This window comes from Burkholderia sp. AU45251, assembly GCF_030482905.1.
GTDB lineage: Bacteria > Pseudomonadota > Gammaproteobacteria > Burkholderiales > Burkholderiaceae > Burkholderia > Burkholderia aenigmatica.
This window is the reverse complement of record NZ_JAUJQH010000001.1, coordinates 1,202,972-1,427,091: the sequence shown is the minus strand read 5'-3', so window position 1 is coordinate 1,427,091 and position 224,120 is coordinate 1,202,972. Positions and strand designations below refer to the sequence as shown.

General features: G+C 66.8%; 204 protein-coding genes, 1 tRNA gene and 4 pseudogenes (2 of these 209 running past the window's edge). 117 read left to right on the top strand and 92 right to left on the bottom strand.

Features of this window, described 5'->3' with window-relative positions; genetic code table 11:
- The 7 genes from QZM67_RS06340 to QZM67_RS06310 all read left to right on the top strand — a co-directional run.
- Positions 1-327: the 3' portion of a hypothetical protein gene (locus QZM67_RS06340; RefSeq protein ID WP_301801287.1), read on the top strand. The gene continues 261 nt to the left of window position 1, outside the view; only the last 327 of its 588 coding nucleotides appear in the window; its start codon lies beyond the left edge, outside the window; the stop codon is at positions 325-327.
- 291 nt (positions 328-618) lie between these two features.
- Positions 619-855 (top strand): hypothetical protein, encoded by a 237-nt coding sequence (locus QZM67_RS06335; protein WP_301801286.1) that lies wholly within the window; start codon positions 619-621, stop codon positions 853-855.
- Positions 856-1,135: 280 nt separating this feature from the next.
- The gene (locus QZM67_RS06330; RefSeq protein ID WP_301801285.1) at positions 1,136-1,672 is read left to right on the top strand and encodes an SMI1/KNR4 family protein; all 537 of its coding nucleotides are present in this window, start codon (positions 1,136-1,138) and stop codon (positions 1,670-1,672) included.
- A gap of 890 nt (positions 1,673-2,562) precedes the next feature.
- The gene (locus QZM67_RS06325; RefSeq protein WP_301801284.1) at positions 2,563-2,973 is read left to right on the top strand and encodes a barstar family protein; all 411 of its coding nucleotides are present in this window, start codon (positions 2,563-2,565) and stop codon (positions 2,971-2,973) included.
- A gap of 238 nt (positions 2,974-3,211) precedes the next feature.
- Positions 3,212-4,009: a hypothetical protein gene (locus QZM67_RS06320; protein ID WP_301801283.1), complete on the top strand. Its 798-nt coding sequence runs from the start codon at positions 3,212-3,214 to the stop codon at positions 4,007-4,009.
- A 187-nt stretch (positions 4,010-4,196) separates the two neighbouring features.
- Positions 4,197-4,535 carry a hypothetical protein gene (locus QZM67_RS06315; RefSeq protein ID WP_301801282.1) on the top strand — a complete coding sequence of 113 codons (339 nt, stop codon included), beginning with the start codon at positions 4,197-4,199 and terminating at the stop codon, positions 4,533-4,535.
- 122 nt (positions 4,536-4,657) lie between these two features.
- Complete coding sequence (locus QZM67_RS06310; protein WP_089452084.1) at positions 4,658-5,047, top strand: hypothetical protein; 390 nt, start codon at positions 4,658-4,660, stop codon at positions 5,045-5,047.
- Positions 5,048-5,287: 240 nt separating this feature from the next.
- Here the strand turns inward: QZM67_RS06310 and QZM67_RS06305 are convergent, their stop codons facing one another.
- On the bottom strand, positions 5,288-5,923 hold the full coding sequence (locus tag QZM67_RS06305) for a hypothetical protein (RefSeq protein WP_301801424.1): 636 nt from the start codon (positions 5,921-5,923) through the stop codon (positions 5,288-5,290).
- Between the two features lie 809 nt (positions 5,924-6,732).
- Here QZM67_RS06305 and QZM67_RS06300 point away from each other — a divergent pair.
- The 5 genes from QZM67_RS06300 to QZM67_RS06280 all read left to right on the top strand — a co-directional run bounded on the left by QZM67_RS06300 (position 6,733) and on the right by QZM67_RS06280 (position 11,714).
- On the top strand, positions 6,733-7,851 hold the full coding sequence (locus tag QZM67_RS06300) for a branched-chain amino acid ABC transporter substrate-binding protein (protein ID WP_043180283.1): 1,119 nt from the start codon (positions 6,733-6,735) through the stop codon (positions 7,849-7,851).
- Between the two features lie 182 nt (positions 7,852-8,033).
- On the top strand, positions 8,034-8,960 hold the full coding sequence (livH, locus tag QZM67_RS06295; protein WP_043180281.1) for a high-affinity branched-chain amino acid ABC transporter permease LivH: 927 nt from the start codon (positions 8,034-8,036) through the stop codon (positions 8,958-8,960).
- Positions 8,961-8,971: 11 nt separating this feature from the next.
- On the top strand, positions 8,972-10,243 hold the full coding sequence (locus tag QZM67_RS06290) for a high-affinity branched-chain amino acid ABC transporter permease LivM (protein WP_043180279.1): 1,272 nt from the start codon (positions 8,972-8,974) through the stop codon (positions 10,241-10,243).
- Positions 10,240-11,013, top strand: coding sequence for a high-affinity branched-chain amino acid ABC transporter ATP-binding protein LivG (livG, locus tag QZM67_RS06285; RefSeq protein WP_043180278.1), 774 nt, complete (start codon positions 10,240-10,242; stop codon positions 11,011-11,013). The genes QZM67_RS06290 and livG overlap by 4 nt, the downstream gene beginning before the upstream one ends.
- On the top strand, positions 11,013-11,714 hold the full coding sequence (locus QZM67_RS06280; protein ID WP_301801281.1) for an ABC transporter ATP-binding protein: 702 nt from the start codon (positions 11,013-11,015) through the stop codon (positions 11,712-11,714). Before livG ends, QZM67_RS06280 begins: the two co-directional genes overlap by 1 nt.
- A gap of 82 nt (positions 11,715-11,796) precedes the next feature.
- Here the strand turns inward: QZM67_RS06280 and QZM67_RS06275 are convergent, their stop codons facing one another.
- On the bottom strand, positions 11,797-12,651 hold the full coding sequence (locus tag QZM67_RS06275; RefSeq protein WP_301801280.1) for a LysR family transcriptional regulator: 855 nt from the start codon (positions 12,649-12,651) through the stop codon (positions 11,797-11,799).
- Between the two features lie 89 nt (positions 12,652-12,740).
- On the opposite strand from QZM67_RS06275, the pseudogene QZM67_RS06270 reads away from it, so the two are divergent.
- From QZM67_RS06270 to QZM67_RS06260, 3 genes and pseudogenes are all read left to right on the top strand, one after another.
- Positions 12,741-13,033: pseudogene (locus QZM67_RS06270) on the top strand (2OG-Fe(II) oxygenase); the annotation flags it as partial.
- A 13-nt stretch (positions 13,034-13,046) separates the two neighbouring features.
- A complete protein-coding gene (locus tag QZM67_RS06265; RefSeq protein ID WP_301801279.1) occupies positions 13,047-13,970 on the top strand; it encodes a DMT family transporter in 924 nt (307 codons plus the stop codon).
- Positions 13,971-14,037: 67 nt separating this feature from the next.
- Entirely contained in the window at positions 14,038-14,388 is a 351-nt protein-coding gene (locus QZM67_RS06260; RefSeq protein ID WP_301801277.1) for a VOC family protein, read from the top strand.
- Between the two features lie 27 nt (positions 14,389-14,415).
- Here the strand turns inward: QZM67_RS06260 and QZM67_RS06255 are convergent, their stop codons facing one another.
- Both QZM67_RS06255 and QZM67_RS06250 read right to left on the bottom strand, forming a co-directional pair.
- Positions 14,416-14,823 carry a DUF2000 domain-containing protein gene (locus QZM67_RS06255; protein WP_175021281.1) on the bottom strand — a complete coding sequence of 136 codons (408 nt, stop codon included), beginning with the start codon at positions 14,821-14,823 and terminating at the stop codon, positions 14,416-14,418.
- Positions 14,824-14,867: 44 nt separating this feature from the next.
- Positions 14,868-15,725: an AraC family transcriptional regulator gene (locus tag QZM67_RS06250; RefSeq protein WP_301801422.1), complete on the bottom strand. Its 858-nt coding sequence runs from the start codon at positions 15,723-15,725 to the stop codon at positions 14,868-14,870.
- A gap of 188 nt (positions 15,726-15,913) precedes the next feature.
- Here QZM67_RS06250 and QZM67_RS06245 point away from each other — a divergent pair, with 188 nt between their 5' ends.
- From QZM67_RS06245 to QZM67_RS06235, 3 genes are read left to right on the top strand one after another with little or no spacing between them, the layout of a single operon-like run.
- Positions 15,914-16,894: an ATP-binding cassette domain-containing protein gene (locus QZM67_RS06245; protein ID WP_301801276.1), complete on the top strand. Its 981-nt coding sequence runs from the start codon at positions 15,914-15,916 to the stop codon at positions 16,892-16,894.
- A 4-nt stretch (positions 16,895-16,898) separates the two neighbouring features.
- Positions 16,899-17,726, top strand: a complete 828-nt coding sequence (locus QZM67_RS06240; protein WP_175021284.1) for an ABC-2 family transporter protein — start codon at positions 16,899-16,901, stop codon at positions 17,724-17,726.
- Between the two features lie 4 nt (positions 17,727-17,730).
- A complete protein-coding gene (locus QZM67_RS06235; protein ID WP_175021285.1) occupies positions 17,731-18,534 on the top strand; it encodes an ABC transporter permease in 804 nt (267 codons plus the stop codon).
- A gap of 177 nt (positions 18,535-18,711) precedes the next feature.
- Here QZM67_RS06235 and QZM67_RS06230 read toward each other — a convergent pair whose 3' ends face one another.
- Positions 18,712-20,013: an aspartate aminotransferase family protein gene (locus QZM67_RS06230; RefSeq protein WP_301801274.1), complete on the bottom strand. Its 1,302-nt coding sequence runs from the start codon at positions 20,011-20,013 to the stop codon at positions 18,712-18,714.
- A gap of 91 nt (positions 20,014-20,104) precedes the next feature.
- On the opposite strand from QZM67_RS06230, the gene QZM67_RS06225 reads away from it, so the two are divergent.
- The 10 genes and pseudogenes from QZM67_RS06225 (at position 20,105) to QZM67_RS06180 (ending at position 32,976) form a co-directional block, all read left to right on the top strand.
- A complete protein-coding gene (locus QZM67_RS06225) occupies positions 20,105-20,989 on the top strand; it encodes a LysR family transcriptional regulator (protein ID WP_301801272.1) in 885 nt (294 codons plus the stop codon).
- 378 nt (positions 20,990-21,367) lie between these two features.
- A complete protein-coding gene (locus QZM67_RS06220; protein WP_301801271.1) occupies positions 21,368-22,309 on the top strand; it encodes a helix-turn-helix transcriptional regulator in 942 nt (313 codons plus the stop codon).
- A gap of 327 nt (positions 22,310-22,636) precedes the next feature.
- Positions 22,637-22,822, top strand: a pseudogene (locus QZM67_RS39900) (oxidoreductase); the annotation flags it as partial.
- Positions 22,819-24,540 carry an ABC transporter ATP-binding protein gene (locus QZM67_RS06210; RefSeq protein ID WP_301801269.1) on the top strand — a complete coding sequence of 574 codons (1,722 nt, stop codon included), beginning with the start codon at positions 22,819-22,821 and terminating at the stop codon, positions 24,538-24,540. The pseudogene QZM67_RS39900 and the gene QZM67_RS06210, both read left to right, overlap by 4 nt.
- Entirely contained in the window at positions 24,540-26,309 is a 1,770-nt protein-coding gene (locus tag QZM67_RS06205; RefSeq protein WP_301801268.1) for an ABC transporter ATP-binding protein, read from the top strand. Before QZM67_RS06210 ends, QZM67_RS06205 begins: the two co-directional genes overlap by 1 nt.
- Before the next feature lie 113 nt (positions 26,310-26,422).
- Complete coding sequence (locus QZM67_RS06200; protein ID WP_301801267.1) at positions 26,423-28,651, top strand: TonB-dependent siderophore receptor; 2,229 nt, start codon at positions 26,423-26,425, stop codon at positions 28,649-28,651.
- A complete protein-coding gene (locus QZM67_RS06195) occupies positions 28,651-28,914 on the top strand; it encodes a hypothetical protein (RefSeq protein ID WP_175021291.1) in 264 nt (87 codons plus the stop codon). Before QZM67_RS06200 ends, QZM67_RS06195 begins: the two co-directional genes overlap by 1 nt.
- Before the next feature lies 1 nt (position 28,915).
- Positions 28,916-30,427 carry a PepSY domain-containing protein gene (locus QZM67_RS06190; RefSeq protein ID WP_301801266.1) on the top strand — a complete coding sequence of 504 codons (1,512 nt, stop codon included), beginning with the start codon at positions 28,916-28,918 and terminating at the stop codon, positions 30,425-30,427.
- Between the two features lie 22 nt (positions 30,428-30,449).
- Positions 30,450-31,694: a RhtX/FptX family siderophore transporter gene (locus tag QZM67_RS06185; protein WP_301801264.1), complete on the top strand. Its 1,245-nt coding sequence runs from the start codon at positions 30,450-30,452 to the stop codon at positions 31,692-31,694.
- Between the two features lie 208 nt (positions 31,695-31,902).
- Complete coding sequence (locus QZM67_RS06180) at positions 31,903-32,976, top strand: AraC family transcriptional regulator (protein WP_175021294.1); 1,074 nt, start codon at positions 31,903-31,905, stop codon at positions 32,974-32,976.
- Positions 32,977-32,993: 17 nt separating this feature from the next.
- Here QZM67_RS06180 and QZM67_RS06175 read toward each other — a convergent pair whose 3' ends face one another.
- On the bottom strand, positions 32,994-34,172 hold the full coding sequence (locus QZM67_RS06175) for an alpha/beta fold hydrolase (RefSeq protein ID WP_301801262.1): 1,179 nt from the start codon (positions 34,170-34,172) through the stop codon (positions 32,994-32,996).
- Between the two features lie 350 nt (positions 34,173-34,522).
- On the opposite strand from QZM67_RS06175, the gene QZM67_RS06170 reads away from it, so the two are divergent.
- The 8 genes from QZM67_RS06170 to QZM67_RS06135 all read left to right on the top strand — a co-directional run bounded on the left by QZM67_RS06170 (position 34,523) and on the right by QZM67_RS06135 (position 44,316).
- Positions 34,523-35,968 (top strand): serine hydrolase, encoded by a 1,446-nt coding sequence (locus QZM67_RS06170; protein WP_301801261.1) that lies wholly within the window; start codon positions 34,523-34,525, stop codon positions 35,966-35,968.
- A gap of 186 nt (positions 35,969-36,154) precedes the next feature.
- On the top strand, positions 36,155-37,630 hold the full coding sequence (locus tag QZM67_RS06165) for a M81 family metallopeptidase (protein ID WP_301801259.1): 1,476 nt from the start codon (positions 36,155-36,157) through the stop codon (positions 37,628-37,630).
- A gap of 172 nt (positions 37,631-37,802) precedes the next feature.
- The gene (locus QZM67_RS06160) at positions 37,803-39,119 is read left to right on the top strand and encodes an MFS transporter (protein WP_175021298.1); all 1,317 of its coding nucleotides are present in this window, start codon (positions 37,803-37,805) and stop codon (positions 39,117-39,119) included.
- Positions 39,120-39,443: 324 nt separating this feature from the next.
- Positions 39,444-41,780, top strand: a complete 2,337-nt coding sequence (locus tag QZM67_RS06155) for a TonB-dependent receptor (protein WP_175021299.1) — start codon at positions 39,444-39,446, stop codon at positions 41,778-41,780.
- A 25-nt stretch (positions 41,781-41,805) separates the two neighbouring features.
- Complete coding sequence (locus QZM67_RS06150) at positions 41,806-42,483, top strand: energy transducer TonB (protein ID WP_301801258.1); 678 nt, start codon at positions 41,806-41,808, stop codon at positions 42,481-42,483.
- A 69-nt stretch (positions 42,484-42,552) separates the two neighbouring features.
- The gene (locus QZM67_RS06145; RefSeq protein ID WP_301801257.1) at positions 42,553-43,452 is read left to right on the top strand and encodes a MotA/TolQ/ExbB proton channel family protein; all 900 of its coding nucleotides are present in this window, start codon (positions 42,553-42,555) and stop codon (positions 43,450-43,452) included.
- 12 nt (positions 43,453-43,464) lie between these two features.
- Entirely contained in the window at positions 43,465-43,887 is a 423-nt protein-coding gene (locus tag QZM67_RS06140) for a biopolymer transporter ExbD (protein WP_122947760.1), read from the top strand.
- A gap of 9 nt (positions 43,888-43,896) precedes the next feature.
- Positions 43,897-44,316, top strand: a complete 420-nt coding sequence (locus QZM67_RS06135) for a biopolymer transporter ExbD (protein ID WP_175021302.1) — start codon at positions 43,897-43,899, stop codon at positions 44,314-44,316.
- A 305-nt stretch (positions 44,317-44,621) separates the two neighbouring features.
- On the opposite strand, the gene QZM67_RS06130 is transcribed toward QZM67_RS06135, so the two are convergent.
- Positions 44,622-44,706: transfer RNA gene (locus tag QZM67_RS06130), tRNA-Leu, on the bottom strand.
- Positions 44,707-44,847: 141 nt separating this feature from the next.
- Here QZM67_RS06130 and QZM67_RS06125 point away from each other — a divergent pair.
- On the top strand, positions 44,848-46,173 hold the full coding sequence (locus QZM67_RS06125) for a leucine-rich repeat-containing protein kinase family protein (protein ID WP_301801255.1): 1,326 nt from the start codon (positions 44,848-44,850) through the stop codon (positions 46,171-46,173).
- Between the two features lie 15 nt (positions 46,174-46,188).
- Here QZM67_RS06125 and QZM67_RS06120 read toward each other — a convergent pair whose 3' ends face one another.
- The 8 genes from QZM67_RS06120 to QZM67_RS06085 all read right to left on the bottom strand — a co-directional run bounded on the left by QZM67_RS06120 (position 46,189) and on the right by QZM67_RS06085 (position 51,656).
- Positions 46,189-46,818: a LysE family translocator gene (locus QZM67_RS06120; protein ID WP_301801253.1), complete on the bottom strand. Its 630-nt coding sequence runs from the start codon at positions 46,816-46,818 to the stop codon at positions 46,189-46,191.
- Positions 46,819-46,917: 99 nt separating this feature from the next.
- Entirely contained in the window at positions 46,918-47,091 is a 174-nt protein-coding gene (locus QZM67_RS06115; protein ID WP_175021305.1) for a hypothetical protein, read from the bottom strand.
- A 31-nt stretch (positions 47,092-47,122) separates the two neighbouring features.
- The gene (locus QZM67_RS06110) at positions 47,123-47,569 is read right to left on the bottom strand and encodes a copper chaperone PCu(A)C (RefSeq protein WP_301801252.1); all 447 of its coding nucleotides are present in this window, start codon (positions 47,567-47,569) and stop codon (positions 47,123-47,125) included.
- A 99-nt stretch (positions 47,570-47,668) separates the two neighbouring features.
- Positions 47,669-48,034 (bottom strand): copper homeostasis periplasmic binding protein CopC, encoded by a 366-nt coding sequence (copC, locus tag QZM67_RS06105; RefSeq protein ID WP_175021307.1) that lies wholly within the window; start codon positions 48,032-48,034, stop codon positions 47,669-47,671.
- A 302-nt stretch (positions 48,035-48,336) separates the two neighbouring features.
- The gene (locus QZM67_RS06100) at positions 48,337-48,714 is read right to left on the bottom strand and encodes a DUF2946 domain-containing protein (protein ID WP_175021309.1); all 378 of its coding nucleotides are present in this window, start codon (positions 48,712-48,714) and stop codon (positions 48,337-48,339) included.
- Positions 48,715-48,806: 92 nt separating this feature from the next.
- Complete coding sequence (locus QZM67_RS06095; RefSeq protein ID WP_175021310.1) at positions 48,807-49,301, bottom strand: SRPBCC family protein; 495 nt, start codon at positions 49,299-49,301, stop codon at positions 48,807-48,809.
- A gap of 58 nt (positions 49,302-49,359) precedes the next feature.
- Positions 49,360-49,662, bottom strand: coding sequence for a 2Fe-2S iron-sulfur cluster-binding protein (locus QZM67_RS06090; RefSeq protein WP_031398745.1), 303 nt, complete (start codon positions 49,660-49,662; stop codon positions 49,360-49,362).
- An 80-nt stretch (positions 49,663-49,742) separates the two neighbouring features.
- Positions 49,743-51,656, bottom strand: a complete 1,914-nt coding sequence (locus QZM67_RS06085; RefSeq protein WP_301801251.1) for a sigma-54-dependent Fis family transcriptional regulator — start codon at positions 51,654-51,656, stop codon at positions 49,743-49,745.
- A gap of 518 nt (positions 51,657-52,174) precedes the next feature.
- On the opposite strand from QZM67_RS06085, the gene QZM67_RS06080 reads away from it, so the two are divergent.
- The 3 genes from QZM67_RS06080 (at position 52,175) to QZM67_RS06070 (ending at position 55,086) form a co-directional block, all read left to right on the top strand.
- Positions 52,175-52,366: a DUF2964 family protein gene (locus tag QZM67_RS06080; RefSeq protein ID WP_043181379.1), complete on the top strand. Its 192-nt coding sequence runs from the start codon at positions 52,175-52,177 to the stop codon at positions 52,364-52,366.
- 240 nt (positions 52,367-52,606) lie between these two features.
- Complete coding sequence (locus tag QZM67_RS06075) at positions 52,607-52,897, top strand: DUF1488 domain-containing protein (RefSeq protein ID WP_039366385.1); 291 nt, start codon at positions 52,607-52,609, stop codon at positions 52,895-52,897.
- A gap of 230 nt (positions 52,898-53,127) precedes the next feature.
- Positions 53,128-55,086 (top strand): serine protease, encoded by a 1,959-nt coding sequence (locus QZM67_RS06070; RefSeq protein WP_301801250.1) that lies wholly within the window; start codon positions 53,128-53,130, stop codon positions 55,084-55,086.
- Positions 55,087-55,193: 107 nt separating this feature from the next.
- On the opposite strand, the gene QZM67_RS06065 is transcribed toward QZM67_RS06070, so the two are convergent.
- The gene (locus QZM67_RS06065; protein WP_175021313.1) at positions 55,194-56,495 is read right to left on the bottom strand and encodes an NCS2 family permease; all 1,302 of its coding nucleotides are present in this window, start codon (positions 56,493-56,495) and stop codon (positions 55,194-55,196) included.
- A gap of 790 nt (positions 56,496-57,285) precedes the next feature.
- On the opposite strand from QZM67_RS06065, the gene QZM67_RS06060 reads away from it, so the two are divergent.
- On the top strand, positions 57,286-57,564 hold the full coding sequence (locus QZM67_RS06060; protein ID WP_096501652.1) for a hypothetical protein: 279 nt from the start codon (positions 57,286-57,288) through the stop codon (positions 57,562-57,564).
- Between the two features lie 160 nt (positions 57,565-57,724).
- On the opposite strand, the gene QZM67_RS06055 is transcribed toward QZM67_RS06060, so the two are convergent.
- From QZM67_RS06055 to QZM67_RS06030, 6 genes are all read right to left on the bottom strand, one after another.
- Complete coding sequence (locus QZM67_RS06055; RefSeq protein WP_301801249.1) at positions 57,725-58,099, bottom strand: DUF2917 domain-containing protein; 375 nt, start codon at positions 58,097-58,099, stop codon at positions 57,725-57,727.
- Positions 58,100-58,425: 326 nt separating this feature from the next.
- Complete coding sequence (locus QZM67_RS06050; protein ID WP_301801248.1) at positions 58,426-58,803, bottom strand: DUF2917 domain-containing protein; 378 nt, start codon at positions 58,801-58,803, stop codon at positions 58,426-58,428.
- Positions 58,804-59,054: 251 nt separating this feature from the next.
- Positions 59,055-59,342 (bottom strand): hypothetical protein, encoded by a 288-nt coding sequence (locus QZM67_RS06045; RefSeq protein ID WP_043180204.1) that lies wholly within the window; start codon positions 59,340-59,342, stop codon positions 59,055-59,057.
- Positions 59,343-59,421: 79 nt separating this feature from the next.
- On the bottom strand, positions 59,422-60,327 hold the full coding sequence (locus tag QZM67_RS06040; protein ID WP_043180201.1) for a metal-dependent hydrolase: 906 nt from the start codon (positions 60,325-60,327) through the stop codon (positions 59,422-59,424).
- Positions 60,328-60,357: 30 nt separating this feature from the next.
- Positions 60,358-62,145 carry an SDR family oxidoreductase gene (locus tag QZM67_RS06035; protein ID WP_301801247.1) on the bottom strand — a complete coding sequence of 596 codons (1,788 nt, stop codon included), beginning with the start codon at positions 62,143-62,145 and terminating at the stop codon, positions 60,358-60,360.
- 45 nt (positions 62,146-62,190) lie between these two features.
- Positions 62,191-63,090: a M24 family metallopeptidase gene (locus QZM67_RS06030; RefSeq protein ID WP_301801246.1), complete on the bottom strand. Its 900-nt coding sequence runs from the start codon at positions 63,088-63,090 to the stop codon at positions 62,191-62,193.
- Positions 63,091-63,423: 333 nt separating this feature from the next.
- On the opposite strand from QZM67_RS06030, the gene QZM67_RS06025 reads away from it, so the two are divergent.
- Positions 63,424-63,654 (top strand): hypothetical protein, encoded by a 231-nt coding sequence (locus QZM67_RS06025; RefSeq protein ID WP_235995796.1) that lies wholly within the window; start codon positions 63,424-63,426, stop codon positions 63,652-63,654.
- A gap of 59 nt (positions 63,655-63,713) precedes the next feature.
- Here the strand turns inward: QZM67_RS06025 and QZM67_RS06020 are convergent, their stop codons facing one another.
- The 3 genes from QZM67_RS06020 to QZM67_RS06010 all read right to left on the bottom strand — a co-directional run bounded on the left by QZM67_RS06020 (position 63,714) and on the right by QZM67_RS06010 (position 67,211).
- Complete coding sequence (locus QZM67_RS06020) at positions 63,714-64,487, bottom strand: slipin family protein (RefSeq protein ID WP_175021318.1); 774 nt, start codon at positions 64,485-64,487, stop codon at positions 63,714-63,716.
- On the bottom strand, positions 64,484-66,055 hold the full coding sequence (locus QZM67_RS06015; RefSeq protein ID WP_301801245.1) for a nodulation protein NfeD: 1,572 nt from the start codon (positions 66,053-66,055) through the stop codon (positions 64,484-64,486). The genes QZM67_RS06020 and QZM67_RS06015 overlap by 4 nt, the downstream gene beginning before the upstream one ends.
- 121 nt (positions 66,056-66,176) lie before the next feature.
- The gene (locus QZM67_RS06010; protein ID WP_175022076.1) at positions 66,177-67,211 is read right to left on the bottom strand and encodes an AraC family transcriptional regulator; all 1,035 of its coding nucleotides are present in this window, start codon (positions 67,209-67,211) and stop codon (positions 66,177-66,179) included.
- Positions 67,212-67,348: 137 nt separating this feature from the next.
- On the opposite strand from QZM67_RS06010, the gene QZM67_RS06005 reads away from it, so the two are divergent.
- The 7 genes from QZM67_RS06005 (at position 67,349) to QZM67_RS05975 (ending at position 76,614) form a co-directional block, all read left to right on the top strand.
- The gene (locus tag QZM67_RS06005; RefSeq protein ID WP_175022077.1) at positions 67,349-68,482 is read left to right on the top strand and encodes an acyl-CoA dehydrogenase family protein; all 1,134 of its coding nucleotides are present in this window, start codon (positions 67,349-67,351) and stop codon (positions 68,480-68,482) included.
- A 205-nt stretch (positions 68,483-68,687) separates the two neighbouring features.
- Positions 68,688-70,394, top strand: a complete 1,707-nt coding sequence (locus QZM67_RS06000; RefSeq protein WP_043180183.1) for an AMP-binding protein — start codon at positions 68,688-68,690, stop codon at positions 70,392-70,394.
- Between the two features lie 108 nt (positions 70,395-70,502).
- Positions 70,503-72,017, top strand: coding sequence for a CoA-acylating methylmalonate-semialdehyde dehydrogenase (locus QZM67_RS05995; RefSeq protein WP_205824613.1), 1,515 nt, complete (start codon positions 70,503-70,505; stop codon positions 72,015-72,017).
- Between the two features lie 18 nt (positions 72,018-72,035).
- Positions 72,036-72,935, top strand: a complete 900-nt coding sequence (mmsB, locus tag QZM67_RS05990) for a 3-hydroxyisobutyrate dehydrogenase (RefSeq protein WP_175022080.1) — start codon at positions 72,036-72,038, stop codon at positions 72,933-72,935.
- A complete protein-coding gene (locus QZM67_RS05985) occupies positions 72,935-73,726 on the top strand; it encodes an enoyl-CoA hydratase (RefSeq protein WP_175022178.1) in 792 nt (263 codons plus the stop codon). The genes mmsB and QZM67_RS05985 overlap by 1 nt, the downstream gene beginning before the upstream one ends.
- Positions 73,723-74,862 carry an enoyl-CoA hydratase/isomerase family protein gene (locus QZM67_RS05980; RefSeq protein WP_043180177.1) on the top strand — a complete coding sequence of 380 codons (1,140 nt, stop codon included), beginning with the start codon at positions 73,723-73,725 and terminating at the stop codon, positions 74,860-74,862. Before QZM67_RS05985 ends, QZM67_RS05980 begins: the two co-directional genes overlap by 4 nt.
- Before the next feature lie 708 nt (positions 74,863-75,570).
- Positions 75,571-76,614, top strand: a complete 1,044-nt coding sequence (locus QZM67_RS05975) for an AbrB family transcriptional regulator (protein ID WP_301801244.1) — start codon at positions 75,571-75,573, stop codon at positions 76,612-76,614.
- A gap of 72 nt (positions 76,615-76,686) precedes the next feature.
- On the opposite strand, the gene QZM67_RS05970 is transcribed toward QZM67_RS05975, so the two are convergent.
- Entirely contained in the window at positions 76,687-77,592 is a 906-nt protein-coding gene (locus tag QZM67_RS05970) for a LysR family transcriptional regulator (protein ID WP_175022083.1), read from the bottom strand.
- Between the two features lie 178 nt (positions 77,593-77,770).
- On the opposite strand from QZM67_RS05970, the gene QZM67_RS05965 reads away from it, so the two are divergent.
- Positions 77,771-79,309 carry an MFS transporter gene (locus QZM67_RS05965; RefSeq protein WP_175022084.1) on the top strand — a complete coding sequence of 513 codons (1,539 nt, stop codon included), beginning with the start codon at positions 77,771-77,773 and terminating at the stop codon, positions 79,307-79,309.
- Positions 79,310-79,351: 42 nt separating this feature from the next.
- Here the strand turns inward: QZM67_RS05965 and QZM67_RS05960 are convergent, their stop codons facing one another.
- The 8 genes from QZM67_RS05960 to QZM67_RS05925 all read right to left on the bottom strand — a co-directional run bounded on the left by QZM67_RS05960 (position 79,352) and on the right by QZM67_RS05925 (position 86,919).
- On the bottom strand, positions 79,352-80,725 hold the full coding sequence (locus QZM67_RS05960) for an efflux transporter outer membrane subunit (RefSeq protein WP_301801243.1): 1,374 nt from the start codon (positions 80,723-80,725) through the stop codon (positions 79,352-79,354).
- A gap of 13 nt (positions 80,726-80,738) precedes the next feature.
- Positions 80,739-82,802 (bottom strand): MacB family efflux pump subunit, encoded by a 2,064-nt coding sequence (locus tag QZM67_RS05955; RefSeq protein WP_301801241.1) that lies wholly within the window; start codon positions 82,800-82,802, stop codon positions 80,739-80,741.
- 2 nt (positions 82,803-82,804) lie between these two features.
- A complete protein-coding gene (locus tag QZM67_RS05950) occupies positions 82,805-83,998 on the bottom strand; it encodes an efflux RND transporter periplasmic adaptor subunit (RefSeq protein ID WP_301801240.1) in 1,194 nt (397 codons plus the stop codon).
- 296 nt (positions 83,999-84,294) lie between these two features.
- Positions 84,295-84,492 (bottom strand): hypothetical protein, encoded by a 198-nt coding sequence (locus QZM67_RS05945; protein ID WP_301801239.1) that lies wholly within the window; start codon positions 84,490-84,492, stop codon positions 84,295-84,297.
- Between the two features lie 72 nt (positions 84,493-84,564).
- On the bottom strand, positions 84,565-85,146 hold the full coding sequence (locus QZM67_RS05940) for an HD domain-containing protein (protein WP_301801238.1): 582 nt from the start codon (positions 85,144-85,146) through the stop codon (positions 84,565-84,567).
- 154 nt (positions 85,147-85,300) lie between these two features.
- Positions 85,301-85,513 carry a hypothetical protein gene (locus QZM67_RS05935; protein ID WP_301801237.1) on the bottom strand — a complete coding sequence of 71 codons (213 nt, stop codon included), beginning with the start codon at positions 85,511-85,513 and terminating at the stop codon, positions 85,301-85,303.
- Positions 85,514-85,657: 144 nt separating this feature from the next.
- Positions 85,658-86,224: a helix-turn-helix transcriptional regulator gene (locus QZM67_RS05930; protein WP_301801236.1), complete on the bottom strand. Its 567-nt coding sequence runs from the start codon at positions 86,222-86,224 to the stop codon at positions 85,658-85,660.
- Between the two features lie 53 nt (positions 86,225-86,277).
- Complete coding sequence (locus QZM67_RS05925; RefSeq protein ID WP_301801235.1) at positions 86,278-86,919, bottom strand: hypothetical protein; 642 nt, start codon at positions 86,917-86,919, stop codon at positions 86,278-86,280.
- A 344-nt stretch (positions 86,920-87,263) separates the two neighbouring features.
- Here QZM67_RS05925 and QZM67_RS05920 point away from each other — a divergent pair, with 344 nt between their 5' ends.
- The 3 genes from QZM67_RS05920 (at position 87,264) to QZM67_RS05910 (ending at position 90,278) form a co-directional block, all read left to right on the top strand.
- Positions 87,264-88,667, top strand: a complete 1,404-nt coding sequence (locus tag QZM67_RS05920) for an HdeD family acid-resistance protein (RefSeq protein ID WP_301801234.1) — start codon at positions 87,264-87,266, stop codon at positions 88,665-88,667.
- Between the two features lie 96 nt (positions 88,668-88,763).
- Positions 88,764-89,342 (top strand): hypothetical protein, encoded by a 579-nt coding sequence (locus QZM67_RS05915; protein WP_301801232.1) that lies wholly within the window; start codon positions 88,764-88,766, stop codon positions 89,340-89,342.
- A gap of 204 nt (positions 89,343-89,546) precedes the next feature.
- Positions 89,547-90,278 (top strand): ribonuclease T2, encoded by a 732-nt coding sequence (locus tag QZM67_RS05910; RefSeq protein WP_175022093.1) that lies wholly within the window; start codon positions 89,547-89,549, stop codon positions 90,276-90,278.
- 188 nt (positions 90,279-90,466) lie between these two features.
- Here QZM67_RS05910 and QZM67_RS05905 read toward each other — a convergent pair whose 3' ends face one another.
- Positions 90,467-91,102 (bottom strand): isochorismatase family cysteine hydrolase, encoded by a 636-nt coding sequence (locus tag QZM67_RS05905; protein ID WP_301801230.1) that lies wholly within the window; start codon positions 91,100-91,102, stop codon positions 90,467-90,469.
- A gap of 334 nt (positions 91,103-91,436) precedes the next feature.
- Between QZM67_RS05905 and QZM67_RS05900 the strand changes: the two genes are divergently transcribed.
- Entirely contained in the window at positions 91,437-91,823 is a 387-nt protein-coding gene (locus QZM67_RS05900; protein ID WP_043181377.1) for a VOC family protein, read from the top strand.
- Between the two features lie 253 nt (positions 91,824-92,076).
- Here the strand turns inward: QZM67_RS05900 and QZM67_RS05895 are convergent, their stop codons facing one another.
- Positions 92,077-92,514 (bottom strand): hypothetical protein, encoded by a 438-nt coding sequence (locus tag QZM67_RS05895; protein ID WP_301801229.1) that lies wholly within the window; start codon positions 92,512-92,514, stop codon positions 92,077-92,079.
- A 514-nt stretch (positions 92,515-93,028) separates the two neighbouring features.
- Between QZM67_RS05895 and QZM67_RS05890 the strand changes: the two genes are divergently transcribed.
- A complete protein-coding gene (locus QZM67_RS05890; protein ID WP_301801228.1) occupies positions 93,029-93,463 on the top strand; it encodes a DUF4279 domain-containing protein in 435 nt (144 codons plus the stop codon).
- Positions 93,464-93,648: 185 nt separating this feature from the next.
- Here QZM67_RS05890 and QZM67_RS05885 read toward each other — a convergent pair whose 3' ends face one another.
- Entirely contained in the window at positions 93,649-94,242 is a 594-nt protein-coding gene (locus QZM67_RS05885) for a flavin reductase family protein (protein WP_301801227.1), read from the bottom strand.
- A gap of 696 nt (positions 94,243-94,938) precedes the next feature.
- On the opposite strand from QZM67_RS05885, the gene QZM67_RS05880 reads away from it, so the two are divergent.
- The 3 genes from QZM67_RS05880 to QZM67_RS05870 all read left to right on the top strand — a co-directional run bounded on the left by QZM67_RS05880 (position 94,939) and on the right by QZM67_RS05870 (position 97,195).
- Complete coding sequence (locus QZM67_RS05880; RefSeq protein ID WP_043181372.1) at positions 94,939-95,232, top strand: GYD domain-containing protein; 294 nt, start codon at positions 94,939-94,941, stop codon at positions 95,230-95,232.
- 437 nt (positions 95,233-95,669) lie between these two features.
- On the top strand, positions 95,670-96,407 hold the full coding sequence (locus tag QZM67_RS05875) for an AAA family ATPase (protein WP_301801226.1): 738 nt from the start codon (positions 95,670-95,672) through the stop codon (positions 96,405-96,407).
- A gap of 404 nt (positions 96,408-96,811) precedes the next feature.
- On the top strand, positions 96,812-97,195 hold the full coding sequence (locus tag QZM67_RS05870) for an ATP-dependent protease (RefSeq protein WP_175022097.1): 384 nt from the start codon (positions 96,812-96,814) through the stop codon (positions 97,193-97,195).
- A 301-nt stretch (positions 97,196-97,496) separates the two neighbouring features.
- On the opposite strand, the gene QZM67_RS05865 is transcribed toward QZM67_RS05870, so the two are convergent.
- Positions 97,497-98,411: a glutaminase gene (locus QZM67_RS05865; protein ID WP_301801224.1), complete on the bottom strand. Its 915-nt coding sequence runs from the start codon at positions 98,409-98,411 to the stop codon at positions 97,497-97,499.
- Between the two features lie 218 nt (positions 98,412-98,629).
- Between QZM67_RS05865 and QZM67_RS05860 the strand changes: the two genes are divergently transcribed.
- The 3 genes from QZM67_RS05860 to QZM67_RS05850 all read left to right on the top strand — a co-directional run bounded on the left by QZM67_RS05860 (position 98,630) and on the right by QZM67_RS05850 (position 101,468).
- Positions 98,630-99,340 (top strand): response regulator, encoded by a 711-nt coding sequence (locus QZM67_RS05860; RefSeq protein ID WP_043180134.1) that lies wholly within the window; start codon positions 98,630-98,632, stop codon positions 99,338-99,340.
- A gap of 64 nt (positions 99,341-99,404) precedes the next feature.
- Positions 99,405-100,535, top strand: coding sequence for an ATP-binding protein (locus tag QZM67_RS05855; RefSeq protein ID WP_043180132.1), 1,131 nt, complete (start codon positions 99,405-99,407; stop codon positions 100,533-100,535).
- A gap of 309 nt (positions 100,536-100,844) precedes the next feature.
- Positions 100,845-101,468: an FMN-dependent NADH-azoreductase gene (locus QZM67_RS05850; protein ID WP_175022181.1), complete on the top strand. Its 624-nt coding sequence runs from the start codon at positions 100,845-100,847 to the stop codon at positions 101,466-101,468.
- Positions 101,469-101,528: 60 nt separating this feature from the next.
- Here the strand turns inward: QZM67_RS05850 and QZM67_RS05845 are convergent, their stop codons facing one another.
- Positions 101,529-103,922 carry a patatin-like phospholipase family protein gene (locus QZM67_RS05845; protein WP_301801223.1) on the bottom strand — a complete coding sequence of 798 codons (2,394 nt, stop codon included), beginning with the start codon at positions 103,920-103,922 and terminating at the stop codon, positions 101,529-101,531.
- A 270-nt stretch (positions 103,923-104,192) separates the two neighbouring features.
- Between QZM67_RS05845 and QZM67_RS05840 the strand changes: the two genes are divergently transcribed.
- On the top strand, positions 104,193-105,227 hold the full coding sequence (locus tag QZM67_RS05840) for a rod shape-determining protein (RefSeq protein ID WP_043180125.1): 1,035 nt from the start codon (positions 104,193-104,195) through the stop codon (positions 105,225-105,227).
- A 230-nt stretch (positions 105,228-105,457) separates the two neighbouring features.
- Entirely contained in the window at positions 105,458-106,117 is a 660-nt protein-coding gene (locus tag QZM67_RS05835; protein ID WP_301801222.1) for a YdcF family protein, read from the top strand.
- Between the two features lie 444 nt (positions 106,118-106,561).
- Here QZM67_RS05835 and QZM67_RS05830 read toward each other — a convergent pair whose 3' ends face one another.
- Positions 106,562-106,759: a hypothetical protein gene (locus QZM67_RS05830; RefSeq protein ID WP_301801221.1), complete on the bottom strand. Its 198-nt coding sequence runs from the start codon at positions 106,757-106,759 to the stop codon at positions 106,562-106,564.
- Here QZM67_RS05830 and QZM67_RS05825 point away from each other — a divergent pair.
- From QZM67_RS05825 to QZM67_RS05815, 3 genes are all read left to right on the top strand, one after another.
- Entirely contained in the window at positions 106,701-115,304 is an 8,604-nt protein-coding gene (locus QZM67_RS05825) for an autotransporter-associated beta strand repeat-containing protein (protein ID WP_301801220.1), read from the top strand. The two genes, QZM67_RS05830 and QZM67_RS05825, sit on opposite strands and share 59 nt — an antisense overlap.
- Positions 115,305-115,466: 162 nt before the next feature.
- Positions 115,467-117,689 (top strand): amylo-alpha-1,6-glucosidase, encoded by a 2,223-nt coding sequence (locus QZM67_RS05820; protein WP_175022103.1) that lies wholly within the window; start codon positions 115,467-115,469, stop codon positions 117,687-117,689.
- A 96-nt stretch (positions 117,690-117,785) separates the two neighbouring features.
- Positions 117,786-118,037, top strand: a complete 252-nt coding sequence (locus tag QZM67_RS05815; RefSeq protein ID WP_011354368.1) for a hypothetical protein — start codon at positions 117,786-117,788, stop codon at positions 118,035-118,037.
- A 498-nt stretch (positions 118,038-118,535) separates the two neighbouring features.
- On the opposite strand, the gene penR is transcribed toward QZM67_RS05815, so the two are convergent.
- Complete coding sequence (gene penR / locus QZM67_RS05810; protein ID WP_175022105.1) at positions 118,536-119,426, bottom strand: beta-lactamase transcriptional regulator PenR; 891 nt, start codon at positions 119,424-119,426, stop codon at positions 118,536-118,538.
- Between the two features lie 128 nt (positions 119,427-119,554).
- Between penR and blaPEN-bcc the strand changes: the two genes are divergently transcribed.
- Complete coding sequence (gene blaPEN-bcc / locus QZM67_RS05805) at positions 119,555-120,502, top strand: PEN family class A beta-lactamase, Bcc-type (protein ID WP_301801219.1); 948 nt, start codon at positions 119,555-119,557, stop codon at positions 120,500-120,502.
- Positions 120,503-120,981: 479 nt separating this feature from the next.
- On the opposite strand, the gene QZM67_RS05800 is transcribed toward blaPEN-bcc, so the two are convergent.
- From QZM67_RS05800 to QZM67_RS05790, 3 genes are all read right to left on the bottom strand, one after another.
- Entirely contained in the window at positions 120,982-121,182 is a 201-nt protein-coding gene (locus tag QZM67_RS05800; protein ID WP_043180118.1) for a membrane protein, read from the bottom strand.
- A gap of 558 nt (positions 121,183-121,740) precedes the next feature.
- Complete coding sequence (locus tag QZM67_RS05795; RefSeq protein WP_301801218.1) at positions 121,741-122,109, bottom strand: antibiotic biosynthesis monooxygenase; 369 nt, start codon at positions 122,107-122,109, stop codon at positions 121,741-121,743.
- Between the two features lie 33 nt (positions 122,110-122,142).
- Positions 122,143-122,589 carry a MarR family winged helix-turn-helix transcriptional regulator gene (locus QZM67_RS05790; protein WP_301801217.1) on the bottom strand — a complete coding sequence of 149 codons (447 nt, stop codon included), beginning with the start codon at positions 122,587-122,589 and terminating at the stop codon, positions 122,143-122,145.
- A 135-nt stretch (positions 122,590-122,724) separates the two neighbouring features.
- Here QZM67_RS05790 and QZM67_RS05785 point away from each other — a divergent pair, with 135 nt between their 5' ends.
- A complete protein-coding gene (locus QZM67_RS05785; protein ID WP_301801216.1) occupies positions 122,725-123,282 on the top strand; it encodes a hypothetical protein in 558 nt (185 codons plus the stop codon).
- 145 nt (positions 123,283-123,427) lie between these two features.
- On the opposite strand, the gene QZM67_RS05780 is transcribed toward QZM67_RS05785, so the two are convergent.
- Positions 123,428-124,804: an ATP-binding protein gene (locus QZM67_RS05780; RefSeq protein WP_175022110.1), complete on the bottom strand. Its 1,377-nt coding sequence runs from the start codon at positions 124,802-124,804 to the stop codon at positions 123,428-123,430.
- Entirely contained in the window at positions 124,801-125,463 is a 663-nt protein-coding gene (locus tag QZM67_RS05775; RefSeq protein WP_011354376.1) for a response regulator, read from the bottom strand. Before QZM67_RS05775 ends, QZM67_RS05780 begins: the two co-directional genes overlap by 4 nt.
- A 232-nt stretch (positions 125,464-125,695) precedes the next feature.
- Between QZM67_RS05775 and QZM67_RS05770 the strand changes: the two genes are divergently transcribed.
- The 7 genes from QZM67_RS05770 to QZM67_RS05740 all read left to right on the top strand — a co-directional run bounded on the left by QZM67_RS05770 (position 125,696) and on the right by QZM67_RS05740 (position 132,228).
- Positions 125,696-126,049, top strand: coding sequence for a YgiW/YdeI family stress tolerance OB fold protein (locus tag QZM67_RS05770; RefSeq protein WP_301801215.1), 354 nt, complete (start codon positions 125,696-125,698; stop codon positions 126,047-126,049).
- Positions 126,050-126,104: 55 nt separating this feature from the next.
- A complete protein-coding gene (locus QZM67_RS05765; protein WP_175022112.1) occupies positions 126,105-126,965 on the top strand; it encodes a MurR/RpiR family transcriptional regulator in 861 nt (286 codons plus the stop codon).
- A gap of 58 nt (positions 126,966-127,023) precedes the next feature.
- Positions 127,024-127,452, top strand: coding sequence for an N-acetyltransferase (locus QZM67_RS05760; RefSeq protein ID WP_301801214.1), 429 nt, complete (start codon positions 127,024-127,026; stop codon positions 127,450-127,452).
- 192 nt (positions 127,453-127,644) lie between these two features.
- Positions 127,645-129,312 (top strand): ankyrin repeat domain-containing protein, encoded by a 1,668-nt coding sequence (locus tag QZM67_RS05755; RefSeq protein ID WP_301801213.1) that lies wholly within the window; start codon positions 127,645-127,647, stop codon positions 129,310-129,312.
- Between the two features lie 175 nt (positions 129,313-129,487).
- A complete protein-coding gene (locus QZM67_RS05750) occupies positions 129,488-130,348 on the top strand; it encodes an oxaloacetate decarboxylase (protein WP_301801212.1) in 861 nt (286 codons plus the stop codon).
- A gap of 336 nt (positions 130,349-130,684) precedes the next feature.
- Entirely contained in the window at positions 130,685-130,951 is a 267-nt protein-coding gene (locus QZM67_RS05745) for a YodC family protein (protein WP_122947699.1), read from the top strand.
- Between the two features lie 101 nt (positions 130,952-131,052).
- The gene (locus tag QZM67_RS05740) at positions 131,053-132,228 is read left to right on the top strand and encodes a cytochrome P450 (RefSeq protein WP_301801211.1); all 1,176 of its coding nucleotides are present in this window, start codon (positions 131,053-131,055) and stop codon (positions 132,226-132,228) included.
- 15 nt (positions 132,229-132,243) lie between these two features.
- Here the strand turns inward: QZM67_RS05740 and QZM67_RS05735 are convergent, their stop codons facing one another.
- Positions 132,244-132,570: a superinfection immunity protein gene (locus QZM67_RS05735; RefSeq protein WP_011354384.1), complete on the bottom strand. Its 327-nt coding sequence runs from the start codon at positions 132,568-132,570 to the stop codon at positions 132,244-132,246.
- 101 nt (positions 132,571-132,671) lie between these two features.
- A complete protein-coding gene (locus tag QZM67_RS05730) occupies positions 132,672-133,091 on the bottom strand; it encodes a rhodanese-like domain-containing protein (protein ID WP_301801210.1) in 420 nt (139 codons plus the stop codon).
- 110 nt (positions 133,092-133,201) lie between these two features.
- On the opposite strand from QZM67_RS05730, the gene ftrA reads away from it, so the two are divergent.
- From ftrA to QZM67_RS05695, 7 genes are all read left to right on the top strand, one after another.
- Entirely contained in the window at positions 133,202-134,176 is a 975-nt protein-coding gene (ftrA, locus tag QZM67_RS05725; protein ID WP_301801209.1) for a transcriptional regulator FtrA, read from the top strand.
- Positions 134,177-134,270: 94 nt separating this feature from the next.
- On the top strand, positions 134,271-136,688 hold the full coding sequence (locus tag QZM67_RS05720; RefSeq protein ID WP_301801208.1) for a DKNYY domain-containing protein: 2,418 nt from the start codon (positions 134,271-134,273) through the stop codon (positions 136,686-136,688).
- Between the two features lie 232 nt (positions 136,689-136,920).
- Entirely contained in the window at positions 136,921-137,991 is a 1,071-nt protein-coding gene (locus tag QZM67_RS05715; RefSeq protein ID WP_301801207.1) for a nitronate monooxygenase family protein, read from the top strand.
- A gap of 80 nt (positions 137,992-138,071) precedes the next feature.
- The gene (locus QZM67_RS05710; RefSeq protein WP_301801206.1) at positions 138,072-139,526 is read left to right on the top strand and encodes a M20 family metallopeptidase; all 1,455 of its coding nucleotides are present in this window, start codon (positions 138,072-138,074) and stop codon (positions 139,524-139,526) included.
- Between the two features lie 40 nt (positions 139,527-139,566).
- Complete coding sequence (locus QZM67_RS05705) at positions 139,567-140,676, top strand: malate/lactate/ureidoglycolate dehydrogenase (protein WP_301801205.1); 1,110 nt, start codon at positions 139,567-139,569, stop codon at positions 140,674-140,676.
- Positions 140,673-141,350, top strand: a complete 678-nt coding sequence (locus QZM67_RS05700) for a TfoX/Sxy family protein (protein ID WP_301801204.1) — start codon at positions 140,673-140,675, stop codon at positions 141,348-141,350. The genes QZM67_RS05705 and QZM67_RS05700 overlap by 4 nt, the downstream gene beginning before the upstream one ends.
- Positions 141,351-141,659: 309 nt before the next feature.
- Complete coding sequence (locus QZM67_RS05695) at positions 141,660-142,238, top strand: NnrU family protein (protein WP_301801203.1); 579 nt, start codon at positions 141,660-141,662, stop codon at positions 142,236-142,238.
- Between the two features lie 75 nt (positions 142,239-142,313).
- On the opposite strand, the gene QZM67_RS05690 is transcribed toward QZM67_RS05695, so the two are convergent.
- The 4 genes from QZM67_RS05690 to QZM67_RS05675 all read right to left on the bottom strand — a co-directional run bounded on the left by QZM67_RS05690 (position 142,314) and on the right by QZM67_RS05675 (position 145,658).
- Positions 142,314-143,693, bottom strand: coding sequence for an amino acid permease (locus tag QZM67_RS05690; RefSeq protein ID WP_367620423.1), 1,380 nt, complete (start codon positions 143,691-143,693; stop codon positions 142,314-142,316).
- Between the two features lie 300 nt (positions 143,694-143,993).
- Positions 143,994-144,731 carry a sulfite exporter TauE/SafE family protein gene (locus tag QZM67_RS05685; protein WP_175022123.1) on the bottom strand — a complete coding sequence of 246 codons (738 nt, stop codon included), beginning with the start codon at positions 144,729-144,731 and terminating at the stop codon, positions 143,994-143,996.
- 124 nt (positions 144,732-144,855) lie between these two features.
- A complete protein-coding gene (locus QZM67_RS05680) occupies positions 144,856-145,434 on the bottom strand; it encodes a DUF488 family protein (RefSeq protein ID WP_175022124.1) in 579 nt (192 codons plus the stop codon).
- Positions 145,431-145,658: a DUF2945 domain-containing protein gene (locus tag QZM67_RS05675; RefSeq protein ID WP_175022125.1), complete on the bottom strand. Its 228-nt coding sequence runs from the start codon at positions 145,656-145,658 to the stop codon at positions 145,431-145,433. The genes QZM67_RS05680 and QZM67_RS05675 overlap by 4 nt, the downstream gene beginning before the upstream one ends.
- A gap of 194 nt (positions 145,659-145,852) precedes the next feature.
- Between QZM67_RS05675 and QZM67_RS05670 the strand changes: the two are divergent.
- Positions 145,853-146,164 (top strand): annotated as a pseudogene (locus QZM67_RS05670) (FAD-dependent oxidoreductase); the annotation flags it as partial.
- A 100-nt stretch (positions 146,165-146,264) separates the two neighbouring features.
- Positions 146,265-146,693 carry a hypothetical protein gene (locus QZM67_RS05665; RefSeq protein WP_301801201.1) on the top strand — a complete coding sequence of 143 codons (429 nt, stop codon included), beginning with the start codon at positions 146,265-146,267 and terminating at the stop codon, positions 146,691-146,693.
- Positions 146,694-146,764: 71 nt separating this feature from the next.
- Here QZM67_RS05665 and QZM67_RS05660 read toward each other — a convergent pair whose 3' ends face one another.
- From QZM67_RS05660 to codB, 3 genes are read right to left on the bottom strand one after another with little or no spacing between them, the layout of a single operon-like run.
- Complete coding sequence (locus QZM67_RS05660; RefSeq protein ID WP_043180039.1) at positions 146,765-147,442, bottom strand: TetR/AcrR family transcriptional regulator; 678 nt, start codon at positions 147,440-147,442, stop codon at positions 146,765-146,767.
- Positions 147,443-147,482: 40 nt separating this feature from the next.
- Positions 147,483-148,736, bottom strand: a complete 1,254-nt coding sequence (gene codA, locus QZM67_RS05655; protein WP_301801199.1) for a cytosine deaminase — start codon at positions 148,734-148,736, stop codon at positions 147,483-147,485.
- 45 nt (positions 148,737-148,781) lie between these two features.
- Positions 148,782-150,077, bottom strand: coding sequence for a cytosine permease (gene codB, locus QZM67_RS05650; RefSeq protein WP_367620422.1), 1,296 nt, complete (start codon positions 150,075-150,077; stop codon positions 148,782-148,784).
- Between the two features lie 555 nt (positions 150,078-150,632).
- On the opposite strand from codB, the gene QZM67_RS05645 reads away from it, so the two are divergent.
- The 4 genes from QZM67_RS05645 (at position 150,633) to QZM67_RS05630 (ending at position 155,440) form a co-directional block, all read left to right on the top strand.
- Entirely contained in the window at positions 150,633-151,922 is a 1,290-nt protein-coding gene (locus QZM67_RS05645) for an FAD-binding oxidoreductase (RefSeq protein ID WP_301801197.1), read from the top strand.
- Between the two features lie 17 nt (positions 151,923-151,939).
- A complete protein-coding gene (locus tag QZM67_RS05640) occupies positions 151,940-152,497 on the top strand; it encodes a helix-turn-helix domain-containing protein (protein WP_111018628.1) in 558 nt (185 codons plus the stop codon).
- A 152-nt stretch (positions 152,498-152,649) separates the two neighbouring features.
- Positions 152,650-153,996 (top strand): glutamine synthetase family protein, encoded by a 1,347-nt coding sequence (locus QZM67_RS05635; RefSeq protein ID WP_301801196.1) that lies wholly within the window; start codon positions 152,650-152,652, stop codon positions 153,994-153,996.
- A gap of 265 nt (positions 153,997-154,261) precedes the next feature.
- Positions 154,262-155,440, top strand: a complete 1,179-nt coding sequence (locus tag QZM67_RS05630; RefSeq protein ID WP_301801195.1) for a hypothetical protein — start codon at positions 154,262-154,264, stop codon at positions 155,438-155,440.
- Positions 155,441-155,468: 28 nt separating this feature from the next.
- Here the strand turns inward: QZM67_RS05630 and QZM67_RS05625 are convergent, their stop codons facing one another.
- Positions 155,469-156,665 (bottom strand): FAD-dependent oxidoreductase, encoded by a 1,197-nt coding sequence (locus QZM67_RS05625; RefSeq protein WP_301801194.1) that lies wholly within the window; start codon positions 156,663-156,665, stop codon positions 155,469-155,471.
- Positions 156,666-156,817: 152 nt separating this feature from the next.
- On the opposite strand from QZM67_RS05625, the gene QZM67_RS05620 reads away from it, so the two are divergent.
- The gene (locus tag QZM67_RS05620; RefSeq protein WP_301801421.1) at positions 156,818-157,738 is read left to right on the top strand and encodes a LysR family transcriptional regulator; all 921 of its coding nucleotides are present in this window, start codon (positions 156,818-156,820) and stop codon (positions 157,736-157,738) included.
- A gap of 3 nt (positions 157,739-157,741) precedes the next feature.
- Here the strand turns inward: QZM67_RS05620 and QZM67_RS05615 are convergent, their stop codons facing one another.
- The 7 genes from QZM67_RS05615 to QZM67_RS05585 all read right to left on the bottom strand — a co-directional run bounded on the left by QZM67_RS05615 (position 157,742) and on the right by QZM67_RS05585 (position 164,395).
- Positions 157,742-158,257 carry a GNAT family N-acetyltransferase gene (locus tag QZM67_RS05615; protein WP_301801193.1) on the bottom strand — a complete coding sequence of 172 codons (516 nt, stop codon included), beginning with the start codon at positions 158,255-158,257 and terminating at the stop codon, positions 157,742-157,744.
- Positions 158,257-159,117, bottom strand: a complete 861-nt coding sequence (locus QZM67_RS05610; protein ID WP_301801192.1) for a hypothetical protein — start codon at positions 159,115-159,117, stop codon at positions 158,257-158,259. Before QZM67_RS05610 ends, QZM67_RS05615 begins: the two co-directional genes overlap by 1 nt.
- Before the next feature lie 139 nt (positions 159,118-159,256).
- Positions 159,257-159,835: a hypothetical protein gene (locus tag QZM67_RS05605; RefSeq protein WP_301801191.1), complete on the bottom strand. Its 579-nt coding sequence runs from the start codon at positions 159,833-159,835 to the stop codon at positions 159,257-159,259.
- Positions 159,836-159,928: 93 nt separating this feature from the next.
- Complete coding sequence (locus tag QZM67_RS05600; protein WP_175022136.1) at positions 159,929-160,318, bottom strand: lysozyme inhibitor LprI family protein; 390 nt, start codon at positions 160,316-160,318, stop codon at positions 159,929-159,931.
- Positions 160,319-160,372: 54 nt separating this feature from the next.
- The gene (locus QZM67_RS05595) at positions 160,373-161,137 is read right to left on the bottom strand and encodes an N-acetylmuramoyl-L-alanine amidase (RefSeq protein ID WP_301801190.1); all 765 of its coding nucleotides are present in this window, start codon (positions 161,135-161,137) and stop codon (positions 160,373-160,375) included.
- Positions 161,138-161,261: 124 nt separating this feature from the next.
- Complete coding sequence (locus QZM67_RS05590) at positions 161,262-162,881, bottom strand: NAD(P)-binding protein (protein ID WP_301801189.1); 1,620 nt, start codon at positions 162,879-162,881, stop codon at positions 161,262-161,264.
- On the bottom strand, positions 162,881-164,395 hold the full coding sequence (locus QZM67_RS05585; protein WP_089452256.1) for a polyamine aminopropyltransferase: 1,515 nt from the start codon (positions 164,393-164,395) through the stop codon (positions 162,881-162,883). Before QZM67_RS05585 ends, QZM67_RS05590 begins: the two co-directional genes overlap by 1 nt.
- 121 nt (positions 164,396-164,516) lie before the next feature.
- On the opposite strand from QZM67_RS05585, the gene QZM67_RS05580 reads away from it, so the two are divergent.
- The 6 genes from QZM67_RS05580 to QZM67_RS05555 are packed head-to-tail and all read left to right on the top strand — an operon-like array spanning position 164,517 to position 168,449.
- Positions 164,517-164,903 carry a DUF350 domain-containing protein gene (locus QZM67_RS05580; RefSeq protein WP_021163477.1) on the top strand — a complete coding sequence of 129 codons (387 nt, stop codon included), beginning with the start codon at positions 164,517-164,519 and terminating at the stop codon, positions 164,901-164,903.
- Positions 164,904-164,930: 27 nt separating this feature from the next.
- Complete coding sequence (locus QZM67_RS05575; protein WP_043180019.1) at positions 164,931-165,983, top strand: SPFH domain-containing protein; 1,053 nt, start codon at positions 164,931-164,933, stop codon at positions 165,981-165,983.
- A 9-nt stretch (positions 165,984-165,992) separates the two neighbouring features.
- Positions 165,993-167,510, top strand: coding sequence for a DUF4178 domain-containing protein (locus tag QZM67_RS05570; RefSeq protein ID WP_301801188.1), 1,518 nt, complete (start codon positions 165,993-165,995; stop codon positions 167,508-167,510).
- Entirely contained in the window at positions 167,507-167,656 is a 150-nt protein-coding gene (locus QZM67_RS05565) for a hypothetical protein (protein ID WP_301801187.1), read from the top strand. Before QZM67_RS05570 ends, QZM67_RS05565 begins: the two co-directional genes overlap by 4 nt.
- Positions 167,653-168,036: an adenosylmethionine decarboxylase gene (gene speD, locus QZM67_RS05560; RefSeq protein WP_175022139.1), complete on the top strand. Its 384-nt coding sequence runs from the start codon at positions 167,653-167,655 to the stop codon at positions 168,034-168,036. The genes QZM67_RS05565 and speD overlap by 4 nt, the downstream gene beginning before the upstream one ends.
- Before the next feature lie 26 nt (positions 168,037-168,062).
- The gene (locus QZM67_RS05555; protein WP_301801186.1) at positions 168,063-168,449 is read left to right on the top strand and encodes a hypothetical protein; all 387 of its coding nucleotides are present in this window, start codon (positions 168,063-168,065) and stop codon (positions 168,447-168,449) included.
- 168 nt (positions 168,450-168,617) lie between these two features.
- Here the strand turns inward: QZM67_RS05555 and QZM67_RS05550 are convergent, their stop codons facing one another.
- The 3 genes from QZM67_RS05550 to QZM67_RS05540 form a co-directional block, all read right to left on the bottom strand.
- Positions 168,618-169,406, bottom strand: a complete 789-nt coding sequence (locus QZM67_RS05550) for a lysozyme inhibitor LprI family protein (RefSeq protein ID WP_175022141.1) — start codon at positions 169,404-169,406, stop codon at positions 168,618-168,620.
- Positions 169,407-169,535: 129 nt separating this feature from the next.
- Positions 169,536-170,423 (bottom strand): DUF4261 domain-containing protein, encoded by an 888-nt coding sequence (locus QZM67_RS05545; RefSeq protein ID WP_301801185.1) that lies wholly within the window; start codon positions 170,421-170,423, stop codon positions 169,536-169,538.
- A gap of 213 nt (positions 170,424-170,636) precedes the next feature.
- Positions 170,637-171,089, bottom strand: a complete 453-nt coding sequence (locus QZM67_RS05540; RefSeq protein ID WP_027789550.1) for a type II toxin-antitoxin system RatA family toxin — start codon at positions 171,087-171,089, stop codon at positions 170,637-170,639.
- A 181-nt stretch (positions 171,090-171,270) separates the two neighbouring features.
- On the opposite strand from QZM67_RS05540, the gene QZM67_RS05535 reads away from it, so the two are divergent.
- Both QZM67_RS05535 and QZM67_RS05530 read left to right on the top strand, forming a co-directional pair.
- Positions 171,271-172,311: a bifunctional nicotinamide-nucleotide adenylyltransferase/Nudix hydroxylase gene (locus QZM67_RS05535; protein ID WP_175022143.1), complete on the top strand. Its 1,041-nt coding sequence runs from the start codon at positions 171,271-171,273 to the stop codon at positions 172,309-172,311.
- Positions 172,312-172,385: 74 nt separating this feature from the next.
- The gene (locus tag QZM67_RS05530) at positions 172,386-173,819 is read left to right on the top strand and encodes a nicotinate phosphoribosyltransferase (protein ID WP_301801184.1); all 1,434 of its coding nucleotides are present in this window, start codon (positions 172,386-172,388) and stop codon (positions 173,817-173,819) included.
- 50 nt (positions 173,820-173,869) lie between these two features.
- On the opposite strand, the gene QZM67_RS05525 is transcribed toward QZM67_RS05530, so the two are convergent.
- Both QZM67_RS05525 and QZM67_RS05520 read right to left on the bottom strand, forming a co-directional pair.
- Positions 173,870-174,544 (bottom strand): hypothetical protein, encoded by a 675-nt coding sequence (locus QZM67_RS05525; protein ID WP_301801182.1) that lies wholly within the window; start codon positions 174,542-174,544, stop codon positions 173,870-173,872.
- 82 nt (positions 174,545-174,626) lie between these two features.
- Positions 174,627-176,084, bottom strand: a complete 1,458-nt coding sequence (locus tag QZM67_RS05520; protein ID WP_301801180.1) for a PLP-dependent aminotransferase family protein — start codon at positions 176,082-176,084, stop codon at positions 174,627-174,629.
- Positions 176,085-176,210: 126 nt separating this feature from the next.
- Here QZM67_RS05520 and QZM67_RS05515 point away from each other — a divergent pair, with 126 nt between their 5' ends.
- Entirely contained in the window at positions 176,211-177,098 is an 888-nt protein-coding gene (locus QZM67_RS05515; protein ID WP_301801179.1) for a DMT family transporter, read from the top strand.
- A 78-nt stretch (positions 177,099-177,176) separates the two neighbouring features.
- Here the strand turns inward: QZM67_RS05515 and QZM67_RS05510 are convergent, their stop codons facing one another.
- Positions 177,177-177,545 carry a VOC family protein gene (locus tag QZM67_RS05510; RefSeq protein WP_089452268.1) on the bottom strand — a complete coding sequence of 123 codons (369 nt, stop codon included), beginning with the start codon at positions 177,543-177,545 and terminating at the stop codon, positions 177,177-177,179.
- Positions 177,546-177,622: 77 nt separating this feature from the next.
- On the opposite strand from QZM67_RS05510, the gene QZM67_RS05505 reads away from it, so the two are divergent.
- Complete coding sequence (locus QZM67_RS05505; RefSeq protein ID WP_301801177.1) at positions 177,623-178,324, top strand: YafY family protein; 702 nt, start codon at positions 177,623-177,625, stop codon at positions 178,322-178,324.
- Positions 178,325-178,407: 83 nt separating this feature from the next.
- Here QZM67_RS05505 and QZM67_RS05500 read toward each other — a convergent pair whose 3' ends face one another.
- From QZM67_RS05500 to lysA, 6 genes are all read right to left on the bottom strand, one after another.
- Positions 178,408-178,752: a DUF3088 domain-containing protein gene (locus QZM67_RS05500; RefSeq protein WP_175022150.1), complete on the bottom strand. Its 345-nt coding sequence runs from the start codon at positions 178,750-178,752 to the stop codon at positions 178,408-178,410.
- Positions 178,753-178,825: 73 nt separating this feature from the next.
- On the bottom strand, positions 178,826-180,007 hold the full coding sequence (gene metC, locus QZM67_RS05495) for a cystathionine beta-lyase (protein ID WP_301801176.1): 1,182 nt from the start codon (positions 180,005-180,007) through the stop codon (positions 178,826-178,828).
- 50 nt (positions 180,008-180,057) lie between these two features.
- Positions 180,058-180,783 (bottom strand): amino acid ABC transporter ATP-binding protein, encoded by a 726-nt coding sequence (locus QZM67_RS05490; protein ID WP_301801420.1) that lies wholly within the window; start codon positions 180,781-180,783, stop codon positions 180,058-180,060.
- A 41-nt stretch (positions 180,784-180,824) separates the two neighbouring features.
- Entirely contained in the window at positions 180,825-181,484 is a 660-nt protein-coding gene (locus QZM67_RS05485) for an amino acid ABC transporter permease (protein ID WP_011354443.1), read from the bottom strand.
- Between the two features lie 67 nt (positions 181,485-181,551).
- Positions 181,552-182,352, bottom strand: coding sequence for a transporter substrate-binding domain-containing protein (locus QZM67_RS05480; protein ID WP_089452271.1), 801 nt, complete (start codon positions 182,350-182,352; stop codon positions 181,552-181,554).
- A 590-nt stretch (positions 182,353-182,942) separates the two neighbouring features.
- Positions 182,943-184,181: a diaminopimelate decarboxylase gene (gene lysA / locus QZM67_RS05475; RefSeq protein WP_175022153.1), complete on the bottom strand. Its 1,239-nt coding sequence runs from the start codon at positions 184,179-184,181 to the stop codon at positions 182,943-182,945.
- A 109-nt stretch (positions 184,182-184,290) separates the two neighbouring features.
- Between lysA and QZM67_RS05470 the strand changes: the two genes are divergently transcribed.
- On the top strand, positions 184,291-185,205 hold the full coding sequence (locus QZM67_RS05470) for a LysR family transcriptional regulator (protein ID WP_301801173.1): 915 nt from the start codon (positions 184,291-184,293) through the stop codon (positions 185,203-185,205).
- A gap of 55 nt (positions 185,206-185,260) precedes the next feature.
- Positions 185,261-185,860: a GNAT family N-acetyltransferase gene (locus QZM67_RS05465; RefSeq protein ID WP_301801171.1), complete on the top strand. Its 600-nt coding sequence runs from the start codon at positions 185,261-185,263 to the stop codon at positions 185,858-185,860.
- A gap of 106 nt (positions 185,861-185,966) precedes the next feature.
- On the opposite strand, the gene QZM67_RS05460 is transcribed toward QZM67_RS05465, so the two are convergent.
- Both QZM67_RS05460 and QZM67_RS05455 read right to left on the bottom strand, forming a co-directional pair.
- Positions 185,967-186,545, bottom strand: coding sequence for a DUF4142 domain-containing protein (locus QZM67_RS05460; RefSeq protein WP_043179983.1), 579 nt, complete (start codon positions 186,543-186,545; stop codon positions 185,967-185,969).
- 394 nt (positions 186,546-186,939) lie between these two features.
- Positions 186,940-187,563: an HAD hydrolase-like protein gene (locus QZM67_RS05455; protein WP_301801169.1), complete on the bottom strand. Its 624-nt coding sequence runs from the start codon at positions 187,561-187,563 to the stop codon at positions 186,940-186,942.
- Between the two features lie 316 nt (positions 187,564-187,879).
- Between QZM67_RS05455 and QZM67_RS05450 the strand changes: the two genes are divergently transcribed.
- Together QZM67_RS05450 and QZM67_RS05445 are read left to right on the top strand one after the other, a co-directional pair.
- Entirely contained in the window at positions 187,880-188,323 is a 444-nt protein-coding gene (locus QZM67_RS05450; protein ID WP_175022157.1) for a GNAT family N-acetyltransferase, read from the top strand.
- 57 nt (positions 188,324-188,380) lie between these two features.
- Positions 188,381-188,599: a DUF1653 domain-containing protein gene (locus QZM67_RS05445; RefSeq protein ID WP_006480837.1), complete on the top strand. Its 219-nt coding sequence runs from the start codon at positions 188,381-188,383 to the stop codon at positions 188,597-188,599.
- Between the two features lie 51 nt (positions 188,600-188,650).
- On the opposite strand, the gene QZM67_RS05440 is transcribed toward QZM67_RS05445, so the two are convergent.
- From QZM67_RS05440 to QZM67_RS05430, 3 genes are all read right to left on the bottom strand, one after another.
- On the bottom strand, positions 188,651-189,862 hold the full coding sequence (locus QZM67_RS05440) for a winged helix-turn-helix domain-containing protein (RefSeq protein ID WP_301801166.1): 1,212 nt from the start codon (positions 189,860-189,862) through the stop codon (positions 188,651-188,653).
- A gap of 373 nt (positions 189,863-190,235) precedes the next feature.
- Positions 190,236-191,624 carry an MFS transporter gene (locus QZM67_RS05435; protein WP_175022159.1) on the bottom strand — a complete coding sequence of 463 codons (1,389 nt, stop codon included), beginning with the start codon at positions 191,622-191,624 and terminating at the stop codon, positions 190,236-190,238.
- Between the two features lie 106 nt (positions 191,625-191,730).
- On the bottom strand, positions 191,731-192,147 hold the full coding sequence (locus QZM67_RS05430) for a darcynin family protein (protein ID WP_175022160.1): 417 nt from the start codon (positions 192,145-192,147) through the stop codon (positions 191,731-191,733).
- Positions 192,148-192,225: 78 nt separating this feature from the next.
- Here QZM67_RS05430 and QZM67_RS05425 point away from each other — a divergent pair, with 78 nt between their 5' ends.
- The gene (locus QZM67_RS05425) at positions 192,226-192,855 is read left to right on the top strand and encodes a TetR/AcrR family transcriptional regulator (RefSeq protein WP_301801164.1); all 630 of its coding nucleotides are present in this window, start codon (positions 192,226-192,228) and stop codon (positions 192,853-192,855) included.
- A gap of 134 nt (positions 192,856-192,989) precedes the next feature.
- On the top strand, positions 192,990-194,741 hold the full coding sequence (gene treA, locus QZM67_RS05420) for an alpha,alpha-trehalase TreA (RefSeq protein ID WP_301801163.1): 1,752 nt from the start codon (positions 192,990-192,992) through the stop codon (positions 194,739-194,741).
- 97 nt (positions 194,742-194,838) lie between these two features.
- Here treA and QZM67_RS05415 read toward each other — a convergent pair whose 3' ends face one another.
- A complete protein-coding gene (locus tag QZM67_RS05415) occupies positions 194,839-196,326 on the bottom strand; it encodes a carbohydrate porin (protein ID WP_301801162.1) in 1,488 nt (495 codons plus the stop codon).
- A 117-nt stretch (positions 196,327-196,443) separates the two neighbouring features.
- Positions 196,444-196,713: a hypothetical protein gene (locus tag QZM67_RS05410; protein WP_301801160.1), complete on the bottom strand. Its 270-nt coding sequence runs from the start codon at positions 196,711-196,713 to the stop codon at positions 196,444-196,446.
- Positions 196,714-197,804: 1,091 nt separating this feature from the next.
- Between QZM67_RS05410 and QZM67_RS05405 the strand changes: the two genes are divergently transcribed.
- A complete protein-coding gene (locus QZM67_RS05405) occupies positions 197,805-197,942 on the top strand; it encodes a hypothetical protein (protein ID WP_301801158.1) in 138 nt (45 codons plus the stop codon).
- Positions 197,943-198,061: 119 nt separating this feature from the next.
- Positions 198,062-199,708, top strand: coding sequence for an NRAMP family divalent metal transporter (locus QZM67_RS05400; RefSeq protein ID WP_301801156.1), 1,647 nt, complete (start codon positions 198,062-198,064; stop codon positions 199,706-199,708).
- Between the two features lie 167 nt (positions 199,709-199,875).
- Here QZM67_RS05400 and QZM67_RS05395 read toward each other — a convergent pair whose 3' ends face one another.
- Positions 199,876-200,781, bottom strand: coding sequence for a LuxR family transcriptional regulator (locus tag QZM67_RS05395; protein WP_301801155.1), 906 nt, complete (start codon positions 200,779-200,781; stop codon positions 199,876-199,878).
- A gap of 284 nt (positions 200,782-201,065) precedes the next feature.
- Between QZM67_RS05395 and QZM67_RS05390 the strand changes: the two genes are divergently transcribed.
- Positions 201,066-201,899 carry an autoinducer binding domain-containing protein gene (locus QZM67_RS05390; RefSeq protein WP_301801154.1) on the top strand — a complete coding sequence of 278 codons (834 nt, stop codon included), beginning with the start codon at positions 201,066-201,068 and terminating at the stop codon, positions 201,897-201,899.
- A 266-nt stretch (positions 201,900-202,165) separates the two neighbouring features.
- On the top strand, positions 202,166-204,133 hold the full coding sequence (gene asnB, locus QZM67_RS05385) for an asparagine synthase (glutamine-hydrolyzing) (protein WP_301801153.1): 1,968 nt from the start codon (positions 202,166-202,168) through the stop codon (positions 204,131-204,133).
- 19 nt (positions 204,134-204,152) lie between these two features.
- On the opposite strand, the pseudogene QZM67_RS39895 reads toward asnB, so the two are convergent.
- Together QZM67_RS39895 and QZM67_RS05375 are read right to left on the bottom strand one after the other, a co-directional pair.
- Positions 204,153-204,347: pseudogene (locus QZM67_RS39895) on the bottom strand (lytic transglycosylase); the annotation flags it as partial.
- 474 nt (positions 204,348-204,821) lie between these two features.
- A complete protein-coding gene (locus QZM67_RS05375) occupies positions 204,822-205,220 on the bottom strand; it encodes a winged helix-turn-helix domain-containing protein (RefSeq protein WP_301801148.1) in 399 nt (132 codons plus the stop codon).
- A gap of 426 nt (positions 205,221-205,646) precedes the next feature.
- Here QZM67_RS05375 and QZM67_RS05370 point away from each other — a divergent pair, with 426 nt between their 5' ends.
- A complete protein-coding gene (locus QZM67_RS05370; protein ID WP_301801145.1) occupies positions 205,647-206,849 on the top strand; it encodes a Fic family protein in 1,203 nt (400 codons plus the stop codon).
- Positions 206,850-206,979: 130 nt separating this feature from the next.
- On the opposite strand, the gene QZM67_RS05365 is transcribed toward QZM67_RS05370, so the two are convergent.
- Together QZM67_RS05365 and QZM67_RS05360 are read right to left on the bottom strand one after the other, a co-directional pair.
- The gene (locus tag QZM67_RS05365; protein ID WP_301801142.1) at positions 206,980-209,190 is read right to left on the bottom strand and encodes a xanthine dehydrogenase family protein molybdopterin-binding subunit; all 2,211 of its coding nucleotides are present in this window, start codon (positions 209,188-209,190) and stop codon (positions 206,980-206,982) included.
- Between the two features lie 2 nt (positions 209,191-209,192).
- Complete coding sequence (locus tag QZM67_RS05360; protein WP_301801141.1) at positions 209,193-209,654, bottom strand: (2Fe-2S)-binding protein; 462 nt, start codon at positions 209,652-209,654, stop codon at positions 209,193-209,195.
- Positions 209,655-209,835: 181 nt separating this feature from the next.
- Here QZM67_RS05360 and QZM67_RS05355 point away from each other — a divergent pair, with 181 nt between their 5' ends.
- Positions 209,836-210,759: an AraC family transcriptional regulator gene (locus QZM67_RS05355; protein WP_301801139.1), complete on the top strand. Its 924-nt coding sequence runs from the start codon at positions 209,836-209,838 to the stop codon at positions 210,757-210,759.
- A 38-nt stretch (positions 210,760-210,797) separates the two neighbouring features.
- Here QZM67_RS05355 and QZM67_RS05350 read toward each other — a convergent pair whose 3' ends face one another.
- Genes QZM67_RS05350 through QZM67_RS05330 form a run of 5 tightly spaced genes read right to left on the bottom strand, consistent with a single transcriptional unit; the run spans position 210,798 to position 217,302 of the window.
- The gene (locus tag QZM67_RS05350; RefSeq protein WP_301801137.1) at positions 210,798-213,449 is read right to left on the bottom strand and encodes a glycosyltransferase family 2 protein; all 2,652 of its coding nucleotides are present in this window, start codon (positions 213,447-213,449) and stop codon (positions 210,798-210,800) included.
- Between the two features lie 26 nt (positions 213,450-213,475).
- Positions 213,476-214,879, bottom strand: a complete 1,404-nt coding sequence (locus tag QZM67_RS05345) for a UDP-glucose/GDP-mannose dehydrogenase family protein (protein ID WP_301801135.1) — start codon at positions 214,877-214,879, stop codon at positions 213,476-213,478.
- 35 nt (positions 214,880-214,914) lie between these two features.
- The gene (galE, locus tag QZM67_RS05340) at positions 214,915-215,904 is read right to left on the bottom strand and encodes a UDP-glucose 4-epimerase GalE (RefSeq protein ID WP_301801133.1); all 990 of its coding nucleotides are present in this window, start codon (positions 215,902-215,904) and stop codon (positions 214,915-214,917) included.
- A complete protein-coding gene (locus tag QZM67_RS05335) occupies positions 215,901-216,908 on the bottom strand; it encodes a UDP-glucuronic acid decarboxylase family protein (protein WP_301801131.1) in 1,008 nt (335 codons plus the stop codon). The genes galE and QZM67_RS05335 overlap by 4 nt, the downstream gene beginning before the upstream one ends.
- Positions 216,901-217,302, bottom strand: coding sequence for a hypothetical protein (locus QZM67_RS05330; RefSeq protein WP_301801130.1), 402 nt, complete (start codon positions 217,300-217,302; stop codon positions 216,901-216,903). Before QZM67_RS05330 ends, QZM67_RS05335 begins: the two co-directional genes overlap by 8 nt.
- A gap of 1,699 nt (positions 217,303-219,001) precedes the next feature.
- Between QZM67_RS05330 and QZM67_RS05325 the strand changes: the two genes are divergently transcribed.
- The 6 genes from QZM67_RS05325 to QZM67_RS05300 form a co-directional block, all read left to right on the top strand.
- A complete protein-coding gene (locus QZM67_RS05325) occupies positions 219,002-219,325 on the top strand; it encodes a hypothetical protein (protein ID WP_301801128.1) in 324 nt (107 codons plus the stop codon).
- A 112-nt stretch (positions 219,326-219,437) separates the two neighbouring features.
- Positions 219,438-220,028: a hypothetical protein gene (locus QZM67_RS05320; protein WP_175022177.1), complete on the top strand. Its 591-nt coding sequence runs from the start codon at positions 219,438-219,440 to the stop codon at positions 220,026-220,028.
- Between the two features lie 74 nt (positions 220,029-220,102).
- A complete protein-coding gene (locus QZM67_RS05315) occupies positions 220,103-220,384 on the top strand; it encodes a hypothetical protein (protein ID WP_011354481.1) in 282 nt (93 codons plus the stop codon).
- A 44-nt stretch (positions 220,385-220,428) separates the two neighbouring features.
- Complete coding sequence (locus QZM67_RS05310; RefSeq protein ID WP_301801126.1) at positions 220,429-222,165, top strand: chemotaxis protein CheA; 1,737 nt, start codon at positions 220,429-220,431, stop codon at positions 222,163-222,165.
- 156 nt (positions 222,166-222,321) lie between these two features.
- Positions 222,322-222,906 carry a hypothetical protein gene (locus QZM67_RS05305; RefSeq protein WP_175026685.1) on the top strand — a complete coding sequence of 195 codons (585 nt, stop codon included), beginning with the start codon at positions 222,322-222,324 and terminating at the stop codon, positions 222,904-222,906.
- Between the two features lie 111 nt (positions 222,907-223,017).
- Positions 223,018-224,120: the 5' portion of a sigma-54 dependent transcriptional regulator gene (locus QZM67_RS05300; RefSeq protein ID WP_301801123.1), read on the top strand. It continues 319 nt past the right edge of the window; only the first 1,103 of its 1,422 coding nucleotides appear in the window; its start codon is at positions 223,018-223,020; its stop codon lies off the right edge, out of view.

Here is a 224,120-nt window from a genome sequence, read left to right as displayed (position 1 = left end):
ATTCAAAACCAGATAGACGAAATGCGCAAGGTTTTGCCAAAATGGTTGAAGATCCCTGATGAGATGTATGGCGAGATTCGGCAGCGTGCCGCTGGATTGGCTGGCGCCGATCTAATTTCATTTATGAAGGGCGAAATAGAGCGGCGTTTTGTTTGCCTGAGTAAGCCCCCAAAATGGATTCAGGATGAGTTTTGGCCGATGTCGGATGGAGAGCCGTTGATTTTTGTTGGTCAGCTTGATGTCTCAAAAATTCGCCACGACACGTCATATGTTTACGTATTCTCAAGCAAATCTGGTAAGTACGTCACGATTGAACAGTCTATGTGAGTGTGTCATGGGGCAGGGAGGGGGGGGGCGACGCGGGGCACAGGATCCTAGTCGAGCCTGTTTGAGGAATCACGCATCGGATAGTTCTCAAGCTATCGGATTTTAGAATCTCGATGGCATTAGGCCGATACAATATGCGGTGCTCGAAGATTTCAATGATTTTAGATCGACCATTGTTCCGGGCAAGTGAGTCGAGTATTCGAGGTTCCAGGTTGACGTTGGAGGAGTCAAGTGCATTCCGTTCGCGTAGTGTGGCTATCCAAAGAAGATGGTGGAAGGAAGCGCCCTCCGATGGCCGGGAAATACTATTCAGTCTCTCGATTTCCCGAGGATGTTGATTGGCAAAACAATGCATGGAGTGTTGTGTTTGACCTGGAGGATCCTTGCCAGGATGATGTTGGCATGGTTAGCCTTGGAAGAGTTGGTTTTCTTGTAAAGGGTGCTCCTGAGGATCGAATGACAAGTAATAAATTATTTTATATCTATGAGGGCCCCAAGAAGGTGGCGGAAGTGATCTTGCTCGATTGACGTGAGACTGGTATCAATTGGATTCGACGGGGTAAGTTGCGTTTGAGGTATTGCGAAATAAATGTAGATGACCGTCGCGAGACGTATGGCCGCGAGTGTTCGAGTATGTCAACTCACTCGCTACGTATCAGAGGGGATGTGTGCGCATGTTCGAGTTGAGTGTGAACAAGCAATGCACACGCCGATCTTCGTGGTAGTAGTCACAATCGAGGAGGCGGCCAAGAGAAACAACGTCTCCGCGGAGAATGATGAGAAAGGCGCTAACTATTGGAGTCGATAAATGCTGGTTGAGAATTTATTCAGCGGTGATGGTTTCGATTTTTGTGATCAAGGCCCTTCGGTGTCGGCAGCAATAGTGAGGGAAGTGCTGTCCGGAGCTCGCTTTAACGGGGTGGATGATTTTGTCGGGTTCTATATAAAAAATAACGGCGGGTATTTTAATGGTGGGGCGTATTTCTATCGGGATATTTTCTTTGATCTGGCTCCTGGAGATTTTGATTCGATGGAGGTGGAGGGTTTTTACTACCTTGGTGAAAGATATTTCGATGAAAATGAGGTTAACCTCCGTTCTGCAGAGAAGGTTCGCGGACTGAGGGCGAAGTATTCCGAAAGGCGAGACAGGTTTTGCCGAACACACTTTCCATTCGCTGGAGATGCCGGGGATAATGACTTTTTGGTTGATCTGGAGACGGGTGAAGTAAAATATGTGTTGTGGGAATCGGATGGAGATGTGGATGACGTCGTTAGTATTGCGCCAACGTTTTCAGATTTCGTAAATAATATCGTGCCGCGTCGACGTAAGGTGCAACTTGATTGAATCGAGGTTAAGGTGTGTCTTTCTGAATGGTTCGTTGAGTGAGCTTTGTGGTTCGGATCGGCGGCATGGCTTTCGCATGTACTCATGCGAAAAACGATGAGGGCGATTGCAGGTCGGTCGGGATTCGTATCGGTAGTAACGAGGTTTTCTACTTCCTTTCGACGAAGGCATGGGGTGTAGCGATGGCTTCGCAATGGTCTCGATTTGTGATTGAGTGGTCGACTCGATCCGAGTCGATGGGTGCACGGATTTTCGTGCCGCCCGTATTGTCGCGAGGCCTGCGATCCATACGGGAAGGCAATGCGTCGAAGATGAGTATTCTCGACGAAATGAAGGTGTAACGCGGGTCCGACATTGAGGGGTGAAATTTGCTATCGAATGCGATCATCAAGTTTTGTAAAGATAGGAAATGGTGGTTTGATGATGTTGACCCGGCGTGTAGAAGTGCCATCTCGAGAATGGGATTGGATATATCGTCGGATTTTGCGCAATTTTATTTGCATGTTGACGATGGTCCGACTTTTACGTCCCGGAACGGTGAGATATATCAAATCTGCTGGTTTTTGAATAACTCTGACTATGACGGGAGATTGAGGGTCGTACGCGAGGTTCTTAAAATTCCAGCGCAGTATATTCCGTTGGATGCATTCCCCGGAGGGTGGGGGTATTTCTATGACACGAAAACGGGCGGAGTTTTTGATGTTGGGCTAGGGAATTCTTTGGAAGAGTTCGTGAATGGAAGTGTGGTGGCTCGATGGAGTGATTTTAATGAATTCATTGAGTGGTATTTCGATATTTGAGGGTTGTATAAATTTGAGGTGCGATGCGCCGCGGTGAAGCGTATTGCGCGTGATGCAGAAGGTCATGCTTTTGTTCAAATCGGGTGACTCATGATGCTGGATAGGCCAGGGCTTTATGTGACCGATTCGACCGAAGCGAAGTGCATTGCGAAAGAATGCGGTCGCGGTGATTGGTTGGTTGTTTTCTTGCCTGCAGGCATCGCATCGAAGGAACAGTTCTTCGACGCGATTCGTAGTACATGTCCACTAGATCCACCCTTGTACAGCAATCGAAGCTGGGACGCTTTGGCTGATTCCCTGTCGTCGGGATTGGATGAAATAGAGCACGAGAGAATCGCGATCTTCTGGCCAAATTCGGACTGTCTGAGAGCAGTGGAACCTGAAGCCTTTGCTATTGCGACGGATATACTCATCGATCTGTGCGTTACGCTGGCTGATCCGGACGTAACGGGATCCAGAGCGAAGACGCTGCTGGTTGTTCAAACCCCATGTCGGGTGTGAACAAACGGGCACGGGGAGTCCTTGTGATCACAGTTAACCGTCCGCCAGGTCGTACACGCTGTCCCTCGTGCTTCGTTGCTGAAGAATCGGGGCAGGCTGAAGTGCGACGCGCATGGCGAGGTACTCGACGAGTACACGCTGACCCGCTGGCTTGCATACACCTACCGATCTTGGCAACTCCGTCAGCACCACGATCTCAGGTGAGCGCGCAATTGCGACGCCGAAGGAGGTAGCACCCATGTACACAGGAATCGTCATTTACGGAACCGATCCGACTCAGGCGGCATCTGCGCTGGCAGTCGCCCAGAATCTCTTTTCCCAATTTGGTAGCAAGGCAACCAAGGCGTCCCTTTTGGAATTCGTCGTCCAGAACGGGGAGCGGCTTATTGGTGAGCGTGAGGTGTTGCTGGCTGACTTGGAAGGGAAGATCTCCGGTGGAGAAGCCTCGGCATTTCAGGTGTACAACGACGGAGAAAGTGATGGCGCTCCAGCCATTTCGTTTGGCTACAATGTCCCGGCATACGGCGGCCTGTCGTTCATCGATGTTCAGATAGGAATGTCAATTTATGGAATTGATAAAAAAGTAGAGGAATTTGCGAAAATTGTCGCAATGCACATGAGCTTTAAATATGCCATTGCTTATGGCGCTGAAAGCGCATCGATTGCATATAAGTATTCAACTGGCGTTAATTTGATTCGAATTTTCCCATTCGAGAATACGTCTCTTTTTACGAGAAATCTCCCTGGCAGATCGCCGGGAACGGCGAGCTACGAGCGCGGAAAGCTCAGGATGGTTTATCCCCTGAATGTTCTCAACGGGGAACACATGGAGATCCGTGTCGGCGATCTTTCGTTGAAGGAATGGATCAGATCTGATTCGTCTCGCGGATCATTGGAAAGCATTTCGAACCACATGTGGCTCTGGTCGGTCAAGGAGACGGAGTTGCTCGGAGTCAACCACGCGTGCGGAGAGTCCGGAATATTGCTCGCCTGGCAGAAAGCGCCCGTGAATAAGCCGTTGCGAAAGCTACCTTGAGCCTGTTTCCGAAGCGGCGCGCGTACCGTACGCCGCCGAGGCAATGGCCGGCACGCAACTAGAGCGCTTGGTGATGACGGACTCGCTCAGCGTGTCGACCGGACACTTCGGGTGCGATGTGTTTGTCCGTCGAATTCGCAAGCTAAACAACGGCTGGCGGGAAATCCTGCCGATTTGGGAGGTGTAGATGAAGATTTATCGCTCGGTCCAGAACCTGCTCGACGAGCTGGACAGTCTCGATTGGGATTCGGCTCTTTTTGTTGATCATGGGGCATGGATGGCTGACCCTTGGCGCGCGGAAATTCTCCTTCTGGAAGGAGATGACGAGCTCGAAGATGTTGCTCCTGGAACTCATTTGCCAAAAATTGCAAAGAGTAGAAATATGAGGCAACTGTTCGATATGCAGACGTTTCGAGGCATAGTTGAATTCGAGCGGCGTCGAAATTCGACGGCGTCTTTGGCGGATATTGTCTTTGCGGTCAACTATTACCGGGAAATGGATGATTTCTATGATCCTCAGGACTAAGTGAGCGGCAGGAATGGTTGCTCTTCAGTGGACAAGACTTGCGGGATGAAAATGGCTGCCGTGGCGATGCGTAAGCCGACGCTTGAGATAAAGGGGCGGTGATGGAGCTCACGATACGTCCGATGGAAGTTGATTTTGTCTATGACGAGCTGGATACGAACGCGATCACGTTCAGGCTGGCGGATGGCTATTTCTCCATTCAAACGTGTGTCTATCTTGAAGACGACGAACGGCTGAACGAGCCGATGGTTGAGTTGAGCGATCAGGGCGCGCAAAGTGGCGGGTTGGTGGGGGTTCTTGTTTGTCCACGCGAGATATCACTGCAGTTTCAGGAAAGCCTTTGCTTTCTCGATGAATGCTCGTCGATATCGATTGTGTTTGATGAACTTGTCGATGTGACGTTGGTGGATTTTTTTGTCAATCATCTGTTCCTTGGGGATATTTTGATCTATGGCGACGATTTCGACGCCTCGAAAAAAGTGATCCAGACCAGGAAGAGGGACTACCTTTGAGGTGCTCGAGGCGCGTCATCTCATGCCATTTTCCAATTGGAGCGTGGATGGCTTGGTGAGGAATCTGCGCCAGCAGGACTGGGCGAAGCGCGGACGAGAGCCTGCCGCGGTCCAGGCGTTCGACCGAGTCAAAGCGGACGGGAACAGGTAGGGGCTTGTACACGCGTGTGGCAGCCCGCGTGGGTGGGGAAATAGGCGTGTCTTGCACTGGATGCAGCCGCTGCAGACCGCCCCAACGCATCACCAGGCGATATTGCAGGACGACCGCGACGTCCCCGCACCGCCAGTGGCCGTGCAACGCGTCCCCGCGCCGTTGTCGTAGAACGTCCGCGTCTCCGGCTGCGGCACCGAAGGATCGAACGGATTCGGCGCGCCATGCGGACCACGCGCCGTGTCGTACGGCCGCTGCGGCGCATACGAACCGCCACTGGTAGCCGGCCGCGAGCCGTTCGCGCGCAGATATTCATTCCAGTTCTGCTCGCGCTGTTCATGTCCAGGCACGGCGCGACCAAAACTTTCGCTGCCGCCTGCGCCGAGCGCGACGCGGCTCGAGGGCAATGCCCAATCGGGCTCGCGCTCGGACGAAGGCGGCGGTGCCACAAGCGCATCGCCTGACACACGCAACGGCCGCGTATCCGGCGTATCGAACGGCGTGCGTTCCACGGGTGCAGCGTACTGCGCGCGGCGGTGGTTCATGCGCGCCGCATGCCCGTCATCCCGCGCAGCAGCCCACCGCTCCGAGCGAAACACATTGGCACCCGCCGGCCGATCGGCCAGCGAATCGCGTCCCGACGCATCGGCGGTGGAAACAGAAACAGAAAGAGCAAGCGCGCACGCGATCGCGGCGGCGGAAGAAAAGCGAAAGGGGTGATTCATCAGCGTTCCGAAGCAGGTGATATGCGATGAGAAAAAACGGCAGATCACTGGCTGGCGGCTGGGCGACGGACGGGCGTCGAAGCAGCCCTGAAGCGTCCGCGAAACGCGGCGTGCGCGACTCACAGGAAGGCTGGCTGGATTGCAGAAGCGAATTCGTATTATTTCATGAAAATAACAATCAGCTTCCAGATGTTTAGTTTTATTTGTAAACAGAAAGATTTGCCGCCTCGACCGAGCGCCCCGAATGAGTGCCCGCCCAGGTAATCATCAGTCGATTGATTTTAAACAATCCGACCCTGAGTAGCCCAAAAATGCAACGCTCGGCATCGACATTCGCTGAACCCCAAGCGCAGCAAGGCAACCCGCCAAACCGACCCACTTCATAGCAACCGAATTGCACTCCAGGCAAACGTTCTCGCGCTTCGCAAGGTTGCGCCCCAATCGCTACCGCCTATCCCGAAAACCTCCGTGTTTTCCCTCGGTCGACCGGCATTTTTGACAGACGATTTAAAAACGCCCATATAATTTCGACTGCCTTGCCAACGGCTGTCGGACCATCCCTCCGATCAAGCGGTTTGGCAAGCGGGGCAGGCGAAACGCTTGCGCAATGCAAGACGCATCACGATGTCTTTCCGAACCAGACGTCCCCTTTGGGGACTGCAAGAGCCGGGCCCCGCTACGCAACATTCCGCCGGAGTTCCGTCTTCTATGTGTCTCGGGCGTGTCCCATGTCCTCGCCCCGGGTGCTGTTCGATTGCGCAAGTCATGCCGCCTTTGCCCGTATGACTAACAACATCGAGGAGCTCCTGATGACGCTGTCCCGTCTTACGTCCATTTCCGTCGCCGCCGTGCTGTTCGCCGCCGGCGCCGCCGCCGCGCAAGCGGAAACCGTGAAGATCGCCATCGCTGGTCCGATGAGCGGTTCGGTCGCCCAATACGGCGACATGGTGAAGGCCGGCGCGCTGACCGCGATCGAGCAGGTCAACGCTGCAGGCGGTGCGGGCGGCAACAAGTTTGAAGTCGTGATGATGGACGACGCATGCGAACCGAAGCAGGCCGTCGCCGTCGCCAACAAGATCGTCAGCCAGAAGATCAAGTTCGTGATCGGCCACGTGTGCTCGGGTTCGACGATCCCCGCGTCCGACATCTACGAGAACGAAGGCATCGTGATGGTCACGCCGTCGGCCACCGCGCCGCAGCTGACGGAAGGCAAGAAGCGCCACTTCATCTTCCGCACGATCGGTCGTGACGACCAGCAAGGCCCGGCCGCCGCGCACTTCATCATCAACAACGTGAAGCCGAAGAAGGTCGCTGTGCTGCACGACAAGCAGTCGTACGGCCAGGGCATCGCATCGTCGGTGAAGAAGGACCTCGAAGCCGCGAAGATCCCGGTCGTGCTGTTCGAAGGCATCAACGCCGGCGATTCGGACTACTCGGCGATCATCACGAAGCTGAAGTCGCAAGGCGTCGATTTCGTCTACTTCGGCGGCTACCACCCGGAAATGGGCCTGCTGATGCGCCAGGCGCGCGAGCAGGGCGTGAAGGCCACGTTCATGGGGCCTGAAGGCGTAGGCAACAAGGACGTGACGGCGATCGCCGGCCCGGCCTCGGAAGGCATGCTCGTCACGCTGCCGGCCGACTTCTCGGCCGATCCGGCCAACGCGGGCCTCGTGAAGGCATTCGCGGACAAGAAGCGCGATCCGAACGGCCCGTTCCAGATGCCTGCGTACGCAGCGGTGAAGATCATCGCCGACTCGATCGCAGGAGCGAAGTCGACCGATCCGACCAAGGTCGCCGCGTACATGCACAAGACGACGTTCGACACGCCGATCGGCAAGGTCGCGTATGACGCCCAGGGCGACCTGAAGGCGTTCAAGTTCGTCGTGTACACGTGGCACAAGGACGCGACGAAGACCGCCGCCAAGTAAGACGGAGTACCCGCCCGCGCATTCCGCCCTGTCCGCGACCCGGACGGGGCGGGTGCGTATTGTCCGCGCATCTGCCCATTGCGCGGCCACGGGGCGGCCCGAGACGACACCGTGCGTTGCGCGCGGCCGCGCCGTGATCCGGCGACGGCAGGCGACATGGCGCCAACGGGAGCTTCCCGCACATGACTGACTTCTTTCCGCAATTCGCCCAGCAACTGGTCAACGGCCTGACGCTGGGTGCGATCTATGCGCTGATCGCCATCGGCTATTCGATGGTCTACGGCATCATCGGCATGATCAACTTCGCCCACGGCGAGATCTACATGATCGGCGCGTACGTGGGCCTCGTCACACTCACTGCAATCGGCATCTCCGCCGGCTATCCGCTGCCGCTCGTGCTCGGCGCCGCACTGATCGTGTCGGTGATCGTCACCGGGCTGTACGGCTTCGCGGTCGAGCGCGTCGCGTATCGGCCGCTGCGCGGCGGCCCGCGTCTCGTGCCGCTGATCTCCGCGATCGGCATGTCGATCTTCCTGCAGAACTACGTGCAGATCGGCCAGGGCGCGCGCGACGTGTCCGTGCCGGTGCTGATCTCCGGCGCGTTCGACATCCATCTCGGCGGCGACTTCGACGTGACCATTCCGTATGCGCGCCTCTTGATCGTCTGCGTGACGATCGTGCTGATGATCGCGCTCACGCTGTTCATCTCGCATTCGCGGATGGGCCGTGCGTGCCGCGCGTGCGCCGAGGACATGAAGATGGCGAACCTGCTCGGCATCGACACGAACCGCGTGATCTCGTTCACGTTCGTGCTCGGCGCGATGCTGGCCGCCGTCGGCGGCGTGCTGATCGGGCTGACGATCGGCAAGCTGAATCCGTATATCGGCTTCGTCGCGGGCATCAAGGCGTTTACCGCCGCGGTGCTCGGCGGGATCGGCAGCATTCCGGGTGCGATGCTCGGTGGCGTGCTGCTGGGCCTCGCGGAAACCTTCGCAGCGGGCTACATGCCGGCCGAGTACAAGGACGTCGTCGCGTTCGGCCTGCTCGTGCTGATCCTGCTCTTCCGCCCGACCGGCCTGCTCGGCAAGTCGGACATCGAAAAGGTTTGAGGGAGACGCAGATGAGTCAAGTCATTTCCGTTCGCCGCCCGGCCGCCGATGCTTCGATCGGCCAGACGCTGAAAAATGCCGTGGCCGCCGCGTTCCTGACGGCGATCCTCACGATTCCGGTGCTCGGGCTGCAGCTGAAGCTCGACGGCTATCAGGTGGTGCTCACGCCGCATTGGCGGCCGGTGTGGATCGCGGTCGCGGCCGTGTTCCTGTTCCAGTTGTTCAAGCCGTGGCTCGTGCGCGCGAAATCGGCGGTGAAGCTGCCGGCGATGCCCGCGATGGGCGCGCAGCAGCAGCGCGTGATCGTATGGGTGCTGCTCGCGGTCGGGCTCGTGTGGCCGTTCTTCGGCTCGCGCGGCGCGGTGGACGTCGCGACGCTCGCGCTGATCTACGTGATCCTCGGCCTCGGGCTGAACATCGTGGTCGGTTTCGCGGGGCTGCTGGATCTCGGCTACGTCGGGTTCTACGCGGTGGGCGGCTACACGTACGCGATGCTGAACCAGTATTTCGGGCTCACGTTCTGGGAGTGCCTGCCGCTCGCCGCGATCGCGGCTGCGACGTTCGGCTTCCTGCTCGGCTTCCCGGTGCTGCGGCTGCGCGGCGACTATCTCGCGATCGTCACGCTCGGCTTCGGCGAAATCATCCGCCTGATGGCGAACAACCTGACGAGCCTCACGGGCGGCCCGGACGGCATCTCGGGCATTCCGAAGCCGACCGTGTTCGGCTACGAGATGGCGCGCAGCGCGAGCGTCGAAGGCGCGAAGACGTTCCATGAGCTGATCGGGCTGGAATACAGCGGCGACCACGTCGTCATCTTCCTGTACCTGATCGCGCTCGTGCTCGTCGGCTTCACGCTGTTCGTCACGAGCCGCCTGATCCGCATGCCGATGGGCCGTGCGTGGGAAGCGCTGCGCGACGACGAGATCGCGTGCCGTTCGCTGGGCCTGAACCCGACCCGCATCAAGCTGTCGGCGTTCACGCTCGGCGCGGCGTTCGCGGGCATCGGCGGCGCATTCTTCGCGGCGCGTCAGGGCCTCGTGAATCCTGAATCGTTCACCTTCATCGAATCGGCGCTGATCCTCGCGATCGTCGTGCTCGGCGGGATGGGGTCGCAGCTCGGCGTGATTCTCGCGGCGATCCTGCTGACCGTGCTGCCGGAAGTCGCGCGCGGCTTCGCCGAGTACCGGATGCTGATCTTCGGTCTCGTGATGGTGTTGATGATGATGTGGCGTCCGCAGGGCCTGCTGCCCGCGAGCCGCCCCCACGTGGAGCTGCCGCAATGAGCGCGAATGCAGAACTGTTGAAGGTCGCCGGGCTGCAGATGCGCTTCGGCGGGTTGCTCGCGGTGGACGGCATCGATTTCGACGTGCGTCGCGACGAAGTGTTCGCGATCATCGGGCCGAACGGTGCGGGCAAGACCACGGTGTTCAACTGCGTCGGCGGCTTCTACAAGCCGACCGGCGGCGACGTCGTGCTCGACGGCCACGCGATCGGCGGGCTGCCGAGCCACAAGATCGCGTTGAAGGGCCTGGTGCGGACGTTCCAGAACATCCGCCTGTTCAAGTCGCTGACCGTCGTCGAGAACCTGCTCGTCGCGCAGCATCGCAAGGTGAAGGCGGGGCTGCTGCACGGCCTGTTCGCGACGCCGGCCTATCGTCATGCCGAGAAGGAAGCGCTCGAACGCGCGGCGGTGTGGCTCGACCGGATGGGGCTGACGTCGGTGGCCAACCGGCCGGCCGGCACGCTGTCGTACGGGCACCAGCGGCGTCTGGAGATCGCGCGCTGCATGATCACCGAGCCGCGCCTGCTGATGCTCGACGAGCCGGCGGCCGGTCTCAACCCGCAGGAGAAGATCGAGCTGCAGCACCTGATCGACAAGCTGCGCCGCGAGTTCGGCGTATCGGTGCTGCTGATCGAACACGACATGAGCCTCGTGATGGGCGTATCGGACCGCATCCTCGTGATGGAGCACGGCCGGCCGATCGTGATCGGCACGCCGGAAGCGGTCCGCAACGACCCGCGCGTGATCAAGGCGTATCTGGGGGAAGAGTGATGCTGAAGCTGGAACAGGTCCATACGCACTACGGCGCGGTCGAAGCGCTCTCGGGCGTGTCGATCGAGGTGAACAAGGGCGAGATCGTCACGCTGATCGGCAGCAACGGCGCCGGCAAGACGACGCTGATGATGACCGTGTGCGGCACGCCGCGCGCATCGTCGGGTCGCGTGATGTTCGAGGGCAAGGACATCACCGGGATGTCGACGCACCAGATCATGCGGCAGGGGATGGCGATCTCGCCGGAAGGGCGGCGCGTGTTCCCGAGCCTGACGGTGCTCGAAAACCTGAAGATGGGCGGCTTCTTCGCGAGCCGTCACGAGATCGACGACGGCATCGAGCACGTGTTCAAGCTGTTTCCGCGCCTGAAGGAGCGCGCGACGCAGCGGGCCGGCACGATGTCGGGCGGCGAGCAGCAGATGCTGGCGATCGGCCGCGCGCTGATGAGCAAGCCGCGCCTGCTGCTGCTCGATGAGCCGACGCTCGGCCTCGCGCCGCTCGTGATCGCGCAGATCTTCGACATCATCCGCATGATTCGCGACGAAGGCGTCACGGTGTTCCTCGTCGAGCAGAACGCGAACAAGGCGCTCGGCGTGGCCGATCGCGGCTACGTGCTCGAAACGGGGCGCGTGGTGCTCGCGGATACGGGCGCGAACCTGCTCGCGAACGACCGGATCAAGCAGGCTTACCTCGGCGGGTGACGCCGGATGCCGCCGGCCTGCAACGGGCCGGCGGTGCTTCTTCTTTCGCTTTCTCATGCAAGGCCGGTTCCCGGCCTTGTCTTCACAGTCCGATCCTGAACGTGCTTTTCAATATGTCGCGCAGATGCAGCGCGGCACGATTGCTGTCGTCCGTCAGGATGGTGATCAGGTGCGGCGGGAGATCGGGCAGCACGATCCCGTCGACGTGGCTCGTCAGGTTGCCGGACACGCGATCGTGTTCGATGAGGCCGACCGCGAGGCCGTTGGCGATACACGCCTCGACTGCCGGCGAACTGGCGCTCTCGAGCAGCATCCGGTGCGCGATCTTCGCTTTCTTCAGCGCGTTCAGCGCGGTCTCGCGGTACGGGCAGCCCTGCAGTTGCACGGCGATCGGCAGCGGCGCGTCGGGATTGAACTTGAAGGTTCGCGCGGCTACCCACACCGGATGCGTCTTGCTGAGCAGCTCGCCGTGCGGCGGCACTTTCGGCACCACGGCGATCGTGATGTCCAGCTGCCCGCGGGCGAACAGCGACTGCAGCTCCTCGCTGGCGCGCGCTTCGACGGTCAGTTCGAGCAGCGGCCGGTCGGCGGCGAAGCGCGGCAGGAATTCCGCCATGAAGTGCGCGGCGTACGAATCGGGGATGCCGAGGCGCAACTTGCCGGTCAGCATCTGCGGCGACAGCGATTCGACGAGCCGGTCGTGGCTCAGGAGAAACTCGGTGGTGTCGCTCAGCAGCTTGTGGCCGAACTGGGTGAGTTCGACGGCCTGGTTGTTTCGCGTAAACAAGCGCTGCGCAACCATTTCCTCGAGCTTCTGAATCTGCGCGGTGACCGACGACGGGCTGCGATTCACATGAACGGCCGCATCCTTGAAGCGGCCGAGCTTCGCGACGGCGTGGAAGGTGCGCAGCAGGTCGACGTCCAGGGTACGCGGCATGATTTGGTTTTTCCGAATCAGTGATTCAGGTAATGTCGATTGACGGAATTATTGGGCATCCCATATTCTCGGGTCAACAGGCAGGCAACGGCAGGGATCAGCTGGGCATGCGGCACACCGACGGCCCCCGCGTCGTGCTGAACATCGCGCCGTCGGATCGATCCGGCTACGACGGCGGAAACCTTCTGTTCTACGAATCGACCGCGGAGACGTTCGACCGCCACGATCGCGAACGCCGGTATTCCGCACACGATCGTCAACTGGCTGGCGCTGCAGCGCAGCCTTCAGGCGCGACGCCGAATGGCAGTACCGGCGCCTCGGGCTCGAACCGATTCGCCCGGAGGATCTGGAAGACCCGCGCCGGTCCCCGCTAACCTTCTGAGAACCGTCGCCCCATGCAGCTATTCCTGCTCCAGCTCGTTTTCGTGTTGTCGTGGAGTTCCGGCTTCATCGGCGCCAAGCTCGGCGCGGAGACGGCCGGCGCGTTCAACCTGCTGTTCTGGCGGTTCCTGCTCGTCACGCTCTGTCTGGCGATCGTCCTCAACCGGCAGCTCGGGCGCCTGACGTGGGAGAAGCTCCGCTATCACGCGGTGATCGGCTTCCTGTCGCAGTTTCTCTATCTGGCCTGCGTGTACGTGGCGATTCAGCATGGCCTGCCGCCCGGCATCGCCGCGATCGTCGCCGCGTTGCAGCCGCTCATCACGGCCGCGATGACGGCGTTGGAAGGCAGCGAGCGCAGCGGGGCGCGCCAGTGGGCCGGGCTCGTCGTCGGGTTCGTCGGCGTGGGGATCGTGATCGGCGGGCAATATGCGCTGCCGGCCGGGTCGGTCGGGCTCGTCATGTACCTGCTGCCGCTGGTGTCCGCGTTGGGGCTGTCGATCGCGACGATCTATCAGCGCCGCCGTGCGTTGACGGCCGCGCGCAGCGACGAGGACGGGCTGTTCCTGCCGCTGTTCGTGCAGGGCTGCGTGAGCCTCGTGCTGTTCGCGGCGTGCGGGATCGTCACGGGCGACCTGCATGTGCCGACCCAGCCGAACGTGTGGGTCTCCGTCGTGTGGCTGACGGTGTTCTCGACCTTCATCGCGTACCTGTCGTTGTGGGCGCTGCTCAAGCGCATGCCCGCGACGCGCGTGGCAACCCTCGTCTATCTCGAGCCGCCGGTGACGCTGACCTGGGCCGCGTGGATGTTCGGCGACCGGATCGAGGTGTCGACCTATCTCGGCATCGTCGTCGTCGCGATCGGCGTGTGGCTGGCCGGCAAGCAGGGCGAGCGGCCGGCGCGGGCGCGGCGGGCGGACTTGGAGGCGGCCGGCCGCTGACGCCCCTGGTTGCGCGTGCGGTTCCGGTGTAGCGTCGCGGTACTGTCACGCCCCGTGGAGGAACCCGATGAAGGTCAAACGGATCGTCGCCAACATCGACACGCGATCGGTCGACGACGCAAAGCGCTTCTACCAGCGGATCTTCGGCCTCGACCTGCTGATGGACCACGGCTGGATCGCGACCTACGGCAACGACGAGCAGATGGACGTGCAGATCAGCTTCGCGTCGCAGGGCGGGGCGGGTACGCCGACGCCCGATCTGTCGATCGAGGTCGACGACGTCGATGAAGCGCTCGCGCGCGTGCATGCGGCCGGGATTCGCGTCGAATACGGCCCGGCCGACGAGCCGTGGGGCGTGCGGCGGTTCTACGTGCGCGATCCGTTCGGCAAGCTCGTCAACGTGCTCGCGCATCGCTGATCCGCCACGCGAAGGCGGCTGCGGCGTTCACGCATGCAACGCCAGCCCCTTCACCGCTTTTTCCACCGCCTTCTTCGGCCCGCGCAGCGCCAGCCCGACGAGGTCGAGATGCTCGGCATCCCCCGCACGAAACACCTCGCGGTTGGCCGCGTCGTGTCCGGTCGAAAACATCGCGTGCACGTAGGGCACGATCGTGAGTTCGCGCGACAGCGCCTGCCGATGCGCGGCCTGCAGCCCGTTCAGATCGGCCGCGAACACCAGCATCGGCTGGCCCAGCATGCGGCCGTAGCGGCGGCCCGCCGCGTCCTCGTATGGCTCGCCGAGCGCTTCAGGCGCTTCGGCCGCGACCCCCGTCGCGAGAAATGCGACGACGTTGAGTTTCTGCCACGCCGCGAGATCGTCGCGCACGATCAGCGCCACCTTCGTATCGAACATGATTGCTCCTCATAGAGACGCTCATGATCGGATGCGGTGCGCGATCAGTCTGGAACGTTTGTGCAGAGTTGCCGGTACGCGGCCGGCGTGATCCGGTAGGCGCGGCGGAACCACCGGCCCAGGTGGCTCTGGTCGGCGAAGCCGACGTCCGCGGCCGCCTGCGCGGGCGTGCGGCCGGCGGCCAGCAGCCGGCGCGCGGCGCGCAGCCGCAAGCGCACCAGGTACGCGTGCGGCGACGTGCCGAACGCACGCTGGAACAGCCGCGTCAGCCGGAACCGGTCGATTCCGGCGACGCTGGCCAGCTCGTCGAGACCGACGTTGCCGTCCATGCGTTCATGCAGCAGATCGCGCACGCGCGCGATCGCGGGTGGCACGATGCCGATTTCCAGCGAGAGCGGGGTGCGCAGTTCGCCACCGAGCCGCATCAGCAGGCGGTCGAGCGTCTGGTCGCGCGCGAGCTTGCCTTCGTTGCCGTGGATCGCGAGAAACGCGTGCCGGATCGCGTCGACGAGGCCGCGATCGTCGACGAGCGTATGGCCGAACGACGCCTCGACACCGCAGAGCCCCGGCAGGTCGAGCCGGCGCGCGGCACGCTCGACCCATGCTTGCGGCAGGTACAGCATCCCGTAGGTGAAGCCGCCGGCTTCGGGCGCATGGCCGTCGTGCAGCGCGCCCGGCTCGATCAGGATCGCGCGGCCCGGCACGCTCGTGTGTACCGACCGATGGCACTGGAATTGCTGCACGCCTTGTTCGGTGAAGCCGACCAGCATGTCGTCGTGATCGTGCGCGTCGTACGCATGGCCGGTGAAATGCGCGTGCAGGCTCTCGATGCCGGTTTCCATATCGCGCCGCGCGACGAGCCAGTGGTCGGGCTCGCCGGCAGGTTGCGCCGCTATCGTCATCGCTTGCCTCACGGGTTGTCGTTGCCTGCCCGTCAGTGTACGCAGGTCGCGGGCGCCGGGCGGGCCGGCCACGCGGTTGCTTGCATCCTGCCGATCCTTCGGCTCGCCCCATGATAAGATCGCGCGCTTTCCGCGCCGGCACCGTCTGCCCGACGGCCGCGGGCCGCTAACGAACCCGCGAGGATTGCATGTCCCAGATCATCGTCGAAGGCCTGGCGAAGACCTACCGCATCGCGGAGCGGCAGCCCGGCATGCTTGGGCTGCTGCGCCGCCGCTGGCGTGAAGTCGAAGCGCTCAAGGACGTCAGCTTCAGCCTGCGGCGCGGCGAGCTGCTCGGTTTCATCGGGCCCAACGGGGCCGGCAAGTCGACCACCATCAAGATCCTGTCCGGCATCCTGCGGCCGACTTCCGGCAAGGTGGTCATCGACGGCCGCGTGCCGTTCGACGACCGCATCGCGCACGTCGCGCGCATCGGCGCGGTGTTCGGGCAACGCAGCCAGTTGTGGTGGGACCTGCCCGTCATCGACGGCTTCGACCTGCTGCGCGACATCTATCGCGTCGATCCCGGCGCCTACCGCCGCACGCGCGACGCGCTCGTCGCGATGCTGCGCCTCGACAGCCTGCTCGACCAGCCGGTACGCCAGTTGTCGCTCGGGCAACGGATGCGCGCCGAAATTGCCGCGGCGCTGCTGCATGAGCCGCCGATCCTGTTTCTCGACGAGCCGACCATCGGCCTCGATGCGCCGTCGAAGCTCGCGGTGCGCGAATTCGTCAAGATGCTGAACCGCGAGCGCGGCGTGACCGTATTGCTGACGACGCACGACATGCACGACATCGAGGCGCTCGCGGAGCGCGTGATCGTCATCGGGCATGGCCGCGTGCTGGCCGACCAGCCGTTCGACGCGCTGCGTGCCGGCGTGCTGTCCGACCGCCGCATCCTGGTCGATTTCGCGGACGAAGCACCGGCGCTCAACATCGCCGGTACGCAGTTGCTGCGACGCGAGGGGCGCACGGCCGAGCTCGCGTTCGATCCGGGCGTCATCGGTGCGCCCGCGCTCGTCGCGCGCATCGCGGCCGAGCATGCGGTCGAGGACATCCGCGTCGAGCAGCCGGCGATCGAGGAGGTCATCGCGCGCTTCTACCGCCTGCATGGCGCGACGGAAGCCTGAGCCGATGGACGTCCTGCGCCCGTACGCCGCGGCCTTCTCGGCACGCTTCAAGACCCTGCTCCAGTATCGCGCGGCCGCCCTCGCGGGCTTCACGACGCAATGCTGGTGGGGCGCGCTCAAGGTGATGATCTATGCGGCGTTCTATCGTCACGCGACGCACGCGCATGCATCGATGACGCTCGAGCAGGTGACGACCTACACGTGGATCGCGCAGGCGCTGTTCGCGCTGCTGCCGTGGGCCGGCGACCCCGATGTCGCGGCCGCGGTGCGGACCGGCGCGGTCAGCTATGACCGGCTGCGCCCGGTCGATACGTACACGTGGTGGTACGTGCGGGCGATGGCGTGGATGAGCGCGCGGGCGCTGCCGCGGGTCCTGCTGATGTTCGTCGCGGCGGCGATCGTGCTGCCGCTCGCCGGGTTCGGCGAATGGGCCTGGCAGCCGCCGGCGGACGCCGCGCGGGCCGCGCTGTTCGTCGTGTCCGTGATGCTGATGATCGGGCTCGCCGCCGCGTTCGTGATGCTGCTCAACCTGTGTATCGCGGCGACGCTGACCGATCGCGGGATCAACACGCTCGCGCCCGCGTTCGTGATCCTGTTCTCGGGCAACCTGATTCCGCTCGGCCTGTTTCCGGATTGGCTGCAGCCGCTGCTGATCGCCCAGCCGTTCGCCGGGATGCTCGACATCCCGTCGCGGATCTACATCGGCACGCTGAGCGGGGGCGCGGCCTGGGCCGGGCTCGCGCTGCAGGCGTTCTGGATCGTCGCCTTCGTCGCGCTTGGGCGCACGGCGATGCACCGCGTGATGGCGCGGCTTCACCTGCAGGGAGGCTGAACCGATGAATACCGCCCGCCTGCTGTCCCGCTACTTCGCCACCTCGATCCGCGCCCAGCTCCAGTATCCGGCCTCGAGCCTGATGCTCGGCGCGGGCACGTTCCTGACGACCCTCATCGAACTGGTCGGCATCTGGGCACTGTTCGACCGCTTCGGCGACGTGCAGGGCTGGCGCTTCGGCGACATCTGCATGTTCTTCGGGATGGTCAGCGTCAGCTTCGCGATCGCCGATTTCATCAGCCGCGGGTTCGACGTGTTCGGCAGCGACTTCATCCGCACGGGCGATTTCGACCGCCTGCTGCTGCGCCCGCGCACGGCCACGTTGCAACTGATCGGCCATGACTTTCGGTTGCGCGTGATCGGGCGGCTGCTGCAGGGCATCGTCGTGCTGGTCGTCGCGACGCGCGCGCTCGATTTCGACTGGAACGCCACGGCGATCGCGCTGGCCCTGTGGACGATCGCCGGCGGCGTCGCGCTGTTCTTCGGGCTGATGGTGCTGCAGGCCACGCTCGCGTTCTGGACCGTCGAGAGCCTGGAAGTCGTCAATGTCGTCACGTACGGCGGCGTTCAGGCCGCGCAGTTCCCGATCAGTCTTTATGCGGGCTGGCTCCGTCATTTCCTGACGTTCGTCGTGCCGATCGCGTGCATCGCGTACTTCCCGGTGCTGGCGATCCTCGGCAAGCCCGATCCGCTCGGCGCGCCGGGCTGGTTCTTGCCGCTCGCGCCGGCGGTTGCGTTCGTGTTCCTCGGCGCGTGCTTCGTCGCGTGGCGGTTCGGGGTGCGCAAATATACGTCGACGGGTACCTGAGCGGCGCACGAGCGCCCGTGATGCGCGACGCGCCACTGCCGGCGCGTCACGCGCGACTTGCGTCGACACCGAAGCGTGTCGATCGATCGGGAATCCGGATCTCGTTTCCGTCGCGCCAGGCCGTCGAACCGGCTCGACGGAACGTGCCGCAGCGGGGCAGGGCGTTGCCGCACGCCGTTACAACGCGCGTGCGATCGCCTGCTCGAGCAACGACAACCCGAGATCGATCTCCGCTTCGCTGACCGTCAGCGGCGGCGCGATCCGGAACACGCCGCCCATGCCGGGCAACTGCACGATGTTCATGCTGAGCCCGAGATTCATGCATTCGCGCGTGATCTTCGTGCCGAGCCCGTCCGCCGGTTCCTTCGTGCGGCGATCCTTGACGATCTCGACGCCGAGCAGCAGCCCGCGTCCGCGCACGTCGCCGATGCAGTCGAAGCGTTCCATCAGGTCGAGCAGGCCGCGCCGGAGCCGGTCGCCCATCAGGTTCGCCCGTGCGACGAGTCCGTCGCGCTGCACCACGTCCAGCACGCGCAGGCCGACGGCCGCCGGCAGCGGATCCGACACGTGCGTCGTGTAGAACAGGTAGCCGAGTTCATGCGCGCGTTCCTCGATCTGCGCGGACGTGACGATCGCCGCGAGCGGCAGCCCGGCGCCGAGCGTCTTCGATAGCGTCAGGATGTCGGGCGTCACGCCGTCGCGCTGGCACGCGAACATCGTGCCGGTGCGCCCGACGCCGGTCTGTGCCTCGTCGAGGATCAGCAGCATCCCGCGTTCCTCGCACTTGCGCTTGAGCGCTGCCATATAACCTTCCGGCAATTCGATGATCCCGCCCGAACTGAGGATCGGCTCCGCAATGAAGGCCGCGAGGTTGCCGCTCGACTGGCGATCGATCAGGTCGAACGCGTAGTCGAGTTCGGCGAGGAAGTCGGTGGTGCCGTTGCGCTCGAAGCGCGGCCGGTACGCGAACGGCGCCGGAATCGCGAACGAACCGACGGCGGCCGGGCCGACACCCTTGCGGCCGGCGCTGTACGTGGCCGACGCGGCCGCGCCCGTCATCCCGTGCCACGACTGCGCGAAGCCGACGATCTCGTACTTGCCGGTGACGAGCTTCGCCATCCGGATCGCCGCTTCGTTCGATTCCGCGCCGGTGCTGAGCAAGAGCGCGCGATCGAGCCCGGCGGGCGTGATGTCGGCGAGGCGCGTCGCGAGGTCGACGACCGGCCGCGACAGCATTCCGCTGAACAGGTGGTCGAGCTTGCCCGCGTATTCGCCGATCACGGACACGATCTCCGGATGGCTGTGGCCGAGCACCGCGCTCATCTGGCCCGACGTGAAATCGAGGATCGCGCGGCCGTCCGCGTCGTACACGAAGCTGCCTTTCGCGCGCTCGATGATCAGCGGCTCGAACGTGCCGCCGTAGCGGACCAGGTGCTGCCTGGCGTTGCGCCAGAAGGTCGGGTCGTCGTTCAGGGACATCGGGCGTCTCCAGACAAGGGGCAAGGGGCAGGGAACAGGGGGCGCTTGCAGTCTAGGCGCGCGTCTGATTTGATGGAAACGAATAGTTCTTATGCAAGGTAGAAAAGGAGCTAATACCTTGGCACTTTCGCTCGAAATCGACCTGCTGCGCTCGTTCGTTGTGGTCGCCGAGGTGCGCGCGCTCAGCCGCGCGGCCGCGCGGGTCGGCCGGACCCAATCCGCGCTCAGCCAGCAGATGAAGCGGCTCGAGGAGGTCGTCGATCAGCCGCTGTTCCAGCGCACCGGGCGCGGCGTGGTGCTGACCCATCCGGGCGAGCGGCTGCTCGTGCATGCGCAGCGCATCCTGCGGCTGCACGACGAGGCGATGGCCGACCTGTGCGGCACGGGGTTGTCGGGGACGATCCGCTTCGGGTGCCCGGACGATTACGCGGAGGTCTGGCTGCCTTCGCTGCTGCGGCAGTTTTCGAGCCAGCATCCGCAGGCGATCGTCGAAGTCGTATGCGGGCCGACCCCGCGGCTCGTCGAACAGCTGGAGAAACGCGCGGTCGACCTGGCGATGATTTCATTGCCGGACGATGGCGAGCACGACGACATCATTCGCCGCGAGCAACTGGTCTGGATCGGCTATCCGGGGCTCGAACCCGCGCATTTCGATCCGTTGCCGCTGGCGCTGTCCGATCGCGACACGCTCGATCACGTCGCGGCCTGCGATGCGCTCGATCGTGCCGGCCGCGATTACCGCGTCGCGTATGCGAGCAGCAGTCTCGCGGGGCTGATCGCGCTGGTGCGTTCGGGGCAGGCGTTCGCGGTGATGACGCAGACGGCGGTGCCGGCCGACCTGGCGATCGTCACCGGCGATCCGCGCTTGCCGCCGTTGCCGGCCGTGGGCATTGCGCTGAGGTTCGACCGCAAGCGGCCGTCGCATCTGACGGCGGCGTTCGCCGAGCATATCCGGCTCACGCTGCCGCTGTTGTGATCCACGCGGCCGCCGCGATGACGGATCACTCGACCGTCGACGAGGCCGATATCTTTGCCGAGCCGCGAGCATCGGCCACCGCCGCTACATCGCGCACGTGGATCGCGCTGCCTGCCCGACAACCTGACCGGGACGGCCGGCGCCACGGAGGACCGGAGGATTGCACGCACCGACCCGGGGTTCCGGCAAGTTGTCAGAAAATGTAAATGAGAGGTATTATCATTTGCGGCAAGTGCCGCGACCGCGTCGTTTCTTTCGATGTCGCGGCCATTTCATTCGATCGGGCGCCTGTCGTGCGGCCCCGGCCCGGCCGGACCATCGGCCGGTTGCCGCCGGCGCGCGCCGGGCTGCGCGTGCCGCCTAACCAACGGACCTCCGATGAGCTCGACCTCCTTCGCTTCGTCACGACGTCATCCGCCGGTGCTCGTCCCCGGTAATCATCCGGGCGTGATGCACATCGATGCGGGCATGAAACTCGTGAGCGGCACGCTGTGTTCGGACAGCCGCGATTGGTACGAGGAGCCGCTCGAAAAAGGGCTGAAGCTCGTCCTCGTGCAGAGCGGGCAGTTGCGCTGCCGCGTGCCGGGCCAGCCCGAGCAATGCATCAAGGGGCCGGGCCTGTGCGTGATCGCCAACGACGGCGAATTCACGACGCACCAGATCTACGATCGCGACATGCCGTTGCGTTACACGATCGTGCAGCTCGGTGTCGATGCGCTCGACCGCGACCTGAGCCTGCTGCCGGAGACGATGCTCGCGCCGGCGGGCAGCGATCCGCGCATCGTCAGTTGCCCGGCGTCGAAGGCGCTGCAGGCGCTTGCGGTGCAGATTGCAACGTGTCAGTTCGAGGGCGCGGTGCGCGAGTACTACCTGAAGGCCAAGGCCTTCGAGCTGACCGCGCTGAGCGCGCAGTTGCTGGCGACGCAGCGGCAGTTCGCGCCGGCCGACGTGCGCGTCACGTCGTCGGACGTGGAGCGCGTGTATGCGGCGAGCGACATCCTGACGCGCGAGTTGCAGCAGCCGCCGACGCTCGACGCGCTCGCGGGCCGCGTCGGGATGAATTCGCGCAAGCTGACCGCCGGTTTCCGCAAGGTGTTCGGCGCGAGCGTGTATGCGTACCTGCAGGAATACCGGTTGCGGACCGCACACGCGATGCTGTGCGCGGAGGACGCGAACGTGTCGACCGTCGCGTACCGCGTCGGCTACAGCCCCGCGCATTTTTCGATTGCGTTTCGCAAGCGCTACGGGATTTCGCCGAGCGATATTCGTGCGTCGTCGAACGCGATTGACGACGTCGAACCGGCGCGCGCGGCAATCTAAAGCAACTGACCGGCAGCCTAAAACAATCGACCGTGCTCATGGGTGTGGGTGAGATAGATTTTCATCCACGGGTGGCCGCCGCCGAGCGGATCCGCCATCGAACGACCCATGCAAGGCGTGCTCATGAGCCAGACCGCTGTCGATGCCGGAATCGATCATTCCGGTCCTTCCTGTTTTTCTCCCATTACCTTTCGCTCGCCGTTCGTCGCGATGATCGCGGCGCTGCCGCTCGCCCGTTCGCGGAAAACGTTCCGCGCACCGCGCTTCAGCCGCGTCGCGCATACACCGCGCATGGCCGAACTCGCGTGCCTGCCGACGCGCAGCCGGCCGCAGGCGGCCGTGCGCGCGGTCGATCGGCTCGTGTCGGGCGAAGGGCTGCAGGTGTGCAACCCGCGCAGCGGCGACGTGACGCGCGTCTGGCGGCACCTGGCCACGCAGCTCGGCTTTCCGGAGCAACTGCCGGGCAACGCGTGCGCGGCCAGGCTCGGCATGCTGCTGGAGCGTGCCGCATGAAGGGGCCGTTGCTTTCGATGTTGCGGCCGTTCGCGGTGCCGCTCGCGGCGGCGGTCGTGCTGCAGGCGCTGGCGGGTGTCGCATCGCTCGTGCCGTGGCTCGCGCTCGGCCGGGTCGCCGACGCGTGGCGCGCGACGGCGCAGCTCGACGCGACGGCACGCGGCTGGCTCGTCGCGGCCGTGGTGGCCGGTGTGGGCTGGCTGGGCGGCCAGACGATCGCGCTGCACCTGACGCATCGTGTCGACGCCGATCTCGCCGATCGCTTGCGCAGGCGCCTCGCCGATCATCTGCAGCGCTTGCCGCTCGGCTGGTTTGCGCGCGCGGGCAGCGATCGCGTCGCGCGTCACGTCGACCAGGACGTGCGCGCGCTGCACCAGCTCGTCGCGCATGCGCCGGCCGACCTCACGCAACTGATCGTCGTGCCGTGTGCAGCGCTCGCATGCCTGCTTTACCTGAATCCCGTGCTGCTCGCATGGGCGCTCGTGCCGCTCGTCGCGGGGGCCGCGCTGTTCCGCTGGATGCGTTCAGTGCGGTTCGCACCGGCCGTCGCGGCGCGCAATGCGGCGCTCGAACAACTGATGGGCGATTACGCACAGCTCGCGCAGAACCCGGCGCTCGTGCGGCAGTATCCGGGCGCCGGCATCGAGGCGGCCGCGCTGGCGTCGACCGGGCGCTTCGAGCAGGCGTTTTCAGCATGGGTCGGCCGCGTCGGCGGGCCGGGCGCCTGCACGCAGGTGCTGCTCGGCACGCCGTTCCTGCTTGCCTGGGTCGTATTCGGTGCGACGTGGCTGACGGCCGGCCGTCAGCCGGTCGGCGAACTGTGCGTGTTCGCGCTGCTGATCTGGGCAGTCGCCGCGCCGGTGCGTGCGCTCGGCCACGGTGCCGACGCACTGCGCGAAGCGCGCGCGGCCGCCGCACGCCTCGATGCGTTGCTCGCCCAGCCCGGCTTGCCCGAGCCAGTCGATGGCGCTGCACAGGTGCCACGCGACGCGTCGGTCGAACTGAGCGGCGTGAGTATCGACATCGACGGCGCGCCGATCCTGCGCGATATCGACGCGACGATCGCGGACGGCACGACCACCGCGATCGTCGGGCCATCGGGCGCGGGCAAGAGCACGCTGCTGATGCTGCTCGCGCGCTTCATGGATCCGGACCGCGGCACGGTGCGGCTCGGCGGCGCCGATCTGCGGCGGCTCGCGTCGGATACGCGGCGCGAGCAGGTGGCGATGGTGTTCCAGCAGGCCGCCGCACTCGACGCGTCGATTGCGACGAACATCGCGCTTTACCGGCCGGACGCCGATCGCAACGCGATTCGCGCAGCCGCGCGCGCAGCCTGCCTCGACGAACGCATCGACGCGTTGCCGGGCGGCTACGACTGCGTGTGCGGGCGCGACGTGCGGCTGTCCGGCGGCGAACTGCAGCGGCTGGCGATTGCGCGCGCGCTGCTGTCGCCCGCACCGGTGCTGCTGCTCGACGAACCGGCCTCGGCACTCGATCCGCAAACCGGGCGCGCGTTGCGCAATGCGTTGCGCGGCGACGCGCGCACGCGCGTGATCGTCAGCCACGATCTCGACGCGATCCGGCATGCGGACCAGATTCTCGTGATGGATCGCGGCCGCATCGTCGAGCGCGGCACGCATGCGGCGCTGCTGGCCGCGCGCGGGCTGTATGCGCGGCTATGGAGCGAACGCGGCGCCGCGGGCGGGGAGGCCGCCTGATGATGAAGTCGCTCAAACGTTTGCAGTGCTTGCCATCCGAAACGCGTCGCGCGCTGTGGCGCGGCGCCGGCTGGGCGGTGGCGGCCGCGTTGCTCGACGGCGCCTGCGGGTTGCTGCTCGTGCCGTTGATCCGCGCATGGTTCGCCGGCGTGCACGCGGCCGTGCTGCACTGGACGATCGCGCTCGGCGCGCTGACGCTGTGCCACGCACTCGTGCTGTACGTCGCGCAACGCGGCGGCTATCGCGCGGGCGGCGCGCTCGCGGCCGGTCTCGTCGAACGCCTCGTGCGGCACCTGCCGCGCATCGCGTCGTGGCAGGCCGTGCGCGACACGCATCCGGCCGGGTTGTTGCGCGGGCCGGTCATGCAGGCGATGGGGATTCCGGCGCACCTGCTCGGGCCGTTGATCGGCGCGGTCGTGACACCGCTCGCGGTCGTCGCGGGGCTCGCATGGATCGACTGGCGCATCGCGCTGTGCCTTGCGGCGGCGGCCGTGCTGTTGTTCGCGCTGCTCGAACGCGGTGGCACCCGCACGCTCGCGTTCGAGCAATCGCGCGCGTCAGGCGATCGCGGCATGGCCGTGCAGCTTCAGACCTTCGCTGCCCATCAGGGGCTGTTGCGCTTCGCGGGACAGGAAGGCGACGCGCGCGCGGCTTTGCAGCACGCGTTCGACGAGCAGCATCGCCGCACGCGTGCGCTGATGCGGCGCTCGCTGCCGATCGAACTCGGCTTCGCGGGCGCGGTGCAGGGCGTGTTCGTCGCGATGCTGGTCGGCGGCACGTGGGCCGTCTCGACCGGCCGGCTCGATGCCGCGACGGCCGTGGCGGTGCTCGTGCTGCTCGTGCGCTTCATCGAGCCGCTCGCGCAGCTCACGCAGCTCGACCAGGCGCTGCGCGGCGGTTGGCGCGCGCTCGACACCGTGCTCGCGGTGCTGCACGCGCCGCGTTTCGACAGCCCCGAGCGTGGCACGCCGGTACACGATGCGAGTGTCGACGCGGTTCGCGTCGGCTACCGGTCGGCCACCGGCGCGACGTTGCTCGACGGCGTCGACCTGCATTGCCCGGCGGGCGGCTTCGTCGCGATCGTCGGCCCTACGGGGGCCGGGAAGAGCACGCTGCTGGGCCTGCTCGCGCGGCTCGACGATCCGGACGCCGGGCGCGTGCTGCTCGGCCGCACCGACGTGCGGCACCTGAGCGAGGCGACGCTCGCCGCGACGCGCAATCTCGTGTTCCAGGATAACGGGCTGTTTCGCGGCAGCCTCGCGTGGAACGTGCGGATGGGCCGGCCGGACGCGTCCAATGACGAACTGCGCGCCGCGCTGGACGCGGTCGGCCTGCTGCGCGACGCCGAGCGATTGCCGGACGGGCTCGAATCCGGCGTGGGGCCGGGCGGCCAGTTGCTGTCGGGCGGGCAGCGCCAGCGTGTGTGCCTGGCGCGCGCGCTGCTGGCGCGTGCGCCGGTGCTGATGTTCGACGAGCCGACCGCGAGCCTCGACGAGCTGAGCGCGCGTCGCGTGCGCGACAGTCTCGTCGCGCTGCGCGGGCAGCGTACGCGCGTCGTCGTCACGCACCAGCCGACGCTCGCGGCCGCCGCCGACACGATCGTCGTGCTCGACGGGGGCCGGGTGCGGGCGACCGGCACGCATGCGCAGCTGGTCGAGACCGATGCGTGGTACGCGACATTCGCCCGCGCCGGGCGGCCGCCCGACTCGGTCCCGCTCACCGATGCGGATACGGACGCGGATGCCCGGCCGGCCGAATCCGCGCACTGACGTGAACAATGCGATCCGGCGTGCCCGGAATCGATAGGAAAAGCCCCTCGATCGAAAAATCGCCCGCCGGTTCTATTTGATAATGAGAACGATTATCAAATACGGGGGCGTGAATGCGGTACGAGGTGCTGGAACCTGGGAGATCAAAGACGAAGGGCGCGTGCGTCGCCCGCTTCGGGCGAGGGCGCTGGCGTCCGTCGCTGTATCTCGGCTTGCTGATCGCCGCGCATCCGGCGGCGGCGTTCGCCGATACGGTGCCGGCGTCGGCGGCTGGCACGGAAGTCCGGAAGGAAGAGGCGACCGCCGTGAAGCCCGCCGCGGGTGAGCTGAAAGCGATTTCGGTGACCGCGTCGCGCGGCGTGGCCGACGATCCGTCGGTGGCGACGGTCGGCAAGATGCCGCTGGCGTTGCGGGAAATTCCGCAGTCGGTCAGCGTGACGACGCGCGAGCGGATCGACCAGCAGAACCTGTACTCGCTCGACGAGGTGATGCAGCAATCGGCGGGCGTGACGGTGCAGCCCTACGTGCTGCTCACCACCGCGTACTTCGTGCGCGGCTTCAAGGTCGATTCGTTCGAATTCGACGGTGTGCCGATCGTGATCGGCGACATGGCGAGCGCGCCGCAGGACATGTCGGTGTACGAGCGCGTGGAAATCCTGCGCGGCGCGAACGGCCTGCTGCACGGCTCGGGCAACCCGGCCGCGACGGTCAACCTCGTGCGCAAGCGGCCGCAGTACCAGTTCGCCGCGAATGCGAGCGTGAGTGTCGGCAGCTGGGACCGCTATCGCGCGGAAGCCGACATCGGCGGGCCGCTCAATGCGGCGGGCACCGTGCGCAGCCGGCTCGTCGCCGCCTACGAGGATCGTCACTTCTTCTACGATCACGCGAAGCAGGATACGCGGTCGATCTACAGCGTCACGGAAGTCGATGTGACGCGCGACACGCTGCTCACGTTCGGCGCGCAGTACCAGACGACCCGATCGGTGCCCGACATGTCCGGCGTGCCGATGGCGCGTGACGGATCGAGCCTCGGCCTGTCGCGCTCGACGTTCCTCGACACCGCGTGGGGCAGCTTCGACTGGGACACGACGCGCGCGTTCGGTTCGGTCGAGCAGAAGCTCGGCGGCGGCTGGAAGGCGAAGGTGAGCGGCGAATACCAGAGCGTGCGCTCCGACCTGAAGTACGCGGGCGCGTTCGGCGCGATCGATCCGGCGACCGGCGCGGGCGGCGCGCTGACGGGCGGCGCGTACCGATTCAGCACCTACAGCCGCAGCCTCGATGCGAACGTGCAGGGCCCGGTGCATGCGTTCGGGCTCACGCACGACCTGATGTTCGGCGTGACCTACGCGAACAGCAGCAGCGGGCAGATGTCGGCGCAGCTGCTCGGCGACGTGTCCGGCACGCCGGTGAACGTGTACCGCTGGAACCCGGACAGCGTGCCCGAGCCGGGCGTCGGCCCGTACCAGCAGTCGCAGCAGAACGACGTTTCGCAGAAGGGCGTGTACGGGCTCGGCCGCATCAAGCTCGCGGAACCCGTCACGCTCGTGCTCGGCGGCCGCATGAGCTGGTGGAACCAGGACAGCCTCGGCGCGCACTACAACACCGGCCACCAGTTCACGCCGTACGGCGGGCTGATCTGGGATTTCGCGCGCGACTGGTCGTGGTACGCGAGCTATGCGGAAGTGTTCCAGCCGCAAACCAAGTCGATGTGGGGCGGCGGCATCCTGACGCCGGTGAAGGGGCGCACCTACGAGACCGGCGTGAAGGGCGAACTGGCGGGCGGCAAGCTGAACGTGTCGCTCGCGGCGTTCCGCATCGATCTCGACAACAACCCGCAGGTCGATCTCGCGCATCCGTGCGCGGGGCCGAACTGCTACTACGTTAACGGCGGCAGCGTGCGCAGCCAGGGCTTCGAGTTCGAGGCGAACGGCCGCATCACGCCGTGGTGGAGCGTGTGGGCGAGCTACACGTACGACACGATGAGTTATGCCGACAACCTCGCGAACGCGGGCTCGTTCGCGCCGCTGCTGAACCCGCGCCACCTGTTCCGGCTGTGGACCAACTACGACCTGCCGTGGCAGGAGCGGCGCTGGAGCGTCGGCGGCGGCGTGCAGGTGCAGAGCAACTACTCGGCGCAGGCGAACGGCGTCACGCTGAGCCAGGGCGGCTACGCGCTCGCGAGCGTGCGGCTCGGCTACCGCTACGACAAGCACTGGAGCGCGGCGCTCAACGTCAACAACCTGTTCGACCGCAAGTACTACCTGAGCCTGAGCCAGCCCGGCTGGAACAACCGTTACGGAGAACCGCGCAACGTGATGCTGACCGTGCGCGGGCAGTTCTGATGGCGGGCGGCTGGGGGACGCGGGCGGCGCTCGCGATCGGCGGCGTGCTGCCGGGCGCGGTCGCGCTCGCGGTCACGCTGGCCCGTCATTACCCGGCCGACGGCCTGAACCGGCTCTATGCGGCCGTGTTGCTGTCGCTTGCCGCGAGCGTCGCCGCGCTGCTGTGGGTGCTCGTCGCGCCCGGGCGGCGCCAGGCCGTGTGGCGCGCGGGTGCCTGGCTCGCGGTGCTCGTGCCGTGCGCGATGTTCTGGGGAGGGCGCTGACATGGACGCTTCATTGCGTTCGCGCTGGCGTGCGCTGCATCGCGGTGCCGGTGCGTTGTTCGGTGTGGTGCTGTTCGTCGTGCTGTTCAGCGGCACCTGGAGTCTCGCGACCGATTCGATGCAGGGCTGGTGGCGGCCGCCGCCGGTCGCCGTCGCACGGCCGTCACTGCCGCTTGATGAACTCGTCGCACGCGCGGCGGCACTCGGCGTGCCGCTGCGCGATGCGCGCATCGTGCTGCCGCAGCCGGACGATCCGGCAATCCGCTTTTGCGACGCGCGCCAGGCGTGCACGCTGGCGCTCGACCCGGCGACCGGCGAGCGGCTGGCCGACGGCGGGCGCGCGGCATTGCTCGTCACGTTGCACAAGACGCTGTTCGCCGGTTTTCCCGGGCGGATCTTCGTGAGCCTGTGGGGGATCGTGCTGCTCGTGCTCATCGTCGCGGGGGTGATCGTGCATCGCCGGCGCTGGCCCGATGCGGCGCGTATCCGGCTCGGCAAAGGGTTGCGCGCCGCGCTGTTCGACCTGCACGCGTGGATCGGCCTGTGGGGCTCGCCGTGGCTCGTGCTGTTCGCATTCACCGGCGCGTTGTCGGGGCTCGGCGCGCTCGGCACGGTGTCGCTCGCGGGTGTCGCGTATCCGGGGCAGCCGCAGCGCGCGTTCGCCGAACTGCTCGGCGGGCCGCCCCCTGCCGCAGCTGGCGGCGCGTGGCAACGCGCGCCCGATCTCGATGCGCTGCTGCGGCGCGACGCGGCGCGCGTGCCGGATTTCCGGCGCGAAGCCGTCGTGCTGCATCGCTGGGACGATGCGAACGCGCGCGTCGAGATTGCCGGCACGACTGCCGGCCTGCCGAGTACGGCCGTGTTCGAGCGTCACCTGTATCGCGCGGTGGACGGGCAATGGCTCGCGGATGCCACGTCGCGCGGCCGTGGTTTCTGGCTGCGTGCGTTCATCGCGGTGCAGCCGCTGCACTTCGCGCAATACGGCTGGGTGGGGGCGATGGGCGGCGTGCTGCGCGTCGTGCATTTCCTGATGGGGCTCGCCGCGTGCGCGCTCTGCGCGACGGGGCTGCATCTGTGGATCGAGCGGCGGCGTGCGCAGCACGATCGCTCCGCGAACGTGCTGGCCGCGGTTGCCGTCGGCACCTGCGGCGGGCTCGTGCTCGCGGGTGGCGTGCTGCTGCTCGCCGGGCGTGCGTTGCCCGATGGCGTGCACGTCGACCATGTGCTCGCAACGTTGTTCTGGGCCGTGTGGGGCGGCGCAGTCGCGCTTGCTGCCTGCGTGGCCGATCGCGCGGCCTGGCTGCGCAGGCTGATGCGTGCGGCCGGCACCGCGTACGGGCTGGCCGGCGCGGTGCATTGCGCGATCGCGCTGCTCGGCGCGGGCGCACCCGTGTACTGGCCGATCGACGTGGCACTCGTCGCATTCGGCGCATTGCTGCTGCGTGCCGCGCGCCGTCCGCGCCGCGACGCGATGCGGCCCGCGCGCGTGCCGGCCGGCGCCGAACCTTTTTAATGTCATGCAACTGGAGACTTCGATGCGCGATCTGCTCGAACATCGCCGCCTGGTCATCACGATCACGCTGCTTTACCTGTCACAGGGAATCCCGATCGGCATCGCGATGGACGCGATGCCGACCCTGCTGCGCCACGACGGCGCGCCGCTTCACGCGCTGGCGTTCCTGCCGCTCGTCGGATTGCCGTGGGTCGTGAAATTCCTGTGGGCGCCCGTCGTCGACAACCGCTGGTCGCCGCGCATCGGTCGGCGGCGCAGCTGGATGCTGCCGATGCAGATGCTCGTCGTGCTGTGCCTCGGCAGCCTCGCGCAGATCGGCATGACGGTCGCGACGGCCGGGTGGGCGGTCGGCCTGCTGGCCGTCGCGTCGCTCGCGAGCGCGACGCAGGACATCGCGAACGACGGGATGGCCGCCGAGCACTTCAGCGGCGACACGCTGGCGAAGATCAACGCGATCCAGATCGCGGGCGTGATGATCGGCTTCTTCGGCGGCGGCGCCGGCACGTTGACGCTGATCGGCCTGTTCGGCCAGCGCGCCGCGTTTCTCGCGCTGGCCGCCGTGCCGCTCGCGAGCCTCGCGTGCGTGCTGTGGGTGCTGCCGCGCGATGCGGATCGCGCACGCGTGCAGGCCGAACACAACGCGAGCCTCGTGCGCTTCGCAAAGCGGCCGCGTTCGTGGTCGCTGCTGTCGCTCGCGCTGCTGTCGGCGATGACGGCCGTATCGGGCTTCGGCCTGTCGAAGCTGTTTCTCAACGACGCGGGCTGGACACTCGACGCGATCGGGAAACTCGGGATGGCCGGCGGCATCGTGACGGTCGTGCTCGGTTGCGGCGGCGGCGCGTGGCTCGTCAGGCGGCTCGGGTTGTGGCGTGCGTTTACGGCCGGCGTGAGCTGTGCGGGCGCCGCCGCGCTGCTGTGGTTCGCGCAGGCGAGCGGGTGGCTGCCGGTGTCGCCGTCGTGGGCATGGCTGTGCACGGTACTCGGGTCGCTGGCGACCGGGATCACGTCGGTATCGATCATGACGGCCGGCATGCGCTTCGCGGGCGGCAGCGACCAGGCCGGCACCGACGTGACGGCCGTGCAGAGCACGCGCGATCTCGGCGAGCTGATCGCGTCGTCGACGATCCTGTCGCTCACCGCGAAGGTGGGGTACACGGGCGGGTTTCTGGCCGGTGCGGCGCTGGCGGTGTGTGCCGCGTTGATCGCGATGCGGCTGCGGCGGCGGGAGGCGGCGCAGCGCGGGGTGGCCGGCGACGTGCTTGCATAGCGGCGCGTGAGCGCTGAATGGCGGGCCGCGGCGTCGCGCATCGACTCGGCTGGCCGCGTCCGCCGACGGGCCGGCAGCGGCCGGATGCGGGGGTAAACATGTTCTTTGCGTGGGTTTTCCGGCTTGATATAAGGGAGCGTTGCCGCGATCGTGAGAATCGCGCCCCGCTTCCGGGCCGGATGCGGGCAGCCACCGGAGTCCCGCGCCGATGTTGCAGAACCTCTATTCCCCGTACCTCGATTACGATTCGCTGAGTCGCGATCTGGCCGTGCCGCCCGCGAATCCGTCGGTGCCGGACTTCCCGTCCACGGTGATCCGACAGATCGGCAACGGGCATCACTATCGCGTCGAATATGCGAACGCGTATGCGGACGGCCAGACCGAATTTCACGCGCAATCGCCGGCTTTCTGGATGACCTCCGTCGACGTCAGTTTCGCGGGCGTGGTGCGGCGGCGCACGCGCGGACAGAACACGTTGCGCATCCGCATCGGTCGTAGCGGGGCGGCGTCGTATGCGGTGGGCGGGCGCGAGATCAGCCTCGACGGCCCGTCGATGGTGCTGGTCGCCGAGCCCGATGGCATGCCGGCGGGCGACGTGACCGAGCGCGGACATCATCAGGTGACGAGCATTTGCCTGCACCGCAATGCGCTCAGCGCGCTCTATGCCGGCGCGGAAGAGGCGCTGCCGGTGCCGTTGCGACATTTCGTCGAAGGCACGTTGACGGAATCGTTCGTGCATGCAGGGCCGATTTCAGCGGCGCTGTTCGAGTGCATGCGGGACATCGGCGACTGCTCGCTCGACGGCCGCAGCCGGTCGATCTATCTGCACGGACGCAGCCTCGAGATCGTGGCGCGCGCAATCGATTCGGTATCCGATGCCTCGCGCCACGCCGATGACGAAGCCGGCCACGGCGAAGTGAGCCGCATGACGCGGCGTGCGGTGTCGAAAGCACAGATGGTATTGCAGGAGCATTTTGCGGCACCGCCTTCGCTCGATGTGCTGTCGCGGCAGGTCGGATTGAGCCGCAGCAGCCTGTGCGCGGGATTTCGCACGCTGCTCGGCAAGAGCGTGCACGAATACGCGCACGAGCTGCGCATGCAGCAGGCGCTGCGACTCCTGCGCGAGCCGGGCGTGCCGGTCACCGACGTCGCGTATGCAGTGGGCTACAACCATCCGAGCAGCTTCTCCGTCGCCATCCAGAAACGCTTCGGCATGTCGCCGCGCGAGTTGCGTGCGCGCGGCGGGGCGGTGATGGCCGACCGCGTGTCGACCATCGATTGAGCGGCGGTGCGCGTGCGTCAGGCGACGTACGCGCGCATGCGCAGCATGCGGCCGACCACCTGCACCACGAAGTCCGGCGATTCGTACGGGAAATTGTGCCCGTCGCCCGCCGGCGCGTGGATCAGCTCGCTTCGCGACGACGTCGACACATAGCGGGCGCGCGACGCGGTCATCAGCGCGAGATAGCGCTCGAAGCCGGCTTCGTCCACGCCCATGCGGCGATATAGCTTGTGTTGCTCGGTGGCTTGTTCGGGCCGCATCTCCGACGCGTCGCGCGGGGTGACGACGAACACCGGCAGGTCGCCGAGTTCGCCGTCGTGAACCAGCGTGTCGAAGCCGGCGAGCGGGCTGCGCGCGACACCCAGTTCGGCGAGGCTGGACGCGGCGCTGAAGCCGGCACGCGCATGCATCTCGATGCGCGTGGCGCCCAGCGCCAGCGCCTCGGCGAGCCGGCTCTCGACGAGCTCGAGCAATCGCTTGACGGCGGGCTGGCGGCGGCCCAGCACGTCGACGAGATCGATATGGATACCGAACAGATGCAGCAGGCCGCTCAGGTTGCCGGCCACCGTCATGGCGGTGGGGCGCAGGCACGGCGGTGCGTAGTTGAAGAAGTCGGGATGGGTTGCGTCGAGCAGCACGAGGCCGCAGGCGAGATGCGGATGGCGGCGCACGAGGTTGGCGACGAGCAGGCCGCCGAACGAATGCCCGACGAACACGAACGGCCCGCGTTCGCCGGCGCGGTGCAACGCTTCGGCCACTTCCTCCGCTTCGCGCGCGGTCGAGCGCGGATACGGGCCGGCGTCGCTCCAGCCGCTGCCGGGCCGGTCGATCAGGATCGAGCGCGTCGTGTCGCGCAATGCCAGATGCAGGTGATGCAGGACGAGGCCGCCCATGTGCGCGCCCGACATCCAGACGACCGGCGGCAGGTCGTTCGCGCGGCCTTCCGCGAGGACGTGGATGCGATGGCCGCCGACGTCCACGAGCTGGCCCGGCGGCGGGCAGGCCTTGCGCAAGCGGGCCAGGTACGCGAGGTGATGGAGCGCGCCGGCCGCGAGCGCGATGCCGGTGGCGAGCAGGATGCCGCCCGGCACGGGCAGGCCGGTGCAGGCGAGCCCGGCGCCCGCGACGCCGATCGCGAACGCGATGGGCAGGCCCGCCCAGTCGCGGCTCAGGAAGGCCGGAAGCCATTTGAACATTGGAATTCCCCGATTCCGCCAGTACGTGAAGAAACGGCGACGCGTCATGGCGAGCCGTCCGATGGACTTCACACCATACCCGACGCATGGATGGCGCGCTTTCGCCGTCCGCCGGGGAATTGTCGCGTGCCTCCGCGCTTTCGCGCATCTCGGTGCCGCGTGCATGCGACGCGGGCGACCGGCGGTGGCGGCGCGCGTCGGGCACGCGAGCGACAGTCGCACGCAAAAGCATTCCGGCCGCTGGCAAAAGGATGCAGGGTGGAACGCCGTTACATTGGCGACATGCGTGCCGGCCGCGCTTGCTGTCGCGGCGCCCGGCGACGTCCATCCTCTTACCATGGAATCCGGCTATGCAAATCCTGAGGCACCAGCTAGACGACCTGCTTGCGAACGCCGTGGCCGGCCCGGCCACGGCCGGCTATGTCGCCGGCGTCTGGCACCGCGGCGAACAGATCGAACTGGCGCGCGGCATCGCGAACCTGAACACGGGCGCGGAGATGACCGTCGATACGCGCTTGCAGATCGGTTCGGTAACCAAAGTGATGACGGCGCACCTGCTGATGCGTTACGTCGAGGCGGGGCATGTCGGCCTCGACGATCCGGTCGTCGCGCATCTGCCGTCGTTTACGCTGGCCGATCCGGCCCACGCGCAACGCCTGAGCGTGCGCCATTTGCTCAATCACACGAACGGCATCGATGCCGACAGCTTCAGCCCGATGACCGAAGCCGGCACGGGCGCGACCCGCGATTTCGTCGAGCGGCTGGCCGGTTTCGGGACGCTGTTCGAACCGGGCGAGACGATCCACTATTCGAACGCCGGCTTCGTGGTTGCCGCGCGGCTGATCGAAGTGCTGTCCGGCAAGCCGTACAACCAGGTGCTCGAAGAAACGCTGTTTCGTCCGTGCGGAATGAACGAGTCGTGCACGTCGGCCGAGCAGGCGATCCTGCATCGTCATGCGGTGGGCGTGTTCGCGAACGCGGCGAGCGGCGAGCTGCAGGCCACGCGTGCGTATCTGTTGCCGCCGTCGCTGGCGGGCGCCGGGTCGACCCCGATTTCGACGGTGCGCGACATGCTCGCGTACGGGCGCATGCATCTGGCCGGCGGCTCGATCGACGGCGCGCGGATCCTCGCGCCGGAGACGGTCGCGGCCATGCAGGCCGTGACCTTCGATGCGGGGCGCCCGTGCGTGCCGCCGATCTGCGTCGGCTGGTGGAAGGTGCCGGTGAGCGGCGCGACCGTGTACTGGCATGGCGGTACGACGTATGGCACGACGTCGAGCTTCGCGGTCTGCCCCGAACTCGATCTCGTGGTATTTACCGCCGGCACGGGCCCGGGCGCCAACGCGTTGCACGACCAGGTGCTGCTCGCGACGCTCGCGCACCTCGGGCACGAGGCCGTCATGCCGTTCGAGCGCGGGGCGTCGAGCCGGCCGCTGTCCCGTTATGCCGGTGGCTATCGGCACTATCCGATGCGCCTCGCATCGGTGGCGGGCAACGAGCGGCTGTCGGTCGAAGCGTACTGGACCGAGATGGACGCCGATAGCCGGCGGGCCATGTTGTGGCCGAGCGGCGGCGTGGAAACGGGCGACGGCGAAACCCGCTATGCATTCGACGGCGGCTCGACCTACGTCCTCGAACTGGCGCCGCTGGCCGAAGATCTGTTCGCGCCGCCAGGCACCTCCGATGCGCAGCTGTGCGGCATCAACGGGCGGCTGTCGCTCGTGTCCTTCCGCGGCGATGGCGACCGGCCTCACGGCGTGCATACACGCCTGCGCTATCTGCGCCGAGAGGGCTGACGCGCCCTCGGGCGGACACCGTTCCACTGCGACGCGTGCACGCCACCTGATCCAGTGAAACGAAATTGTTTCGTCATGCAAATTGTATCGACGGTTAGCCGGCAGGTGCCGGCGCGACCGCGAAATCCGCGTGCCCGTCCGGGCGCGTGTTGTCGACCGATATTTCAAACCCGAGCAGGAGTGACCATGCGTATCTTCGTTGCGGCGCTTGCGCACGAGACCAATAGCTTTTCCCCGATTCCTACCAGCCTGCACTCGTTCGAGGAACGCACGCTGTACCGTCCGGCCGGCGGTGTGCCCGACGGGCAGGCGGACGAACTCGTCGGCTACGGCACGTTCGTGCGCGAGGCGCGCGCACGCGGCCACGAGGTGAGCGCATCGATCTTCGCGTTCGCCGAACCGGGCGCGCCCTGTTCGAAGCAGGACTATGAAACGCTGCGCGACGAGATCCTGGACGGGCTGCGCGCCGCGCAGCCGGTCGACATCGTGTTGTATCTGTTGCACGGCGCGCAGATGGCGCAGGGGTACGACGATTGCGAGGGCGATCTGCTGGCGAAGACGCGCGCGCTCGTCGGCCCCGACGTCGTGATCGGTGTCGAGCTGGACCTGCATGCCAACGTCACGCGTGCGATGCTCGATCATGGCGACATCCTGCTGGCGTGCAAGCACTATCCGCACATCGACTTCGACGAACGGGCGGTCGACCTGATCGATCTTGCCGAACGCACCGCGCGCGGCGAGATCCGGCCGACGATGCACTTCGAACGCGTACCGATGCTCGGCATGTTCTTCACGACCGAACCGCGCATGGCGCAACTCAACCAGGACGCGATGGATCGGGAGGGGCGCGACGGGATCCTGTCGGTGTCGCTGATCCACGGATTCCCGTGGTCCGACTTTCCCGATACCGGCGCCGGGGTGCTGGTGGTGAGCGACGGCAATCCCGGTGCGGCCCGCACGCATGCGCGCGAACTGGCGCGCGGCTTCGTGGCCGTGCGCGACGAGACGCATGCGCTGCGCCTGCCGATCGCACGCATTCTCGACGAGATCGAAGCGACGCCGCCCGACGCGTCGGGCCTACCGTTCGTGATTGCCGACACGGCCGACAACCCGGGCGGCGGCGCCGGCTCCGATTCCACCTTCATCCTCGAGGCCATCCTCGAGCGCGGGCTGCGCGAGGTGGCGATCGGCATGATGTGGGATCCCGTCGCGGCGGTGTTCGCGCGCGATGCCGGCGTGGGCGCGACGATCGAGCTGCGCCTCGGCGGCAAGAGCGGCCCGCGCGCGGGCCGCCCGCTCGACGTGGTCGCGCGGGTCGTGGCGGTCGAAGAGGGGCTGGCGCAGCACGACGAGACGTTCAAGTTTCCGGGGCCGGGCCTGGGCCTGTCCGCGGTACTGGACGTCGACGGCGTACTCGTGGTGGTCAACTCCGTCCGGCAGCAGACCTACAGCCCGAGCTGCTTTTTCGATCTCGGCGTCGACCTCCGGCGTTGCCGGGCCGTCGTGGTGAAGTCGACGCAGCATTTCCAGGCGCTGTTCGGCCCGCTGGCGCGCGCCATCTACTACTGCGACACGCCGGGTTCGCTGAGTCTCGATTTCAGGGTCGACGATTACGCACGCCTGACGCGCCCGATGTGGCCGTTCGACGAAATCGCGGTCTGATCCGGCCCGTTCCATCGGGCAGTCGCGCGGACGCCGGCTGAACGATGCCGGCCGTCCGCGAAAGTTTCGCCGCCGTCGAGCGGCTATCGTCTGCAGGCTGGCTTTTGCGGCCGGCCGCCAATGAGCCCGGTGTCGGCCGGGCAGGCAGCATCGTCAGCGCAGGAGGCGCAGCGTGCGTAATGAAATCACCGGGGGATCGCCGTCGTTGTCACGCGCGTGGTTCGCGCTGGCCGTGCTCGCGCTGGCCGCGATACTCGGCATCACCGACCGTCAGATGCTGACGCTCGCCGTCGAGCCGCTCAAGCGTGACCTCCAGCTCAGCGACACCAGCCTGGGCGCGATCGTCGGCTTCGGCCCCATCCTGTTCGGGGCGTTGGCGTCGCCGCTGCTCGGCTGGCTGACGGACCGGGTCGACCGGCGCTGGCTGCTCGTTGCCTGCGTGCTCGTGTGGAGCGCGGGCACGGCGCTCTGCGGCCTCGTCACGCAAGGCTGGATGCTGTTCCTCTGCACGCTGACGCTCGCGGTGGGCGAGGCGGGGCTCGGGCCGGTCGTCTACAGCATGCTGCCGGACCTGTTTCCGCCGGCGCTGCGCACGGCGGCGAACACGATCTTCTTCGCGGTCGCGCTGTTCGGCGCGGGGCTCGGGATCGCGGGCGCCGGCGCGATCTTCAGCGTGGCCGCGCCGTTCGCGCACGCGCTGTCGATCGAACCCTGGCGGCTCGCGTTCCTGCTCGTCGCGATCCCGGGGCCGGTCGTCGCGGGCTTGTTCGCGCTGGTCGGGCATCCGCCGCGCGGCGGCACGGCCGACCTGCACGAACGTGCGCAGGAGACGCTTGCGCATTACTGGCGGCGCTCGGGCGCGATGCTGGCGTGCCTGATCGTCGGCTATGCGATGGCGGCCTTCTACGTGGGGGCAATCCTGGGCTGGGCGCCGGTGTCGCTGATCCGCGACTTTCACGTCGACGTCGCCCGCTCGGGGTTGTACAGCGGCATCGCGGTGGGCGGCGGTTCGGCGCTCGGCTTGCTGGCGAGCGTGGTGGCCGTGCGATGCCTGCGCGCGCGCTGGGGCCGGCTGCTGCCGGTCGCGATCGGCTGCGCGATGGCGCTGCTGGCCGCGTTGCTGCTGCTGATGCTGTCGTTCGCGACGAGCGCGGCGATGCTGCTCGCCTGCATGATCGGCATCATCGCCGCCTATATCGCCGGCGCGGCACTGACGCCAACCTTGTTGCAGGACATCGCGCCGCCGCATTTGCGCGGGCGGGTCGTCGGCACGTCGTCGCTCGTCACCTACGCATTTCAGGCGATGTCCGTGCCTTCCGTCGGCGCGATATCCGATGCCCTCGACGGCACGCCGTACGCGCTGCTCAAGGGGATCGTCTGGCTCGGCGTGCCGGCCGCCGTCTTCAGCGTGATCCTGCTGGGTCTCGTGTTGCGTACCTTCCGCACGCGCTTCGAACCGCACTGCGAAATCGGCGCGCAGGCGCTTTAACGCCGCCGTACGCCTTTCTCCCGCCGCTGCCGCGCCTTCCGTGCGAACTCACGCACGGAAGGCGCGTGTCGTTTTCCTGCTCCCGCATCCCGTTCGATTGCCGCGTGGTCCGGCGGCGCGTCGCCCGCGCCCGCGGCTTCGTTGCGCGCGTTTTTCGGCGCGTCGGCAGCCGAGGACGGTAGCCAATGTTTTTCGGCGTTTCGCAAAAGCAGCGGCCGATTTGGCTGCTTACCTTGGAGTCATTCGGGCGGGCGGTTCGCATGCGGGACCGCATCGGAAGACCGACAGGTCCGCTCACATTCAGACAGACAAGAGGAGTCGCAGATGGCAAGCAAGAAGGGCGGGGTCGCAGCGGAGTCGACGATCTTCAGGCGGACGCTGGTTGCCGTGACCGTGATGCGGATGTTTCTCGCCGCATCGGATGCGTGCGCACAGACCGAGCCCGCACAGCCAGGTGCCGGTACGTTGCCGCCCGCCGCCGCCACCACGGAGCGCGCGGCGCCCGGTACGGATCGCGACGGCAATGCCAGCGCCAAAGGTCGCGCCGGCGGTGCGGCGATCACGCTCAATTCCGTCGAGGTGACGGCCAACCGGCGTCGCGAGCCGGCGCGCGAGGTGCCGATGAAGGTCGACACGCTGTCGAGCGATGCGCTGCAGAAGTCGGGCGCCACGAAGCTGAGCGACTACCTGTCGACGCAGCCGGGCGTCGGTTTCAACAGCGGCGGCGGTCCGGGCCAGGGCACGATCTCGATGCGCGGCGTGACGGCCGGCAAGGACGTCGGGCCGACCGTGGGCGTGTATGTCGACGATACGCCGCTCGGCTCGAACACCGTGTCGGGTGGCGGGGCCGCGCTGGCCCTGGACATGGGCCTGCTCGACCTGAATCACATCGAGATCCTGTTCGGGCCGCAGGGGACGTTGTATGGCGCGGGCGCGATGGGCGGCCTGCTGAAATACGTGACCAACCAGCCGGATACCGAGAGCTTTTTCGGCAGCGTCGGGACGATGTTTTCGTCGACCTGGCACGGCGGCCTCAACAACACGACCAACGTCGTGCTGAACGTGCCGCTGAAATCCGACGTCGCCGCCATGCGCATCGCCGCCTTCAACAACCACGACGGCGGTTACGTCGATGCGACGGGCGCGGCCGCCGGCACGCGCATCAACCGGAGCGACACCACCGGCGTGCGTGCGTCGCTGCTCGTCACGCCGACCCGCAAGCTCACGTTCCGCTTCACGGCGACGCTTCAGAACATCAACAGCAACGGCCAGAACTACGTCGACTACGGGATGAACGGCCGGCCCGCATATGGCGCGCTGACCAAATTGCAGGATTCGCAGGAACCGTATCACCAGAGCAATCAGTTCTACACAGCGAATGCCGAATACGATTTCGGCTGGGCGCGCCTCAATGCGATTTCCGCGTACCAGTCGCTGCGCACGTCCACGACGCTCGATTTCACGCCGTTCTATGCGCCGATTCTCGCGGCGGGCGGACTCGACGTCAGCACCGTCACGCCCAGTTCCACCGTCGGCACCAACAAGGTGACGCAGGAGCTGCGGCTGACATCGCCCGGCAACCGCACGCTGGAGTGGGTCGCCGGCCTCTACTACGACCACGAGCACAGCAACACGTTGCAGGTGTATCGCGCGACGGCCGGCGGCCGCTCGCTCGGCGACCTGGAGCGGCTCGGCTATTCGGGCAGTTACCAGGAGTTAGCGGCCTACGGCGACGTCACCTACAACCCCACGTCGCGCATCGCGCTGACGGCCGGCATGCGGATCGCGCACAACAGCCAGGACTACCGGCAGGAGACGTCCGGCCTGCTCGTGCCGACGCCGTTGTCCGCGCCGGGCGCGTCGTCGGATACGAGCAAGACGTACATGTTCACGGCCAGCTACAAGCTCACGCCGACCAGCAACGTCTACGCGCGCGTCGCGAGCGGCTATCGCCCGGGCGGCCCCAACAGCATGGCGGTCAGCGCGGTGACGGGGCAACTGATCGCCGGCAATCCCACCTACAAGCCCGACACGCTGTGGAACTACGAGATCGGCTACAAGGCGGATCTGTTCGACAACCGCGTCTCGGTCGCGCTGTCGGCTTACGACATCGAATGGCACGACATCCAGCAATACGGCGCGGTGGACGGCGTCGCGCAGCTCGTCAACGCGGGCAACGCGCGGATCAAGGGCCTCGAGGCATCGGGCGTGGTGCGGCCGACGTCGGCGCTGTCGTTCAATGCGTCGCTCGCCGCGATCGACGCGTACCTGACGGAAGGGGCGCCGAGCGTCGGTGCGCGCACGGGCGACCGGCTGCCGAACACCGCGAAGTTCGCGGCGTCGCTGGGGGCGAGCTGGCGTTTCCCGCTCGGCCCATGGTCGGCCACGGCCAGTGCCGCCGAGCGCTTCGTGGGCGAGCGTCATGCGAGTTTCGCGGGCGCCACGGGCTCGCCCGATTTCATCCTGCCCGCCTATGCCGTGACGGATCTCCAGTTGGGCGTGGACCTGCGGTACGCGAGCCTGTCGTTCTTCGTCAGGAACCTGTTCAACCGCGAAGGGCTGCTGTCCGCCAATACGAGCTATGTGCCGCTGGGCGGCAACGTCTGGGCGTCGGTGATCCAGCCACGCACGATCGGTGTGCAACTGAGCGCGCCGTTCTGACGCGCGGACGATTCGAGGAGCTTCCATGTTTGCGCATTCCGCCCCGGCCCGCAGGCTTGCCGGCCAACCGCGCCCGTTCCGGCAGACCAGCCGCCATCCCGTGCGCCGCTACGGCGGTATCGCGGCCGTCCTGCTGCTGCATGCGGCGCTGATCTACGCGCTGCTGAACGGTCTCGCCAATCGCGTGACGGAGATCGTCCAGCATCCGGTCGACGTGCGAATCATCGAGCCGGTCAAGCCGCCGCCGCCCCCTCCGCCACCGCCGAAGCCGATCGTGAAGGCGTTGCCGTCGAAGGTTGCACCACCGGCGCGGATGTTCGTGCCGCCGCCGGAGGTGCCGGTTCAGGCGTCGTCGCAGGCGACGCTCGCGCACACGACTGCACCCGTAGTCTCCGCGCCGGCACCGGCCGCACCCGCGGCACCCGCTGCGCCGAGCCACGAAGTGGGCGTCGTATGCCCGAATTCGGATCAGGTGCGCGCGTCGCTGCGCTATCCGCGTGAAGCGCTGGAAAACAACATCGTCGGCAACGTGCTGGTGGAGTTCATCGTCGATGCCGATGGCCGCGTGTCGGGCGAGCGCGTCGCGCAGTCCGCCGACCCGATCCTCGATCGGGCCGCGCTCGCGGCGGTGAGGCGATTCAGTTGTATTTCGCAGGGGCAGGCGGTGCGCGTGCAGGTGCCGTTCTCGTTCAACCTGAACTGAGCGGTGCGCCGCCAGAAAGCCGGCAGCCAGGATGCCGGATGCCTAATCAGATCGATCAATGGAGCAGACATGACGAAGCAACTTATCGCCGCTTTCGCGGCCAGCATGATGATTGCCGGCGGTACGGCAGGGGTCCTCGTCGCGCCGCAGGACGCGCGAGCCGAGACGAGCACGGTGGCCGCACCGGTCGCGAGCGCAGTCGCCGTCGCGCCGGCAGCGCCGGCCGTCGCCGGTCCCGCACCGCAGGCGGCGCCTGCCGCGGCGAACGCCGCCACCAATCCCTACGGACTCGATGCGTTGTGGCGCGGCGGCGACTTCGTCGCGCGTTTCGTGCTGATCCTGCTGGTCGTGATGTCGATGGGGAGCTGGTACATCATGGTGACCAAGTTCTTCGAGCAGTATCGCGCGAACCGACGCGCGAAACGGGCGGACGCGCAGCTCTGGGCCGCACCGTCACTCGCGGAAGGCGTGCAGCAGCTCGACCCGGCGTCGCCGTTCCGCTTCATTGCCGAGACGGCGATCGAGGCCGGCGAGCATCACGACGAGGTGCTGCTCGAAGCCGTCGATCGCAATACGTGGATCGACACGTCGGTCGAGCGGGCGGTGACCAATGTGTCGAACCGCCTGCAGGATGGTCTCGCGTTTCTCGGCACGGTGGGGTCGACCGCGCCGTTCGTGGGCCTGTTCGGCACGGTGTGGGGCATCTACCATGCGCTGACCGCGATCGGCGTCGCAGGTCAGGCGTCGATCGACAAGGTCGCGGGGCCGGTGGGGGAGGCGCTCATCATGACCGCGATCGGCCTGGCGGTGGCCGTACCCGCGGTGCTCGGCTACAACTTCCTGGTGCGTCGTAACAAGGCGGTGATGGAGCGGGTGCGCGCATTCGGCGCGCAGCTTCACGTCGTGGTGCTGGCCAGCGGCAAACGGCCCGAGCGCAACGGCGCGCGCGTGCCGTCGCTGGTCGACTGAGCGGGGTCGGCCATGGGCATCAGTGTCCGTCAGGACGATGACGACGAGGTCATCGCACAGATCAACACGACGCCGCTCGTCGACGTGATGTTGGTATTGCTCATCATTTTTCTGATCACGATTCCGGTGGTGACGCACACGATTCCGGTGGACCTGCCGAAGGAGACCGTACAGCCGTTGCAGAGTAAGCCCGCGAGTATCGAAATCGCGGTCGATCGGCGCGGCGCATTCTTCTGGAATGCAGTGCCGGTCGATGCGCCGACGTTGCTCGCGCGCCTGAAGGGCGTGGCGGGGCAATCGCCGCAGCCGGACGTGCATGTGCGCGGCGACGAAAGCACACGTTATGAATTCGTCGGGCGTGTGATCGTGGCGTGCGAACGGGCGGGCATCGAGAAGGTGTCGTTCATCACGGAGCCGCCTGCGCGCGGCAGCTAGGAGACAGTCATGGGCATGAACGTTTCGTCGGGCACCGAGCCGGACGTGATGGTGGACATCAACACGACGCCGCTGATCGACGTGATGCTGGTCCTGCTGATCATGTTGATCATCACCATTCCGATCCAGATGCATGCGGTCAAGATGAATCTGCCGGTTGGCGACGCGCCGCCGGCCGCGAAGCCGGAGATCGTGCAGATCGACGTGGCCGCCGACGGTGCGGCGTCGTGGAACGGCGTACGCCTGCCCGATCGCGCGGCGCTCGAAGCGAAGCTCGCGCAGGTCGCGGCCGAACCGGTGCAGGCCGAGATCCGGCTCCGGCCGGACCGGCAGGCGCCGTATCGCGACGTCGCCGCCGTGCTGGCGTCCGCGCAGCGCGTGGGGGCAACGAAGATCGGGCTGATGGGTAACGAGCAATACATGCAGTAGGCGCGACGTGCGATCGAGGCGGCGTGCGCGTGAGGACCGATGCGATCGCTTTGGCGGCGGGAGAGACGTTTGCGAAGGCAGGTGCTCGCGGCGCACGCCTTTCTCGTCCGCCACGCGGTGTTTCGTGCAACCGAGGTGCTCGAGAACGGATACGGCTGGAGGCGAGGTCGCGACTGCGTCTGTTTCGCGCTGGAGCAAGTCCTGCGAAATCGATTGCGAGTCCAGCGAACGGGAGCGTACAGCAGAACACTGCGGAAGGGATGGCGCGTGGCCGGCCCGTACTTTACGGGCTGGAGCGCATCATTTGGTGCCGACGGCGAGACTCGAACTCGCACAGCTTTCGCCACTACCCCCTCAAGATAGCGTGTCTACCAATTTCACCACGTCGGCACTGCAAGGGGCGCAATTCTAGCGCGACGTTACGCGTTTGTGAAGGGGGTGTGACACGATCGTCGGATGCGCGCAGGCGATCCCGGTAGAATTCGGGCGATCGACCCGACGATCGTCGCAACCGCAACCCGTTTTCTTCGCGTGACAGACACCCTCGAACAACTGCAGGCCGGGCAACTCGCCGGCGCACGGCAACTCAAGCTCGCGTGCGGGTTGACGGAATTCCCGCGCGCGATCTTCGATCTTGCCGATACGCTCGAAGTGCTCGATTTGACCGGCAATGCGTTGTCCGCGCTGCCGGACGACCTGCCGCGGCTGCACCGCCTGCGCATCCTGTTCGCGTCCGGTAACCGCTTCACCGCGTTCCCCGGCGTGCTGGGCGCGTGCGAGCAGCTCGACATGATCGGTTTCAAGGCGAACCGGATTCAAACGGTGCCGCGCGGATCGTTGCCGCGCGCGCTGCGCTGGCTGATCCTCACCGACAACGCAATCGGCGAACTGCCCGCCGACATCGGCGATTGCTCGCGGCTGCAGAAGCTGATGCTCGCGGGCAACCGGTTGCGTGCGCTGCCCTCGGAAATGGCCGCTTGCCGCGCGCTCGAACTGGTGCGGCTGTCGGCGAACCGGCTGGACGAACTGCCCGACTGGCTGCTGCGCCTGCCGCGCCTCGCGTGGCTTGCCACCGCAGGCAACCCGTTCGGCACCGCACCGGAAGCGGCGGCGTCGGCCGGGCCCGAGGTCGCGGACGTCGACTGGGCGTCGCTGGCGTGCGAGCAGAAGCTGGGCGAGGGCGCGTCGGGCGTCATTTACCGCGCGCAGTGGCGCGCGGATGGGCATCCGCCACGGACGGTCGCGGTCAAGCTGTTCAAGGGGGCGGTAACGAGCGACGGCCTGCCCGATTGCGAAATGGCCGCGTGCCTGCACGCCGGCCGCCACCCGAACATGATCCCGGTGATCGGCAAGGTGAGCGGGCATCCCGACGGCACGCACGGCCTCGTGATGGAGCGGGTCGATCCCGCGCTCACGAACCTCGCCGGGCCGCCGAGCTTCGCGTCCTGCACGCGCGACGTGTATGCGGCCGACGCGAGATTCGAGCCGGCGGCAGCGATGCGGATCGCGCATGGCATCGCGTCGGTGGCGGGCCATCTGCACGCACGCGGCATCATGCATGGCGACCTGTACGCGCACAACATCCTGCACGACGGCGAAGGCGGCGCGCTGCTCGGGGATTTCGGCGCAGCGTCGCTCTACGATGCGAACGATCGCACGCGCGGCGCAGGGTTCGAACGGCTCGAGGTGCGGGCGTTCGGCTATCTGCTCGGCGAGTTGCTCGCGCGATGCGAGCCGCGCACGTGGGCCGGCAGGACGGCGCTCGATGCGCTCGCGGTAGCCTGCCTGGACGAAGACGTCGAGGCGCGGCCGTCGTTCGGCGAGATCGCGGCCGAGCTGGCCGCGCACGCACGCTGACGGGAGCGCGGCGCCTTACGCCTGCCGCGCAGTCAGCAGCTTGATTCCGAGCCCGACGAACAGCAGCCCGCTGGCACGCTTGAGCGCACGCACCGCGCGGCTCATGCCGAAGCCGCGATGGAACCGGCGCACGCCGACCGAATAGACGCTGTGAACGACCACGACGGTGCACGCGATCGTCGCGTACATCACGACGAACTGCAGCGCGAGCGGGCGGTCGTGCACGATGAACTGCGGCATGAACGCCGACAGGAAGATCATCGTCTTCGGATTGCTGCCCGAGACGAACAGCGCTTCGCGGAACAGTTTCCTGCGGTCGGGCATGGCGATCTCCGCCGCACCGGTCGAAGCGGCGGCCTTGCGGTCGCCGCGCAGTTGCCGGATCCCCAGGAACATCAGGTACGCGGCGCCGATCACCTTCATCGCGACGAACAGCGGCGGCATCGCGGCCAGCACCGCGCCGACGCCGAGCGCGACGAGCAGCACGACCACGCCTTGCGCGACGAGGTTGCCCGCGATCGTCGCGGCCGTGCCGTGCGTGCCGTAGCGCACCGTGTTGCGGATGACGAGCAGCACGTTCGGCCCCGGCGACAGCGTCGTGGCGAGATAGGCTGCGGCGAACAGCATCCAGGTCTGAAGGGACATGCGGCGCTCCGAGAGGCGGTTCCGGCGGTCGGGATGAAACGATGATGCCACGCCAATAATTGACGCAGGCTTCCGCCGGAACCGTGCCGTCGCAGCGTGTCAGCTTGCGTCGCGCATGCAGTACGCAGGGATCGACGGTGGCGTATCGATCGCGGCGGGCCGCGTCATCCACGCGATCCACCCGGCCCACATCCCGCAGACGATCATCACGGCGACGTTCAGCGGCGTCCGGTAGCGGACGATCAGGTCGGCCAGCGGCAGGCGGTGTTTCATGTGCGTCTCCTTCGATCGGGGGCGGGTGGCGTTACTGGCCGGCGTAGGTCGGCGCCTTCGCGTCGCAGGTCACGGACACCGTCGAACCGTCCGCGAAATGCAGCCGGAACGGCACCTTCGCGCCGGGCGCGACGGCCTGGCGCGGTTGCTCCAGCATCACGTGATAGCTCTTCGGCTTGAAGGACACCGTGCCGTGCGCGGGGACTTCGACGGTGTCGACATGAACCATCTTCGCGGTGCTGCCGTTCGTCTGCGTCTCATGCAGCATCGCCATCCCGTACGCGGGCGTGTCGAGGCCCGTCAGCGTGACGGGGGCGTCGCCGTCGTTCTTCAGCGTGAAGTAGCCGGACGACGGAACGGTCGCCGGCATCGCGCGGATCCAGCAGTTTTCTGCCTGCACGGCCGACGCGGCGAACGTGGCGGGGGCTTGCAGTGCCAGCAGTGCGAACAGCAGGGCGGACGGAATCGAGCGTTTCATGGTTGGTTCTCCTTATGGATGGATGCAGCGGATGCAGCGGATGCAGCGGGTAGGGGCAGCGACGCGACCGGCGCGGCACGCCGATGCGCATCGCGAACCTCATTTCAGCGTGAACGCGTAGTGGCCTTGCGTGCGATGGCCGTCACTGGCTACCGCGATCCATGCGACCGTATACGTGCCGGCCGTCAGGCTGGTCAGCGCGACCTGCATGCGCTTCCGGTTGCCGGCATCGACGGACGATTTGCCGTCGACGACCGACTGCCCGTGGCTGTCGGTGACGGCGATCGAGCTGAAAGCGGGCTCGAGCGCTTCGCTGAACCCGATCGTGACCGCGTGCGGCGCGGTCGACAGCGTGGCGTTGGCGGCCGGTTCCTGGGTTTTCGGGAGCGCGTGGGCCTGGGCGGCCTGGATGGCGACGAAGCCGAGTGCGGCGAGTGCGCCGCGAACGAACGTGGTGGTTTTCATGGTCGAGTGTGCGAGTGGCGAATCGGATTGAGCAACACGGATTCGACGGACGGATGCACACGCACCATCTCGGCAGCACCGATGGCGGCCGATGTCGGCGCGAGCATGTACGGCTTGACGTTCGCCCGCGGGCGAATGTCGGCGCGATACGCCGGACCGGAAGCAGCCAGCCGCACGCACGGCACGGCGCCGCGCGCAACACGGTGAGACATGATCGTCCTTCGAAACGTGACACGTCACGCACGCCGGCGGCGTGCGCGAGCCACGCGATGCGCAAGGGCATCACGGGCGTTGACGACGAATCAGGACGCGAACGGAGGGGCGCGCGGTTGCGCGGCCGTGAGCGGCAGCGCGCGGCGCAGGCTTTCGAAGCGGGTCGCTTCGCGGTGCTGAATGACGTGCACGTTGGCCGCGAACGTCAGTTCGGGCGCGGGCAGTGCGGGTGTGTGAGCAAGGAGGCTGCAATAGCCGCATGCCTGGAGGTGGGCCTGCAGGCTTTTCGGCGACGCATCGGCGGACCGGTCGCCGGTGGCCGGCGCGGCCGTGCAGTAGCCGGCCAGCAGCGTCTCGACGCGCTGTTGCGTCGTCAGTGCCTGCGAGATCGTCGGCGCGAGCGCCGTCATCAGGATGGCGAGCATCCCGATCAGACTGCCGATCTTCCGGAGGCGACGACTCAGCATGCGATGCGCGGCGACGTTTGGACGACGATGGAGCGGATTATGCCACGCACGTCGATGCGCATGTCGGCATGGACGTGCGGCGTGGCGGCGCGCTATGCATGCTTCGCCAGGTATTTCGTGATCAACGTCATCTGTGCGGCCCAGCCGTGATCGTTCATCTCGCGCGCCTTCGCGCGGCGCGTTTCGATCAACTGATCGAAGCCCGTTTCGGTGACGGTGAGCAGCGTGCCGCCGCCCTGTGCGGCGAGCGCGAACGTGACGAGCGTCATCGGCTCGGACGTGTAATCAAAATTCGGATCGATCGCGAACGGATGCCAGCGAAACGAGAGCAGTTGCTTCGGCTCGACGCGATCGACGACGATTTCGAACACCGTGCCGGCATAGGGCTCTTGTGCCTTGGCGACATCATCGTCGACGCGTGTCGGCGTGATGCGACCGAACAGCGGCTGGCCGGCCGTGAACGGCCCGTCGAACGTGACGCCGAACCACTGGCCGAATTCGCCGGAATTGCTGACGGCTTCCCACACGCGGTCGGGCGATGCGTTGAGCAGCGCCTGCTTTTCGATGCGATCGGTTTGCTGGGTCATGACGTTCTCCACACAGGATCAACCTTGGCAGGACGGCACGCGCGAGCGCGCGCCGCGTCTAGTCGAGCATGACCGCGTCGGGCACGTCGAGCACGAGGTCCGACGTCGCGACGGCCACGCACGGCAGCGTATAGCCGTCGGCTTTTTCCTCGCGGCTCAGCCCCGGCCATTCGATCGTGTAGCGTACGCTGCCGCTGACGATCCGGCAAAGGCAGCTTCGGCACGTGCCGTTGCGGCACGAACGCGGCAGCGACACGCGCGCGAACGCGGCGGCTTCGAGCAGCGTCAGCGAATCGGGCGCATCGAAGGTCGCGCCGAGCGGCTCGATGCGCACGAGGGGAGGGTGTTCCGGATCGGTCATGGCGGAGGCAGAGGCGGGCGGCGGCAACGCGCCAAGCATACCCGAACGGGCTCGCGGCCGGCGCCGGCCGGCGGCTGGCGTCAGTGGCGGCGCAGGTGCCGGTACACGGTATTGCGGGCGAGACCGAGCTCGCGCGCGGCCGCCGACACGTTGCCGCCATGCCGCGCAAGCGCGGCATCGATCACCGCGGCCTGATGGCTTTGCAGCGTCGCTCCTTCGCGCGCGCGGGCCGATGCGGGCGGCGTTGCGGTGGCAGGTGCGGCCGGTGCCGCCGGTGCGTCCTCGCAGTCGAGCCAGAAATCGTCGGGCAAATGGGCGAGCGTGATTTCCGCTTCGTCTTCGGCCAGCATGCCGGCCGTGCGCAGCACGTTGGTCATCTGGCGCAGGTTGCCGGGCCAGCGGTGGCGCGTGAACGCGTCGAGCACGTCGGCCGCGATGCGGCGCGGCATCGGTTCGCTGCGCGCGAGCCGCGCGAGAATCCGCTCGATGAGCGCGGGCAGGTCGGTGCGGGCGGCAAGCGCCGGCAGCGTGACCGCGAGCCCGTTGATCCGGTAGAACAGGTCTTCGCGGAACGTGCCTTCCGCGATCATCGCGCGCAGGTCGCGATGGGTCGCGCAGACCACGCGCACGTCGACCGGCACGGCACGCGCGCCGCCGAGCGGCATCACCGCGCGTTCCTGCAGTACGCGCATCAGCCTGACCTGCTGTGCGAGCGGCATGTCGCCGATTTCGTCGAGAAACAGCGTGCCGCCGTCGGCCTGCACGATCTTGCCGGGGCTGCCGCGCTTGCGCGCGCCCGTGAACGCGCCGTCCTCGTAGCCGAACAGCTCGGCCTCGATCAGCGAATCCGGCAGCGCCGCGCAGTTGACCGCGACGAACGGGCCGTCCGCGCGCGGCGATGCCTGGTGCAGTGCACGGGCGAGCCATTCCTTGCCGGTGCCGGTCTGGCCGAGGATCAGCAGCGGCAGGTCGCGCCCGCGGATCTTCGCGACGCGTTCGAGCACGGCGGCCATGCGTGCGTCGCCGGTGTCGAGCGTCGCGAACGTGATCGCGTCGGGATCCGGCGTGCGCACGCGTGCGGCCGGTACGGGCGGCGTGACGGCGACGGTGGTCTTGTGCGCGTCCGCGAATTCGCAGCGCGCCAGCACGCGTACGCCGGTCGACAGCGTGAGGCGGAACAGCGCGCCGGGGGCGCGTGCCGCCTGCTGCGCGAGCTGGCCGAAGCGCATGCCGAACAGCGCGTCGCTGGCCTGATGCTGCAGTGCGTCGAACGACGCGCCGAGCTGGAACTGTGCGCTGCGGTTCGCGGCGAGCAGCCCGCCGTCGGGCCCGAATGCGACGAGCCCGGCGAACAGCGAATCGACACATTCCTCGTGCGCGTGAAAGCGCAGCCGCAAGGCTTCCGCGCACTGGTTCGCGAACAGGTGGTTCTCGATCAGTTGCGCGGACATCCGCACGAGCGCGAGCGTATGCGGGCTCGAGCCGCGCGGATCGCCGCTGACGTCGAGCGTGCCGAGCGTGCGGCCGAACGGATCGAAGATCGGCGCGCACGAGCAGGTGAGGATATGGTTGGCGTGCAGGAAGTGTTCGTCGCCGTGCACGGCGACGGCCTGGCCCGATGCGAGCGCGGTGCCGATCGCGTTGGTGCCGCGCGCGCCTTCCGCCCACGAGACGCCCGTACACAGCGCGACGCGGTTGGCTTTCTCGATGAAGTCCGCGTCGCCGATGCTGTGCAGGATCACGCCGTCGGCGTCGGTCAGCAGCACGAGGCTTTGCGTGTCGGCGATTTGCGCGTGGAGGTTTTCCATCACCGGTCGCGCATGCGAGAACAGCGCGTGATTCGTGTCGAGCAGTTCGCGCAGCGCGATGCGCGACAGCGGCGAGAAATCGGGGCGTTCGTGCGCGCGCAGGCCGACCGCGGTCGAACGCGCATGCGCCTGCGCGAGCAGGTCGGTGCGACCCGCGGTGGCGGGCAGCACGAAGGGTTGCGGCATGACTTGTCTCCTGTCGGTCCCAGTTAGCGCTTTAGCGCTTACTGGGACCCCATGCTTCGCGGTCGGTCCCAGTTAGCGCTTTAGCGCTTACTGGGACCCCATGCTTCGCGGTCGGCCCCGGTTAGCGCTTTAGCGCTTACTCAGGTCCCATGCTTCGCGGTCGGCCGCAGTCAGCGCTTTAGCGCTTGCTGATGCCCCATGCTTCGCGGTCGACCCCAACTGGCACTTCAACGCTCACCCAGGCCCCATGCTCTTCGAAATTGGCCGATTCGGCACACGCACCCTCACCGAAATCCTCCACAGATTCCCGCCTCCGCGTGCGGCGCACCATCGGTGTGCGAACGGCAACCATCCGGGTACGCATCATCATACAAGCGCCGCGTACGATGTGCGACCGCGAACAAAATCCCCTTGCTTTTAAACGGCCGCCTGCAATGATGGAAAGGGAGCACGCACGCGCCGTGTTCCGCATTGCAACATGCATGCGACGCGACATGCATCCGTTCGGGAGAGGCATCATGGTTCGGACGGAACTGAGAGTCGTGCTGGCGGCCATCGCCACCTTCATCATGCTGGGCGGCATCGCCGTGGCGATCCACGGGCTGCTGTTCGATCTGACCGATGCGGTGCGATACGGGGCGGCTGCGATTGCGCTGGGCGCCACGACCGCTGCCATTGCGCTCAACGTCTGGCCGACCGATCCTCACTGACGCCGGTTTCCGAAACGGTGCCGGATGCCGCGCTGATCTGAGGAAATGCGCGTCGGAACGACGCATGCCGGAAAATTTGTCTCCTGCGCGAAACCGTCTAAAGTGGAAATCAACCGGCATGCATTGTCCGCGCCTATCCCCGCGGGCCGTGCCTCCGTCGGCGAGCCCGCGTACATTTCGTCCGGCCGGTAGCGGACGACGGACGCGGTCATTCGTTTTCTACCGGTCGAGGCGGCTCCCATGCAGATCCATTTCACGAACGAGAAGCCCGAGTATTCGGGGCGCGACCTGATGCTTGCGTTCACGGCGTTGGTCAATGGCGAGCGCGTCCAATGTCAGATCACCGCCGAGGCGCTGGAAGATCACTTCGGCGCGGCGTCGCCGCGTTTCGAGGACATGGTCGGTGCATTCGACCAGCACCGCGACCGTATCGAGGCGGCTGCACGACGCCTGCTGTCGGAGACGCGCGCGCAATGCGTGACGCTGCGCAGCGGCTACGTACGCTTCTACGAGGCCAACTGGCGCGGATGACACGACGCTCGTCTTGCGGCGCGCGTCGCTAAACGCGGCGCACACGAAGACGTTGCCTTTCACGCAATGCCGTTCGGCGGGGCCGGGCGGCATTTTCGTATGCGGGCCGCACCGGATTGCTGCTGCACCGGGGCGGCTGCTAGTGTGCCGACACGAACCGGCATCTCGATTCGTCAGGATCGCAGAGAAAATCATTCGAATACCAACACAATAAAAAGAGGGCACCGCACGTGGATACTCGTTCGGGATGGGGGAAGGCGCGCCACCTGCTGGCAGGCGCATGGTTGCTCGCAGTCGGCATGTCGATGGCCGATGGGGCGGTTCGATCGGATGACGACGCGATCGGTCAGCTCGCGCCAGGTGAGGTCAACGTCGTCGCGGGCGACATCACGACGGGCGGCATCGTCGTGGCGCCGGGCCGCGTTGCGACGCCGTGTCATCGGCTCGCAGGCCGGCCGGCATTCGACATCGCATCGGCCGATGGCCGCCGTCATCCCGCGCGTCTCGTCGCGGGCAACCAGGATCGGGACATCTGCATCGTCGAAGCGACGGATCTCGACGTCGCCGCCGTGCCGTTGACGGCGCGAAGTCAGGAGTCGGCCACGACCGCCTATCTGGCGGGCGCGCGATTCGGCCGTCGCGATCCCGTTGCGCTGCGCGCGTGCTGCCATGCATGGGCGGCGGACGACGGCATACATTCCGGTGTGCTCGCGTCGCCGAATCCGGCGGCGCCGCACCTGCCCGAACCAGGGGCCGGCGTCTACGACGAGCAGGGCAATCTGATCGGCATGGTGGGCACCCGCGCGGACAATGCCGCGTCGCTCTATATGGTGCTGCCGGTCGAGTGGATTGCGACCGTGGCGGCGCGGATGCCGGCCGTCGACCTGCCGCTCGAAGCGACCGCATGGATGAGCCAGGCGCGCGCGTACGCGGTCGCGAACGACGTCGACGGGTTGATTCGCCATGACCTTGCGTGGACGGTCGCGCGTCCGCGCAGCGCCTGGGCATGGAACAGCCTCGGCAATGCCTATCGTACGAGCCGGCTGCCCGATCGCGGCGCGCTCAGCCTGGCCGCCTATCGCCGTTCGGTCGAAAACGATCCGTCATACGCATTCGGCTGGGCGTCGCTCGGTAACACGTATGCCGAGCTGGGGCAGATGGATCGCGCGCTCGACGCGTTCAATGCCGGCATGCGTGCCGATCCGTCGGACGCGATGCTGCCGATGAATCTCGGCATCGCGTATTTGCGGCGTGGCGACAAGGCCGATGCGCGACCGTTGTTCGAACGGGGCGTACATGCGCTGTCCGGTTCGCGCCGGGCCGATGCGTGGACGCTGCTGGCCTCGACGCAGCCGGACGCCCAGGCGACCATCGGCGTGCTGAACGACGGGTTGAAGGCGTTTCCCGACGATGCGCGGCTTTGGTACGCGCTCGGCCGCGCGCAATACGATCTCGGCCACCTCGCGGACGCGATCGCCAGTTACCAGCACGCGCTGAAGGTGCAGAAGGCGGGCGATCCCGCCGCGACCGCGCTCATTCAGGGCGCGCTCACCCAGGCGTATGCGCTGCAAGGCCAGTCCGGCAATGCGTCCAGTGCGATGCACAGTGCGGTTGAAGCGGCGCCGGACAATGCCGAATACTGGTTGCGGCTCGGTGCGCTGTACATGACACAGTCGAACTATGTCGATGCGTTGAGCGCGCTCGACCGCGCCATCAAGCTGAACGACGGCGACGTGAGGGCATGGCGGATGCACGGCGTGACGCTGGCGCAACTGGGCCAGCATGCGCAGGCCGTTGCATCGTTCCGGCGCGCGGTTGCGCTGGACGACTCGCTGGCGGCAGGGTGGGTGGTGCTCGCGGGCGAACTGAACGTGATCGGCCAGCCCGACGAAGCGTCGGCCGCGGCTGCGCGTGCATTGAAGATCGATCCGTCGAACCGGTTGGCGCGGGAGGCGATGGGCATCGCGGCGATTCGCGGCAAGCGGCCCGATGCGGCGGTCGGGATCTTCGAGGAAATGAACCGCGCGTATCCCGACGACGCGCAAGTCATGGCGAACCTGGCGGTCGCTTATCGCCGCACCGGGCGGGTCGATGACGCGGTGCAGTTGTATCGCCGCGTCAAGATGGTCGATCCGACGCTGGCGCAGCGGCTGTACGACGACGAACTCAAGGGCGTCGCGACACCGTAATCCGCGCGGACAAGGCGGTACGGCAGTCATGGCATGCACAACGAAAAACGCCACCCGAAGGTGGCGTTTTTTCGTCGTGCATCCTGCATCGCGCCGAGGCGCCGCCGTCACTCGCTGCCGAGATAGAAGAAGCGGAACAGGAACACGGCGGCGATGACCCACACGATCGGCTTGACCGTGCGGGCCTGGCCCGTCAGCAGCTTGAGGCCACCGTACGCGATGAAGCCGAACGCAACACCGTTTGCGATCGAGTACGTGAACGGCATCAGCAGCGCGGTCAGCGCGGCCGGCACGGCTTCCGTTGCGTCGTCCCACGGTACGTCGACCATCTCGCGCAGCATCAGGCACGACACGTACAGCAGTGCCGGTGCCGTGGCGTACGCCGGCACGACGCCGGCGAGCGGCGCGATGAACAGGCACGCGAGGAACAGCACCGCGACGGTGATCGCCGTCACGCCCGTGCGGCCGCCGGCCTGCACGCCCGATGCGCTTTCGATATACGCGGTGGTCGACGACGTGCCGAGCACCGAGCCCGCGACGATCGCCGTGCTGTCGGCGAGCAGCGCCTTGTTCAGGCGGTTCATCTTGCCTTCGACGAGCAGGCCCGCACGGTTCGCGACGCCCATCAGCGTGCCGGTCGCGTCGAACAGCTCGACGAGGAAGAACACGAGGATCACGTTGATGATGCCGGTCGACAGTGCGGCGCGGATGTCGAGCTTGAACAGCGTTGCGTCGATCGACGGCGGCGCGGAGAACACGCCGTGGAACTGGTTGTCGCCAAAGAAGAACGACAGGATCGTGACGCCGATGATGCCGATCAGGATCGCGCCACGCACGCGCAGGTGGTCGAGCGTGACGATCGTGAAGAAGCCGATGATCGCGAGGATCGTGTCGTGCTTGTGCAGGTCGCCCAGCGTGACGAGCGTGGCCGGGTTGCCGACGATCACGCCCGACGTCTTCAGCGAGATGATGCCGAGGAACAGGCCGATACCCGCGGTGATCGAGATCCGCAGCGATTTCGGAATGCCGTTGACGATCGCCTCGCGCACGCGGAACAGCGTGACGAGCAGGAACAGGCAGCCGGAGATGAACACCGCGCCGAGCGCGGCCTGCCACGTGAAGCCCATCCCCTTGACGACCGTATACGCGAAATACGCGTTCAGGCCCATGCCGGGCGCGCACGCGATCGGGTAGTTCGCGTACAGCCCCATGATGATCGACGCCAGCGCCGCGACGAGGCAGGTCGCGACGAACACGGATTCCTTCGGCATGCCGGCGTCGCCGAGGATCGCGGGGTTGACGAAGATGATGTAGGCCATCGTCAGGAATGTGGTGACGCCCGCGAGTATTTCGGTGCGGAAGTCGGTGCCGGCTTCAGCGAAGCCGAAATACCGCTTGATGGATTCCATGAAGGCGTTTCTCCGGTCGGGTTGTCGTGTTGCTTGTTGTGCCGAATTGTTGTAAAGGCAGCGCGCGGCCGGCTTACTGTACCCAGCCACTATTGCCCGGCTATCGGCGGATTGTAATAGCGCGGATAGCTCGGACGATATAGTTGGAGGGCACGATCGCACGATCGCTTGGCTGCCTGCGCGCGAACGGTCTGGCAGCCCGGCCGCGCGGCGAAGGCGCGCATTTTACCGGTTCGGGCGGAACGAACCGGAAGAAATGGCGGAAACGGGAGCGGGACACGCGAACGAGGCCGGCCGATGCGTGCGCAACGGCATGCAACACGGCACGCACGGCGGATCGCGCGCGGCGGTTGCGAGATGACATCCGACTGAAACGGAGCGCCCGCATGCTGCACGAATGCGTGGCGGGCGGCGCGTGCGCGCAAACGCACGTGCGCGGCCGGTGCGGATGCCCGGCAGCGGCGTGCAGCGGCCATTCGTCAGTCCAGGCGGTGGCAGATATCGGGCTATCGTGCGCCGAAGCCGTCCCGCCCGCAACTGTCATTTCGCGAAGCGGGGGCGACTGTGGTTTCTGTGTAAAAGATTGCAAGACCCCATCGCGTAAACCGGCAAGTCTTTCTAGGATAGATACACCGCGCATGCACACGCCGGCCGGTAATTGCCGACGCGGGGGAGTCGCAGTCCGTGCAGGCCGGGCGGTGAAGTGCGGTCAAGGCCGTTGCGCGTTCGGGCAGGCACGGCCGATTGCGATTGCCCGATGCGGGTTCGTCCGTAAATCACGGAGGTCAGCATGTTGAACTGGATCAGCCGTTGGGCGATGCGACACGCCCCCACGCCGGAAAAAACCGCTGCGTCGATGCTCGTGACGGCGCGCATGGAACTGTTCGCTGCCGAACAGCGCGTCATCGACGCGAAATTACAAGCGGATTACTGGCGCGCACGTGTGTCATTCCTCGAGGAGGTGCAGAAGCAGGGCATCGATCCGTGGGTGACCTCGCAGGCAGCGCAACGCCCCGACCTTGATTCCACTCCCCGAAGCACGGGCCCGCGTCTCGCCGCCAGCACCTGATGCACCTGTTGCATCCCGTCGCTGCGCACGGCGCGCGATCGCGCGCGGCACGCACCGGCGTGCCGCGTCATTCGATGCGCACCTGCGGCGCGTTACGCCGCAGGTGCGTCCGTTTCCGGTCGCGGCCGTTCCGCGACTCGCGCGCCTGACGGCGCGTCGCTCATCCGCTCCTTCTCCCTGCCCCAAAGAGCAAACGTTGCACCAGCGCGAGCGTGCGCCTGAAGCGCTCACTGCGCTGCACGAACGCGGTCGTGATCGTCGCTTCCGCCGACCGGTCGGCATCGGTGCCGAGCCAGATGCGCTCGCCGCGTGCGATGCGCAGCACGTCGCCGGGCTGTACCCAGCAATCGTCGACGTTCGGCGGGCGCGTGACCCACAGCGCCGCGCCATACACGCGGAGCTCCGCGTCCTGCGGCGCGCGCCACGTCAGCGTCGCGCGCGGCGCGATCGCGAAACGGATCACGACAGTCGGTAACGCGATCGTGCCGGCGCGGCGCCGATCGGGACGGTCAAACAGCGGGCTTGCCTGGTCCATCGTCTTCTCCATTCAGTGAGCCGGACGGATGACGCGCACCAGAACAAAAAGGCCTCATCCGTTTCCGGTGAGGCCTTGTGTGACATGCGGTACTGCTCGATTGCTAACGCACAAGCGCCTCCCGTGAACCCTTCGATCGAAGGTTCATCGAGCAATGAATCGCGACGGCGATTAGCGTGTACGTAGGCATGCGAACGAGTTTGTCTGCGTGGTGCGGTGTTGTCAACGACAATTTTCGGGACAGGCGAGCGCGATGCATCGACATACGCGCGCGGAATGTTGTGACGCCGCCGCGCACCCGTATGCAGTGCGCAGCAGCGCTGTCGTCAAGATCGACTTCGACATCGCTCGCGTAGCAAGCTGCGTATTCGTGCGAGCCCATGCGCGAGCCACGCGCCGCGTCTCGTCGCGTATGCGGTCGTGATCGATGCTTCGGCCGGACGGTCGTCGTCGGTGCTCATCCAGATACGATCACCGCGCTGCACGCGCAGCACGTCGCCGGTGCGTATCCAGTAATCGTCGACGCTGCCCAGCCGCGTGACCCACAGCGTCGCGTCGTGCACGCGGATCTCGGCGTCGTGTTGCGCGCGCCACGTCAGCGTCTTGCGCGGCGCGACCGTGAATTGCATCACGACCCGCGGCAATGCGATCGCATCGGTGCGGCACCGATCGGGGCAGACAACCAGCCGGCTTGCTTGGTCCATCGTCATCTCCATCCGTTGAGCCGGGCGGGATGACGCGCACCAAAACAAAAAGGCCTCATCCGTTTCCGGCGAGGCCTTGTGACATGCGCAACTGAATCTCGATGCTAACGCACAAGCGCCCCCGGTGATCGCCCCGTATGGGCGTTCACTCGGTTTTTATGCGCGATGGCGGCGGGCTTGAGCGTAGGCATGCGAACGAGTGTGTCGCGCCGGCGCAGCAATGTCAACGGAATTTTCGAGATACGTGGCGGTCACGCGTCGCGTTGCGCGAGCCCGTTCACGAGCAGCTCGGACAGCAGGCCCGTCATCCCTTCCGGGTGCGTGGCTGCACGTGCCTTCAGCTGTTCGACGAGTTCGGCGTTGAGCTTGCACGCGAACGGCACGAGGCCCTGTTCCTGGTCGAGCTTGCGCTGCGCGCGGCGGTCGAGCTTGGCTGCGTCGTCGGCACCCTTGCCGAAACGCGCGGAGCCTGACTGCTTCATCGCGTGCGTCAGCTTGAGCGCCTTGTTCTTTTCGAGATCGGTTTTCTTCATGGCCATCGCGGCACCTCCGGGAAATTGAAGCCGCGATTGTACGCATTTCGGCGGGCGCCGCCCGCCGAGCCGGTTGGAAATCCGCTCAGGCGCCCTTCGCCGTGCCCCAGTTGCCGCCGTGCGCGGCCGCCTGCGCGGCCGGCGAGCGGGCGAGGTAGGCGAGCGCCTGCTCGGTCGAGCCTTCGTGGTGCGGCGTATAGCTCGGCTTGAAATAGCGCAGCGCCGCACCGATCACCTTCCAGAACGACGGCAGGTGCCCACGCCGCGAGCCATGCCACCACGCGAGCACGAAACCCGGGTAGCGGCCGGCGTCCGGGTCGCGCCGGTACATGAACTTCGCGCCCGTCGTGATGTAGTAGAGCAGCAGCAGGATCACGAACGCCATATGCACGCAGCGCTCCGGATAGGTGCCGCCCATGTGCCGGTAGATGTCGAACGCGACCGTGCGGTGCTCGACTTCCTCCGCGCCGTGCCAGCGCAGCAGGTCGACCATCGTCGGGTCGGCTTTCCCTTCGTCGAGCCCGTGCGCGTTGAGCACCCAGTTGCCGAGATAGCCGAAGAAATGCTCGAGCGACGCGATCACCGCGAGCTGCTGCCGCAGCCAGAAGCGCGTGTGGCCGATCTTCAGCCCGAGCGGCTGTTCGCCGAGCACGCGCGTGAAGAGGCGATTGAGCTTCTGCGTGAACGGCTTCGTGTCGATCCCGTGCCGGTCGTAGTAGTGCTTGAGCACGCCGCCGTGCGAGCGCGAATGCACGGCTTCCTGCCGCAGGAAGCCTTCGGCCTCGTCGCGCAGGCGCGCATCGGTGATCAGCGGCAATGCCTTGTTGTACACGCGGCAGAACCACAGCTCGCCTTCCGGGAACAGCAGGTTCAGCGTGTTGATGATGTGCGTGCTGGCCGGGTCGTTCGGCACCCAGGTAATCGGCGTGTCGCTGAAGTCGAACTTCACGTGCCGGGCCTTGATCTTGTGATAGTCGGCGGTATCGGTCATCTTTGTCTCCCTGTGCGGCGTCATGCGCCGTCAATGCGATGCCATGCTGACGCGGGCGATCATCCGGCCGAGCCACGGCATGAAGCGGCCGACGAAGCGCATCGCGTGCGCCTCGCCGCCGACCGCGACGACGGGGCGGTTGCGCAGCACGCCGTCGACCATCGCCTGCGCGACAGTTTCGGGTTTCAGGCCGCGCATCTGGTACAGCTTCGTCGCGCGCTTGCGCAGCCGCGCTTCGTCCTGTGCATTGGTGCCCGCGTATTGCGTCGACGCCATGATTCCGGTTTCCGCGAAGCCTGGGCACACGGCCGTCACGCCGATGCCTTGTTCCGCGAGTTCCGCGCGCATGCATTCGCTGAGCATCAGCACGGCGGCCTTCGTCGTCGCATACGCGGGCAGGTCGCGCGACGGCCCGAACGCGGCGGCCGATGCGGTGTTGACGATGTGCCCGCCGGTGCCGCGCGCGGCCATCTGCTGCGCGAACAATCGCGAGCCGTGGATCACGCCCCACAGGTTCACGTGCAGGATGCGCTCCCAGTGCCGCGTGCTGGTGTCGAGGATGCCGCCGGCCATGCCGATGCCCGCGTTGTTGATCACGACGTCCGCGCCGCCGAGTTCGCTGCCGACCCACGTCGCGAGCGCTTCCATCTCGTCGGCGGACCCGACGTCGACGCGTTTCGAGTGCGCTTGGGCGCCGGTCAGCCCGATCAGCAGCGCGGTGCGCTCGGCGCTCGCGAGATCGATGTCGCACGCGACGATCGTCGCGCCTTCGCGGGCGAACGCGAGCGCCGCGCAGCGGCCGATGCCGCTGCCCGCGCCGGTCACCACCGCGACCTTGCCGCTAAAGCGGCCGCTGGTTGCACGGCGGCGCGCGTTCGCGAGCGCGGGCGGTTCGTTGCCCGCTTCGACCGCGTCGATCAGTTGCCCGGCGAGATCCGCGAAGCGCGCCGGATCGGCGAGCGGCAGCCAGTGGCCGGCCGCGACTTCGCGACGGTAGTACTGCGGCACCCAGCGCGACAGGTTCTCGGACAGCGCGGGGCTCACGTATTTGTCGCCGAGCGGCACGATCGTCTGCACCGGCGCATGCGCGTAGCGTTCGCGCGGCGCGAACAGGCAGCGGATGAAGTTTGCGCGATAGAGGCGTACGCCGCGCGCGCCGTCGTCGGCCTGCGTCGGGCGCGGCGCGGCCGGCGTCTTCTCGAGCCGGCGCAGCAGGCGCGGCCACGCGCGGCCGAGCCACAGCCGCCAGCCGAGTTCGGGGATGAACGGCAGGTGGAACAGGTACACGTACCACGACCGCACGAGCTGGCCGCCGAGCTTGGCGAGCGACGCGGGCGTCGGGCGCAGCACGCGTTCGCGCAGCCAGAAGCCGACGTGGTCGAGGCACGGCCCCGAGCATGACGTGTACGACGCGATGCGGCCGGCGAGGCGCGGATCGGTGACGAATTCCCAGCCCTGGATCGAGCCCCAGTCGTGCGCGATCAGGTGCACGGCGCGGCCGGGGCAGAGCGCGTCGATAACCGCGACGAAGTCGTCGGTCAGCTTCGCGAGGTGGTAGTCGGCCGTGCGCTTCGGCACGCCGGACAGGCCCGCGCCGCGCACGTCGTACGCGATCACGAAGTGCTTGCGCGCGAGCAGCGGCGCGACGTGCTGCCAGACGCTGCTGTCGTCGGGATAGCCGTGCACGAGCACGACCGGCGAGCGGGCCGGGTCGCCCCAAGTCTTGATCGCGAGCGTCAGGTCGCCGGAGGCGACCGCCGTTTCGCTATGAACCGATTCGAACAGGGCCAGCGGCGCTTCGTCGGAAAGAGGCTGCATCGTGAGTCCGTCGTTCAGGGAGTCGGGAGGAAGGGCGCGTGCGTGTCAGGCGGCGGCCGGCACGGTCGCGACGGTCTGCGTACGCTCGGCCTGGCGGCGCTGCCAGCGACGCACGTGCGGCAGGTCGTCGTCGAGCCAGTACGCGTCGTCTTCGGTGATGACCAGCAGCTCTTCGAATTTCGCGCCGACGCCAGAGAAGCCGAGATGCGGCTCGACCGCCCACAGGCCCGGCACCGGTGCATGCTCGGAGCGGCGGTCGATCGACCACAGCGGCGACCAGCCTTGCTGTTTTGCCGCGCGGCCCTGGTCGAGCAGCAGATTGCGCGTCGCGTTCAGCCCGAAGCGCGCGACGAAGCGCGGCTTCGACAGCTTGTGGATCTTCGCGACGCGATGCGCGAGCACCTTGAACGGATAGGCCTTGTGGCGCGGCTCGACGCCCTGGCGGCGGCACAGCGCGTCGACTTCCTGCGCGACTTCGGCCATCGACCGGCGCTCCTTCACGAGCCGCACGATCATGTCGCGATGGTCCATCAGGTCGTCCTGCAGCTGTTCGAGGATCGGGTTGTGGCCGAGGCAGTGCGCGTAGCCGACGTCGGCGACGATGCCGTCGAGCACCGGCGCGACGTCGAGGATCACCGGCATGTCGGTTTCGAGCTGGCGGTTGCTCGGGAAGAATGCGAGATTGAAGCCGCCCATGTGCTTGAGTCCCGAGAAGCCCTCGAACGCGGTGCGGTCGCCAAACCACGCGAACGGCTTGTGCAGCCAGTCGTGCACGCCGTTGTCCTGCAGCCATTCGGTCAGCAGGCGCGCGGCTTCCTTTTCGGTGATGCCGGGGTAGAGCATCGCGCCGACGGTTTCGACGCAGCGGTAGGCCAGCTGCTGGACCGCGCGGAATTGCGGCAGCTCGTCGAGGTGGACTTCCGGCAGCGGGTGGTGGTCGGCCATGGCGCGTCTCCGTTTGGGGCGCTGATCCGGAACGCGCCCGTCGGCGTCACCGTCGCGGGTTATTCAGTCAGCATTTAATGTGTCATTGAGCGATGTAATGATCATAGACGGTTCCGCGCCGACGGACGTGAGGATTTGTCCTAATGGATCGGGGAAATGGAGGGGAAGCTCTAGAGGCGGGATGGGCGAGGTCGGCGTGGTGGCACACGTCATTCGCCGATGATACTTGTCGATAATTGGGCCGTAGTGAAATGATTTCGTAAGAATGGTCCGTGCCCGCACCGCGGTGCTTTAACTGCTCAACGACAACCGATTCAGGAAATGGGATCCGGCATGACTCATCCAATTTTTGACTTGCTGACGAGGCTGGATGGTGCACATCTGGCTTATGCACTCAGTCGGCATCGACCAGACGCCATTCTCGTGTCCGTGACGGTCGTCGGACAGCGTATCGAGATCGACGTGTTCGATGACGGGCACATGGAAGTGTCCCGGTTCGTGGGTAACGAGGACATTGAAGGCGGCGCCGAACTGATCGATTCCATTCTGGCGGCAGCGGGTTAGGGCGGCGATCGACGTACGCAAGGCTGTACACGGGACGATCCGATGGCCGCTGCGCGCGCTTACCCCTCCCGCTTCCCCCCCAACCGTTCCAGCAACGTCCCCAGCAGATCGATCGGCAGCGGAAACACGATCGTCGAGTTCTTGTCCGCCGCGATCGTCGTCAGCGTCTGCAGGTAGCGCAGCTGCATCGCCTGCGGCTGCAGCGCGAGCCGTTGCGCGGCCTGCAGCAGCTTCTCGGACGCCTGCAATTCACCTTCCGCATGGATCACCTTCGCACGCCGCTCGCGCTCGGCCTCGGCCTGCCGCGCGATCGCGCGGATCATCGTCTCGTTCAGGTCGACGTGCTTGATCTCGACCGTCGACACCTTGATCCCCCACGCATCGGTCTGCGCGTCGAGCGTCTTCTGGATGTCGGCGTTCAGCTGCTCGCGCTCGGCGAGCAGCGCGTCGAGCTCGTGCTTGCCGAGTACCGCGCGCAGCGTCGTCTGCGCGAGCTGGCTCGTCGCCTCGAAGAAGCGCGCGACCTGGATCACGGCCTTCTCCGGATCGACCACCCGGAAATACACGACCGCATTGACCTTCACCGACACGTTGTCGCGCGTGATCACGTCCTGCGCGGGCACGTCGAACACGACGGTGCGCAGGTCGATCCGCACGACCTGCTGGACGATCGGGATGATCAGCACGAGCCCCGGCCCCTTCACCTTCCAGAAGCGGCCGAGCATGAACACGACACCGCGCTCGTACTCGCGGAAGATACGGATCGACGACGCGACGAGCACGACGACGAAGACGATCAGGACGCTGCTGAAGCCGAACGTGTAACCGATCATGAAGGTTCTCCTTGGTGTTGTTCTTGCGCCGGCACGTCGTAGAGCGGGGCAACGGTGAGCAGCAGCCCGTGACGGCCGGTGACGCGCACGCGGCAGCCCGCGGCGAGCGGCGCACTGCTGGCCACGCGCCAGCGCTCGCCGCGCACGCGCGCCCAGCCGGCGGCGGACGGCGCGGCGCCAGCCGCACCGTGCGGCTGGTCGGCCAGCAGGCCGTCGTCGAGCACTTCGCCGATGCTGCCGACCATCGCCTCGGCACCCGTCACGACCGGGCGGCGCCGCGCGCGCAGCGCGACGCTCGATACGCCCGCGACGAGCAGCCCGCCGCCGAGCGCGAGGCTCGCGATCACGGGCCACGGAATCCCGTAGCCGGGCACGTCGGTGTCGATCAGCATCAGCGCGCCGATCGTGAACGACACGATCCCGCCGAACCCGAGCACGCCGAAGGTCGGCAGGAACGCCTCGGCGACCAGGCAGCCGAGACCGAGCAGCACGAGGCCGAGGCCCGCATAGCTGATCGGCAGCAACTGCATCGCGAACAGCCCGATCAGCAGGCAGATCGTGCCGACGACGCCCGGCAGCACGAAGCCGGGGTTCGCGAATTCGAAGAAGAGGCCGTAGATGCCGATCGTCAAGAGGATCAGCGCGACGTTCGGGTCGGCGATGATCGCCAGGAAGCGGCTGCGCCAGTCGGGCTGGAGCACGACGAGCGGCGCATGCGCGGTCGCGAGCCGCGCCGTGCCGGCGGTGGTCGTCGCGGTGTGGCCGTCGAGCTGGCGAGCGAGGTCGGCCGGATCCTGCGCGATCAGGTCGACCACATGTTGCGCGCGCGCCTCGTTTGCCGACAGGCTCACGGCCTCGCGCACCGCGCGCTCGGCCCATTCGGCATTGCGCCCGCGCAGCTGCGCGAGGCCACGGATATACGCGGAGGCGTCCTGCATCGCCTTGCGGATCTCGGTCGATTGCGTGTCGCTCGGCAGCGCGGCCTGCGTGGCGGCCTCGGACGCACCTGATGTCCCTGACGCCCCCGGGGTGCCGCCCGGCGCCCGCGGTGCGGCGGGGTTCCCGCCCGGCGGCGCAGCGCCGCCGATCCCGAACTGCACGGGCGACGCCGCGCCGAGATTGGTGCCGGGCGCCATCGCCGCGAAGTGGCTCGCATAGACGATGTAGGTGCCCGCGCTCGCGGCCCGCGCGCCGCCCGGCGCGACGAACGCGGCGACCGGTACTGGCGAGCCGAGGATGGCCTTGATGATTTGCCGCATCGACGTGTCGAGGCCGCCGGGCGTGTCGAGTTGCAGGATCGCGAGCGGCGCGTGCTGGCGTGCCGCGCGGTCGAGCGAGCGCACGATGAAATCGGCGCTGGCCGGGCCAATCGCGCCGTTGATCGGGATCACGACGACCGGGCGGGCCGCGGCGGGTGCTTCGGCGGGCGGCGGCGCGGCGACCGCGGCGCACACGACGAGCAGCGCCGCGAACAGCGCGGCGCGCGCGACCCGCGCAGACAGCGGGTGACGAGGGTGGCCGCCGGGCGTGGCAGGCGCCGGCGATGGCCCGTGACGGAGAAAGTGCATCGCGACGTCCGGGCGGCGCGCGGCCGCGTGCCGTCCGGCTGGCGGAAAGGGCCTGGGCCCGATGCTTAAAGATTAGGCGGTTTCGGCAGAAAGCGCGAAGCGACGGCCGTGCCGGCCGGTTTCAGCCCGCGCCGCCGCCCCGTGCGAGCACTTCGTCGCGATAGTCGGCCGGGCTGCGCCCGCTCCATTTGCGGAACGCGCGGTAGAACGCGCTCGGTTCCGCGAAACCGGTCGCGGCCGCGACGTCGGCGATCGTGCGCGCGGGGTCGGCCAGCGCCTCGAACGCGAGATCGCGCCGCAGCGTGTCCTTGATCGACTGGTACGCGTGGCCTTCCTGGTGCAGCTTGCGGCGCAGCGTGGCCTCGGCCACGTGCAGCCGCGCGGCCATTCCGCCCGCGCCGGGCCACGCGGCCGGCGGCATCCCGCGCAGCACCGCGCGCACGCGCTGCGCGAGCGCGTTCGGGTTGCGGTACTTGACGATGAAGCTGGCCGGCGCGTTGCGCAGGAACGTCTTCAGCGTCTTCGCGTTCTGCACGACCGGCAGCGTCGCGAATTCGGGATCGAAATCGACATACGAATCGGGTTCGTTGAATCGCATGTCGTCGCAGAACATCGACGGGTATTCGTGATCGGCGGGCGGCGTGTCGCAGCGGAAGCTCGCGTGCAGCAGCGGGATGCGCCGCCCGATCAGCCAGCAGGTGAGCCCGTAGACGATGATGAAATAGGTCGCGTACGTGAACATCGCGGGCGTCGCGCCGTTGTTGCGGTGCACGAAGCGCAGCCGCACGCGCTGCGGGTTCGCGTCGAGCTCCGCGTGCAGGTCGTCGAGCACGCAGTGCAAGAAATTCACCGCGCGCGCCATCGCGTGCAGCCCGTCGCGGGCGGACAGCGCCGCCTGGCTCATCGCGATGAAGCTGCCGCTGCGCATCGGGTGGCGATCCTGCCCGAAAAACTCGTCGTCCATCGTGCGCGCGATCGCGTTCCACAGCGCGCCATATTGCTGCGCGGATACCCGTGCGCGCGGCTGCCCGAGCAGCGCGGGCGTAATGCCGGCCTGCTCGAGCAGCGGCTCGGCCGCGACGCCGCGCCGGGTCGCGAGCGCGACACTGTAAGCGACGAGGCTGATCGCGACGGTTCCCTTGTCTTCCTGCTTCATCCGTGCCGCCGGTGTGGCAAAAACGCTCAGTGTAAATGAGCGACGCGAGCATCGAACAGTCGCGCCTGCTTGCCTACACTTGTTGCATCGAAACGCAAGGACGGTCGCGCCCGGCGGCCGCGGGAGACAGCAGCACCATGGACGAGCTTTACACCGAAGACCAGCGGATGATCCGCGATGCCGCACGCGCGTTTTCTACCGAGATGCTGGCACCGAACGCGGCGCAATGGGACCACGATGCGCACCTGCCCGACGCGATCGTCGCGCAGCTCGGCGAACTCGGCCTGCTCGGGATGATCGTGCCGCAGGAGCTGGGCGGCTCGTATACGGACTACGTGGCCTACGCACTGGCGATGGAAGAGGTCGCCGCCGGCGACGCCGCGTGCGCGACGATGATGAGCGTGCACAACTCGGTCGGCTGCGGGCCGATCCTCGGCTTCGGCACGCCGGCCCAGAAGGATCGCTGGCTGGCCGACATGGCGGCGGGCCGCGTGATCGGCGCGTTCTGCCTGACCGAGCCGCACGCCGGCTCCGAGGCAAACAACCTGCGCACGCGTGCGGAACTGCGCGACGGCAAATGGGTGCTGAACGGCGCGAAGCAGTTCGTGACCAACGGCCAGCGTGCGGGTGTCGCGATCGTTTTTGCCATGACCGACCCGGAAGCCGGCAAGCGCGGCATTTCCGCGTTCCTGGTGCCGACCGATACGCCGGGCTTCATCGTCGGCAAACCCGAGAAGAAGATGGGCATCCGTGCGTCGGATACCTGCCCGATCACGTTCGAGAATTGCGCGATTCCGGAAGAGAACCTGCTCGGCAATCGCGGCGAAGGGCTGAAGATCGCGCTGTCGAACCTCGAAGGCGGCCGCATCGGCATCGCCGCGCAGGCACTCGGCATCGCGCGCGCCGCGTTCGACAAGGCGCGCCGCTATGCGGGCGAGCGCGTGCAGTTCGGCAAGCCGATCGCCGAACACCAGGCGATCCAGCAGAAGCTCGCCGACATGGCTGTGCAGATCAACGCCGCGCGCCTGCTCGTGCATCACGCGGCGAAGCTGCGCACGGCCGGGCTGCCGTGCCTGTCGGAAGCGTCGCAGGCCAAGCTGTTCGCGTCGGAGATGGCCGAGCGCGTGTGTTCGGACGCGATCCAGATCCACGGCGGCTACGGTTATCTGGTCGATTACGAAGTCGAGCGGCACTATCGCGACGCGCGCATCACGCAGATTTACGAAGGCACCAGCGAAGTGCAGCGGATGGTGATCGCGCGGCAGCTTTGAGCCGCGACGGTTGCCCCGGCGACAACATTGCGCAGGGCACGAGGGCAGCGCGGCGAACGCGGCACGCAACGACGTGACCGTGCGCCGCAACAGAGGCAACCGGGCATGGGCTGCAGCGCGTGCCCGGTTCGACGCATGGAGACTTTCCAGGGCATGGGGCCAGCGTAAGTGCCAAAGCACTCACGCTGGCCGACAGGAGACAATGATGACGGTACAGGCATTCCTGGACGCACGCGACTTTCTGCTGCGCCATCGCACCGACTACGAAACCGCTTACCGCGAGTTCGAGTGGCCGGTGCTCGATGCGTTCAACTGGGCGCTCGACTACTTCGACCCGATGGCACGCGGCAACGACCAGCCCGCGCTGTGGATCGTCGACGCGGCGACCGGCACGGGCGATCCGTATTCGTTCGCGCAGATGTCCGAGCGTTCGTCGCGGATCGCGAACTGGCTGCGTTCGATCGGTGTCGTGCGCGGCGACCGGATCCTGCTGATGCTGCCGAACCGTGTCGAGCTGTGGGACGCGATGCTCGCCGCGATGAAGCTCGGTGCGATCGTGCTGCCTGCCACCACGCAACTGTCACCTGACGACGTGCGCGACCGCGTGCAGATCGGCGGCGCGAAATACGCGATCGTCGACGAGAACGAAACCGCCAAATTCGAACAGCCCGACCTCGGCCTCGCGCAGAAGATCGTCGCCGGCGCGCCGCGTGCGGGCTGGCTCGCGATGAACGACGGCTACGCGGCGAGCGCCGCGTTCGAACCGGACGCCGTCACGCACGCGAATGATCCGATGCTGCTGTACTTCACGTCGGGCACGACGTCGAAGCCGAAGCTCGTCGAGCATACGCACCGCACCTATCCGGTCGGCCATCTGTCGACGATGTACTGGGTCGGCCTGCAGCCGGGCGACATCCACTGGAACATCAGCTCGCCGGGCTGGGCGAAGCACGCGTGGAGCTGCTTCTTCGCGCCGTGGAATGCGCAGGCGTGCGTGTTCGCATTCAACTACGCGCGCTTCGAGCCGAAGGTGGTACTCGATGCGCTCGTCAAATACCAGGTGACGACGCTGTGCGCGCCGCCGACCGTGTGGCGCATGCTCGTGCAGCAGCCGCTCGCGTCGTTCGACGTGAAGCTGCGCGAGATCGTCGGCGCGGGCGAGCCGCTGAATCCCGAGATCATCGAGCGCGTGAAGAAGGCGTGGGGCATCGCGATCCGCGACGGCTACGGCCAGACCGAGACGACCTGCCTGATCGGCAATTCGCCGGGCCAGCCGGTCGTTGCGGGCTCGATGGGCCGGCCGCTGCCCGGCTACCGGATCGAGTTGCTCGACCCGGACGGCGCGCCCGTGACCGAAGGCGAGGTTGCACTGCCGATCGGTGCCGACGTCACGCGCCCGGTCGGGCTGATGACAGGCTATGCGAACAATCCCGATGCGACGGCCTACGCGATGCGCGACGGCCACTACCGCACGTCGGATATCGCGATGCGCGGCGACGACGGCTATTACGTGTACATCGGCCGCGCGGACGACGTGTTCAAGTCGTCCGACTACCGGCTGAGCCCGTTCGAACTCGAGAGCGTGTTGATCGAGCATCCGGCGATCGCCGAGGCGGCCGTTGTGCCGAGCCCCGACCCCGTGCGGCTGTCGGTGCCGAAGACTTTCATCATGCTGCGGCAGGGCTACGAGGAAAGCCCGGCGCTGGCACTGGAGATTTTCCGTTTCTCGCGCGAGAAGCTCGCGCCGTACAAGCGGATCCGCCGCCTGCAGTTCGCGGAGCTGCCGAAGACGATCTCGGGGAAGATCCGCCGCGTCGAGCTGCGCCGCCGCGAGATCGAGCGTGGCGACGATGCGTCTGCGCGGATGCCCGGCGAATACTGGGAAGAAGATTTTGCCGCGGAACTGAAGTGACGTGACCGCGGGCCGCGCGCCGCATGTCGCGGCCGCCGCCCGCAGCCGAATTGAACCGGCCGCGCGGCGATATCGCGCTTGGCGGCCCTCTGCAAGGAGATTGGATCGATGAACGCGAATTCGAAAGACGTGCCGACGGTCAAGCTGCTGATCGACGGCGCCTTCGTCGAGTCCGCCACGAACGAGTGGCGCGACATCGTCAACCCGGCGACGCAGCAGGTGCTCGCGCGCGTGCCGTTTGCGACCGTCGCGGAAGTCGACGCGGCCGTGCAGGCCGCGCACACCGCGTACGCAACGTGGAAGAACACGCCGATCGCCGCGCGCATGCGCATCATGCTGAAGTTCCAGGATCTCGTGCGCACGAACCAGCAGCGCATCGCCAAGACGCTGACGGCCGAGCAGGGCAAGACGATTCCTGATGCCGAGGGCGACATCTTCCGCGGCCTCGAAGTGGTCGAGCATGCGTGCTCGATCGGTTCGCTGCAGCTCGGCGAATTCGCCGAGAACGTCGCGGGTGGTGTGGATACCTACACGCTGCGCCAGCCGCTCGGCGTGTGCGCGGGCATCACACCGTTCAACTTCCCCGCGATGATTCCGCTGTGGATGTTCCCGATGGCGATCGTGTGCGGCAACACGTTCGTGCTGAAGCCGTCGGAACAGGATCCGCTGTCGACGATGGAACTCGTCGAGCTCGCGGTCGAGGCCGGCGTACCGAAAGGGGTACTGAACGTCGTGCACGGCGGCAAGGAAGTCGTCGACGCGATCTGCACGCATCCGCTCGTGAAGGCGATCTCGTTCGTCGGTTCGACGGCGGTCGGCACGCACGTGTACAACCTCGGCAGCGCGAACGGCAAGCGCGTGCAGTCGATGATGGGCGCGAAGAACCACGCAGTCGTGCTGCCTGACGCGAACCGCGAGCAGGCGATCAATGCGCTCGTCGGCGCGGGCTTCGGCGCGGCCGGCCAGCGCTGCATGGCGACGTCGGTCGCGGTGCTCGTCGGCAACGCGCGCGACTGGCTGCCGGACATCGTGGCGAAGGCGAAGGCGCTGAAGGTCAATGCGGGCGCGGAAGCCGGCACGGACGTCGGGCCCGTCGTGTCGAAGGCCGCGAAGGAACGCATCCTGTCGCTGATCGACGCGGGCGTGAAGGAAGGCGCGAAGCTCGAACTCGACGGCCGCGACGTGACGGTGACCGGCTACGAGCAGGGCAACTTCGTCGGCCCGACGATCTTCTCGGGCGTGAAGACGAACATGTCGGTCTACACGCATGAAATCTTCGGGCCCGTGCTGGTCGTGATGGAAGCCGACACGCTCGACGAAGCGATCGCGCTCGTCAACGCGAACCCGTTCGGCAACGGCGTGGGCCTGTTCACGCAGAGCGGCGCGGCCGCCCGCAAGTTCCAGAGCGAGATCGACATTGGCCAGGTCGGCATCAACATCCCGATCCCGGTGCCCGTGCCGTTCTTCAGCTTCACGGGCTCGCGCGGCTCGAAGCTCGGCGATCTCGGCCCGTACGGCAAACAGGTCGTGCAGTTCTACACGCAGACCAAGACGGTCACCGCACGCTGGTTCGACGACGACACGACGGCCGGCCCGGTGAATACGACGATCCGGCTGCATTGAGCGGCGGAGGACACGAACATGAAAATCGGTTTTATCGGCCTCGGCCATATGGGTGCGCCGATGGCGCTGAACCTGCTGAAAGCAGGCCATGAAGTACATGCGTTCGACCTGAGCGCCGACGCGTTGCGCGCCCTGCAGGACGCCGGTGCGCAGGTGGCTGCTTCGCCGCGCGACGCGGCATCGGGCGCGACGTTCGTCATCACGATGCTGCCGGCCGCGCCGCATGTGCGCTCGGTGCTGTCCGGCGAGAACGGCGTGCTCGCCGGCCTCGGCGCGGGCGCGACCGTGATCGATTCGAGCACGATCGACCCAGCGAGCGCGCAGGCGTTCGGCGCGCTCGTGCGCGAGCACGGCGGCGCGTTTGTCGATGCGCCCGTGTCGGGCGGCACCGGCGGCGCGGCGGCCGGCACGCTGACCTTCATGGTCGGCGGCAGCGATGCGGATTTCGAGCGCGTGAAGCCCGTGCTCGCGGGCATGGGCAAGAACATCGTCCATTGCGGCGCGACGGGCATGGGGCAGGTCGCGAAGGTCTGCAATAACCTCGTGCTCGGCATCTCGATGGCGGCCGTGTCGGAGGCGATGTCGCTGGGCGTCGCGCTCGGCATCGACCCGAAGGTGCTCGCCGGCATCGTCAACACGTCGACGGGCCGCTGCTGGAGCTCGGATACGTACAACCCGTATCCGGGCGTGATCGACACCGCACCGTCGTCGCGCGGCTACTCGGGCGGCTTCGGCACCGACTTGATGCTGAAGGATCTCGGCCTCGCGAACGACGCCGCGAAGCAGGCCCGCCAGCCCGTCTATCTCGGCGCGCTCGCACAGCAGCTGTACCAGACGATGAGCAGCCGTGGCGACGGCCAGCTCGATTTCTCGGCGGTGATCCGCCTGTATCAACCAGTAACGAAGAAGGACGCATGATGATCGAACTGGACTACGTCGACGACGGCGCGATCGCGTGCGCGACGCTCAAGCGTCCGCCCGCGAACGCCTTTACCGCCGACGGGCTGCAGCAACTGCAGGCAACCGTCGCCGAACTGAATGCGAATCCGCGCGTGCGCGCGCTGGTGATTACGGGCGACGGCCCGAAGTTCTTCAGCGCGGGCGCCGACCTGAACACGTTCGCCGAAGGCGACCGCGCGGTTGCACGTGCGATGGCATCGCGCTTCGGCGCGGCGTTCGAGGCGCTGCACGATGCGCGCGTCGTGACCATTGCGGCGATCAACGGCTACGCGATGGGCGGCGGTCTCGAATGCGCACTCGCGTGCGACCTGCGGATTGCCGAGACGCATGCGCAAATGGCGCTGCCCGAGCCGTCGGTCGGCCTGCTGCCATGCGGGCTCGGCACGCAGACGCTGCCCTGGCTCGTCGGCGAAGGCTGGGCGAAGAAGATCATCCTGACCGGCGCGCGTGTCGATGCGGCCACCGCGCTGCGGATCGGCCTCGTCGAGGACGTCGTGGAGTCGGGCGCGGCGCGCGATGCGGCGCTGGCGCTCGCACGCAACGTCGCGCGGCAGAGCCCGCACGCGGTCGCGTACAGCAAGGAGCTGATCGGCCTCGCGCGCCGCGGCGTGCCGCGCAGCGCGGCGCTCGCGGTCGAACGCGAACGCTTCGTCGACCTGTTCGAGACGAACGATCCGCGCGAAGGCGTGGCCGCGTTCCTCGGCAAGCGCGCGCCGCAGTGGCACACCGATGGAGAGTCGCAACGATGAGCACGCCGGTCATGAATCACGACGCGTTCGCGGAGCAGGCCCCCGAGGTGCTGTTCCGCGTGGTGAACCGCGTGGCGCTGATCACGCTGAACCGGCCGGCGGCGCTCAACGCGCTGTCGTACGCCATGATCGGCGAGCTGGCCGCGCTGCTCGAGCGCTGCCGTGACGACGACCAGATCGTCGCGGTCGTGCTGCGCGGCGCCGGCGAGAAGGGCTTCTGCGCGGGCGGCGACGTGCGCGCGCTGTACAAGATGGTCGCGCAGCGCGAAACCTGGCTGCCGTTCTTCGTCGACGAATACCGGCTCGACTACGCGATCCACACGTTCCCGAAGCCGGTGGTCGCGCTGATGGACGGCGTGACGATGGGCGGCGGCATGGGCCTCGCACAGGGCGCGGCGCTGCGCGTCGCGACCGAGCGCAGCAAGATCGCGATGCCGGAGACACGCATCGGCCTCGTGCCGGACGTCGGCGCGACGCATTTCCTGTCGCGCATGCCGGTCGAACTCGAACTGTACGTCGGGCTGACCGGCGCGATGCTGTCAGGCGCCGACGCGCTGACCGCGAAGCTCGCGGATCTGTGCGTGCCGTCCGCGTGGCTCGACACGTTCGAGACGCGCATCGAAAGCGTCAAGTGGGAGGGCGATGCGTTGCCGCTGCTGCGCAAGGTATTCGAGCCGCCGTGCAACGTCGTGCCGCATGCGGCGCTCGACAGCCAGATGCCGTGGATCGTGCGTCACTTCGACAAGCGCTCGACCGTCGAGCGGATCGTCGCGACGCTGATGCAGGATCTCGCACGCGAGGAACTGTCGCGCGAGCACCGTCAATGGCTGCAGGCGACGCTCGATGCGCTCACGGGCCACTCACCGACGATGCTGTACGTGACGCGCGAGGCGCTGCTGCGCGGCCGCCAGATGACGCTGGCCGAATCGTTCCGGATGGAGCTCGGCATCGTCGCGCGCGCGATCGAGGAAGGCGACTTCTGCGAAGGCGTGCGCGCGCATCTCGTCGACAAGGATCGCAAACCGCGCTGGGCGCCCGCGTCGCTCGTCGAGCTGCGCGCCGAACGCGTGCGGCATTTCCTCACGTCGCCGTGGAAGCTGTTCGCGCATCCGCTGGCGGCGCTGGGCGCGGATTGAACGGCCGGCACGCGGCCGATGACCTGCAAGGCGGCGCATGCTTCGGCATGCGCCGTTTTTCTTTTTCGAGGTCGGCACGCATCCAGCGCAGCACATGCGATGACGCGCGTTACCATCAGCCGCTTGAAATCACAACCGCCGGGAATAGACGAAAATATCAATAATAATTTGCGAATTTGAGCGCGGTGGGCGAGGGGCTCTGCTTGTCGCGGAATATGAAAAGCCATTAATATCGTCAAACAAAATTTGATTGTCAGTTTGATAATTTAAAGTCGCCTTATCGAAGGCGTGCATGAAAATGCCGCTATTCGATAAAGATCCGAGGCGAGCATGAGACAAAGGGGGCTATTCCGTCCGTGGTGCACGGGCTGAGGCGCTGAGCCACCCCGGATGCGCGGGCTCCGCGAGATGAATCACGAGTTCGGCTATCGGTCGGGGCATCTATTGGCGTCCGGGTTCGTGGCTGCTGCTCGATTGGCGGCATTCGTGCATCAACGGTTTTTCCTGATGGATTCGATGCGCACTCGGTGCTTCGACGTGAGTTGACACGCCTGTCATCGCGCCTTGACTGGATTCGTGAATAACGGGTGATTGAATCCGGAATAATCGCGCGATCTGTTTTCGAGTCTGAAATTTCATTTCAACTACTTCAAATTACATTTCCATGTGGATTTGCCGAAGCCTGACCGGCGGCCGGGGCGCTGCCCGATGAAGACGCTCGCGTATCTCGCCTGCCTGACCGCGGTCGGGCTGGTACTGCGGTATGCGGGCGTCCCGCATGGCCTGCTGCTCGGCGCGATTCTCGCCGCATCGATCGCGACCAGCCGGTTCGGTTTCGCGCCCAGGCTGCGCTTCGGCCTCGAGTTCGTGCAGATCGTGCTCGGCACGGCGACCGGCTTGATGTTCCGGTCGTGGGACATGCAGATGGTCGTCTCGATCGTGCCGAGCCTGGGTGTGCTGCTCGTGTGCCTGGCCGTGCAGATCGCGGTCGGCAGTCTTTGGCTGTCTCGCGTCTCGCGCTGGAACCTGGCCGATTCATTGCTGGCCGTCTATCCCGGCGCACTCGCCGCGGTGTTCGACCTGCTGGAATCCGAGCGCGCGTCGGCCAAGGTGATCGTCGTGCATCTCGTGCGGCTCCTGTCGATCACGGTCCTGGTCAGTTGTTTCATTCCGGCGCAGGTGGGCGCGCCGCAGCCAGTGGCTGTCGCTGCGCTGCCGGTCGAGACGTTGCTGGCGCTGACCGGGTTGGTGGTGCTGTGCGTGCTGGTCGGGCGGGCGTTGCTCGGGCTCGGTATTCCGGCACCGTTCATGATCACGGCCATCGTGCTGGCCGGCGTGTTCGTACGAGCGGGATGGCTGCATGACTTCGAGGTGCCGGCGTGGTGCGTCGATGCGGCGTCGGTCATCCTGGGCGCGCTGATCGGCGCGCAGTTCAGGCAGATCACGCTGGCGGAAGGGCTGCGATACGGCCGCACCGGCCTCGCATGCATCGCGCTGATGCTGATGGTGGCCGGTGCGTTCGCGTGGGGGATGGCGCGGCTGTCCGGCTACGGGGTGCTGCCGCTGTGGCTCTCGTATGCGCCCGGCGCCATCGAGACGATCACGATCGTCGCCTACGGCGGCGGGTTGAACGTCGTGTTCGTGCTGTCTCATCATCTGACGCGGCTGGTCGTGCTGCACTTCGCGCCGGCGGCACTCGCCCGCGCGCGCCGCCGGCGCATGCTGGCGATCGACGGCGGCAACGCGAAATAGCGCGGGCAGGGCGGAGTGTCGCGCGTGCCCGTGCGGGCGCGGCGCGATCCCCGGCGCCGTGCGCCGTCCCGCCTACCGCTCGATCATCGGCGGAATCGCCTGCGCGAACGCGTCGATCACGCAGCGCGTCTTGCGCGGCAGGTAGCGCGTCTTCGGCCAGATCGCGTGGATGTCGCCCTCGCAGACGAAGCAGCGGTCGAGCACGACCGTCATCTCGCCGCGCTTCACGTAGTGATCGAGCAGCCAGCTCGGCAGCCACGCGATCCCGAACCCCGATGCGCCGGCTGCCGCGATCGCCTGCACGTCGTCGAAACTGAGCTGGTGCGGCATGTCGATCCGTACCGTCGAACCGTCCGGCGCGCGCAGGTCCCACGGTTGAACCACACCCGAGCGGGAATACGCGATCGTCCGGTGGTGCTTCAGATCGTCGAGCGTCTTCGGCATCCCGTAGCGGGCGAGATACGACGGCGCCGCGCCGAGGCTGCCGTATTGCGTGCCGAGCCGCCGCACCGTGAGGCTCGTGCTGTCCGCGAGCGTGCCGATCCGCACCGCGAGGTCGATGCCTTCCTCGACGAGATCGACGAAGCGGTCGGTGATCGACACGTCGATTCGCAGATGCGGATAGGTGCGCGCGAGGTCGAGCACGACGGGCGTCACGCAGTGGTGCCCGAACGCGAGCGGCACGCTCAGGCGCAGCTTGCCGCGCGGCTCGTTGCGGCCGCAGTCGAGGTCGGCTTCCGCCGCCTCCAGTTCCGCGAGCGCGCGCACGCAGCGGTCGTAGTACGCCTGGCCGTCGTCGGTCAGGCTCTGGCTGCGCGTCGTGCGCTGCAGCAGCCGCGCGCCGAGCCGCTTCTCGAGCCGCGCGACCGCCTTGCCGACGGCCGAACGCGTCATGTCGAGCCGCTCCGCGGCGAGCGCGAAGCTGCCCGATTCCACTACCTGGACGAAGGTCGTCACGCCGTCGAGTCTGTCGGTCATGGAAGGGTGAATTGATTGAGTCCTGCAGTTCCCCAGTCTGGAGAAACAGCTGCGTCAATGGGGATGGAAATTCTCACTATAGTACCGATTCCCGTCCAGCGTGCGTCGCCGGCCGCACGCGGCGAATCCTTCTCACCTGGAGGCGCGCGGCCCGTTGCCGGGCCACGGCGCAATACGCATGACGCTATCCGACTCCCGCAGGAATGCGGTCGCGCTCGCGGCCGTCTGTCTCACGTCGCTGATGTTCGGCCTCGAAATCTCGAGCGTGCCGGTGATCCTGCCGACGCTCGAACACGTACTGCATGGCGATTTCAACGGCATGCAGTGGATCATGAACGCGTACACGATCGCGTGCACGACCGTGCTGATGGCGGCCGGCACGCTCGCCGACCGGTTCGGCCGCAAGCGCGTGTACGTGATCGGCACCGTGCTGTTCGGCGCGACGTCGCTGCTGTGCGGGCTCGCGCCGAACGTGCCGGTGCTCGTCGCGGGCCGGCTGCTGCAGGGCGCGAGCGGCGGCGCGATGCTGATCTGCCAGATTGCCGTGCTGTCGCACCAGTTCCGCGAGGGCCGCGAGCGCAGCCGCGCGTTCGGGATCTGGGGGATCGTGTTCGGCATCGGGCTCGGTTTCGGGCCGATCGTCGGCGGCGCGATCGTCGCGCTGGCAAGCTGGCCGTGGGTGTTTCTGGTCCATGCGCCACTCGCGGCCATCGCGCTCGCGATGATCGGCGGCGCGGTGCAGGAGTCGAGCGATCCGCACGCGGGCTCGCTCGACGTGGCGGGCATCGTCACACTGTCGCTCGCGGTGCTCGGCCTCGCGTTCTACATCACGCAAAGCGCGGAGCTCGGGCTCACCAGCGCCGCCGGCCTCGGCGTGCTCGGCGCGACCGTGGTGGCGCTGGCCGGCTTCTTCATCGCGGAACGCGCCAGCGCGCGGCCGATGTTCGATTTCTCGGTGTTCCGGATCCGCCCGTTCACCGGCGCGATCTTCGGCTCGATGGGGATGAACTTCAGCTTCTGGCCGTTCATGATCTACCTGCCGATCTGGTTCCAGGTCGCGCTCGGCTACGACAGCGTGACGGCCGGCCTCGCGTTGCTCGCGTACACGTTGCCGACGCTGGTCGCGCCGCCGTTCGGCGAACGGCTCGCGCTGCGCTACGGGCCGGGCGTCGTGATCCCGGGTGGCCTGTTCACGATCGCGGCGGGTTTCGCGTTGATGCGGATCGGCAGCGCGGCCGACCCTGCGAGCTGGATCACGATGCTGCCCGGCTGCGTGATCGCCGGCATCGGGCTCGGGCTCACGAACACGCCGGTGACCAACACGACGACGGGCGCGGTGCCGAGCTCGCGGGCCGGGATGGCGTCGGGCATCGACATGAGCGCGCGGATGATCTCGCTCGCGCTGAACATCGCGGCGATGGGCTTCGTGCTGGTCGCGGGGATCGTCGCGAGCCTGAAGGCCGGTGTCGCGGGCACGATCGGCGACGCGGCGCTGCGCCGGCTCGCGCAGGAGATTGCATCCGGCCGGACCGACGGGCTGCACGAGATCGCACCGGCGCTCGCGCAGGCCGACCCGACCGGCGCGGCATTGCATGCGGCGCTCGTGCACGGGTTCGGCTGGGTGATGGTGTACGGCGCGGCAGGGGTGGCCGTACTCGCGACGGCAAGCGCGGTGGCGTTCGCGCCGGCGCGGCGCGGGGCACCCGTGTGCGAATGACTGCGAGCGTGGCCGGCGCGGCCAGCCCGGCGCGCGCGCCGGTCAGGACATCCCGCCGCCGAGCGCGCGGTACAGCGTCATCTGGTTGTTGAGCCGGTCCAGCCGCGTCTGTTCGTCGGCACTTTGCGCGTCGCGCAGCCGCTGCTGCTGGTCGAGCCACGGCTGCACGGCGGTCGCGCCGGCCGCGAAGCGCGCGGCGGCCAGCCGCTCGGCGCGCTGCGCCTGGGCCAGCGACAGCGCGCGCTGTTCGGCTTCGCGTTCGAGCTGCACGCGTGCCGACAGCGCATTCTCGACTTCCGCGAGCGCCGTGTAGAGCTTCTGGCGGAACCCGACGACCGCTTCCTCGTACTGCGTCTTCGACACCTTGATCTGCAACTGCATCGTGTTCCACTGGATGAACGGCAGCGCAAGGCCGAGCCCGAGTGTGCCGACCGGATTCATCAGCACGCGCTCGAGGCTCGTGCTCGACGTGCCGGCCTGGCCGGTCAGCGTGAAGGTCGGGTAGAAGCTCGTGCGCGTCGCGTCGACGTTCGCGAGCGATTCGCGCAGCCGGAACTCCGCCGCGCGCAGGTCGGGGCGCCGGCCGAGCAGGCTGGCCGGCAGGCCGGCCGCGACCTCCGGCGGTGCCGCGACGGGCAGCGCCGACGGTTCGGCCGCGTGTTGCTGCGGCGGCCGGTCGAACAGGATCGCGAGTGCGTGACGGTTCTCGGTGCGCTGCTGGATCAGGCGGGTCTGCGCTGCACGTTGCGCGGCGAGGCTCTGTTCGGCTTGCGCCAGGTCGAGCCCTGACACGGCACCGGCCGTGTGCCGTGACCGGACGACCGCGAGCGTGCGTACCGCATATGCGATGTTCGCGTCGCCGAGCGCGATCTGCCGGTTCAGATAGCCGATCCGCCAGTACAGCGACGCGGTCGTGCCGATCAGCGACAGCCGCGCGGCTTCGAGATCGGCGGCCGTCGCGTCGGCTTCCCAGCGCGCGGCGTCGCGCAGCGCGGCCAGCCGGCCCCACAGGTCGATTTCATAGCTGAGCGAAACGCTCGCGCCGCTCGACCGGCTCATCTGGTGCGTATCGAGCGTGCGCGACACGGCGCCGTTCGCACCGAGCGACACGGTGGGCGTCAGGTTCGTATTCGCGAGGCCGGCCTGCAGTTGCGCGCGGTACACGCGGATCGCCGCGATCGCGAGATCGTTGTTGGCGCGCAGCGCATCGTCGATCAGCGCGTCGAGTTGCGGATCGCCGAAGCTGCGCCACCAGTCGCGCGTCGTGGCCGGCGCGTCGGCGGAAACCGGCGCCGCCCAGTTCGCCGGCATCGCGACGGCGGGCAGCGGCTCATGGCGCGCGCCTGCACAGCCGGCGAGCAGCGCGGCCGCGCAAGCGAATGCGCCCAGGCGGTGAAGCGGCGAGGAATGCGTCATGGCGGGCCTTGCGTCAGTCGCGCGCGAGCGCATCGATCGGATCGAGCCGCGATGCATTGCGCGCGGGCATGAAGCCGAATATCACACCGGTGAGTGTCGAGCAGACGAACGCGGTCACGATCGCGCCGGCCGAGAACACCATCTTCCACTGTGCGACGAACATCGAGAACAGCGCGCCGAGCCCGAACGACAGCGCGATGCCGATCGTGCCGCCGAGCAGGCAGACGAGCACGGCCTCGACGAGAAACTGCTGCAGGATGTCGGACTGGCGCGCGCCGACCGCCATCCGGATGCCGATTTCGCGCGTGCGCTCGGTGACCGACACCAGCATGATGTTCATCACGCCGATCCCGCCGACGACGAGCGAGATCACCGCGATCAGCGACAGCAGCAACGTGAGCGACTGGCCGGTCTTCTCGACGGTCTTCACCACGCTGTCCATGTTGTACGTGAAGAAGTCCTTGCGGCCGTGGCGCTGCGTCATCAGCTTTTCGAGACTCTTCTCGGCGGCGGCGCTCGGCTGGCCGTCGCGCACGCGCACGGTGATGCTGTCGAGGTGGTGCTGCCCGAACAGGCGCCCGCTCGCGGTGGTGTACGGCACCCACACGTTCAGGCTCTTCACGCTGCCGAACGCGCTCTTCTTGTCGGCCGTCACGCCGATCACGACGCACGGCACGTTGTCGACCAGGATCACTTCGCCGATCGGGTTGCGCGTCGCGCCGAACAGCTTGCGACGCGTGTTCTGGTCGATCACGGCCACCTGCACCTGGCGACGCACCGCGTCGTCGTCGAACGCGACGCCCAGCGCGAAGCGCATCCCGCGCGCCTGGAAGAAGCGGTCGCCGACGCCGCTCACGAGCGCGTTCACGTCGACGTTGCGGTAGCGCAGCAGCAGCGTGCGCGACGTTTCGGGCGTCGCGCTGTCGACGTACGGCTGCTCGGCGAGCGCGGCGACATCGGCGGGCACGAGCGTCTGGATCGAGTCGGCGCGGCTGTCGCCCCAGTCGGTGCCCGGATAGATGTTGATCGTGTTCGTGCCGATGCTGCCGATCTCGTCGAGCATGTAGCGCTTCGCGCCTTCGCCGATCGCGACGATCGACACGACCGACGTGATGCCGATGATGATGCCGAGCATCGTCAGCAGCGTGCGCAGCCGGTGCGACACGAGCGCGATCCATGCCATCCGGCAGGCCTCGGCGAAGCGGCCGGAGCCGGCCGCGAAGCGCCGCGTGCGGGCGCCGGAATCGGCATGCGGACCGGTGTCGACGGCTGCGGGCGGCGTCGGTGGGTCGTGGCGATCAAGTGAGGGTGACTCGCCGGCTGCTGCTTTGGTCGCCTCTGCCGCTTCCGCTGCGTCGACGCCCGCTTCCGCGAGGGCTTCCGCATAGTGCCGGTTCGGCCGGTCGGCGACGATCTCGCCGTCGCTGATCTCGATGATGCGCTTCGCATGGCGCGCGACGGCCTTGTCGTGCGTGACGATGACGATCGTATGGCCGAGTGTGTTCAGCTCGTGCAGGATGCGGATCACGTCCTGGCCGCTTTTCGTGTCGAGCGCGCCGGTCGGTTCGTCGGCGAGGATCACCTGGCCGCCGTTCATCAGCGCACGCGCGATGCTCACGCGCTGCTGCTGGCCACCGGACAGTTGACCGGGACGATGGTGCGCGCGATCCGCGAGCCCGAGGCGTGCGAGCAGCTCGCGTGCGCGTGCATGCCGCTCCGCGCGCGGGGTGCCGGCATAGATCGCGGGCATTTCGAGGTTCGCGACCGCGTCGACGTGCGGCAGCAGGTGATAGCGCTGGAACACGAAGCCGAAGTGTTCGCGGCGCAGTTGCGCGAGCTCGTCGCTGTCGAGCATGTGCGTGTCGCGGCCGCCGACCGTGTAGGTGCCTTCGCTCGGATGATCGAGGCAGCCGAGGATGTTCATCAGCGTCGACTTCCCGGAGCCCGACGCGCCGACGATCGCGACGATCTCGCCCGCGTGGATCGACAGGTTGACGTTGTTCAGGACAACGACATCCTTGTCGCCGGCCGGAAAGCGTCGTGTGACGGCAGCGAGTTTCAGCAGGGGCTGGCTCATCGTCACACCACGTCCGCCAGCGGCGCATGGTCGTCGCCGGCCGCTTCGCCGATCACGACACGTTCGCCGTCCTTCAGGCCGCTCAGCACTTCGACGCGCACGTTGTTGTTGATGCCGATGCGGATGTTGCGCGTTTCCGTGCTGCCGTCGGCACGCAGCACGCGTACCGCATAGGTGCCGTCCTTGCGTTTTTCGCCGAGCGCGGCGGCCGGAATGCTCAGCGCGTTGCGTGCGTTGCCGAGCACGATGTTGACTTGCGCGGTCATCGAGATGCGCAACCGATGCTCGGGATTCGGCACTTCGAACAGCGCGTTGTAGAACACGGCCGAATTCGGCTTCGTGCCGCCGCCCGCGCCGCCGCCGAGCGGGCTCTGTGCTTCGGCGTAGTTCTGCGGCGCCGGCTCGATCGCGCGCAGCTTGCCGTAGTGACGCTTGTCCGGTTCGCCGAGGATCGTGAAATACGCGGTCTGGCCGCCACTCACGCGGATCACGTCGGCTTCCGACACCTGCGCCTTCACGGTCATCGTGTCGAGATCGGCGAGCTTCAGGATCACCGGCGCCTGTTGCTGCGCGATCACGGTCTGGCCTTCCTGCGTGACGACCGCGACGACCTCGCCGTCGATCGGCGCGACGATGCGCGTGTAGCCGAGATTGGCCTGCGCGGTCTCGATCTGGATGCGGGCCGAGCGGATCTGCGCGGCGAGCGACGCGAGTGTCGCGCGCTGCACGTCGAGCGTCGCGCGGGCGGCCTCGAACGATTCGCGCGAGGTCGCATCGTCGGGCAGCATCGCCTGTTGGCGCTTGAACGCGAGTTCTGCCTGCGTGAGTTGCGCGGCGGTCGATTGCTGCTGTGCGCGCAGGCTTTCTTCGCTGGCGCGCGCCTGGCGCAGCGCGTTTTCCGAGATCACGGGATCGATCTCGGCAAGCCACTGGCCCTTCGTGACCTTGTCGCCGAGCTTGACCTTCAACGACTTCAACTGCCCCGACACCTGCGCACCGACGTCGACCTGCCTGAATGCCTGCAGCGCACCGGTGGCGAGCACCGCGTTCTCGAGATCGCCGCGCGAGACGGGCGCGGACAGGTATTGCGGATGCTTGTCGGGCGCGCACGCCTTCAGCGTGACGCCGATGGCGATCGCGACGATGGCAACGGAAGCCAGCACGATGCGCCGGCGGCGAGGGTTCTTCTGAGTCATGAGCGTGCGGCAAGGATGAAGCGATGCCGGCGATGCGTGCGGCCGGGCGGGACGATCCGGTCGGCGTCGCATGCCGGGCAGGTTGCCCGCGACGGCATCCGCGTACGCATCGCGCGGCCGTGCCGGATCGAATCAGCCGCTCATGGTAAGGGAGGACATCACGCCAAATCGTGTGGAAATTGTGCTGAATTGTGCGAACGCCGCATCGGAGCGGGGGCCGTGCGGCGTCATTGTTGCGATCTGTGAAAAGGCCGGGCGAAGGCTCGTGAGCGTGTTGCGGCCGACATTCAGGTGCGTTAACGCTGCGCGGCGACGAGCGCCATCATCGGCCGGTCGCGTTCCTCGTCGAGCGCGGGCAGCGCATCGACCTGCGCCTGCGTCGGCCCCCGTTCGTCCCGGTGCGTGAGCGTGAAGCCGCTGCCGATCAGCAGGTTCACGAGCGTGCCGAGCGTGCAGTGCTGCTTGACGACGCGGGACGCGAGCCGGTCGGTCACGCGTTCGCTTTCACGCTGGTGTCGAGCCTCGTGCGGGCAGGGTGCGCGGTGCCGCGCGCCCGACCCCCGAGCTTACGCGCGCTGCCCGCCCGAGTCGATCCGGCGTTGCGTGTCGGCGTCGACGATGTCGCGGATCGCGCTGAACAGCGGTGCGGCGTCGGTATAGCGGCGGCCGTAGCCGAGATTGAACGCGTAGTCGAAATCGGGCGGATTGCTGCCCTGGTTGTGCTGCAGGATCGTCTCCAGCTTGTCGAGCGCCTTCGCCGCGCGTGCTTCCGGCGACGCCGCCGCGTCGTATTCATCCCACAGCGCGATGATCTCGTCGCGTGGCCCGGGATCGAGCGATGCGGTCAGCGTCAGCAGGTCGTCGCGTTCGTGCGCGCTTTTGTCGGGATGCGCGGCCTGTTCGATTGCGGGAATGTCGCCGTGCAGCGCCTCGCCGAGATCGTGGACGACGCACAGCTTCAACAGTTTCAGCGTGTCGATGCCGGGCAGCGCGTCGGCGAACACGAGCACCATCAGGCACAGCCGCCAGCTGTGCTCGGCCGTGCTTTCCGCGCGTCCGGACGACGTGTGGCCGCTGCGCAGCACGTCCTTGAGGCGTTCGGCTTCGCGCAGGAAAGCGAGCCGTGCGTGGATCGTATCGGGGTTCATGGTCGGCTTCCGTGCGATGAGCCGTCCAGCGTAGTGCGGGTGGGGGCGGTTCGTCCACGCATGAAATATGCGTGGTGGGGGCGAGCATGGGGCGATGTCGTGGAGCGGTCGCGGGCCGGGTCGAACTCGCCGACGGGCATGCTTTGCCGTGCGCTTACTTCGGCCCAAGTCCGAACGTCAGCGCAATTCCGGACCAGCACAACAGGACGAGGAAGCCGATCTGAACAATCACGACCAGGGCGAATGCATGGGGGCGGCTGCGGCGTGCCACCCGTGTACCACCTGCGTTGGCGACGCCCGAGCGTAGCGCGTGCAGTACCGCGGCGCCGATGGAGAAAGCGAGCACGCCGAACACGAGGTCCAGCACGATTAGCCTCAACATCCGCCGCTCCCTGCGGCGGGACTGCCATTCACGATGAAGTCCTCCGCGTGGCGGGCGCCAAGCGTCGAAGCGCGCTGCGCCGTCACCGAATCGGATGGCGGTTGTATACCGCGCGTTGCGATCCAGCGCCTACGCATCCTCAAGCGTCTCCACGAGCCGTGCGGCCGAGCCATCCGACAGCGTCATCCGCGTCCACCGGCACATGCTGTCGCGGATCGGCACGACCTGCGACGCATTCGCGCCGGTGTCGAATTCGACGCTCGGCGGCCCCGCATGGTCGTGCCAGCCGAGCGTATCGAGCGCGGCTTCCATGCGGACGATCTCCGGGCTCGCGTAGCGCCACAGCGACGTGCCGAGCAGCATCGACAGCGGCTGTGAGAATTCGGCTGCACGTGCCGAAGATGAAGCAAGCAGGCGGTGCGTGAGATCGCACACGAGATGCATGCGGCCCGCGCTGCCCGAGACGAGCCGCGCGAGCGCGTAGTCGCCCGCGGAATCGAGACGCGCGGCGAGCAGCCGCTCGGCCGTCGCGCGTTCGTCGGGCGACATCTGCTGGCGGCCGGCTTCCCAGCGGGAGATCGTCGATTGCGCGACGCCGAACAGGTCGGCCGCATGGCTTTGCTTGACGCGGTGCAGCGCGCGCCAGCGCTTGAGTTGCGGGCCGAGCGCGGACGGATGAAGCGAAGGGTCACGCATGTCGATGCTCCTCGTTCGGGCGTTGGCCGGGTGCCATGACGGACGGGGCCGATCTAGAACCCGCCGATTGGCCGGTCCTTGAACGAAAAATACGCGACCGGCAGCAGCAGGACCCCGCCCAGCACGAGCACGCCGTCGGCTGCCACGGTGACCGGTGTGGCCAGGATCCGGAGTCCCTTCGCGAAGGCGGACGGCGCTTCGTCGATGCCGACCGTATAGCGCTCGTTGAACGGTTGTGCGGTGCCGTCCGGTTTCAACGTGAAGCCTTCGGTGGAATAGCGCTTGCCGACGACGTTGCCGTCGAGTTCGAGCCGGTCGCGCCAGTTCCTGAAGCCGTCGGCGGTTGCCGCCTGACGCTCGTCGTCCGGCGCATCCTTCGACAGCACGGTGTCGTACTGGCCGGTCACGTCGCTGCCGTCGGCGCGGAAGCTGATGAACGACGTATGCAGCGATTTGCGATAGCTGGCCGCCAGCACCGGGCGCAGCGTGTCCGGCAGATCGAAGATGTAGTGATAGCGTTCGCCCAGCACCACCAGCTTCTTGCCGTCTTTCGTGATCATGAAAGCGGAAACGTGCTCGACGTAGGGCTCGTCGTGGTTCTCGTACAGCGCCCGGGTGAAACAGCCCGACAGCGCGAGGCTGCTCGCGGCCACGCCGGCGCCCAGCAGGCGCCGGCGCGTGATCGATGTGCTCATTTCTTGTGGTCCCGTCTGATGCGGTTTGGTTCAGCGGCTCTCGCCCTCGGAAGCCGGATTCTCGCGTATCCGCCGCGCGTTGTCGAACGGGAAATCTGCCCTGGCAGCGGCCGGCCGGCCCCGTCCATGCCGTGCCGACAACGTTTTCGTCACGCTTTCAACCGTCACCGCCATATCTTATTATTTGGCCGGTGCGGACGCGTACCGGCCGCCATCGGTCATGTCGAGGCATGACGCGCCGGTACGAATTACCGCATTTTGGCTGCTACGTCGCACGACGCGCGGTTGAAACGGCAGGAAACGCGTGACCAGCGCGTTTTCCGAAAAAATGACGAGAGGGCGCGATGGTACGACTGGTCTTGCTGCTGCTGGGTATCGAATATCTGCGCACCCGCTGGCGCGGGCTGACCGTGTTCGGCTGGGTGTGGGTCGTCGCGGGCGGCGTGATCTTCGTCGATGCGCTCGACGGCGCGCTGCACTTTCCGATCCAGATCTTTGCATGGCTGTTCCTGATCGAGGGGCTCGCGACGCTCGCGGTGGCCGGCAGCGGCGTCGGCGGGCAGCGCATCCTGCGCTACGTCAAGGGGATCGCGGTCGTGGTCGCCGCCGGGCTCGTGTTCGCGGGCCATCACCACGGCCATTTCCTGCTGTCGATGATCTTCGGCACGCTGTTCCTCGTCGACGGGCTGCTGCAGTGCACTTCCGCGTGGATGGTGCGCTATCGCCGCTGGAACGTCGCCTTCGCATGGGGCGTCGTCGAGATCCTGCTGGCAATCTTCTTCTACCAGCCGTACCCGACGCACTACGTGGGCACCGTGCCGTACTGCCTTGGCCTGCTGCTGATGTTCGGCGGGATGCACATGCTGAGCCTCGCCGCGCGCGTGCGGCGGCTGACGCGCAATCCGGCGTTCGCGACGTCGCCGGTGCCGGCGCTCGCGCCCGATCTCGACGATGCGCGCGACACGCCGCATTTCGCGCAATCCGAATGGGACGGCCCGCCCGCCGACGGCGAGCATGCGCTCACCGTGCACGTGTGGACGCCGACCGGCACGTCGAAGGCCGAAGCGCAGCGCTATCCGGTGATCGACCGCTATATCGCGGCGGTGGACGTCAACGGCGTGATCTCGACCGGGCACGCGGCGCTGGAGTCGCCGGAGGGCATCTATATCAGCCTGTATCCGGGCGTGGAAATCGATCGTTCTCCGGACGAATTCACGCGCATCCTGCGCGCGACGCGCGAAAACGACGTGCCGGGCCTGTTCCAGCCCGACTACGCGACCGAGTCGAAGGCTTGGTGCCCGTCGACCGTGCGGGTGCGGATCCGCAACTACGATCCGGCGAAGCTGGACGCGTTCTGGTCGTCGTATCGGCAGAACGTGACGTACAACCTCACGCATCGCAACTGCTCGAGCACCGTGTCGAACGCGCTCGAAGCCGCGCTCGACGGCGCGGTGTGGCGGCTGAAGGGCACGCGTGCCGGGTGGGGCGCGTTCGTGCGGCTGCTGCTCACGCCCGAGCTGTGGGTCGCCGCACAGATCCGCAAGCGCGCGGTGACGATGGCGTGGACCCCCGGTCTCACGCTCGACTATGCGCGCGCGCTCAGCATGCTTGCCGACCCGCGGCCGTTCGCGTGGTGGAAGGTCGCGCGCTCGGCCGTGAAGGCGATCATGGCGTCGCGCCGCACGTGGCGTGAGCAGGACAATGCGGCGTTGTCGCCCGGTGGATCGGAGGCGGCGTCGATGAAGTGATCGCGTGCCGCCGGACGAGGGCCCGGCGTCACAGCGGCCGCCACCGCGCGGCCGCGCGATGTTGCCCGCCACGAGAACCCACCTACGCAAACAACAATGAACAAGACGAGCGCTTTCCGCATCCTGATTCCCGCCGCGCTGGCGCTGACGTGCGCCGGCTTCGCACAGGCGAGCGCGGACGAAGTGCCGCGCATGAGCAACGATGTGTACCGGACGTCGGTGTCGTTCTGCTCGAACGTCGCGGCCAGCGAGAAGATCGCGTGCCAGGGCGACATGATCGCCGCGGGCAGCCGGATCGTCGCGGCGATCGGCGGCCTGCCGCCGGCATCCGCCACGTCGATCGACGAAGGCGCGCGCAACAAGCTGCCGGCGGCGGAGCGCAAGGGGCTCGCGCCGGTCGAGCCGGATGCGATCGACAAGGACGACGACCTTGCCGGCCTCGCCGGCATGGTGCGCTTGTGCGACGTGTACGAGTCCGAGCCGGCGTCGCGTGCGCGGCATCACGCGGCGCTGAAGCAGCAGGCGCCGGACGCCGCGCCGCGCGTCGAGGCGTTGCTGGCCGATGGGTCGACGGCCGCGCGCCAGCGCGTCAGCATCGGCGTGTGGCAGATCCTCGCGCTCGAAGGCCCCGAATCGGTCGCGCGCGCGTGCACGCAGCTGGGCACCGGATCGTGAGCGACGGCGTGCCGCCGGCAGGGCGGGTCGCGTCGGCCGTGTGAAGCAGCGCGCGACGCGACGGTGCATGCACGCGCCCGTGCCGAGGGACATCATTCGTCCACCTTCACATTCATGCCACGTTGCGTCGGCAACAATCGCGGGCAGATAGTCGACAATCTTGCGGCGCATCCCGCGACCGCAAGCCCTTTCCGAGGAAACGCCATGCTCAAGACGCTCGCCCGCGCCGCTGCCGCACTCGCCGTCGCTTCCGCTTCACTGCCCGCCACCGCGCAGACCAGCTACGACTACCTGTTGCTCGCCGCGTCGTGGGAGCCCGGCTTCTGCGCGTCGCACGATACGCCCGAATGCACGAACCTCGCCGGCACGTATGCGGCGACGAGCCTGTCGCTGCATGGTCTGTGGCCGAACAACTACGACGGCAACCAGCCGTTCTACTGCGGCGTGCCGCAGAGCGACATCGACCTCGACAACGCGCACCAGTGGTGCAGCATGGACGCCTACCCGATCGGCAGCGCGACCCGCAACACGCTGTCGACGTACATGCCGGGTGTCGCGTCGTGCCTCGACAAGCACGAATGGTTCAAGCACGGCACGTGCTCGAACTCGGCATCGCCCGATGCGTATTGGAACCAGGCGTCCGGGATGATCAGCCGGCTCGGCAACACGTCGTTCAACGCGTTCCTGCAGGCGAACGCGGGCAAGACGGTCACGCGCAACCAGTTGCTGTCGGCCTTCGAAGGCGCGTTCGGCAGCAATACGCGCAGCGCGGTGTCGCTGAAGTGCACGAAGACGAACGGCGTCAGCTATTTCACCGAAGCGTGGATTGCGGTGAAGACGAATGCGACCACGCAGTTCCCGAGCGCCGCATCGCTCGTGACGGACGGCAATACGCAGGGCACGTGCCCGACGTCGGGCGTGTATATCGCGAAGTAACGCGGAAGCGGGGCGGCACGCAACGGCAGGGGCTGCGCGTGCCTGATCCCGCGCAATTCGACACGGCATCCGCGCGGATGCGCGACAACTTCGGGCCGCCTGGCCAATTCGCGGCGGGTGCCCGGCTGCATCCGCGCGATCCGGCCGACGCCGTTGACCCGTCACGCTCGCGCGTACGCTTGTTGCGCTTACTCGAGCAGCCGCAACGCGTCCGCGAGCGACAGCACCGTCGTGCGTGATTCGAAGGCGGTGGCGAACAGGTGCTCGTGGACCACCGGATCCGGGTCGTAGCAGCAATCCTTGACCGTATACAGGCGGAAGTCAGCGTCGCTCGCGTGGGCGATCGACGACAGCATCACGCCCGTCGACGCGATGCCGACCATGATCAGCGAATCGACGCCTTGCTCGACCAGCCGTGCCTGCAGATCGGTGCCGAAGAACACGCTGGCGCGGTGCGCGACGATCAGCGGTTCGTCGGCCTGCCGGCCGAGCTCCGGCGACGGGCCGTCGTCGATGAAGAGGCCGAGCTGCTTGATGCCCTGGCCGTTCTTGTTGCGCGGGCTGACCTCCGGATAGCCGGGGCTGAACCGGAGGTTCGCGAACCAGACGCCGATGCCGCTTGCCCGTGCCGCATCGCAGAGCCGGCGCGTATTGGCGAGCAACCCGGGCGCGACCGACGGAAACAGGCCGAGGATGTCGGTCTGGTAATGCATGACGAGCAGCGCGGTGCTTGCCGGCACGATCGCGGGAATCGGTGCGGACGGGCTGTCGTCGGGGTTCGTGCGGGCTGCCGTTGCGATATCCGGTGCGTTTTGCCGAGTCATGAACGAGGGTCTCCGATCGTCCGCGGGGAATTTCAGCGTCCCCGATTTGTACCGGAAAACCGGGCCGGCCGTCGATGCGATTTTCGTAGGGGCATGTTGCTGCGGCGCACGGTAGCTTCCGTCAAACCGGCGCCACGATTTCTCGCGGCCGCAATATACTGGCGTGCGTTCGATCGGCCAACGGTCGGTTCGGGGCAGTGCAACGCCGATGTCGATGGTCGGCTGCGACTGCCCGCCGCTGCCAGCCTGCCGCTTCGCGCGGATCGTGCCCGAAGCGGCCAGGCCCGGCGCGATGCCATTTCATGTCACGTTGCGCCAACACGAGCTACACGTCATGCCAGTTACCGGATTCAATCACTACAATCTGCGGGCGGATCGGCCGACACTCGATGCACTCCGCGATTTCTACGTCGACATCGTCGGCTTGCGGGAAGGGTTTCGCCCGCCGTTCAAGCGTTTCGGGTACTGGTTGTATGCGGGCACGCAGGCCGTGCTGCATCTGACGGAAGCGCGGCCGGACGAGTCTCGTCCGTCAAACGTCGTCAATACGTTCGATCACGTTGCGTTTTCCTGTGCAGACGCCGATGCAATGGCGCTTCATCTGACCGAGGCCAACGTGGCATTCAGGCGCGAGCACGTTCCGCTCACGGGGCAAGTGCAGATTTTCTTCCGCGATCCGGCGGGCAACGGCGTCGAGTTGAATTTCGCGCAAGCCGAATGACCGCGCCGGGCGTTTGCCTTCGAGCGACGCATGCGTGGTTGGTCGCGCGCCAGGGCTGATCGTTTCGGAACGGCGACCGCTCCGTCACCGGCGTGCCGGAAACAGGAAAAAATCGACCGGCACGTAATCGGTTCGGCAAACGCCGGCCGGGCTACCCGATCTTCGACGGCGGCTCGAATCCGGAGCTGACGCGGGCGATGCGACCGCAGCATCAAAATCGATGACATTCGGCGATCGGCTAGCGCTTGACGCTTCACAGCGAGCGCGCCAGATCGCAATGAATCTGCAGGCTTTCGGTGGCGTTGCGGTGAATCTGAAACCCGTGCCGCATCAGCGCGGCCTGGATCTGCGCGAGGGCCGACGCGCATTGCCGCACGCGGTGCTGTTGCCAGAACGGCGGCGTGAATACGCCCAGCGGCAACATCCGTACGCGCCGGCCGTTCAAACTGAATGAAACGTCGATATGCGTTCCATCGACATCGTGTCCGTTGCTGCCGAAAATATCGGCCAGTTCGTCGCGGCGGGCGGGATAGAGCAGGCGGAACGTGGCGATGCCCAGTGCGCGAAACTGACGACGGGCAAAACCGAGCCCGGACGCTCGCGGCTCGTAGCCGCGCGTCAGGATCAGGCTGATCCCGGCGGGCAACCCGGTCTGGATCGCCTGCAGCTTGCCGAGGACATGCGCATCCACGTGGACGTGTCGCGCAGGCCAGCGCGGCCGGATCTGCACGCCGGCGTGGACACCAGGCGGCAGCGTGAGCAGATTCGAATGCATCGTCAGGCTATCCATATCATGGGCTCAATGGGCCATAGGAGCGGGCCGCTGCGGGGTCATGCCGCCTTCGAGCATGCTGGCGCGTGCCGATATCAGCCAGCCGTCGGTTCAGCGGCTCAGTCGGGCATGGCGCCGGCGCGTCGGAAGATCGACCGCCCCGAATACGTCGGCAGTCACTCCAGCGGCGGCGTGCTGGAACGCCGGCAATATAAACCGACCATGTTATCCCGGCGCCGACCCGGCGGACGAGGGTCGCGCTGACTTCGACGATCGGGTTCGGCCATGAGCAGAAGGTCGACGTCGCCAGTTGGATCGTCGACAATGAGCGCCGCAACGCTTCCGTCCAACGCGCCGCACGGATCTTGAGGGTAGAGAGCCTGCGGCAGCACTACCCGCTACGAGAGGGAAAATGGGCCGCCTACGAATGACAATGGCATCGATTCGTATCATTGGCGACGATCTCCACCCGGATGAAATTACAAGCCTGCTCCGTTGTACCCCGACAGAGTCTCAATCGAAGGGTGACGAACTGGTCGGCAAAAAAGACGGGCGTTTACGCATCGCTGCATTCGGACGCTGGTCGTTGAAGGCTCCTGCACAAGAACCGGGTAACCTGAACGCACAGGTCGCTTGGCTGTTGACTGCAACAACGGGCGATCTCGATGCGTGGCAATCAATTGCCGCACGTTACAAAGTCGATCTATTTTGTGGTCTCTTCATGGATCAGTGGAACGACGGTGAATCCATCTCCGCTGCCTCCCTGTTAGCGCTAGGATCACGACACATTCAGCTGGATCTCGACATATACGGGGCCGCCATTGACGAGCCAGAAGGCTCGAGCAAAATGTCCAACGTCCGTTTATAGGCGACGCGACTGTCCCTTGTAGGTCGATCAGGGGCATCTGCGGCGGTCGATAGTCGGCCATGAAGAAACGTTCGACACCCGTGTCCAGATCGTTGACACCTAAGCGGTAGGCCTATGCCACCTTCAGCCAATCACGTGTGCAACCGACTGTTCGCCACCGAACATCGACAGCGCCTCGCGGTCAGCTATGCCCTGAAATTCTTGCCGAGACAGTTGCTCAGTGTGTAGTAGTGCCGGAAGACGTAATGCAGCGGTTGCCATCGTTCGATATCAATTCGGCCGGCTGGCGTGAGCAAACCAGTATGGACGTGGATTCGCAAAGGCTTCAACTCTGCGGCAACCAGCTCATGGCCGTTCCCGATCTTGTGCATGCGTACGACGCTTGCTTCGATCTGAATCGGACACTCCTCAACCCTATGGGGTGCTATACATTCACTTGCTTTCGCATTCAAATCTGCGCGTCGAAATTTGTCGCGCTCAAATCGGTAGCCCATCTGCTTTTTGTTGTCTGGAACATCTTCGGAGCCCGTCGTCGCGGCGATCGCTTCGACGTTCTTCCACAGCGAAGCATCCGGCAAGTTGAGCACCGCTTCTGGACGCTGGAGAATGTTGCTATAGCATTGGCCTGCCGTACTCAACCCGATCAAGAGCGTATCCGATAACGCCCAGTATGAAGAAATAGGACTCAGGTTGGTCGCCCCATCGGGATTCACGCTGGATATTAGCGCCACGGGAGTTCCGAAGTACAGGACAGGTAGTTCGACAACGTCTGTTCGCATTGCGCTCTCGCAAAGTTTGATTCCGCCCATTCTCGACGCGATACTCGGCGATACGTTTCAGTCCGCGATGAAATATCGGCGTCGAGGGCTCGTCGCACTACAAGAGAGGGCGCCGACGAATGTCCGCTCCGAGGAATATCGAAGAGCGGCTCAGGGTCGATCAGGGTCATCTGCGGAGGTCGACTGTCGGCCATGACGATTCACCCGCGACTTCCGAGGTCAGGACGCTCGGACGTCGCCGCATACTTCGCAAACGATCGTTGGACGTCGACGGTGGAGCGTCGCTCAATCGTCGTGTTGACGAGAGATTTCGCGAAAGGCCGACACCCTGCGCCGATCTCGAGCGCGAGATGACTTTCGCCGCGCGTCATGCGGTGCACCGGGTCACCCGGTTCCACCGTTCGGGCTGCGCTCATTCTCTTCACCTCGATACATGCGCTGACATGACACGCGATCTGCGGCGATGCGGGTATCGCACACGACGCAATCATTGGCCCGCTGGCGGCTGATTCGCTTTCTATACTGTTTATGTTGCCGAGTTATCAAGGGCATGCGTGCGTCAGCAACGCACACGTCCGACAAATCCCGGGGTAAACGAAAACTGCACCTGCCGCAAACGCTTGCGGCCGGTCGGTGAAGTTCGTCCCGTGCATGGACGGGATAACGTGGATGGGCTCCTTAACCATCGGAGGCAATATGGCGACATACATCGTATTGATGAATTGGACCGATCAGGGCGCGCAGTCGGTGAAAGACACGGTCCAGCGAGCGAAATCGTTTCAGGAAGGGGCGCAGGCGATGGGCGTCACCGTCAGCTCGCTCAAATGGACACTCGGGCCTTACGACATCGTCGCGACACTCGATGCGCCCGACGACGAAACCGCGACGCGGCTGGGACTGATGGTGGCGCAATTAGGCAATGTTCGAACCGTCAGTATGCGTGCTTTCGGCGAGGCGGAAATGGAGAGGATCGTCGGCGGCATGAAGTGAAGCCTTGACGCGCGAGATGCAACAGCCATCGACCGAGATGAAGCAGGCGTCCTGGAAGCCGGCCGGTTGCCGTCGCATCGTGGCGTCACGGGCATGGCTCACGCGCCACGCGCATCGTGCAGGCAAAGGCCAACGATGCGGGCGGCAAGCGTGTAGCGTGACGCCATTCTCGCGCGTCTCGACATGAGCCAGGTGCCTGCGCTGCGATGCTCCCGGTGGTCGATCAACGACAAGGAACGGCGCCGCTTATACGGGAGGGTTGTATGAGCGGGCAGCTTTTCTGCGCGACATCGGTAACCGGGTCACTGCCGGCATCCTCGCACCTCGCGACGAAACGTTCGAAATCATCCGTCTAATCATTGTTGCCATTACCGGGCCGCACTCGGGCTGTTTTCACGTCCGCGTCGGCCGCCGCTCAGGTGGGCTCAGGTGCTGGCATGCTGACGTTCGCCAGCGTTGGCGAGAAACGCGATCGCAGACGCCGCCGTATCGGCAAGACGATAGGTGTCCGCACCGAATACTTGTCCGCGAGTGGCCGTACCGAGCGACCGTTTGGCTCTGATATCTGCCGTCGTGCGTCTGACGAGCCGACCGTCGGCCAGGAACGGTCTTTCGACAGAAGCGTCTATTTCGTCGAAAATTGCCGATTGCGGACGGACATCGAAAAGGGGCATCTGATGCATCTCAATCCAGACCATTATTTGCAGACCGATGCCGGCCGGGTCTTTACGATTGAACGTAACGCTGCGGCATGGGAACAGTTGTACGCGGATTTGTCAGCGGCGCTCCTGACGGACCGGCGACGGATAGTCATGGTGATAGGGGTTCAAGGAGCGGGGAAATCAACCTGGACCCAGAACCAGGTATCGACATCAAACGACGCCATCTACGTCGATTCGACGTTCGCAACTGCGAATCGCCGCTCGAACGTTATTGCAATTGCAAAAGCAGCCGGGGTCCCGATCTCTGCGGTGTGGCTGAAGGTCGAGTTGGAGACCGCGCTTCGCCGTAACAGAAACCGACCGATCGACGAGATAGTTCCCGACGCCGCTGTCGAGAACGTCTTCAAAATCTTCGAGCCGCCATCGCTCAGCGAGGGCTTCCGTGAAGTGGTCATTCTCGGCGATGCATTCGATTCCATTCAGCGGATCAGCGATCACCGCCCCGGTTGTTAAAGGCCGGCTTTGGGGAAGCATGATCGGCCGCTTCGGGTCGTTTCGAGCCGATAACGGACCACCGGGGAGGTATCCGACGGCGTTCGGTCCGGCCACGATGAGCCGTTCACGACCGGTGCCCGCATTGGCGCTTGAGCGTCGGCATGACGCTTGCGGCGATACGCTCGAAACTTGTTCCGCGGTCTACCGCCCCCGATTGTCTTGATCGCCGTGCTTGCCGTGCAGCAAAATGCGTGTCCTGTCGCCCGGGCGGCCCCGATGCGTGGCGCGCGGGAAGGCGTGAACCTCCCGATCATGGGGCGCAAACGTCGGCTGCCAGGCGGCGTGTTGTGCCGTCCGGATTTGCGGCACCTGCCCGGGTGCGGCCCGTGCGACGATGTGCGATGACTGAAATGAGAGATGGAATGACGACACCATTCGACGAGGCAACCACGGCGGCGATCGCCGCGTTTGCCCAACTGGATTTCTACACGGCTGTGCAAGCGATGCGCGCCGAGGCCGATTACGACCGCGAACTGGATCAGTGGATCTCGCGCTACATCGACGAGGACGGCGGCGGCGTGGACGATGCGGCGTACGACGCCTTGCACGCGCAGGCCCAGGCAACCCCGGAATACGCGCAGTTCGTCGATGCGGTTCGCCGGGAAATCCTGGAATACTTCGGCGTGACCGACGATCAACTGGACTGGATGGTCGTGCTGCGCAATGACGACAGCGACGAGCTGTGGGCGGAAGTCAACCGGCAGCGGAGCGCACTGGGCACCGGTGAAGTGCGCGGCGATCTCTGATCATCGCTTGCCATTGAGGGCTCGAGTCGTGCCGGGTGCGGGGCTGGCGTCAGATCAGTCACGCGGTGCGCCGGGCGCTCCGTTGCTGCAACCGATCCGCTAACGGGGGAGAAGCCATAGGATCTCCGGAACGCGTGGCCGTTGTGCGTTGACACGTCCTCGGAGGTGCAACGGCTCGACTGGCAGCAATGGGTTGCGGATTCAACCCGCCGACGCCCCGATTTCTCATTGAGCGCGCCGGCACGCGCCGCTACGAATCGGCCGCCGTTGTGCCACATGACGCACGCTGGCCTTCGCCACCTCAAAAAATCGACCGTCCCGAATAAGTCGTCAGCCACTCCAGCGCCAGCTGGCCTGCCAGCGAGTTCCCGTTCGCATCGAGCCCCGGCGCCCACACGCACACGGCCATTTCGCCGGGCAGCACCGCGACGATCCCGCCGCCGACACCGCTTTTAGCCGGCAGCCCGACGCGGTACACGAAGTCCCCGGCCGCGTCATAGGTGCCGCAGGTCAGCATCAGCGCGGACAGTCGCTTCGCGGAACTCGAATCGACGATCCGCTCACCGGTGACCGGCGCTACACCGCCGTTCGCGAGGAACAACGCGGCGCGCGCGAGCTCGACGCAGTTCATCGTGATCGCGCACTGGCGGCAATACGCGTCGATCACCGTGTCGGGCGGCATCTGCATGTTGCCGAAGCTCGCCATGAAGTGCGCCATCGCGCGGTTGCGCTCCGCGTGCTGCAGCTCCGACTGCGCGACGCGCGAATCGTAGTCGATGTCGTTCGTGCCGATCAGCCGCCGCACGAATTCGACGAGTGCCGTCTCGGCCTTCACGAAGCGTCGGCACAGCACGTCGGTGACGACCAGCGCGCCCGCGTTGATGAACGGATTGCGCGGCTTGCCGCGCTCGCTTTCGAGCTGGACCAGCGAGTTGAACGCGTTGCCGGACGGCTCGCGGCCGACCCGTTCCCACAGTTCGTCGCCCAGCAGCTGGAACGCGAGCGTGCACGCGAACAGCTTCGAGATGCTCTGGATCGAGAAGCGCTCGTGCGCGTCGCCGACCGTGCAAACGTTTCCGTCCAGCGTGACGACGGCCATCCCGAACTTGTCGGCGGGCACTTTCGCGAGCTCGGGAATATAGTCGGCGACCCGCCCCTGGCCAATCCAGGGGGCAAGTTCGGCGTGGATGCGTTCGAGGATCGATTGATAATTCATCAAGTCAGGCGGGCAGGGCATGGCCCGGATTCAGGCGAGCCCGTATGGAACCGTCCCGGCGCCGATTCGTCAAGCATGGCCGTTATCGCACCCTTATTTTCAAGACCTCTAAACAGGCAATCGGCGGGCGCAGTATCATGCGGTACGTTTCGGCCGATGGCCGGCGTCCGGCACCGGCCGGCGCCGTCGCGGCTTCCCCGATGATTCGAACGCTGCCCATGTCTTTTCGCATCCTGCTCGTCGAAGACGACACCCGCCTGTCCACGCTGATCGCTGGCTACCTGCGCAAGAACGACTATGAAGTCGACACTGTGCTGCATGGTGACGCCGCGGTGCCGGCGATCCTGTCCATTCGCCCCGATCTCGTCATTCTCGACGTGAACCTGCCGGGCAAGGACGGCTTCGAAATCTGCCGCGAGGCGCGCAAGCAGTACGACGGCGTGATCATCATGGTGACGGCCCGCGACGAGCCGTTCGACGAACTGCTCGGCCTCGAGTTCGGCGCGGATGACTACGTGCACAAGCCGGTCGAGCCGCGCATCCTGCTCGCGCGGATCAAGGCCCAGCTGCGCCGCGCGCCGGCGCGCGTGGCCGAGAGCGCGGCGCCGCAACCCGAGCGCTACGCGTTCGGCAAGTTCTCGATCGACCGCACCGACCGTTCCGTCGTGCTTCCCGACGGCAGCACGCCCGACCTGACGTCGGCCGAATTCGACCTGCTGTGGGCGCTCGTGTGCCATGCGGGCGAAGTCGTCAGCCGCGACGACCTGATGCTGCAGTTGCGCGGCGTCGAATTCGACGGCCTCGACCGCACGATCGACGGGCGCATCTCGAAGCTGCGCCGCAAGCTGCGCGACGACGCGAGCAACCCGCAGCGGATCAAGACGATCCGCAGCAAGGGTTATCAATTCAGCAAGCACGCGTGGGAATGACGCGGCCTTCGTGCGACGCCGTCACGTTCCGCGCGGGTATTCCACCCGCCGGCCGGGAGCCGAGATGATCCGACGAACCCGTTCGCACCCCGATGCACCGCCGCTGCCGACCCTGCGCTATGTCAAATGGCGCTGGCTGCATTTCCGCCGCGCGTGGACCGACACGCGCGCCGACCGTATTCCGAGCTGGTCGCGCCTTTACGTGCGCACTTACCTGCATCTGCTCGGCCTCGTGCTGCTGACCGCGCTCGTGCCGGCGCTCGCGCTGTGCGTCGAATTGTCGCCGCAGGTCGTGTGGCATGCGTTCGACTCGCTGCCCGGCGACATCTGGATCGTGCTCGTGTTCGTATTCGCCGCGCCCGCGCTGGCGGCGTACCGGTGGATGCGGCCGGTGTGGTCGGATCTCGTGATGGTGCGCGAGCGCGCGATCGATTTCACGGGCGGGCGCTTCAACACCCGCGCACGCGAATCGCACAGCGTGATCATCGGCCCGCTCGCGCGGACGCTGAATGCGCTCGCGATACGCATGGAACGGCTGATCGCCGCGCAGCGCGATCTGACCAACGGTATCTCGCACGAGCTGCGCACGCCGCTCGCACGCGTGCGTTTCGCGCTCGAAATGCTGCGCGAGCCGGGTTCCGCGGCCGAATATCAGGCGGCGCTCGAGAGCATCGCGCAGGACGTGACCGAGCTCGAGGAACTGATCGACATGAGCCTCACGTTTGCACGGCTCGAATACAGCTCGCTGCAGTCGAACCTCGAGATGACGGCCCCCGTCGCGTGGTTCGAGCATCAGGTCAACGATGCGCAACTGCTGTATCCGGAACGGGCGATCGACGCGCACATCGCGATCGCGTCGGACCTGCGCGTGAAGATGGACCGGCGGCTGATGTCGTACGCGATGCGCAACCTGTTGCGCAACGCGAGCAAGTACGCGAAATCGCGGATCATCGTCGGGATCTCGCTCGTGCACGGCAACATCGGGATCTTCGTCGAGGATGACGGCCCCGGCGTGCCGGAAAGCGAGCGCGAGCGCATCTTCGACGCATTCGTGCGCCTCGACCGCCGCACCGGCGGCTATGGCCTCGGCCTGTCGATCACGCGGCAGGTACTGCATGCGCACAACGGCCGGATCGCAGTCGTCGATCCGGTCGAGCTGGGCGGCGCGCGCTTCGAGATCAGCTGGCCGGTCTAGCGATACGCCGCACGCGCCCCAACCGTCGACAGCAGCAACCGCACGACCGCACACAGCCGCGCGCGCCGGATTCGGGCGCGTCGCCGGCCTTTCCCGCCGTACCGTTCCCGTATCGATGCCTTCCCGCCGCGCCGTCGCATGACGATTCGTTTGCAGCGCGTGCGCGCTTTGCATTACGATTGCAATTGCAACTATATGGGCGGGCCGGTCCGTGCAGGCGGAGGCGGGCGGCCCGCGACGCAGCAGAGAAGCCGGGGCCGCCATGATGGCTGCCCCCTTGTTCATGCATTCCTGTCCGGGTCATACATCATGCGGCTTTTGAATATCGTGTCATCTCCTCGCGGCGCCAGGTCGGCTTCGATCGCGGTCGCCAATGCCTTTGTCGATGCGTACCGGGAGACGGGCGCAACGATCGACGTCGATACGCTGAATGTCTGGGAAGAAGACTTGCCGGATTTTGGCAGCGACGCGATCGGCGCCAAGTACAAGGGCGTCGCAAACGCGCCGATGGATGAGGCGGAACAGTCGATCTGGCGGCGCATCCAGTCGCTCGTGAAGCGCTTTCAGGAAGCGGACCGGATCGTCGTCGGCGTGCCGATGTGGAATTTCGGCTATCCGTACAAGCTCAAGCAACTGATCGATCTCGTCAGCCAGCGGAACATGCTGTTTACGTTCGACGGCAACGCCTACGCGCCGCTGCTGGAGATTCCGCGCGCGCTGGTCATCCATGTGCGCGGACAGAGCCAGGACGCCGGCGCGGGCGCCGACAATCCCGGGTTCCGGCATCAGGCCGACTACATCGAATTCTGGTTGAGGTTCATTGGCGTGAGCGAGGTCAGGAGCCTGACCGTCGAACACACGTGGGGGGCGCGGGCCAGCGACAGCCTCGAGCGGGCGCAAGCCCGGGCGGTCGCGATGGCCGCGGCGTTCTGATCCGGGCGCGCGGCGCGACGGATGGGCGGATGCCGCCGAAGCGGCATCCGCATACGCTCATCAATACGTGCGGCCGAGCTGCAGGTAGAAGTTGCGGCGGCCGCCGGGCGCGAGCGCCACGCCGATGTAGACGGGCCCGAACGCGGTCGACAGGCTCGTGAAGAACGTATAGCTCTGCTTGAGGGCGCCGCCGCCGATCTGCTGGCCGCTCGACCAGACGTTGCCGACCTCCGCGCTGGCGCCCACCGACAGCGCCTTGATCGGCGACGCGTTGAACGTCATCAACTGGTTCATGTAGGTCACCTGCGCGTACGCGAGCTCGTTGCCGTTCAACTGGTCGGCCGCATACGCGGACAGATGCTGGAAGCCCCCGAGCGTGAAGTTGAACGCGTTGATCAGGTTGGTGCCGCCGATGCTCTTGCCGCCTTCGATCGTCGCGCTGATGCTGTGCCGGCCGAACTGCTGCGCCACCATCGCCTTGCCGTAGATCTCGGTGTAGGGCGCGTTGTTGATGCTGTCGTCGAACGCCTGCGCCGAGCCCCCGTTGCGCGACACCAGCGAGCGCTCGATGCGCAGCTCGGTGAAATAGCCCTTGCGCGGGAACAGCGGATCGTCGAGCTGGTCGATGACGAGCCGCGCGCGCGCGATCAGCGCCTGCGACGTGAAGCTTGGCCACAGCAGCGTCTGGCCGCTGCCGTCGTCGAACGGCAGGTTGTAGGTCGGCGAGCCATGCCCGGTGACGTAACCGATACCGATCCGGAAATCGCCGAGCCGCGCGATCGGCAGGCCGAGATCGAGCCCGGCGCGCGTCGTCTGCATCAGGTACTGGTTCAGTTTCACGTTGCCGCTGTCGTCATACAGGTTCGCGTAGCGGCGCTGGTATTCCGCGTACGGCGACAGATAGACGCCATAGGCCATCGACAGCGGCTGGCGGAACTCGATGCGCGCCGATTGCAGGTCGCTGCCGATCGTCGTGTCCGCGCGGAATTCGAGCCCCGAATCGGTGAGCCACGGCCGCCGGTAGCCGACGTGCAGGCGGAAACCGCCCTCATCGGTCGAACTGCTCGACATGCCGAGCCCGAACAGCAGGAAATTCGGCCCCCAGTATTTCTCGCGCGCGTTGATTTCGAGCACGTTGTCGTCGCCGTGGCTCACGATCTGCTGCGTGACGCTTTCGAAGTTGCCGCCCGTCGTCAGCCCGAGCAGGTCCTGGCTGACTTCCTGCGGATCGTAGATGTCGCCGGGCTTCACGTGCAATGCGTTGCTGACGACCCGCTTCGGCACGCCGCCGCTCGTCTGGATCTCGATGCGCGTGATCCGGATCGGCGGCGGCAGCGGCTGCGCGTGGGCCGACCGGTACGCCGCGTACTGTTCCGGCGTGAGCGCGAAGCGCTGCAGTTTCGGCAGCGCCGCGGTCGCGGCGGCCGCGCCGGCGGCGATCGCCTGCTTCGCGTTCTGGAAATCGGTGAACGCGAGCGAGCCGAGGTCCGGCGTGAGCAGTACGTCCTGCGCGTCGAGCTGCTTGCGCTGCGCGGTCACGTTCTGGCGGATCAGGATGCCGACCATCTGTTGCATCACGTCGGCGGGCGATGCGAGCGCATCGAGCGGGCGCAGTTGCGAGCCGATGTCCACCGCGATCACGACGTTCGCGCCCATCTGCCGCGCGGTGTCGACGGGCAGGTTGCTGACGAGCCCGCCGTCCACGAGCGCGCGCCCGTTGATCTCGGCGGGCGCGAACAGGCCCGGCATCGCCATGCTCGCGCGGATCGCGAGCGGCAGCGAGCCGTGGTCGAGCACCACCATCTGGCCCGTCTGCAGGTCGGTCGCGACCGCGCGGTACGGGATCGGCAGGCGGTCGAACGGCTGGTTGGTCGGCACGGCGGCCGTCCAGTTCGCGAGCAGCGCCTGCAGCCGGTTGCCCTGAACGAGACCGACCGGCGCCTTCACGCCGTTCTTGCCGAAGCCGAGCGTCAGCCCGTTGATGTACAGGCGTTCGTCTTCCCGGCTGGTTTGCGGCAGGTCCGCGCGGTCCGTCACGTCGAACGCGATGTCCGCGAGGTTGACCTCCGACAGCCGCTTCTGCATCTCGCCGGCAGCCATGCCGCTCGCGTACAGGCCGCCCACCACGGCGCCCATGCTGGTGCCCGCGATGCAGTCGATCGGGATGCGGTTGTCCTCCAGGACCTTCAGGACCCCGAGATGTGCGTAGCCGCGCGCGCCGCCGCCGGACAGCACGAGACCGATCGACGGCCGGCCGGCCGGGCCGCCGTCGGCCTCGCAGGTGTGCCCGGATGCGGCGGGCGTGGCAGCCGGCGCGCTGGCGGCGCTGGCCTGGGCGGCGGCGGATTCGGCGGCCGGCAGCGGTTGTGCTGCGACCGTGCAGCACCAGAAGGCGACGAGCGTCGTGCAAAGCGGGCGCACCCGCGCCCAGCGGAAGGAAACGGTCGCTGTCATGGTGGAAATACCTGGCGTGATCGGGCGTCTGAGGCCTGCCGGGAGCAGGCAAGACCGAGAGATTACCGTGTTTTACAGACACCATGCGAGAGGCTGTTGCGTAGCGGGATGCGTCCTGACCGGCATTTTTGACAATTTCGTCGCGAAATAATCATCGGAATTGCCTAAAGTATCGGAACGATTTGCCGCTAAGGCCTTGATGGGGCTGCATGAACGCACTGCGGAAATGCGGCGCGGCTGTCCTGGTTCGTTCGCTTACAAAGGTTTGATATGTCGACACCGCTGTTCGGAAAGTTGTTTGCGCAACCCGTTGCGATCGACCCTGGAACGGCGAGTACGCGGATTTATACGCACGAACGCGGCGTGGTACTGAACCAGCCGTCGGTCGTCTGCTTCCGCAAGGCCGGCGCGACCGACGCGCGGCCGACGCTCGAGGCCGTCGGCGAGCTCGCGAAGGCGCTGCTCGGCCGCGAACCGGGGCATCTCGAAGCCGTGCGGCCGATGCGGCACGGCGTGATCGCCGATGCGCACGCGGCCGAGCAGATGATTCGCAGCTTCATCGACATGTCGCGCACGCGTTCGCGCTTCGGTCGCCGCGTGGAAGTCACGCTGTGCGTGCCGTCCGACGCGACCCCCGTCGAGCGCCGCGCGCTCCGCGAGGCCGCGTTCGCGGCGGGTGTATCGGAGGTCGAACTGATCGAGGAATCGCTGGCGGCCGGGCTCGGCGCAGGCCTGCCGGTGACCGAGCCGGTCGGCTCGATGGTCGTCGATATCGGCGGCGGGACGACCGAGGTCGCGGTGATCGCGCTTGGCGGCATCGTCTATCGCGAGGCGATTCGCGTCGGCGGCAACCAGTTCGACGCGGCGATCGTCAACCACGTCCGCAACCTGTATGGCGTGCTGCTCGGCGAGCAGACGGCCGAACATGTGAAGAAGACGATCGGTTCGGCTACCAGCGCGGTGCCGCGCACCTCGACGCGCGCGGTCGGGCGCAGCATCGGCGACGGCCTGCCGCGCTCGATCGAGCTGTCCAACCACGATGTGGCGGACGCGCTGGCCGCGCCGCTCAAGCAGGTGATCGGCGCGGTGAAGTCGGTGCTGGAAAATGCGCCGGCCGAGCTCGTGACCGACATCGCGCATCGCGGCGTGGTGCTGACGGGCGGCGGCGCGCTGCTCGCGGATCTCGAACGCCTGCTGTACGACGAGACGGGGCTCGTCGCCCGGATCGCCGACGAGCCGGCCACCTGTGCGGTGCGCGGCGCCGGCGAGGCGATGGGGCGGCTCGCGATGTGCCCGGTCGACTGATTCGGGCCGTGCCGGGCCGTGCATCGCGGCGCGGCCATTCATCTTCTTTCGATCTCCGTATTGCCTGCCCGCTTCGCCGGGCACGCTGTTCCGGGCGACCTGCCGGAAGGCCGGCTGCCGTCCGGCATCGGTCCGTCGCGTGGACACCCGAACGCGCACCGTGCTAGCGTTACGCGCCCGTCCGGGGCCGGGCAAGCCGATCCGCCCGACGACCTGAGAGACCGAAAACCTTGAAAAACCACACCAAACGGGGCTTGTTTGCCCGAGCAGGCCGCCTGCTGGCCGTCATCGCGTGCCTCTGGGTTGCCGCGGCCATCGCGCTCGTCGCGTACGGGATGCGGATGCCGAGCGAGCCGGCCGATGTCGCGGTGATTTTCGGCAACGCGCTTGACGAGACCGGCGCGCCGAAGCCCGTGCTCGCCGCCAGGCTCGACGTCGGCGTGCGCTGCTACCGCACCGGGCAGTGTCCGGCGTTCCTCGTCAGCGGCGCGATCGACGGCCCCGGGCTGAACGAGGCGACCGCGATGCGCGACTATCTCGTGGCGCGTGGCGTGCCGGCCGACCGGATCGCCGTCGACGACCAGGGCGACAACACGTTGGCGACTGCGCAGCACACGCTCGCGTACCTGCAGGCGCACCGCGTGTCGCGCGTGCTGATCGTGAGCCAGTATTACCACCTCGCGCGGGTGCGTCTCGCGTTCGAGCGCGTCGGCATTGCACGGGGGAACATCTCGGCCGCGTATCCGGGCCGTTTCCAGTTGCGCGATATCTATTCGAGCTGGCGCGAAGTGCCGGCCTACGCGGTGTATGCGGTGCGGTTGTGGGTGAATCCCGATGCGAAGCCTGTCTCGTTCCGGCCGATGCTTTATCTGATGAGCCTGTTTTCGTAACGCGGTGCGGTTTTTTGATCGACGTGATCGGATAAATGCCGGATATTTTTTGATTTAGTCTGATGAATGCCTGGGGGGTTATTTTGTTCCGATACTTCCCGGGTGTGAAGATATTGCGCTGCAAAAACAAGAATGATAATCAATTTTATATCAGTGTTTTCGCAGGGCAATTAATTACATTGGTTTTGGAAAGATTTAAATTGGCTGACAATGGGCATAAGAAGTTACCTGTTTGAAATGTGCCGATAAGTAAAAAATGCACGCCCGCCAAGCCCCGACCCGACGGGGAAAAGATCGACTGGAAAAGCCTGTTTTTTTGAACTAGCCTTGTCTGACAAAAAGCAGGGCGGTAATCAAATCAACCAGAAAGTCGCTGCAGAAAAACAGGGGCCACCATCATGTCATTCGACTAGTTTTGCATCTGCAATCCCGATCCCGGGATGATTAAAAATTCGCGTTTGAATAAACCGACGTCGCATCGTGACTGCCGGGGCGGATGCTTTTTTCCGTGACTTTCTGCTGCGCGCCGTCGGATGCGGCCGCAATACCAATATCAAAACCAAAGCCAAAAAAGAGGGAAAGCATGGACCTTGCGCGTTCGAAAAAAGCCGGTGAGCCGTTTCCGCGACTGCTGTTGCCCACGGGCGTTTTCCTGGCATTGTCCGGCGCGGGTATCGTGCCTGCCTATGCGACCTGCAGTTCGGCGGGCACGATCGTGACCTGTTCGGGCATCGCGAACCCGTTGGCGCCCAATTACTCGAGCAACCTCAACAACGTCAACGCGACGGTCAACCCGGGCGCGAGCGTCGGCGTGCTGCTTGGCGTTGGCGGCTCGGCGATGTCGCTGACCGGCAACAACGTCACGCTGACCAACAACGGCACGATCGACCCGTCCGCGCTCGGCTCGGGGCTCGGCGTGCTGTCGAGTGGCACGGTGGTCGGCAATGCGGCGGCGAGCCAGGTCTTCGTCACCAACAACGGCACGATGAACGGCTCGACCGGTGTCGTGATCAGTGGCGTGACGGGCATGGCGCTGTCGGTCCAGAACGGCACGGGCGGCACCAGCCACATCAACAACACCGGGTCGATCGGCTCCACCGCGCTGGTCGGTGCGACGCTCACCGGCGCGGATGCGCCCGTGGTCGCCGCGTACGGCGGCGGCGCGGTCGACATGACGAACAGCGGAACGATCACCGGCCGCGTGTCGTTCGGCTCGAACAACTCGCCCGGGCAAGGCAATACGTTGACCAACTCGGGCGTGATCAACGGCAGCGTGTCGATGGGCGCGAACAGCTCGAACACGTTCAACGCGCTGACAGGCTCGTCGGTCAACACGGCGGGCGGTACCGGGGGCGCGTTCAACATCACGGTCGGCCCGTCCACGCTCGGCATCGCGGCGACCGGTACCGTTGACGGCGGCGTGGGCGGCAACAACACCCTCAACCTGCAGCAGGGGGCCCTGGCGAACGGCACGATCGCGGTCAACAACTACATCAACTTCAATCATCTCGACGTGTCGAGCGGCAACTGGACGATCACCGGCGCGTCGTCCGCACAGGACGCGACGCTGTCGGGCGGCGTCGCGATCATCAACGACAACGCGTCGCTCGGCACGGGCCTCATCACCGGCAACGGCGGCGCGCTCCAGGCGGGCACGGCGGGGCTCAACGTCTCCAACACCGTGTCGATCGTCGGCGGACTGACGGTGCAGGGCGCGACCGGGATTACGCTGTCGGGCACAGTCACGGGCGGCGGCGCGCTGACGAAGAACGACGGCGGCACGCTGACGCTGACCGGCGCGAACAACTACACGGGCGGCACGAACCTGAACGGCGGCGGCATCGTGGTCGGCAACAATGCCGCGCTCGGCAGCGGTGCGCTGAACGTCAATGCGTCGGCATCGATCGACACGAGCACGAACGCGACGCTCGGCAACACGGTCAATCTCGCCACCGGCGCGACGCTGACGATCGGCGGCAGCAACAATCTCGGGCTGGCCGGGGCGATCAACGGCAACGGCGGTCTTGTGAAGAACGGCCCGGGGATCACGACGCTGAGCGTCGTGAACACCTACACGGGCGACACGACGATCAACAGCGGCACGCTCGCGCTGAGCGGAGCCGGCAGCCTGTCGGCGGCCGGCACGATCAACCTGACCGGCGTCGGCGCGACGTTCGACCTGAGCACCGCATCGGGTGCGCGGACGATCGGCGCGTTGGCGGGCGCGGCCGGCACGAACGTGGACCTCGGCAACAATTCGCTGACGCTCAACGGTGCCGGCAACGCGACTTATGCGGGCACGATCGGCGGCGCGGGCGGCATCACGATCGCGGGCCCCGGCACCCAGGCGCTGACCGGCACGAACGTCTACACGGGCGGCACGAACCTCAACGGCGGCAACCTCGCGGTTGGCAGCAGCACGTCGCTGGGCTCCGGCGCGGTGAACGTCAACGGCTCGTCGTCGCTCGATGCGACCACCAACGTGTCGCTCGCGAATGGCGTCAACATCGCCACCGGCACGACGCTGACGATCGTCGGCAGCACCAACCTCGGGCTCGGCGGCGCGATTGACGGCGGTGGTGGCATCGTGAAGAACGGCGCAGCGACCACGACGCTGTCCGGCGCGAACACCTACACGGGTGGCACGACGCTGAACGCCGGCGGCCTGGTGCTCGGCAGCAACACGGCACTCGGCACGGGTGCGCTGACCGTCGGCGGCTCGGCGACGCTCGATACGAACGCGACCCTGACGGTCGGCAATGCGATCGATATCGGTACGGGCAATACGCTGACGCTCGGCGGCAGCAACGCGCTCGGACTGAGCGGCGTGATTTCCGGCGCGGGTGCACTCGTGAAGGACGGTGCAGCGACGACCACGCTGACCGGCGCAAATACATACACGGGCGGCACGACGATCAACGCCGGCACACTGGCGCTCGGCGCGGGCGGCAGCCTTGCGGCGACGGGTGGGGTGAACCTGGCCGGCGCGGGCGCGGCGCTCGACCTGAGTGGCGCCACGAGCGCGCAATCGATCGGCGCGCTGTCGGGTGTCGCGGGGACGAACGTGAGCCTCGGCGCGAATGCGCTGACGCTCGGCGGCACCGCGAGCGGCACCTTCAGCGGTGCGATCGGCGGCAGTGGCAGCCTGACGCTGGCCGGCACCGGCACGCAGACGCTGAACGGCGCGAGCACCTACTCGGGCGGCACGAACCTGAACGCCGGCAGCAGCGTGGTGCTCGGCAACAATACGGCGCTCGGCACGGGCGGGCTGAACGTCGCAGGCACGGCAACGCTCGACACGAACGCGAGCCTGTCGGTCGCCAACGCGGTCAATCTTGCGAACGGTTCGACGCTGACGCTAGGCGGCAGCAATGCGCTCGTACTGAACGGCGGCATTTCCGGCGCGGGCGGTCTCGTGAAGAACGGCCTGGCGACCACGACGCTGACGGGCGTGAACACGTACACGGGCGGCACGACGATCAACGCGGGCACGCTGGCGGTGGGCGCGGGCGGCAGCCTGGCGGCGACGGGCGCGGTGAACCTCGCCAACGCGGGCGCGGCGCTCGACCTGAGCACCGCGACGAGTGCCCAGACGGTCGGTGCGCTGTCGGGTGTCACGGGGACGATCGTCAACCTGGGCGGCAACGGGCTGACGCTGGGCGGGACGGCCAGCGGCACCTTCAGTGGCGTGATCGGCGGGGCGGGCAGCCTGACGCTGGCCGGCACCGGCACGCAGACACTGACGGGCGCGAACGTCTATACGGGCGGCACGAACCTGAACAGCGGCGGCCTGGTGCTCGGCAACAGCGGGGCGCTCGGCGGTGGCGCGCTGAACGTCGGCGGCGCGGCGACGCTCGATACGAGCGCGAGCCTGTCGGTCAACAACGCGGTCAACCTCGCCACCGGTGCGACGCTGACGCTCGGCGGCAGCAACGCCCTCACGCTGAACGGCGGCATCACCGGCGCGGGTGCCCTCGTGAAGGATGGCGCGGCGACGACCACGCTGACGAGTGCGGCCAACTACACGGGCGGCACGACGATCAACGCGGGCACGCTGGCGCTCGGTGCCGGCGGCAGCCTGGCGGCGACGGGCGCGGTGAACGTGGCCGGCGCGGGCGCGACGCTCGACCTGAGCGGCGCGACGGGCGCGCAGACGATCGGCGCACTGAGCGGCGTTGCCGGCTCGGCCGTGAACCTCGGCGGTAACGGGCTGACGTTGAGCGGGACCGCCAGCGGCAATTTCGGCGGGACGATCGGCGGCACCGGCGGCCTGACCGTGGCCGGCACGGGCACGCAGACGCTGTCCGGCACGAACACGTACACGGGCGGCACGACGATCAACGGCGGCAGCACGCTGGCACTCGGCGCGAGCGGCAGTCTCGCGTCGACCGGTACGGTGAATCTCGCCGGTGCGGGCGCGACGTTCAACCTGGGTGGCGCATCCGGCGGGCAGACGCTCGGCGCGTTGACCGGGGTGGCCGGCACGAACGTGAACCTCGGCGCGAACGCGCTGACGTTGAGCGGCAGCACCAACGGCACGTTCGGCGGCGTGATCGGTGGCACGGGCGGTGTGACGTTCGCGGGCACCGGCACGCAGGCGCTGACGGGCGCGAACACGTACACGGGCGGCACGACGGTCGGCGCCGGCGGGACGCTGGCGCTCGGTGCGGGCGGCAGCCTGGCCGCAACGGGCGCGGTGAATCTCGCAGGTGCAGGCGCGACGTTCAACCTGAGCGGCGCATCGGGCGCGCAGTCGATCGGCGCGTTGAACGGTGCGGCCAGCACGAACGTGAACCTCGGCGGCAACGGGCTGACGCTGAGTGGAACCGCCAGCGGCACGTTCGGCGGCGCGATCGGCGGTACCGGTGGCGTGACGTTCGCAGGCACCGGCACGCAAACACTGACGGGCGCGAACACCTACACGGGCGGCACGACGATCGACGCTGGCAGCACGCTGGCGCTGGGCGCGGGCGGCAGCCTCGCATCGGGCAGTGCGGTGAATCTTGCCGGCACGGGCGCGACCTTCAACCTGAGTGGTGCGACGGGCGCGCAGACGCTCGGCACGCTGAGCGGCATCGCCGGCACGAACGTGAATCTCGGCGCGAATGCGCTGACGCTGAACGGCAGCACCAACGGCACGTTCGGTGGGGCGATCGGCGGCACCGGCGGTGTGACATTCGCGGGCACCGGCACGCAGACGCTGACGGGCGCGAACACGTACACGGGGGGCACGACGATCAACGGCGGCAGCACGTTGGCACTGGGGGCGGGCGGCAGCCTCGCGTCGGGCGGCGCCGTGAATCTCGCGGGCACGGGCGCGACGTTCAACCTGAGCGGCGCATCGGGCGCACTGACGATCGGCGCGTTGAACGGCGCGGCCGGGACGAACGTGAACCTCGGTGCGAATGCGCTGACGTTGAGCGGGACTGCCAGCGGTACGTTTGGCGGTGCGATCGGCGGCACCGGCGGGGTAACGTTTGCGGGTACCGGCACGCAGACGCTGACGGGTGCGAACGCCTACACGCGCGGCACGACGATCGATGCCGGCAGTACGCTCGCGCTCGGCTCGGGCGGCAGCCTCGCGTCGGGCAGTGCGGTGAATCTCGCCGGCGTGGGGGCGACGTTCAATCTGAGCGGTGCGACGGGTGCGCAGACACTCGGCACGCTGAGCGGTGTCACTGGCACGAACGTGAATCTGGGTGCGAATGCGCTGACGCTGAACGGCAGCACCAACGGCACGTTCGGCGGCGTGCTCGGCGGTACCGGCGGCGTGACGTTCGCGGGCACCGGCACGCAGACGCTGACGGGCGCGAACACGTACACCGGTGGCACGACGATCAACGGTGGCAGTACGTTGGCGCTGGGTGCGGGCGGCAGCCTCGCATCGGGCAGCGCGGTGAATCTGGCCGGCACGGGTGCGACGTTCAACCTCAGCGGCGCGTCGGGCGTGCAGACGCTCGGTGCGCTGACCGGCGCGGCCGGCACGAACGTGAACCTGGGCGCGAATGCGCTGACGTTGAACGGCAGCGGCAACAACACGTTCGGCGGGACGATCGGCGGCACGGGCAGTGTGACGTTCGCGGGCACCGGCACGCAGACGCTGACGGGCGCGAACGCTTACACGGGTGGCACGACGATCAACGGCGGCAGCACGTTGGCGCTGGGGGCAGGCGGCAGCCTCGCATCGGGCAGCGCGGTGAATCTGGCCGGCACGGGCGCAACGTTCAACCTGAGCGGTGCATCGGGCGCACAGGCACTCGGCGCGTTGAACGGCGCTGCCGGCACGAACGTGAATCTCGGCGCGAACGCGCTGACCTTGAGCGGAACCGCCAGCGGCACGTTTGGCGGTGCGATCGGCGGCACGGGTGGCGTGACGTTCGCGGGCACCGGCACGCAGACGCTGACGGGCGCGAACACCTACACCGGCGGCACGACGATCGGCACCGGCAGCACGCTGGCGCTGGGCGCGGGCGGCAGCCTCGCATCGGGTAGCGCGGTGAATCTCGCCGGCGCGGGCGCGACGTTCAACCTGAGCGGCGCGACGGGCGCACAGACCCTCGGCGCATTGAACGGCGCGGCGGGCACGAACGTGAACCTCGGCGCGAATGCGCTGACGCTGAACGGCAGCAGCAACGGCACGTTCGGCGGTGCGATCGGCGGCACGGGTGGCGTGACGTTCGCGGGCACCGGCACGCAGACGCTGACGGGCGCGAACACCTACACCGGCGGCACGACGATCAACGGCGGCAGCACGCTGGCGCTCGGCGCAGGCGGCAGCCTCGCGTCGGGCAGCGCAGTGAACCTCGCCGGCTCGGGTGCAACGTTCAACGTGAGTGGCGCGACGGGCGCGCAGACGATCGGCGCGTTGAACGGCGCGGCCGGCACGACCGTCAACCTCGGCACGAACGCGCTGACCTTGAACGGCAGTGGCAGCGCAGCGTTCGGCGGGACGATCGGCGGGTCGGGCGGCGTGACGGTTGCCGGCAGCGGCACACAGACACTGACGGGTGCCAACACCTACACGGGCGGCACGACCATCAACGGCGGCAGCACGCTGGCACTCGGCGCGGGCGGCAGCCTGGCATCGGGCAGCGCAGTGAATCTCGCGGGCACGGGGGCGACGTTCGACGTGAGCGGCGCGACGGGCGCGCAGACGATCGGCACGTTGAACGGCGCGGCCGGCGCGAGCGTCAATCTCGGCGCCAATGCGCTGACGTTGAACGGTAGCGGCAACGGCAGTTTCGGCGGGACGATCGGCGGGGCGGGCGGCGTGACGATCGCCGGCACCGGTATTCAGACGCTGACGGGGGCGAACACCTACACGGGCGGCACGACGATCGCGGCCGGTGGCGCGCTGCAACTCGGCAACGGCGGCACGTCGGGCAGCGTCGCCGGCAATGTCGTCGACAACGGCGCACTGATCGTCAATCAATCCGGCAACGTGACGATGGCAAGCGTGCTGTCCGGTGCGGGTTCGCTGACGCAGGCCGGCAGCGGGCAACTGACGTTGACGGGCACCAGCACGCTGAGCGGCCCGACCACGGTCAGCGCGGGCACGCTCGCCGTCAATGGTTCGCTCGGCCAGTCGACCGTGACCGTGCAGAACGGTGCGACGGTCACGGGCACCGGCACGATCGGCGGCCTCGTGGTGCAGGGCGGCGCGACGGCGGCCGCGCCGCAGCCTGGCGCGGCGCTGAACGTGGGCGGCAACGTCACGTTCCAGCCGGGCTCGACCTTCCAGGTCGCGGCCTCGCCGCAGCAAAGCGGCAGCCTCGCGGCGGGCGGCACGGCGACGCTGAACGGCGGTACCGTGCAGGTGCTCGCGAACCAGAGCGGCTACCAGCCGAGCACGACCTACACGATCGTGACCGCGGCGTCGGGCGTGCAGGGCGCGTTCAGCCAGGTGAATGCGAACTACGCGTTCCTCGCGCCGACGCTCAGCTACGACCCGAATCACGTGTACCTGCGGCTGGTCGAGAACGGCACGTCGCTGCCCGACGTCGCGACGACGCCCAACCAGCGCTCGGTCGCGACCGCGCTCGGCGGGCTCGGCGCCGGCAACCCGCTGTACGACGCGGTGCTGACGACCGACATGGCCACCGCACGCCGCGCCTACGGGCTGCTCGACGGCGAACTGCAGGCGAGCCTGAAGAGCATGCTGCTGCTCGACAGCCGCTATGTGCGCGACGCGGTGACCGATCGCGTCCGTCAGGGCCTCGCGCCCGGATCGGGCCCGCTCGCCGCGCTGTCGTCGGGTGGTGCAGCCCTGTGCGGCGACAACACGGGCGGCGCGGTCGACCCGACGCTGCCGCCGGAGCGCCGGATCGGCTCGCGCGAGGGCTGCTACGGCGGCACGCCTTACCAGCCGGTCGTCTGGGGGCAGGCGTTCGGCGGCCGCAGCCGGCTCACCGGCGACGGCAACGCGTCGACGATCAACCGCAGCATGACCGGCTTCATCGCCGGTGCCGACATGGCGCTCAACGACAAGTGGCGGGCGGGTCTGGCCGCGGGTGTCACGCACAGCTCGCTCGACAACGACCAGAGTTCGTCGGCGTCGGTGAACAGCTACTACCTGTCGCTGTACGGCGGCGCGCAGTACGGTGCGCTCGGTGTGCGCGGCGGCGCGTCGTACACGTGGTACCGGATCAACAGCGACCGTTCCCCGGGCTTCGCGGGCTTCTCCGATCACGACTCGGCCGGCTACGACGCGAATTCGGCGCAGGTGTTCGGCGAAGTCGGCTACGCGCTGCCGGTCGGGCCCGTGGCGATCGAACCGTTCGCGGGCCTCGCGTATGTGAACCTGCATACCGACGGTTATTCGGAAACCGGTGGCGCGGCCGCGCTGCGTGCCGGCGGCGAGACGACCCACGTCGGCTTCTCGACGCTCGGTTTGCGCGCGGCGTCGCAGCTCGGCGCGATCGCGAGCGGCACGTTCACCGCGCGCGGAACGGTCGGCTGGCGGCATGCGTTCGGCAACGTGCGGCCGTCGTCGGCGTTCACGTTCGCGAACGGCGGTACGTCGTTCCAGGTATCGGGCGTGCCGATTGCTCGCGACAGCGCCGTCCTCGAGGCCGGCATCGACGCGAACATCACGAAGCGCCTGACGCTCGGCGTCACGTACAGCGGCCAGTACGGCAGCGGCGTGCGCGACAACGCCATCCTCGGCAACATCCTGTGGAAGTTCTGACCGACGCCTGACGTGCCTGCGCGATGCCCCGCGGCGACGACCCTGTCGCAGGGCATCGCGTCTTTTTCGTCGCTGCGCACGTCCCCCGTTCTGTCCTATCCTGTGCGAAACACGCGACGCGACGCGACGCGCCGCGCGTTGCGACCCGACACAGGAGCATCGATGCCGAATCACGCTGAAGCCACGACGACCCAGGCGCCGCAAGCCGCGCCTGTTGCCCCGACCGCAGCGTCGGTCCCCGCATTCATCGCGCCCGAAGCCGATCCGCAGGCACTGGCGCGCAACAACCAGTACGTCCTGAAATCCGGTGACGCGTTCGTGGTCAGCGACGCGCTCGGCGACATCGGCGGTCACGACGACGGCCTGTTCGTCGACGACATGCGCGTGCTGTCGAAGTGGCGCCTGACTTTCGGCGGCCGCGCGCCGTCGCTGCTGTCGGGCGCGACGAGCGCCGACAACGCATCGTTCACCGCGCACCTGACGAACCGCCCGCTGCCGCCGCTCGGCGGCCACGAAACGCCGGAAGGGGTGATCCACATCGAGCGGATGCGCGTGCTCGCGGGCGACGTGCTTTACGAGGCGCTGACGCTGACGAACTACGGCGCGAGCGAAGCCGAGGTGCCGCTGTCGCTGTCGTTCGCGGCCGATTTCAAGGACATGTTCGAGGTGCGCGGCACGCAGCGCCCGAAGCGCGGCACGGTCGTTGCGCCGCGCGTCGACGCGGGCGCGGTGCGGCTGCGCTACGACGGCCTCGACAGTGTCGAGCGCAACGTAACCGTGCATTTTTCGCCGGCGCCCGACGCGCTGTCGGTCGATCGTGCCGATTACACGCTGACGATCGCCGCACAGGCCTGCGTGTCGATTTACCTGACCGTCGATGCGACGCTCGGTCCGGTGCATGCGGAAGCACCGGGGTGTGGCCGTGTCGCGCTGCGCACCGCGCTCGTCGGCGTGCACCGCGAAATGCGCGCGCGACGCGAATCGATGGCGCGCGTGAACACCGGCAATCCGCTGTTCGACGCGTGGCTCGACCGTTCGCTCGCGGATCTCGGGTTGCTCACGACACAGCTCGACACGGGGCCGTACCCGTATGCGGGCATTCCGTGGTTCTCCACGCCGTTTGGCCGCGATGCGGTGATCACGTCGCTGCAGATGCTGTGGCTGCAGCCGTCGCTCGCGCGCGGCGTGCTGCGGTTCCTGGCCGAGCACCAGGCGCGCGAGACGTCCGCATTCCGCGACGCGGAGCCCGGCAAGATCATGCACGAGTTCCGCCGCAGCGAGATGGCCGCGACGGGCGAGGTGCCGTTCGCGCTGTACTACGGCGGTGTCGATACGACGCCGCTGTTCATCGTGCTCGCGGGCGCGTATGTCGAACGCACCGGCGACGATGCGCTGATCGACGAGCTGTGGCCCGCGCTCGAGCGTGCCGCGCAATGGGTGATCGACAAGTGCGACCGCAATCCTTACGGACTGCTCGATTATCAGCGCACGTCGGAGCGCGGCCTCGCGAACCAGGGCTGGAAGGACAGCCACGATTCGGTGTTCCACGCGGACGGCCGCTTCCCGGACGGGCCGATCGCGCTCGTCGAAGTGCAGGCGTATGCGTGCGCGGCGCTCGATGCGATGTCGATGTGCTCGCACCGGCGCGGCCATGCGGCCGACGCCACGCGCTACGCGTTGCGCGCGAAGACGCTGCGCGAGCAGGTCGATGCGCTGTTCTGGATGCCGGAAGGCGATTTCTACGGCATCGCGCTCGACGGTCATGGCGACCTGTGCCGTGTGTTCGCATCGAACGCGGGCCACCTGCTCGCGTTCGGGCTGCCCGATGCCGAGCGCGGTGCGGCGGTCGCCGGTGTGCTCGGCTCGGCACTGTTCCAGACGGGCTGGGGTATCCGCACGCTTGCGGCCGGCCAGCCGCGTTTCAACCCGATGGCGTATCACAACGGCTCGGTATGGCCGCACGACAATGCGCTGATCGCGCGCGGGCTGGCGCGCTACGGCGACAAGACGGCCGCGGTGAACCTGCTGCGCGCGCTGTTCGAGGCGGCGGTGAGCTTCGAGATGCGCCTGCCCGAGCTGTTCTGCGGGTTCCCGCGCCGGCGCGGCGAACCGCCGACCGCGTATCCGGTCGCCTGCCTGCCGCAAGCGTGGGCGGCCGGTGCGCCGTTCATGATGCTGCAGGCCTGCCTCGGCGTGAGCATCGATGCGTCGCGCCACGAGGTGCGGGTCGAGCGCCCGGCGCTGCCGGAAGGCGTCGACTGGCTGCGGATCGACGCGCTGCGCGTCGGCGACGAAACCGTGTCGCTCACCTTCCGCCGCGTCGACGGCCAGGTTGTCGCATCGGCGGAGCAGCCGGGCCGCGTGAAGGTGGTCGCAGTGCTGTAACGTGGTGCTGCGCGAACGTTGCGCGATGTCGCGCCACGTTCGCGCGCAGCGGCATAGAATCGTGACATGACCCTTGAACGATGGCGGAGGTAGACGATGACGACCGACAACCGGCCCGACGACAGCGAGCACAAGCTCGAGAATCTGGAAGCGGCGGTCGACCACCTGCACAAGTCGATCGAATCGCAGAGCATCGCGGTCGGCGCGGCGAAGGGCATTCTGTTCAGCCTGATCGAAACGCTTGGCGCGCTGATCGGCGATCCCGACCTGCCCGAGCATGCGCGCTCGGGCTACGAGGCGCTGCGCGACAAGGCGAGCGAATTGCGCGGCGGGCTTGACCGGCATTGATGCGCGGATGGCGCCGGCGCTTGCCGCACGGGCTGCGCCGGTGCTGCCCGATTCTGCAGAAGAAGCACAAAACCCCGTGCGCTCAATGAGTTAGGCGGCCGATGCGCAGGATATCCACAAGCTTGCCAACACAATCTGTGGAGAACCGGCCGGCCTCCGGCCGGGTGCGCGGCGCCGGCCGGGCGAAAGCGCGTGCGCTGCCACACGGTTGACCGTGTAAGGTTCGTGTATTGAATCCCCTTTTGTATCAGGGTGTTACGCGTCGCACTGGAATGATATCCACAGGTTTGCCAACATATTCTGTGGATAACTCGCAATCGATTGCGTCGTGACAGTTGAGGATCGGGCGCGCCGGAGGCCGGCGTGCGAAGCCCGTGCACACGGGCTGCCCGATGTCTGCGTCGGTGCGCTAATTCGTGCGCGATCAAGGGCTTAGGTCCCGGGTACCCAGGATATCCACATCCTTGCCAACACTTTCTGTGGACAAGCAGGGCCGTGTCATTCGGCCTGCGCAGTCTCGGCCGCTTCGGCCACGATCCAGTCGCGAAAGAGCGTCATGGCCGGTGTGAGCGGCTTCGACTTCAGCGAGGTGAGCCAGTAGCCGCCGGCGCACACGTCGATGTCGAGCGGCCGCGCGAGCAGGCCGAGCTGCAGTTCGCGCTCGAACATGCGCGCCGGCGCGAGCGCGACGCCCGCGCCCTGCATCGCGGCCTCGACCATCAGCCGCGACGAATCGAACACGGGACCGTTGACCGCCCACGGCGCGAGCTGCGCGGCCTCGAACCAGCCGAGCCATTCGTCGGTGCGGTAGGAGCGCAGCAGCGTTTCGTTCGCGAGATCGGCCGGCTGCGCGAGGCGCCGCGCGATATCCGGCGCGCACAGCGCGGTGAGCGGCGCGTCGAGCAGGCGCTCGTTGCGCGTCGTCGGCCAGTTGCCTTCCCCGAAACGAATCGCGAAGTCGAGGCCCTCGGCGGCGAGATCGACGACGTTGTTGTTGGTTCGCAGCCGCAACTCGACAAATGGGTGCGTATCGCCGAACTGCTTCAAGCGTGGCATTAGCCAGCCTATGGCAAAGGTGCCGACGACACCGAGCGTCAACACCTCGTGGAAGCGCCCGCCGTCGAACTGCTTGAGCACCGTCTCGATGCGGCTGAACGCGTCGCTGAGCACCGGCAGCAGCGCGCGCCCCTCGTCGGTGAGCCCGAGGCCGCGCGGCAGCCGTATGAACAGCGTGCAGCCGAGCCGCTCCTCGAGCGAACGCACCTGCTGGCTGACCGCGGCCTGGGTCACGCTCAGCTCGAGGCCGGCGCGCGTGAAGTTCAGGTGGCGAGCCGACGATTCGAACGCGCGCAGCGCATTGAGCGGAAGATGAGGGCGGAGCTTAGTCATAAGAATATCTATCGTCAGCGCTCAATTATCGTTGCTTGTCAGGCAACCGTAAAGTGTCGATAGTGCTGTCTCGCCGGCCGGGCGTTTTTACCACCTTTTCGCCTTCATTCCACCACAAGACAACCGACATGACCCATTCTCCGAAACGTCGAACCCTGTTGCTGGCTGCCGCGACGGCGCCGCTCGTTTTGACCGCCACCGCGTGCGCGGCGCAGCAGACCGCCGCACCGGACCCGGCGAGCGAGGCCGCCGCGGCGGCCGCGGCGGCCACGGCCGCCTGGCTCGATGCGGAGATGTACGAGGCGCTGTCTGCGCTCGAACGCGACGCGGGCGGCCGTCTCGGGGTGTGCGCGATCGATACAGCGAGCGGCCGGCGCGCGGAGCATCGCGTCAACGAGCGCTTCCCGTTCTGCAGCACGTTCAAGGCGATGCTGAGTGCGGCGGTGCTCGTGCAGAGCGTCGACCGTCCGGCATTGCTGCAACAGCGCGTGACGTACGCAAAGGCCGACCTCGTCAACTATTCGCCGGTGACGGAGAAGCATATCGATGCGGGCATGACGGTCGCCGCGCTGTGCGAGGCCGCGATCCAGTACAGCGACAACTCGGCCGCGAACCTGCTGATGAAGCTGATCGGCGGCCCGTCGGCCGTGACCGCCTACGCGCGTTCGATCGGCGACGATGCGTTCCGGCTCGATCGATGGGAGACCGAACTGAATACCGCGCTGCCGGGCGACCTGCGCGACACGACGACGCCCGCCGCGATGGCCGCGAGCATGCGCGTGCTGATGGTCGGCGAAGCACTGCCGGCCGCGCAGCGTGCGCAGCTCGTCACGTGGATGCGCGGCAACAAGGTCGGTGACAAGCGGATTCGTGCCGGCGTGCCGGCCGGGTGGAAGGTCGGCGACAAGACGGGCACTGGCGACTACGGGACGACGAACGACGCGGGCGTCATCTGGCCGACGTCGAGCGCGCCGATCGTGCTGGTCGTGTACTACACGCAGGCGCGTGCCGATGCGAAGGCGAAGGACGACGTGATTGCCGGGGTCGCGCGCATCGTGGCCAAGGCGTTCGGTTGAGCAGGGCGGCGCGGCGTGCGTGACGAGATCCGCATGCAAGCCGTGCCGCTGTCGTGACCGGCGCTTCGAAACGTTGTGCGATCAACGACTTAGGTCACGCATGCTCAGGATATCCACATGCTTGCCAACAAAAATTGTGGACAAGCTCGTGCGCGGCCGCATTCGGCGCGGCGCGGGCCGCCGTGCCGCGTTTGAAGCGGCGCGGACAAAGTCTTTCGGATCAAGCGCTTGCCCGCGGTATGCGCAGGCTATCCACACGCTTGCCAACAAAATCTGTGGACAAGCCGGTTCGCACGCGCGGAAGGCGCAACGTCACGTGGCGAACGGGTGTGTGAGCAACACTTTCCCGGCCGCGTGCCGCATTTGAAGCGGCGCGGACAAAGTCTTTCGGATCAAGTGCTTGCCCGGGGTATGCGCAGGCTATCCACATGCTTGCCAACACAATCTGTGGACAAGCCACGCGGCCGCGATGGCGGCGGTCAGGGCTGCCGATCGTCGACGGTGGGCCAGCGCGCGAACGCGAACACCCACAACATGATGAAGTTCAGGACCGGGACGAACATCGTCAGGATCCACCAGCCTGAATGCCCGGTACGCCGCACGATGCGGACATACGGATAGATGACGACGGCGACGAGCACGAGTGAGACGACCCACTGCAACGCGGTGAAGTGTTCCATGGTCTTCCTCGGAGTGATGTGTCGTGGTGCGGCACCGGCGGAACGGCCGGGCCGTTGAGCCGTCGCGCGCGGCCGCGTGCGGCTCGCGTGATCTTGACGCGTGACGGGCGCGAGCGTCAAGGCGACGGTGGTGCGCTGCTGTTGCGCGGGATCGTCCGCCAGCGCGCCTGCCCGGGCCGCATGTTGCCGCAACCGTGACGCCGCGCATGAACCGTAGCTCGATCAACGGGTTAGCGCAGGCTTGCGCAGGATATCCACAAGCTTGCCAACAAAATCTGTGGGTAAGTGGCGCCGCGCATGGCGGGCACGTGTGCGCCGACTGCGGCGTGCATCGTCGTGGCGTCGTGACGCGAACTGCGGCGACGCGGTGTCCGTGACGGCCATCAACGGGGCCTCGTCTGCATCACGCGTGCCAAAGTCCATCGGATCAAGGGCTTAGCGTTGCGGTGCGCAGGATATCCACAAGCTTGCCAACATTTTCTGTGGAGAAGTCCGGGTGTGCGAGCGATGCGCAACACCCCCGCGAATGCCACGCGTTGCCTCGCTTCGAGCGTGCACTCACGCAGTGCAGATACCCGCCACGCCGACTTTCTGGAACAGGTGCGGGCTCGCGACCGCGGACGACGGATAGGCCGACAGCTTGGCGACGAACTCCGGATGCGTGAAGGCCGCGCGAAACGCTTCGGTCGATTCCCAGATCGCGTAGTTCAGGTAAGTCGGACTGTCGCCGAGCGCGCGATGCAACTGGGTCGAGATGAATCCCGGCTGCCGCTTCATGAATTCGGCATCGTCCTTCCATACGGCGAGAAAGTCCGCTTCGTCGCCGGCGGCCAACGTGAACACGTTGACGAGGACGACCGGTTCCGCGTCGATCGCGATCTGTTGCTGGATCGGAAAGGCCGGATCCATCGGCTTGAAATGAGGCATGGGAACTCCTTCGGGTGAGGGGGATTCGGCGCATCACGTCGGCGCATCGGCGCCATGCGCGCTGGACATCGCCGACAGGACGCGGATCGCCGCATCCAGGTCAGCCGAACTGAAGTCGCCGGCGATGTCGCGGACATGCTGTTGCCACTGCTCGACCACGGCCTGATAGGCCGCCTCGCCGCGAGGCGTCAGCGCGTACAAAGGGGAGCGCTTGTGCGCCGGGTTGGGCCGCGATTGCACCAGCCCTTCGTCGGTCAGCACGTTGATCTGTTTCAGCACGGCCTGCCGCGTGATGCCCATCGCGTCGGCGATCTGCGGGATGTTCGGGTTTTCCGGCGCCAGCGAGATGGCGCCCAGCACCTGCCAGCGCGCACTGGTCAGGCCGTGCGGCCCGGCAAAAGTGTTGCCCCATTCGATCAGCAGGCCGTTCAACCGGAATACGGACAGCGCGACGGCGGTCAACTTCGCGGATTTCGTCATGTTCGAGATGCGTGATGAATTGACAACTACTTTACGTAATAGACAACTAGTTGTCAATATGAGGAATAAAGGTCACTGAACGAGAGCGGGTAGGTAAACTGGCGACGCGATCCGGCACCGGTAACAAGTACCGCGATGTGCCGCGCCGGATGGCAGGCCGACAATAAAGAACCTGGAGAGAAATCAGTGAGAACGATCTGGAAAACGATCGCCGTGCCGTTGGTGGCGCTGGCATGCGGCACGCTTGCGCATGCGTGCATCCCGGCCAGGTACGAGACCGCGTACTTCGGCAAGACCGAACGCATGAAAGACGAACTGCGCGACAAGGTGATCGACGACATCCGCGCCAATCACTACACGATCATCGAATCGAAAATCGGCTTGCTGTTCTTCCCGATCGTCAGGAAGGGCGACGGGGTCTACCTGGGCGCTGACCGGATCGCGACGGGGAGCGATTCGTTCTGGTACCTCGGGAATGGCTATTACCAGCTGAACGGTCAGCTCTATTTCATGGGTGAACGTGTTGGCGCGTATCCGCTCAACGGTACCGTGATCGTTCACACCGAGGATCGGACCCGGCAAAGGCCGGACGACTATCCCAAGGGCCGGCTGTTTTGCGTCGTGAGGGAGCACGCCAGCATCCTCGAAACGTCGACCGGCCTGCAGGTCGAGCGGATCGTCACCGACAACTGATCCGGGCGCGGCGCCGCCCCCGGCTGGCGCATTTGCCGCGCACCACCGACAAACCCTTTCCGATCAATGGCTTGATGCCGTTAATGGAAGGTTGTCCACAAGCTTGCCAACACAATCTGTGGAAAAGCCGCGCGTCGCCCGCGCGTCAGGCCGGCAGCGGAAAGCGCACGGTGACGGTCAGCCCGCGTCCGCCGCGCGTGGTGCCGAGCGCCACCGTCGCGCGATGCTGTTCGGCGATCCGCTTGACGATCGACAGCCCGAGCCCGCTGCCCGACGACGTGACGGCCTGCGCGCCTTCGCCGCGATAGAAGCGCTCCCACACGTCGGTGCGTTCGGCTTCCGGGATCCCGGGGCCGTCGTCGGCGACTTCGAGCACGGGCGTCGTGCCGTCGATCCGCGCGGACACGTCGACGCGCGCGCCGTCGCCCGCATAGCGGATCGCGTTGTCGACGAGGTTGTTCAGCAGCACGCGCAGCGTGTCGGCATTGCCCGACGTCATCACGGGCGTCGACACGATCGCACCGAGATCGATCCGGTGCGCGTCGGCGACGCGCGTGCGATCCGATACCACCGACCGGCACAGCGCGGCGAGATCGACGGGCGTCGATGCAGAGGCGGCCGCCTGCGCATCGGGTTCGAGGCGCGCGAGCGTCAGCAGCTGCTCGGCGAGGTGGCCGAGGCGCGTCGTGCCGGCCTGGATCTGCGCGAGGATGTGCTCGCGCTCCTCGGCGGTCGACGCGCGCCGCAGCAACTGCGACTGGATCGACAACCCCATGATCGGCGTGCGCAATTCGTGCGCGGCATCGGCGATGAAGTGCCGCTGCAGCGTGAACGAGCGGTCGAGGCGCGCGAGCAGATCGTTGATCGCTTCGGCGAGCGGACGGACTTCATTCGGCATCGCACCGACGTCGACCGGTTCCAGATTATTCGCATTCCTGCGTTTGAGGCCGGATGCAATCGTGCGCAGCGGCCGCAACCCTGCGCCGATGCCGAACCACAGGCTGATCGCGAGTAGCGGCAGCATCGAGAACACCGGCCACAGCAGGTGTACGGCGATGGCCGCGATCGCTTCCCAGCGCGCATGGCGTGCTTGCGCGAGCCGGATCGTCGTGCCGCCGCGCTCGGTCACATAGGTGCGCCAGGGCTGGCCGCCGACGTCGACGCTCGCGATGCCTTTCTGCGCGGGCGGCGGCAGTTTCGAATCGCGGTCGGTCGAATACACGAGCGTGCCGTTGCGCCAGACCTGCAGCAGCACGGCGTCGGGGTCGCTCGATTCGAAGCCGTGCTTGCCGTTGGCGTGGTTGCTGAACGACAGCTCGCCGTTCGGGCCGACGACGATCTGCTTCGACATGCTGCGCATCTGGTCGTCCAGCAGGTCGTCGAGCTCGCGCAGCGCGCCCCAGTAGGTGCCTGCGCTCGCAACGAGGCCGATCACGCAGGCGGCCGGCAGCAGCCACATCAGCAGGCGCCGCCGCAGCGATGCGCGGCGCCAGCGTACGATCGCGCGTTGCATGTGCGTCATGCGCCGTCACCGATCCGGTAGCCGACGCCGCGCACCGTGCGGATCATGTCGTGGCCGAGTTTCTTGCGCAGGTTGTGGATATGCACCTGCACGGCGTTGCTCTCGATTTCCTCGCCCCAGCTGTACAGCCGCTCCTCGAACTGCTCGCGCGAAATCACCGCGCCCGGGTCGCGCATCAGCTCGTGCAGCAGCACGAACTCCTTCGGCGACAGCGGCACTTCGTCGTCATTGAGCCAGACCAGGTGCTTGACGGGATCGAGCCGCAGCGGGCCGATCACGAGCGTCGTCTGCGCGCGGCCGGCGTGGCGGCGGTTGACTGCGCGGATGCGGGCGAGCAGTTCGTCGAGCTCGAACGGCTTGACGAGATAGTCGTCCGCGCCGCTGTCGAGGCCCGCGATGCGGTCGGGCACGCCGTCGCGCGCGGTGATGATGATCGCGGGCAGGTTTTCGTCGCGGCGGCGCAGCGCGGCGAGCACCGACAGGCCGTCGCGGTTCGGCAGCCCGAGATCGAGCAGCAGCAGGCCGTAGCCGGTCGCGCGCAGCGCGAGCGACGCGGCGTCGCCGTCCTTCACCCAGTCGACGGCGAAGCCTTCCTGTTTGAGGCCCTGTTCGAGCCCGCTGCCGATCAGCGGATCGTCCTCGACGAGCAATACGCGCATGAATTGGTGTCTCTTCAACGGGGTGCCGTGGCACCCGGGGTTCCCATGATAAGCGCACGTGTCTTAGGCGGACCTTAAATGCGGGCGGCGCGCGGCGGGCTTTCGTACTCGTCCAATGCGGCGCCATGTCGCCTCGGCGCGACCTTCAGGTTTGCTTAATCTTACGGTCCGTAATCTGGCGCCGTCGCGTTCAACGGGGCGCGGCGTCACATCGAAGAAGAGGACCGAGATCATGAAACACCTGGCCAGAATCCTGACGGTTGCGCTCGCCACGCTGCCTGCCGCCGTCTACGCGCAATACACGGGACCGTCCACGCTGACCCCGACGACCGTGAAGGAGCTGCTCGCGAACGGCAAGGACGACCAGCACGTGCAGTTGCAGGGGCGCATCGTCAAGCATGTCGGCGGCGAGGATTACGAATTCGCCGACGCAACCGGCACGATCCGCGTCGAGATCGACCACAAGCTGTGGGCGGCCGGCCAGCCCGTCAGCGACAAGAACGAAGTGAAGGTGACCGGCGAATTCGAGCGCAAATGGTCGGGCAGCGTGAAGGTCGACGCCGATCACGTCGAAGTGCTGCGCTGACCGGTGCGCGCGGGGCCGGTGATACCATGGACGACCGGTTCCCGTTCCCACCAAGATGGCCGCCAATTTCGACGAACTCGCGTCCCGGATCCGGGCGCAATTTTCCGAGCTGAGCCCGCAATTCCAGGCGGGCGCTGCCTTCCTGCTCGATCATCCCGACGAAGTCGCCACCTCGTCGATGCGCAAGGTCGCGCAGCGCGCGCAAGTGCAGCCCGCGTCGCTCGTGCGGCTCGCGCAGCAATTCGGCTTCCCCGGCTGGAACGAGCTGCGCGACCTGTGCGTCGCGCGCGTGCGCACGCGCCCCGAGCCGCTCACGCAGCGGGCGCGCTCGCTCGTGCGGCCCGACGCGAAGGCGTCGCTCGCGCACGACCTGCTCGCCGCGCAACAACACAACCTGTCGGCCACCGCCGCGCAGAACGAGCACGCGCTCGCCGATGCCGCGAAACTGATCCGCAAGGCGTCGCATGTGCACGTCGCGGGGTTTCGCTCGTGCTATCCGGTCGCGTTCGGTTTCGTGTACGGCTACCGGCTGTTCCGCCCAACCGTGTCGCTGCTCAGCGGTGTCGCCGGTTCGCTCGAGATGGAGCTGCGGACGATCGCGAAGCAGAGCGTGACCGTGGTCGTCAGCTTCGCGCCGTATTCGGCGGAAGCGACGCGCGTCGCGCAGGCCGCGAAGGCGCAGGGCAGCCGGATCGTCGCGATCACCGACAGCGCGGTGTCGCCGATCGCGCTGCACGCGGATGCACAGCTGATCTTCACGCACGACAGCCCGTCGTTCTTCCCGTCGCTGGTGGCCGCGCATGCGATGGCCGAAGCGCTGGTCGCGCAGTTGCTGGCGCTCGAAGGCAGCGATGCGATCGCCGCGCTCGAGCGCACGGAAGCGGAACTTCATGCGAAGGGCGCTTACGTCGTCTGACGCGGTACGTGCGGCTTCAACGCCGCCTTATCATTTTCGATTCAAGCGGATTCAACCGATGGCGTTCACATACGAGGTGACGGACGCGGGCGACGCGAACGTTCGCAAGCAGATCGTCGCGCCGCTCATCCGGTTCAACGAAAGCCAGGCGGGCCCGATCGATGCCCGTTCGCTGGCCGTGGTCGTGACCGATGGCGAAGGCGCGGTGGTCGGTGGCCTGTGGGGCAGTACCGCGTACGGCTGGCTGCATGTCGACCTGCTCGTGGTGCCCGAGGCCGCGCGCGGCCAGGGTGCGGGCACGCGCATCATGGACCTGGCCGAGGCGGAAGCCGTCGCGCGCGGCTGCCACAGCGCGTGGCTCGACACGTTCGACTTCCAGGCGCGGCCGTTCTACGAGAAGCGCGGCTATGTCCGTTTCGGCGAACTGCCGGATTATCCAGCCGGACACTCGCGCATTTTCCTGACCAAGAAGTTGGCCGCGGGCTGAGTGCCGCCGCCGCATGGCGCGGCGCGGTTGACGAGGTCGCCGGCCGTCGCCTAGGATACCGGTCAGCGATGCAGGTCGCTTCCGGGTCCGCGGAAAGGGTTGAACCCACCTGTCGCAGCAAATTCAGCTTTCCACCTGTCCTTTGTGCTGGCGGTATTGCGGACCTTCGGCCAATACTGCACGAGGATTCGCATGAAAAAGCTGCCCCCCAGGGCCAATCCCGAACATCTGAAAAAGCAGGCCAAGGCATTGTTGCGCCTGTACCGGCAGGGTGACGCCGATGCCGTCGCGCACTTCATCCGGTTTCTGCCTGCCGCCGCGCACCGCACACACGACGAAACGCTCGCGCTCGGGCTCCGGCTGCACGACGCGCAATCCTGCATTGCGCGCGAGTACGGTTTTGCGTCATGGGCCGATCTCGGCGCGTTCGTCGAAACGCATGCGCTGGCGGGGCAACCGCGGTCGCAACTGATCCGGCGCTGGCTCGACCTGGCGTACGGCGGCGACGTGACCGGCGGCTACGACGCCCCCCGGCCGCGTGTTGCCGTGCAACTGCTGCTTGACCATCCCGATCTCGTTGCGGGCGATCCGACCGTCGCATGCGCGGCCGGCGATCTCGACGCGGTGAAGGCGGCGCTGGCCGCCGATCCCGGCTGGATCGCGCGCGCCGGTGGCGTGCTGAAGCTGCCGCCGCTGGTCGCCGTCACGCATTCGCGGCTCGGGCAGATTCCCGAGTTTGCCGCCAGACTGCGCGCCTGCGCGCGTCTTCTGCTCGATGCCGGCGCCGATCCGAACCAGCGGATCGGCAACCGCTTTCCGCCGGCTTCGCTCGCCGCGCCCGACGAAGCGGAGCCGCTGTCGGCGCTGTACGGTGCGGCGGGCGTCAATCGCGATCCGGTGCTCACCGCCATGCTGCTGGAAGCCGGCGCCGATCCGAACGACGGCGAATCGCTGTATCACTCGGTGGAAAATCCGGCCTGTACGCGCCTGCTGCTCGAACATGGCGCGCGGGTGGGCGGCACGAATGCGTTGCGGCGCGCGTTCGACATGCGCGACGCGGACGCGCTCGAACTGCTGCTCGCGCATGGCGGCGACCCGAACGAGCCGCCCGGCGCGGGGCTGGCGCAGACCTGGGGCGCGCCGTTGTTGCGGGCGATCGGCGTGCGCTGCTCGGCACGCCATGTCGCCGCGCTGCTGGCGGCCGGCGCCGATCCGCGCGCGCGGACCCCGACCGGCGTCAGTGCGTACCGGCTGGCGATGCAGACCGGGCTGTCCGACGTCGCGGCGCTGTTGGGGGCGGCCGGCGCGGACGAGCCGCTCGACGCGGCAGACGCGTTCGTGGCGGCCTGCGCGCGCGCCGATGCCGACGATGCACGGCGCATCCAGATGCGCCATCCCGAACTGCCCGGTGCGCTGCCCGGCGAGCGGCTGCGACTGCTGCCGGATGCGGCCGCGTGGGGGTCGGGCGACGCGGTGAAGGTCATGGTCGAACTGGGTTGGCCGATCGCGGCGCGGGGCGGCGACTGGGATGCGAGCGCGCTGAATCATGCGGTGTTCCGCGGCGATGCGGGCTTGCTCGCGTTCCTGCTCGCGCACGGCGCCAACTGGCGCGACCTGCACGGGTTCGAGAGCGATGCGCTCGGCACCTTGTCCTGGGCATCCGTCAACGAACCGGAGCAGGTCGGCGCGTCCGACTGGGAGGCTTGCGCGCGGCTGCTGCTCGCGCACGGCGTGCCGCAAGCCGCGCGGGACCCGTCAAATCCGGACGGCGTGCTGATCGACGGTCGCGCGATGCGTTTCTCCGAGGCCGTCACCGACGTGTTGCTCGGTATCGACGGCGGGGTAGCCGCCGCGAAGTAAGCGACGGCGGGCCGGCACCGGGCGGGCGGCGGCGCCCGCCCGCTCGTTGCCGGCTGCCGGCACGCAGTCGGCGCACCGGTTTTTTCCTGTCGCGCGACGACATTTCGATGAACGCTGAAACGTCGTGTGCACGACCGGCGTAAGCTCAGTCGTCAACTTCCTTCCGGAGTCCACGATGACCCGTTCCGACCTGCAAGCCCGCCAAGCCGAAGCGTTCCGCGCCCTGCATGCACGCCCTGGCGCCTTCATCATCCCGAACCCGTGGGACGCCGGCACCGCGCGCCTGCTCGCGATGGCCGGCTTCGAGGCGCTCGCGACCACGAGTGCCGGCTACGCGTTTTCGAAAGGTCAGCCCGACAATGCGATCGACCGCGACGCGATGCTCGATCACATCGCCGAGATCGTTGCCGCGGGCGGCCTGCCCGTCAGCGCCGATCTCGAGAACGGCTTCGGCGACGCGCCCGACACGGTGGCCGAAACGATCCGGCTCGCGGCCGAGGCCGGCGCGGTCGGCGGCTCGATCGAGGACGCGACGGGCCGTGCCGACGCGCCGATCTACGCGCGCGATGCGGCGATCGACCGCGTCGCGGCGGCCGTCGACGCGGCGCGCGCGCTGCCGTTTCCGTTCACGCTGACCGCGCGCTGCGAAAACTACCTGCATGGCCGGCCCGACCTCGCCGATACGATCGCGCGGCTCGTTGCGTATCGCGACGCGGGCGCCGACGTGCTGTATGCGCCGGGCATCACCGATGCGGACGAAATCGCGGCGGTGACGCAGGCGGTCGGTGCGCCCGTGAACGTCGTGATGGGGTTGCGGGGCGGGTTGCTGAGCCTCGACGCACTGGCGGCGCTCGGCGTGAAGCGCGTGAGCGTCGGCGGCGCGCTGGCGCGGGCCGCGCTCGGCGCGTTCCTGCGCGCCGCGAAGGAGATGGCGCAGGACGGCACGTTCACGTTCACGCAAGCGGCCGTGCCCGGGCGCGATATCAACCGCTGGTTTGCGTCGCCCGATAATTCACCGGGTTTGTTCGGGGAATGAGCGCAAATAAATCGTGGGATCGTTTCCAGCCGATATATTGATTGACAATAATCAACCGATTTCGCGTCCGAATTAAACGTCGGTGACGACGCAATATTCATCGTCTATTCTCCGCATTCCGCCCGTTCGACCGGGGCCGGCGCGCAAGCCGCGCCGGCTCGGGCGAGCGGGCGCCCGCCGTGCGCATCGATGCCGCGCATTGTTGCATTTTCCTCGCCGTGAGTTTTTTTGCGTGGGAGTTGCCGGCCGGTTTTTTGATTGATAATCTGCGGCACCTTCGCAAGAACGGTCGGTGAGCCGCCGAAAATATCGATATATAAAAATGCTGAGAGAGCGATGACGATCCGAGAAAATCAACGCGTCCGGTTTCGCGTCGGCGATGTCGTGACGCTGAAGACGGGCGGGCCGCGCATGACCGTCACCTATGCCGGGCCGGTCGTGTTCGACGACGGCGACTGGCTGATCTGCCAGTGGTTCGACGAAAACGGCGAATTCCGGCAGGAAATGTTCCATCACGACACGGTGGTGCCCGAGCCGCGCGCGATTTCGGCCGGGCGCGTCCGCATGCGCATGCAGTCGCATCGCTACCGGTCGGCTGCCTGACGTTCCCCGGTCGTCGCGATGCGGCCACGCGCGATGCCCGCGCCGCGACATTTCACGCCAGCCCGAAACATGCGGCGGCGCGCTACGCCGATACTGTCCGCATGAACCCGACCGATCCCATCGCAGCGGTCACGCACCGCGATCCCTATCCCTACTATGCGGCGCTCGTCGACGGGCCGCCGCTCGCGTTCGACGCCACGCTCGGCCTGTGGGTCGCGAGCCGCGCGGCCGCCGTGACGGCCGTGCTCGGCCATCCGGCCTGCCGCGTGCGCCCGCTGGACGCACCGGTGCCGCCCGCGTTGCGCGGCACAACGGCCGGCGCGCTGTTCGGCGAGCTGGTGCGCATGAACGACGGCACGTTGCGGCACGACGTGCCGAAGCAGGCGCTGCGCACCGCATTCGCGCCGATCGACACGGCTGCGCTGCACGCCCGAGCCGCGCAGCTTGCCGCGCGGCGCTTGCCGGCGCCGGGCGATGCCGGCGCGCTGAATGCGTGGTGCATGACGGTGCCCGTCTGCGCGGTTGCCGATCTGCTCGGCTTCGACGAGACGCAGCTCGACGATATCGCGGCGCGGGTCGTCGATTTCGTCGCCGCGCTGTCACCGTTGTCGGATACCGTCGCCCTGGCCCGCGCGAGCGACGCCGCGCGGCAGCTGCTCGACCGGATGACGGAGCGCGTCGCGCAGACGCATGCGCACGACGGCACGCTCGTCGCCGCCGTCCAGCAGGCGGCCCGCGCGTCGGGCTGGCAGGGCAGCGGCGCAATGGTCGCGAATCTCGTCGGACTGCTGTCGCAGACTTGCGAGGCGACCGCCGCGTGGCTCGGCAATGCGCTGGTGGCGTGGAACGGTGAGGCGGGAGCGGGCGCCGCGCACGCCGTGCTGGACGATGCCGCGCTCGACGCATTCGTTGCCGAAGTCGGGCGCTTCGATTCACCCGTACAGAACACGCGCCGCTTCGTCGCATCGCGCACGACGATCGAAGGCGTGACCGTCGAAGCCGGCGACGCGATCCTCGTCGTGCTCGCCGCGGCGAACCGCGACCCGGCCGTACATCGCGATCCGCACCGGTTCATGCCCGTCCGCACGGCCGGGCCGAATTTCGGCTTCGGCACGGGGCCGCATGGCTGCCCAGGCGAGCGGATCGCGCGGGCGGTAACGGCGGGGTCGTTCGGGGCGTGGCTGCGTGCGGGCGGCGGGCTGCCGCACGACGGGCTTGCTTGGGATTACCGCGCGTCGACCAATGTCAGGATGCCGAAGTTCGACGCGGTACGGTAACGGGGAAAGAGGGACTTAACGGCAGCCTTGCTTTTCCGCCCATTGCTCCTGGGCGGCGACACGGCGCTGCACGCGCTCGACGAGACCGGTGGAAAAGGTCCGCATGCTGATGCCGCGGCGCTTGGCGAGGATCGTCTGCGCGACATCGGTGCGCGGGTTCGGCTGGCAGGCCCAGTACAGCGTCATCAGCCAGCCGATGCCGGTCCACCCGAACAGCGCGTTGAACATCGCGACCGTCAGCTTGTCGTGCCGGCCGCGCCGGTCGGCAATGACCGCCGGCAGAAAATAGATCGCGATCGCGGCCACCGAACCGGCCACTTGAATCAGGACTGCGTTCTGCATGTTGCTGCTCCATCCGAACTGCAATGGGACCGATTGTCGCGCTTTTTTCGTTCGCGTGCAGGCCGTGCACAGGTAATTGATTGTTGCGCTTTTAATGACGATCAGCCGGCTTCGGCGTCCGCCGGCTGCACTTCGTTGCTCAGCGCGAAACCTTCGTCGCGCCAGCCCGTCACGCCGCCGATCATCAGCTTGACCGGCCGGCCGAGGCGCGCGAGCTGGATTGCCGCGCGCGCGGCGCCGTTGCAGTGCGGGCCTGCGCAGTAGACGACGAACAGCGTGCCGGCCGGATAGCCGGCGAGCTTGCTCTCGATGATCTTGCGGCGCGGCAGGTTGCGCGCGCCGGGCACATGGCCGGCGGCGAACTGGTCGGGGCCGCGCACGTCGAGCAGCACGAAATCGGGCGTACCCGATGCGAGCGCGTCGTGCACGTCCCAGCAATCGGTCTCGAAGCGCAGAGATGCCTCGAAATGCGCGAGGGCGGCGGGGCTGTCGGCGGCGGGCACATCGGTGACGTAGGACATGGGCAGGTTCTCCTGAAGGTGCGCAGAACGCGGTGGAATGAGGGGCAGTATCGCGGTTCCGCACGTTTCGCGGCAGTGGCGCGATCGACAAGTTCCGGTAACATCGCGCCATGCTCAATCATCTCGTCGTCGCGCTCGCCTACGATCGCCTCTGCACGTTCGAATTCGGCTGCGTGGTCGAACTGTTCGCCCTCGAACGCCCCGAGCTCGGGGTCGACTGGTATCGCTTCGCGGTCTGCGCGAGCGAGCCGGGGCCCGTGCGCGCGGCGGGCGGCATCACGGTCGCCGCGCCGTACCGGCTCGCGACGCTCGATCGCGCCGATACCATCGTGATTCCCGGCTGGCGCGATCCGGACGAACTGCCGCCGGAGCCGTTGCTGAAGAAACTGCGGGCCGCGCATCGCCGCGGCGCGCGGCTCTGCTCGATCTGCTCGGGCGTGTTCGTGCTGGCCGCGGCCGGCGTGCTCGACGGCCTCACGGTGACGACCCACTGGCGCTATGCGGAGAAATTGCAGGCGCGCTATCCGGCGCTGCGGGTGAATCCCGATGCGCTTTACGTCGACGAAGGGCAGGTGATCACATCGGCCGGATCGGCGGCGGGGCTCGACATGCTGCTGCATCTCGTGCGCCGCGATCACGGCGGCGCAATTGCGAACCGGGTCGCGCAGCGCCTCGTGCTGCCGCCGCATCGCGACGGCGGCCAGGCGCAGTTCGTGCCGCGCCCGGTCGCGCCGGGCGGCACCGACCGGCTCGCGAAGCTGATCGACTGGATGCGCGCGCACGCGGCCGAGCCGCACACGCTCGCATCGCTCGCCGCGCAGGCCGCGATGAGCACGCGCACGCTGCAACGTCAGTTCGCGGATGCGACGGGAATGTCGCCGCTCGCGTGGCTGATCCGCGAACGCGTGAACGTCGCGAAGGACATGCTCGAAGCGCATCCCGCGCTGTCGCTCGCGCAGGTCGCGGCGCGCGCCGGGTTCGGTTCCGAGGAATCGCTGCGCCGGCATTTCCGGCGCGTCGCGGCGACGAGTCCGGCCGCGTACCGGCGCGGGATGGATCGTGGCGTAAGATCGCAGGACGCGTGAGCACCGCGCATCCGCGCGGCGGCGACGGCTTTCGTACCCGGCGGCGCATCGTCTGACCGGGGCATTCCGGACGAAAGCGGAATCAAACAACAACATGACACTCAGAGAGAACCTCGGCTTCGGCTTCATGCGCGATGACGCGCACGTGTATTGCCATGACGACCCGTTGCGGGACCGCGCGGGCAACCTGATCGAAGGCATCGTGATCGACGGCTTCCGGCCGTTGTCCCAGTATCTGGCGACGGACGGCGTGCGCGCCTACGCGCGCACGTTCACGTGGTTGCGCTTCACCGTGCTCGACGTCGACGCCGCGACGTTTCGGCCGCTGGACGAATCGCATGCCGTCGACGCGAACCATGTCTATTTCCAGAACCGCAAGCTGGCCGGCGCGTCGCCCGCGCGCTTCCGGTTGCTGACCGATGCCTGGGGGCACGACGATCGCTACCTGTATCACTACGGCAAGCGCATGCGCGGTGCGGATCCCGCGACGCTGCGATGGGTCGGCGCGTATCTGGTCGATGCGCAGCGGGTCTGGTATGACGGGCGGGAGGTCGAAGGCGCCGAAGCGGCAAGCTTCGTCAGCGCGGACGAGGTGGCGCAGGATTACGCGACCGACCGGGCGCGGCCGTACCGTTACGGGCACGCGGCCGATCCCGGCTCGCGCGAGAAGTGGGAGCGCGACTGGTCGCCGTTTTTTGCCGCGCACCCCGAGCTGCAAGGCTACTGGTGGCATACCATCGTCGAGCAGACTGCGGTGGATATACCGGCGCAGGAACTCGGCGGCGGGTTCCGGGTAGTCGGCAACCAAGTGTATCTGCACGACCTGCCGCTGCTCGAACCGGATGCGGCGACGGTCCGGTGGCTCGGCGACTCGTTCATCGCCGACCGGTCGCGACTCTACTCATACGCGACGTACCACAAGGGTTTTCTCGACGGCGGCCCGCTTCCCGGCGATCCTGCCCGGTGGCGACATCTGGCCGGGCCGTGGTATCAGGCCGGTGACCATTGCTATCTGAAGCAGTGGCGCGGTCATTCGGAAGCCGCGAAGGTCGACGGCGAGACATTCGAAGTCCTGAACGACACCTACGCGAAGGATCGCAATGGCGTGCTGTGCATGCTGGTCCGCAAGCGCGGTATCGATCCGGCACGGATCGAAGCCGTCGGCGACTATTACCTGCGCGATGGCGACCGGTTGTTCTATTTCGGCAAGGAAGTGAAGGCCCGGTTCGATGGCGCGACCGCCGAAGTCGTCGGGCCCGGCTTCCTGCGCGACGGGCAGGGGCGGTTGTTGCACGACAACCAGCCATATCGGCGCGGTGTCGATGGCGCGACGCTCGCGTTCCTCTCCGAATATTTCGCACGGGACCGTGCGCGAGTCTACGTCTATTGCAACGGTGCCGAACTCGTGCCGCTGCCGGGCGTCGATCCGGCCGGCTTTCGCCTCGAGCAGCCGGATATCGGCACGGACGGTAGCCGCCGCTATGTGTATCAGGCGTGGCTTGCCGCATGGCGCGCGCGGCACCGGGCGCCGATGCCCGACTACGTGCCGCCGGATTACGTGGCGCCCGAAGCGGGCGCGCAGGCCGCTGCCGCTCCGGCGCTCGAATCGGTATCGGCGCATGCGTCGTCGCAAGTAGCGCTCGCCGGGACGCGTCGTGCGTGCGTGCTCGAATGGACGCGCGACGCAAAGGGGGATCCGCGCCTCGTCGTGGCTGGCGAAGGATTCTGCGACATCTGGGATCTTGCGCAGCGACGGGTGGTCGCGTCGTTCGAACTGCCGCGTCCGTTCGTGCCGGACGAAGCGGATGCGACGGCCACGGACCGGCTGCGCAACCTGCCGGTGAGCGCATCGGCCGATGCGGCGCTGTCGACGCTGATCGTCGCGTACTGGGACAACACGGCGCTTTACCGGGTCGACGCCGCGAGCGGTGCGGCGCACCTGTGCTGGCGCGCCGAAAGCCGGTACGACTATCTGGAGCGGATCCACCTGTCATCCGACGCGCGCGAAGCGTGGGTGCGCGTCCGCAACCGGCTCTACCGTGTGCCGCTCACCGACGGCGGCACGCTCGACGTGCTCGATTACGACCTGGCCGACCAGCGCTTCCACGATGCGCCATTCGCGGTGAGCGCCGGCCGGCGTCGCCGTGCGTTCGCACGGGACGAGGCGTTGACGGTGCGTACGGAGGGCGAGGCCGATTGCGAATTGCCGGGGGCGGACAACGGCTTCCCCTGCGCGTTTTCCGACGATGGCGCCCGCGTGCTGGCGCGCGATGCGAAATGCGTGTTGCGCGAGTTCGATGTCGGCAGCGGCAAGCGGCTCGCGTTGCATCGCGGCAGCTGGTGCGAGCGGAAGTGGTTCAAGAGCCAGGCCGGCTGGATCGACGGGCGTCCGGTGTTTGCCGGCCTGCCGAAGACCGGGCGCGGCGAGGTCGATATCTGGGATGCACTCGACGACCGGCTGCTGTTTCGCATTGAGGCCGCCACGTGCGTACCCGAACCGGACGCGGGCTGACGCGGTCGCGGCGACGTTTTTCCGGCGTTCGTGGAATGAATGTCGGGAGAGTCTGCAGGTCGCGCAGCCTGCAGACCCGATCGCACCGTGGTGCAACCAACGCAATGGCAAGCCCGATGATGGGATCAGGGGCGTCCTTGACCGAAGAGGCGAGACGCACTCGGCCTCTTCGCAAGACTGCCTTGTAACATGCTCTTTTGCGACATTCACATCTTCCCCAAGGACGATTCCGATGACGATGCTGCCTTCCCGTTTGCCGCTGATCCAGGCCCCGATGGTGGGCTCGCTGAGTCCGCTTGCGATTGCGGTATGCGAAGCCGGCGGGCTCGGCTCGCTCGCGTGCGCGGCGCTCGGCCCGCAGCAACTGCGCGACGAGATCGCTGCGATCCGCGCCCGCACGCCCGCACCGTTCAACGTGAACTTCTTCTGCCATACGCCGCCGGCGCCCGACGCCGAGGTCGACGCGCGCTGGCGTGCTGCGCTCGCCGGCTACTACGCGGAAGCCGGGCTCGATCCGGCCGGCGTGAAAGGCGGCCCCGGCCGCGCGCCGTTCGACGATGCGATGTGCGCGGTCGTCGAGGAATGCCGGCCGGCTGTCGTGAGCTTCCATTTCGGGTTGCCGGGCGACCCGCTGCTCGATCGCGTGCGGCGCACGGGTGCGCTGGTCGTGTCGTCCGCGACGACCGTCGAGGAAGCGCGCTGGCTGGATGCGCGCGGCGTCGACGCGATCGTCGCGCAGGGCGCGGAGGCCGGCGGTCATCGCGGGATGTTCCTGACCGACGACATCCACGCGCAACCGGGCCTGTTCGCGTTGCTGCCGCAGATCGTCGACGCCGTGCGCGCGCCGGTGATCGCGGCCGGCGCGATCGCCGACGGGCGGGGCATCGCGGCCGCGTTCGCGCTCGGCGCGCGCGCGGTGCAGATCGGCACCGGCTATCTGCTGACGCCGCAGGCCGGCCGCTCGGCGCAGCATCGCGCGGCGGTGCGTGCCGCGCGCGACGACGGCACGCGCATGACCAACCTGTACACGGGCCGCCCCGCGCGCGGGCTGCTGACGCGCTTCATGCGCGAGCAGGGGCCGATGAGCGCGCTCGCGCCGGCGTTCCCGCTCGCGACGGCCGCGGTCGATCCGCTGCGCGGCGCGTTCGAGCGGCAAGGCCGCGACGACTTCTCGCTGCTGTGGTCGGGCGAGGCTGCGGCGCTCGCGCGTGAAGAGGAGGCGGGCGAACTGACGCGGCGCCTGTGGCGCGACGCGCTGGCGTGCGCGGCAGGGCTGCGCGACGCGTTCCCGCAGACGGTCTGAACGACCGGGAAGGGGGCGCCGGCGCGGGTGCATCGGCGTATGATCTGGGTTTTCGTCAGCCCGATCCAGGCACCCCCACCATGACTTCCGTCGACACTACCCCCGTCCTCGACCATGACAAGCTCGTTACCTTCATCGAGCGCAAGTGGAACGATGAAATCCTCCACGCGTTGACCGACTACATCGCGATCCCCGCGAAGAGCCCCGCATTCGACCCCGACTGGGCGAAGCGCGGCTATCTCGAGCGGGTGGTCACCGATGCCGCGCAGTGGGCCAAGCGGCAGCCCGTGAAGGGCCTGAAGCTCGAAATCGTGCGCCTGCCGGGCCGCACGCCGGTGATCTTCTTCGAATCGCCCGCCACGCGTTCGGGCAGCACCGACACGATCCTGCTGTACGGCCACCTCGACAAGCAGCCCGAATTCGACGGCTGGCGCGCGGACCTCGGCCCGTGGACGCCGAAGTACGAGAACGGCAAGCTGTACGGCCGCGGCGGCGCGGACGACGGCTATGCGATCTACGCGAGCCTCGCCGCGCTCGGCGCGCTCGACGAGCAGGGCATCGAGCGGCCGCGCTGCGTCGGCCTGATCGAGACCTGCGAGGAGTCGGGCAGCTACGACCTGCTGCCGTACGTCGACGCGCTGCGCGACCGGCTCGGCCAGGTGTCGCTCGTCGTGTGCCTCGATTCGGGCGCCGGCAACTACGACCAGATGTGGCTCACCACGTCGCTGCGCGGGCTCGTGTCCGGCGACCTGCAGGTCGAGGTGCTCGAGGAAGGCGTGCACTCGGGCGTCTTCGGCGGCATCGCGCCGTCGAGCTTCCGCGTGATGCGCCAGTTGTTCGAGCGCCTCGAAGACGCGAAGAACGGCAACTTGCTGCCGGGCGTGTTCCATTGCGAGATTCCCGACAGCCGCGTGCGCGAAGCCGACGCGGCCGCGTCGATCCTCGGCGACGCCGTGTGGAAGGGGCTGCCGTGGGCGTGCGGCGCGGACGGCAAGCCGGTGCTGCCGACCACGACCGATCCGCGCGAGGCGCTGTTGAATTCGACGTGGCGTCCGTCGCTGTCGGTGACGGGCGCGGCCGGCATGCCGGCGCTGGCGGATGCCGGCAACGTGCTGCGTCCGCGCACCGCGTTCAAGCTGTCGCTGCGTCTGCCGCCGCTCGTCGACGCCGCGCAGGCCGTGCAGCAGCTGAAGGAACTGCTCGAACTCGATCCGCCGTACAACGCGAAGGTCACGTTCAAGCCGGACGCGGGCGCCGCGACCGGCTGGAGCGCACCGGATCTCGCGCCGTGGCTCGCGTCGTCGCTCGATGCCGCGTCGCGCCGCCACTTCGGCGCCGACTGCGCGTACATGGGCCTCGGCGGCACGATCCCGCTGATGAATGTGCTGCAGGAAGGATTCCCGTCCGCGCAGTTCATGGTGTGCGGCGTGCTCGGGCCGAAGTCGAACGCGCACGGTCCGAACGAATTCCTGCACGTGCCGTACGCGAAGAAGCTGACGGCGGCGGTCGCGGACGTGATCGCGACCGCGCGCTGAGCGTGACAACTGCCCGACCCGACTTGACGGAGCCTTGCCGATGACCGCACTGCCGACGCCCGATACCGAACCGCTGCGCATGCGCGCCGAACCGCTGCATGCATTCGTCGCGGCACTCTGGGAACGGGCGGGCAGCAGCGAGCGCGAAGCAACGCTCGTCGCCGATCATCTGGTCGGCGCGAATCTCGCGGGCCACGATTCGCACGGGATCGGGATGATTCCGAACTACGTCGCGTCGTGGCGGGAAGGGCAGTTGCAGTTGAACGGGCATGTGTCGATCGTCCGCGACGGCGGTGCGGTGCTGACGATCGACGGCGGGCGCGGCTTCGGCCAGGTGATCGCGTTCGAGGCGATGGTCGAGGGGATCGAGCGCGCGCGACGCATGGGCATCTGCGCGATCGGGCTGCGTGACGTGCATCACCTTGGCCGCATCGGGCACTGGGCCGAGCAGTGCGCGCGCTCGGGGCTCGTGTCGTTCCACTTCGTCAACGTGCCGGGCGACCTGCTGGTCGCGCCGCTGCACGGCACCGATCCGCGCTTCGGCACGAATCCGTTCTGCGCCGCGTATCCACGTGCGGGCAGGCCGCCGCTGCTGCTCGATTTCGCGACGAGCGCGATCGCGTACGGCAAGACGCGCGTCGCGTACAACCAGGGCAAGCGCGTGCCGGCCGGGTCGCTGATCGATCATCGCGGCCAGCCGACCGACGATCCGGCCGTGATGCACGAGCAGCCGTTCGGCGCGCTGCTGCCGTTCGGGCTGCACAAGGGCTATGCGCTGGCGGCGATGTGCGAGATTTTCGGCGGCGCGCTCGTCGGCGGGCATACGACCTACGGCGACACGCTGCAGAAGACGAGCGCGATCGTCAACGGGATGCTGTCGGTGCTGATCGATCCGAACGCATTCGATGCGGCCGATGCCGAGCGCGAAGCCGATGCGTTCGTCGCCTGGGCGAAGGCGTCGCCGCAGGCCGGTGATGCGCCGGTGCAGGTACCCGGCGAACCGGAAGAGGCCAGCCGCGCGGCGCGCGGTGTCGGCGGCATCCCGGTCGACCGCGCGACGTGGCGGCAGATTCGCGAGAGCGCGGCGGCAGTCGGCTTCGACGACGCGGCGCTCGACACGTGGACGCAGCGCTGCACGGGGCGCGCATGAGCTGGCAGTCGGAGAAGGCGCACGGCGAGGAGATCGCGTATCAGCTCGCGCCGCTCGGCAACGTCACGGTTGTGCGGTTCTTCAGCGGTGCGGCGATGCGGCTCGATGGCGTGATGTTCGGCTTCATGTCGCGCGGGTCGCTGTTCCTGCGTGTGGATGACGTGAACCGTCCAGCGTTCGTCGCGGCGGGGATGGGGCCGTTCTCGTATGAGCGGCCGACGCGCACGGTTTCGCTCGACGGCTATTACGAAACGCCGGCCGACGTGCTCGAGGACGCCGGCGCGCTGTTCGACTGGTGCCGCAGCGCGTATCGCGCGGCGTTGCTGGCGGGGCCGCCGAAGCGCAAGGCGAGGGCGGTGGCGAAACCTGTGGCCGAAGGGAAGGCGGCGGGGACACGGACTAAGAAGCCGGGGGCGAAATCGGTGGGGAGGCCGGTAGCGAAACCGGCGACGAAACCGGCAGCGAAACCGGCAGCGAAACCGGCAGCGAAACCGACGGCGAAACCGACGGCGAAACCGACAGCGAAACCGACGGCGAAACCGACGGCGAAACCGACGGCGAAACCGGCGGCAAAGCCGACAGCGAAACCAGCAGCGAAACCAGCGGCAAAGTCGACAGCGAAACCGATAGCAAAGCCGGCACCGAAACCACCGGCGAAACGCAAGCAAACTTAATACCGATCGTGCGAAGCGACAGCTTCGCGCATTTCGTTTTCCTTTCTTTCGATCTCGAACGCCGGCCGATACGCATGGTGCGCGGCGCACGATGCCCGGCGGCGCGCACCGCACAGGTGCGCAAAAACCTCCGGCTTGCCGCACCGCACATCCCCATGCTTCACAACGGCGGCCTCGGCGTTTATGATCGGCGCGGATCGCACCCGTGCCTGGCGCGACCCGTGCCGGCCTCGCCGCCGGCCCCGCGAACGGCGCATCGTACGCCGTGCGGGACGCTTCCCCACTCATCATTCCAGACGGAGACAACCGATGCTCGTCCTGATTCTCGGTTTAGCGATCTTCCTCGGTGTGCACTCGATCCGGATCGTCGCGGACGGCTGGCGGTCGGCGACGATCGCGCGGATCGGCGAGAAACGCTGGAAGGGCCCCTATGCGATCGCGTCGATCGTCGGTTTCGTGCTGATCATCTGGGGGTACGGCCTGGCGCGCCAGGGCGCGACGCTGCTGTGGGTGTCGCCGGTCGGTGTGCGCCACCTCACCGGCATGCTGACCGCGATCGCCTTCGTGCTGATCGCTGCCTCCTACGTGCCCGGCAACCGCATCAAGACGCTCGTCGGCCATCCGATGGTGGCCGGCGTGGCGGTGTGGGCGATCGCGCACCTGCTCGCGAACGGCACGCTGCACGCCGTCGTGCTGTTCGGTGCCTTCTTCGTGTGGTCGCTCGTCGATTTCGTCGTGTGGCGCGCGCGTGACCGCCGCGATGGCGTCCGCTATCCGGCGGGCAAGCTGTCGGGCGACGCCGTGGCGATCGTGGCCGGGCTCGTCGTGTGGGCCGTCTTCGCGCTGTTCCTGCACGGCTGGCTGATCGGCGTGCGGCCGTTCGGCTGAGCGGCCGAGAGGTTGAGCGATTGAGCGATTGAGCGGCGGCACGCCGGTGTGCCGCTCGTTCGCCGAGGGTAACGGTCAGCGCAGCTTCGCGCTGGCCGTGTCGCCGAGTTGTGCCGGTTTGCGGCGCAGGAAATACGCCGCGACGATCGCAAGCGCCGTCAATACCGTGAACCAGAACTGGAAGCGCGAATCCGGGTTGAACGCCTGCGAGCCGAGCACGGCGACCAGCGCCAGCAGTGCGATCCAGTTCGACACCGGATAAAACCACGCGCGGAACGCCTGCGGATCGCGTGGTGCGTGCTTCTCCTGCCGGCGCATCGCGAAGTGCGCGACGATGATGAAGATCCACACGATCATCACGAACGCGCCGCTGCTCTTCGCGAGCATCAGGAACAGGTCGCCGCCGCTCACGAAGTGAATGCCGAGGATCGACACGCAGATCGCCAGGCACAGCACGAGCGCGTTCATCGGCACGCCTTTCGCGTTGGTCCGGCCGAACATCGCGGGCGCGTGGCCGCGCTGGCTGAGCGAGAACAGCATGCGCGAGTTCGAGAACAGGAACGAATTCATCACCGACATGAACGACACGAACAGCACGATCTTCATCGCGACGGCCGCGCTCGTGAAGCCGGCCAAGCTGAACAGCGATACATACGGCGATTTCAGGTTGGCCTTGTCCGTCCACGACATGCACAGGATCAGGATCGACACCGAGCCGACGTAGAACACCATCACGCGCACGATCACGCTCTTGATCGCGCGGATCACGTTCTTGCTCGGGTTCTCGGATTCGCCCGCCGCGACGGCCGCGATTTCGCTGCCGCCGAGCGAGAAGATCACGACCATCACACCGGCGAGCACGGGCGAAATGCCGTTCGGCATGAAGCCGCCGTGATCCGTGAGATTCACGAGTCCGGGCGCGGGAATGCGCGGCTGGAAGCCGAGCAGGATCGATGCGCCGAGCGCCATGAACACGATGATCGTCGCGACCTTCGCAAACGACAGCCAGTATTCGGCCTCGCCGAACGAGCGGACCGAGTACGCGTTGCTCGCGATCAGCGTGACGAGCATGAACAGCGCGCCGGCCCACACGGGCAGCCACGGCAGGAAGTCGTGGAGGATCGCGCCGAGCAGGATCGCCTCGACGGTGATCGTCATCATCGACTTGAACCAGTACAGCCAGCCGACCGCGAAGCCGGCCCATTCGCCGAGATAGCTGCTCGCGTAGGTGGAGAACGACCCGCTGTCGGGATTGCGGGACGCCATTTCGCCGAGCATGAACATGACCAGCGTCACGATCACGCCGCCGATCAGGTACGACAGGATCGCGGCGGGGCCGGCGGTCGCGATGATGGCGCCGGAGCCGACGAACAGGCCCGCGCCGATCACGCCGCCAAGCGCGATCATCGTGATGTGCCGTTGCTTGAGGCTCTGCCTCAACGAGTTGTCCTGCATCTCCTACCTCTTTTTATTGTTGGCCTGTCGGCCGGAAACGCATCGGGCGGTGCGTCGGCAGGCGTTCTGCCGCCGCACCGGGCGCCGATGGCGAGGGAGCGTGTGTGACGCGATGGGCCGGGCCGCCGGCGGTGAATCGGAATGGCGGCCGCGAAGTGCCGGTCGGTGCCCGCGAGCGGGCGATGACGACGGCAATCCCCGATTGTGGGCGGACACCGCCGTCACGGCAAACGAGATATGCGAAAGACGTCTTGCGGTTTGCTCATCAATTGCCGCTGCGGCGGCGGCAAGGGGCGTGCGTCAGATCGGCTTGACGAACAGCCCGACGGTCAGCACCGCGCCGATGCAGACGATCCCGATCCGCAGAATGCGTTCGTTCACGCGTTGCAGCGCCCAGGTGCCGAGCAGCCCGCCGACGATCGCGCCGCCGCCGAGCGCAAGTGCCGAGCCCCAGTGCAGGTGCGGCGACGTCAGGAACAGCACGACGGCCGATGCGTTCATCACGCCCGCGAGCGCGTTCTTCGTCGACATCGCGTGACGCGGCGACAGGCCGGCCATCGTCAGCACGGCCATCATCAGGAAGCCGAGCCCGCCGCCGAAGTAGCCGCCGTAGATCGCGATCATGAACTGCGAGAGCGCCGCGGGGACGGTGCCGAGGTGGCCCGTGCCTTCGCTGGGCTTGCGGAAAAAGCTGCCCCACGCGAACACGATCGTTGCGAACAGCACGAGCCACGGCACGAGGCGCGAGAAGATCGACGACGGGGTTTTCAGCAACAGCAGCCCGCCGAGCGCACCGCCGACCACGCTGATGAAGAACAGCGTGCGAAACGACAGCTTGCCCACGCCGCGCACCATGTTGCGGCTCGCCCAGCCGGTCGTGACCTGCGCGGGAAACAGCGCGACCGTCGACGTGATGTTCGCCGCGAGCGGCGACATGCCCGACACGATCAGGGCGGGCAGCGTGACGAACGAGCCGCCGCCCGCGAGGGCGTTCTGCAGTCCGGCCCACAAGCCGGCGACGATGACGAGAGTGAGCATGGGGTGCAACGGGCGAGGTGGCGGGGCCCGCTTGCCGGAAGCGGGCAGGCGCGGTGGAGGCCCGATGATAATGCAGATCGCGATGGTCGGAAGCCGGCGCGGGTGCGCGGCCGTGCGGGCGACGTCACGCGTGCGGTGGCGTGCCGGCTTCCGGTGTGGCGGGGTCGTTTTCGACGTCCGGATAGACGATCGAGCCGTCGGGCCGGATGACCGCGCCGGCCGTGAGGCGCGCGGGTTCCACGCGGTTGCGGCCCATGATGTGCAGCACCGTTTCGCCGCGCGCGATCAGGTAGTCGGACACGATGCGCCGGTGGCAGCGCCACCACACCGCTTCCGAGCACATGATCGCGCAGCGCTGCCGATGCCCGTCTGCGATCAGCCGGTCGAGGCCGTCGCGAAACCCGGGTGACAGCGCGTAGTCGGCGTAGCGGTGAAAGCTCTGGTTGGTCCAGAAGTCGTTGACGTCGTCGGGCACGTCGTGCGACTTGCCGCGCAGGCCGCCGAGCTCGGCGATGTGCTCGTAGGCGATGCCGGTTGCCGCCAGCGCGTCCGGCAGCGTCGCTTCGTTGAATTGCGGATGGGTACGCGAACGCGTCATTTTGCGGATATCCGCGAGCAGCGCGATATCGACCGCGCCGAGCATGTCGACGAATTCGTCGAGCGTGCGGTTCGAATGGCCGATCGTATAGAACGGGAGCGTCATGCGTCGCCCTTGCCCGCAATGCGCTCGAGCACGCGGCCGCGGTGTGCGGCGATGTGGTCGGTGCGGTCGCTCTTGATCTCGTACTGCGGATCGTCGGGCGATGCGCGATGGCGGTGGCCCTTGTAGTCGAAGTCCGTGGTGTGGATCGCGATGATCGTGCCGGTCACGTAGCCGGCCTCCGAATTCCACCGGACGTGGTCGCCCAGCCTGAATGGTGTGGTCATGCAGGAGGCCCTCCTTGCGCGGTTGCGGTGTGCGTCGATCCTCGCGGCGCGTGTTGTCATGCCGCGAGGATTGGCGTGTCCATTATCGGCCGCGACCGCCCATGGAAAAAGACACAGACGGTGGCGCGGCGCTGTGCTGGCGGCGCAATGGGCGTGCCGGCACACGGTCAACCTTTCATTTTGACGACGGCAGGGATTCGCTCGGCCGCGACGGCGCGCGCCTGTTGTGGGACAGCATGCACTGGGCCGCGGCCGAGGTGCGCAAACTGCCGGCGCGTCACGGTTTCGACATCGGCTACCGGCCCGGCAGCCTGTGGGCGGCGGGGCGGCCGCGGCGCGTCGCGATGCGCGCGCAGGCCCGCGACGAAGCGGCCGAGCGCCGGGGCTACGACCGGCTGCGCGTGATCGGGCGTCACGAGAGGTCCGAATGGCCGGGCGGCACGCGCTACCTCACGCGGTTCCACGATCCGGAATCCGGCCACCTGAATCCGCAAAAGCTTGCGCTCCGGCCAGGGCAATGCCTGATTTAACGCTTCATTACGATGGACCTTCCGGAAAGGTGCTAGATTCGCCCATCGATATCTCGCAATCGGAGAGGGCAGACAGATGCTGAAGAAATTGGCAGGGATGGCCGTGGTGGTCGGTGCGGCGGCGGTGGCGTCGGTGCCGGCCGTGGCAGGCGACACGAACAACGCCCTGGGCGGCGCGCTGGGTGGCGTTGCCGGCGCGGCGGTCGGCAACGCGGTTGGCGGCAGCACGGGCACCGTGATCGGCGGGGCAGTGGGTGGTGGCGCGGGCGGTGCTGTGACGTCGAACAAACGCGAACGCACGGGCGCGATCGTCGGCGGCGCACTGGGCGGCGGCGCAGGCGCCGCTGCGGGCAACGCGATGGGCGGCACGGCCGGCGGGCTCGTCGGCGCCGCCGTGGGCGGCGGTGCGGGCGCGGCGCTGGGCGGCCACGTGTCGCGCAACAACTCGCGTTCCAGCGATCACCACCACGGCAACAAGCACAAGAAGCGCTACAAGCACGACTGACCGGCGGTTCCCCGGTGAGTGTCGACGGCGCCGGGGTGCCTGCATGAATGGCGACGGAGGCGGTCAAGCGGTCAATCCGTCTTTCCGTCCCCGGTGATCAGCGCGTTGAGTACCAGATTCGAGATGGTGCGGTAGGCCGCGTCGAAATCGTCGTTTCCCAGCGCACGCTTGCCGAGCACCAGCAGCATCTGCGGGGCGAAATCCGCATACGCCTGCGTGGCCGCCCAGATCAGGAAGAACAGGTGCTCGGCATCGACCTGTCTGACCTTGCCTTCCTCGATCCAGCGTTCGAGCACCCGGATGTCGTCACGCAACACCGGAATCAGTTGTTTGCGGATTTCCTTTCCGTAGGTCCTGGCCCCGCCGATGATCTCCAGCGCAAACACCCGCGATCCATGCGGGCGATTTCTGGAGAATTCGAGTTTGGCCCGGATATAGGCCGACATGGCTTCCGCGGGCTCGCGATCGGGCGCCGCAAACTCCCGCATCCTGCCGAGCCAGTCCCGCAATACGTCGTCCAGCACGCGTTGGTAGAGCGCCAGCTTCGTGGGGAAGTAGTACATCAGGTTCTGCTTCGACAGGCCGGCGGCCGCTGCGATAGTCGCAACGGAACTCCCCTCGAATCCGTCAATGGCAAACGATTCTTCGGCAGCGGCGAGAATGGTCGCCTCGAGCGTGTCGCGCAGCGCTTCGCGCCGGCCGTGAGGCCGGCCGGGCGTTCCTGCAGTCGGCTCGGACGGGTGCCTCACGATGTTTCCTCCAGCATGTCGGACCAGCGTCGTCGCCCGCTCAACGCGTGCCTGCTTCAGGATAGGTGATGCGTTCGGGCGCGCGCTGCATGATGACCTTCCCGGCACGGAGCGACAGGCGAACCTTGGCCTGTGTGCGAACCACTTCATAGTCGCAATCCGCGTCGAGAATCAGCAGATTGGCCGGCCGCCCGACCGCGATGCCATAGCGATCGCCCAGGGACATCGCATCGGCGCTGTGCTCCGTCACAAAGTCGAGGCATCGCTGCAGGTCTTCGTAGCCGAGCATGTGGCACACGTGCAGGCCGACGTCGAGGATACGCAGGATATTGCCGTTGCCGATGGGATACCACGGATCCTTGATCGAATCCTGTCCGAAGCACACGTTGATGCCGGCGCGATCGAGTTCCGCGACACGCGTAATGCCGCGTCGTTTCGGGAAGGTGTCGAAACGCCCCTGCAGGTGGATGCTTTCGGTCGGACACGAAACAAAATGGATTTCCGACCGCTTCAGCAACCGGAAAAGCTTCGAGCAGTAGGCGTTGTCGTAGGAACCCATCGCGGTCGTGTGGCTGGCCGTGACGCGCGTGCCCATCCCGCGAACCCGCGCTTCCTCGGCAAGCACTTCCAGGAAGCGCGATTGCGGATCGTCGGTTTCGTCGCAATGAACGTCGACCAGGCAGTCCTTGCGCTCCGCGAGCTCCATCAGGAACTTGATGGAGCTCACGCCCTGGTCGCGTGTGTTCTCGAAATGCGGAATGCCGCCGACGACGTCGGCCCCCATGTCGATCGCGCGCTCCATCAGCGCACGTCCGTTCTCGAACGACTCGATGCCTTCCTGAGGGAAGGCGACGATCTGCAGATCGATGAGATCGCGCGCTTCGTCCCTGACCTCGAGCATCGCCTGCAACGCGGCAAGCGTGTGATCGGTGACGTCCACGTGCGTGCGCACGTGCTGGATGCCGTTGTCGCGCAACATCCCGATCGTGGTGTGGGCGCGGGCTTTCGTATCCTCATGGGTAATGGTGGCCTTGCGCTGGCCCCACCGCTCGATACCTTCGAACAGCGTGCCGCTCATGTTCCACTCGGGTTCGCCCGCGGTCAGTGTCGCATCCAGGTGGATATGCGGCTCGACCAGCGGCGGGATGACGAGATTGCTGCCCGCATCGATGATGTCGTCCCCTTGTGACGTCAGCGGCGACGGCTGGAGGTCGATGCCGCGAATCGTGCCCGCATCGATGTCGATCGTGAAGAGGCCGCTACGGCCGCGCAATCTGGCGTTGATGATTTTCATGAGTATTCCTGTGGTTCGGGGGGAGCGGGAGGGCGCGCAGCGGAATCAATCACCCTGAACGGACGGCTCGCGCGCGAACGCGCGGGCAATCTGCAGCAGCACGACGTAGGCGGCCGCGGACGCCGCGATGCCGACGATCGGCGCGATCCACGGCGAGGTATAGGCGAGTCCGGCGCCGATTGCATACGCGGCCAGGCCGACCAGGTTGAAGCGCGGAAGGCGGGCGGTGGCAAGCGACGGGTATTGCCCGCGATGGCGGTACCAGTAGTCCGCCATGATCACGCCGCCGACCGGCGGAATGATCGAGCCCAGCAGCACCAGGAACGGAATCAGCAACTCGTACATCCCGCCGACCGCGAGCACGATGCCGATCGCCGCGCCCACGAGTACGAGCGTGCGGCGCCGTTCGGTGCGCAGCAGATGGCATCCGGCGGCCGCCACGTTGTACATCGTCGGCCCCTGGATGGTCCAGAGATTGAGGCACAGCATCACGACCGCCGCGATCGACAGGCCCTGCAGCATCATCACCTCGACGATGTCGGCTTGCTGATAGACGATCGCGCAGTATGCGCCCGCGATGATCATCAGGCCGTTGCCCGCGAAGAATCCGATCATGCTGGCCGAGACGGCGCTGCGCGCGCTGCGTGCGAGGCGGGTCCAGTTGGTTGCCTGGGTCGCGCCGCTGGCGAAGGTACCGATGACCATGGTCACGGCGGCCGAGAACTGCATCGGATGAGACGGCGCGATATGCGTGAGGCCGGCCCACCCGCCGATATCGCGGGTGGCGATCCACATCGACGTCATCAGGAGCACGAACATCAACGGCACGGAGACGCGCGACAGCACATCCATGCCGCGATAGCCGATGATGGCCGTGATGGAAAATCCGAAGCCGAAGAGGATCATCAGCGGCGTGGTCACGGAGGCCGGCCAACCCAACAGCTTGACCAAGACGATCGCCACCGTCGCGGTTCCCCATGCGTACCAGCCGAGTTCGGCGAAGCCCAGCAGGAAATCGGACAGCTTGCTGCCGACTTCCCCGAAGCAGAATCGCCCCATCAGTACCGCATTCAGGCCGCTGCGGGCGGCAATCAGCGCAAGCGATGCCGCATAGGCGGCGAGCAACAGGTTTCCGATGACGGCGATCTGGATCATGCTGACGACGTCGAAGGCGACACCGATCTTGCCGCCGGCAAACATCGTTCCCGTGAAGAACGTGAAACTCAACAACACCATCGTGATGGACAGGAATCCGGTGCGTTTCTCGAGCGGAACTTCGCTCAGCGAGAATTCTCCGTGATCCGATTCGTCCATCGGGTTTGCATCCCGGTTCGTAGGCATCTTGTCTCCCGTCAGCGATTGGGTTGGGTCTGAAAGGGGTTACGGGGGCCGTGCTTGGATGGGTGACGCGCTGTTTCAGCGGGTTATTCTCTCAGTCCAAAATTTTTACAAGGGTAAAAATTTCGTCCGAGTGGATGGCAGGAACATTCACCGGGCCCGTGCGGTTCACGCGCGCGGCGTTTCGGGTATCGGCCGGTCCGGCGCGCGTCATGCCGCGGGCGGGCCGCATGTCGAGCCGATGTTTCCGGTTTCTGCACCATGGGCAACGCAGGTACGTGCGGCTGGCGGCAGGCCGGCCGACCCGTCCGACAACGGCGATCGAGGATGGAAGCACGAACCCGCCAGACCTGGACGCCATCGATCTTCGCGGTTTTCGCGAACGTCGATTTCGGCGCTGGCTGAGTCTGCCTAGGCTGCGAATCTTCAGCGAACCAGACTAACGGCGCAGCGTTGATTCGTCAGACCGATACGCCGTTTTTTTGCTCGCTTGCTTCCGTGAAATTGCCGTGCTAATTTTTCATGAAATTTCTCGGCGAAAATTTCACTGGAGTCCGCATGTTCGCGCAGTCCGACCGCCACGTCGCAAGCTACTACGCCGGCACCTATCCGGCGCCGATCCCGCATCGTCCGGAACTGGACGAACGCATCGACGCCGACGTGCTCGTCGTCGGCGCGGGTTTCAGCGGGCTGCATACGGCGTTGCGTCTCGCGCTTGCCGGCAAGCGCGTCGTCGTGCTCGAAGCGAGTCGCGTCGCGTGGGCCGCGTCGGGCCGCAACGGCGGACAGGCGCTGCTCGGCTGGTCGTGCGACATGCAGCCGCTCGAGGATTCGCTCGGCCGCGACGGCGCACGCCTGCTGTGGGACAGCATGCGCTGGGCCGCGGCCGAGGTGCGCGAACTGCCCGTTCGGCATGGGTTCGACATCGACTACCGGCCCGGCAGCCTGTGGGCGGCGGTGCGGCCGCGGCGCGTCGCGATGCTCGAACAGGCCCGCGACGAGGCGGCCGAGCGCTGGGGCTACGATCGGCTGCGCGTGATCGGCCGTGACGAGATGCCCGAATGGATCGGCGGCACGCGCTATCTCGCGGCGCTGCACGATCCGGAGGCCGGCCACCTGAATCCGCTGAAGCTCGCGCTCGGCCTCGCGCAGACGATCGAGCGCGCGGGCGGCCGCATCTTCGAGCAGAGCCGCGTGCTCGACTGCCGCGAGGCGGCCGGCGGTCACATTGCCCGCACGGCGCGCGGCGAAGTGCGCGCGGACGTGCTCGTGTTGGCCTGCAACGCGTATGTCGACCGGCTCGATCGCGACCTCGCGCGCCGGTTGCTGCCGGTCGGCACGTATCAGGTCGCGACCGCGCCGCTCGCGCCCGACGTCGCCCGTGCGCTGCTGCCGCAGAACAGTTGCGTGATCGACAACCAGTTCGTGCCCGACTACTTCCGCCTGAGCCCCGACCACCGGCTGCTGTTCGGCGGCGGCTGCACGTATCTCGGCGGCATCCCGGCCGATATCGCGGCGGCGACGCGCCCGCACCTCGAACGCGTGTTCCCGCAACTGGCCGGCGTGCCGCTCGACTACGCGTGGGGCGGCCATATCGACATCAGCATGCGCCGCACGCCGGACATTGGCCGCCACGGGCAGCGTTTCTGGCTGCAGGGCTTCTCGGGGCACGGCGTGCTGCCGACGCTCGCCGGCGCACGCGCGGTGGCCGACGCCGTGCTCGGCGACGAACGCCTGCTCGCGCAGTACCAGCGCATCCGCAACCCGCGCTTCCCCGGCGGCGACCGGCTCGCCGCGCCGCTGGAAGCGATCGGCAAGGCCTGGTACCGTCTGCGCGATACCGTCTGACTGCACCGGAACCCACCATGAACGAACAGGAAGAGATAGAAAGCCTGGCCATCCTGATCCGCGACCTGCGCAAGCATCGCAAGGTCACGCTCAACGATCTCGCGGAACGGATCGGCCGCTCGGTCGGCTTTCTGTCGCAGGTCGAGCGCGGGCTGTCGCGCCCGACGGTGGCGGATCTCACCGCGATCGGCGAGGCGCTCGGCGTGCCGACCACCTATTTCTACAGCCTGAGCAAGCCGCGCAGCGTGCCGTGGGTCACGCGGCCCGACGAGCGGCGCACCGTGTATTACGCGGCCGGCATTACCGACATCCTCGTGTCGCCGAACATGCGCTCGCGCTTCTCGATTCTCGAAAGCCATCTCGCGCCGGGCGCGAGCAGCGGCGAGCGGCCCGTCGACGATAGCGACGAGCAGGGCGGTTTCGTGCTCGAAGGCGAACTGACGATCTGGATCGACGGCGACGATATGCCCATCACGCTCGGCCCGAACGACGCATTCCAGCTTCCCGCGCACAAGCGTTTTCGCTATGCCAACCTGACCGACGCGCCGACGCGCGTGATCTGGGTGTTCACCTGAGTTGTCGGCGGGGCGGGCGGTGATGCAGGCCGCCGCGCCACGCAGCCTGTTTGCAGTACTGATTTAAATGCGGCGCTCGTGGTCCGGCGTGCCGCGTGAATCCGGTTCGCCGCGCTGCGGCACCGCCATACAAGACATGGAAAGGATGAGACATGGCTGACGTCGTTCCCGCGCTGGTCGATGAAGTCCGCGCATTCCGGCAGGCGTACCCCGAGATCCGTTATGTCGACCTGATCTGCCTCGACCTGCCCGGACATTTCTACGGCAAGCGCTACCCGATCGATGCGCTCGAAAAGGTCGCGGCCGGCTCGCTGCTGAAGCTGCCGCAGAACTGCATCCTGCTCGGCACGCAGGGCGGGCTCTACAAGATCGGCGACTACTGTTTCAACGACGGCGACCCGGATGCCGTGCGCCGGCTGATCCCCGGCACGCTGAAGCCGGTGACCTGGGAGAAGCAGCCGCTCGGGCAGATGCTGATCACGACGGACGGCACCGACGCGCCGGTCGAGTTCGAGCCGCGCGAGGTGCTCGCGCGCGTGCTGAAGCGGCTCGCGCGGCGTGGCATCCGGCCGGTCGTCGCGTTCGAGCTCGAGTTCTACCTGTTCGACGCGCAGCTCGAGGAGGGGATGCCGAAGTATCCGCGCGATCGCCTGTCCGACGATCGCGACGATCAGCCGAACATGCATATCGAGCGGCTGTCGCGCTTCTCCGACGTGCTGCACGAGATGGTCGACGTCGCCTGCAAGCAGGGGGTCGACGCGACCGTGATCACCGCCGAGCTCGGGCCGGGCCAGTTCGAGATCAACTTCGGCCATTGCGACGACGGGCTGCGCGCGGCCGACTGGTCGGCGATGTTCTGCCGCAGCACGCGCGGCGTCGCGTTGCAGCACGGCTATCGCGCGAGCTTCATGGGCAAGCCGTACCTGCATGCGCCGGGCAGCGGGATGCACGTGCACGTGAGCCTCTACGACGATGCAGGGCGCAACCTGCTTGCGGCGGACGGGCAGCGGCCGCTGCGGCACGCGGTGGCCGGATGCCTCGCGCTGCTGCCGCATTGCATGCCCGTGTTCGCGCCGAATCACAACGCGTTCCGGCGTTACGGTTCGATGGTGAACGCGGCGAGCCGCGCGAGCTGGGGCTTCGAGGATCGCGATGCGTGCATCCGGATTCCCGAGTCGGATGCGCGCAACCTGCGGATCGAGCACCGGCTCGCGAGTGCGGACGCGAACCCGTATCTGGTGCTCGCGGCGATTCTCACCGGGATGGAGCACGGGCTCGATGCGAGGATCGAGCCGATCGCGCCGCTCAACGAGAATCGCGGCAGCGGGATCGATTTTCCGAAGGAGATGCTGTCGGCCGTCGCGGCGATGCAGGATCATGCGGCCGTGCGCGAAGGGCTCGGCAGCGAGTTCGTGATGGTGTATTGCGAGAACAAGCGGCAGGAGGAGCTGGATTTTCGCAATGAGATTGGCGCGCGGGAGTATCGGTGGTTTTTGTGATCGGTAACGGGGCGGCGGTTCCTGTGCGGTTGCGTGTTTGATAAGCTGCGGCGTACACGGCGGCCGGTTCCGGTTCCGCCGCGGGCGACCGGCTGCCCCGACGCGCAGCGGATGGGCAGATTCGGATCCCGGCTTCGCTCGATAATCAAAAAGAGAGGGCCCCGTGACGACCGATCACCGAGATACCGAACCGCCGTCCACGCGCGTCGATGAAGTCGTGAGTGAGCATGCCGTGCCACCGGCCGGCACGCCGCGTCTTCCGGCCGTGTTGCTGTGGGTGTCCGGCATTCCGCTCTGGGGGCTGCTGGCAGCCGCCGTGATATGCGTGTCGCGGATCGATCGCGACCTGTCGGTCATTGTGTTCATGGGTGCGCTGATCTTCCTCAGCGAGGTCGGCATCGTGCTGTATGCCGTGGTCGCCGTCGTGCTGCTGGCCTACGCAGTGAGTCGCAAGCCATGGCGTGCCCCGCGATTTGCGTGGGCGTTCTGGCTACAGGTGCTGCTGTTGGTTCTGGCCATAGCGCTGATTGCCACGTTCAAGATCGACGATTACCAACGCCATCACCCGGACCCTCGGGAGGCGGCCCGCGGTCAGCAGATCAATGACGACTATGCCCGTATGGCAGCCGCATTGCGCACCGACGATGCAGTCGCGTTTCGGCAGGCGTTTGCCGACTGTGCGGACGATTGCGATCGCGCGACATGGGTGAGCGAGGCGGTCCGCAAGACGGCGCCGCGCAGCCTCGCGGTCACGCTCGAAGGCGTCAGGCATGCGAGCGAGGTACGCCTGGGCGGGAGCGATCCGCCGACGTTCTGCAAGGACGGGGTGGCTTATGTGATGCCGCCCGACATCGCGCTGCGCGTCGGTTTTCGAAACGTGCCGGCGATCACGGCTCAGTTCCTGCCGTTGTGGGGCCCCGACGAGCGGAGCGCCGCGCTGCACGGCGCTGTCATGAGCGGGTCGATCGCACTGATGAACCAGCTCGTTGCGCTGGGTGTCGATCCGCAGCATCTGCAAGGCGACAGCCGCTTCGAGAGCCTGTATGCGAGCGCGGCGGCGGGCGCGGCAATCGCATCGGTCGACTGGCTGGCCCATGCAGGCGTCACGCTCCATGCCGCGGAAGATGTGGGCGAGGTCTGGTATCGGTTCGCGAAGTGGACCGACGTGAATCCGCCGGAAATCGCTCGCAAGGGCGCGGAGGCGTGGCTCGTCGCATCCGCGAAGATACCGATGGATGGCGCGGCGGCACAGAACCGTATCGAACCGCTCGAGCGGGCGGTGGATGTCGAGGCGCCGGTACTCGTGCAGGTGTTGTTGCAACACGGATATCGCGTTGCCGATCTGGCGCCGGAATATCGGGCGCGTTTCGATACGATGCAAGACCTGATCCGGCATTCTTTGATGCCGGTACCGGATACGGTGTGTGACGACGATGCAAACTGATCGCGCCGTCGAGCGACGCCTCGGGTGCTTATCGGTCCCGCGCGGGCGTCATCGGCAGGCCCGCTCCCCACGCGCTCGCGAGCGCTTCGATTTCGGCGATCGGATCAGCCTGCCGGGCGGCTTCGTGCGTGTCGTTGCCGAACAACCGCTGCGCGAAGTCGCGTGCGCGCAGCGTGATTGCCGCGGTTTTCGGGCTGCGCCGCAGCGTGAACGCTGCGAGCGCAGCGTCGAGGTCGCGGACGTTGCCGTTTCCGTTCCCGTGTTCATCGAGGCAGCGCGCGAGATGCCACGCGTCCTCGAGCGCCTGGCATGCGCCCTGTCCGGAGGTGGGGAGCGGCGCGTGCGCGGCATCGCCGATCAACAGCACATTGCCGCGGTGCCACACGTCCACCGGGTCGAGATCGTGCACGCGGATCTTCGCGATCGTGCCCGGTGGCGTCGCGCGCATCACGTCCGCGATGGGCGCCGGCCAGCCGTCGAAGAGCCGTTCCAGCAGCGGGCCCGGATCGTCCGGCGCCGCGTCGTCGTGTTCGCTATCGTCGAATTCGGCCTCGGCCCGGGCCGCCGCCCAGTACATGCGATGCGAGTCCAGCGCGACGATGCCGAATCGTTCGCGCCGGCTCCAGTAGTCGAATATCGATACGTCGTCGACGAGCGGCACATCGCTCTGCGCCACGCCGATCCAGTTGACGAAGCCCTGGTAGACGGGTGTGGCGTTGCCGACCACATGGCGTCGCGCGATGGAGTTCATGCGGCCGTCCGCGCCGATCACGAGGTCGGGGGCGATCGTCGCGCCGTTGTCGAAGCGAACGACCGCGCGACCGTCGGTGCCGGTGTCGATGGCCGTCGCGCAGTGGCCGAAGCAGATTTCGATGTCGTGCGCGGCGATGTGCCGGGCCAGCACGGCCTGCAGGTCGCGCCGCAGGATCGAGCGCGTCGGGAAACCCATGCGGCGGTCGAGCGTGCCGATGTCGACGCGCTTGAACGGGGTGCCGTCACGGTCCATGCACCGCATCGCGCGCAGGTGGCCGCTGACCTTGACGATGTCCGGCAGGAGGCCGAGTTGCTCGAGCACGAAGCCGGCATTCGGCCAGAGCACGACGCCCGCGCCCATCGTCGTCTCGGACGGCCTGCGTTCGTAGAGCCGTATCCGGTGCCCCTGCCCGGCAAGCGCAAGCGCGGTGCTCATGCCGGCCACGCCGGCGCCGAGAATGGCGATATCCATGTTGATGCTCCCGTAGGTTCGTGCGTGCGCTCGCGTCGGCGCGGGTTCGTGCGTCGGCGGCCACGCTTGACTGGATCCGCATCGTAAATTACGGTCTCGAACGGGATAAGCCGTGAAAAACGGCGAGCTTTGATACCTGAAACGGGATAATGATGCGCAGCAAGCTGGATCTGAACGCGGTGCGCGTGTTCGTGTCGGTCGTCGACGAAGGCAGCTTCGCCGGTGCCGCGCGCGTGCTGTCGATACCCGGTTCCAACGTGAGCCGCCATGTGGCGCAACTGGAGTCGCGGCTCGGCGTGCGTCTGCTGGAGCGCAGCACGCGGCACCTGCGCATGACGGAGGCCGGGCGCCTGCTGCACGAGCGAGCGAAGCCGATGCTCGACGCGCTGACGCTCGCCGAGTTCGAACTGACCTCGCAGCAGACGGAGCTGCGCGGCCTGCTGAAGCTCTGCGTGCCCGGTGAAATCGGGCCGCGCATGCTCGGGCCGATCGTCGCGGAATTCGCCAGCCGGCATCCGCGTGTCGAAATCGATTGCGATACGAGCCTCGCAGGCGTATCGACGCTGCGCGACGAGTTCGACCTGTCGATCATCGTCAATCGCGGCAAGCTCGACGACAGCACGTTCGTCGTCAGGCCGCTCGTGAACTTGCCGAGCGTCGTCGTGGCCGCGCCGTCGCTGATCGAACGCACGGGCATGCCGACCCGGACGGAGCAGCTCAGGCAACTGCCGTGCATCACGACGTTGAGCACGCTGAAAGGGCAGCCGTGGCAGTTCGCCGACGGCGACGGGCGGGTTCACAAGATTCCGGTCGCGAGCCGGTATCGCGTCAACAGCGGCGAGATGGCGGCGCTGGCGGCGGTGAACGGGATCGGCTTCGCGATTCTCGTCGAACGCGGGTGCGCGGCCGAGCTGGCCGCCGGGCGGCTGGTGCGCGTGCCGCTGGAGATGGCGCCGGCGCCGCTCGAACTGCTGGCCGCGTATTCGAGCCGCAACTCCGTCAACGCGAAGATCCGCGAGCTGCTGCAGTTGATGCAGGCGCGTTTGGCGGCGGCAGGGGCGATGCCGTCATGATGATCATTTCTGCAATGCGCGCCAGTAGCGCACTTCGTCGATGGGCGCACCGTCGATCTCGAACGTCTTGATGTCGTCTTCGGCGACGAAGCCTTCGCGTTCGTAGAACGCCCGTGCGCGGCGGTTCTTGACGAGTACCCAGAGCGACACCCACGCATGGCCCGCGTCATGCAGCGCACGGCAGGCATGGTCGACCAGTGCCGCGCCGACGCCTTGCCCGCAATGCGTCGGATGCAGATAGATCGCTTCGATTTCGCCCCAGGTGCGGTCCTTGTCGGTGTCGCGCGTCGGGCCGTAGGCGATCCAGCCTGTCGGCCCGCTTTCCGAGAACGCGAGTGCGACATGCGGCCGTCCTGCGTCGAGCGCGTGACGCCACGAAGCGGTGCGCTTCTCGACCGACAGGCCGGCGAGGAACGGGGCCGGCATGATACCCGGATAGGTGGCCTGCCACGACGCGACGTGGATCGCGGCGATGGCCGGGGCATCGGCGAGCGTAGCAGGGCGGATGTCGATTTTCATCAGGTTCGCTGGTCGGCGCCGTAAAGCGAGTAGAACCGATACGGCAGGTCGCCCAGTTCGCTTTCGACGCGCTCGTACTGGGCAAGCGACTGGAGCCACGTGAGAAAGGTGGCCTCGGTCATGAACGATTGCAACGTGTCGACGACTGCTTCGCGCTGCGCGGGATGAATGAAGTCAAACGTTGCGGTGTTGCGGCCGGGCGAGCCGGTCAGGCAGCGGGATCCCTGCCAGTCGATCCGCGGGTAGTCGGTGGGGCTGAATGCCGACGGATGCCGGATACGGCCGGAGAGCAGGTCGTTCGCACCGACACACCAGAGCATGAGCTGCGCGCGCCAGAGCGGATCGTCGATGTCCAGCACCGAGGTCAGCCACGCGTGGATGTCCGATGCTTCCAGGTATTTGATGCACAGGAACATCGACGCCGAAAATTGTCCGCTCGCATGGAACCAGTCTCCGCTACCGGATGAGGGTTCGTGAGCGTGATTGAAGCATGCGGCCGTATCGAGCGCGCCCGATGGCCAGCATCGGGCCTCCATCAGGCATTGCCCGAGCGTGTCGAGCACATCGCGGCGGAACCCCGGGTACGGTTCGGGCGAGATGCGATCGGGGTGCTGCGAAACGAACCCGGTGATCAACCACTCCAGCAATGCGTGGTGCTGCCCATCGTGGCTGCGCGCGGTCAGGTGCGCCAGCAAGTAGTGGTACCACCGCTGCCATTCGTCGCTCAGGCCGAACGACATCGTGCCGACGACGATTTCTTCGAGCGGCGTGTCGAGCTCTGCGATGTCGATCGATTGCAGATCGCCTTGCAACACGGCGAATAGCCGTCGCGATTCTCCCATGAACCACGCTTCGCCCATCGGCTTGTCCGGGCGCGGAAATGCCGATCGCAGTCTGGCCAACGCGAAAGGGGAACACCCGCTTTCGGGGATCCATCGAAACGGGGCGGACTGAGTACGCATCAAGAAGCCATGAAGTCGTCACGCGTTGCTGCCGGATTCATTTCGCCGGATCCAGGCTGCCGTCGATCGAAAAACGGTAGTTGATGTCCACCTGCGATGCATCGCCCGGTGCGGCGGTTTTCTTCAGCACGAATTCGAACGCAGGCTCGAACCAGCCGTTGCGCGGGACTTCTCCGCCGAGGATGTCGACCTGATACCAGCCGTTGTCGATCTCGATCACGGGCCTGCCCGGCTCGCGGTAACGCGCAAGCAGTGCGTCGACCGTTGCGTCGTTGAAGCGTTCGAGAATCCGCCACGTGTAGAGCATGATCGAACGATGTTCGACGCGCAGCACGTACCCGCCACGCCGATGCTGCAGGCGGCTTCCCGTCTTCAGCAGTTCGGGTGTTGCGCCATCGAGCGTGAAGATCACCGTGTACGGATGGTTCTCGATGCCGGCCAGCGGAATGACGACGCCTTCCAGCACGGCGCGGTCGCCGCTGTCGCTCGTCGTGAACGCCGTTGCGACGTCGTCCGACAGTCCGTGCTGCTCCTGGTAGCGCTTCAGCAGCAGGAGATCGCCGACGAGAAAATAGTCGACCAGATCGTTGAGGACTTCCGGGAATTCATGTCGCATTGCCGCTCCTTTCGCGGTGCCGACGCGCGGGGATCGCAAGGGCATGAAGCGCCGCGTCGCGAAACGCTTCGCGGCGCGGCACGCGCGAAGCCCTTAGTCGCCGAGCTTCGACGCCACGCAACCGGTGCTCGTGCACTCGCGCTCCCGCTCGCGCAGGAACGACAGCCGCGACTGCGTCATGTCGGTCGCGCACTGGAGATCGACGAGGTAGCCGTTGTTGCGCGTCTCGCTGCACTGCGCGTCGCGCTGCCTCAGCCACGCGAGCTGGCCGGCCTTCAGCGTCGCCTGCTGGTCGCTGCTCAGTTGCTTGCGCAGGCGGCCGTACTCGTCGTTGAGGTCGCGGTCGGATTGCGAGAATTGCGTGCTGCTGCAGTACACCTGGTCGAACGCGCTGTGCGGCTTCGCACAGCCGGCCGCGTGCGCGGCGAACGGAACGGCAAGCGCGAGCAGGGCGCAGGATGCGAGCAGATTCTTCATTTTCATGGTGATGCTCCTGACTGGGTGAAAACCGTTGGGCCCGACGGGCGTCATCGTCGTTTATTTCGGCGCGGTGCACGCGTCGATGCCGCCGGCGATCGCGGTGGACAGCTTCCGGATCGTCTCGCGACGCGCAAGCCGCGCTTCCTCGTCCGGATTGACGATCACGCCGGCCTCGACGAGCACGGCCGGAATCGGCGCGGTGCGCAGCACGACGAGATCGTCGAAGCGGTGGATGCCGAGTTGCGGGTCGATCAACGGGCGATTCTCGCCGCGGATCGGCTGCGCGTGATACAGCGACGGCCGTTCACCGGCCGCCACCAGCCGCTCGGCGATCGCCTTTGCGCAACGCAGGCTTTCCGCATAGTGCGGATTGCGTTCCGACACGAACACCGAGAAGCCGCGGAATTCGCGCTGCCGGCCCGCGTCGATGAACTGCTGCTGCATCGAGTCGTGATGGATCGACACGAACAGGTTCGCGTCGGGTGCCTGCGTCGAACGCTGGTCGAGGGCGATCTCGCGGCCGTCGGCCGACGTGCGCAGCACGCGGTCGCCATGCGCGGCGAGTTTTTCGGCGACCGCCGTGGACAGATCGAGGTTGTACAGGTATTCGACGCGGCCGCTCGCGCCGGTGGAGCCCGGGTGCGCCGGCGTATGGCCGGTGTCGACGACGATGTAGCGCCCGGCGGCGGGCGTGGTGCCGGCGGGGGCTGCGGTGTCGGCCGCATGCAGTGCCAGCGGCGCGCCGAGCAGCGGGGCGCAGGCGAGCATGCGCGCGGCGGCGCGCGCGAACGGGCGAAGGCGTCGGATGGTTCGGTTCGTCATTGTTGTTGTCGAGGCGGGCATACGGCGCGTCGGACGGCGCGGCACCATCGGCCTGCTCAATGCAGTCGGAATGTCGCGCGATTATAGCGGGTGGCGGCGCCGCCGCAATGACGGATGACGGCCGTCAGGCCAGCACGCGTCGGGCGGCGAGCATGCCCCAGTACGACGCTTCTTCGAACAGCGACAGCCCGGACAGGTCCGCATGCGCAAACACGACGGGGCCGTCGGCATCGCGCAGCGCGAGCAGCCCCGGCCGGCTCAGGAAGCCGACGTCGGGCGTCGCCATCGCGTGGCCGCGCACGGTGATCTCGAGCGCCGTCGCGTGTTTCCACAGGTCGCGCCCGTAGACGGCCTGCAGGTCGATCGCCGCCTGTTCGCGCAACGCATCGGGCTTCGCCTGCGCGAGCCAGCGGCGCGTGTCGTCCGGCGCTTGCGTGCTCAACGCCTGGTACGCGGAGAACACCGAGCGCGTCGGCGGCGACATGCGGATCAGCTGGTGCGTCGACACGACATAGCCGAGCCCCGCGCCGTCGTAGACGACGTTGTCCCACGCGAGCGGCACGCCCGCTGCTTCGGCCGGCATGCCGTCGAGCAGGAAGTTGGACACGAGCCACGGCGCGCGTGGCGGCAGGTCGCGCGCAGGGTCGAAGCCATACGCGCCGAGCTGCGGAAACACGCGCGCCGCGACGAACAGCGGCATCGCGCAGACGACGCGTCGCGCCTTCAGCGTGAACGTCGACAGCGCGCCGTCGTCGCCGATGCGCGCGCACAGCACGTCGACGCCGCTCGCGCGCTCGGTCGCGCGCACCGCGAAGCCGTCGCGCGACCACGCGTTCGAACCGGTACGCGCGGTGATCGAATCGGTGAGCTTGGTCACCATCGTGTGCAGCCCGTCGGGCCAGGTCAGCACCGCGCCGTCGCTCGCGTCGCCCGCGTGGCCGCCGCGCGACGAGAAATAGTGCAGGCCGGCCCACGCGGACACGTGCTCGTATCCGGCACCGTAGTCGTCGCGGCAGCAGTAGTTCAGATACCAGTGCAGGGCCTTCGCGGTGTAGCCCTCGTCGAGCAGCCACTGACGGAACGAGCGCCGGTCGAGCGCGCGCCAGCGCGGGTCGCGCGACGATTCCGCGATCGGGATGCAGAACACCTTGCGGCCATCGGCGCCGCGCGCGGTGCGCAGCGTGTCCGTGTACGTGAAGAAGCGTGCCTGTTGCGCGAGCGCGTCGGCGCCGAGGCCGGCCGTCGGCACGATGCCGTCCCGCCACTGCCCGGCGATGAAGAGCCGTTCGTCGGGCGCATGGACGAGCACGCGCTCGTCGTACACCGGGTGCGCCGAGAACGGCGCCGATTCGATCACGCCGAGATCGGCGAGCATGTCGCGCAGATGCGTGGATTCGAGCGACGGCAGCGGCAGGTAGTGCGCGCCTTTCGGATAACCGAGATCACCGAAGCGGCCGCCGGCCGCGTTGCCGCCGAATTCGGGGCCCGCGAGCACCGTGAAGTGCTGGTGTCCGGCGCGCGCGAGCTGCCATGCGCACGACAGCCCGGCGGCGCCCGCGCCGAGGATCGCGACGTCGGTCTCGAGCGTGCCGGACGGCGGCGGCAGCGTCGCATGGTCGCGCAGCGCATGGCCTTCGCGCATGCCGGGGTAGCCGACCTGCGGCGTCGTCTCGATCCAGCCGGTGCGCCCGCAGGCGGCGAGCGACGCGGCTGCCGACGCGACGAGGAACGTGCGGCGGTCCATCAGCGCAGCACGTGCTTCCAGTCGTCGTCGAAACGGCGCACGAGCGGCTGGTCGTTGAGTTCGTTCGGCGACATCGGCAGCGCCGGCATGTCGGCGGGGAAGTGGAACATCTCGGCGGCCGTTTGCGCGTCGAGCCAGCGCGTGGGCACCGAGTAGTGCGTCGGCACCGTGAAGTCGCGGCGCTTGCCGGCGATCACGAAACCCCAGTCGCCGAACGACGGCACGTAGCAGTGGTACGGCCACGTGTTGAGCCCGGCTTCGTGCAGCGTCGCGATGATGGTCCAGTACGCGTGCGGCGCGAAGTACGGCGAGGTCGACTGGATCACCGCGTAGCCGTTCTCCGACAGGTGGCGCGCGAGCAGCCGGAACACCGGCACGGAATACAGCCGGCCGAGCCCGAAGTTGGTCGGGTCGGGGAAGTCGACGACGATCGCGTCGTACACGTCGGCGTTCGATTCGAGCCAGCGCACCGCATCGTCGTTGATCACGTGCACGCGCGGGTCCTTCAACGAGCCCTGGTTCAGCTTGACGAGCGGCGCGGACGTGGAAAACAGCTTCGTCATCGCGGGATCGAGATCGACGAGCGTGATCTGTTCGAGGTTGCGGTGCTTGAGCAGCTCGCGCACCGCGAGACCGTCGCCGCCGCCGAGCACGAGCACGCGCTTCGCCCACGGCAGCGCCTCGATCGTCGGGTGGATCAGCGCCTCGTGATAGCGATGCTCGTCGCGCGACGAGAACTGCAGGTTGCCGTTCAGGTACAGCCGCATGTCGTCGTGCCACTGCGTGAGCACGATGCGCTGGTACGGCGTCGTTTCCGAATAGATCGTCTCGTCGCCGTACACGCCGTGTTCGGCCCAGTGCGTGATGCGATCCGACAGCGCGAAGCCGGCGATGAGCAGCCCGATCACGAGCGACGCGCGCATCAGCTTGCCGCGCACGTTGCGGATCTCGTCGCGGAACAGGTGCGTCGTCCACAGCGCGACGAACGCGTTCAGGAGCCCGAACAGGAAGCTGGTGCGCAGCAGGCCGAGGCGCGGCGCGAGCACGAGCGGGAAGATCAGCGATACGGCGAGCGAGCCGAGATAGTCGAAGGTCAGCACTTCGCTGACGGTATGGCGGAACGCCTGGCGCCGCTGCTGGAACGCGCGCATCACGAGCGGGATCTCCATCCCGATCAGCATGCCGAGCGCCAGCACGAGCGCATAGAGCGCCGCGCGGAACGGCGCGGCGAGCCAGGCGAACACAGCGAACAGCAGCGCGGCCGACACGCCGCCGAGCAGGCCGACGAGCAGCTCGATGTCGACGAAGCGGTCGAGCACGTCGTCGTCCTCGACGAACTTCGCGAGCCACGAACCGATCCCCATCGCGAACAGGTAGCAGCCGATCACCGACGAGAACTGCAGGATCGAATCGCCGAGCAGGTAGCTGGACAGCGCGCTGCTGATCAGTTCGTAGCCCAGCCCGCACGACGCGAGCACGAGAATCGACAGGACGAGCGCGCGCTTATGCAGCATGGTGCGTCCGTTGTGCAGCGGTCGGCAATGTGGATATACTGGCGCGGAATTTTGACTGCTGGCCCTGCGCGGGCCGGCCAGCGACGGGGCGGCGAACCGAGCACAAAATCCGAGGGAAAGAATGAATAGTGCCTATCTCTATGCGGTTCATTTACTGTCGGCGTTCGTGCTGCTTCTTGTGTTCGCGGCAGTGTACCTGAAGGTCACCCCGTTCGACGAACTGGCGCTGATCCGCGACGGCAACGCGGCCGCGACGCTGTCGTTCGGCGGCGCGCTGATCGGCTTCTGCCTGACGCTCGCGTCCAGCATCGCGCACAATTCCACGCTCGGCGAAGTCGTGATCTGGGCCGTCGGTGCGATGGTCGTGCAACTGATCACCTATGCGGCGCTGACGCGCCTGATGCCCGGCATGAATCATGCGATCGAGGATCGCAACGTCGCGATGGGCGGCCTGATGGGCACCGCGTCGCTCGTCGTCGGCATCATCAATGCCGCCTGCCTGACCTGACACGCCACGCGTTTCGAGGAGACCGACATGAGTCTGGGATCGTTTATCCGCAAGCAGTTCGTCGACGTCCTGCAATGGACGGAAGACACCGATGGCGTGCTGGCCTGGCGCTATCCGATGGAAGACATGGAAATCCGGTACGGCGGCAAGCTGACCGTGCGCGAAACGCAGGTCGCGATCTTCGTGAACGAAGGCAAGGTCGCCGACATCTTCCAGGCGGGGTTGTACACGCTGGAGACGAACACGCTGCCGGTGCTCACGTACCTGAAGAACTGGGACAAGCTCTTTCAGTCGCCTTTCAAGTCGGACGTCTACTTCTTCAGCACGCGGCTGCAGCTCGGCCGGCGCTGGGGCACCGCGCAGCCGCTGACGATCCGCGACCGCGAATTCGGCTTCGTGCAGGTGCGCGCGTTCGGCATCTACTCGTACCGGATCGTCGACGCGGGCGCGTTCTATCGCGAGGTCAGCGGTACGCGCGCGCAGTACACGGTCGACGATCTCGAACAGCAGCTGCGTAATCTGGTCGTCACCGCGATGAGCACGACGTTCGGCTCGGCCGACGTGCCGTTCGTCGACATGGCCGCGAACCAGTCGCTGCTGTCGCAGCGCGTCGCCGACGCGCTGGTGCCGGTGTTTACGCGCTATGGCCTCGCGCTCGACGCGTTCGCGGTCGAGAGCGTGTCGCTGCCGGCCGAATTGCAGAAGGCGCTCGACCTGCGGATCGGCGCGGGGATGGCCGGCGATCTCGCCCGCGCCACGCAATACCAGACCGCGCAGGCGATTCCGCTCGCCGCGCAGAATCCGGGCGGCATCGCGGGTGTGGGTGCGGGGCTTGCCGCGGGCGCGGTGATCGGGCAGGCGATGGCTGGTCAGATGGCGGGTGCCGCGCAACCGGCGCCGGCTGCACCGCCTGCGCCCGCCGCGGCACCGGCGGCCGCCGCGCAGCCTGCCGCGCCGGCGGAAGGCACCGATTACGTGCAGCGCCTCGAACAGTTGAAGGCGCTGTTCGACAAGGGCCTCGTGACCGAAGACGAATATTCGCGCGCGAAGGCCGAGATCCTCGCGAAGCTCACCCGGTAAGCGTCGCGCATGTACAGTACCTCGTGCCCCCAGTGCGGCGCGCCGGTCGAGTTTCGCTCGGCGGCGGCGGTGATGGCCGTCTGCGCGTTCTGCCGCAGCACGCTGCTCAAGCGCGGCACCGACGTCGAACGTATCGGCGAACTGGCCACGGTGCTCGACGATGCGTCGCCGATCCAGATCGGCGCGGCCGGGCGCTACGGCAAGCGCACGTTCACGGTGCTCGGGCGCATCCAGATGACCTACGACGCCGGCGCATGGAGCGAGTGGTATGTCGTGTTCGACGACGGCGCGTTCGGCTGGCTGTCGGATGCGTCGGGTCAGTATGCAGTCACGGTGCGCGAGCCCGACGATGCGTCCGGCGGCGCGTGGCCGGCGTTCGGCACGCTGGAGCCGGGCATGCGGATCGACCACGGCGGCCGCGCGTTTCTCGTGTCCGACGTGCGCACCGCGCGCTGCACGGGCGGCGACGGCGAGCTGCCGTTCCGCGTCGATGCCGGCTGGGAGGCGCGCGTCGTCGACCTGCGCACCGGCAACGCATTCGCGACCTACGACTATTCCGACGCCGATTCGAACGGCGGGAGCCCGGCCGTCTATACGGGCGAAGCACTCGAATTCGATGCGCTCGCGTTCACCGGGCTGCGCGATACCGAACACGATACGCGCGAGAAGCGCAGGGCGGAGATGGTGCCGTTCGCGTGCCCGAGCTGCGGCGCGCCGCTGTCGTATGCGCCGAACGTCGCCGACTACGTGGTGTGCGGCAGTTGCCACGCGGGCGTGCAGTGCACGGCCGAGCAGCAGACGGTGTTCGCGGCGCAGCGCAAGCTCGAAGCGGTGAAGGGTGCGCTGGAGCTCGGCGCGATCGGCACGTTCGACGGCGTGAAGTACACGGTGATCGGGATGATGCGTTGCCGCGTGCAGGACGACGACGAGACGTGGGACGAATACCTGCTGCTGAACCCGAAGCGCGGCTTCCTGTGGCTCGTGCAGAGCGAAGGGCGCTGGGAGCGTGTGCAGGTGCTCGATCAATGGCCGACGATCGGCAGCAATGCCGACGTGACCGACGGCGACAAGACCTACCGCTTGCGCGAGGAATACGACTCGGAGGTCGTCTACGTGGTCGGTGCGTTCAACTGGCGCGTGCAGGTCGGCGATCGCACGTCGATCATCGACTACGGCTGGCAGAAGGACAAGCTGACGCGCGAGCGCAGCGACGCGGAGATCGTCTGGTCGCGCGCGCGGCCGCTGTCGGGCCGCACACTCGCCGAACGCTTCGGCACACCGGCGCTCGCGACGGCCGCGGCGGCAGCGGCAACGGGCGCCACCGAGTCGACGGGTCTGTTCGGCCGGAAAGGCCCGCACAGTTTCGCGCCGCTGCCGCTGGTGTTCAGCGCGCTGTTCGTGATCCTGAACATGGGTTCGCTGTTTTCGTTCAGCGGCCGCTCCGTCTACGTGCTGGTCGGCCTGCTGGTGCTGTGGCTGCCTGAATGGCTGTGGAAGAGTTTTGCGTCGGACGGAGGCAACGCGTGATCCGGTACATCCTCTACGGCATCTATGGCCTGATCGTCGTCACGCTGTTCAGCTGCGCGTCGATCGGCGGCAGCGGGGCGGGCGGCAGCGGCTGGGGCAGTTCGTCGGCTCGCAGCGGCTACTCGTCGTACGGATCGCACAAATGACCGCACGCGACGGGATCGCGTCACCGCGCGCGACGTTCGGCTCGCACGTGCTGGCCGACCTGGCCGGCATCGATGCCGCGTTGCTGCGCGACGCCACGCGGCTCGAGGCGCTTCTCACCGAAGCGGCGCGGCAGGCGGGGGCGCGCGTGATCGGCGCGCATTTCCATCATTTCGGCGGCGAGCATGGCGTGACGGGTGTCGTGCTGCTCGCCGAGTCGCACATCACGATCCACACGTGGCCCGAGCATCGCTTCGCGGCCGTCGACGCATTCATGTGCGGTGCGGCGCGTGCAGCCGATGCGGTCGATGCGATCGCCGCTGCGCTCGGTGCGCAGGCACAAGTCAGGCAGCAGGTTGCGCGCGGCGGCGCGCCGACGTGAGGGGGCGATTCACTCCCTTTATCGATATGCGTAACAGAATCCGGTTTGCTGCGTGGCTCGGCTGGGGGCTGCTCGCCGGCAACGCCGCTGCCGATGTGCCGCCGAAGCCGCCCGGGCCGGTCGTGATGGTTCACTTCGATTACTACGAGAAGGACAAGGCACGTCTTTACGCGCTGGAGCAACGGCTGGATCGCGCAGTGAGGCGGGCAGGCGCCGGCGAACTGGGCGAGACCGAACTGCATCGCGACGGCAACGACGGTTATCTGTACCTGTATGGCGCCAGCCCTGACCGGCTGTATGCGGTGGCGCGACCGATCCTGAAATCGTCAGGATGGCTGACCGGTACGGAGGTCACGTTGCGCCGCGAAACGGGGGCGGAAACGTTCCCGTTGCGCGGGGACGGCGCACGTTAGCGCGGATGCGGTTCGAATGGCGCGGCTGATGGAGTGAGCGTTGCGGATCGGGCCAGACAGTGCGCTTTTACTCTTGCGGATGTTGGCGACAGGCTGCCGAGGCTTCGTTGCGATGACGCATCGCACGCCGGTTCAGGCGCCGGGCGATCGACCGTCGCGACGTTCCCGCTAACGGTCGAACCGGAACGACGATACGCTGTGCAACGTCGCGTCGTCGGTGCCGACGTAGCCCTGCGTCGTCGCGACGACCGCACGCTTGCCGTTGCTCAGCACGGCCCAATAGCACTCGCCGGCCGCCGAGTAGAAGCCGGTTTTCGGATCGTTGATGCGACACATGATCGTCGCTTGCATGCCGCGCCAGCCGGCACCGGAGAAACGCTCGACTTCCTGTGCGATGCCGGAGCCGTATGACGTCACCCACTTGCCGTCGTCCTGCTTCTCGAATCCCGCTTCTTTCTCCGCGACCGGCTCCAGCGCGCCGTCGACGATCTGGAACGCGATGAGGTAGCTGCTATAGGTCATGTTGCGGCCGACGATCGCGATGCAGCGGTTGCCGCCGATTTCGGGGCAGGGCTTCTTCACCTGCCGGTTCGCGAGGTATTCGAACGAGACGCCGAGCGCCGGGTCGCGATAGGTTTTCCAGCCCGCGTGTTTCACCTGCTTCAGCGCCACGGTACGGTCGCGGTAGGCCGTGGCGATGCAGGCGGCGTCGGTGCAGGCGTCGCGCTGCGCGAGCCACGCGCGTTGCGACCGGATCACGGCCTGCTGGTCGGCGGCGATGCCGACGGCGTCGTCGTACGCGCTCGACAATGCGCTGTCGGCCGACAGGAGCGCCTCGTCGGCACAGATCAGGCGATCGGTGCGCGTCTTCGAATGCGCGCAGTCGATGCTGTCGGCATGGGCCGACAACGAGAGGCCGATGGCGGCCAACGTGAGACCCAGGCGAATACCGAACACGGGCGGTTCCTCAGCGGGTTCGAGCGGGGCGGTCACGCCGCCGTCAGGTGATGCCGCGGCGCACGCGGTTCGCGAAGCGTCGAACCTGGCGCCGTGCATCATGGTGCGAAGCGGTGTGACGGGGCCCGCTCAGCGATTGATCTGGTCCGCCGAGATCAGCTCGGCCACCAGCACCGGTGCCGGCCCCTGCAGGTAGTACTCGTGCTCGAGCGGTTCGCGCAGCTTCATGAACGTTTCCGCGCCGATCTGCATCGTTTCGCCCGCGTGCATCTGCGCGCCGCTTTCCAGCAGGTAGTGCATCACGTTGTTGAAGATGCCCGAATAACGTTCGCCTTCGTGATGACCTTCCGCAAGCGCGGCGAAATCGGGCAGGCCGAACACGTCGGCGCCATAGGTGCGCATCCACACGCCGTCGACGCCTTCGACGTCGTATTTCACGAAGCCGCAGAAGAACAGGTTCAGCGGGATATCCCGCAGCACTTCGAGGCTTTCCTCGCCGAGTTCCTTCGCATTGAAGACGCCGGCCGGCAGCGACGTGTGTGCGTGCTCGTTCAGCACCGCGAGGCCGTTCTGTTCGGCCAGCGCGCCGGCGACGGCTGCCAGCGCGACATACTGTTCGAGCGGATCCGCTTCGTGCCCGGCGTAGTAGAGGATCACATGGCTGCGGCTCGCGCGGACCTGCTGCTTCAGGTCCTGCCCGTAGTGGGCCGGCGCGACGCACGCTTCCAGTGCTTCGGACGGATAGGGCGCGTCGAAGCCGACGAGCTGGACGACGTGGTTGCCCCAGCCGGCGAGCCCGAATACGTGCTCGAGGGTCGGCTCGGTCTCGACGCGCGCCTGCTTCATGCTCGGGTGGTACGCGCGCAGCGCGGCGGTCAGCGCGGCGATATCGACCTGCAGCGGGCCGTCGAAGACGACCGTCACGTTCGGCGGATTCTCGATGTCGGTTGCCGCGACCAGCGCGACGGGGTGTTCGGGTTCTTCCTTGCGGCCAAAGAATCGGGATATCAGGCTCATTGGATTATGGTCGTGTCGAAGCCGTTTCAGGGAGGGAGCCCCGTTCTCTCGGTCGGGGTGCGCCGTCGGAATGGCGGCCGCCCGTAGTTTCCCCGGGTTCGGCGAATCTGGCAAATGCGCGGGGCATGCCCGATGGCGCGGCGGTGGCGCGTTCGAACACGTTCGGGAGGCGATGGCGCGGACACGCCGGGCCGTGCGGCCGGTGGCCGCCGGTCAGTGCGGCAGTGCTTCGGCTTCGGCCCAGCGCTTGAACGAATCGAGCCGCCGGCGTGTCTGCACGAGATAGAACGCGCCGATCAGCGGTTCGAGCAGCCAGCGCAGCCAGGCCGGCTGTGCGCGGAAGTGGTACGTGAATTTCACCTCGGTCGTGCCGGGTGTGTGCTCGGTGAAGTTCCAGCTGCCGCTGAAACGTTCGAGCACTTTCGGCCCGTCGACCATTTCGACGGCGGCGACTTGCGGCGGACGGTACGAGATGTAGCGCGACACCATCGTCGCGCCCGACTGGCTGCGGCAGAACGCGTCGACGCCGACGTCGGCCGTCATGCCGTCGAGCAGATAGGCGTCGGTGAGGAAGCTGTCCCACACGAGCCGCCGCGCGTAATCCTGCGACCACGTGAAGAGGCGTCTGCGATCGACGCCGACGGTTCGGCTGACTGAGATCCTCATGATGGCGGGCGCACTGGCTCGGATTGGGATGAAATCGAGTGTAACCCGCCCATGCCGCGCATTTCTTCAGACTTCGTCAAGTCGAGGATGGGCTCGATTGACGCACCCCGGGATTTCCCCTAGGATTTATTCCAACCCTTCGGGAAAGACCCGAAGCGTTTCAATCTCTTGAGGGAGCCTCATGAGTACGCAACAGAACCGGCGCTTCGACGCGCTCGTTTTCATTGGTCGTTTCCAGCCTCCGCATCGTGGTCACCTGAACGTGCTGAAGTCGGCACTGAGTCGGGCCGAGCGCGTGTGCGTGCTGATCGGGTCGACCGACAAGCCCCGCACCGTCAAGGATCCGTTTTCGTTCGACGAGCGCCGCCAGATGCTGGCTTCGCTGTTCGACGCGTCCGAGCGCGACCGCGTCACGATCGCGCCGTTGCAGGATTCGACCTACAACGACGGCGACTGGGTGCGCTGGGTACAGGACGCTGTCGCGTCCGCGCTCGGCGACATCGCGCAGCGCAAGGTCGGGCTGATCGGCCACGAGAAGGACGCCACGTCGTATTACCTGCGGATGTTCCCGCAATGGGAGCTCGTTGACGTCGACGCGACGGAAGACATTTCCGCCACCGAGATCCGCGACCAGTATTTCGCCGAACGCACCAACAGCTTCGTGCAGTGGGCCGTGCCGGAACCCGTGTTCGGCTGGCTCGAGCGTTTCCGCACGCAGCCGGAATTCGCGCAGCTGAAGTCGGAAGCCGAATTCATCGCCGCGTATCGCAAGGCGTGGGCGGCCGCCCCGTATCCCGTCACGTTCGTGACGGTCGACGCGGTAGTCGTGCACTCGGGCCATATCCTGCTCGTGCGCCGCCGCAGCGAACCGGGCCGCGGCCTGTGGGCGTTGCCGGGCGGGTTCGTGAACCAGGACGAGCGGCTCGACGCAGCCTGTATCCGCGAGCTGCGCGAAGAAACCGGCCTGAAGCTGCCGGAGCCCGTGCTGCGCGGTTCGATCAAGGATCGCCAGGTGTTCGATCACCCGACGCGTTCGCTGCGCGGCCGCACGATCACGCACGCGTGCCTGTTCAACTTCCCGACCGGCGAGCTGCCGCGCGTGAAGGGCAGCGACGACGCCGACAAGGCGCGCTGGGTGCCGCTCAACGAATTCGCGCAGATGCGCAACGTGATGTTCGAGGATCACTTCGACATCGCCTATCACTTCCTGGGGAAGCTGTGATTCGCTGATTCCCCGCACGACGGTCCGCCGCGACAGACGCGGCGGCACTTCAACGGCCTAGAGGAGCTCTAGCCATGCAAAACGATCTCGGCGGCTTTGCCGCGGTTCTCGCCAATCCGATTCTCAACACGGATTCGTACAAGGCTTCCCACTTCCTGCAATATCCGCCCGACGCATCGGCGATGTTCTCGTACGTCGAATCGCGCGGCGGCCGCTACGACCGGACGGTGTTCTTCGGCCTGCAGATGCTGCTGAAGGAATATCTGTGCAAGCCCGTCACGCACGCGATGATCGACGAAGCGCGCGATTTCTTCACGGTGCACGGCGAGCCATTCAACGAAGCGGGGTGGCGCACCATCGTCGAACGCTACGACGGCTACCTGCCGGTGAAGATCCGCGCGGTGCCCGAGGGCTCGGTCGTGCCGGTGCACAACGTGCTGATGACGGTCGAATGCGACGACCCGCAGGTGTTCTGGCTCGCGTCGTATCTCGAGACGATGCTGCTGCGCGTGTGGTATCCGGTGACGGTCGCGACGCGTAGCTGGCACCTGCGGCAGACGATCCGCCACTACCTCGAAAAGACCGACGACGATCTCGCGCAACTGCCGTTCAAGCTGCACGACTTCGGCGCGCGCGGCGTGTCGAGCGCGGAGTCGGCCGCGATCGGCGGTGCCGCGCACCTCGTGAACTTCATGGGTTCGGACACGGTGCTCGGCGTACTGGCCGCGAACCGCTTCTATCGTGAGCCGATGGCTGCATATTCGGTGCCCGCGGCCGAGCACAGCACGATCACGTCGTGGGGGCGTGAGCACGAAGCCGATGCGTACCGGAACATGATTCGCCGCTTTGGCCTGCCCGGTGCGATCGTATCGGTCGTATCGGACTCCTACGATCTGTTTGCCGCGCTCGATCTGTGGGGCGGCGAGCTTCGGCAGGCCGTGCTCGATTCAGGCGCGACGCTGGTCGTGCGCCCCGATTCGGGCGACCCCGTGACGATCGTGCTGCAGACCGTTCGTGCGCTCGACGCATCGTTCGGCTCGACCCTGAACGGCAAGGGGCGGCGCGTGCTGAATCGCGTACGCGTGATCCAGGGCGACGGCGTCGACGAGCTGTCGATCGAAGCGATTCTTTCGGCGCTCGACGACGCGGGCTATGCGGCCGGCAACGTCGTGTTCGGCATGGGCGGCGGGCTGCTGCAGCAGGTGAATCGCGATACGCAGCGCTTCGCGATGAAGTGCTCGGCGATCCGGCGCGGCGGCGTGTGGCACGACGTCTGCAAGGATCCGGTCACCGATCAGGGCAAGCGTTCGAAAAAGGGGCGGCTCACGCTGCTGCGCAGTTTCCGCACCGGTGAGTATCGGACGACGACGCTGCCTGCTGCGTGGGACGACCGGATGCTGGAAGGCGAGTGGGAGGAAGCGCTGGAAACGGTGTTCGATACGGGGCGGTTGCTCGTCGATACGTCGTTTGCGGAAGTGCGGGCGAGGGCGCACGCGGGAGAGGTGTGAGGTAGACGGGCGGGGGGCACGCGGTGTGTGTGCCGCCCCGCGCCGACCGGTCAGCCGCCCGGCAGGCCGCAACTGCCTTTGCACATCATCAGTCCAAACGGTGCGATTGCATGTCCGATGAATTCACCCGCCTTCTTGAACGGCGCCTTGACGACCTTGGCCGCTTTTCCCATGGTCGTATCCGGTACATGAACGGTCAGGCTGTCACTGGCCGGTCCGCCGATCGAGAACGACGCCATGTCGTTCTGTTTCGCCAGCGCGCCAAGCGCCGCGTCGCTCAGGAACGGCGCTCTCGTGCCGACCATCGGTGAGTTCTTGCAGAGGATGTATTCACCGTCAGGCTTGAATCCTGCGTTCAGCAACGTCAGGCGCTCGGCGGGCGACGGCCTGCCATTGTCATGTCCGAAGCAAATGACGAGGTTCGTCGTAAACGAGGCCTGATTCGCGTCGGCGTAGATGTCCGACAGATAGGGCCGCCAGACTGTGTCCGGATTGTGGATGGCATTCAGGTCTTCGGTGATGTCGCGCGTGCTTTTGAATGTATATGTGTACGCATAAGTGGCGACAAGCAAGGTTTTGCCGTCGTGACCGAGATAGGACGATGCCCTGGTTGCCTCGACGTACTCGTTGTGGTTCGCGTACTCATAGACCGCATCGGCGTTCGCATGCGCGGTGGGTAGCAACGCCACGACGAGCCAGAGTGCTTTCCCGGAAATGGATCTCATGATTTTTGTTCGGAACGGGGATTTCGGCATTGTGTGATCCGCGATCGAGTTCGGCAAGCTTTGTCGGCATTGCCGAACAGGATCATTGGCAACTCGTCGGATGCGATTCCGGGGCGTGTGCTGCCCGCGCCGCGTCCATCGCCCGCGCCAGCGCATCGAACACCGCCGGCCCCTTGCAGCGCGACACATTGAAGCGCAGGTACGACGTCGCGCTGTGCGACGCGCTGAACACATTGCCGGGCGCGAGCACCACATCGTGATCGAGCGCATGGCGCGCGACGCGCGCGGCGTCGAGACCGTCGGGCAACGCCGCCCACACGAACAGGCCGCCGCGCGGCTCCGTCCAGATCCGGAGCCCGGCACGCGTGACGCGTCGGAGCGTTTCGCCCATCGCATCCGCGAGGCGTGCGCGCAGACTGTCGACGTGGCGTCGATACGTGCCGTCGATGAGCAGCCGGTGGACGACGTTCGCGCCGATCTGCGCATGGCCGAACGACGTCGCGAGCTTCAGGTCGACGAGCGCCTCGATCCATTCCGGGCGCGCGGCGACATAGCCGCAGCGGATCGCGGCCGACAGCGTCTTCGAGAAGCTGCCGATCGACACGACCCGCGACAGCCCGTCGAAGGCCGCAAGGCGCGGGGCCGGCGTACTCTCGAAATCCGCGAAGATGTCGTCCTCGACGATCAGCAGGTCATGCTCGGCCGCGAGCGTCAGCAGCCGGTGCGCGACGGGCGCCGCGAGCGTCGCGCCGGTCGGGTTGTGCAGTGCCGAGTTGGTGATGTAGAGGCGCGGCCGGTGTTCGGCGAGTACCTGCTCGAAGCGCGCGAGATCGGGGCCGTTCGGCGTGTACGGGACGCTGACGATCCGCGCACGGTGCGCACGCAGCAGCGCCTGGAAGTTGAAGTAGCACGGATCGTCGAGCACGACCGTGTCGCCCGGCTCCAGCAGCAGGCGGCAGACGAGATCGAGCGCGTGCGAGCCGCCGTCGGTCAGCATGATCTGCGTGGGTTCGGTCTGGACGCCGTGCTGCGCGAGCCGCCAGGCGAGCTGCTGGCGCATCGCGGGCAGGCCGAGCGGCGTCGCGTAGTCGGTCAGCGCGTCGGATTCGTCGCGCGACGCGGCGCGCAGCGCGCGGCGCAGGCTCTCGTCCGGCAGCCACGACGGCGGCAGCCAACCGCAACCGGGCTTTACGGAGGTCGGCGCCGCCTCGAGCGACTGGCGCGACAGCCACAGCGGATCGAGCCCGCGATCGAGCTGCGGGCCGAGATCGGCGAGCGCGAGCGGTGGCGCGTGCCCCGACACATAGAAACCCGAGCCGCGGCGCGCGACGAGCACGCCTTCGCTCGCGAGCCGTTCGTATGCATCGACGACGGTCGATTTCGACACACCGAGCGCGTCCGCCATCATCCGGATCGACGGCACGCGCGCGCCGGGCACCAGTGCGCGGCTCGCGATTCGTGCGCGCAACGTATCCATCACGGTTTCCACGCGTGTGCGCGACGGGGTGGGCGGAACGGGAAGCGGGGTTGCCTGGCTCATGGCGAAGAATGAACTGTACGGTCAGTTGTCCAGTACAGTTTGTCAGAATTGTATTGGGCTGTAGCTTACGCGCTTTTCGCGGGCGGCGGATCATCGGTCATCCACTTATCCCATTCAGGATTTCCCGTGCAAAAGACGACCGACGGATGGCTCAGCGGCTTGCTGGGCGTGATCATCTTCAGTGGCTCGCTGCCCGCGACGCGTATCGCGGTGCAGGGGCTCGACCCGCTGTTCCTCACGTTCGCGCGCGCGACGATCGCCGGCGCGCTCGGCCTGCTGCTGCTCGTCGTGCTGAAGCAGCGGCGGCCGACGCGTGCCGAGGCCGTGTCGCTGGCCATCGTCGCGCTCGGGGTCGTGATCGGCTTTCCGTTGCTGACGGCGCTTGCGTTGAAGCACGTGACCTCCGCGCACGCGATCGTGTTCGTCGGGTTGCTGCCGCTCGCGACCGCACTGTTCGGCGTATGGCGCGGCGGCGAACGGCCGCGGCTGCCGTTCTGGATCTTCTCGATCATCGGCAGTGGCGCGGTGGCCGCGTTTGCGTTGCGCAACGGCGGCCAGGCGTCGGTGGTCGGCGACGCGCTGATGCTGGCCTCGATCGTCGCGTGCGGGCTGGGCTATGCGGAAGGCGCACGCCTGTCGCGCGAGCTCGGCGGGTGGCAGGTGATCTCGTGGGCGCTCGTGCTGTCGCTGCCGCTGATGCTGCCGCTCACGTTGCTCACCTGGCCCGTGTCGTTCGACGGCGTCGATGCCGCTGCGCTGTGGGGGCTCGCGTACGTGTCGCTGTTCAGCATGCTGATCGGCTTCGTGTTCTGGTATCGCGGGCTCGCGCTCGGCGGAATCGCGGGCGTCGGCCAGTTGCAGCTGCTGCAGCCGTTCTTCGGCTTGCTGCTCGCGGCCGGGCTGCTGCACGAGACGGTGCCGCCATCGATGGTCGTGGTGACGGTCGTCGTGGTCGGCTGCGTGGCGGGCGCGAAATACTTCTCGAAAATAGCACCCGTGCGGCGTATGAGCTGACGTGCGAGCCTGAGCCAATGCGCGGGCGCGACCGGTCGAAGGTCGCGCCCGCTCGCGCTTGACTTGAGACACGGTTACTCAGTCGTCCGGCGTGCACACGCGCAAGCGGTGGCCGTCCGGGTCGAGCGCGACGAACGTCAGGCCGAATACCGCCGTCATCGGCGCCTGTTCGAACGGCACGCCGAGTGCCTTCCACGCGTCGTACAGGCGCCGGACTTCGCGATCGTCGTCGACCATGAAGGCCAGCTCCGAGCGGTGGCCGGCGCCGCCCGATACGAAATCGCGTGCGCTGGTCGACCACAGGCCCAGATGCAGCCCGTTGTCGAACGTGAATGCCGCATAGGTGGGAAACACGGCGACCGGCGGTCGCCCGAACAGGCGCTCGTAGAATTGCGCGCTTTGCGCCGGGTCCTCGACATACAGAAGAACGAGATTCGGGGAAGTCATGCGGAGCCGTCCTGGGATCGATTAAGATGCGTTCCATTCTATGAATGGATGCTGTCAGAAAGTGGCAGCATGGAACGATGACGCGTGCCGAACGATTGCTCTCGCTGCTGCAGGTGCTGCGGCGCCACCGCCGCCCGGTGAGCGGCCGCGTGCTGGCCGGGGAACTCGGCGTCAGCCTCCGGACGGTCTATCGCGATATCGCGTCGCTGCAGGCGCAGGGGGCCGACATCGACGGCGAGCCGGGTGTCGGCTATGTGCTGCGCGCCGGGTTCATGCTGCCGCCGCTGATGTTTTCGCAAACGGAACTGGAAGCGCTGATGCTCGGTTTTCGCTGGGTCGGGAAGTTTGCGGATGCGCAGCTCACGACGGCTGCCGCCGATGCACTCGCCAAGATCTCCGCCGTGCTGCCCGCCGAGTTGCGTCGCGAGATGGAGTGCACGACGCTGCTCGTCGGCCCGCGCACGATCGTGGATCGGGAAACCATCGACATGGGTGTCGTGCGCGCGGCGATCCGTACCGAAAGCAAGCTCAGGATCCGCTACACGGGCGAGGGCCGGAAAACGATCGACGAACGGATCGTGTGGCCGTTCGCGCTCGGCTATTTCAATGACGTGCGGATCGTGGCGGCGTGGTGTGAAGGCCGGAACGATTTCCGGCATTTCCGGACGGATCGCATCGTCGGGCTCGAACCGCTGGAGGGGCGCTATCCGCGGCGGCGTGCGGCGTTGCTGAAGGCGTGGCGCGCGGCGGGCGCCGACGTGCGCGTGGCGGTGAAGTAGCGCGGCCGGCGGCGGGGCGGAGAACGGGCCGCGCATCGCGCGCCCCGTTCCGTGCGGCCGCTCGACCGCACGCGCCGGTGCGCTTAGGCGACGTGCGCCACGCCGTATTGCGCCGACAGGTACCGCCGGATATCGGCAGGCGAATCGATGAAGCGCCTGCCGTTGTGCTCCCGAATCGCAAGGGTGTCGTCGTCCGGCGCCCGTCCGTCGCCGAGCACGAGCACCGGTGCCGACTGGTTGTCCGCACCTAGCAGTGTGACGATCGGCTGGCGCGGACGCGGGGCGTCGATGTATTCGACGTCGACGGCGTCGCGCAACTGCGGATAGAAACTCAGCAGCCCTTCGACGGAAACCGAATCGCCGCAGTAGAACGGACCTTCGGAGTCCTTGAAGAAACCCGGGCGGAGAATGAACAGTGTGTCTTTCATGATGGTCTCGCTATGACAGAGGGAAAAACGTCGAAGAAATCGTGATGTGGGGGGGGCGTGACGTCGCGGAATGTCACGCTTCCGCGAGCGCGGCGGCGCGCATTCTCGCGAAGCCGGCGGCGAGGTCGGCAATCATGTCGTCGGGATGCTCGAGCCCTGCATGAATCCGCAGCAGCGGGCCGGTCGCCGCCCATTGGGTGGCGGTGCGGTTACGAGCCGGATTGGACGGGATGATCAGGCTCTCGAAGCCGCCCCAGCTATACCCCATGCCAAAGCACGTCATGCCGTCGAGCAGGGCGCGCACGGCTTCGTCGGCCTGCGGATGCAGCACCACGCCGAACAGCCCGCACGCGCCCGTGAAATCGCGCTGCCACAGCGCATGGCCGGCGTCGCCGGGGCGCGCCGGATACAGGATCCGCGCGACTTCCGGCTGCCGCGACAGCCAGTCGGTCAACACCTGCGCGTTGCGCTGATGCCGCTCGAGCCGGACCGACAGCGTACGCAGGCCGCGCAGCGCGAGATACGCGTCGTCGCCGCTGACGGTCATGCCGAGTTGCCGGTAGAAGCGCGTGACCTTCGGCGCGAGCGCCTCGGTCGTCAGAATCGCCCCCATCAGCACGTCCGAGTGCCCGGCGATGTATTTGGTCGCGGCATGAATCGACACGTCGACGCCATGCGAAAACGAGCGGAAATTCAGCGGTGTGCCCCACGTGTTGTCGAGCAACACGACCGCGTCGTGCCGGTGCGCGACGCGGCAGATGGCCGGAATGTCCTGCACTTCGAAGGTCAGCGAGCCCGGCGATTCGGCGAATACCGCGCGCGTGTTCGGCTGCATCAGCGATGCGATGTCCGCGCCGATCGTCGGATCGTAGTAAGTCGTCGCGATGCCGAGGCGCGCCAGCGTTTCGTCGCAGAACGACCGGGTCGGGTCGTACACCGAGTCGGCCATCAGCAGATGGTCGCCCGGATTCAGCACCGCGAGCAATGCGGTCGTGATCGCACTCAGGCCGCTGGGTGTCAGCAACGCGGCGTGTGCGCCTTCGAGCCGCGCGAGCGCTTTCTCGAGCGCGCGCGTGGTCGGGCTGCCATGACGCCCGTACGCGAGCGGCGTGCCGCGTACGGCGTCGAGTGCGTCGGTGCCGTGAAAGAGCAGCGTCGACTGGCGATAGACCGGCGGGTTGACCGGCGAGCCGGGCTGGCCGTGCGAGCGGCCTTCATGGGCGAGAACGGTGTCGGGCGAATGCAGGTGGTTCAAGATGTCTCCTTTGGGTGTCGATCAATCGAAGCGGGGCAGCCGTTGCGCGGTCAATGCAGGATCTTGTCGAGGAAGTCGCGCGCGCGTTCGGAATGCGGCGCCGCGAAGAACCGGTCGCTGGCCGCGTCCTCGACCACCGCGCCCTGGTCCATGAAGATCACGCGATGCGCGACCTTCCGCGCAAAGCCCATTTCATGCGTCACGCATACCATCGTCATGCCGTCGCGCGCGAGCTCGACCATCACGTCGAGCACTTCGGTGATCATCTCGGGATCGAGCGCGGAGGTCGGCTCATCGAACAGCATCGCGACCGGGTTCATCGACAGCGCGCGCGCAATCGCGACGCGCTGCTGCTGCCCGCCGGACAACTGCCCCGGATATTTGTGCGCGTGCGCCTTCAGGCCGACACGGTCGAGCAGCTTCATGCCGTTTTCGACGGCCTCGTCCTTGCGGCGGCCGAGTACCTTGATCTGCGCAAGCGTCAGGTTGTCGGTGATCGACAGGTGCGGGAACAGCTCGAAATGCTGGAACACCATGCCGACGCGGGCGCGCAATTGCGCAAGCTTCGCGGCGGGATCGCCGAGCCGCGTGCCGTCGACGGTGATGCTGCCTTTCTGGAACGGTTCGAGACCGTTGATCGTCTTGATCAGCGTCGATTTTCCGGACCCGGACGGCCCGCACACGACGACCACTTCGCCCTTCGAGACGGCCGCGCTGCATGCCGAGAGCACCTGGTGCTTGCCATACCATTTCGATACGTTGTCGAGCGTAATCATGTTCTGTCCGTCGATGGAGTTCATGTGAAGGTCGGGCGCGTTCAATGCGTGGACGGCAGTGCGAGGCGCGTCTCGACGCGACCCTGAAGCCGCGTGAGCAGCGTGCTGAGGACCCAGTAGATCGCGGCGGCGGCGAGATAGAGCGGCAGCGGCTGGAACGTCGCGGCGATCACCTCCTGCGTCGAGCGCAGCAATTCGGTGACGGTGATCACGGAGACCAGCGACGTGTCCTTGATCAGGCTGATCAGCGTGTTGCCGAGACTCGGCACCGCGAGGCGCAGCGCTTGCGGGCAGACGACGTAGCGCAGCGTCTGCACGTGCGTGAGACCGAGACTGTGGGCGGCTGCCCATTGCCCGCGGCCGATGCCGAGAATTGCGCCGCGCATGCTCTCGGACAGATAGGCGCCTGCGTTGAGGGTCAGCGTGAAGATGCCGGCCGTCGTGGGGTCGAGCGTGATACCGAGATCGGGCAGCCCGTAGTAGACGACGAACATCTGCACGAGCAGCGGCGTGCCGCGCATCAGGCTGACGTAGCCTTGCGCGAGGCTGGCGGCAAGCCGGTTGCTGCCGATGCGCATGATCGCGATCACGAGCCCGACGACGAGACCCAGCGCCATCGACGCGACGGCAAATTTCAGCGTGAGCATGGCGCCCTTGACCATCACGGGCAGCGTATGTACGACCAGTTGGAGTGCTTCCATTGCGTGTCTCCTGATTGTGTGCCGGACGCCCCGCGCGTTCATGCGTTCGTGCGCGGGGCGGGCTGCGTTATTGCGTCACCGGCTTGGTCGTGTCCGCGCCGAACCACTGCATCGAGATCTTCTTCAGCGTGCCGTCCTGCTGCAGCGATGCCACGGCGTCGTCGATCGCCTTCGCGAATTTCGGATTGCCCTTGCGGAACGGAATGCCCATCCGGTCTTCGCCGCCCGCGAGCACGGAGCCCGGGCGCAGCGGCAGGTGCGAGTTCTTGATCAGGTAGCTGAGCATCAGGCGATCGTTGACCGCCGCGTCGATCCGGCCGGCCGCCAGGTCACGCAGGTTTTCCGGCGTACCGGGGTAGACCTGCAGGTCGATCGCGGGCACGGTCTTGACCAGATCGACATAGTTGCTGCCCATCGTCACGCCGACCTTCTTGCCCTTCAGTTCGTCGAGCGACTTGAATGCGCGCGCATCGTTTTGCCGTTGCAGCAGCTGCGCGGACGAATACACGTACGGCGCGCTGAAATCGAGCGCCTGCTGGCGCGATGGGGTGATCGCGACCTGGTTGACGATCACGTCGAACTTGCCGGCCTGCAGGCCGGCGAGAATCCCGCTCCATTCGGTCGTCACGAACTGCGGCTTCACGCCGAGGCGAGCGGCAACCGCCTTCGCGACGTCGACGTCGAAGCCTTCGAGCTGGCCGTCGGCATTGCGATAGTCGAACGGCGGATAGGTGCCTTCCAGCGCGATCTTCAGCACACCGGCCTGCTTGACGGTGTCGAGCAGGTCAGCCGCGTGCGATGTCGCGGTCGCGATGCAGAGGAGGGCGGCCGCGATGCCTTGCTTGAACGTCGGGGTGAAGTGCTTCATGGTTGTCTCCGGGGTTGTTGTCGAAAATTCAGGGTGTGCGACGCCGCGGCGACGGGCGGCGTCGCCGTGAGCGGGAAGTCGATGAAGCGTGAGGCGGCGGGCGTGGCTGTCCGCCGTGCGCGATGCCGTGCGTTACGGCATGCGCTCGTGGGCGATGAAGGACGGGTGCGCGTACGGATGGATGACGCAGGCGCGTGAGCAGCAGCGAAGGCCGGCGTGCGCGGCGAAGCGTTCAAGCGTGCGATTCATGATTGCCCGTGCAGCATTGCGAGTGTGGTGGACCGGATGCATCGTCGATGCGTATCCGGCGACAGGAATGCGGTGCGACTGAGGGCAATCTTAGTTTTGTCAAAAGGGAATGTGTTTCCAAAGATGCGTGCACTTTTCACGCGACGTGGAATGTTTTTCTCTGCGTGCGAAAGGTGGCGCATGCGATCTGCTGCGGTTGCGCACGATGAGAGGGATCAGGTGCTACGGTGCGGGCGGACGGTTGCTCCGGGCTGCGATCCGGCCGGGCGTCGCAAAGCAAAACGGCCAGGCTGCCGTGAGTGGCAAGCCTGGCCGTTGGCCTTCGTGACGCGGGGTGCGCGTTACTCGAACGTTTCGAGCGCGAGCAGTTCGTCGATCGTCTGCCGGCGGCGGATCAGCCGCGGCGTGCCGCGATCGACGAGCACTTCCGGCGCGAGCGGCCGGCTGTTGTAGTTCGAGGACATCGACGCGCCGTACGCGCCCGCGTCGTGCAGGAACAGCAGGTCGCCGATCTGCGGCTGCGCCAGCTTGCGGTGCGTGACCACACCGCCCGCGTCCTGCGTGAACACGTCGCCCGATTCGCACAGCGGACCCGCGATCGCGAGATCGACGAGCGGCCGGCCGGCCGGCAGCGCGCCATCGTGCGTGTGCACCGACACCGCGTGGTAGCTGCCGTACATCGACGGGCGCATCAGGTCGTTGAAGCCCGCGTCGATCAGCACGAAGTCGTGCTTCGGCCGGCGGTTGACGGCCTGAACTTCGGTGACGAGCGTGCCGGCCTCGGCGACGAGGAAGCGGCCCGGTTCGATCTCGATGCGCACCGGGTGGCCGAGATGCCGTTCGATCCGCTTGCGCGCAGCGTCCCACTGGCTGAAGTAGTGGCCGACGTCGACACGCGGCTCGCCGTCGCGATACGGGATCGACAGGCCACCGCCGGCCGAGATCGCGTCGATGTCATGGCCGAGCGACGAGACGAGATCGACCATCGCATCGCACACCTGCGACAGGTGGCCGTAGTCGACGCCCGAGCCGATGTGCATGTGGATGCCGACGAGCTTCAGCCCGTACTGGCGCACGATCTCGATCGCGCGCGGTACGTCGTCGATCCAGATGCCGTGCTTGCTCTGCGGGCCGCCGGTATTGGTCTTGTTGCTGTGGCCGTGGCCGAAACCGGGGTTGACGCGCAGCCACACGCGGTGGCCGGGTGCGTGCTCGCCGATGCGCGCGAGCATGTCGAGCGAACCGGCGTTCACGGTCACGCCGTGCTTCAGCACGGCCGCGAGCGTCGGGCGGTCGATCAGGTCGGCCGTGAACACGACGCCTTCCGGCTCGCCGGCGGGGCTGAACCCGGCCGCGAGGCTGCGCTCGATCTCGCCGAGCGATACGGCGTCGACGCACGCGCCTTCTTCGCGCATCAGCTTCAGGATATGGACGTTCGAGTTCGCCTTCTGCGCATAGCGGATCACGTCGAACTGACGCAGTTGGGCGATGCGGTCGCGGATGACGTCGGCGTCGTACACCCACAGCGGGGTGCCGTATTGCTGCGCGAGCGTCGCGAGCTGGCGGGAATCGAGAGACATGGCGGATCAATCGGGTCGAATGAATGGATAGCGTGAATGATGCGCCCGATCAGCTATACAGTAAAATGCCTGTTTATCGAGATTCGATTCATATTTGATATAGAAGATCATGCTCACGCACCGCCATATCGAGGTCTTCCGCGCGCTGATGGTCACCGGCAGCACGACGCGCGCCGCGGAGATGCTCTATACGTCGCAACCGACGATCAGCCGCGAGCTTGCGCGCATGGAGCAGGTCGTCGGCTTCGCGCTGTTCGAGCGTGCGCACGGCCGGCTGCGGCCGACGATGGCCGCGCTCACGCTGTTCGACGACGTGCGGCTTGCGTATGTGGGGCTTGAACGCGTCGCGGCGACGGCCGCGCGGTTGCGCGAATTTCGTGACGGTCAGTTGTCGGTGATCGCGCTGCCGGCGTTCTCGCACGCGATCCTGCCTGGCGCGTGCCGGCGTTTTCACGAGGCCCACGCGGGCGTCAGCGTGTCGGTGGCGACGCAGGAATCGCCGGTGCTCGAAGAGTGGCTGACCGCGCAGCGTTACGACCTCGGGCTGACCGAGCACGACGTCGCGCCGGCCGGCACCGTGCTCACGCCGCTGCTTGAAGTCGACGAAGTGTGTGTGTTGCCCGACGGCCATCCGCTGCTCGCGCAGGATGCGATCGATCTGCTGGATCTCGCCGATCGCCCGTTCGTGAGCCTGTCGCTGAACGATCCGTACCGCATCCTGATCGACGAGGCGTTCGCGCAGCTCGGCGTCGCGCCGCGCTCGGTGGTCGAAACGCCGTCGGCGGTGTCGGTGTGCGCGTTCGTGCGGCAGAGGCTCGGTGCCGCGATCGTCAATCCGTTGACCGCGCTCGATTTCGTCGGGCGCGACCTGCACGTGCGGCCGCTCACGCGATCGTTTCCGTACCGGGTCAGCGTGATCGTGCCCGAGCACCGCCCCAAGAGCCTGCTCGTCGATGCGTTTGCCGATGCGCTGCGCGGCGAAGCGAAGGCGATCCGCCGCCGATTGGCAACGCTGCTCGGCTGACGCGGCCGTATGATGGGCATTTCGCCGCCATCGTCGCCTCTTTCCGGAACCCTTCATGACCGACACTTCCGCTTCCGTCGAACCACCGATCCTCACCGGCGAACGCGTCGAACTGAGGCCGCTCGATCCATCCGACCGGCAGGCGCTGCTGGACGCGGCTGCCGATGGACAGTTGTGGAACCTGAAGGTCACGGTCGTGCCGGGCCCGGAGACGATCGACGCGTATATCGCGACCGCATTGCAGGGCCGCGCCACCGGCACCGTGATGCCGTTTGCGATCGTCGATCGCGCATCGGGCCGCGTGATCGGCAGCACGCGTTTCTGGAAGATCGATCGCAAGAACCGCAAGCTCGAGATCGGCCATACGTGGCTGAGCGAATCGGCGCAGCGCACGCGTGCGAATACCGAAGCGAAATGGTTGCTGCTGGGCTATGCGTTCGACGTGCTGCAATGTGTGCGCGTGCAGTTCACGACCGACGAGCTGAACGAGAAATCGCGCGCGGCGATCCTGCGGCTCGGTGCGAAGCAGGAAGGCATCGTGCGGCATGAACGGATCATGCCGGATGGCCGCAAGCGCAATTCGGTGCGCTTCAGCATCATCGACGACGAATGGCCGGAAGTGCGTGCGCGGCTGTTGGCGAAGCTCGCGACGTAACGCGTGAAGCGTGACGTCGGATGTGCGTCGCGCCGCCGGAAGGGGAGCGGCGACGCGACGGCAGGGGAAGCAGCGCGCCGCACATGATGCGCGGCGCTGCGGCGCGTTACTGCGCCGAGGCGAGGTGGTGGCGTTCCGCGAGCTTCTGCGCGTCGGCGTAGTGCTTCTGCAGGATCGGCAGCGACTGGCGGGCGACTTCCTTCAGCTTCGTGTCGCGGCCCGACGCGATTTCGGCCTGGAATGCCGAGATGGCCTTCTGCTGGCCGGCAAGCGCGACCTGCTCGATGTACGCCTTGTCGAACTCGGCGCCGCGCAGGCTCTTGATGCTGTTCAGCACCGACGTGTCGGGGTCGTTGGCCGGCACGTCGACGCCGCGCGGGCTGGCTGCGCGCATCGCCTGGATGATCTTTTCATCGTCGGTCGATACGCGTTGCGCGAACGCCTTGACCTGGCTGTCCGACGTGCGCGAATCGGCGATACGCGCCGCGTCGTGCTGCGTCGACACGGTCTTCGTGCCGTCCGTGATGAAGGCCTGGTCGGCTTCGTGGATGCGCGTCGCGGCGGCGGCCGGTGCGTTCGGTGCGGCCGGTGCCGGTTGTGCGGTTTGTGCAGTCGCCGTCACGGCGACGAGAAGCAGGCCAGCGGCAGACAAAGCAAGGCGCGAGACTTGGGGAAAGCGGTTCATGGGACCTCCTTTCGATCGGGGCTCTGGTTGAAAAACGGATCACGTGATCCGTCGCTGTGCGAGAGACCGGGCGCGCCCGGGCCGGATTCGACCGCCGCTCTGCCGCGGCGCCGGTCGACGTGTTTCCCGACCCGACCGATTCTAGGAGAGCGATCCGGTAGCAGGTGCAACCGCGCTGTGGTTTGTGTAACGGTTGGTAAGACGAATCGATGAGCAAGCGCGCCGACAGGTATTGCATACCTGTCGGGTGTGCGATGGCGGCAATTTTTGCGTGCAGGCGACGTGCGAAAGGCACGTGCGTGTCATCGGTTTTTCATCATCGTGCTGCCGTGTCATGCGAGGTCGCTTGCATCGAGCGATGACTCGAAGCGGATGCACGCAGCGCTCGAATGCGTCACACGCGATCGAGCAATGCGTCGAGACGCGGCAGCAACGGTGTCGCGCAATGCGCCTGCAACGCGTCCGGCGCGGTGTAGCCCCACGCGACGCCCTGGAATGCAATGCGTGCGCGTCGTGCCGCGTCGGCGTCGCGGATTTCATCGCCGACATACAGCACTTCATCGTTGCGCACGCCGGCCTCGTGAACGAGTGCGCGCAGGCGACGTGCCTTGCCGAACAGCGGAATGCCGCACGCGAAATGCTCGACACGGCTGCTGGCGTGCGGGCCGAGCCGGTCGCGTACGATCGCCTCGGTATTCGACGTGGCGATCGCGATGCGGATGCCGCGCGCGGCGAGCGCGTCGAACGTTTCGTCGACGCCAGGGAACAGCGTCACTTGCGCGACGCGCGGCTGCATCAGGCGACGCATGTCGATCGTCACGCGCGGTACTTTCCACATCGGCACCTCGAGTGCACGGATGATGTCGCGGGCCGACATGCCGCGCAGCGCCGGGCGCAGTTCGGGCGTGGCGTCGCGAAAGCCGTGCAGGCGCGACGCTTCCGACAGCGCCGCGAGAAAGCTGTCGAGCGAATCGGCGAGCGTGCCGTCGAAGTCGAATGCGATGAGACGGTAGGGCATGAAGCGGCGTGGCAGGTTTATCGGGCAGGCGACATTGTCACCGAATCGAGTCCCGTCGTCCGCACGGTTGGTTGCGCCCGCCTCGACCTCGAAATCGATCTCGATCTCGATCTCGACCCGCGCACGCGCGGATCGTCTCGGCCCGGCTGCTGCCGTTGAAGCGTTGCAAGGCAGATCGGACGTTGCGGGCGCCGTGAGCCGGGCAAGTGGATGCCTGTTCGCTGGGGGGTAGCCGATAGGTGTCGCCGCTTGTCGCCCCTCGCGCCGCGCGGTATCGTCAGCGTTTCGCCTGCCACCACACCAATCGGAGACCGACGTGCCCGCTGCCACCCCTGCCACGCTGAGATTTTCCACCGACAAGCGCGAACTCGACATCGACGCGATCTTCGACTTCCTGCATCGCGACGCATACTGGTCGCAGGGCATTCCGCGCGACGTGGTCGAGCGTGCGATCGAAGGCTCGCTGTGCTTCGGCGCCTACGTGGGCGACCGGCTCGTCGGCTTCGCGCGGCTCGTCACCGATCACGCGACGTTCGCGTACCTGTGCGACGTGTTCGTGCTGCCGGCCGAGCGTGGCAACGGCTACGGCCGCGCGCTGATCGATCACGTGTTCGCGCAGGAGATGGTGCAGGGCCTGCGCCGCATCATGCTCGTGACGTCCGATGCGCACGAGCTGTACCGGCCGGTCGGCTTCGGGCCGTCGGCGAATCCCGAGCGGGTGATGGAGATCCGTCGCGCGGACATCTACGCGAAACGCTGACGCGCGGCGCAGCGCATACAATACGCGCTTTCCGTTTTTGCCGAAGAGAAGCCCATCATGACCGAACAGGAAGCCGAACAGCTCGCGACGCATCGCCATTACAAGGGCGGGCTGTATCGCTACATCGGCGTTGCCCGCCATTCCGAAACCGAGGAATCGGTGGTCGTGTACGAACATCTGTGGCCGCATGCGCGCGGGCTGTGGGTGCGGCCGGAAGCGATGTTCAACGGGAACCTCGAAGACGGCACGCCGCGTTTCCGCAAGCTGCGCGACTGATTGACGGCCGGCGGCGCGCGACGCCGCCATGCCAGCCGGCTGCGTGACCGTCTACGCGCCGGCCAGCGCCTTCACCAGCTCCGGCGGGGCCTGCCCGACCGTGACTTCCGGCGTGCCGTGCCACGCCGCGAGCTTCTTCACCGCTTTCGCGACATCCGCTGCGAGCCCCGTGCCGAACCGCACGCCCGGCTCGACATGCACGACCTTCAGTTCGAACGTGCCGAGCGTGCGATGCGCCTTCGCGTCGATGCGCCCGACCAGCCGGCCGCGATGCAGCACCGGCAGGCAGAAGTAGCCGTAACGCCGCTTGTGCCCGGGCGTATAGCATTCGATCGTGTAATCGAAACCGAATAGCGTCGACGCACGCCGCCGGTCCCAGACGACCGGGTCGAATGGCGACAGCAGCGTCGTGACTGTCGAGCGCAGCGTGTCGGCCTGCGCGGCCGGCAGCAACGCTTCGAGCGAGCGATGCACGTAGGCCGGCTCCTTCCAGTCGTCGATCGCCACCGGGATCAGGTCGCCCGCGTCCGCGAGCTGCTCGAGCTCCGCGCGGTACGAACGGCGCGGCAGTCGATAGTAGTCGGCCACCCAGTCCGCACGCACGACGCCGAGCGCGCGGCACGTGTAGTCGAGCAGCGCGGGCAGCACGGCGTGGCGGGGCGGCAGGTCGCGCGCATCGTCCCAGTCGGGTAGCACGCGCTCGCGCACGTCGTACACGCGCTGGAAATTGCGGCGTTCCGACACCATCAGGTCGCCCGTCGTGAACAGCACTTCCAGGTGCTGCTTCTCGGGCTTGCGATCCCACCAGCCGTTGCCTTTCACGCCATCCTCGCGGGCGAAATCGGCCGAGCGTACGGGGCCCCCGTCGCGAATCCGCGCGAGCAGCCGTTCGATGTCCGGACGATTTTGCTCATGCCACTCGGCCGCGTACTTCCAGCCCATCCCTGACGGATCGAGCATCTTGTAGCGCATCAGGCCGAACTGCTCGACCGGCAGGAAGCACGCTTCGTGCGACCAGTATTCGAACAGGCGTGCCTCGGCGAGATGTTCGTCGAGCCACCGCGGCGAGAAATCGCCGAGCCGGCTGAACAGCACGAGATACGGGCTGCGCGCGACGACGTGGATGGTGTCGATCTGCAACTGCGCCATCCGGCGGATCGTGTCGAGCACGTCGGACTTGGTCGCCTTGCGGCGGGGCGGGGTCAGCAGGCCCTGCGCGGCGAGATGCAGCGCGCGGGCGGCGGCGGGCGAGAGCGTAAGCATCGGAAGGGCGGCCGGGAGTGATGGTCGGGAACCACTTTAGCGCGAAAGCGGCGCGCGCGTGCGGCGTGCCGATGCATCGTGTCTGACAATGGTTGACAGATGCGTTTCGCAAGTTTCCCTATAGTGCAGTTCATGGCGCGACGATAAAGACGCGCAACGATTTTGCTTCCGACGCACATATGTCCATGGCACGCAGGAAGCGAATCCGGGATTCTCAACCCCCATCGGGAGACCCGGAGCCCTGAGCGGACATCCATGCGGCTGTGCACCGGCCCCGTGTGGATGTCCGCTGATTTTTTTGTTTTTCCGGTTTGCTTCGCGGGCGGTTTTTCGTTCTGCCCCTTTCGTTATTTCCCGCTCGCCTGCCTGATCGCTATTGCCGCTTGCCGCGCGCGACTTCGTCGCCGGCGCCGGGCGGCAACCGCCGCGTGATCGGAATCGATGCGAACGAGCACAGCCCGACCACGAGAAACGCGGGCCAGAAATCCGACCACACCATCTTTTGATGACCTTGCAGCCAGTGCGAGATGTGCAGCACGAGGCCGGCCACCGTTACGCCCAGGCCGAGCGACATTTGCTGCACGACGCTGCCGAGGCTCGTCGCGCGGCCCGCATCGCGCGGCGAGATGTCTGCGTAGATCATCGAGTTCAGGCTCGTGAACTGCAGCGCGGGGAAGATGCCGCCGACGAGCACGATCAGCCAGATCGCCCAGGTCGCCATGCCGGGATGGAACACGCCGTACGCGGCGATCGCGAGCCCCGCGAAGGCCGCGTTGTAGATCAGCACCGTGCGGAAGCCGAAGCGGCGCAGCGTATGGGTGGCCGTCGAGCGGCTCATCGCGCCGCCGAACGCGGACGCGCACGTGATGAGCCCCGAATGGAACGCGCTCATGCCGAGCCCTTCCTGCAGCGCGAGCGGCAGCAGGAACGGTACCGCGCCGAGGCCGATGCGGAACAGCGACCCGCCGACGACGCTCGCGTGATACGTGGGGATCTTCAGGAAGCTGAGGTCGAGCACCGGCCGCTCCTTGCGGCGCGCGTACGGCACGTAGAGCGCGAGCAGGACGGTGCCGGCCACGCACATGACGAGCGCGTTCGAGCGCGACGTGAGCGAACCGTCGATCAGCGTGAGGCCCATCAGCAGCAGCGCGGCGCCGCTGGCCGACAGCAGGAAGCCGAACCAGTCGAGCGGGCCGGGATCCGGTTCGCGCGTGTTCGCGATGTGCTTGCTCGCGAGGTAGATCCCGTAGATGCCGATCGGCACGTTGATGAAGAAGATCATCCGCCAGTGCAGGTAGGTCGTGATGAAGCCGCCGACGAGCGGCCCGACCGTGGGCCCGAACAGCGCGGGAATCGCGAGGTAGTTCATCGCGCGCACGAGATCCGAGCGCGGCACCGCGCGGAAGATGATGATGCGGCCGACGGGCACCATCATCGCGCCGCCGACGCCCTGGATGAAGCGTGCGAACGTGAGCACGCCGAGGGAACTGGATGCCGCGCACATCAGCGAGCCGACGACGAAGATGCCGATCGCGGTGCGGAATACGGAGCGTGCGCTGAAGCGGTCGGCCAGCCAGCCGCAGATCGGGATGAATACGCCGAGCCCGACCACGTAGGCCGTGATCGCAATGTTCAACGTGACGGGGCTATGCCCGAAGTCCCTCGCCATCGCGGGGAGGGCGGTGACGATGATGTTCGCGTCGACGCTTTCCATGAACAACGCACAGGCAACGATGAGCGGTGCTAGAAAGACGGGCGACATGGGCTGGGCGCGCGGTAAAGGCGTCATTATGCCCACAATGTGACCGTTGAGTCACGTACGACAACAGTTGTTCCGCATGTTGCAACAGTCGTCTTTTTTGCGGGCGTCATGGAAAGAACGACTGCGCAAATGCGGCGCTTGCATCGCGTCTGCGTGCCGCATGGGTCGGGACGGCGGACGGTGCGACCTTGCCGTCGTTGGACGCATTCACATGCTCGACACCCGACAGGATCTCGACGATGTCGCCGTCGCGATCCAGGGGCGGCATCTCGCAAAGCGCCTCGATCACGTGTTCGCATGTGTGGCGATCCTGCGCGTCCCTGATCCACACGTCGGTCACGCGCGCCGAGGAGAACCCGGTGTCGTCGAAGCGCGGCGACGTGCTTGCGCCGTGAGTCTTGCGGATCGGTGTGATGCGTTCGCGCCGCAGTCGTAAGCGCTCCGGCACGGGGCGGCCGGGCCATTCGGGGCGCGTCTTCACGAGGACGCACTGGGTGGGCGGGGGCGCAGTGAGCTGGGGCACGCTGATTCCTTTTGACGGCGTGGAAGGGCGTTTCTAGAATATGAGCGTTTGCTCATATTGGAAACTCGCGTTCCAGCCATGTCCGAATCGTCTCCACGAATCCCGCTGTCACCACGCAAGGCGCCGCGACAGCGCCGCTCGGTGGTCACCGTCGACGCGATCGTCGAGGCCGCTGCTCGCATTCTGGAGCGCGACGGCTTCGACGGGTACACGACGAACGCGGTCGCGGCGCTGGCCGGCGTCAGCATCGGCTCGCTCTATCAATACTTCCCGAACCGCGATGCGCTGACGGCCGCGCTCGTCGAGCGCGAGAGTGCGCATTTGCTCGGCGACGTCGACCGGGCCGGTGCGCTGTCGTCATGCGACGACGTACTGCGCGCACTGGTACGCGCGGCCGTCGCGCACCAGATGCGCCGTCCCGTGCTCGCGCGGCTGATCGATTTCGAGGAGGCGCGGCTGCCGCTCGGCGCGCGCACCGCACGCGTCGCGGACCGCATCCACGCGACGCTGCTGCATGCGCTCGCGCAGCGCGATGCGCCGCGTGTCGCTGCGCCCGACGTCGTCGCGCACGATCTGCTCGCAATCGTGAAGGGGATCGTCGATGCGGCGGGGGCGCGCGGCGAGACCGATGCGGATGCGCTCGATGCGCGGGCGTGGCGCGCCGTACGCGGTTATCTGCGCGAGTCGCGCGAATCGAAACTTGCTTGATGTGCGCGTTTCGTGCGACAGTCGGACCCACTCGCAGCACAAAACGACGCGCATCGATCGAGGGCCATCGAGACGAGCGCGCGCGAACGAGACCTCGTGCCGACCCACTCACCATCGAAAGGAGGGGACACGTCATGACGTCACGTCGTGCCGCATCGATTGCATCTCGCTTCGCTAGCCGCTTCCCGACGCGCTTCTCGCTCCGTCTTTCACCGCCTCTCGCACCGCCCGCATCGCGTCTTCGCCGGGCCGCCGCGCTGGCCGTCGCGTATCTCGCGGTGGCCGGCTGCGCCGCGCAGGCCGACAACGCGAACCAGGCCGCCGCGCAGGCGGCTGCCGGGTCGGCACCGCCAACTACGGTCGCGGTTGCCGGCCCCGCGTCGGGCACGCTGCTGACGCCGCCGAGCCAGCTCTACGGCGACCTGTTCGTCGCGGTGCAGACCGCGCAGATCTATCCCGACCAGAAGACCTTCGTCGATGCGACGCCCGACAGCGATCCCGCGACGATCGTGCAGTTGTATCAGCAACAGAAATCGCAGCCGGGCTTCTCGCTGAAGGCGTTCGTCGGCCAGCATTTCACGCCGCCCCCGGAAAGCGGCGTGACGCCGCCGCCGAATCAGACGCTGCGCCAGCACATCGACTGGCTGTGGCCGCAGCTCACGCGCACGAGCGCGACGGTGCCGCCCTACAGTTCGCTGATCCCGTTGCCGAAGCCGTATGTCGTGCCGGGTGGCCGCTTCCGCGAGGGCTACTACTGGGATACCTATTTCACGATGCTCGGGCTGCAGGTGTCGGGCCGCGAGGATCTCGTCGACGACATGCTCGACAACTTCGCCCATCTGATCGACACGATCGGGCACATCCCGAACGGCAACCGCACGTACTACGCGAGCCGCTCGCAGCCGCCGTTCTTCGCGTACATGGTCACGCTCGCCGCGCAGGCCGAAGGCGACAAGGTCTATCAGAAATACCTGCCGGAACTGCGCAAGGAGCATGCGTACTGGATGCAGGGCGAAACCACGACGCCGCGCGGGCAGGCCGCGCGCCACGTGGTCGCGATGCCCGACGGCGCGGTGCTGAACCGCTACTGGGATGCGAGCGATACGCCGCGCGACGAGTCGTATCTCGAGGACGTGACGACCGCGAAGTCGGTGCCGGCGCGTCCGGCGAACGAGGTCTACCGCGACCTGCGCGCGGGCGCCGAAAGCGGCTGGGACTACAGCTCGCGCTGGTTCGGCGACGGCAGGACGCTTGCGACGATCCGCACGACGTCGATCGTCCCGGTCGACCTGAACAGCCTGATGTTCCACCTCGAGACGACGATCGTGAAGGGCTGCTCGGTCACGCGCGACGTGGCATGCGTGACCGATTTTTCAGGGCGCGCGGCGCGGCGTGCGGCCGCGATCAACCGTTATCTGTGGAACCGCCGCGGCTACTACGGCGACTACGACTGGCAACTGCGCAAGCCGCGCGACGCCGTGACGGCCGCTGCGCTGTATCCGTTGTTCGCGGGCGTCGCGTGGCCCGAGCGCGCGAAGGCGACCGCGCGCGAGGTGCGCAAGACGCTGCTGCAGCCGGGCGGCCTCGCGACGACCACCGAGAACACCGGGCAGCAGTGGGATGCGCCGAACGGCTGGGCGCCGTTGCAGTGGATCGCGATCGACGGGCTGCGGCGCTATGGCGAACCGGCACTCGCGAAGGACATCGGCACACGCTTCCTGTCCGACGTGAAGCACGTGTATGCGACCGAGGGCAAGCTCGTCGAGAAGTACGTGGTCGAAGGGGCCGGCACGGGCGGCGGCGGGGGCGGCGAGTATCCGCTGCAGGACGGTTTCGGCTGGACCAACGGCGTCACGCTGAAACTGCTGGGGCTGTACGGCGAGTGACGCGCGGCGCGGGCCGCGCGCTTGCGCCGCAAGAGAACGCACGGGCCGGACTGTCGCGCAAGCGGCCGTCCGGCCCGTGCGTTGCATCCGGTTTGCGTCAGAACGTGATCGTCGTGCGCACGCCGACCACCGTTTCGTCGCCGATGCGCGCACCGGGCGCGTTCGGATTCGGGATGCCGCCGCCCGGGCGGAAGAAGTGTTGCAGGTCGGCCTGCATCTGCCACCACGGCGTGACCTGGTACTGGTAGGTCGCTTCGACGACCGTCTCTGCGCGGCGCACCGGATAGCCGGGCGTCGTGTAGACACCGGTGTCGCCGTCGAGGCCGCGTGCATGCGAGCCGATCTTCGCGTAGCCGACCGCGATGCCCGCGACGTCGTTGTCGCGTCCCTTGAACGGCGCCTTCAGCGTCACGCCTGCGTTGGCGGCGAAATCGACGATATTGCGATCGCCCGGCGAGCCCATCAAGCGCGCGAACACGCCGACCGAGCGCGGGCTGTCGGCCGACGGCCGCCACACCATTTGGTCCGCGACCGCATAGAACCCGTAGTTGCCGCGATGGGTGGCGGCAATGCCGTTGCTATCCGGATTCGCGAGCGACAGGCCGTCGGTGCCGTAGCGCGGGTCGCTCGCATGCTGCGACTGATACCAGAAGCCGAGCTTGTACGTGCCCGGCAGGCCGGCGGGTTGCGGCGCCTTCGGATCGGCGGGCGGCGCGTTCAGCGCGTACTGCACTTCGCCGATCACGAATGCGCCGCTGCGCAGGTTGAAGTTGGTGCCGTGCGCGTTCAGCACTTGCGCATCGCCGTCGGTGCGGCCGGCCGGGTTGCCGTCGAACACGCCGACCATCGCGGTCCACGCATCGGCCGGCTTCACGCGCAGCCGCACGCCGAGCGACGACAGCGGATACGCGGGGCCGCCGGCCGGCAGGTCGGTCGACGGCAGCACGGGCCAGCCGAACGTGGCGTTCATGAACGTCGCCGCGTTCTGGCTCACCATGAATTCCTGGTCGACGCTCTGCTGGCCGACCTTCACGTCGACCTTGCCGTCGAGCAGCGACTGCTGGTACCAGAGTTCCCACAGGCGCGTGGTCGAATTTGCCTCGATGCCGGTCGCGGTCTGCAGCGTCTGCAGATAGCGCTGCGTGAGGTTGGTGCCGTGAATCTGCAGTGCCGATACGTTGAACGTGCCGCCCGGCAGCCCGACCGCTTTGCCCGTGTCGACGTTGAAACCGAATTGCGTGAGCCCCTGGTACGCGCCGCCGCGATTCGTGCCGCCCGACGTGTTGTACAGGTACTCGCTGGTTTCCTGCAGGCTCAGCGTGACGCCGTGATCGCCGAGCACGTCGCGCAGGCCGCCCATGTTGCCGAGCAGGTTCGAGCGTTCCCAGAAGCCAGTGGGAGCGGGCGCGGCAGCATCGGCGGCCTGTTGTGCGGGAGCGGCGGCGTCGTTGGCGCCGGCCGCCGGTTCGGCCGCGGCGGGCGGCGTCGATTGCGCGAACGCGGGCGCCGCGGCGAGCGACAGCAGCAGCGTGGCGAGCGCATTGAGGCGGAGCTTGCGCGGGACGGGTTCGAGATAGTTCTTCATGTGGGTTCCGTTGACGGTTTGATTAGTTAAGCTGAAGAAGAGAAAACGTGATGCGAGAAGCGTGGCGTGGTGGTCGCGCGGCGGTATGGGGCACGTCGTCCCGCCGCGCAGCAGGGCTTACGGCAGCCAGCCGCCGATGCGCCACACCTGTGCAAAGCCGAGGCGCGGCGCGGCCGAGCACAGCATCGCGACGAGCGCGACGGCGGCCGCCATTGCGGCGACCAGCAGGCAGTCGAGCGGGCGGGGCGTCGCCGGCACATGGGCGAGCGCCGTGCCGCGCCAGTTGCTGAACGCGTGGGCGAGCGGCGAGAGGCCGGAAACGAACGAGCGGTCGCATGCGATATGCACGATGCGCTTGAGTCTGACCGCGAACGATTGAAGAAACATGACGCTGCCTCCGTCCGGTCCGGCTCGGGCCGGACGACGTGATCGAGCGCGGGCGCACGATGCGACCTGCGATCGGAGGGTGGAACGTAATGGAGCGTGCGACGGACGAACCGGCGATGGCCGGCCCGGAAGGAAGCGCGCTAACCCGACGAATGCGAGCTAGCGGCGAAAGACATGCGTCTGGCTGCTATCTCGCGATGGCTTGGCCGGCCTGGACCGGCATCGAACTGCAACTAGAGCATGTGTCCACGGAGGGACTCCCTTGATGAATTGCGGCGGATTGTATGCGTGTCGTTTGCTGCAGCGCAAGTAAAAAACGCATAAAAGTGGCGCACGGTGCGCGGGCACCTCGGCAGCACGTTCCGGCGCGGGACGGGCAACGAATGGACAGCGGACGGGCAGCAGATGAGCACGACGGGAGGCGCCGCCCCGTTGTTCATACGCATCGGCCACCGACCGCGCGATACGCCCTGAAAGGTTGCGCCGCTTGTTTTCAAGGGCAATTCTTTCAGTGATGTGACGCGAGAAATTTATTTCGGGAAATGGGGTTTCGAGGGGTTGACTTCACTTTCGGGCCGTCCATAGAATCCGCCATCTTCACTCTTGGGGCCGCCGCCTTGGACGCCTGCAGTAGTCGATCTTCGAACGAAATTTCCGCCTGAGCGACCGACGTCCGCGCCTTATCGAAGCCGCCGTTTGTCTCCCAGGCAAACGGTGCGCGCAGCAGTATTCCGCAGTAACCCCCTACGTGCACCCTGATTCGCGCCGGTTAGCGTGATGCGTTTTCGCATGCGCCGTCCGGTTTCACCGCCGCCTGGCAGGCGGCCGCGTTCGCGCACGCTTTTCCCGTGCTCGCGAATCCCGGCCCGCAGGCCTGACGGCGGTCAACCGTGTTCTCCCGAACACCGTACAGGAGCCGCCATGAACGACAGTGACAGTTGTCCCTTATGCCCGTTGCACACACCGACCCTTTTGAACCCGGGTCGCAGGGACAATCCGGCGCACTAGCCTGACACGTCGTTCAGGCCCCGGACTGGCCCCGCGCCCACCACGCGGCCGGCACGCCTGCCGTCGCCGCACGGAGCCAGATCATGAACTTCGGCCTTCTGCTGTCGAATCTCCCGCACGTCACGGAATCGCGCAACCACTACGACGCGATGCTGATGCTCGACGCCCGTCCGCGGGTGTTCTCCCGCCTGTTGAACCATCTGAAATCGTTGCTCCGCTGAAGCAAGATGCACCGCGCGTGCCTCGGCATGCGCACGTGCGGCCGCCATCGAGCGGCCGCCACGCGCGCATTCCAAGGTCACACGCTTATCAGATAACCCTTAGCCGTACGGAATAAATCATGTCCACGCCATCCAACGTTTCTCCACCAATCGCCGCCGAACGCAGCGCCGTGCTCGACGAAGCCCACCTGGGCGACATCCGCGGCGCGCTCGGCACGATCTCGCGCCACGACACCGGTGCACGCAGTACGTGGTGGGCGCGCCTGCGCACGCTGCTCGCCATCATCGGCCCGGGCCTCATCGTGATGGTCGGCGACAACGACGCCGGCGCCTTCGGTACCTACACGCAGGCGGGGCAGAACTACGGCACGACGCTGCTGTGGACGCTGCTGCTGCTCGTGCCCGTGCTGTACGTGAACCAGGAAATGGTGCTGCGCCTAGGCGCGGTGACGGGCGTCGGCCATGCACGCCTGATCTTCGAGCGCTTCGGCAAGTTCTGGGGCGCGTTCAGCGTGATCGACCTGTTCCTGCTCAACGCGCTCACCATCGTCACCGAGTTCATCGGCATCACGTTCGTGCTGGATTTCTTCGGGCTGCCGAAGGTGGCCGGCGTGTGCGTGGCCGCGGCGCTGACCATGGCCGCGGTGAGTACCGGGGATTTCAGGCGCTTCGAGCGGTTCGCGATCGGACTGTGCCTGCTGAGCCTGCTGCTCGTGCCGGTGCTCGTGTCGATCCATCCGCCGGTGGCGCAGATCTCGCGCGACTTCTTCGTACCGAACTGGCCCGCGCATGCGAAGCTGTCCGACGTGATGCTGCTCGTGATCGGTATCGTCGGCACGACGGTCGCGCCATGGCAGTTGTTCTTCCAGCAGAGCTACGTGATCGACAAGCGCATCACGCCGCGCTTCATGAAGTATGAAAAGGCGGACCTGTGGATCGGCATCGCCTTCGTGCTGGTCGGTGCAGTCGCGATGATCGCGTTCTCGGCCCAGCTGTTCTCGGGCCATCCGGAGTTCGGCAACTTCACCGACGCCGGTGGCATCATCGCGGGCCTCGAGAAGTATTCGGGCCGCACGAGCGCGACGCTGTTCGCGGTCGCCTTGCTCGACGCGTGCATCATCGGCGCGGCGGCCGTATCGCTGTCGACCGCCTATGCGATCGGCGACGTGTTCAAGATCCGTCACTCGCTGCATCGTAACGTGTCGGACGCGAAGGGTTTCTATCTCGTCTACTTCGGCATCGTCGCGGCCGCCGCGGCGCTGGTGCTGATCCCGGGCAGCCCGCTGGGCCTGCTGACGGAAGCCGTGCAGACGCTCGCGGGCGTGCTGCTGCCGAGCGCGACCGTGTTCCTGCTGCTGCTGTGCAACGACAAGCAGGTGCTCGGCCCGTGGATCAACTCGACGAAGCTCAACGTGTTCACGGGCGCGGTGATCTGGGTGCTCGTGATGCTGTCGATCATCCTGACCGCATCGGTGATGTATCCGGACATCAGCGGTGAAGCGATCCTCGACGTGCTGGTGGGCGGCAGCGTGTTCGCGATCGTCGGCTATCTCGCGACGGTGCTGATTCGCCGCAACAAGCGCGTCGTCGAACCCGGCGTCGACCGTACGCAACGCGATACGTGGCGCATGCCGCCGCTCGACACGCTCGAGCCGCAGAAGATGACGCTGACGACGCGCGTGTGGATGGCCGTGCTGCGCGGCTATCTCGTGATCGCGGTCGGTCTCGTGATCGTCAAGGTGGTGCAGATGATGCTGCTGAAGTAACGCAGGTCGTCTTCCAGGAAGCGGCGCCGGACCCGGCACCGCGCCGCAACCCGCACATGCCGGCCCTCGAGGCCGGCATGTGCGTTTACGCATCCGCTTGCGACGCGACGCGACGCGCCGTGCCGTGCCGTGCCGTGCCGTGCCGCGCACGCGGTACGGTGCGGCCGTCAGATCAGTTCGAGTTTCGACGTCAGGTACGTGAGCTGGATCCGGTTCGCGACGCCGAAGCGTTTGCGCAGCTTGCGCAGGTGATAGTCGACGTTGTGTGCGCTGGTGTCGAGGCGCCGGCCGATCTCCTTGTCGGAGGCGCCTTCGGCGATGCCGAGCAGCAGTTCCTGCTCGAACGGCGTGAGCCCGTTCACCGCGCGCTCGCGCGACGTCGAGATCAGTTGCGGCGACGCGAACTTGTGGACCGACAGCCCGATCGACAGCGCCTGTTCGATCGTCGCCGGCGTGATCCATTCGCGTGTGCGGCGCGGCGCGGTGAAGCTCATGAACGCGTGCAGCCGCGTGCCGGGCACGGCCATCGAATACATGACGCCGCTGCACATCCCGTCGTCCTGCATCGTCTGCAGGAAGCCGTCGAGCGCGGCCGGCGTCACGCGCGGACCCGCGTCGCGCTCGCGGTGTTCGCGGCGCAGCTGCTGCAGGTCCCACACGATCGGCATGTTGCACACGCGCGCGCCGAGCGTGCGCGGATCGATGTCGTGATGGTGGTGCCGCACGTAGTCGCCGCGATAGGTGGCCGGCGTGAATGCTTCGTGCAGGTAGAGACTTTCGACCCGCTCGTGCGCGAATTCGAGCGCGAAGTACGCGAACGTCGAGAAGCCCGTCAGATGCAGCAGGCTCGCGACGATCCGGCTGCGCTCGGCCGTGCTCTGCGCATGTGCGAGCGTATCGGCGACGCCGAGCTTCGGCGCGTGCGGCTGCGTGAGCTCGCCGTGTTTCACGTCGTCGCACCAGACGACCTGCACCGGGCGCTCGCGCAGCGCGTCCGGGCACGCGTTCAACCCGTGCGACGGACCGGGAAAGGTTGGGGCGACCGCTTCTTCATGCAATGCAATATCGGACATGAGCCATCCCTCGGAATCGACGCGCATCGCCTGGCGGCGGCCGTATCGTGTACGGCGTTCGCGGCGGTGCGATCGAGCATCGGTGTGATATGCGCCGATCGTCATCCCTGACGAAACGCGGGGGCATTGTACAAAAATGCCGGTGTACGCGTAATATGCCGTAATACTAATGGCGGCGAAAGATTCCTATTCGCACGCCTATAACGAAGACCAGAAAATCCATAAAGAAAAGACCAGATCGTGACGGGGCGCAGGTTCACATATTGGGAAAGGGCGGGCTCCTCATGGCATATGCTGACGGCGCACCACGCGTCGAGTGGTTTTCGCAGGCCGATATCGCAACGGCTGCGGCTTATTCGAATGAATATCAGGCAATCGGGCATGACGTTTTTACCGGCATTCAAATTGAACCCGGTAAAACCGACCTTGCTCCGGTCGATTTTGCGCAATGCCATGCGCGATTGCGGCAAATCGGTTTCAGTACGCTCGGTTACGGCGCTTTCGAAATGATCGGGCGGCGCATCCTGTGCGCGCATTTGCTTCGCGACCTCGCGCCCGCGACGTTCATGCAGCCGTTTATCGAAGGCATGCTCTACGAGAGCGACCCACGGTTCGCGCAGGTGCGGCAGAGCGGCTTTCCGGTCGCGTGGCGGCTCGACGAGATCGAGGCGGCCGCGCAGGGCAGCGGCGACCGCAAGATGCTGGCGCTCGCCGGCCATCTGCGCGCGCATGCGATGAACAGCGGTGTGCTGTTCGGTCTGTCGGCGCCGCGCCTCGACCTGCGCGTCGCGGTGAACGTGACGTCGGAGACGCACGGCACCGAATGGATCGACGATCGCGTGATCGGCGGCGCGCTGTCGGTCAGCCTCGCGGTGCATCGCGTCGCGCTGCCGTTCCTCGAGGCACGCATCGCACGCATGCGCGGCTTCGCGCTCGGCGACGAACAACAGCAGGTGCTCGACCGCCTCGTGCACGGGCTGTCCGACCAGGAGATCGCGAGCGCGCTGCGCACGTCGCTGCACAAGGTCGGCCACCATATCCGCTCGCTCGAGAAACTCTTCAACGTGCAGAACCGCGCGCAGCTTGCGTATCTGGCGGCGCGCCGGCTGCCGTCCTGACGCAGTCCGTCCCCTGTTTTCTCCGCGTGATCCGATGACCGTCGGGTCGGCCCGCCTGTGGTCGGCCGGACGGGCCGATTCGGCCGGACGCACCGCCGCGATGCGCACACGATGCTTGACAGCGGTTTTTTCGAGTGATTTCAGCATTCACCAGTGAATTATTGCTGATTTATTTCTTCGTAATATGGCTCGACCGTCACGCCGGACGGCGGGCCGCGAGGTTGCGCCATGCGTGACGGAACTGGTCAACAGGGGCGGAAAAATCAATGTGCGGAATCGACGGCTTTCTGAATAGCGTCGCCATCGATGAGGAGACAGCGCGCGGCACGCTCGCGCGCATGACGGCAAGCCTCGCGCATCGCGGGCCGGACGGGCAGGGGATCTGGGTCGATCCGGAAGCCGGCATTGCGCTCGGCCACCGGCGGCTCGCGATCGTCGACCTGTCGGTACACGGCCGACAGCCGATGGCATCCGCGTGCGGCCGCTACGTCATGGTCTTCAACGGCGAAATCTACAACCATCGCGAACTGCGCGCCGAGCTCGAGCGCGCGGGTCGCGCACCGGCGTGGCGCGGCCACTCCGACAGCGAGGTGCTGATCGCGGCGATCGTCGCGTGGGGTGTCGAAGCGACGCTGCGGCGTGCGACCGGCATGTTTGCGATCGCGCTGTGGAATCGCGAATCGCGCGTGCTGACGCTCGCGCGCGACCGGATCGGCGAGAAGCCGCTCTACTACGGCCGGATCGGCGACGCGCTCGTGTTCGCGTCCGAGCTGAAGGCGCTGCGCGGCTACCCGGGCTTCGACGGCGCGATCGACCGCGATGCGCTGTGCCTGTATCTGCGCCAGTCGAGCGTGCCCGCGCCGCACACGATCTATCGCGGCATCCACAAGCTGCCGCCGGGCACGTATATCCAGTTCGAGCATGCGCGCGACATGCCGCGCCTGCGTGCGTACTGGACGCTCGATCAGGCGATCGAGGACGGTCGCGCGCAGCCGTTCGAGGGCAGTGCCGACGAAGCGGTCGGTCAGCTCGACGTGGTCTTGCGCCAGGCCGTCGCGCGGCAGATGGAGGCCGACGTGCCGCTCGGCGCGTTCCTGTCGGGCGGCGTCGATTCGTCGGCGATCGTCGCGCTGATGCAGGCGCAATCGGCGGCGCCGGTCGACACGTTCACGATTGGCTTCCACGAAGCCGGCTATGACGAAGCCGGTTACGCGAAGGCCGTCGCGCGCCATCTCGGCACGCGCCATACCGAGCTGTACGTCACGGCCGACCATGCGCTCGGCGTCGTGCCGAAGCTGCCGTCGATCTACGACGAGCCGTTTTCCGATGCGTCGCAGATCCCGACCTTTCTCGTGTCGGAGCTGACGCGCCGGCACGTGAAGGTGAGCCTGTCCGGCGACGGCGGCGACGAACTGTTCGGCGGTTACACGCGCTACTTCCTGACGCCGCGTCTGTGGCGCAAGCTGCATCGCGTGCCGGGCGCCGTGCGCGCGCGGATCGCCGCCGCGCTGCATGCGTTGCGGCCCGATCACGCGGACCAGCTCGCGGCCGTCGCACAAGGGGCGTGGGGCGGCGTGGAGGCACGCGAATCGGCGACGCGCATCGGCGATCGCCTGCACAAGCTCGGCCACGTGATGACGGCCGAGAGCCGCATCGGGCTGTACCGGCTGCTGATGTCGTCGGTGCATCATCCCGAGCGCCTTGCGCTGTCGGGCCAGGAGCCGGCGACACCGCTCGACACCGTATCCGCATGGCCCGCGCACCTGAGCTTCGCCGAGCAGGCGATGGCGATCGACACGCTCACGTACCTGCCGACCGACATCCTCGCGAAAGTCGATCGCGCGGCGATGGCCGTGAGCCTCGAAACGCGCATGCCGTTCCTCGACCATCACGTCGTCGAATTCGCGTGGCGCGTGCCGGCGGAGGTGCGTTTGCCGGAAGGGCAGTCGAAGGCGCTGCTGCGCCGGCTGCTCGACCGGTACGTGCCGTCCGCGCTGATCGACCGGCCGAAACAGGGCTTTTGCGCGCCCGTCGATCACTGGCTGCGCGGCTCGTTGCGTGACTGGGCCGACGCGCTGTTGCGGCCGTCGCGGTTGCGCGAGGAGGGCTTCTTCGATGCGGCCGCGGTCGAGCGCCTGTGGCGGCAGCACCAGACCGGCCGGATGAACTGGCAGCACCAGCTGTGGACCGTGCTGATGTTCCAGGCGTGGCTGGAAGCGCAGCGCGCCGCATAAGCGGGCGCGCTGCGCGTCGTCACTGATCGAGGCAGCGCGTGCAGCGCTGCTTCGCGTCGTTCGCTTGCGGGCCGCGGCACCGCGTCGTCGTGGGCCGCGCATGGCACGAAGGCGGATCGGCGGAGGCCGCCGGCGACGCTTGCCGACGTGCGCGATCAGGCGGCGTGGTCGCGACGGCATCCATCCGTCGCTGGCGTGCGGGCGGCGTGTCGCGCCCGGCGCTGCCTTCATCCGGATTGCCCGGCGTCGTCGACGCGACGTGAAGCGCGTGGTCGTTCGCCGCGTGCGCCACGGGCGGCGCGGCGCACGCGAGCGCAACCAGTGCATACAGGCAGGCGACAACGGTTCGCGAATCGCACATCTTCATGGTCGTTCCGTTCGTTTCGGGGCCGGTGGCGCGGAGGGCGCGCGGCGGCTGCGTCGATTGTAGGGACGGCAATGATCGTGTGTCACGCCGAATTCCGTAGTCGCCGGCATTGGCGGCGGCCGGAGCGGAAGCGACGAAGCGTGACGATGCGCGGACGCGGGCGTCCAAAAGCGACCGCCGCCCGGAGGCGGCGGTCGGGTCGCGACTGGCTGGCGGGCCGGGCGGCATGCAGGCCGCGCCCGACGGGCGGGCCGCGAGGCGCTGCGGAGCGGCGCAGCGCGGTGGGGGGAGTGTGGCCGGCGCGCCGCGTGGGGCGAAGCGTCAGGCGTAGTCGGCGGCCATCGCGGCCTGCGGTGCGATGCGCAGGAGCGGCGCCGCGTCGTGGCGCTCGACGTGCGTCATCGCCGCACCGAACAGCACCAGGCGATAGCCGACGGCGTAGATCGGGATGATCCGCAGGTTCTTGTCGTGATCGAGCTGCAGCTTCGAGCGGATACGCGAGATATGGGTGTCGAGCGTGCGCGACGACACGCCGAGTTCACGGCCCCACACGGCTTCCTGGATTGCCTGCCGCGGCACGATCTTGTTCATGTTGTCGAGCAGGAATTCGACGACGTCGAATTCACGCGGCGTGACGTCAACGACTTTGTTGTCGATTTCGATCGTGCGGCGCACGAAGTTGATTTTTATGTTGTCGATGTACAGGTATTTGCAATCCATGGTGGCCCTCGCATGTCCGTAAAGGAGTGTTTGCGGGTCCTGTGCTGCAACTTTCGGGCCAGGGAGCGGATCGTCATGTATCGACGGGGGACGGCGCCGGTGCAAGCGGCGTGGCGGCCTTGAATTTAAAAGAATTTTTAACGGGAGGCACAGGGCGGACAGAAAAAGGGTCGGGGCAATAGTGAAGGATTGTTACGTAGCATCGGCGGGCGACGTTACGGGCGTTACGTCGGGCGTAACGTGTGGGGGAAGCTGGGAGTGGCATGGGTAATGCGTTCGCAGTGCGAGTAGGAGGTGGGCAAATCGAACCCTACATGGAACCCTACATTCAACCCTACACGATAAACAAAAAAGTTTATATAAATCATAAACATAAGTAACTATAATTGCCGACACCGAACCCTACATTGAACCCGACAGAGAAGTATGGCCACCGTCGCTACCTTCGAGCCGTTATTTCCTGAGGATCGCGTACTCGATCCGCTGCTTGAGCAAGCCGCGGAACTCGTCGATTCATCACATCGACTGCTTGCCGTACGCGATACTCCGCTGGCCGCCGCGCTCGTGCCGCAGTTGCGCGCCATGAATTCGTACTACACGAACAAGATCGAAGGGCAGCACACGACGCCCGCCAAGATCGAGGCTGCGCTGCATCGGGATTACTCGACCGATATTGTCGAGCGTAAGAAACAACGCTTCGCGGTCGCGCATATCGCGACGGAAGCGGCGCTCGAGGAGGAATGGCAAGCGCTTCCGGTTACAGCGCTCTTCGAGCCGACGCGAATTTCGGCCATTCACGATCGCTTCTTTTCCGGTTTGCCCGTCGATGAACGACTTACCGGTGACGGAAAAGTCATTGCTCCCGGCGAATTTCGCCGCCTGGATGTGACGGTAGGGCGTCATCTGGCACCGGAGCCCGAGATGGTCGAGCCGTTGCTTCAGGCCTGGGCGACACGTTATGCCCGCATTCGTGCCAAAGAGTATCAACTGATCGGCATTGCCTGTTCGCATCATCGTTTGACCTGGGTGCACCCGTTCATGGATGGCAACGGCCGGGTGGCGCGCCTGCATTCGCATCTCGGACTGTGCGCGGCGGACCTGACCCATGGTCTTTGGTCGCCTCTCCGGGGGCTGGCGCGAGAACATGAACAGTATTACGCCAGGCTGAGCGAGGCCGATCAGACGAAGCGCAACGATCTGGATGGCCGGGGCAATCTGTCCCAGGAAGGGCTGGTCAAATTTGCCCGGTTCTTTCTCGACTGCTGTCTGGATCAGGTTGGTTTCATGGTGCGTATGACGGAGTTCGATGGGGTGACCGGGCGATTACTGGATCTGCTGCGATACCTGGAGGCCAATCCGTGGACCATCAGTTCGGAAAAATCGGTCATCAAACCTGAAGCCGCGGCGCTGGCCATGGAGTTCGTGGCACTGCGCCGAACCGTCTCGCGAGCGGAATTTGCCCAGATGCTTGGCGTGAGCGATGTCCTGGCGCGCCGAATCGTCCGGTCGCTGCTGGATTGCGGACTGCTGACCTCGCCGTCGCACCGCGGTGAACTGTCTTTTGGAGTGCCGCTGAGCGGTCTCCGTTTTCTCTTTCCGAGGCTCTGGCCGGAAGTCGAGCTGGAGTGAGCGTGGCCGGCGGGGTGTGCCATTAGGCTTCGAGGCTTCAGCGCCGGTCGGTGTTACGTCTTCCTCGATGCGCCGACAAACGCCGGCCGCAAGACGTCTTCCGTCCCGCAGCCGGCGTTCCGTCCCGTCGTCACGCCTTCGCGCTATCCGCCGAATCGAACGGCAGCACGTAATGCCGCTTGCCCGTCGCCGCGAAGATCGCGTTCGCGACAGCCGGCCCGACCGGTGCGACGCCCGGCTCGCCGACCCCGGTCGGCGCTTCGGCCGACGGCACGATATGCACTTCGACCTTCGGCATCTCGGCCATCCTCAGCACGTGGTAGCCGTCGAAGTTGCGCTGCTCGACCTGGCCGTCCTTCAGCGTGATCGCGCTGTGCATCACCGCGCCGAGCCCGAAGCCGATGCCGCCCTCCATCTGCGCGGCGACGATGTCGGGATTGATCGCGATCCCGCAATCGACCGCGCACACCACGCGCTCGACCTTCACCTTGCCGTCTGCATCGACCGACACCTCGGCCACCTGCGCGACATAGCTCTTGAACGCCTCGGCGACTGCGATCCCGCGCCCGCGGCCCTTCGGCAGCGGTTTGGCCGGATCCCAGCCGGCCTTCTGCGCGGCCAGGTCCAGCACCGCGCGCATGCGTGGCTCCTTCTCGAGCAGGTCACGGCGGAACGCGTACGGATCCTTGCCAGCGGTGTGCGCGGCTTCGTCGATGAACGCCTCGACCGCGTACGCCGTGTGCGAGCTGCCGACCACGCGCCACCACAGCACGGGCAGGCCGACCTTGGTGGTGGTGAGCTCGACCGACACGTTCGGCACGGCGTACGGGAGGTTCGCCGCGCCCTCGACCGACGTCGCATCGACGCCGTTCTTCACCATGAATGCTTCGAACGGCGTGCCGGCGAGGATCGACTGCCCGACGATGCGGTGGCGCCAGCCGACCAGCTTGCCGTCCGCGGTCAGCCCCGCATCGAGCTTGTGGAAGTACATCGGCCGGTAGAAGCCGCCCTGGATGTCGTCCTCGCGCGTCCACTGCAGCTTGACGGGCTTGCCGTCTGCGCCGAGCGCTTTCGCGATCGACACGGCCTCGACCACGTAGTCCGACCACGCGTTCGCGCGCCGGCCGAAGCTGCCGCCCGCGTACAGCGTGTGGATCTGCACCTGCTCGGGCTTCAGGCCCGCCGTCCTGGCCGCGTTGGCCTGGTCGACCGTCTGGAACTGGTCGCCGGCCCAGATCTCGCAGCTGTTCGCCGTCAGCTTGACGACCGCGTCGAGCGGCTCCATCGGCGCGTGCGCGAGATACGGGAATTCGTAGGTCGCGCCGATCTTGCGTGCCGCGCCCGCGATCGCCGCATCGGCATCGCCGTCCTTGCGTGCCGATGTGCCCGGCTTGTCGGCGAGCTGCCGGTATTCGCGCATGATCTCGTCCGAGCCGCGCTTTTCGGCGTTCGTTTCGTCCCATTCGACTTTCAGCGCGTCGCGGCCCTGTTTCGCGGCCCAGAAGCCGGTTCCGACGACTGCGACGCCGCCCGGCACCTGCACGACCGACACGACGCCCGGCACGGCCTTGGCCGCCGTCGCGTCGAACGATTTCACCTTCGCGCCGAAGCGCGGCGGGCGCTGCAGCAGCGCGACGCGCATGCCGGGGAAGGTCGTGTCGAGCGTGAAATGCGCGGTGCCGTTCGATTTCGCCGACGCGTCGACGCGCGGAATCCGGTGACCGATCAGCTTGAATTCGGCCGGCTGCTTCAGCGTGACCTTGTCGGGCACGGGCAGCTTCGACGCATCGGCGACGAGCGTGCCGTACGCGGCCGTCTTGCCGCTCTTCGCATGCGTGACGACGCCATTGGCCGTCGTCAGCTCGCTGGCCGGTACCTTCCAGCGGGCTGCCGCGGCCGATACCAGCATCGCGCGGGCCTTGCCGCCCGCTTCGCGCAGTTGCTGCCACGAGTTCGACATGGCCGAGCTGCCACCCGTCCCCTGCATCGTGCCGAACGCGAGGTTCGCGTAGCGTTTCGCGTCGGCGGGCGCGCTCTCGACGCGCACGTGCGACCAGTCGGCGTCGAGCTCCTCGGCGACGATCGTCGCGATGCCCGTATACGCGCCCTGGCCCAGTTCGACGTGCTTCGCGATGACCGTGACGGCGCCGTCGGGCGTGATGCGCAGGAACGCGTTCGGCGCGAAGTCGGCGGCGGGGGCCGTCGCCGCCAGCGCGCGGCGGCCGAGGCCGGCCCATTCGAAGCCGATGGTCAGGCTGACGGCGGCCGCGGCGCCCGCGGCCTTCAGGAACGTGCGGCGCGACGGACGCACCGAACCGGTGTTGTCGAGTTCGATCGTCATGGTCACGCTCCCAGCGTTGCGGCCGCGTCGTGGATCGCCGCCCGGATGCGGGCGTAGGTCGCACAGCGGCACAGGTTGCCGTTCATCGCGGCGTCGATGTCCGCGTCGGTCGGCTTCGGGTTCTGTTCGAGCAGCGCGGTGGCCGACATGATCTGGCCCGACTGGCAGTAGCCGCATTGCGGCACCTGCAATTTGACCCAGGCGGCCTGCACGGCCTGCGCGGGCTTGCTCTGCACGCCTTCGATCGTCGTGATGTGCTTGCCCGCGATGCCGGCGAGCGGCAGCACGCACGAGCGGACGGCCTGGCCTTCGAGATGCACCGTGCACGCGCCGCACTGCGCCATGCCGCAGCCGAACTTCGTGCCGGTCAGTCCCGCGTGTTCGCGAATCGCCCAGAGGACGGGCATCGACGGATCGGCGTCGAGCGTGACGTTCTTGCCGTTCAGGACAAACGAGGTAGGCATTGTGATTGTCTCCGTGGGGAAAACCCGGCATGCGCCCGGTTAGCGGGCAGTGTGCGCGAGCCGCTGGTTTTTTCGTCTACCCAATCCTGCAAATTTATTGAACAATCCTGCAAATCCCCGGCAGGCCGCGGGCAGTTTCGCTATGCTCGCGCGACGTGAGGAAATTGATCGAGGAAGGGTCATGGACATGACCGATATCGAGGCGTCGCGCGAATCCGGGCGGCGCGAGCTGGCGATGCTGATCGGCCGTTTCGCGCCGGCGGACGGCTCGCATTCGACGGCCGTGCCTGGCCTGATGCTGCACCGGCACACGCGGCCGGTCGATCTCGGCTGCGGCGTGTCGCGGGCCGCGCTCGTGATCGCCGCGCAGGGCGCGAAGCGCGTGATCGTGGCCGGCCACGCGTATGAGTACGACACGCAGAATTGCCTGATTACATCGATCGACTTGCCGATCCTGTCGCGCGTGACGCGCGCGTCGCCGGACGCGCCCTACCTGTGCCTGTCGCTGACGCTCGATCCGCAGCGCATCGTCGAGCTCGCGGCCGAGATGCGGCTGCCCGAGCCCGACGCGGGCCCCGAAGGCGAGGGGATCGCGCTCGCCGAGCTGACGCCGCCGCTGCTCGATGCTGCACTGCGGCTGTTACGGCTGCTCGATACGCCGGCCGACATTCCGGTCGTCGCGCCACTGATCGAAAAGGAATTGCTGTACCGGCTGATGACGAGCGGGCAGGGCACGCGGCTGCGGCATATGGCGATCGCGGGCAGCCAGACGCACCGGATCGCGCGCGCGATCGAATGGATCCGCGATCACTTCGCGGAGCCGATGCGCGTCGAGTCGCTCGCGCAGGCGGTCAATATGAGCGTGTCGTCGCTGCACCATCACTTCAAGCACGTGACGACGCTGAGCCCGTTGCAGTACCAGAAGCAGTTGCGGCTGCACGAAGCGCGGCGGCTGTTGCTGCGGCAGGGCGGCGACGTCGGGTCCGTGGCCGCCGTCGTCGGCTACGAAAGCGCGTCGCAGTTCAGCCGCGAATACAGCCGGCTGTTCGGCGCGCCGCCGATGCGCGACGTCGTGCAGTTGCGGAAGAAGGAGCTACTCGGCTGACGGCAGCACTGCCGACACGCCACCGGCCACCGGTCATGTCACTTGGCGACCACCGTCGTCTGCAGGAACGTCGGCGCGATCCGCCAGTCCGGCACGTAATGCGCCGGCCACGCGCCGGGCGTATCGACCGCGTTGAAATACACCACGGCCTTCAGTAGCGGATAGCGCCACAGCGACCGCTGGAATTCGTCCAGCTCCTCGCGCTTGCGCGAATTCGACCCGTCGACGCCGAGTTCCGTGACCATCACCGGCAGCCCGTAGTCGGTCACCCGCTCGTACTTGGTCCGCAGGATGCTCGCGGCGGAGGCGTGGCCGCCGGCCGGCCAGATCGCGCAGCGCGGGCAATCGAACACGGACAGGCCGACGTCGTCCACATAGCCGCGGCCCGGGAAATAGTCATCGAGGTTCCGGTTGCCGGCCGGCGACCACACGAAGCGGATCTGGTCGGTCATCGTGCGGCAGGCGGTCACGACCCGCCGGTATGCATCCACGTAGGCCGATGCATCGCCGATGGCCCACGGATAGCGTCCGGTGTCGGCCTCCATCTCATGGCCCCAACGCACGAACACGGGGCCCTTCAACGCGGCGAGCGCCGAGCAGGTGGCCGCGATCCGCGCGTCGTAGCGCCCGTGCGCGATATCGTCGAGCAGCGCGCCTTGCCGCGTATCGCCGGCCGCCCAGGGCTCGATGGTCAGCATCAGCGAGCGGTTCCGTGCCTGTGCGCTCCGGTAGGCATCGTCGATTTCCGCGCGGATGTCGGGCGCGTTCCACGACACGAACACATGATCGAACGCGAGATCGCGATCGGCCGCGAGCGTCTTCCCGGGATCGTACGCGCCGAGCTCGGGCTGCTTCACCGGCTCGCCCGGCACGGGCGCGACCACGGCCGGCAAGCCCGAGCGCCACATCATCGCCTGCCAGCCTTTCGGCGCGCGCAGCCCGATACCCGACAACAGCATCGCGAGCGCGAACACGAACAACGCGTTGCGTACCGGCAGGCGGCTGAAGAACATCTGCCTGAACGCCGACGCGTCGAGCCCTTGCTCCCGGCCGTGATTCACCGCGATGACCGCCGCGATCGCGAGATACAGGATGCTCGTCAGCGTCGAGAACAGATAGAAGCCGGCGGCGTTGCGCGGATTCTCGACCGTGACGACGGGCAGGCTGCAGAACAGCGAGATCAGCAGATACGGCGCGACCACGCGCAGCGGCGCATCCTGTTCGATCGTGCCGCCTTTCGGCGTGACCTTGAATGGAAATTCCTTGCCGCGCACGCAGTCGAATACCGCCGACGCGCAGCCGAGCACGACCCACGGCCAGCGCGCGAACACGAACGACAGTCCTTCCCACGACAGCAGCTTCGTATTCAGCGGGCGGCACGACTGGGTCGAATGCGTGGCCCAGGTCACGACGCACAGGATCAGCACGGACAGCGGCAGCGCGTAGGTGAGGTACGTGAGGTAGTCGACGTGTGCCCACACGCGGCCGGTGAGCAGCGCGACGACCGGAATCACGACGCTGCCGGCCATCGCGAGCGCGCACAGCGGGTACCACAGCTGGCAGAACAGGAACTGCGCCTTCAGCTTCAGCGGCAGCCCCATGAAATAGTGGCGCGTGTAGCGCAGCATGATGATCATCACGCTCTTGGACCACTGGAATTCCTGCGTGGCCAGGTCGCCGAACGTGCGCGGCCCTTCGCCGTTCGCGATCGCGTTCAGCGCATGCATGCCGCGCCAGCCCTTCGAATTGAAGATCATCGTGGTCGAGTGATCCTCGGCGAGTTCGGGCCCGAGCCCGCCGATCTCGCGCAGCGCGCGGCAGCGCACCGCATAGTGCGAGCCGATGCACAGCGGCGCGAGGCCGCCCGCATAGCCGGCCTGCATCGTGCCGTGCAGCGGCCCCTCGACGTTCACGCGCCCGCGTGCGCTCCAGCTCGCGGCCGCGTTGCTGTCGCAGATGCTCGGCGCCGACACGTAGCCGACTTCCGGATCGATGAACGGCCGCAGCATCTCCTCGAGATAGGTCCGGGTCGGCACGTGATCGGCATCGAGCTGCGACACGAAATCGTAGTTGTCGTAGCCGACCATATCGTAGAAGTACGCGAGATTGCCTTCCTTGCACTTGGTGCGGCGCGGCCAGCTTGCGCGGTGGTACGCGGCAATGCCGCGCCGCGTCGACACGAATACGCCGTGCTCGCGGCACCAGTCGAGCGTCTCGGGCGACGGGTCTTCATCGGCGAGCCACGTATCGTGCGGGTAGGTCTGGTCGAGCATCGCGAGCAGCGTCGTGCGGACGATGTCGAACGGCTCGGATGGCGCCTTGGTGACGACCATCGCGACGCGCCAGTCGCGCGGCACCGGCAGCGCGGGGTTCGGCACGACCGCCGAGCGGATGATGAAGATGAAGTAGCCGGGAATGAAGGTGGTCCAGAACAGCACGAAGCAGTTGACGCCGAAGCGGAATGCGTCGACATAGTGCTCGTCGCGCAGCCACCAGCGCCAGAAGATGCCCAGCGCGACGAACCAGCACAGCGCGAGGATATGGAAGACGATTTTGGTCCCGCTGTCCATCAACGGGACGAGAAGCGGGACGTCCGCGTGCAGCGGTGCGGCACGATCCACTTCCGGGGCGGTGGTGTCGGCCGTATCCGGCGCAGGGCCGCCGGCAAGCGACGCAACCAGCTTCTTCATGGTGTTCTCCCGTCAAGGTCAGACCATCAGTCTTGAAGCAGGCCGCGCTGCGGCCGGATGTCCCCGCTCAGGTGCGGGTGTTCCGGTGCCGGGTTGGCCGGCGTGTGTTCGCCGCACGAGCGGCCCACGCGTTCGTAACGTCGAAAGCCGCTGTCGACGGCCAGCCGTTCGCTGAACAGGTTGCGCATGTCGAGCATCACGGGATCGGCCATGTGATCCGCGAGGTCGGCGAGATCGAGTGCCTCGAACGCTTTCCATTCGGTCATCACGACGACGGCGTCCGCGCTGCGCACCGCGTCGATCGCGGAGCCCTCCATGAACACCTGCGGCAGCAGCCGCGACGCCTCGTGCGGACGCGCCGGGTCGTATGCGCGGATATGCGCGCCCGCGCCGACGAGCAACTGGATCACGTCGATGCTCGGGCTTTCGCGCACGTCGTCGGTCTGGCCTTTGAACGTGAGGCCGAGCACCGCGATGCGCTTGTCCTTGATCGAGCCGCCGCACGCCTTCTCGATCCGGCGCAGGATCTGTTCCTTGCGCAGCGCGTTCGATTCGATCGCCGCGCTGACGATGCGCAACGGCACCGCATGTTCGGACGCCGTCGCCTTCAGCGCGCGCGTGTCCTTCGGGAAGCACGAGCCGCCCCAGCCGGGGCCGGCCTTCAGGAACGACGCGCCGATGCGGCGGTCGAGGCCCATGCCGTTCGCGACCAGTTCGACATCGGCGCCCACTGCTTCGCACAGGTCCGAGATCTCGTTGATGTAGCTGATCTTCACCGCGAGGAACGCATTCGCCGCGTATTTCACGAGTTCGGCCGTTTCGATCTCGGTCGCGAGTACGAGATGGCCGGTCGCTTCCAGCGGCGCGTAGATGGTTTTCATGATCTCGATCGCGCGCGGATGCTCGGCGCCGAACACGACGCGATCCGGATGCATGAAATCGTCGATCGCCGAGCCTTCGCGCAGGAACTCCGGATTCGACGCGATCGCCGCGTCGACGCCGTCCGGCGCGCAGCGTTCGACGATCTGCTTGACGATCCGGTTGGTGCCGACCGGCACCGTCGACTTCGTGACGACGACCGCGAAACCGGTCAGGTTCGCCGCAATCTCCCGCGCGGCCGCCTCGACATACTGCAGGTCCGCCTGGTCGGTGCCCGGCAGCGTCGGCGTGCCGACCGCGATGAATACCGCGTCGCGATCGCGCACGCTTGCCGCGAGGTCGCTGCTGAAGCGCAGCGTGCCGCGTTCGACGTTGCGTGCGACGACGGCGTCGAGGCCCGGTTCGTAGATCGGTATGCGGCCTTCGTGCAACGCGTCGATCTTGCCGCGATTGTTGTCGATGCAGATGACGTCATGCCCGAGATCCGCAAAGCACGCGCCGCTGACCAGCCCGACGTAGCCCGTGCCGACGATGGCGATCCGTACCTTCATGGTGATTCCCCTGCGTGGCGTTCAAGGAAACTTGCTCACTTGCCGGATGCGAATTGCAGTTCTTTCTGAAACCATGCCGCGGCGTGTTCGACCATCGGTTCGATCGCGGTGAAACGCGGCCGCCAGCCGAGCACGAGCGCGGCTTTCGTGGCGTCGGCGTACAACGCGGGCGGATCGCCCGGGCGGCGCGCGGCCGTCACCGTCGGCACGCGGCGGCCCGTCACGGCTTCGACGGCGCGCAGCGCGTCGAGCACCGACGTTCCTTTGCCGGTACCGAGATTCAGCGCGACGCTGTGGCCGCCGCCGCACAGATAGGCGGTCGCTTTCACGTGCGCATCGGCGAGGTCGCTCACGTGCACGTAGTCGCGAATCGCCGAGCCGTCGGGCGTCGGGTAGTCGGTGCCCATCACCTGGAACGCGTGGCCGGTGCCGAGTGCCGCGCGGATCGCGAGCGGCAGCGCGTGCGTTTCCGGTTCGTGGCATTCACCGATCGTGCCGTCCGGGTCCGCGCCCGCCGCGTTGAAATAGCGCAGCGCGACCCACTTCAACGCGTATGCGCGCTCGAAATCGGCGGCCATCCGTTCCATCGCGTACTTGGAAAAGCCGTACGGATTGATCGGCAACTGCGGCGTGCGTTCCGAGATCGGCAGCCCATCCGGAATGCCGTACGTCGCGCACGACGACGACATCACGATCCGGCCGACGCCGGCTGCGCGCATCGCGCTCAGCAGCGTGCAGGTGCCCGTGACGTTGACCGTGTAATAGCGGTCGGGCGCGAGCACCGATTCGCCGACATAGGCGAGCGCGGCGAAATGGATCACGACGTCGGGCCGATGCGTGGCGAACGCGTTCGACAGCGCGTCGCGGTCGAGAATGTCGGCCGCGACGAGCGGCCCCCATCGCACCGCGTCGCGATGGCCGGTCGACAGATTGTCGTAGGCGACCGGCTCATGTCCCGCTGCCGCGAGCGCCTTGCAGGTATGGCTGCCGATATAGCCCGCTCCGCCTGTCACGAGCACTTTCATGCCGTGGCCCCGGTCATGCGCAGCACCGGCTCGAGCCACAGTTCCCGGCTGAAATAGTCGACGGTCCGGCGCAGGCCTTCGTCGAGATCGATGGCCGGCCGCCAGCCGAGCTCGGCCGACGCGATCGAGATGTCGGGCCGGCGCTGGTGCGGATCGTCGATCGGCAGCGGCCGGAACACGAGCTCCGATTTCGAGCCGGTCATCGCGAGCACTTTCTCCGCGAGCTCGATCATCGTGAATTCGCCGGGGTTGCCGATGTTGACCGGCGTGCCGACGTTGCGCTCGGCGCGCATCAGGCAGAAGAAGCCGTCGATCAGGTCGCTGGCGAAGCAGAACGAACGCGTCTGCCGGCCGTCGCCGTAGATTTCGAGCGGCGCGCCGTTGAGTGCGCCGACGATGAAGTTCGACACGACGCGGCCGTCGCGCGGCGACATCCGCGGGCCGTAGGTGTTGAAGATACGCGCGACGCGCACGTCGATGTCGTGCGTGCGGTAGTAGTCGTAACACAGCGCCTCGGCCGCGCGCTTGCCTTCGTCGTAGCACGCACGCGGGCCGATCGTGTTCACGTTGCCGCGATAGGTTTCCGTCTGCGGGTGCACGCCCGGGTCGCCGTAGATCTCGCTGGTCGATGCCTGGAACACGCGCGCGCCGGTCTTGCGCGCAAGCGCGAGGCAGTGGTTCATGCCGAGCACGTTCGTCATCATCGTATGGACGGGATCGATCTGGTAGGTGGGCGGCGATGCCGCGCACGCGAGATTCCAGATTTCGTCCACCTGCAGTTGCGGCAGGCCGAGCGAGACGTCGCCCTTCACGAACTCGAAGCGGCCGGACGCTTTCAGGTCGGCGACGTTGAGCTTGCGTCCCGTCAGCAGGCTGTCGATGCACGTGACGGATGCGCCTTCCATGACCAGGCGCTCGCAGACGTAGCTGCCGAGGAAGCCGGCGCCGCCCGTCACGAGGACGCGCTGACCGGCGCGCGTCTCGAGCGCGACCCTGTCATTCATGGCTTTCTCCTTCGTCGTTCAGCTCCGGGAACCCCACGTCGATCTGCTCGACGGCGGCGCGCGCGCGTTCCATCCCGCTGCACGGGTAGCGTGTCGGCAAGCGCCGGTTCGCATGTGCTGAGGTCGACGAAGCGCCGCGACAGGCGCTTCGATTACGTTGACTGCCACGTTGATGCTTGAACGACGCAAGCGTCGCTCGATCGGTGGTGATCTTCATCGCCTTTTCCCCGATACGCTGATTGGCGAGCAGACCGCCGCCCGTGATCTTGTGCCCTGGCGTGCCGCTCGGTGAGAGCCGGAGATCAGGCAATCGGCATGCCATGAACGATGCCGTCGCGATGCGCGGGAGGCGTGGTGGCGTGATTGCCGCGCGATAGGCGCGCTTTTGTTTCATGCGTGTATCGTGGGGACAGGAAAGCGCGCAGGCCCATTGCCGGATCGATACGATTCGATACGACGAAACGCACGATAAATCAGGCTTTTGCGGGAATGGATTCATAAAAAATGTGTTGAATTTGAATGTTTCATCAATGAGAAATGCATCGATAGCGGATTAAAGACGTTTCTCGGATGCGTAGCCCATCGGATGATTCGGTGCATGAAAGGCAGGGCGAATGAAAGCGAAAAAGGGTTGTGGGGAGTCCTGGTGAGGGCGCACGTTTTCATTTGTTTTAATGATTGCGCGAGTACGAAAGTCTTATTTTTTGCCCGATTTCGACGCTCGATCGGCATGTGATCGCGTTGGTATTTTCACGGATGAATCAAATTCGTTTCGGCCATCAGGGGAAACGCGGGTCGACGACTTGTCGGAGGCTGCTGTGTCGGGCCATCGGCGCCCGATATCGGGCGAATCGATTCTCGTTTGTGGTGGTGCGGGAGGGGGGCGCAGATGCCGCGAGCCACGGTTCGCAAGCGGAAATGGCCGCGCCGCCCGCCCTGTACGGCCGTGCGCTTCTCAAGTTTGAAACACCCGTTCATCTGGCCATCCGGCGCCGGCCTGCGAGCCGGATTCGTCCGTCTAATCCGGCTATTGCTTCGCGGCGCTCAACGATCGCGGAGGGTGCCAAACCGTTGTTGCGATACATTCCTGAAACAAAAAATGTCGATCCCGGCGCTGCGGGCCGCCGTGGCGGCCGTTTGCCGTGCGCAATATGCGGTGGAATATCACGTGGCACGCTGCTTGCGGTATTGGACGCACCGGCGGGCGGCCGACACGAAGTAACGAAGAGGTGGGGCGGCCAACTCGTCAATAAGCAGTCGGGGAAACGGCGATGAAGACCATAAGCAGTAGCTTGATCGGCGCGTACTTTGCGCATCAGTGGGGGAGTCGGAAAGATCGGGGAGTCGCTCGCGACGCTGTGCCAGCTTCGCGGGCTGCTCCGTACCGGTTTCTTGCCCGCCGCGCGCTTCGCGTGCTGGCGCGGTTGTCGCGCCGCACGACAGTCGGGCGACAGCGGGGCTCGCTTTCATGCAGTTCACCCGGATGGATCAGGCTGTTCGTGCCGGACAGCGTGATGCCGATTCGTTCTCGACTGTGCAGGGTTGCTTCGATCGCGCCAGGCCCATGCCGGCGCCGGCCGGATTAGATCGAACGCGCGTCGGCCGGATTATCCGGAAGACCTTTCGTCGACAGTTCAGGGAGAAGCCATGCCACCTGGCTGCAATGCAGGCCCGTTGTCGCCCGGGTAAAGGGTGTATTTTCAACGGCGCTGCATTTTTCGGTGGTTAATGTATTCGCGAAATTTCGATTCCGGAATGACGTGCCGCGTGCCGGCATGCCGTCCGGCGGGGTGTCGAATATCGCGGGCCGGAAAGGTGTGCGCACCGTTCCGGCTTGTCAAGCAATGGTGTTTTCGCCATAAGGCGAATGTTCACAAAAATAATCGAAAACACCTATCAAAAAAATTTGGATAACGAAAAATCGCGAAGCTAAGCTTCGTCTGGAAAAAATAACAAAGAATCTGAATTGAAAAGGCAACATGTTTTTCTTAATTGGATAGTGATCCTTATTTTTTTAGGATTGCTCAAGTCAGGAAGGTTGATGGCGTGCGATCTTCCTGACTCACTCCGTTCACGCCGTTTTGGAGTCGACCATGAAGAAGCTTCTGATTGCAGCAGCAGTTCTGGCGGTTTCGGGTGCAGCGTTCGCTGGCAGCGGCACGGTATCGACCAGCAATTCGTCGAGCAACGGTTCGACGATGGCCGGGGTCGTCGGGTTCGGCGTTTTCGGCGCGACCGATTCCGGTGCAGCGCTCGGCGCAGCTGGCGCAACGGCCGGCCATGGCAGCAGCGGCTCGATCTCGTACACGAACCACACCAACACCTCGCAAGTGGGCGGCTTCGGCTTCGGCGGCGCACAGGCTGGTGGCAACAGCGGCGCGAATGCCGGCTCGATCGGCTGGACGACGCACTACTAAGCGGCGGAGCGTAGCGTTCGTCAATGGCTGGCGGTACGGACGCCGGGTTTCGCTCGATGGGGGGCAGGCCCGGCTCCGCCACCGCCGAACTTACTCACAGCAAGGAATTGCTATGAAAGCCAACGTCATATTTGCGACAGCGCTCACCGTCTTATCGTCGGCTGCATTGGCAGCGGGTTCGTCCACGACCAACCAGACGCAATCCGTTGCGGCTGGTGTTTCAGGGTCGGTGCTGGTCGGTTCCGGCAGCTATACCAGCAATTCGACTTCGACGGCGGGCGCGAATGCAGGCAGTACCGTAACACCCGCTGGTTCCGCCGGCACGGCATCCGCCTTCCACAACTCGACTTCGACGGCCAGCGGTTCGGGCACGAACGGAGGCGCGTTTGCGGCAGGCGGCGGTATCGGTGCCGCAGGCTCGTACGGTGGAAACAGCAGCACGAACGAGAACGCGAATGCGCTATCGGGAGGGGTAACCGCCACGATCGTACTCGGCGCGAACCACTATACGGCTGCGGGCGGAAACGACCAGGGCATTGCCAACGCGGGTGCCGCTGGCCTGACGGGCAGTGGCGGTTCGGGCGCGATTGCCGGCTCGGATCACTTCAACTCGTCGACCGTGTGGAGTACCGGTCCGGCCGGCTCGCCGTCCGCGGCGGGCGGAAGCCTGGGCAGTTCGAGCGCGACCGGAAGCAGTCATTAGTCAGGTGTGGGGGGACCAGTTTCCCAGCGACGCTGGTCTCTTTTCCCCACATTGTTGTCACGTAAGGAGTTGGCATGAAGCAGAAACTGATTGCCGCCGCTCTGATGCTCGCGTCTCTGACGGCGTATGGCGCTGACCGTATTGCCAACGACGTGCAATCGAATTTGCAGACGTCAAACAACCCTGACCAGACAACCAAACCGTCAGAACAACAAACGCTTTCTTCGGGAAGTGCCATCGGTGGACCAGACGCCCAGCAGTGGCAGGGCATGTCGGCCGGCTCATGGTCCCAGCTGGGCAACGGCTGGAAACAGTTCGGGGAAGCAGGCAAAGCTGAAGGGAATCAGGGGAATTAGTACGGTTGCCTGGGTGGGAGGTCAAACCTCGTCCGGAGAGTGAAATGAACAGCAACAGGATCAAGGTGGCATGCGCAGCGATGTTCGCGATGACCACGATTGGCGCCCAGGCGCAAACCGCCGATTCGACTTCGAGCGCGCAGTCGTCGACGTCGTCGACGGCGATCAGCCAGGGCGGCGGCTCGAGCATGAACTCGAACACCACGAGCTCGCGCGGCGGGAACGCCACCAGCTCCAGCGGGGTTCGCAGCAGCGGCAATTCGAGCGTGAACGTGAACGTGACGATGCCGTCCAGCACGAGCGGCGGCACGAGCGTGACGCCGCAGTCGCTGCAGTCGTCCGGCGCGCCCGGCACCAACCCGTACAACACCCAGTCGGCGGAAAACGTCAATTACTCCGGGACGCAGACGATCAAGACGAACCCAGCGATCCAGGCGCCGGGCCTCACGACCACGCTGTCCGATACCTGCATGGGATCGGTGAGCGTCGGCGTGTCGTTCCCGGGGTTCGGCGCGACGGGCGGCACGACACTGGTCGACCAGGCCTGCGTCCGGCGTCTCGATGCGCGTGAATTCCGTGCGATGGGCCTGACCGACGTGGCGCTTGCGCTGCTCTGCCAGAGCGACGCGAACCGGCGTGCGGTGGAAGCGACCGGGCACCTGTGCCCGGGCACGACCGCGCCGCTCGCCCGTTCGAACGTGGCGCCGAGCGCAGAGGCGACCGTCGCCGACGACGTGAAGTATCACGATCCGATCGTGCGCGACCGCATGGGCCTGCCGCCGCTGGGTGCTGCCGCGCCGGCACCTGCGCAGCCCCGCCCGGTGGCGACGACCTCGGTGCAGGCGGCACCCGTGTCGGTGCCGGTACCGGTGCCCGTGCCGACGATGGCGCCGGTTGCGGCCGCACCGGCTGTTGCAGCACCGGCGGTTGCAGCTGCCGCACCGGCAGTGGCGACGCCTGCAGTGGCGGCCGCACCGGCCGTCGCAGTCCCCGCCGTTGCAGCCGCGGCACCGGCCGCAGCCGTAGCGCCCGCGGTGGCCGCCGCGCCCGCTGTCGCCGCCGCACCCGCAGCGTCGGTCGTACCGGCGGCCGCGATCGCAGCCGTACCGGCTGCCGCCGTGATCGCCGCACCGGCAGTGGCGGACAAGGCATCGCCGGTGCCTGCCGCGCCGGTTGCCGACACGAAGGCACCCGAGCCCGTGCAGCCCGTGGCCGACAAGGCACCGGAGCCCGCACCGGCGGTTGCCGACAAGGCCGCCGAACCCGCACCGGCGGTTGCCGACAAGGCCGCCGAGCCCGCACCGGCGGTTGCCGACAAGGCGCCCGAACCTGAACCGGCAGTTGCCGACAAGGCCCCCGAGCCCGTGCAGCCCGTCGCCGACAAGGCGCCGGAGCCGATCCCGGCGGCGACCGACAACGCCGCGCAGGCCGCTGCCGCGCCGGCTGCCGACACGACGCCGGCTGCTGCCGTCGTCGCGGCGCCCGCAGCCGATACCGCGATGCCCGCCCCGGCAGCCGATGCGAAGGCCGCCGAGCCGGCTCCGGTCGCCGCGGAAGCGCCCGCGCCGGAAGCCGCGCAGCCTGCCGTCGCCGCTGCGCCGGCCGACCAGCCGAACGCCGACGCGAAGGTGCCGGACGAGGCCGCTGCGCAGCCCGCCGACATGCCGGCGTTGTCCGATCCGGCGCAAGGATTGCCGCCGGCCTCGGTCGACCAGCAGGCCGCCCCGGTTGCCCCGGTCGTGCCGGCTCCGGCTGTCATCTCGACGAGCACGTCGTCGTAAGCACGCGGGTCGGACTCCCGTGCGACCGGAGCGCCGGCCGCACGGGCGTCGTTCGGACCCGATGCCCGACGGTCGTTTCCTGTTTGACGGGTGTTGGTCCCATCCCCGAGGTCAACACCTCTTTTTGCCCGACGAGGATGCAAGGAGGCCTCAATCATGAGGATCTTTTTGGTCGCTCTGTTGTTGTACAGCGCGCAAGCCGCAGCGCAGGCGGTATTTCAGAACCCGGCGGTCTTCGTGATCCTGGGCGAGCAGACCGCCGCGAACGCCGTGAGCGTCGAGCAGGCGCTGACGACGCTCGGTCGTGCCGACAACACGGCATGCGCGCCGATGATGATGATCGGCGATCCGCAGATGATCTACATGATGCCGGAGGAGGGGCACGCGCCGTCGTGGCAATCGCCGGTGTACGGCCGTGGTGCGCCGTTCGAAGCGCAGAACGGGCCGACGCCGACCGGCAAGACGATCGGCGCGATGCAGCATGCCGAGGACATGCAGACGCAGCCATGGAGCGACGGCAGCGCGATCACGCAGAAGATCGCCGGCGAGTCGAGCGTGACGGCGGCGGATCGGGTGAGCGGGTGGCAGCGCAACGGGCTCAATTCGATCGAGACGGCCCGTGCGACGGAAGTCACGGTGAACGGCAAGACCTATCGCGCCTATCGTGACGACCTCAACGCTTCCACGAAGCCGGTCGTCGAGCCGCAAATCTACACACAGCGCGTCGTTTTCTGCCGATAACGAAACGTCAATTCGAGGACGGCCGGGCGCCGCGCCGCGGGACCACGATGTCCCGCCCTGCGCGATCCGGCAACGGCCGTTTCGACAACCAACCCAAGCGACGAGGCCATCGTGAACTATTGCTGCCAGATCAGGGTATCGGGCCCGCAGGATCTCGAACGCGATGCGGGGACGGCGCCGTTCGTCGCCGTCCGGCGCAACCATGTCGTACCGTCGCGGCCGCTCGTCTACCTGTCGCAGCAGCCCGATGCCGCGCTCGTCGACTGTCTCGCGTCGCGTGGCTGGGACGTGTGGCGCGCGAAAACCGTTGCGGACGCACTGAATCTCGTCAGGGCGAACCGTCCGCATGCGGGCATCGTCGATTTCGGCGGCTTCGCGTCGCCCGACGTCATGTCGTTCGAGGCGCTGCTGCGCGACCCGCGCGTCGGCTGGGTCGCACTCGCCGACGACGAGCGGCTGCGGGATCTCGCCATCGCGCGCCTGATTCGCCACTGCTGCTTCGACTACGTGCGCAACACGACCGCGTACACGACGATCGGCTATCTGGTCGGCCATGCATACGGGATGCTGAAGCTCGCGGACGGCAGCCAGGACGCCGATGCGGCGCCCCCCGGCGGCACGATGATCGGCTCGTGCAACGCGATGCGCCGGCTGTTCGCGACGATCCGCAAGGTCGCGAACACGGATGCCACCGTCTTCATCGCTGGCGAATCCGGCACCGGCAAGGAGCTGACGGCGGCAGCGATCCACCAGCAGTCGTTGCGCGCCGAGGCGCCGTTCGTCGCCGTGAATTGCGCGGCCATTCCGTCGACGCTGCTGCAGGCCGAACTGTTCGGCCACGAGCGCGGCGCGTTCACGGGCGCGCACCAGCGCAAGATCGGGCGGATCGAGGCTGCGCACGGCGGCACGCTGTTTCTCGATGAAATCGGCGACATGCCGTTCGAAAGCCAGGCAAGCCTGCTGCGCTTCCTGCAGGAAGGCACGATCGAGCGGCTCGGCGGGCACGCGTCGATTCCGGTGGACGTGCGGATCGTGTCGGCGACTCACGTCGATCTCGAGGCCGCGATGCAGGCGGGGCGGTTCCGTGCCGACCTGTACTACCGACTGTGCGTGCTGCGCATCGACGAGCCGCCGCTGCGCGTGCGCGGCCGCGACATCATGCTGCTCGCCGACCACGTGCTGCGGCGCTATCGCGGCGACAGTTCGCACCGGAT

What these genes read in the sequence shown, in the direction of transcription:
- QZM67_RS05995 (WP_205824613.1), top strand. Translation starts at nt 70,503, where the DNA reads ATGAACGCGAATTCGAAAGACGTGCCGACGGTCAAGCTGCTGATCGAC.
- QZM67_RS06275 (WP_301801280.1), bottom strand. Translation starts at nt 12,651, where the DNA reads ATGCCGCGTACCCTGGACGTCGACCTGCTGCGCACCTTCCACGCCGTC.
- QZM67_RS05920 (WP_301801234.1), top strand. Translation starts at nt 87,264, where the DNA reads ATGGTACGACTGGTCTTGCTGCTGCTGGGTATCGAATATCTGCGCACC.
- QZM67_RS05480 (WP_089452271.1), bottom strand. Translation starts at nt 182,352, where the DNA reads ATGAAGCACTTCACCCCGACGTTCAAGCAAGGCATCGCGGCCGCCCTC.
- QZM67_RS05425 (WP_301801164.1), top strand. Translation starts at nt 192,226, where the DNA reads ATGTCCGAATCGTCTCCACGAATCCCGCTGTCACCACGCAAGGCGCCG.
- QZM67_RS05465 (WP_301801171.1), top strand. Translation starts at nt 185,261, where the DNA reads ATGACCGACACTTCCGCTTCCGTCGAACCACCGATCCTCACCGGCGAA.
- QZM67_RS05320 (WP_175022177.1), top strand. Translation starts at nt 219,438, where the DNA reads ATGAAAGCCAACGTCATATTTGCGACAGCGCTCACCGTCTTATCGTCG.
- QZM67_RS05410 (WP_301801160.1), bottom strand. Translation starts at nt 196,713, where the DNA reads ATGTTTCTTCAATCGTTCGCGGTCAGACTCAAGCGCATCGTGCATATC.
- QZM67_RS06330 (WP_301801285.1), top strand. Translation starts at nt 1,136, where the DNA reads ATGCTGGTTGAGAATTTATTCAGCGGTGATGGTTTCGATTTTTGTGAT.
- QZM67_RS06050 (WP_301801248.1), bottom strand. Translation starts at nt 58,803, where the DNA reads ATGGACCAAGCAAGCCGGCTGGTTGTCTGCCCCGATCGGTGCCGCACC.
- QZM67_RS05625 (WP_301801194.1), bottom strand. Translation starts at nt 156,665, where the DNA reads ATGGATATCGCCATTCTCGGCGCCGGCGTGGCCGGCATGAGCACCGCG.
- mmsB (WP_175022080.1), top strand. Translation starts at nt 72,036, where the DNA reads ATGAAAATCGGTTTTATCGGCCTCGGCCATATGGGTGCGCCGATGGCG.
- QZM67_RS05845 (WP_301801223.1), bottom strand. Translation starts at nt 103,922, where the DNA reads ATGACAGCGACCGTTTCCTTCCGCTGGGCGCGGGTGCGCCCGCTTTGC.
- QZM67_RS06205 (WP_301801268.1), top strand. Translation starts at nt 24,540, where the DNA reads ATGATGAAGTCGCTCAAACGTTTGCAGTGCTTGCCATCCGAAACGCGT.
- QZM67_RS05970 (WP_175022083.1), bottom strand. Translation starts at nt 77,592, where the DNA reads ATGACCGACAGACTCGACGGCGTGACGACCTTCGTCCAGGTAGTGGAA.
- QZM67_RS06020 (WP_175021318.1), bottom strand. Translation starts at nt 64,487, where the DNA reads ATGATCGGTTACACGTTCGGCTTCAGCAGCGTCCTGATCGTCTTCGTC.
- QZM67_RS06040 (WP_043180201.1), bottom strand. Translation starts at nt 60,327, where the DNA reads ATGACCGATACCGCCGACTATCACAAGATCAAGGCCCGGCACGTGAAG.
- QZM67_RS05575 (WP_043180019.1), top strand. Translation starts at nt 164,931, where the DNA reads ATGAGTCTGGGATCGTTTATCCGCAAGCAGTTCGTCGACGTCCTGCAA.
- QZM67_RS06010 (WP_175022076.1), bottom strand. Translation starts at nt 67,211, where the DNA reads ATGAAGCAGGAAGACAAGGGAACCGTCGCGATCAGCCTCGTCGCTTAC.
- QZM67_RS05525 (WP_301801182.1), bottom strand. Translation starts at nt 174,544, where the DNA reads ATGAGATCCATTTCCGGGAAAGCACTCTGGCTCGTCGTGGCGTTGCTA.
- QZM67_RS05900 (WP_043181377.1), top strand. Translation starts at nt 91,437, where the DNA reads ATGCCAGTTACCGGATTCAATCACTACAATCTGCGGGCGGATCGGCCG.
- QZM67_RS06210 (WP_301801269.1), top strand. Translation starts at nt 22,819, where the DNA reads ATGAAGGGGCCGTTGCTTTCGATGTTGCGGCCGTTCGCGGTGCCGCTC.
- QZM67_RS05965 (WP_175022084.1), top strand. Translation starts at nt 77,771, where the DNA reads ATGACGCTATCCGACTCCCGCAGGAATGCGGTCGCGCTCGCGGCCGTC.
- QZM67_RS05555 (WP_301801186.1), top strand. Translation starts at nt 168,063, where the DNA reads ATGCGTAACAGAATCCGGTTTGCTGCGTGGCTCGGCTGGGGGCTGCTC.
- QZM67_RS05760 (WP_301801214.1), top strand. Translation starts at nt 127,024, where the DNA reads ATGGCGTTCACATACGAGGTGACGGACGCGGGCGACGCGAACGTTCGC.
- QZM67_RS05345 (WP_301801135.1), bottom strand. Translation starts at nt 214,879, where the DNA reads ATGAAGGTACGGATCGCCATCGTCGGCACGGGCTACGTCGGGCTGGTC.
- QZM67_RS05435 (WP_175022159.1), bottom strand. Translation starts at nt 191,624, where the DNA reads ATGTCGCCCGTCTTTCTAGCACCGCTCATCGTTGCCTGTGCGTTGTTC.
- QZM67_RS05820 (WP_175022103.1), top strand. Translation starts at nt 115,467, where the DNA reads ATGCCGAATCACGCTGAAGCCACGACGACCCAGGCGCCGCAAGCCGCG.
- QZM67_RS05885 (WP_301801227.1), bottom strand. Translation starts at nt 94,242, where the DNA reads ATGCGAACAGACGTTGTCGAACTACCTGTCCTGTACTTCGGAACTCCC.
- QZM67_RS06015 (WP_301801245.1), bottom strand. Translation starts at nt 66,055, where the DNA reads ATGCACTTTCTCCGTCACGGGCCATCGCCGGCGCCTGCCACGCCCGGC.
- QZM67_RS05305 (WP_175026685.1), top strand. Translation starts at nt 222,322, where the DNA reads ATGAGGATCTTTTTGGTCGCTCTGTTGTTGTACAGCGCGCAAGCCGCA.
- QZM67_RS05595 (WP_301801190.1), bottom strand. Translation starts at nt 161,137, where the DNA reads ATGACGAACCGAACCATCCGACGCCTTCGCCCGTTCGCGCGCGCCGCC.
- QZM67_RS06290 (WP_043180279.1), top strand. Translation starts at nt 8,972, where the DNA reads ATGAGTCAAGTCATTTCCGTTCGCCGCCCGGCCGCCGATGCTTCGATC.
- QZM67_RS05585 (WP_089452256.1), bottom strand. Translation starts at nt 164,395, where the DNA reads ATGCTGCATAAGCGCGCGCTCGTCCTGTCGATTCTCGTGCTCGCGTCG.
- copC (WP_175021307.1), bottom strand. Translation starts at nt 48,034, where the DNA reads ATGAAAACCACCACGTTCGTTCGCGGCGCACTCGCCGCACTCGGCTTC.
- QZM67_RS06155 (WP_175021299.1), top strand. Translation starts at nt 39,444, where the DNA reads ATGGCAAGCAAGAAGGGCGGGGTCGCAGCGGAGTCGACGATCTTCAGG.
- QZM67_RS05505 (WP_301801177.1), top strand. Translation starts at nt 177,623, where the DNA reads ATGACGCGTGCCGAACGATTGCTCTCGCTGCTGCAGGTGCTGCGGCGC.
- QZM67_RS05665 (WP_301801201.1), top strand. Translation starts at nt 146,265, where the DNA reads ATGCTGAAGAAATTGGCAGGGATGGCCGTGGTGGTCGGTGCGGCGGCG.
- QZM67_RS05915 (WP_301801232.1), top strand. Translation starts at nt 88,764, where the DNA reads ATGAACAAGACGAGCGCTTTCCGCATCCTGATTCCCGCCGCGCTGGCG.
- QZM67_RS06255 (WP_175021281.1), bottom strand. Translation starts at nt 14,823, where the DNA reads ATGTTCGATACGAAGGTGGCGCTGATCGTGCGCGACGATCTCGCGGCG.
- QZM67_RS05390 (WP_301801154.1), top strand. Translation starts at nt 201,066, where the DNA reads ATGGCATATGCTGACGGCGCACCACGCGTCGAGTGGTTTTCGCAGGCC.
- QZM67_RS06025 (WP_235995796.1), top strand. Translation starts at nt 63,424, where the DNA reads ATGACTCATCCAATTTTTGACTTGCTGACGAGGCTGGATGGTGCACAT.
- QZM67_RS05905 (WP_301801230.1), bottom strand. Translation starts at nt 91,102, where the DNA reads ATGACTCGGCAAAACGCACCGGATATCGCAACGGCAGCCCGCACGAAC.
- QZM67_RS05690 (WP_367620423.1), bottom strand. Translation starts at nt 143,693, where the DNA reads ATGCAGGACAACTCGTTGAGGCAGAGCCTCAAGCAACGGCACATCACG.
- QZM67_RS06250 (WP_301801422.1), bottom strand. Translation starts at nt 15,725, where the DNA reads ATGACGATAGCGGCGCAACCTGCCGGCGAGCCCGACCACTGGCTCGTC.
- QZM67_RS06325 (WP_301801284.1), top strand. Translation starts at nt 2,563, where the DNA reads ATGATGCTGGATAGGCCAGGGCTTTATGTGACCGATTCGACCGAAGCG.
- QZM67_RS06225 (WP_301801272.1), top strand. Translation starts at nt 20,105, where the DNA reads ATGCAAGGTAGAAAAGGAGCTAATACCTTGGCACTTTCGCTCGAAATC.
- QZM67_RS06280 (WP_301801281.1), top strand. Translation starts at nt 11,013, where the DNA reads ATGCTGAAGCTGGAACAGGTCCATACGCACTACGGCGCGGTCGAAGCG.
- QZM67_RS05370 (WP_301801145.1), top strand. Translation starts at nt 205,647, where the DNA reads ATGGCCACCGTCGCTACCTTCGAGCCGTTATTTCCTGAGGATCGCGTA.
- QZM67_RS06145 (WP_301801257.1), top strand. Translation starts at nt 42,553, where the DNA reads ATGACGAAGCAACTTATCGCCGCTTTCGCGGCCAGCATGATGATTGCC.
- QZM67_RS06045 (WP_043180204.1), bottom strand. Translation starts at nt 59,342, where the DNA reads ATGGCCATGAAGAAAACCGATCTCGAAAAGAACAAGGCGCTCAAGCTG.
- QZM67_RS05750 (WP_301801212.1), top strand. Translation starts at nt 129,488, where the DNA reads ATGACCCGTTCCGACCTGCAAGCCCGCCAAGCCGAAGCGTTCCGCGCC.
- QZM67_RS05580 (WP_021163477.1), top strand. Translation starts at nt 164,517, where the DNA reads ATGAATAGTGCCTATCTCTATGCGGTTCATTTACTGTCGGCGTTCGTG.
- QZM67_RS05635 (WP_301801196.1), top strand. Translation starts at nt 152,650, where the DNA reads ATGGCTGACGTCGTTCCCGCGCTGGTCGATGAAGTCCGCGCATTCCGG.
- QZM67_RS05680 (WP_175022124.1), bottom strand. Translation starts at nt 145,434, where the DNA reads ATGACGCTCCCGTTCTATACGATCGGCCATTCGAACCGCACGCTCGAC.
- QZM67_RS05695 (WP_301801203.1), top strand. Translation starts at nt 141,660, where the DNA reads ATGCTCGTCCTGATTCTCGGTTTAGCGATCTTCCTCGGTGTGCACTCG.
- QZM67_RS05955 (WP_301801241.1), bottom strand. Translation starts at nt 82,802, where the DNA reads ATGAGCCAGCCCCTGCTGAAACTCGCTGCCGTCACACGACGCTTTCCG.
- treA (WP_301801163.1), top strand. Translation starts at nt 192,990, where the DNA reads ATGACGTCACGTCGTGCCGCATCGATTGCATCTCGCTTCGCTAGCCGC.
- QZM67_RS05520 (WP_301801180.1), bottom strand. Translation starts at nt 176,084, where the DNA reads ATGAGCCAGGCAACCCCGCTTCCCGTTCCGCCCACCCCGTCGCGCACA.
- QZM67_RS05765 (WP_175022112.1), top strand. Translation starts at nt 126,105, where the DNA reads ATGGCCGCCAATTTCGACGAACTCGCGTCCCGGATCCGGGCGCAATTT.
- QZM67_RS05395 (WP_301801155.1), bottom strand. Translation starts at nt 200,781, where the DNA reads ATGTCCGATATTGCATTGCATGAAGAAGCGGTCGCCCCAACCTTTCCC.
- livH (WP_043180281.1), top strand. Translation starts at nt 8,034, where the DNA reads ATGACTGACTTCTTTCCGCAATTCGCCCAGCAACTGGTCAACGGCCTG.
- QZM67_RS05740 (WP_301801211.1), top strand. Translation starts at nt 131,053, where the DNA reads ATGAACCCGACCGATCCCATCGCAGCGGTCACGCACCGCGATCCCTAT.
- QZM67_RS05910 (WP_175022093.1), top strand. Translation starts at nt 89,547, where the DNA reads ATGCTCAAGACGCTCGCCCGCGCCGCTGCCGCACTCGCCGTCGCTTCC.
- QZM67_RS05890 (WP_301801228.1), top strand. Translation starts at nt 93,029, where the DNA reads ATGGCATCGATTCGTATCATTGGCGACGATCTCCACCCGGATGAAATT.
- QZM67_RS06005 (WP_175022077.1), top strand. Translation starts at nt 67,349, where the DNA reads ATGGACGAGCTTTACACCGAAGACCAGCGGATGATCCGCGATGCCGCA.
- QZM67_RS05400 (WP_301801156.1), top strand. Translation starts at nt 198,062, where the DNA reads ATGTCCACGCCATCCAACGTTTCTCCACCAATCGCCGCCGAACGCAGC.
- QZM67_RS05780 (WP_175022110.1), bottom strand. Translation starts at nt 124,804, where the DNA reads ATGACGCACATGCAACGCGCGATCGTACGCTGGCGCCGCGCATCGCTG.
- QZM67_RS05880 (WP_043181372.1), top strand. Translation starts at nt 94,939, where the DNA reads ATGGCGACATACATCGTATTGATGAATTGGACCGATCAGGGCGCGCAG.
- QZM67_RS05350 (WP_301801137.1), bottom strand. Translation starts at nt 213,449, where the DNA reads ATGAAGAAGCTGGTTGCGTCGCTTGCCGGCGGCCCTGCGCCGGATACG.
- QZM67_RS06305 (WP_301801424.1), bottom strand. Translation starts at nt 5,923, where the DNA reads ATGAATCACCCCTTTCGCTTTTCTTCCGCCGCCGCGATCGCGTGCGCG.
- QZM67_RS05470 (WP_301801173.1), top strand. Translation starts at nt 184,291, where the DNA reads ATGCTCACGCACCGCCATATCGAGGTCTTCCGCGCGCTGATGGTCACC.
- QZM67_RS06320 (WP_301801283.1), top strand. Translation starts at nt 3,212, where the DNA reads ATGTACACAGGAATCGTCATTTACGGAACCGATCCGACTCAGGCGGCA.
- QZM67_RS06260 (WP_301801277.1), top strand. Translation starts at nt 14,038, where the DNA reads ATGAAGGTCAAACGGATCGTCGCCAACATCGACACGCGATCGGTCGAC.
- QZM67_RS05975 (WP_301801244.1), top strand. Translation starts at nt 75,571, where the DNA reads ATGAAGACGCTCGCGTATCTCGCCTGCCTGACCGCGGTCGGGCTGGTA.
- QZM67_RS06080 (WP_043181379.1), top strand. Translation starts at nt 52,175, where the DNA reads ATGGTTCGGACGGAACTGAGAGTCGTGCTGGCGGCCATCGCCACCTTC.
- QZM67_RS05530 (WP_301801184.1), top strand. Translation starts at nt 172,386, where the DNA reads ATGCAAAACGATCTCGGCGGCTTTGCCGCGGTTCTCGCCAATCCGATT.
- QZM67_RS05535 (WP_175022143.1), top strand. Translation starts at nt 171,271, where the DNA reads ATGAGTACGCAACAGAACCGGCGCTTCGACGCGCTCGTTTTCATTGGT.
- QZM67_RS06115 (WP_175021305.1), bottom strand. Translation starts at nt 47,091, where the DNA reads ATGAAACACCGCCTGCCGCTGGCCGACCTGATCGTCCGCTACCGGACG.
- QZM67_RS06090 (WP_031398745.1), bottom strand. Translation starts at nt 49,662, where the DNA reads ATGACCGATCCGGAACACCCTCCCCTCGTGCGCATCGAGCCGCTCGGC.
- QZM67_RS05785 (WP_301801216.1), top strand. Translation starts at nt 122,725, where the DNA reads ATGTGCCGCGCCGGATGGCAGGCCGACAATAAAGAACCTGGAGAGAAA.
- QZM67_RS05325 (WP_301801128.1), top strand. Translation starts at nt 219,002, where the DNA reads ATGAAGAAGCTTCTGATTGCAGCAGCAGTTCTGGCGGTTTCGGGTGCA.
- QZM67_RS06175 (WP_301801262.1), bottom strand. Translation starts at nt 34,172, where the DNA reads ATGTTCAAATGGCTTCCGGCCTTCCTGAGCCGCGACTGGGCGGGCCTG.
- QZM67_RS05685 (WP_175022123.1), bottom strand. Translation starts at nt 144,731, where the DNA reads ATGCTCACTCTCGTCATCGTCGCCGGCTTGTGGGCCGGACTGCAGAAC.
- QZM67_RS06335 (WP_301801286.1), top strand. Translation starts at nt 619, where the DNA reads ATGGCCGGGAAATACTATTCAGTCTCTCGATTTCCCGAGGATGTTGAT.
- QZM67_RS05545 (WP_301801185.1), bottom strand. Translation starts at nt 170,423, where the DNA reads ATGAGCCTGATATCCCGATTCTTTGGCCGCAAGGAAGAACCCGAACAC.
- QZM67_RS05985 (WP_175022178.1), top strand. Translation starts at nt 72,935, where the DNA reads ATGATCGAACTGGACTACGTCGACGACGGCGCGATCGCGTGCGCGACG.
- QZM67_RS05455 (WP_301801169.1), bottom strand. Translation starts at nt 187,563, where the DNA reads ATGCCCTACCGTCTCATCGCATTCGACTTCGACGGCACGCTCGCCGAT.
- codA (WP_301801199.1), bottom strand. Translation starts at nt 148,736, where the DNA reads ATGAAAATCATCAACGCCAGATTGCGCGGCCGTAGCGGCCTCTTCACG.
- QZM67_RS06065 (WP_175021313.1), bottom strand. Translation starts at nt 56,495, where the DNA reads ATGGAATCCATCAAGCGGTATTTCGGCTTCGCTGAAGCCGGCACCGAC.
- QZM67_RS05415 (WP_301801162.1), bottom strand. Translation starts at nt 196,326, where the DNA reads ATGAAGAACTATCTCGAACCCGTCCCGCGCAAGCTCCGCCTCAATGCG.
- QZM67_RS06265 (WP_301801279.1), top strand. Translation starts at nt 13,047, where the DNA reads ATGCAGCTATTCCTGCTCCAGCTCGTTTTCGTGTTGTCGTGGAGTTCC.
- QZM67_RS06300 (WP_043180283.1), top strand. Translation starts at nt 6,733, where the DNA reads ATGACGCTGTCCCGTCTTACGTCCATTTCCGTCGCCGCCGTGCTGTTC.
- QZM67_RS05925 (WP_301801235.1), bottom strand. Translation starts at nt 86,919, where the DNA reads ATGAGCACATCGATCACGCGCCGGCGCCTGCTGGGCGCCGGCGTGGCC.
- QZM67_RS06310 (WP_089452084.1), top strand. Translation starts at nt 4,658, where the DNA reads ATGGAAGTTGATTTTGTCTATGACGAGCTGGATACGAACGCGATCACG.
- ftrA (WP_301801209.1), top strand. Translation starts at nt 133,202, where the DNA reads ATGCTCAATCATCTCGTCGTCGCGCTCGCCTACGATCGCCTCTGCACG.
- QZM67_RS05710 (WP_301801206.1), top strand. Translation starts at nt 138,072, where the DNA reads ATGACTTCCGTCGACACTACCCCCGTCCTCGACCATGACAAGCTCGTT.
- QZM67_RS05960 (WP_301801243.1), bottom strand. Translation starts at nt 80,725, where the DNA reads ATGACGCATTCCTCGCCGCTTCACCGCCTGGGCGCATTCGCTTGCGCG.
- QZM67_RS06110 (WP_301801252.1), bottom strand. Translation starts at nt 47,569, where the DNA reads ATGAAACGCTCGATTCCGTCCGCCCTGCTGTTCGCACTGCTGGCACTG.
- QZM67_RS05335 (WP_301801131.1), bottom strand. Translation starts at nt 216,908, where the DNA reads ATGAATGACAGGGTCGCGCTCGAGACGCGCGCCGGTCAGCGCGTCCTC.
- QZM67_RS05600 (WP_175022136.1), bottom strand. Translation starts at nt 160,318, where the DNA reads ATGAAAATGAAGAATCTGCTCGCATCCTGCGCCCTGCTCGCGCTTGCC.
- QZM67_RS05795 (WP_301801218.1), bottom strand. Translation starts at nt 122,109, where the DNA reads ATGCCTCATTTCAAGCCGATGGATCCGGCCTTTCCGATCCAGCAACAG.
- QZM67_RS06140 (WP_122947760.1), top strand. Translation starts at nt 43,465, where the DNA reads ATGGGCATCAGTGTCCGTCAGGACGATGACGACGAGGTCATCGCACAG.
- QZM67_RS05855 (WP_043180132.1), top strand. Translation starts at nt 99,405, where the DNA reads ATGATCCGACGAACCCGTTCGCACCCCGATGCACCGCCGCTGCCGACC.
- QZM67_RS05645 (WP_301801197.1), top strand. Translation starts at nt 150,633, where the DNA reads ATGTTCGCGCAGTCCGACCGCCACGTCGCAAGCTACTACGCCGGCACC.
- QZM67_RS06195 (WP_175021291.1), top strand. Translation starts at nt 28,651, where the DNA reads ATGGCGGGCGGCTGGGGGACGCGGGCGGCGCTCGCGATCGGCGGCGTG.
- QZM67_RS06100 (WP_175021309.1), bottom strand. Translation starts at nt 48,714, where the DNA reads ATGCTGAGTCGTCGCCTCCGGAAGATCGGCAGTCTGATCGGGATGCTC.
- QZM67_RS05360 (WP_301801141.1), bottom strand. Translation starts at nt 209,654, where the DNA reads ATGCCTACCTCGTTTGTCCTGAACGGCAAGAACGTCACGCTCGACGCC.
- QZM67_RS06120 (WP_301801253.1), bottom strand. Translation starts at nt 46,818, where the DNA reads ATGTCCCTTCAGACCTGGATGCTGTTCGCCGCAGCCTATCTCGCCACG.
- asnB (WP_301801153.1), top strand. Translation starts at nt 202,166, where the DNA reads ATGTGCGGAATCGACGGCTTTCTGAATAGCGTCGCCATCGATGAGGAG.
- QZM67_RS05510 (WP_089452268.1), bottom strand. Translation starts at nt 177,545, where the DNA reads ATGACTTCCCCGAATCTCGTTCTTCTGTATGTCGAGGACCCGGCGCAA.
- QZM67_RS06180 (WP_175021294.1), top strand. Translation starts at nt 31,903, where the DNA reads ATGTTGCAGAACCTCTATTCCCCGTACCTCGATTACGATTCGCTGAGT.
- QZM67_RS05815 (WP_011354368.1), top strand. Translation starts at nt 117,786, where the DNA reads ATGACGACCGACAACCGGCCCGACGACAGCGAGCACAAGCTCGAGAAT.
- QZM67_RS05775 (WP_011354376.1), bottom strand. Translation starts at nt 125,463, where the DNA reads ATGCGCGTATTGCTCGTCGAGGACGATCCGCTGATCGGCAGCGGGCTC.
- QZM67_RS05790 (WP_301801217.1), bottom strand. Translation starts at nt 122,589, where the DNA reads ATGACGAAATCCGCGAAGTTGACCGCCGTCGCGCTGTCCGTATTCCGG.
- QZM67_RS05930 (WP_301801236.1), bottom strand. Translation starts at nt 86,224, where the DNA reads ATGCGTGACCCTTCGCTTCATCCGTCCGCGCTCGGCCCGCAACTCAAG.
- QZM67_RS05825 (WP_301801220.1), top strand. Translation starts at nt 106,701, where the DNA reads ATGGACCTTGCGCGTTCGAAAAAAGCCGGTGAGCCGTTTCCGCGACTG.
- QZM67_RS06315 (WP_301801282.1), top strand. Translation starts at nt 4,197, where the DNA reads ATGAAGATTTATCGCTCGGTCCAGAACCTGCTCGACGAGCTGGACAGT.
- QZM67_RS05980 (WP_043180177.1), top strand. Translation starts at nt 73,723, where the DNA reads ATGAGCACGCCGGTCATGAATCACGACGCGTTCGCGGAGCAGGCCCCC.
- QZM67_RS05840 (WP_043180125.1), top strand. Translation starts at nt 104,193, where the DNA reads ATGTCGACACCGCTGTTCGGAAAGTTGTTTGCGCAACCCGTTGCGATC.
- QZM67_RS06035 (WP_301801247.1), bottom strand. Translation starts at nt 62,145, where the DNA reads ATGCAGCCTCTTTCCGACGAAGCGCCGCTGGCCCTGTTCGAATCGGTT.
- QZM67_RS05330 (WP_301801130.1), bottom strand. Translation starts at nt 217,302, where the DNA reads ATGAAACAAAAGCGCGCCTATCGCGCGGCAATCACGCCACCACGCCTC.
- QZM67_RS05800 (WP_043180118.1), bottom strand. Translation starts at nt 121,182, where the DNA reads ATGGAACACTTCACCGCGTTGCAGTGGGTCGTCTCACTCGTGCTCGTC.
- QZM67_RS05485 (WP_011354443.1), bottom strand. Translation starts at nt 181,484, where the DNA reads ATGGAAGCACTCCAACTGGTCGTACATACGCTGCCCGTGATGGTCAAG.
- QZM67_RS06190 (WP_301801266.1), top strand. Translation starts at nt 28,916, where the DNA reads ATGGACGCTTCATTGCGTTCGCGCTGGCGTGCGCTGCATCGCGGTGCC.
- QZM67_RS05610 (WP_301801192.1), bottom strand. Translation starts at nt 159,117, where the DNA reads ATGGGCGAAGCGTGGTTCATGGGAGAATCGCGACGGCTATTCGCCGTG.
- QZM67_RS06150 (WP_301801258.1), top strand. Translation starts at nt 41,806, where the DNA reads ATGTTTGCGCATTCCGCCCCGGCCCGCAGGCTTGCCGGCCAACCGCGC.
- QZM67_RS06085 (WP_301801251.1), bottom strand. Translation starts at nt 51,656, where the DNA reads ATGCCGCAACCCTTCGTGCTGCCCGCCACCGCGGGTCGCACCGACCTG.
- QZM67_RS05355 (WP_301801139.1), top strand. Translation starts at nt 209,836, where the DNA reads ATGGACATGACCGATATCGAGGCGTCGCGCGAATCCGGGCGGCGCGAG.
- QZM67_RS05570 (WP_301801188.1), top strand. Translation starts at nt 165,993, where the DNA reads ATGTACAGTACCTCGTGCCCCCAGTGCGGCGCGCCGGTCGAGTTTCGC.
- QZM67_RS05950 (WP_301801240.1), bottom strand. Translation starts at nt 83,998, where the DNA reads ATGACTCAGAAGAACCCTCGCCGCCGGCGCATCGTGCTGGCTTCCGTT.
- QZM67_RS05860 (WP_043180134.1), top strand. Translation starts at nt 98,630, where the DNA reads ATGTCTTTTCGCATCCTGCTCGTCGAAGACGACACCCGCCTGTCCACG.
- QZM67_RS05770 (WP_301801215.1), top strand. Translation starts at nt 125,696, where the DNA reads ATGAAACACCTGGCCAGAATCCTGACGGTTGCGCTCGCCACGCTGCCT.
- QZM67_RS05405 (WP_301801158.1), top strand. Translation starts at nt 197,805, where the DNA reads ATGAACTTCGGCCTTCTGCTGTCGAATCTCCCGCACGTCACGGAATCG.
- QZM67_RS05700 (WP_301801204.1), top strand. Translation starts at nt 140,673, where the DNA reads ATGAGCTGGCAGTCGGAGAAGGCGCACGGCGAGGAGATCGCGTATCAG.
- QZM67_RS05850 (WP_175022181.1), top strand. Translation starts at nt 100,845, where the DNA reads ATGCGGCTTTTGAATATCGTGTCATCTCCTCGCGGCGCCAGGTCGGCT.
- QZM67_RS05720 (WP_301801208.1), top strand. Translation starts at nt 134,271, where the DNA reads ATGACACTCAGAGAGAACCTCGGCTTCGGCTTCATGCGCGATGACGCG.
- QZM67_RS06235 (WP_175021285.1), top strand. Translation starts at nt 17,731, where the DNA reads ATGAATACCGCCCGCCTGCTGTCCCGCTACTTCGCCACCTCGATCCGC.
- QZM67_RS05365 (WP_301801142.1), bottom strand. Translation starts at nt 209,190, where the DNA reads ATGACGATCGAACTCGACAACACCGGTTCGGTGCGTCCGTCGCGCCGC.
- QZM67_RS05735 (WP_011354384.1), bottom strand. Translation starts at nt 132,570, where the DNA reads ATGCAGAACGCAGTCCTGATTCAAGTGGCCGGTTCGGTGGCCGCGATC.
- QZM67_RS05715 (WP_301801207.1), top strand. Translation starts at nt 136,921, where the DNA reads ATGACGATGCTGCCTTCCCGTTTGCCGCTGATCCAGGCCCCGATGGTG.
- QZM67_RS05940 (WP_301801238.1), bottom strand. Translation starts at nt 85,146, where the DNA reads ATGAACCCCGATACGATCCACGCACGGCTCGCTTTCCTGCGCGAAGCC.
- QZM67_RS05745 (WP_122947699.1), top strand. Translation starts at nt 130,685, where the DNA reads ATGACGATCCGAGAAAATCAACGCGTCCGGTTTCGCGTCGGCGATGTC.
- QZM67_RS05500 (WP_175022150.1), bottom strand. Translation starts at nt 178,752, where the DNA reads ATGAAAGACACACTGTTCATTCTCCGCCCGGGTTTCTTCAAGGACTCC.
- QZM67_RS06245 (WP_301801276.1), top strand. Translation starts at nt 15,914, where the DNA reads ATGTCCCAGATCATCGTCGAAGGCCTGGCGAAGACCTACCGCATCGCG.
- QZM67_RS06060 (WP_096501652.1), top strand. Translation starts at nt 57,286, where the DNA reads ATGTTGAACTGGATCAGCCGTTGGGCGATGCGACACGCCCCCACGCCG.
- QZM67_RS05615 (WP_301801193.1), bottom strand. Translation starts at nt 158,257, where the DNA reads ATGAAAATCGACATCCGCCCTGCTACGCTCGCCGATGCCCCGGCCATC.
- QZM67_RS05865 (WP_301801224.1), bottom strand. Translation starts at nt 98,411, where the DNA reads ATGAATTATCAATCGATCCTCGAACGCATCCACGCCGAACTTGCCCCC.
- QZM67_RS05640 (WP_111018628.1), top strand. Translation starts at nt 151,940, where the DNA reads ATGAACGAACAGGAAGAGATAGAAAGCCTGGCCATCCTGATCCGCGAC.
- QZM67_RS05440 (WP_301801166.1), bottom strand. Translation starts at nt 189,862, where the DNA reads ATGCTTACGCTCTCGCCCGCCGCCGCCCGCGCGCTGCATCTCGCCGCG.
- QZM67_RS05705 (WP_301801205.1), top strand. Translation starts at nt 139,567, where the DNA reads ATGACCGCACTGCCGACGCCCGATACCGAACCGCTGCGCATGCGCGCC.
- QZM67_RS06135 (WP_175021302.1), top strand. Translation starts at nt 43,897, where the DNA reads ATGGGCATGAACGTTTCGTCGGGCACCGAGCCGGACGTGATGGTGGAC.
- QZM67_RS06240 (WP_175021284.1), top strand. Translation starts at nt 16,899, where the DNA reads ATGGACGTCCTGCGCCCGTACGCCGCGGCCTTCTCGGCACGCTTCAAG.
- QZM67_RS06030 (WP_301801246.1), bottom strand. Translation starts at nt 63,090, where the DNA reads ATGGCCGACCACCACCCGCTGCCGGAAGTCCACCTCGACGAGCTGCCG.
- QZM67_RS05755 (WP_301801213.1), top strand. Translation starts at nt 127,645, where the DNA reads ATGAAAAAGCTGCCCCCCAGGGCCAATCCCGAACATCTGAAAAAGCAG.
- lysA (WP_175022153.1), bottom strand. Translation starts at nt 184,181, where the DNA reads ATGTCTCTCGATTCCCGCCAGCTCGCGACGCTCGCGCAGCAATACGGC.
- QZM67_RS05870 (WP_175022097.1), top strand. Translation starts at nt 96,812, where the DNA reads ATGACGACACCATTCGACGAGGCAACCACGGCGGCGATCGCCGCGTTT.
- QZM67_RS06000 (WP_043180183.1), top strand. Translation starts at nt 68,688, where the DNA reads ATGACGGTACAGGCATTCCTGGACGCACGCGACTTTCTGCTGCGCCAT.
- livG (WP_043180278.1), top strand. Translation starts at nt 10,240, where the DNA reads ATGAGCGCGAATGCAGAACTGTTGAAGGTCGCCGGGCTGCAGATGCGC.
- galE (WP_301801133.1), bottom strand. Translation starts at nt 215,904, where the DNA reads ATGAAAGTGCTCGTGACAGGCGGAGCGGGCTATATCGGCAGCCATACC.
- QZM67_RS05730 (WP_301801210.1), bottom strand. Translation starts at nt 133,091, where the DNA reads ATGTCCTACGTCACCGATGTGCCCGCCGCCGACAGCCCCGCCGCCCTC.
- QZM67_RS05875 (WP_301801226.1), top strand. Translation starts at nt 95,670, where the DNA reads ATGCTGACGTTCGCCAGCGTTGGCGAGAAACGCGATCGCAGACGCCGC.
- QZM67_RS06230 (WP_301801274.1), bottom strand. Translation starts at nt 20,013, where the DNA reads ATGTCCCTGAACGACGACCCGACCTTCTGGCGCAACGCCAGGCAGCAC.
- QZM67_RS05375 (WP_301801148.1), bottom strand. Translation starts at nt 205,220, where the DNA reads ATGGATTGCAAATACCTGTACATCGACAACATAAAAATCAACTTCGTG.
- QZM67_RS06185 (WP_301801264.1), top strand. Translation starts at nt 30,450, where the DNA reads ATGCGCGATCTGCTCGAACATCGCCGCCTGGTCATCACGATCACGCTG.
- QZM67_RS05315 (WP_011354481.1), top strand. Translation starts at nt 220,103, where the DNA reads ATGAAGCAGAAACTGATTGCCGCCGCTCTGATGCTCGCGTCTCTGACG.
- QZM67_RS06075 (WP_039366385.1), top strand. Translation starts at nt 52,607, where the DNA reads ATGCAGATCCATTTCACGAACGAGAAGCCCGAGTATTCGGGGCGCGAC.
- QZM67_RS06220 (WP_301801271.1), top strand. Translation starts at nt 21,368, where the DNA reads ATGAGCTCGACCTCCTTCGCTTCGTCACGACGTCATCCGCCGGTGCTC.
- QZM67_RS05675 (WP_175022125.1), bottom strand. Translation starts at nt 145,658, where the DNA reads ATGACCACACCATTCAGGCTGGGCGACCACGTCCGGTGGAATTCGGAG.
- QZM67_RS05460 (WP_043179983.1), bottom strand. Translation starts at nt 186,545, where the DNA reads ATGAACCGCTTTCCCCAAGTCTCGCGCCTTGCTTTGTCTGCCGCTGGC.
- blaPEN-bcc (WP_301801219.1), top strand. Translation starts at nt 119,555, where the DNA reads ATGACCCATTCTCCGAAACGTCGAACCCTGTTGCTGGCTGCCGCGACG.
- QZM67_RS05445 (WP_006480837.1), top strand. Translation starts at nt 188,381, where the DNA reads ATGACCGAACAGGAAGCCGAACAGCTCGCGACGCATCGCCATTACAAG.
- QZM67_RS05490 (WP_301801420.1), bottom strand. Translation starts at nt 180,783, where the DNA reads ATGATTACGCTCGACAACGTATCGAAATGGTATGGCAAGCACCAGGTG.
- QZM67_RS05540 (WP_027789550.1), bottom strand. Translation starts at nt 171,089, where the DNA reads ATGAGGATCTCAGTCAGCCGAACCGTCGGCGTCGATCGCAGACGCCTC.
- QZM67_RS06165 (WP_301801259.1), top strand. Translation starts at nt 36,155, where the DNA reads ATGCGTATCTTCGTTGCGGCGCTTGCGCACGAGACCAATAGCTTTTCC.
- QZM67_RS05310 (WP_301801126.1), top strand. Translation starts at nt 220,429, where the DNA reads ATGAACAGCAACAGGATCAAGGTGGCATGCGCAGCGATGTTCGCGATG.
- QZM67_RS06095 (WP_175021310.1), bottom strand. Translation starts at nt 49,301, where the DNA reads ATGACCCAGCAAACCGATCGCATCGAAAAGCAGGCGCTGCTCAACGCA.
- QZM67_RS05620 (WP_301801421.1), top strand. Translation starts at nt 156,818, where the DNA reads ATGCGCAGCAAGCTGGATCTGAACGCGGTGCGCGTGTTCGTGTCGGTC.
- QZM67_RS06055 (WP_301801249.1), bottom strand. Translation starts at nt 58,099, where the DNA reads ATGGACCAGGCAAGCCCGCTGTTTGACCGTCCCGATCGGCGCCGCGCC.
- QZM67_RS05605 (WP_301801191.1), bottom strand. Translation starts at nt 159,835, where the DNA reads ATGCGACATGAATTCCCGGAAGTCCTCAACGATCTGGTCGACTATTTT.
- QZM67_RS06200 (WP_301801267.1), top strand. Translation starts at nt 26,423, where the DNA reads ATGCGGTACGAGGTGCTGGAACCTGGGAGATCAAAGACGAAGGGCGCG.
- speD (WP_175022139.1), top strand. Translation starts at nt 167,653, where the DNA reads ATGACCGCACGCGACGGGATCGCGTCACCGCGCGCGACGTTCGGCTCG.
- QZM67_RS05590 (WP_301801189.1), bottom strand. Translation starts at nt 162,881, where the DNA reads ATGGACCGCCGCACGTTCCTCGTCGCGTCGGCAGCCGCGTCGCTCGCC.
- codB (WP_367620422.1), bottom strand. Translation starts at nt 150,077, where the DNA reads ATGCCTACGAACCGGGATGCAAACCCGATGGACGAATCGGATCACGGA.
- QZM67_RS06170 (WP_301801261.1), top strand. Translation starts at nt 34,523, where the DNA reads ATGCAAATCCTGAGGCACCAGCTAGACGACCTGCTTGCGAACGCCGTG.
- penR (WP_175022105.1), bottom strand. Translation starts at nt 119,426, where the DNA reads ATGACTAAGCTCCGCCCTCATCTTCCGCTCAATGCGCTGCGCGCGTTC.